Annotated in this window: 227 protein-coding genes and 1 tRNA gene (2 of these 228 running past the window's edge); 102 read left to right on the top strand and 126 right to left on the bottom strand. The window is 70.8% G+C overall.

The window, feature by feature from the left end:
- Positions 1 to 414, bottom strand: the 5' portion of a protein-coding gene (locus AC21LY_RS07660; RefSeq protein ID WP_489045805.1) for a hypothetical protein. It extends 72 nt beyond the left edge of the window; only the first 414 of its 486 coding nucleotides appear in the window; the start codon lies at positions 412 to 414; its stop codon lies beyond the left edge, outside the window.
- A 26-nt stretch (positions 415 to 440) separates the two neighbouring features.
- Here AC21LY_RS07660 and AC21LY_RS07655 point away from each other — a divergent pair, with 26 nt between their 5' ends.
- Positions 441 to 908 carry a Rieske (2Fe-2S) protein gene (locus AC21LY_RS07655; protein ID WP_489045804.1) on the top strand — a complete coding sequence of 156 codons (468 nt, stop codon included), beginning with the start codon at positions 441 to 443 and terminating at the stop codon, positions 906 to 908.
- A 110-nt stretch (positions 909 to 1018) separates the two neighbouring features.
- A complete protein-coding gene (locus AC21LY_RS07650; RefSeq protein ID WP_489045803.1) occupies positions 1019 to 2503 on the top strand; it encodes a flavin-containing monooxygenase in 1485 nt (494 codons plus the stop codon).
- A 67-nt stretch (positions 2504 to 2570) separates the two neighbouring features.
- On the opposite strand, the gene AC21LY_RS07645 is transcribed toward AC21LY_RS07650, so the two are convergent.
- Genes AC21LY_RS07645 through AC21LY_RS07630 form a run of 4 tightly spaced genes read right to left on the bottom strand, consistent with a single transcriptional unit; the run spans position 2571 to position 5064 of the window.
- The gene (locus tag AC21LY_RS07645; RefSeq protein WP_489045802.1) at positions 2571 to 3230 is read right to left on the bottom strand and encodes a L,D-transpeptidase; all 660 of its coding nucleotides are present in this window, start codon (positions 3228 to 3230) and stop codon (positions 2571 to 2573) included.
- A gap of 37 nt (positions 3231 to 3267) precedes the next feature.
- Positions 3268 to 3879 carry a CPBP family intramembrane glutamic endopeptidase gene (locus tag AC21LY_RS07640; RefSeq protein ID WP_489045801.1) on the bottom strand — a complete coding sequence of 204 codons (612 nt, stop codon included), beginning with the start codon at positions 3877 to 3879 and terminating at the stop codon, positions 3268 to 3270.
- Positions 3876 to 4688 (bottom strand): hypothetical protein, encoded by an 813-nt coding sequence (locus AC21LY_RS07635; RefSeq protein WP_489045800.1) that lies wholly within the window; start codon positions 4686 to 4688, stop codon positions 3876 to 3878. The genes AC21LY_RS07640 and AC21LY_RS07635 overlap by 4 nt, the downstream gene beginning before the upstream one ends.
- Before the next feature lie 40 nt (positions 4689 to 4728).
- Positions 4729 to 5064, bottom strand: a complete 336-nt coding sequence (locus tag AC21LY_RS07630; RefSeq protein WP_489045799.1) for a hypothetical protein — start codon at positions 5062 to 5064, stop codon at positions 4729 to 4731.
- Positions 5065 to 5129: 65 nt separating this feature from the next.
- Between AC21LY_RS07630 and AC21LY_RS07625 the strand changes: the two genes are divergently transcribed.
- Positions 5130 to 5465: an RNA polymerase-binding protein RbpA gene (locus tag AC21LY_RS07625; RefSeq protein WP_489045798.1), complete on the top strand. Its 336-nt coding sequence runs from the start codon at positions 5130 to 5132 to the stop codon at positions 5463 to 5465.
- A 66-nt stretch (positions 5466 to 5531) separates the two neighbouring features.
- Here the strand turns inward: AC21LY_RS07625 and AC21LY_RS07620 are convergent, their stop codons facing one another.
- The 6 genes from AC21LY_RS07620 to cobN all read right to left on the bottom strand — a co-directional run bounded on the left by AC21LY_RS07620 (position 5532) and on the right by cobN (position 14584).
- The gene (locus tag AC21LY_RS07620; protein ID WP_489045797.1) at positions 5532 to 6290 is read right to left on the bottom strand and encodes a polyprenol monophosphomannose synthase; all 759 of its coding nucleotides are present in this window, start codon (positions 6288 to 6290) and stop codon (positions 5532 to 5534) included.
- On the bottom strand, positions 6287 to 7822 hold the full coding sequence (gene lnt, locus AC21LY_RS07615) for an apolipoprotein N-acyltransferase (protein WP_489045796.1): 1536 nt from the start codon (positions 7820 to 7822) through the stop codon (positions 6287 to 6289). Before lnt ends, AC21LY_RS07620 begins: the two co-directional genes overlap by 4 nt.
- Positions 7819 to 9381: an amidohydrolase gene (locus AC21LY_RS07610; protein WP_489045795.1), complete on the bottom strand. Its 1563-nt coding sequence runs from the start codon at positions 9379 to 9381 to the stop codon at positions 7819 to 7821. The genes lnt and AC21LY_RS07610 overlap by 4 nt, the downstream gene beginning before the upstream one ends.
- 14 nt (positions 9382 to 9395) lie before the next feature.
- The gene (locus tag AC21LY_RS07605; RefSeq protein ID WP_489045794.1) at positions 9396 to 9953 is read right to left on the bottom strand and encodes an FxsA family protein; all 558 of its coding nucleotides are present in this window, start codon (positions 9951 to 9953) and stop codon (positions 9396 to 9398) included.
- 43 nt (positions 9954 to 9996) lie between these two features.
- The gene (locus AC21LY_RS07600) at positions 9997 to 10926 is read right to left on the bottom strand and encodes a virulence RhuM family protein/type II toxin-antitoxin system death-on-curing family toxin (protein WP_489045793.1); all 930 of its coding nucleotides are present in this window, start codon (positions 10924 to 10926) and stop codon (positions 9997 to 9999) included.
- An 82-nt stretch (positions 10927 to 11008) separates the two neighbouring features.
- The gene (cobN, locus tag AC21LY_RS07595) at positions 11009 to 14584 is read right to left on the bottom strand and encodes a cobaltochelatase subunit CobN (protein ID WP_489045792.1); all 3576 of its coding nucleotides are present in this window, start codon (positions 14582 to 14584) and stop codon (positions 11009 to 11011) included.
- Between the two features lie 93 nt (positions 14585 to 14677).
- Between cobN and AC21LY_RS07590 the strand changes: the two genes are divergently transcribed.
- On the top strand, positions 14678 to 14989 hold the full coding sequence (locus AC21LY_RS07590) for an ArsR/SmtB family transcription factor (RefSeq protein ID WP_489045791.1): 312 nt from the start codon (positions 14678 to 14680) through the stop codon (positions 14987 to 14989).
- Between the two features lie 9 nt (positions 14990 to 14998).
- The gene (locus AC21LY_RS07585) at positions 14999 to 15595 is read left to right on the top strand and encodes an SRPBCC domain-containing protein (protein WP_489045790.1); all 597 of its coding nucleotides are present in this window, start codon (positions 14999 to 15001) and stop codon (positions 15593 to 15595) included.
- Here AC21LY_RS07585 and AC21LY_RS07580 read toward each other — a convergent pair.
- Positions 15573 to 16055: an FAS1-like dehydratase domain-containing protein gene (locus tag AC21LY_RS07580; RefSeq protein ID WP_489045789.1), complete on the bottom strand. Its 483-nt coding sequence runs from the start codon at positions 16053 to 16055 to the stop codon at positions 15573 to 15575. The genes AC21LY_RS07585 and AC21LY_RS07580 overlap by 23 nt on opposite strands.
- Positions 16052 to 16669, bottom strand: coding sequence for a TetR/AcrR family transcriptional regulator (locus tag AC21LY_RS07575; protein ID WP_489045788.1), 618 nt, complete (start codon positions 16667 to 16669; stop codon positions 16052 to 16054). Before AC21LY_RS07575 ends, AC21LY_RS07580 begins: the two co-directional genes overlap by 4 nt.
- A 169-nt stretch (positions 16670 to 16838) precedes the next feature.
- On the opposite strand from AC21LY_RS07575, the gene AC21LY_RS07570 reads away from it, so the two are divergent.
- The 10 genes from AC21LY_RS07570 to AC21LY_RS07525 all read left to right on the top strand — a co-directional run bounded on the left by AC21LY_RS07570 (position 16839) and on the right by AC21LY_RS07525 (position 26766).
- On the top strand, positions 16839 to 17909 hold the full coding sequence (locus tag AC21LY_RS07570; protein ID WP_489045787.1) for a beta-ketoacyl-ACP synthase 3: 1071 nt from the start codon (positions 16839 to 16841) through the stop codon (positions 17907 to 17909).
- Entirely contained in the window at positions 17906 to 18982 is a 1077-nt protein-coding gene (locus tag AC21LY_RS07565) for a precorrin-3B synthase (RefSeq protein WP_489045984.1), read from the top strand. The genes AC21LY_RS07570 and AC21LY_RS07565 overlap by 4 nt, the downstream gene beginning before the upstream one ends.
- A gap of 9 nt (positions 18983 to 18991) precedes the next feature.
- Positions 18992 to 19624, top strand: a complete 633-nt coding sequence (locus AC21LY_RS07560) for a precorrin-8X methylmutase (protein ID WP_489045786.1) — start codon at positions 18992 to 18994, stop codon at positions 19622 to 19624.
- Positions 19621 to 21117: a precorrin-2 C(20)-methyltransferase gene (locus AC21LY_RS07555; RefSeq protein WP_489045785.1), complete on the top strand. Its 1497-nt coding sequence runs from the start codon at positions 19621 to 19623 to the stop codon at positions 21115 to 21117. Before AC21LY_RS07560 ends, AC21LY_RS07555 begins: the two co-directional genes overlap by 4 nt.
- Entirely contained in the window at positions 21117 to 21407 is a 291-nt protein-coding gene (locus AC21LY_RS07550; RefSeq protein WP_489045784.1) for a DUF1330 domain-containing protein, read from the top strand. The genes AC21LY_RS07555 and AC21LY_RS07550 overlap by 1 nt, the downstream gene beginning before the upstream one ends.
- Before the next feature lie 79 nt (positions 21408 to 21486).
- On the top strand, positions 21487 to 22332 hold the full coding sequence (locus AC21LY_RS07545) for a helix-turn-helix domain-containing protein (RefSeq protein WP_489045783.1): 846 nt from the start codon (positions 21487 to 21489) through the stop codon (positions 22330 to 22332).
- A gap of 94 nt (positions 22333 to 22426) precedes the next feature.
- Positions 22427 to 23335 (top strand): alpha/beta hydrolase, encoded by a 909-nt coding sequence (locus AC21LY_RS07540; protein WP_489045782.1) that lies wholly within the window; start codon positions 22427 to 22429, stop codon positions 23333 to 23335.
- Positions 23332 to 24540, top strand: coding sequence for an MFS transporter (locus tag AC21LY_RS07535; RefSeq protein ID WP_489045781.1), 1209 nt, complete (start codon positions 23332 to 23334; stop codon positions 24538 to 24540). The genes AC21LY_RS07540 and AC21LY_RS07535 overlap by 4 nt, the downstream gene beginning before the upstream one ends.
- 56 nt (positions 24541 to 24596) lie before the next feature.
- Positions 24597 to 25028 carry a PPOX class F420-dependent oxidoreductase gene (locus AC21LY_RS07530; RefSeq protein WP_489045780.1) on the top strand — a complete coding sequence of 144 codons (432 nt, stop codon included), beginning with the start codon at positions 24597 to 24599 and terminating at the stop codon, positions 25026 to 25028.
- Between the two features lie 124 nt (positions 25029 to 25152).
- Positions 25153 to 26766, top strand: coding sequence for an HNH endonuclease signature motif containing protein (locus tag AC21LY_RS07525; RefSeq protein ID WP_489045779.1), 1614 nt, complete (start codon positions 25153 to 25155; stop codon positions 26764 to 26766).
- A gap of 12 nt (positions 26767 to 26778) precedes the next feature.
- Here the strand turns inward: AC21LY_RS07525 and AC21LY_RS07520 are convergent, their stop codons facing one another.
- Genes AC21LY_RS07520 through AC21LY_RS07500 form a run of 5 tightly spaced genes read right to left on the bottom strand, consistent with a single transcriptional unit; the run spans position 26779 to position 30851 of the window.
- Positions 26779 to 27366, bottom strand: a complete 588-nt coding sequence (locus tag AC21LY_RS07520) for a cysteine hydrolase family protein (protein WP_489045778.1) — start codon at positions 27364 to 27366, stop codon at positions 26779 to 26781.
- A gap of 50 nt (positions 27367 to 27416) precedes the next feature.
- Positions 27417 to 28166: a cobalt-precorrin-6A reductase gene (locus AC21LY_RS07515; protein WP_489045777.1), complete on the bottom strand. Its 750-nt coding sequence runs from the start codon at positions 28164 to 28166 to the stop codon at positions 27417 to 27419.
- A complete protein-coding gene (gene cobM, locus AC21LY_RS07510) occupies positions 28163 to 28933 on the bottom strand; it encodes a precorrin-4 C(11)-methyltransferase (RefSeq protein WP_489045776.1) in 771 nt (256 codons plus the stop codon). Before cobM ends, AC21LY_RS07515 begins: the two co-directional genes overlap by 4 nt.
- Positions 28930 to 30072, bottom strand: a complete 1143-nt coding sequence (gene cbiE, locus AC21LY_RS07505) for a precorrin-6y C5,15-methyltransferase (decarboxylating) subunit CbiE (protein WP_489045775.1) — start codon at positions 30070 to 30072, stop codon at positions 28930 to 28932. The genes cobM and cbiE overlap by 4 nt, the downstream gene beginning before the upstream one ends.
- On the bottom strand, positions 30069 to 30851 hold the full coding sequence (locus AC21LY_RS07500; protein WP_489045774.1) for an SDR family NAD(P)-dependent oxidoreductase: 783 nt from the start codon (positions 30849 to 30851) through the stop codon (positions 30069 to 30071). Before AC21LY_RS07500 ends, cbiE begins: the two co-directional genes overlap by 4 nt.
- A 22-nt stretch (positions 30852 to 30873) precedes the next feature.
- Between AC21LY_RS07500 and AC21LY_RS07495 the strand changes: the two genes are divergently transcribed.
- Entirely contained in the window at positions 30874 to 31263 is a 390-nt protein-coding gene (locus AC21LY_RS07495) for a pyridoxamine 5'-phosphate oxidase family protein (RefSeq protein WP_489045773.1), read from the top strand.
- 28 nt (positions 31264 to 31291) lie between these two features.
- Here the strand turns inward: AC21LY_RS07495 and AC21LY_RS07490 are convergent, their stop codons facing one another.
- Both AC21LY_RS07490 and AC21LY_RS07485 read right to left on the bottom strand, forming a co-directional pair.
- A complete protein-coding gene (locus AC21LY_RS07490; protein ID WP_489045772.1) occupies positions 31292 to 32761 on the bottom strand; it encodes a sugar porter family MFS transporter in 1470 nt (489 codons plus the stop codon).
- Between the two features lie 21 nt (positions 32762 to 32782).
- On the bottom strand, positions 32783 to 33910 hold the full coding sequence (locus AC21LY_RS07485) for a M24 family metallopeptidase (protein WP_489045771.1): 1128 nt from the start codon (positions 33908 to 33910) through the stop codon (positions 32783 to 32785).
- Between the two features lie 17 nt (positions 33911 to 33927).
- On the opposite strand from AC21LY_RS07485, the gene AC21LY_RS07480 reads away from it, so the two are divergent.
- Positions 33928 to 34890: a 5'-3' exonuclease gene (locus AC21LY_RS07480; RefSeq protein WP_489045770.1), complete on the top strand. Its 963-nt coding sequence runs from the start codon at positions 33928 to 33930 to the stop codon at positions 34888 to 34890.
- Between the two features lie 21 nt (positions 34891 to 34911).
- Here AC21LY_RS07480 and AC21LY_RS07475 read toward each other — a convergent pair whose 3' ends face one another.
- From AC21LY_RS07475 to AC21LY_RS07430, 10 genes are all read right to left on the bottom strand, one after another.
- Positions 34912 to 35553 (bottom strand): DUF4333 domain-containing protein, encoded by a 642-nt coding sequence (locus AC21LY_RS07475; protein WP_489045769.1) that lies wholly within the window; start codon positions 35551 to 35553, stop codon positions 34912 to 34914.
- A 69-nt stretch (positions 35554 to 35622) separates the two neighbouring features.
- On the bottom strand, positions 35623 to 38385 hold the full coding sequence (locus tag AC21LY_RS07470) for a DEAD/DEAH box helicase (protein ID WP_489045768.1): 2763 nt from the start codon (positions 38383 to 38385) through the stop codon (positions 35623 to 35625).
- Entirely contained in the window at positions 38372 to 39379 is a 1008-nt protein-coding gene (tatC, locus tag AC21LY_RS07465) for a twin-arginine translocase subunit TatC (protein ID WP_489045767.1), read from the bottom strand. Before tatC ends, AC21LY_RS07470 begins: the two co-directional genes overlap by 14 nt.
- A 15-nt stretch (positions 39380 to 39394) precedes the next feature.
- Positions 39395 to 39646, bottom strand: a complete 252-nt coding sequence (tatA, locus tag AC21LY_RS07460) for a Sec-independent protein translocase subunit TatA (protein ID WP_489045766.1) — start codon at positions 39644 to 39646, stop codon at positions 39395 to 39397.
- 96 nt (positions 39647 to 39742) lie between these two features.
- A complete protein-coding gene (locus AC21LY_RS07455) occupies positions 39743 to 40717 on the bottom strand; it encodes a helix-turn-helix transcriptional regulator (RefSeq protein ID WP_489045765.1) in 975 nt (324 codons plus the stop codon).
- Positions 40714 to 41688, bottom strand: a complete 975-nt coding sequence (locus AC21LY_RS07450; RefSeq protein ID WP_489045764.1) for a helix-turn-helix transcriptional regulator — start codon at positions 41686 to 41688, stop codon at positions 40714 to 40716. Before AC21LY_RS07450 ends, AC21LY_RS07455 begins: the two co-directional genes overlap by 4 nt.
- Positions 41689 to 41740: 52 nt before the next feature.
- Positions 41741 to 43099, bottom strand: a complete 1359-nt coding sequence (gene pafA, locus AC21LY_RS07445) for a Pup--protein ligase (RefSeq protein ID WP_489045763.1) — start codon at positions 43097 to 43099, stop codon at positions 41741 to 41743.
- 63 nt (positions 43100 to 43162) lie between these two features.
- Positions 43163 to 43882, bottom strand: coding sequence for a proteasome subunit alpha (prcA, locus tag AC21LY_RS07440; protein WP_489045762.1), 720 nt, complete (start codon positions 43880 to 43882; stop codon positions 43163 to 43165).
- Positions 43879 to 44655 carry a proteasome subunit beta gene (gene prcB / locus AC21LY_RS07435; protein WP_489045761.1) on the bottom strand — a complete coding sequence of 259 codons (777 nt, stop codon included), beginning with the start codon at positions 44653 to 44655 and terminating at the stop codon, positions 43879 to 43881. The genes prcA and prcB overlap by 4 nt, the downstream gene beginning before the upstream one ends.
- Positions 44652 to 44846, bottom strand: a complete 195-nt coding sequence (locus AC21LY_RS07430) for a ubiquitin-like protein Pup (RefSeq protein WP_489045760.1) — start codon at positions 44844 to 44846, stop codon at positions 44652 to 44654. The genes prcB and AC21LY_RS07430 overlap by 4 nt, the downstream gene beginning before the upstream one ends.
- Before the next feature lie 72 nt (positions 44847 to 44918).
- On the opposite strand from AC21LY_RS07430, the gene AC21LY_RS07425 reads away from it, so the two are divergent.
- Positions 44919 to 45305 carry a hypothetical protein gene (locus AC21LY_RS07425; RefSeq protein ID WP_489045759.1) on the top strand — a complete coding sequence of 129 codons (387 nt, stop codon included), beginning with the start codon at positions 44919 to 44921 and terminating at the stop codon, positions 45303 to 45305.
- 76 nt (positions 45306 to 45381) lie between these two features.
- Here AC21LY_RS07425 and AC21LY_RS07420 read toward each other — a convergent pair whose 3' ends face one another.
- From AC21LY_RS07420 to AC21LY_RS07390, 7 genes are all read right to left on the bottom strand, one after another.
- On the bottom strand, positions 45382 to 46071 hold the full coding sequence (locus AC21LY_RS07420; RefSeq protein WP_489045758.1) for a hypothetical protein: 690 nt from the start codon (positions 46069 to 46071) through the stop codon (positions 45382 to 45384).
- 45 nt (positions 46072 to 46116) lie between these two features.
- Complete coding sequence (locus AC21LY_RS07415) at positions 46117 to 46563, bottom strand: nitroreductase family deazaflavin-dependent oxidoreductase (RefSeq protein WP_489045757.1); 447 nt, start codon at positions 46561 to 46563, stop codon at positions 46117 to 46119.
- On the bottom strand, positions 46563 to 46706 hold the full coding sequence (locus AC21LY_RS07410) for a hypothetical protein (protein ID WP_489045756.1): 144 nt from the start codon (positions 46704 to 46706) through the stop codon (positions 46563 to 46565). The genes AC21LY_RS07415 and AC21LY_RS07410 overlap by 1 nt, the downstream gene beginning before the upstream one ends.
- A 55-nt stretch (positions 46707 to 46761) precedes the next feature.
- Positions 46762 to 48252 (bottom strand): depupylase/deamidase Dop, encoded by a 1491-nt coding sequence (gene dop / locus AC21LY_RS07405; RefSeq protein ID WP_489045755.1) that lies wholly within the window; start codon positions 48250 to 48252, stop codon positions 46762 to 46764.
- A gap of 59 nt (positions 48253 to 48311) precedes the next feature.
- Positions 48312 to 50912, bottom strand: a complete 2601-nt coding sequence (locus tag AC21LY_RS07400) for an ATP-binding cassette domain-containing protein (protein WP_489045754.1) — start codon at positions 50910 to 50912, stop codon at positions 48312 to 48314.
- A gap of 65 nt (positions 50913 to 50977) precedes the next feature.
- On the bottom strand, positions 50978 to 52699 hold the full coding sequence (arc, locus tag AC21LY_RS07395) for a proteasome ATPase (protein WP_489045753.1): 1722 nt from the start codon (positions 52697 to 52699) through the stop codon (positions 50978 to 50980).
- Positions 52700 to 52729: 30 nt separating this feature from the next.
- Positions 52730 to 53557 carry a tRNA (adenine-N1)-methyltransferase gene (locus tag AC21LY_RS07390; RefSeq protein WP_489045752.1) on the bottom strand — a complete coding sequence of 276 codons (828 nt, stop codon included), beginning with the start codon at positions 53555 to 53557 and terminating at the stop codon, positions 52730 to 52732.
- A gap of 120 nt (positions 53558 to 53677) precedes the next feature.
- On the opposite strand from AC21LY_RS07390, the gene AC21LY_RS07385 reads away from it, so the two are divergent.
- A complete protein-coding gene (locus AC21LY_RS07385; RefSeq protein WP_489045751.1) occupies positions 53678 to 54511 on the top strand; it encodes a thioesterase family protein in 834 nt (277 codons plus the stop codon).
- 21 nt (positions 54512 to 54532) lie between these two features.
- On the opposite strand, the gene hisG is transcribed toward AC21LY_RS07385, so the two are convergent.
- On the bottom strand, positions 54533 to 55378 hold the full coding sequence (gene hisG, locus AC21LY_RS07380) for an ATP phosphoribosyltransferase (RefSeq protein WP_489045750.1): 846 nt from the start codon (positions 55376 to 55378) through the stop codon (positions 54533 to 54535).
- Positions 55379 to 55403: 25 nt separating this feature from the next.
- Positions 55404 to 55667 carry a phosphoribosyl-ATP diphosphatase gene (locus AC21LY_RS07375; protein ID WP_068525912.1) on the bottom strand — a complete coding sequence of 88 codons (264 nt, stop codon included), beginning with the start codon at positions 55665 to 55667 and terminating at the stop codon, positions 55404 to 55406.
- 36 nt (positions 55668 to 55703) lie between these two features.
- On the opposite strand from AC21LY_RS07375, the gene AC21LY_RS07370 reads away from it, so the two are divergent.
- Together AC21LY_RS07370 and AC21LY_RS07365 are read left to right on the top strand one after the other, a co-directional pair.
- Positions 55704 to 57623 (top strand): alpha/beta hydrolase, encoded by a 1920-nt coding sequence (locus AC21LY_RS07370; RefSeq protein ID WP_489045749.1) that lies wholly within the window; start codon positions 55704 to 55706, stop codon positions 57621 to 57623.
- A 70-nt stretch (positions 57624 to 57693) separates the two neighbouring features.
- The gene (locus AC21LY_RS07365) at positions 57694 to 58125 is read left to right on the top strand and encodes a hypothetical protein (RefSeq protein ID WP_489045748.1); all 432 of its coding nucleotides are present in this window, start codon (positions 57694 to 57696) and stop codon (positions 58123 to 58125) included.
- Here the strand turns inward: AC21LY_RS07365 and AC21LY_RS07360 are convergent.
- Together AC21LY_RS07360 and AC21LY_RS07355 are read right to left on the bottom strand one after the other, a co-directional pair.
- Positions 58112 to 58756 carry an HAD family hydrolase gene (locus AC21LY_RS07360; RefSeq protein WP_489045747.1) on the bottom strand — a complete coding sequence of 215 codons (645 nt, stop codon included), beginning with the start codon at positions 58754 to 58756 and terminating at the stop codon, positions 58112 to 58114. The genes AC21LY_RS07365 and AC21LY_RS07360 overlap by 14 nt on opposite strands.
- Positions 58757 to 58771: 15 nt before the next feature.
- Positions 58772 to 59998: an HNH endonuclease gene (locus tag AC21LY_RS07355; RefSeq protein WP_489045746.1), complete on the bottom strand. Its 1227-nt coding sequence runs from the start codon at positions 59996 to 59998 to the stop codon at positions 58772 to 58774.
- Positions 59999 to 60112: 114 nt separating this feature from the next.
- On the opposite strand from AC21LY_RS07355, the gene AC21LY_RS07350 reads away from it, so the two are divergent.
- Positions 60113 to 61825: a bifunctional metallophosphatase/5'-nucleotidase gene (locus tag AC21LY_RS07350; RefSeq protein ID WP_489045745.1), complete on the top strand. Its 1713-nt coding sequence runs from the start codon at positions 60113 to 60115 to the stop codon at positions 61823 to 61825.
- On the opposite strand, the gene AC21LY_RS07345 is transcribed toward AC21LY_RS07350, so the two are convergent.
- Positions 61812 to 62687: a DUF2268 domain-containing putative Zn-dependent protease gene (locus tag AC21LY_RS07345; protein WP_489045744.1), complete on the bottom strand. Its 876-nt coding sequence runs from the start codon at positions 62685 to 62687 to the stop codon at positions 61812 to 61814. The genes AC21LY_RS07350 and AC21LY_RS07345 overlap by 14 nt on opposite strands.
- Positions 62688 to 62765: 78 nt before the next feature.
- On the opposite strand from AC21LY_RS07345, the gene AC21LY_RS07340 reads away from it, so the two are divergent.
- Entirely contained in the window at positions 62766 to 63305 is a 540-nt protein-coding gene (locus AC21LY_RS07340; protein ID WP_489045743.1) for a Uma2 family endonuclease, read from the top strand.
- Here the strand turns inward: AC21LY_RS07340 and AC21LY_RS07335 are convergent.
- Both AC21LY_RS07335 and metH read right to left on the bottom strand, forming a co-directional pair.
- On the bottom strand, positions 63299 to 63478 hold the full coding sequence (locus AC21LY_RS07335; protein ID WP_489045742.1) for a hypothetical protein: 180 nt from the start codon (positions 63476 to 63478) through the stop codon (positions 63299 to 63301). The genes AC21LY_RS07340 and AC21LY_RS07335 overlap by 7 nt on opposite strands.
- Before the next feature lie 10 nt (positions 63479 to 63488).
- The gene (gene metH, locus AC21LY_RS07330; RefSeq protein WP_489045741.1) at positions 63489 to 67094 is read right to left on the bottom strand and encodes a methionine synthase; all 3606 of its coding nucleotides are present in this window, start codon (positions 67092 to 67094) and stop codon (positions 63489 to 63491) included.
- A 53-nt stretch (positions 67095 to 67147) separates the two neighbouring features.
- Between metH and AC21LY_RS07325 the strand changes: the two genes are divergently transcribed.
- Positions 67148 to 68011: a PAC2 family protein gene (locus AC21LY_RS07325; protein WP_489045983.1), complete on the top strand. Its 864-nt coding sequence runs from the start codon at positions 67148 to 67150 to the stop codon at positions 68009 to 68011.
- A gap of 6 nt (positions 68012 to 68017) precedes the next feature.
- Here AC21LY_RS07325 and AC21LY_RS07320 read toward each other — a convergent pair whose 3' ends face one another.
- Together AC21LY_RS07320 and mshC are read right to left on the bottom strand one after the other, a co-directional pair.
- A complete protein-coding gene (locus AC21LY_RS07320; protein ID WP_489045740.1) occupies positions 68018 to 68329 on the bottom strand; it encodes a hypothetical protein in 312 nt (103 codons plus the stop codon).
- Between the two features lie 25 nt (positions 68330 to 68354).
- The gene (mshC, locus tag AC21LY_RS07315) at positions 68355 to 69599 is read right to left on the bottom strand and encodes a cysteine--1-D-myo-inosityl 2-amino-2-deoxy-alpha-D-glucopyranoside ligase (protein ID WP_489045739.1); all 1245 of its coding nucleotides are present in this window, start codon (positions 69597 to 69599) and stop codon (positions 68355 to 68357) included.
- A gap of 247 nt (positions 69600 to 69846) precedes the next feature.
- On the opposite strand from mshC, the gene AC21LY_RS07310 reads away from it, so the two are divergent.
- The 5 genes from AC21LY_RS07310 to AC21LY_RS07290 all read left to right on the top strand — a co-directional run bounded on the left by AC21LY_RS07310 (position 69847) and on the right by AC21LY_RS07290 (position 73892).
- On the top strand, positions 69847 to 70713 hold the full coding sequence (locus tag AC21LY_RS07310; protein ID WP_489045738.1) for a TIGR04222 domain-containing membrane protein: 867 nt from the start codon (positions 69847 to 69849) through the stop codon (positions 70711 to 70713).
- A gap of 410 nt (positions 70714 to 71123) precedes the next feature.
- Complete coding sequence (locus tag AC21LY_RS07305; RefSeq protein WP_489045737.1) at positions 71124 to 72038, top strand: TIGR04222 domain-containing membrane protein; 915 nt, start codon at positions 71124 to 71126, stop codon at positions 72036 to 72038.
- A complete protein-coding gene (locus AC21LY_RS07300) occupies positions 72035 to 72847 on the top strand; it encodes a TIGR04222 domain-containing membrane protein (protein WP_489045736.1) in 813 nt (270 codons plus the stop codon). Before AC21LY_RS07305 ends, AC21LY_RS07300 begins: the two co-directional genes overlap by 4 nt.
- A gap of 5 nt (positions 72848 to 72852) precedes the next feature.
- Positions 72853 to 73710 (top strand): MbnB/TglH/ChrH family RiPP precursor modification enzyme, encoded by an 858-nt coding sequence (locus tag AC21LY_RS07295; protein ID WP_489045735.1) that lies wholly within the window; start codon positions 72853 to 72855, stop codon positions 73708 to 73710.
- Entirely contained in the window at positions 73707 to 73892 is a 186-nt protein-coding gene (locus AC21LY_RS07290; RefSeq protein WP_489045734.1) for an SCO6045 C-terminal-like domain-containing protein, read from the top strand. The genes AC21LY_RS07295 and AC21LY_RS07290 overlap by 4 nt, the downstream gene beginning before the upstream one ends.
- Before the next feature lie 4 nt (positions 73893 to 73896).
- On the opposite strand, the gene AC21LY_RS07285 is transcribed toward AC21LY_RS07290, so the two are convergent.
- Genes AC21LY_RS07285 through AC21LY_RS07275 form a run of 3 tightly spaced genes read right to left on the bottom strand, consistent with a single transcriptional unit; the run spans position 73897 to position 75920 of the window.
- Positions 73897 to 74682, bottom strand: coding sequence for an SCO1664 family protein (locus AC21LY_RS07285; protein ID WP_489045733.1), 786 nt, complete (start codon positions 74680 to 74682; stop codon positions 73897 to 73899).
- The gene (locus AC21LY_RS07280; protein WP_489045732.1) at positions 74683 to 75264 is read right to left on the bottom strand and encodes a DUF3090 domain-containing protein; all 582 of its coding nucleotides are present in this window, start codon (positions 75262 to 75264) and stop codon (positions 74683 to 74685) included. It lies immediately after the preceding gene.
- Positions 75261 to 75920, bottom strand: a complete 660-nt coding sequence (locus AC21LY_RS07275; RefSeq protein WP_489045731.1) for a histidine phosphatase family protein — start codon at positions 75918 to 75920, stop codon at positions 75261 to 75263. The genes AC21LY_RS07280 and AC21LY_RS07275 overlap by 4 nt, the downstream gene beginning before the upstream one ends.
- Before the next feature lie 255 nt (positions 75921 to 76175).
- On the opposite strand from AC21LY_RS07275, the gene AC21LY_RS07270 reads away from it, so the two are divergent.
- Entirely contained in the window at positions 76176 to 77621 is a 1446-nt protein-coding gene (locus AC21LY_RS07270) for a DUF4153 domain-containing protein (RefSeq protein ID WP_489045730.1), read from the top strand.
- 16 nt (positions 77622 to 77637) lie between these two features.
- Here AC21LY_RS07270 and dapA read toward each other — a convergent pair whose 3' ends face one another.
- Positions 77638 to 78534, bottom strand: a complete 897-nt coding sequence (gene dapA / locus AC21LY_RS07265; RefSeq protein ID WP_489045729.1) for a 4-hydroxy-tetrahydrodipicolinate synthase — start codon at positions 78532 to 78534, stop codon at positions 77638 to 77640.
- A gap of 70 nt (positions 78535 to 78604) precedes the next feature.
- Between dapA and AC21LY_RS07260 the strand changes: the two genes are divergently transcribed.
- Entirely contained in the window at positions 78605 to 79468 is an 864-nt protein-coding gene (locus tag AC21LY_RS07260; protein WP_489045728.1) for a LysR family transcriptional regulator, read from the top strand.
- On the opposite strand, the gene AC21LY_RS07255 is transcribed toward AC21LY_RS07260, so the two are convergent.
- Complete coding sequence (locus tag AC21LY_RS07255; RefSeq protein ID WP_489045982.1) at positions 79455 to 80300, bottom strand: undecaprenyl-diphosphate phosphatase; 846 nt, start codon at positions 80298 to 80300, stop codon at positions 79455 to 79457. The two genes, AC21LY_RS07260 and AC21LY_RS07255, sit on opposite strands and share 14 nt — an antisense overlap.
- A gap of 64 nt (positions 80301 to 80364) precedes the next feature.
- Here AC21LY_RS07255 and AC21LY_RS07250 point away from each other — a divergent pair, with 64 nt between their 5' ends.
- The 3 genes from AC21LY_RS07250 to AC21LY_RS07240 are packed head-to-tail and all read left to right on the top strand — an operon-like array spanning position 80365 to position 82738.
- Positions 80365 to 81375, top strand: coding sequence for a YncE family protein (locus AC21LY_RS07250; RefSeq protein ID WP_489045727.1), 1011 nt, complete (start codon positions 80365 to 80367; stop codon positions 81373 to 81375).
- Between the two features lie 11 nt (positions 81376 to 81386).
- The gene (locus AC21LY_RS07245; RefSeq protein WP_489045726.1) at positions 81387 to 81638 is read left to right on the top strand and encodes a DUF5703 family protein; all 252 of its coding nucleotides are present in this window, start codon (positions 81387 to 81389) and stop codon (positions 81636 to 81638) included.
- Positions 81639 to 81664: 26 nt separating this feature from the next.
- A complete protein-coding gene (locus AC21LY_RS07240; RefSeq protein ID WP_489045981.1) occupies positions 81665 to 82738 on the top strand; it encodes a quinone-dependent dihydroorotate dehydrogenase in 1074 nt (357 codons plus the stop codon).
- Here AC21LY_RS07240 and AC21LY_RS07235 read toward each other — a convergent pair.
- Positions 82735 to 83271 (bottom strand): YbhB/YbcL family Raf kinase inhibitor-like protein, encoded by a 537-nt coding sequence (locus AC21LY_RS07235; RefSeq protein WP_489045725.1) that lies wholly within the window; start codon positions 83269 to 83271, stop codon positions 82735 to 82737. The two genes, AC21LY_RS07240 and AC21LY_RS07235, sit on opposite strands and share 4 nt — an antisense overlap.
- 34 nt (positions 83272 to 83305) lie before the next feature.
- A complete protein-coding gene (locus tag AC21LY_RS07230; RefSeq protein ID WP_489045724.1) occupies positions 83306 to 84628 on the bottom strand; it encodes a M20/M25/M40 family metallo-hydrolase in 1323 nt (440 codons plus the stop codon).
- A gap of 120 nt (positions 84629 to 84748) precedes the next feature.
- On the opposite strand from AC21LY_RS07230, the gene AC21LY_RS07225 reads away from it, so the two are divergent.
- Positions 84749 to 84834 (top strand) — tRNA-Leu (locus AC21LY_RS07225).
- A 61-nt stretch (positions 84835 to 84895) separates the two neighbouring features.
- Here the strand turns inward: AC21LY_RS07225 and AC21LY_RS07220 are convergent.
- The gene (locus tag AC21LY_RS07220) at positions 84896 to 85141 is read right to left on the bottom strand and encodes a hypothetical protein (protein ID WP_489045723.1); all 246 of its coding nucleotides are present in this window, start codon (positions 85139 to 85141) and stop codon (positions 84896 to 84898) included.
- Between the two features lie 111 nt (positions 85142 to 85252).
- Between AC21LY_RS07220 and AC21LY_RS07215 the strand changes: the two genes are divergently transcribed.
- Positions 85253 to 86233 (top strand): DUF4185 domain-containing protein, encoded by a 981-nt coding sequence (locus AC21LY_RS07215; protein WP_489045722.1) that lies wholly within the window; start codon positions 85253 to 85255, stop codon positions 86231 to 86233.
- Positions 86234 to 86291: 58 nt separating this feature from the next.
- Here AC21LY_RS07215 and AC21LY_RS07210 read toward each other — a convergent pair whose 3' ends face one another.
- Positions 86292 to 86816 carry a gluconokinase gene (locus AC21LY_RS07210; RefSeq protein ID WP_489045721.1) on the bottom strand — a complete coding sequence of 175 codons (525 nt, stop codon included), beginning with the start codon at positions 86814 to 86816 and terminating at the stop codon, positions 86292 to 86294.
- Between the two features lie 68 nt (positions 86817 to 86884).
- Between AC21LY_RS07210 and AC21LY_RS07205 the strand changes: the two genes are divergently transcribed.
- From AC21LY_RS07205 to AC21LY_RS07175, 7 genes are read left to right on the top strand one after another with little or no spacing between them, the layout of a single operon-like run.
- Positions 86885 to 87613 carry a hypothetical protein gene (locus AC21LY_RS07205; RefSeq protein WP_489045720.1) on the top strand — a complete coding sequence of 243 codons (729 nt, stop codon included), beginning with the start codon at positions 86885 to 86887 and terminating at the stop codon, positions 87611 to 87613.
- A 15-nt stretch (positions 87614 to 87628) separates the two neighbouring features.
- A complete protein-coding gene (locus tag AC21LY_RS07200; protein WP_489045719.1) occupies positions 87629 to 89095 on the top strand; it encodes an SDR family NAD(P)-dependent oxidoreductase in 1467 nt (488 codons plus the stop codon).
- A gap of 21 nt (positions 89096 to 89116) precedes the next feature.
- Complete coding sequence (locus tag AC21LY_RS07195; protein WP_489045718.1) at positions 89117 to 90154, top strand: nucleoside hydrolase; 1038 nt, start codon at positions 89117 to 89119, stop codon at positions 90152 to 90154.
- Positions 90141 to 90608, top strand: coding sequence for a mycothiol transferase (locus AC21LY_RS07190; RefSeq protein ID WP_489045717.1), 468 nt, complete (start codon positions 90141 to 90143; stop codon positions 90606 to 90608). The genes AC21LY_RS07195 and AC21LY_RS07190 overlap by 14 nt, the downstream gene beginning before the upstream one ends.
- 4 nt (positions 90609 to 90612) lie before the next feature.
- The gene (locus tag AC21LY_RS07185; RefSeq protein ID WP_489045716.1) at positions 90613 to 91230 is read left to right on the top strand and encodes an ASCH domain-containing protein; all 618 of its coding nucleotides are present in this window, start codon (positions 90613 to 90615) and stop codon (positions 91228 to 91230) included.
- Between the two features lie 57 nt (positions 91231 to 91287).
- Complete coding sequence (locus tag AC21LY_RS07180; protein ID WP_489045715.1) at positions 91288 to 91548, top strand: type II toxin-antitoxin system Phd/YefM family antitoxin; 261 nt, start codon at positions 91288 to 91290, stop codon at positions 91546 to 91548.
- Positions 91545 to 91964 (top strand): type II toxin-antitoxin system VapC family toxin, encoded by a 420-nt coding sequence (locus AC21LY_RS07175; protein WP_489045714.1) that lies wholly within the window; start codon positions 91545 to 91547, stop codon positions 91962 to 91964. The genes AC21LY_RS07180 and AC21LY_RS07175 overlap by 4 nt, the downstream gene beginning before the upstream one ends.
- Here AC21LY_RS07175 and AC21LY_RS07170 read toward each other — a convergent pair.
- Positions 91961 to 93601 (bottom strand): AMP-binding protein, encoded by a 1641-nt coding sequence (locus tag AC21LY_RS07170; protein WP_489045713.1) that lies wholly within the window; start codon positions 93599 to 93601, stop codon positions 91961 to 91963. The two genes, AC21LY_RS07175 and AC21LY_RS07170, sit on opposite strands and share 4 nt — an antisense overlap.
- 181 nt (positions 93602 to 93782) lie before the next feature.
- Between AC21LY_RS07170 and AC21LY_RS07165 the strand changes: the two genes are divergently transcribed.
- The 4 genes from AC21LY_RS07165 (at position 93783) to AC21LY_RS07150 (ending at position 99051) form a co-directional block, all read left to right on the top strand.
- On the top strand, positions 93783 to 95006 hold the full coding sequence (locus tag AC21LY_RS07165) for an acyl-CoA dehydrogenase family protein (RefSeq protein WP_489045712.1): 1224 nt from the start codon (positions 93783 to 93785) through the stop codon (positions 95004 to 95006).
- A 22-nt stretch (positions 95007 to 95028) separates the two neighbouring features.
- Positions 95029 to 96333 carry a styrene monooxygenase/indole monooxygenase family protein gene (locus AC21LY_RS07160; RefSeq protein WP_489045711.1) on the top strand — a complete coding sequence of 435 codons (1305 nt, stop codon included), beginning with the start codon at positions 95029 to 95031 and terminating at the stop codon, positions 96331 to 96333.
- A gap of 64 nt (positions 96334 to 96397) precedes the next feature.
- Positions 96398 to 97861, top strand: coding sequence for an amino acid permease (locus AC21LY_RS07155; RefSeq protein WP_489045710.1), 1464 nt, complete (start codon positions 96398 to 96400; stop codon positions 97859 to 97861).
- The gene (locus tag AC21LY_RS07150; protein WP_489045709.1) at positions 97858 to 99051 is read left to right on the top strand and encodes a Gfo/Idh/MocA family protein; all 1194 of its coding nucleotides are present in this window, start codon (positions 97858 to 97860) and stop codon (positions 99049 to 99051) included. Before AC21LY_RS07155 ends, AC21LY_RS07150 begins: the two co-directional genes overlap by 4 nt.
- A 15-nt stretch (positions 99052 to 99066) precedes the next feature.
- Here AC21LY_RS07150 and AC21LY_RS07145 read toward each other — a convergent pair whose 3' ends face one another.
- Positions 99067 to 100365 carry a TrpB-like pyridoxal phosphate-dependent enzyme gene (locus tag AC21LY_RS07145; RefSeq protein WP_489045708.1) on the bottom strand — a complete coding sequence of 433 codons (1299 nt, stop codon included), beginning with the start codon at positions 100363 to 100365 and terminating at the stop codon, positions 99067 to 99069.
- A 100-nt stretch (positions 100366 to 100465) separates the two neighbouring features.
- On the opposite strand from AC21LY_RS07145, the gene AC21LY_RS07140 reads away from it, so the two are divergent.
- Entirely contained in the window at positions 100466 to 101710 is a 1245-nt protein-coding gene (locus AC21LY_RS07140) for an alpha/beta hydrolase (protein WP_489045707.1), read from the top strand.
- Positions 101711 to 101803: 93 nt separating this feature from the next.
- Complete coding sequence (locus AC21LY_RS07135) at positions 101804 to 102259, top strand: DUF488 domain-containing protein (protein ID WP_489045980.1); 456 nt, start codon at positions 101804 to 101806, stop codon at positions 102257 to 102259.
- On the opposite strand, the gene AC21LY_RS07130 is transcribed toward AC21LY_RS07135, so the two are convergent.
- From AC21LY_RS07130 to AC21LY_RS07065, 14 genes are all read right to left on the bottom strand, one after another.
- Positions 102256 to 103122 (bottom strand): DUF8758 domain-containing protein, encoded by an 867-nt coding sequence (locus AC21LY_RS07130; RefSeq protein ID WP_489045706.1) that lies wholly within the window; start codon positions 103120 to 103122, stop codon positions 102256 to 102258. The two genes, AC21LY_RS07135 and AC21LY_RS07130, sit on opposite strands and share 4 nt — an antisense overlap.
- 106 nt (positions 103123 to 103228) lie before the next feature.
- On the bottom strand, positions 103229 to 103522 hold the full coding sequence (locus AC21LY_RS07125) for a hypothetical protein (RefSeq protein WP_489045705.1): 294 nt from the start codon (positions 103520 to 103522) through the stop codon (positions 103229 to 103231).
- An 11-nt stretch (positions 103523 to 103533) separates the two neighbouring features.
- Positions 103534 to 103785, bottom strand: coding sequence for a hypothetical protein (locus tag AC21LY_RS07120; RefSeq protein WP_489045704.1), 252 nt, complete (start codon positions 103783 to 103785; stop codon positions 103534 to 103536).
- A 25-nt stretch (positions 103786 to 103810) separates the two neighbouring features.
- Complete coding sequence (locus AC21LY_RS07115) at positions 103811 to 104836, bottom strand: 3-oxoacyl-ACP synthase III family protein (RefSeq protein WP_489045703.1); 1026 nt, start codon at positions 104834 to 104836, stop codon at positions 103811 to 103813.
- Positions 104833 to 105465 (bottom strand): SRPBCC family protein, encoded by a 633-nt coding sequence (locus AC21LY_RS07110; protein ID WP_489045702.1) that lies wholly within the window; start codon positions 105463 to 105465, stop codon positions 104833 to 104835. Before AC21LY_RS07110 ends, AC21LY_RS07115 begins: the two co-directional genes overlap by 4 nt.
- Positions 105462 to 107108, bottom strand: a complete 1647-nt coding sequence (locus AC21LY_RS07105) for a thiamine pyrophosphate-binding protein (protein WP_489045701.1) — start codon at positions 107106 to 107108, stop codon at positions 105462 to 105464. The genes AC21LY_RS07110 and AC21LY_RS07105 overlap by 4 nt, the downstream gene beginning before the upstream one ends.
- A gap of 59 nt (positions 107109 to 107167) precedes the next feature.
- On the bottom strand, positions 107168 to 107635 hold the full coding sequence (locus AC21LY_RS07100) for a flavodoxin domain-containing protein (protein WP_489045700.1): 468 nt from the start codon (positions 107633 to 107635) through the stop codon (positions 107168 to 107170).
- Between the two features lie 27 nt (positions 107636 to 107662).
- Positions 107663 to 108121, bottom strand: a complete 459-nt coding sequence (locus tag AC21LY_RS07095) for a VOC family protein (protein ID WP_489045699.1) — start codon at positions 108119 to 108121, stop codon at positions 107663 to 107665.
- A 49-nt stretch (positions 108122 to 108170) separates the two neighbouring features.
- Positions 108171 to 108566 (bottom strand): helix-turn-helix domain-containing protein, encoded by a 396-nt coding sequence (locus AC21LY_RS07090; protein WP_489045698.1) that lies wholly within the window; start codon positions 108564 to 108566, stop codon positions 108171 to 108173.
- Entirely contained in the window at positions 108557 to 109414 is an 858-nt protein-coding gene (locus tag AC21LY_RS07085) for a zeta toxin family protein (protein ID WP_489045697.1), read from the bottom strand. Before AC21LY_RS07085 ends, AC21LY_RS07090 begins: the two co-directional genes overlap by 10 nt.
- Positions 109407 to 110036, bottom strand: coding sequence for a hypothetical protein (locus AC21LY_RS07080; protein ID WP_489045696.1), 630 nt, complete (start codon positions 110034 to 110036; stop codon positions 109407 to 109409). Before AC21LY_RS07080 ends, AC21LY_RS07085 begins: the two co-directional genes overlap by 8 nt.
- Before the next feature lie 66 nt (positions 110037 to 110102).
- Positions 110103 to 111083, bottom strand: a complete 981-nt coding sequence (gene meaB, locus AC21LY_RS07075; RefSeq protein ID WP_489045695.1) for a methylmalonyl Co-A mutase-associated GTPase MeaB — start codon at positions 111081 to 111083, stop codon at positions 110103 to 110105.
- Positions 111083 to 113323 (bottom strand): methylmalonyl-CoA mutase, encoded by a 2241-nt coding sequence (gene scpA / locus AC21LY_RS07070; protein ID WP_489045694.1) that lies wholly within the window; start codon positions 113321 to 113323, stop codon positions 111083 to 111085. The genes meaB and scpA overlap by 1 nt, the downstream gene beginning before the upstream one ends.
- Position 113324: 1 nt before the next feature.
- The gene (locus tag AC21LY_RS07065) at positions 113325 to 115118 is read right to left on the bottom strand and encodes a methylmalonyl-CoA mutase family protein (protein WP_489045693.1); all 1794 of its coding nucleotides are present in this window, start codon (positions 115116 to 115118) and stop codon (positions 113325 to 113327) included.
- A 124-nt stretch (positions 115119 to 115242) separates the two neighbouring features.
- On the opposite strand from AC21LY_RS07065, the gene AC21LY_RS07060 reads away from it, so the two are divergent.
- Positions 115243 to 115929: a TVP38/TMEM64 family protein gene (locus tag AC21LY_RS07060; RefSeq protein WP_489045692.1), complete on the top strand. Its 687-nt coding sequence runs from the start codon at positions 115243 to 115245 to the stop codon at positions 115927 to 115929.
- Between the two features lie 19 nt (positions 115930 to 115948).
- Here the strand turns inward: AC21LY_RS07060 and AC21LY_RS07055 are convergent, their stop codons facing one another.
- Both AC21LY_RS07055 and AC21LY_RS07050 read right to left on the bottom strand, forming a co-directional pair.
- Positions 115949 to 116650, bottom strand: coding sequence for a phosphonatase-like hydrolase (locus tag AC21LY_RS07055; protein WP_489045690.1), 702 nt, complete (start codon positions 116648 to 116650; stop codon positions 115949 to 115951).
- Positions 116647 to 117411 (bottom strand): GntR family transcriptional regulator, encoded by a 765-nt coding sequence (locus AC21LY_RS07050; RefSeq protein WP_489045688.1) that lies wholly within the window; start codon positions 117409 to 117411, stop codon positions 116647 to 116649. Before AC21LY_RS07050 ends, AC21LY_RS07055 begins: the two co-directional genes overlap by 4 nt.
- Positions 117412 to 117566: 155 nt before the next feature.
- On the opposite strand from AC21LY_RS07050, the gene AC21LY_RS07045 reads away from it, so the two are divergent.
- From AC21LY_RS07045 to AC21LY_RS07025, 5 genes are read left to right on the top strand one after another with little or no spacing between them, the layout of a single operon-like run.
- Positions 117567 to 118673, top strand: a complete 1107-nt coding sequence (locus AC21LY_RS07045; protein WP_489045686.1) for a TIGR03364 family FAD-dependent oxidoreductase — start codon at positions 117567 to 117569, stop codon at positions 118671 to 118673.
- Between the two features lie 58 nt (positions 118674 to 118731).
- Entirely contained in the window at positions 118732 to 119763 is a 1032-nt protein-coding gene (locus AC21LY_RS07040; RefSeq protein WP_489045684.1) for a 2-aminoethylphosphonate ABC transporter substrate-binding protein, read from the top strand.
- The gene (locus AC21LY_RS07035) at positions 119760 to 120854 is read left to right on the top strand and encodes an ABC transporter ATP-binding protein (RefSeq protein WP_489045682.1); all 1095 of its coding nucleotides are present in this window, start codon (positions 119760 to 119762) and stop codon (positions 120852 to 120854) included. The genes AC21LY_RS07040 and AC21LY_RS07035 overlap by 4 nt, the downstream gene beginning before the upstream one ends.
- On the top strand, positions 120851 to 121711 hold the full coding sequence (locus AC21LY_RS07030; protein ID WP_489045680.1) for a 2-aminoethylphosphonate ABC transporter permease subunit: 861 nt from the start codon (positions 120851 to 120853) through the stop codon (positions 121709 to 121711). The genes AC21LY_RS07035 and AC21LY_RS07030 overlap by 4 nt, the downstream gene beginning before the upstream one ends.
- Positions 121711 to 122499, top strand: a complete 789-nt coding sequence (locus tag AC21LY_RS07025; protein ID WP_489045678.1) for an ABC transporter permease — start codon at positions 121711 to 121713, stop codon at positions 122497 to 122499. Before AC21LY_RS07030 ends, AC21LY_RS07025 begins: the two co-directional genes overlap by 1 nt.
- Before the next feature lie 62 nt (positions 122500 to 122561).
- Here the strand turns inward: AC21LY_RS07025 and AC21LY_RS07020 are convergent, their stop codons facing one another.
- Positions 122562 to 123470: a LysR family transcriptional regulator gene (locus AC21LY_RS07020; RefSeq protein WP_489045676.1), complete on the bottom strand. Its 909-nt coding sequence runs from the start codon at positions 123468 to 123470 to the stop codon at positions 122562 to 122564.
- Between the two features lie 70 nt (positions 123471 to 123540).
- Between AC21LY_RS07020 and AC21LY_RS07015 the strand changes: the two genes are divergently transcribed.
- The 3 genes from AC21LY_RS07015 to AC21LY_RS07005 are packed head-to-tail and all read left to right on the top strand — an operon-like array spanning position 123541 to position 125982.
- A complete protein-coding gene (locus AC21LY_RS07015) occupies positions 123541 to 124698 on the top strand; it encodes a TDT family transporter (RefSeq protein WP_489045674.1) in 1158 nt (385 codons plus the stop codon).
- Between the two features lie 55 nt (positions 124699 to 124753).
- The gene (locus AC21LY_RS07010) at positions 124754 to 125356 is read left to right on the top strand and encodes a hypothetical protein (protein WP_489045672.1); all 603 of its coding nucleotides are present in this window, start codon (positions 124754 to 124756) and stop codon (positions 125354 to 125356) included.
- A 44-nt stretch (positions 125357 to 125400) separates the two neighbouring features.
- Entirely contained in the window at positions 125401 to 125982 is a 582-nt protein-coding gene (locus AC21LY_RS07005; protein ID WP_489045670.1) for a hypothetical protein, read from the top strand.
- A 28-nt stretch (positions 125983 to 126010) separates the two neighbouring features.
- Here AC21LY_RS07005 and AC21LY_RS07000 read toward each other — a convergent pair whose 3' ends face one another.
- Both AC21LY_RS07000 and AC21LY_RS06995 read right to left on the bottom strand, forming a co-directional pair.
- Positions 126011 to 127294, bottom strand: a complete 1284-nt coding sequence (locus AC21LY_RS07000) for an SPFH domain-containing protein (RefSeq protein ID WP_489045668.1) — start codon at positions 127292 to 127294, stop codon at positions 126011 to 126013.
- Between the two features lie 13 nt (positions 127295 to 127307).
- On the bottom strand, positions 127308 to 127739 hold the full coding sequence (locus tag AC21LY_RS06995) for an NfeD family protein (protein ID WP_489045666.1): 432 nt from the start codon (positions 127737 to 127739) through the stop codon (positions 127308 to 127310).
- An 80-nt stretch (positions 127740 to 127819) separates the two neighbouring features.
- Here AC21LY_RS06995 and AC21LY_RS06990 point away from each other — a divergent pair, with 80 nt between their 5' ends.
- Positions 127820 to 128695, top strand: coding sequence for an alpha/beta fold hydrolase (locus AC21LY_RS06990; protein ID WP_489045664.1), 876 nt, complete (start codon positions 127820 to 127822; stop codon positions 128693 to 128695).
- Position 128696: 1 nt separating this feature from the next.
- Here AC21LY_RS06990 and AC21LY_RS06985 read toward each other — a convergent pair whose 3' ends face one another.
- The 7 genes from AC21LY_RS06985 to AC21LY_RS06955 all read right to left on the bottom strand — a co-directional run bounded on the left by AC21LY_RS06985 (position 128697) and on the right by AC21LY_RS06955 (position 135355).
- A complete protein-coding gene (locus AC21LY_RS06985; protein WP_489045979.1) occupies positions 128697 to 129458 on the bottom strand; it encodes a DUF4873 domain-containing protein in 762 nt (253 codons plus the stop codon).
- Complete coding sequence (locus tag AC21LY_RS06980) at positions 129458 to 130363, bottom strand: AurF N-oxygenase family protein (protein WP_489045662.1); 906 nt, start codon at positions 130361 to 130363, stop codon at positions 129458 to 129460. Before AC21LY_RS06980 ends, AC21LY_RS06985 begins: the two co-directional genes overlap by 1 nt.
- A gap of 69 nt (positions 130364 to 130432) precedes the next feature.
- On the bottom strand, positions 130433 to 131056 hold the full coding sequence (locus AC21LY_RS06975) for a TetR/AcrR family transcriptional regulator (protein ID WP_489045660.1): 624 nt from the start codon (positions 131054 to 131056) through the stop codon (positions 130433 to 130435).
- Positions 131057 to 131065: 9 nt separating this feature from the next.
- On the bottom strand, positions 131066 to 132202 hold the full coding sequence (locus AC21LY_RS06970; RefSeq protein WP_489045658.1) for a serine hydrolase domain-containing protein: 1137 nt from the start codon (positions 132200 to 132202) through the stop codon (positions 131066 to 131068).
- An 89-nt stretch (positions 132203 to 132291) separates the two neighbouring features.
- Positions 132292 to 133110: a DUF3097 domain-containing protein gene (locus AC21LY_RS06965; RefSeq protein WP_489045656.1), complete on the bottom strand. Its 819-nt coding sequence runs from the start codon at positions 133108 to 133110 to the stop codon at positions 132292 to 132294.
- An 11-nt stretch (positions 133111 to 133121) separates the two neighbouring features.
- Positions 133122 to 134240: an Rv3169 family protein gene (locus AC21LY_RS06960; protein WP_489045654.1), complete on the bottom strand. Its 1119-nt coding sequence runs from the start codon at positions 134238 to 134240 to the stop codon at positions 133122 to 133124.
- Complete coding sequence (locus AC21LY_RS06955; RefSeq protein WP_489045652.1) at positions 134237 to 135355, bottom strand: phosphotransferase family protein; 1119 nt, start codon at positions 135353 to 135355, stop codon at positions 134237 to 134239. The genes AC21LY_RS06960 and AC21LY_RS06955 overlap by 4 nt, the downstream gene beginning before the upstream one ends.
- A 106-nt stretch (positions 135356 to 135461) precedes the next feature.
- Between AC21LY_RS06955 and AC21LY_RS06950 the strand changes: the two genes are divergently transcribed.
- A complete protein-coding gene (locus tag AC21LY_RS06950) occupies positions 135462 to 136238 on the top strand; it encodes a hypothetical protein (RefSeq protein ID WP_489045650.1) in 777 nt (258 codons plus the stop codon).
- Positions 136239 to 136327: 89 nt separating this feature from the next.
- On the opposite strand, the gene AC21LY_RS06945 is transcribed toward AC21LY_RS06950, so the two are convergent.
- The 8 genes from AC21LY_RS06945 to AC21LY_RS06910 all read right to left on the bottom strand — a co-directional run bounded on the left by AC21LY_RS06945 (position 136328) and on the right by AC21LY_RS06910 (position 144549).
- Positions 136328 to 137341 (bottom strand): ferrochelatase, encoded by a 1014-nt coding sequence (locus AC21LY_RS06945; RefSeq protein ID WP_489045648.1) that lies wholly within the window; start codon positions 137339 to 137341, stop codon positions 136328 to 136330.
- The gene (gene inhA / locus AC21LY_RS06940; RefSeq protein WP_489045646.1) at positions 137338 to 138180 is read right to left on the bottom strand and encodes an NADH-dependent enoyl-ACP reductase InhA; all 843 of its coding nucleotides are present in this window, start codon (positions 138178 to 138180) and stop codon (positions 137338 to 137340) included. The genes AC21LY_RS06945 and inhA overlap by 4 nt, the downstream gene beginning before the upstream one ends.
- Positions 138181 to 138256: 76 nt before the next feature.
- The gene (gene fabG1, locus AC21LY_RS06935; protein ID WP_068743346.1) at positions 138257 to 138982 is read right to left on the bottom strand and encodes a 3-oxoacyl-ACP reductase FabG1; all 726 of its coding nucleotides are present in this window, start codon (positions 138980 to 138982) and stop codon (positions 138257 to 138259) included.
- Between the two features lie 87 nt (positions 138983 to 139069).
- A complete protein-coding gene (locus AC21LY_RS06930) occupies positions 139070 to 140053 on the bottom strand; it encodes a VWA domain-containing protein (RefSeq protein ID WP_489045978.1) in 984 nt (327 codons plus the stop codon).
- A 1-nt stretch (position 140054) separates the two neighbouring features.
- Positions 140055 to 141026, bottom strand: coding sequence for a DUF58 domain-containing protein (locus AC21LY_RS06925; RefSeq protein WP_489045643.1), 972 nt, complete (start codon positions 141024 to 141026; stop codon positions 140055 to 140057).
- A 2-nt stretch (positions 141027 to 141028) separates the two neighbouring features.
- A complete protein-coding gene (locus tag AC21LY_RS06920; protein WP_489045641.1) occupies positions 141029 to 142093 on the bottom strand; it encodes an AAA family ATPase in 1065 nt (354 codons plus the stop codon).
- Positions 142094 to 142191: 98 nt separating this feature from the next.
- Positions 142192 to 143661, bottom strand: coding sequence for an NlpC/P60 family protein (locus AC21LY_RS06915; protein WP_489045639.1), 1470 nt, complete (start codon positions 143659 to 143661; stop codon positions 142192 to 142194).
- A gap of 237 nt (positions 143662 to 143898) precedes the next feature.
- Positions 143899 to 144549, bottom strand: a complete 651-nt coding sequence (locus AC21LY_RS06910) for an Rv1476 family membrane protein (protein ID WP_489045637.1) — start codon at positions 144547 to 144549, stop codon at positions 143899 to 143901.
- Between the two features lie 169 nt (positions 144550 to 144718).
- On the opposite strand from AC21LY_RS06910, the gene acnA reads away from it, so the two are divergent.
- Both acnA and AC21LY_RS06900 read left to right on the top strand, forming a co-directional pair.
- Complete coding sequence (gene acnA, locus AC21LY_RS06905; protein ID WP_489045635.1) at positions 144719 to 147535, top strand: aconitate hydratase AcnA; 2817 nt, start codon at positions 144719 to 144721, stop codon at positions 147533 to 147535.
- A gap of 81 nt (positions 147536 to 147616) precedes the next feature.
- Complete coding sequence (locus AC21LY_RS06900; RefSeq protein ID WP_489045633.1) at positions 147617 to 148180, top strand: TetR/AcrR family transcriptional regulator; 564 nt, start codon at positions 147617 to 147619, stop codon at positions 148178 to 148180.
- Positions 148181 to 148193: 13 nt separating this feature from the next.
- Here AC21LY_RS06900 and AC21LY_RS06895 read toward each other — a convergent pair whose 3' ends face one another.
- The 5 genes from AC21LY_RS06895 to AC21LY_RS06875 all read right to left on the bottom strand — a co-directional run bounded on the left by AC21LY_RS06895 (position 148194) and on the right by AC21LY_RS06875 (position 152399).
- Positions 148194 to 148946 carry a hypothetical protein gene (locus AC21LY_RS06895; RefSeq protein WP_489045631.1) on the bottom strand — a complete coding sequence of 251 codons (753 nt, stop codon included), beginning with the start codon at positions 148944 to 148946 and terminating at the stop codon, positions 148194 to 148196.
- A gap of 62 nt (positions 148947 to 149008) precedes the next feature.
- On the bottom strand, positions 149009 to 149833 hold the full coding sequence (locus tag AC21LY_RS06890; protein ID WP_489045629.1) for a VOC family protein: 825 nt from the start codon (positions 149831 to 149833) through the stop codon (positions 149009 to 149011).
- A 58-nt stretch (positions 149834 to 149891) separates the two neighbouring features.
- Positions 149892 to 150647, bottom strand: coding sequence for a YdcF family protein (locus tag AC21LY_RS06885; RefSeq protein WP_489045627.1), 756 nt, complete (start codon positions 150645 to 150647; stop codon positions 149892 to 149894).
- Between the two features lie 118 nt (positions 150648 to 150765).
- The gene (locus AC21LY_RS06880; protein ID WP_489045625.1) at positions 150766 to 151272 is read right to left on the bottom strand and encodes a DUF4333 domain-containing protein; all 507 of its coding nucleotides are present in this window, start codon (positions 151270 to 151272) and stop codon (positions 150766 to 150768) included.
- 95 nt (positions 151273 to 151367) lie between these two features.
- On the bottom strand, positions 151368 to 152399 hold the full coding sequence (locus AC21LY_RS06875; RefSeq protein WP_489045623.1) for a PDDEXK nuclease domain-containing protein: 1032 nt from the start codon (positions 152397 to 152399) through the stop codon (positions 151368 to 151370).
- Positions 152400 to 152485: 86 nt separating this feature from the next.
- Between AC21LY_RS06875 and AC21LY_RS06870 the strand changes: the two genes are divergently transcribed.
- The 7 genes from AC21LY_RS06870 (at position 152486) to AC21LY_RS06840 (ending at position 161250) form a co-directional block, all read left to right on the top strand.
- Positions 152486 to 152617 carry a hypothetical protein gene (locus tag AC21LY_RS06870; protein ID WP_489045621.1) on the top strand — a complete coding sequence of 44 codons (132 nt, stop codon included), beginning with the start codon at positions 152486 to 152488 and terminating at the stop codon, positions 152615 to 152617.
- Between the two features lie 116 nt (positions 152618 to 152733).
- A complete protein-coding gene (locus AC21LY_RS06865) occupies positions 152734 to 154236 on the top strand; it encodes a DUF3375 domain-containing protein (protein ID WP_489045619.1) in 1503 nt (500 codons plus the stop codon).
- 1 nt (position 154237) lies between these two features.
- On the top strand, positions 154238 to 154999 hold the full coding sequence (locus AC21LY_RS06860) for a DUF4194 domain-containing protein (RefSeq protein WP_489045617.1): 762 nt from the start codon (positions 154238 to 154240) through the stop codon (positions 154997 to 154999).
- 8 nt (positions 155000 to 155007) lie between these two features.
- Complete coding sequence (locus AC21LY_RS06855) at positions 155008 to 158391, top strand: ATP-binding protein (RefSeq protein ID WP_489045615.1); 3384 nt, start codon at positions 155008 to 155010, stop codon at positions 158389 to 158391.
- Positions 158392 to 158403: 12 nt separating this feature from the next.
- Positions 158404 to 159180, top strand: coding sequence for a PIG-L deacetylase family protein (locus AC21LY_RS06850; RefSeq protein ID WP_489045613.1), 777 nt, complete (start codon positions 158404 to 158406; stop codon positions 159178 to 159180).
- Between the two features lie 271 nt (positions 159181 to 159451).
- The gene (locus AC21LY_RS06845) at positions 159452 to 160657 is read left to right on the top strand and encodes a prealbumin-like fold domain-containing protein (protein WP_489045611.1); all 1206 of its coding nucleotides are present in this window, start codon (positions 159452 to 159454) and stop codon (positions 160655 to 160657) included.
- Complete coding sequence (locus AC21LY_RS06840; RefSeq protein ID WP_489045609.1) at positions 160657 to 161250, top strand: class F sortase; 594 nt, start codon at positions 160657 to 160659, stop codon at positions 161248 to 161250. The genes AC21LY_RS06845 and AC21LY_RS06840 overlap by 1 nt, the downstream gene beginning before the upstream one ends.
- A 25-nt stretch (positions 161251 to 161275) precedes the next feature.
- On the opposite strand, the gene AC21LY_RS06835 is transcribed toward AC21LY_RS06840, so the two are convergent.
- Positions 161276 to 161464: a hypothetical protein gene (locus tag AC21LY_RS06835; RefSeq protein WP_489045607.1), complete on the bottom strand. Its 189-nt coding sequence runs from the start codon at positions 161462 to 161464 to the stop codon at positions 161276 to 161278.
- Between the two features lie 357 nt (positions 161465 to 161821).
- Here AC21LY_RS06835 and AC21LY_RS06830 point away from each other — a divergent pair, with 357 nt between their 5' ends.
- Positions 161822 to 162640, top strand: a complete 819-nt coding sequence (locus AC21LY_RS06830) for a hypothetical protein (protein WP_489045605.1) — start codon at positions 161822 to 161824, stop codon at positions 162638 to 162640.
- A gap of 14 nt (positions 162641 to 162654) precedes the next feature.
- Positions 162655 to 165033 (top strand): CHAT domain-containing protein, encoded by a 2379-nt coding sequence (locus tag AC21LY_RS06825; protein WP_489045603.1) that lies wholly within the window; start codon positions 162655 to 162657, stop codon positions 165031 to 165033.
- 29 nt (positions 165034 to 165062) lie between these two features.
- On the opposite strand, the gene AC21LY_RS06820 is transcribed toward AC21LY_RS06825, so the two are convergent.
- The 5 genes from AC21LY_RS06820 to trpB all read right to left on the bottom strand — a co-directional run bounded on the left by AC21LY_RS06820 (position 165063) and on the right by trpB (position 172750).
- Complete coding sequence (locus AC21LY_RS06820; RefSeq protein ID WP_489045601.1) at positions 165063 to 167495, bottom strand: CHAT domain-containing protein; 2433 nt, start codon at positions 167493 to 167495, stop codon at positions 165063 to 165065.
- A 223-nt stretch (positions 167496 to 167718) separates the two neighbouring features.
- On the bottom strand, positions 167719 to 169347 hold the full coding sequence (locus AC21LY_RS06815) for an ABC-F family ATP-binding cassette domain-containing protein (RefSeq protein ID WP_489045599.1): 1629 nt from the start codon (positions 169345 to 169347) through the stop codon (positions 167719 to 167721).
- 54 nt (positions 169348 to 169401) lie between these two features.
- Complete coding sequence (locus AC21LY_RS06810; RefSeq protein WP_489045597.1) at positions 169402 to 170595, bottom strand: GGDEF domain-containing protein; 1194 nt, start codon at positions 170593 to 170595, stop codon at positions 169402 to 169404.
- Between the two features lie 26 nt (positions 170596 to 170621).
- Entirely contained in the window at positions 170622 to 171404 is a 783-nt protein-coding gene (gene trpA, locus AC21LY_RS06805) for a tryptophan synthase subunit alpha (protein ID WP_489045595.1), read from the bottom strand.
- Positions 171401 to 172750: a tryptophan synthase subunit beta gene (gene trpB / locus AC21LY_RS06800; protein ID WP_489045593.1), complete on the bottom strand. Its 1350-nt coding sequence runs from the start codon at positions 172748 to 172750 to the stop codon at positions 171401 to 171403. The genes trpA and trpB overlap by 4 nt, the downstream gene beginning before the upstream one ends.
- An 87-nt stretch (positions 172751 to 172837) precedes the next feature.
- Here trpB and AC21LY_RS06795 point away from each other — a divergent pair, with 87 nt between their 5' ends.
- From AC21LY_RS06795 to AC21LY_RS06780, 4 genes are read left to right on the top strand one after another with little or no spacing between them, the layout of a single operon-like run.
- Positions 172838 to 173551: a GNAT family N-acetyltransferase gene (locus AC21LY_RS06795; protein ID WP_489045591.1), complete on the top strand. Its 714-nt coding sequence runs from the start codon at positions 172838 to 172840 to the stop codon at positions 173549 to 173551.
- Positions 173548 to 174459, top strand: a complete 912-nt coding sequence (locus AC21LY_RS06790; RefSeq protein ID WP_489045590.1) for an amino acid ABC transporter permease — start codon at positions 173548 to 173550, stop codon at positions 174457 to 174459. The genes AC21LY_RS06795 and AC21LY_RS06790 overlap by 4 nt, the downstream gene beginning before the upstream one ends.
- Positions 174456 to 175247: an amino acid ABC transporter ATP-binding protein gene (locus tag AC21LY_RS06785; RefSeq protein ID WP_489045588.1), complete on the top strand. Its 792-nt coding sequence runs from the start codon at positions 174456 to 174458 to the stop codon at positions 175245 to 175247. Before AC21LY_RS06790 ends, AC21LY_RS06785 begins: the two co-directional genes overlap by 4 nt.
- Positions 175244 to 176251: an ABC transporter substrate-binding protein gene (locus AC21LY_RS06780; protein ID WP_489045587.1), complete on the top strand. Its 1008-nt coding sequence runs from the start codon at positions 175244 to 175246 to the stop codon at positions 176249 to 176251. The genes AC21LY_RS06785 and AC21LY_RS06780 overlap by 4 nt, the downstream gene beginning before the upstream one ends.
- A gap of 42 nt (positions 176252 to 176293) precedes the next feature.
- Here AC21LY_RS06780 and AC21LY_RS06775 read toward each other — a convergent pair whose 3' ends face one another.
- Entirely contained in the window at positions 176294 to 177022 is a 729-nt protein-coding gene (locus AC21LY_RS06775) for a GntR family transcriptional regulator (RefSeq protein ID WP_489045586.1), read from the bottom strand.
- 99 nt (positions 177023 to 177121) lie between these two features.
- Between AC21LY_RS06775 and AC21LY_RS06770 the strand changes: the two genes are divergently transcribed.
- Both AC21LY_RS06770 and AC21LY_RS06765 read left to right on the top strand, forming a co-directional pair.
- A complete protein-coding gene (locus AC21LY_RS06770) occupies positions 177122 to 178549 on the top strand; it encodes a sugar porter family MFS transporter (protein WP_489045585.1) in 1428 nt (475 codons plus the stop codon).
- Positions 178546 to 179445: an N-acetylglucosamine kinase gene (locus AC21LY_RS06765; RefSeq protein WP_489045584.1), complete on the top strand. Its 900-nt coding sequence runs from the start codon at positions 178546 to 178548 to the stop codon at positions 179443 to 179445. The genes AC21LY_RS06770 and AC21LY_RS06765 overlap by 4 nt, the downstream gene beginning before the upstream one ends.
- Here AC21LY_RS06765 and trpC read toward each other — a convergent pair.
- The 3 genes from trpC to AC21LY_RS06750 are packed head-to-tail and all read right to left on the bottom strand — an operon-like array spanning position 179442 to position 182555.
- Entirely contained in the window at positions 179442 to 180260 is an 819-nt protein-coding gene (gene trpC, locus AC21LY_RS06760) for an indole-3-glycerol phosphate synthase TrpC (RefSeq protein WP_489045583.1), read from the bottom strand. The two genes, AC21LY_RS06765 and trpC, sit on opposite strands and share 4 nt — an antisense overlap.
- Positions 180261 to 180300: 40 nt before the next feature.
- Positions 180301 to 181002 (bottom strand): TIGR02234 family membrane protein, encoded by a 702-nt coding sequence (locus tag AC21LY_RS06755; RefSeq protein WP_489045582.1) that lies wholly within the window; start codon positions 181000 to 181002, stop codon positions 180301 to 180303.
- Positions 180999 to 182555 (bottom strand): anthranilate synthase component I, encoded by a 1557-nt coding sequence (locus tag AC21LY_RS06750; RefSeq protein WP_489045581.1) that lies wholly within the window; start codon positions 182553 to 182555, stop codon positions 180999 to 181001. Before AC21LY_RS06750 ends, AC21LY_RS06755 begins: the two co-directional genes overlap by 4 nt.
- Positions 182556 to 182592: 37 nt before the next feature.
- On the opposite strand from AC21LY_RS06750, the gene AC21LY_RS06745 reads away from it, so the two are divergent.
- Positions 182593 to 183051: a peroxiredoxin gene (locus AC21LY_RS06745; protein WP_489045580.1), complete on the top strand. Its 459-nt coding sequence runs from the start codon at positions 182593 to 182595 to the stop codon at positions 183049 to 183051.
- Positions 183052 to 183076: 25 nt separating this feature from the next.
- On the opposite strand, the gene hisI is transcribed toward AC21LY_RS06745, so the two are convergent.
- The 7 genes from hisI to AC21LY_RS06710 form a co-directional block, all read right to left on the bottom strand.
- Complete coding sequence (gene hisI, locus AC21LY_RS06740) at positions 183077 to 183451, bottom strand: phosphoribosyl-AMP cyclohydrolase (RefSeq protein ID WP_489045579.1); 375 nt, start codon at positions 183449 to 183451, stop codon at positions 183077 to 183079.
- On the bottom strand, positions 183448 to 184224 hold the full coding sequence (gene hisF, locus AC21LY_RS06735) for an imidazole glycerol phosphate synthase subunit HisF (protein WP_489045578.1): 777 nt from the start codon (positions 184222 to 184224) through the stop codon (positions 183448 to 183450). The genes hisI and hisF overlap by 4 nt, the downstream gene beginning before the upstream one ends.
- A gap of 24 nt (positions 184225 to 184248) precedes the next feature.
- Positions 184249 to 185112, bottom strand: coding sequence for an inositol monophosphatase family protein (locus AC21LY_RS06730; RefSeq protein WP_489045577.1), 864 nt, complete (start codon positions 185110 to 185112; stop codon positions 184249 to 184251).
- Entirely contained in the window at positions 185112 to 185846 is a 735-nt protein-coding gene (gene priA, locus AC21LY_RS06725) for a bifunctional 1-(5-phosphoribosyl)-5-((5-phosphoribosylamino)methylideneamino)imidazole-4-carboxamide isomerase/phosphoribosylanthranilate isomerase PriA (RefSeq protein ID WP_489045576.1), read from the bottom strand. The genes AC21LY_RS06730 and priA overlap by 1 nt, the downstream gene beginning before the upstream one ends.
- A 65-nt stretch (positions 185847 to 185911) precedes the next feature.
- The gene (locus tag AC21LY_RS06720) at positions 185912 to 186184 is read right to left on the bottom strand and encodes a hypothetical protein (RefSeq protein ID WP_489045575.1); all 273 of its coding nucleotides are present in this window, start codon (positions 186182 to 186184) and stop codon (positions 185912 to 185914) included.
- Positions 186181 to 186810: an imidazole glycerol phosphate synthase subunit HisH gene (gene hisH, locus AC21LY_RS06715; RefSeq protein WP_489045574.1), complete on the bottom strand. Its 630-nt coding sequence runs from the start codon at positions 186808 to 186810 to the stop codon at positions 186181 to 186183. The genes AC21LY_RS06720 and hisH overlap by 4 nt, the downstream gene beginning before the upstream one ends.
- 161 nt (positions 186811 to 186971) lie before the next feature.
- Complete coding sequence (locus AC21LY_RS06710) at positions 186972 to 187736, bottom strand: IclR family transcriptional regulator (protein WP_489045977.1); 765 nt, start codon at positions 187734 to 187736, stop codon at positions 186972 to 186974.
- A gap of 499 nt (positions 187737 to 188235) precedes the next feature.
- Between AC21LY_RS06710 and AC21LY_RS06705 the strand changes: the two genes are divergently transcribed.
- The 7 genes from AC21LY_RS06705 (at position 188236) to AC21LY_RS06675 (ending at position 198169) form a co-directional block, all read left to right on the top strand.
- Positions 188236 to 189711, top strand: coding sequence for an NCS2 family permease (locus AC21LY_RS06705; protein ID WP_489045573.1), 1476 nt, complete (start codon positions 188236 to 188238; stop codon positions 189709 to 189711).
- A 243-nt stretch (positions 189712 to 189954) separates the two neighbouring features.
- Positions 189955 to 191406, top strand: coding sequence for a xanthine dehydrogenase small subunit (locus AC21LY_RS06700; protein ID WP_489045572.1), 1452 nt, complete (start codon positions 189955 to 189957; stop codon positions 191404 to 191406).
- On the top strand, positions 191403 to 193811 hold the full coding sequence (gene xdhB, locus AC21LY_RS06695) for a xanthine dehydrogenase molybdopterin binding subunit (protein ID WP_489045571.1): 2409 nt from the start codon (positions 191403 to 191405) through the stop codon (positions 193809 to 193811). The genes AC21LY_RS06700 and xdhB overlap by 4 nt, the downstream gene beginning before the upstream one ends.
- A gap of 7 nt (positions 193812 to 193818) precedes the next feature.
- Positions 193819 to 194628 (top strand): xanthine dehydrogenase accessory protein XdhC, encoded by an 810-nt coding sequence (gene xdhC, locus AC21LY_RS06690; RefSeq protein ID WP_489045570.1) that lies wholly within the window; start codon positions 193819 to 193821, stop codon positions 194626 to 194628.
- On the top strand, positions 194625 to 195917 hold the full coding sequence (gene guaD / locus AC21LY_RS06685; RefSeq protein ID WP_489045569.1) for a guanine deaminase: 1293 nt from the start codon (positions 194625 to 194627) through the stop codon (positions 195915 to 195917). The genes xdhC and guaD overlap by 4 nt, the downstream gene beginning before the upstream one ends.
- A gap of 144 nt (positions 195918 to 196061) precedes the next feature.
- Positions 196062 to 197336, top strand: a complete 1275-nt coding sequence (locus AC21LY_RS06680; protein ID WP_489045568.1) for a DUF6986 family protein — start codon at positions 196062 to 196064, stop codon at positions 197334 to 197336.
- A complete protein-coding gene (locus AC21LY_RS06675; RefSeq protein ID WP_489045567.1) occupies positions 197333 to 198169 on the top strand; it encodes a bifunctional allantoicase/(S)-ureidoglycine aminohydrolase in 837 nt (278 codons plus the stop codon). Before AC21LY_RS06680 ends, AC21LY_RS06675 begins: the two co-directional genes overlap by 4 nt.
- 59 nt (positions 198170 to 198228) lie before the next feature.
- Here the strand turns inward: AC21LY_RS06675 and AC21LY_RS06670 are convergent, their stop codons facing one another.
- The 3 genes from AC21LY_RS06670 to AC21LY_RS06660 are packed head-to-tail and all read right to left on the bottom strand — an operon-like array spanning position 198229 to position 201289.
- The gene (locus AC21LY_RS06670; protein ID WP_489045565.1) at positions 198229 to 199002 is read right to left on the bottom strand and encodes an aspartate/glutamate racemase family protein; all 774 of its coding nucleotides are present in this window, start codon (positions 199000 to 199002) and stop codon (positions 198229 to 198231) included.
- Complete coding sequence (locus AC21LY_RS06665; RefSeq protein ID WP_489045564.1) at positions 198999 to 199736, bottom strand: aspartate/glutamate racemase family protein; 738 nt, start codon at positions 199734 to 199736, stop codon at positions 198999 to 199001. The genes AC21LY_RS06670 and AC21LY_RS06665 overlap by 4 nt, the downstream gene beginning before the upstream one ends.
- A gap of 11 nt (positions 199737 to 199747) precedes the next feature.
- A complete protein-coding gene (locus AC21LY_RS06660; protein WP_489045563.1) occupies positions 199748 to 201289 on the bottom strand; it encodes an NCS1 family nucleobase:cation symporter-1 in 1542 nt (513 codons plus the stop codon).
- A 242-nt stretch (positions 201290 to 201531) separates the two neighbouring features.
- On the opposite strand from AC21LY_RS06660, the gene allB reads away from it, so the two are divergent.
- Complete coding sequence (allB, locus tag AC21LY_RS06655) at positions 201532 to 202881, top strand: allantoinase AllB (RefSeq protein WP_489045562.1); 1350 nt, start codon at positions 201532 to 201534, stop codon at positions 202879 to 202881.
- 87 nt (positions 202882 to 202968) lie between these two features.
- Positions 202969 to 203619 (top strand): MBL fold metallo-hydrolase, encoded by a 651-nt coding sequence (locus tag AC21LY_RS06650; protein WP_489045561.1) that lies wholly within the window; start codon positions 202969 to 202971, stop codon positions 203617 to 203619.
- A 10-nt stretch (positions 203620 to 203629) separates the two neighbouring features.
- Here the strand turns inward: AC21LY_RS06650 and hisB are convergent, their stop codons facing one another.
- The 3 genes from hisB to hisD are packed head-to-tail and all read right to left on the bottom strand — an operon-like array spanning position 203630 to position 206711.
- Positions 203630 to 204244: an imidazoleglycerol-phosphate dehydratase HisB gene (hisB, locus tag AC21LY_RS06645; protein WP_489045560.1), complete on the bottom strand. Its 615-nt coding sequence runs from the start codon at positions 204242 to 204244 to the stop codon at positions 203630 to 203632.
- Positions 204241 to 205368, bottom strand: coding sequence for a histidinol-phosphate transaminase (locus AC21LY_RS06640; protein WP_489045559.1), 1128 nt, complete (start codon positions 205366 to 205368; stop codon positions 204241 to 204243). Before AC21LY_RS06640 ends, hisB begins: the two co-directional genes overlap by 4 nt.
- Positions 205365 to 206711: a histidinol dehydrogenase gene (hisD, locus tag AC21LY_RS06635; RefSeq protein ID WP_489045558.1), complete on the bottom strand. Its 1347-nt coding sequence runs from the start codon at positions 206709 to 206711 to the stop codon at positions 205365 to 205367. The genes AC21LY_RS06640 and hisD overlap by 4 nt, the downstream gene beginning before the upstream one ends.
- Before the next feature lie 98 nt (positions 206712 to 206809).
- Here hisD and AC21LY_RS06630 point away from each other — a divergent pair, with 98 nt between their 5' ends.
- The 12 genes from AC21LY_RS06630 (at position 206810) to AC21LY_RS06575 (ending at position 215493) form a co-directional block, all read left to right on the top strand.
- Positions 206810 to 207523, top strand: a complete 714-nt coding sequence (locus tag AC21LY_RS06630) for a lysophospholipid acyltransferase family protein (protein ID WP_489045557.1) — start codon at positions 206810 to 206812, stop codon at positions 207521 to 207523.
- Positions 207489 to 208013, top strand: coding sequence for a helix-turn-helix transcriptional regulator (locus AC21LY_RS06625; protein ID WP_489045556.1), 525 nt, complete (start codon positions 207489 to 207491; stop codon positions 208011 to 208013). The genes AC21LY_RS06630 and AC21LY_RS06625 overlap by 35 nt, the downstream gene beginning before the upstream one ends.
- Positions 208014 to 208023: 10 nt before the next feature.
- Positions 208024 to 208431 carry a VOC family protein gene (locus tag AC21LY_RS06620; protein ID WP_489045555.1) on the top strand — a complete coding sequence of 136 codons (408 nt, stop codon included), beginning with the start codon at positions 208024 to 208026 and terminating at the stop codon, positions 208429 to 208431.
- 118 nt (positions 208432 to 208549) lie between these two features.
- Positions 208550 to 209788: a PucR family transcriptional regulator gene (locus AC21LY_RS06615; protein WP_489045554.1), complete on the top strand. Its 1239-nt coding sequence runs from the start codon at positions 208550 to 208552 to the stop codon at positions 209786 to 209788.
- Between the two features lie 194 nt (positions 209789 to 209982).
- Positions 209983 to 211863, top strand: coding sequence for a molecular chaperone DnaK (gene dnaK, locus AC21LY_RS06610; protein WP_489045553.1), 1881 nt, complete (start codon positions 209983 to 209985; stop codon positions 211861 to 211863).
- Positions 211860 to 212390: a nucleotide exchange factor GrpE gene (locus AC21LY_RS06605; protein WP_489045552.1), complete on the top strand. Its 531-nt coding sequence runs from the start codon at positions 211860 to 211862 to the stop codon at positions 212388 to 212390. Before dnaK ends, AC21LY_RS06605 begins: the two co-directional genes overlap by 4 nt.
- Positions 212390 to 213307: a DnaJ C-terminal domain-containing protein gene (locus AC21LY_RS06600; protein ID WP_489045551.1), complete on the top strand. Its 918-nt coding sequence runs from the start codon at positions 212390 to 212392 to the stop codon at positions 213305 to 213307. The genes AC21LY_RS06605 and AC21LY_RS06600 overlap by 1 nt, the downstream gene beginning before the upstream one ends.
- Positions 213304 to 213621, top strand: coding sequence for a chaperone modulator CbpM (locus AC21LY_RS06595; RefSeq protein WP_489045550.1), 318 nt, complete (start codon positions 213304 to 213306; stop codon positions 213619 to 213621). Before AC21LY_RS06600 ends, AC21LY_RS06595 begins: the two co-directional genes overlap by 4 nt.
- A gap of 11 nt (positions 213622 to 213632) precedes the next feature.
- Positions 213633 to 214184, top strand: coding sequence for a YceI family protein (locus AC21LY_RS06590; protein WP_489045549.1), 552 nt, complete (start codon positions 213633 to 213635; stop codon positions 214182 to 214184).
- Between the two features lie 51 nt (positions 214185 to 214235).
- Entirely contained in the window at positions 214236 to 214457 is a 222-nt protein-coding gene (locus tag AC21LY_RS06585; RefSeq protein ID WP_489045548.1) for a hypothetical protein, read from the top strand.
- Entirely contained in the window at positions 214454 to 215137 is a 684-nt protein-coding gene (locus AC21LY_RS06580) for a hypothetical protein (protein WP_489045547.1), read from the top strand. The genes AC21LY_RS06585 and AC21LY_RS06580 overlap by 4 nt, the downstream gene beginning before the upstream one ends.
- Before the next feature lie 8 nt (positions 215138 to 215145).
- A complete protein-coding gene (locus tag AC21LY_RS06575) occupies positions 215146 to 215493 on the top strand; it encodes a hypothetical protein (RefSeq protein WP_489045546.1) in 348 nt (115 codons plus the stop codon).
- 3 nt (positions 215494 to 215496) lie between these two features.
- Here AC21LY_RS06575 and AC21LY_RS06570 read toward each other — a convergent pair whose 3' ends face one another.
- From AC21LY_RS06570 to AC21LY_RS06560, 3 genes are read right to left on the bottom strand one after another with little or no spacing between them, the layout of a single operon-like run.
- Positions 215497 to 216543 carry an NAD(P)-dependent alcohol dehydrogenase gene (locus AC21LY_RS06570; RefSeq protein ID WP_489045545.1) on the bottom strand — a complete coding sequence of 349 codons (1047 nt, stop codon included), beginning with the start codon at positions 216541 to 216543 and terminating at the stop codon, positions 215497 to 215499.
- A 29-nt stretch (positions 216544 to 216572) separates the two neighbouring features.
- Complete coding sequence (locus AC21LY_RS06565; protein WP_489045544.1) at positions 216573 to 217709, bottom strand: sensor histidine kinase; 1137 nt, start codon at positions 217707 to 217709, stop codon at positions 216573 to 216575.
- Positions 217709 to 218395, bottom strand: coding sequence for a response regulator transcription factor (locus tag AC21LY_RS06560; protein WP_489045543.1), 687 nt, complete (start codon positions 218393 to 218395; stop codon positions 217709 to 217711). Before AC21LY_RS06560 ends, AC21LY_RS06565 begins: the two co-directional genes overlap by 1 nt.
- 165 nt (positions 218396 to 218560) lie before the next feature.
- Here AC21LY_RS06560 and AC21LY_RS06555 point away from each other — a divergent pair, with 165 nt between their 5' ends.
- Both AC21LY_RS06555 and AC21LY_RS06550 read left to right on the top strand, forming a co-directional pair.
- The gene (locus tag AC21LY_RS06555; protein WP_489045542.1) at positions 218561 to 219019 is read left to right on the top strand and encodes a DM13 domain-containing protein; all 459 of its coding nucleotides are present in this window, start codon (positions 218561 to 218563) and stop codon (positions 219017 to 219019) included.
- Positions 219016 to 219507 (top strand): hypothetical protein, encoded by a 492-nt coding sequence (locus tag AC21LY_RS06550; protein ID WP_489045541.1) that lies wholly within the window; start codon positions 219016 to 219018, stop codon positions 219505 to 219507. The genes AC21LY_RS06555 and AC21LY_RS06550 overlap by 4 nt, the downstream gene beginning before the upstream one ends.
- Here AC21LY_RS06550 and nadC read toward each other — a convergent pair.
- The 3 genes from nadC to nadA are packed head-to-tail and all read right to left on the bottom strand — an operon-like array spanning position 219464 to position 222851.
- On the bottom strand, positions 219464 to 220327 hold the full coding sequence (gene nadC / locus AC21LY_RS06545) for a carboxylating nicotinate-nucleotide diphosphorylase (RefSeq protein ID WP_489045540.1): 864 nt from the start codon (positions 220325 to 220327) through the stop codon (positions 219464 to 219466). The genes AC21LY_RS06550 and nadC overlap by 44 nt on opposite strands.
- Positions 220324 to 221802: an L-aspartate oxidase gene (gene nadB / locus AC21LY_RS06540; protein WP_489045539.1), complete on the bottom strand. Its 1479-nt coding sequence runs from the start codon at positions 221800 to 221802 to the stop codon at positions 220324 to 220326. The genes nadC and nadB overlap by 4 nt, the downstream gene beginning before the upstream one ends.
- Entirely contained in the window at positions 221799 to 222851 is a 1053-nt protein-coding gene (gene nadA / locus AC21LY_RS06535; protein WP_489045538.1) for a quinolinate synthase NadA, read from the bottom strand. Before nadA ends, nadB begins: the two co-directional genes overlap by 4 nt.
- Positions 222852 to 222901: 50 nt before the next feature.
- Here nadA and AC21LY_RS06530 point away from each other — a divergent pair, with 50 nt between their 5' ends.
- Positions 222902 to 223627, top strand: a complete 726-nt coding sequence (locus tag AC21LY_RS06530; RefSeq protein WP_489045537.1) for an NUDIX hydrolase — start codon at positions 222902 to 222904, stop codon at positions 223625 to 223627.
- Positions 223628 to 223657: 30 nt separating this feature from the next.
- Here the strand turns inward: AC21LY_RS06530 and AC21LY_RS06525 are convergent, their stop codons facing one another.
- Positions 223658 to 224474, bottom strand: partial view of an acyl-ACP desaturase gene (locus AC21LY_RS06525; protein WP_489045976.1) — the 3' portion only. The gene runs 137 nt beyond the window's last position; only the last 817 of its 954 coding nucleotides appear in the window; its start codon lies off the right edge, out of view — the gene reads right to left on this strand; the stop codon is at positions 223658 to 223660.

The raw sequence follows: 224474 nt of genomic DNA, 5'->3' as shown, positions 1-224474 counted from the left end.
GACGAGGGTCGCGACGATCCCGAGGATGACGGAGCCGACGCCGCCGGACAGCACCGTCGCACCGGAGAACCGGCCCGTGACGACGGGACTCGAACCGGCCCAGACCAGCACGGCGACGAGGAGCAGGCCGAGCGACCACAAGAAGGTCGCGGTGCCCTGCGTTGCGTGCGCCTCGATGTGCTCGTGCATGCCCTCCATCGAGGGGCGCTTCTCGAACTGCTCCCCCGACTCCTTCGCCAGGTAGCAGGAACCGGCCGCGACCAGGGCGAGCGCCGGCAGTCCGGCGCCGAACCGGGCCCGGGCGGCCGGCCACCACGCGGCCAGCACCAGCGCCAGCGCGGCGAGCGGCAGGAAGACCACGGCGGCGTGGACCAACAACGGATGACTCGGAATTCCCGCGATCTCGGTGAGCACGGGTCAATGCTGGCAGAGTGGACCCTGTGACGCAGACAACTCAGCCAAGCTTCTGCCCCACGAGGCGTGCAGTCCTCGCGGCGATCCCCGGAATCGCGATCCTTCCCGTCGCGGTGGCCTGTGGGACGTCGTCGAAGTCCGCCGACGCACCGTCGGGGTCCACCGCAGCGACGACCTCCTCCGGTGGCGCGGCCGCCGCGGGCGGGGGTGCCCGGATCCCCGTCTCCCAGGTCCCGGTCGGGAGCGCCGTGGTGATCGCGGGCGCGAAGCCCTACGTGGTCGCCCAGCCGACCGACGGGAAGTTCGTCGCCTTCGACGCCTCGTGCACCCATCAGGGCGCGACCGTCGCGGCGCAGGACGGACTCACCCTCCAGTGCCCGGCCCACGGGAGCAAGTTCGACGGTGCCACCGGCGCGGTCGAGAAGGGGCCCGCGAAAACGGCGCTGGCCTCGGTGTCCGTGCGCCGGGACGGGGAGAACCTCATCGTCGGGTGATAGATATGGACCGGAAAGCTACCGGGGTTGTACCATGGTCGATACGTTATTGAATCGGTCTCAGTAGGCAGCCCCTGCCGGACCGTCACCACTTCGACGAGGAGGCTCCCGTGGCCAACCCCCAGGCGATCTATAAGGACGTGCTCATCGTGGGCGCCGGACTGGCCGGTATCGACACCGCGTACCGCGTGTCGAACGAGGTACCGCAGTTCAGCTACGCGATCCTCGAGCAGCGCGCCGAGATGGGGGGCACCTGGGACCTGTTCAAGTACCCCGGTATCCGCTCCGACTCCGACATCTTCAGCCTCAGCTACCCCTTCCTCCCGTGGAAGGGCACCAACCGGCTCGCGAGCGGCCCCGAGATCAAGGCCTACATCGAAGAGGCCGCCGCGAAGTTCGGCATCGACAAGCACATCAGCTTCAACACCAAGGTCGGCACCGTCGACTTCGATTCGCGCACCGACCTGTGGACCGTCACAGCGGAGCGCGACGGCGAGCAGGTGATCTACCAGTCGCGGTTCCTCGTGGCCTGCACCGGCTACTACAACTACGACGCCGGCTACGAGCCGCCCTTCCCCGGCCTCGACCAGTACCAGGGCCAGGTCGTGCACCCACAGCACTGGCCCGAGGATCTGGACTACAAGGACAAGAAGGTCGTGGTCATCGGCTCCGGCGCCACCGCCATCACGCTGATCCCGTCGATGGCCGACGATGTCGAGCACATCACCATGCTGCAGCGCTCCCCCACCTACGTCCTTCCCGTGCCCAACGCTGATCCGCTGACGATGTTCGGCGCCAAGGTGCTCCCCGCGACGGTCTCGCACAACATCACGCGCAACGTGAACGCCGTGATCAACGTCGGCCAGTTCGTGCTGGCGCGGACCTTCCCGAAGGCCTCGCGCAAGTTCCTGCGCAAGCTCAACCAGAGCATGCTGCCCGAGGGCTACGACGTGGACGTCCACTTCAAGCCCAAGTACGACCCCTGGGACCAGCGCCTGTGCGTCGTGCCCAACGGCGACCTGTTCAAGACGATCCGCGAGGGCAAGGCCGAGGTCGTCACCGACACCATCGACACCTTCACCGCGACGGGCATCCGGCTCGCCTCGGGTCGCGAGCTCGAGGCCGACATCGTGATCACCGCGACGGGGCTGCAGTTGCTCGCCTTCGGCGGCGTCGAGGTCAACGTCGACGGCGCCCCGATCAAGCCGCACGACAGTTTCGCCTTCAACGGCTACATGCTCGAGGGCGTGCCGAACTTCGGCTTCATCATCGGCTACACGAACAACTCGTGGACGCTGCGCGCCGACATCTCGGCCCGCGCCATCGCGCGCCTGCTCAACCACATGGTGGTGAAGGGCTACACGCACGTCGAGCCGCAGGTCGGCGATCACGTCCTCACCGAGGCGTCGGCGTTCGACCTCAGCTCCGGCTACGTACAGCGCTCGCCCGACGCGATGCCGAAGGCCGCCACCGAGCAGCCGTGGATGATCCGGCACAACTTCGTGCTGGACTCGCTGGACTTCCGGCGCTCCCGGGTCGACGCGCCGGAGCTGAAGTTCGGCACCGTCGCCGCGCCCGCGAAGGCCGGCGTCTGATCCCCTGATCGACGAAAGAACCCGCCCTCTCCATCCGGAGAGGGCGGGTTCTTCGCGTATCAGGCGCTCAGGAGCCCGGCGTGTAGGTGCCGCCGACGGTGTTGCGCACCACGATCGGCGAGCCGATCGGGAAGTTGTCGTAGAAGTACTTGCCGTTGGCGGTGCTCACGTTCAGGCAGCCGTGGCTCACGTTCGACACGCCCTGCTGGTTCACGGACCACGGCGCCGCGTGCACGAAGATGCCGCTCCACGACATGCGGCTGGCGTACTCGACGTACGTGCGGTACCCCTCCGGGGAATCGACGGGCACACCGTACGTGGACGAGTCCATGTACATGTCGCGCTTCTTCTCCAGGATGTAGTACGTGCCGTTCGGCGTGGGGTGCTTGTTCGAGCCCATCGACGTGGGCATCGTCTTGACGATCTCGCCGTTGTGCCAGACGGTGATCTGCTTCGTGTTGTCGTCCGCGAGGGCGACCCACCCGGTCTTGGTGGCCACGGGCGGCTCCATCGGGGCCGCCGGCGCCTCGGTCGCGGTCTCGGTGTCGCCACCCGGCGTCGCAGGCCGGGTGGGACGGGCCGGCGTCGGGCGCGACGGGGTGGTGGGCGCTGCGCCCGCGACGGCCGCGGAGGCCGTGGCAGCGACGATCGCTGCTGCGGCACCGGCGCCGAGGCGCGCGAAGCCGCGGCGGCTGACGCCGGTGGGACCGAGAGTCCGGTCAGTCATCGTTGTTCCTCCTGCGGTATGAAGCGTCGGTACGATTCTACGGGCCGATGGGGCCCGGTGAAGAAATCGCTGAACCCGAGCTGAGAATCACGCCGGCTCCGTTCAGCATCCAATGGGCCACGAAAGACGGCCACCACCTGCCGGTTCGTCGCACGAGTGCGTCCATCGCCGCCCCGAATCCCGCAGTGACGCAGATTGTCGGAAACACGGGGTCCTGAGCGCTGTGCGCTGCACCGACGTGCCACAGGCCGAAGGCCAGCGGCCCCGCCATCGCACCGACTCGTCGGCCGTAGGCGGCCTCCAGCGCCGGCGTCAGCGCCCCGCGGAAGAGCATCTCCTCGGGCAGTGCGGTGCCGAGCGGGATGTCCACGAGCGCCCACTTCGCCCGGTTCGACGGTGACTCTCGCCACACCGTCCGGACCAGGGTCAGGCCCGCGACCGCGAGCGCTCCCCCGCCGAGCAGGCCCGGCACCGTCGGCACCCGGGACCGTGCCAGCGCGGCGTCGGCGGCGCAGAAGGCGAGGGTCGCCGCCGAGCGTGCGTCCCGGCGCCAGCCGAACCGGTTCGCGAGCCTGGGTAGGACGGCGTTCGACCAGGCGATCGCCGCACCCGCCGCGAGCGCGGGGGCACCCTTGCCCGACGCGATCACTGCATCGTCGCCCAGGAGCCGAGCGAGCGGTACAGCACGGCGGAGAAGGGCAGGTCACCGCCGTACCGGGCGGGATCGCGCGAGTCGTCCTCCTGGAGCGAGTGGCTCACCCCGCGCAGCCGCACGTAGTTCACGTGCGTACCGGTCATCACGTCGGCGAGGTCCTGGGTCCTCGAGCAGTCGACCGCGACATCGGCGTCGGAGCAGGTCACGATGTTGTGCTTCTGCGGCGGCAGACTCATCGCCGTGCGCAGCACGTCGGGAGTGCCCGGCACGAGATCCGTCAGGACGGGCTCGATGAGCCCGATCGGCACCGCCGACCGCCCGGTGGCCCCCGTCCCGAGCGCGAGCGCCAAGGGCGCCGCCGTGCCGTGACCGACCGCCAGGAGCCGGTCGTCGCTCAGGCCGGCCCGCTCGGCGAGCGCGGTGAGTCCCTTGCCGGCCCGGGCCAACTGTGCCGGATAGTCCTGCGTGCCGGACGGGGCACCGTCGAAGCGGAGCGAGGCCACCCCCTGCTGCGCGAGCATCACCGACAGCTCCCGCGCGGCGACGGTGCCGGCCTTGTCCGGCCCGGCGAGGATCAGGGCGGCACGCAGGCGCTGCGGGTTCCGGGGCGCGACGTACGTGGCTGCGCCGGCCTCGGCCGGGACCTGCACCGTCGACTCGCCCCAGTCCGCGGGCAGCGCGGCGGGCGCGGGCGGAGCGGGCTCCTGCGTGATCACCGGGGTCGGCTTGGTCGAGGCGCACGACGCGACGGCGAGCACCGTCGCGAGGATCACCGCGGCGAACCGTCTCCTGGCGTGAGTCATGGACGTGCCTCCCGTGGGTCGATGCTCCTGGTGCGTGCGGTCAGCGCAGGCGTTCCGCGGCGCGCGCGGTCTCGACGAGCCGGTCCGCGAGTTCCGCGAGCTCATCCGGTCCGGCGCCCTCGGCGATGGCGGTCCGCACGTCCTCCGCGGCGCATCGCACCTCGAACATACGCTCCCCGATCGATTCGGCCTCGTCCGCGGTGAGCACCACCGAATCCGAGGGCAGGGAGGTCTCGGAGAGCGCCGTGCGGGCCTCGTAGGCGCGCTGGCGGCACGAGCGGCGACAGTACTTCCGCGTGCGCCCCGGCCCCTCGGAGACGACCTCGCGGCCGCACCACGCGCACGCGGCGGACCTGCGACGGCGAGCGGTGGTCATGGGGCCGAGTCTAGTGAACCGGGTAGACTGGGAATGTTCGGCGTAGGCGAGAGGTTGGGAGAAGCATGGCAGATCGAGTTCTACGGGGCAGCCGCCTGGGTGCGGTGAGCTATGAGACGGATCGGGACCACGACCTCGCTCCGCGCCGAGTGGCGCGGTACCGCACCGACAACGGCGAGGAGTTCGACGTTCCGTTCGCGGACGATGCCGAACTCCCCGGCACCTGGCTGTGCAAGAACGGGCTCGAGGGCACCCTGATCGACGGGGTCGCCCCCGAGGAGAAGAAGGCGAAGCCGCCGCGCACGCACTGGGACATGCTGCTCGAGCGGCGGTCCGAGGCGGAGCTCGAGGAGCTCCTCAAGGAGCGGCTGGATCTCCTCAAGGCACGGCGCGGCAAGTAAGCGCGAGGTTCGTCCGACGAACACGAAGGGCCCCGGATCACTCCGGGGCCCTTCGCCGTTCGTGGCCTACTTGCCGAGCAGGCGCTGCAGCTTGCGCTTGCGCGCCTGGTAACCCCACTTGGGCACCAGGGTCGCGGCCTCCTTGACGATCGAGCCGCTCATCTTCGACTCGCCGATCACCCGCTCGGTGAACGTGATGGGTACCTCGACCACCGTGAAGCCGGCCTGGACCGCGCGCCAGGTGAGGTCGATCTGGAAGCTGTAGCCCAGCGACTGGATCTCGTCGAGGCCCAGCCCCTCCAGGGTCTCGCGGCGGAAGGCCTTGTAGCCGCCGGTGATGTCACGGATGCGGGTGCCCAGGATCACCTGGCTGTAGACGTTGCCGCCGCGGGAGATGAGCTGCCGCGAGAGCGGCCAGTTCACCGTCTTGCCGCCGAAGACGTAGCGGGAGCCGATCGCGAGGTCCGCGCCGGCGTCGATCGCCGCGAGGTGCCGTTCGAGCTGCTCCGGGGCGTGCGAGCCGTCGGCGTCCATCTCGACGATGACCCGGTAGTCGCGCTCGAGGGCCCACCGGAAGCCGGCGATGTAGGCGCCGCCCAGGCCGTTCTTCTCGGCGCGGTGCAGCACGTGGATGCGCGGGTCCTCGGCGGCCATGGTGTCGGCGAGGTCACCGGTGCCGTCGGGGCTGTTGTCGTCGACCACGAGCACGTCGACGCCGGGCTGCGCGCGGTGCAGCCGGCCCACGATGAGCGGCAGGTTCTCCAGCTCGTTGTACGTGGGGATGATCACCAGCGTCTTCGACGACGGCGCTGACGTCTCGCTCATGCAGGTTCCTCGGTCCGGTTTCGGGGTGTTGATCGGAGTCCATCGTGCCTTATCGCGATCGCGATTCCGCACAGGGTGGTCAGGAGCAGTGCGACCTCGACCCAGTCACCCAGCCGGGCCGCGGGGGTGAGGCCGTCGCGCAGGTGGATCGTCTCGACGAGATGGTCGCTCGTCCAGATGCGCGTCTGCCCGGCCACCTCGCCGTCGGGCCGGACCAGAGCGCTGACTCCGGTGGTGGCGGCGACCACCACGTCGCGATCGAGTTCGACGGCGCGCACCCGGGACATGCCGAGCTGCTGATAGGTCATCCCGGTGCGGCCGAAGGTCGCGTTGTTGGTGGGCACGGTCAGCACCTGCGCACCGTTCGCGACCGAGCCGCGCAGCGCGCGGTCGAAGGCCACTTCGTAGCAGGTCGCGACGCCGAGCGGGATGCCGTTCGGATGAACGACACCGGTCCCGGTACCAGGGGTGAAATCGTTCGCCAGGTCCACGTAGTCGCTGAACAGGCGGAAGAAGTCCCGCATCGGCATCGTCTCGCCGAAGGGTTGCAGGATCGCCTTGTCGTGTCGCTCGATCGCGCCGTTCGCGTCGATGAGGATCATGCTGTTGTAGTACTTGCCCGTGCCGTCGTAGTGCACCGTGCCGACGAGGATCGGCGCGCGCACATCGGCGGCCGCGGCGGCCAGCCGGGCCGCGACCTCCGGGTCGCGCTCGGGCGAGACGTCCGAGCTGTTCTCGGGCCAGATCACCGCGTCCGGCTGCCGCTGCCGACCCTCGCGCACCTCGGTCGCCAGCCGGTGGGTCTCGTTCAGGTGGTTCGTCAGCACGGCCTCGCGCTGGGTGGCGACGTCCCACCGCTGCTCCGGCACGTTCCCCTGGATGGCGGCGACGGTCACCGTCCGGCCGCCCGACGGTGCGCCGACGAAGGGCCAGGCAGCCGCTGCGCCGAGGGCCATGAGCGCCGCCGCGGCGACGGGCAGGACGTACGCCCGACGGTCCGCGCGGCGCAGGGCGGCCACGGCTCCTGCGGCCAGGCACGAGCCCAGCAGGGCGACGGCGAAGGAGAGCCCGGGCGCGCCGGCGTACCGGGCCAGGGCCAGCAGCGGACCGTCGGCCTGGCTGAAGGCGAGGCGCCCCCACGGGAAGCCCCCGAACGGGAAGGAGGCGCGCGCCCACTCCGTGACGGCGAACGCCGCGGCCACCCAGACCGGACCGCCCGGAACGCGCGCGAGCCGGGTCGCCAGGAGGCCGAAGGCGCCGTAGTACAGCGCGCAGGTGATGCCGAGGCCGATCCACGGGAGCGCGCCGACCATCGAGTCGATCCATTTGAGCAGCGGAACGAACAGGCCCAGCCCGGCGAGGAAGCCGTAGCCGAAGCCGCCGCGCAGCGTCGGGCGCTGCCTGGTGCTCAGGACGGCGACCAGGGCCGCGACGCCGAGCGGTGCCAGCCACCACAGTCCGGCGGGCGGGAAGGCGACGTACAGGGCGACACCCGCGAGCAGGCTCGCGCCCCCGCGGAGCAGGACGTTCACGCCGCGAACACCGTCCGGCCGTCGACGACGGTGCGCAGGCACCGCGGCAGCCGCGCGCCGGGCGCGAGGTCCGGCAGCGGCGCGACGCCCGCGCGGGGATCCGTCGACCAGCGTTGCACGGCGTCCGACGGTGCCCGGACCACCAGTTCGTCGGCGTCCCAGACGGCGAACGTCGCGGGCGCACCGGGGACGAGCGTCCCGGCGACGCCGTCGCGCACTCCCCCTGCCCGCCAGGCGCCGCGCGTCGCCGCGGCGAAGGCGGCCCGCGGGCTGACCGCGCTGCCGGGGGTGTGGTGCTGCGTCGCGGCGCGCACGGCGGCCCACGGGTCCAGCGGCGTGACGGGCGAGTCGGAGGAGAACGCCAGCGGCACGGCGTTCTTCGCGAGTAGCGCGAAGTCGTTGAGGGTCGCTGCGCGCTCGGCGCCGAGTCGGCGGGCGTACATCCCGTCCGGCCCGCCCCAGAGGGCGTCGAACTGCGGCTGCATCGAGGCGACCACACCCCAGTCGCCGAGTTGCGCCGCCTCCTCCGGGGTGACCATCTCGGCGTGCTCGATCCGGTGTACGCAGGACGCCACGCGCGGCCCGCCGAACGCCTCGACGGCCGCCGCGAACGCGGTGACGACCCGGGCGACCGCGGCGTCGCCGATCGCGTGGAAGCCGCCCTGGATCCGGGCCCGGGTACAGGCCAGGACGTGCGCCGTGACTTTCTCCTGGTCGAGGTACGCAACGCCCGTCGACGGTGCGTCCGCGTACGGCGCGTGCAGCAGCGCGGTGCGGCTACCCAGTGAGCCGTCGACGAAGAGGTCGCCGGCCAGGCCGTCGGCACCGGTGCGGTACATGATCGCGCGGGCGTGGTCGGCGTCGCTCGCCGCCTCGCCCCAGTAGCGGCGCACGCGGACCCCGTGGGTGAGCGCGCCGAGGAGGGAGAAGTCCCGTTCCCCCGCGATGTCGGGCCCACCGCACTCGTGGACGGCGGCGATGCCGGCGGCGGCCGCCGCGTCCAGGGCCGCTGTCTGTGCGGCGATGATCTGTGCATCGGCCAGCGCCGTGGTGGCGGCGGCCCGGACGGCATGATGCGCGGCGGCGGTGAGCGGACCGTCGAGCGAGAACCCGGTGAGGCTCTCCAGTCCCGGTACGAGGGCGCGCAGCGCGGTGCTCGCCTGCGCGGAGTGCTCGTCGATCCGGGCGGCGTAGACCACGCGGTTCTCATCCAGATCGGTGCGCTGGAGGGGGTGTTCCCAGGCGGTGTCGTCCCAGCCACGGGCGATCACGGTCTCGCCGGGCGCCGCCGCGAGAGCGGCTACGGCCTGATCGCGGGTACCGCCGAGGTCGGGCCCGGTGAGCGCGAGGCCGGTCGCGGTGAGGTGCACGTGGGTGTCGACGAAGGCGGGTGCCACGAACGCCCCGTCGAGGTCGGTGATCTGCGCGTCCGGGTGCAGGGCGCGGGCCGCGTGGTCCTCCCCGATCCAGCTGATCACGCCGTTCTCCACCGCGATCGCGGTGGCGGTGGTGGACGTGGGCGTGTAGATCCGCCCGCCGACGAGCAGTTCGGTGGTCACGGAAGACCAGTCTGCTACGCGGGCGGCAGCTCGCGGAATCCGGGCCGGGGACCGTACTGCTCCCCCTGGCCGGGGCCGGTCACATCGATGATCGGGCCGTTCTCGGCGGGCCCGTCGGCACGGTCGCGGCCCGAGACCACGTCCCCGTCGATGACGGTGCCGAACCCGCGCGGCTGTCCCGCGAGCACCGTCACGAGCCCGGACTCCTCGACGAAGGACGCGACGCGCTTCGCGCCGACGTAGGCGACCGCCGGCCGGACCACGGCGCGCACGGGTTTGACCAGGAGGAGCAGGCCGACGACGGTACTCACGACGCCGGGTACCGCCAGCAGGAAGACGGCCGCAGCGAGGATCGCCGTGTCCATCAAGGCGGGCCCCGCGGACCGCCGCCCGTCGAGGGCCTGCCCGAGATCGCGGAGCACCCCCGCCGCCGTGCGCCGCAACATGATCATCCCGAGCGCGGTGGCGCCGATCATGGCGAGCACCGCCCACCAGAAACCGAGCCAGGACACCAGCCCGGCGAACGCCGCGATCTCCACCACGATGTACGCCAGGAACGCGAAGAGCTTCATGTCGAGTTCAACGGGCGAACCGGGCAAAGAGTTCCACGGAGCATCAGCTATCCGTGAGCATCCTGACGAGTAGCGCGATCATCAGATCCTTCTCCCGCGGTTCACTCATCGCAACCATGAGCGTCAGTGCCGCCAGTGCGTTCGCGCTGATCCGTGGGGTGTCGTTGGCGCCGAAGAGTGCACCGTTACGGGCCAGGAAAGTGACGAAGAGAGCAGCCGCACAGCGCTTGTTGCCGTCTGATAAGGGATGATCCTTGACCACGAAGTACAGGAGATTCGCAGCCTTCTCCTCGACGGTCGGATAGACGTCCTGATCGCCGAAGCCCTGGTATACGGCACCGAGCACGCCGTCCAACGCATCCCCACGTTCCTTGCCCAGCAGGGTGTCCGCGGGGAACTCTGCCGCGACTCGCGCGATCACCTCACGCGCCTCGTCGTGAGTCAGCGTCCAATCGGGTACACCGGCCGGTGAAGAGTCGACCCGTCCCTCGTCGTAGTCGCGGAGCAGGACGAGGCTCGGCAGGTACACGGACAGGACGTCCGCCACACCGGAAACGAGCTCGTCAGTCGAGCGACCGAGGATCCGAACGACCGAGCCCAATTGCTCCAGGCGATGAGCGTTCAGCGCCGCGCCGTCGACGATGTACCGCTTCAGGACGTCGTTGGCCCACCGACGGAAGTGCACCCCCTCAGAGGATTTCACCCGGTAGCCCACGGAGATGATCATGTCGAGGTTGTGATGCTCTACCTGGTACGTCTTGCCGTCCGTGGCAGTTGTCGCAAATTTTGCGACAACTGCCACGCCGGCCAGCTCCTCCCGCTGTGCGGAGGCGATGTGCTTGCCGATGGTCTTCACGTCGCGGCCGAACAATTGCGCCAGCTGTTGCCGTGTGAGCCACACAGTGTCCGCGTCAGCGCGCACGCTGAGCTGCAGCGCCCCGTCCTGCGATACGTACAGCGCCATCTCGTCCATCCCGAACCTCCCGACACCTCTGATCGCGAGGCTAGACCTGGTCACTGACAGGTCGCGATCTCATTTCCAGTCCGGCTCGCGGTCAGCGGTCCTCGAGGTCGCCTTCGGTCTCGAGGTAGGCCTGCTGCAGGGCGGCGAGGGTATCGGGGTCCGGGGACTTCCACAGCTCGCGCTGCGAGGCCTCCAGCAGCCGCTCGGCGATGCCGTGCAGCGCCCACGGGTTGGACTCCTCCATGAACTTCCGGTTCTCGGGATCGAGGACGTAGTTCTCGGTGAGCTTCTCGTACATCCAGTCGGCCATCACGCCGGCGGTGGCATCGAAGCCGAAGAGGTAGTCCACCGTCGCAGCCATCTCGAAGGCGCCCTTGTACCCGTGCCGGCGCATCGCCGCCATCCAGCGCGGATTCACGACGCGGGCGCGGAAGACCCGGTTGGTCTCCTCGCTCAGCGTGCGGGTGCGCACGGCATCGGGGCGGGTCGAGTCGCCGACGTAGGCCTCGGGATCGGAGCCCGTGAGGTGGCGCACCGTCGCGACCATGCCGCCGTGGTACTGGAAGTAGTCGTCGGAGTCGGCGATGTCGTGCTCGCGGGTGTCGATGTTCTTCGCCGCCACGTTGATCCGACGGTACGCCGCGCGCATGTCGTCCGCGGCCGGCGCACCGTCAAGGCCTCGGCCGTACGCGTAGCCGCCCCAGGCCGTGTAGACCTCGGCGAGGTCGGCGTCGCTGCGCCAGTTCTTCGAGTCGATGAGCTGCAGCAGGCCGGCGCCGTAGGTGCCGGGCTTGGACCCGAAGACGCGCGTCGTCGCCCGACGGGGATCCCCGTGCTCGGCCAGCGCGGCGCGGGTGTGCGCCGCGACGTAGTTGGATTCGTCCGGCTCGTCGAGGGAAGCGACCAGCTGGACGGCGTCGTCGAGCATCGCCACGACGTGCGGGAAGGCGTCGCGGAAGAACCCGGAGATACGCACCGTCACGTCGATCCGGGGCCGGCCCAGCTCCTCCAGCCCGATCACCTCGAGCCCGGAGACACGGCGGGACTGCTCGTCCCACACGGGCGTGACACCGAGCAGCGCCAGGACCTCGGCGATGTCGTCGCCCGCGGTCCGCATCGCGGACGTGCCCCAGACCGACAGGCCCACCGATCGCGGGTATTCGCCGTGCTCGTCCCGATAGCGCGCGACCAGCGAGGCGGCGAGCTCCTGCCCCGTCGACCACGCGAGCCGCGAGGGCACCGCCTTCGGGTCCACCGAGTAGAAGTTGCGGCCGGTCGGCAGCACGTTGACCAGGCCGCGCAGCGGCGAGCCCGACGGCCCCGCGGGCACGAAGCCGCCGGCCAGCGCCCGCAGCACGTGGTCGATCTCGTCGCCCGTGCGGCGCAGCCGCGGCACGATCTCCGTCGCCGCGAAGTCGAGGATCCTCGCCACCGCCGGATCGTCGGTCAGGCCCGCCATCGCCGACGGTGCCCAGTCGGCGGCCGCCGCGGCGACGACGAGCTCGCGGGCGCGCGCCTCGAACTCGTCGGTCTTCGCCTTCGAGGCGGTGCCGTCCTCCTCCAGGCCCAGGGCCTCGCGCAGGCCCGGGGTGTGCACCGAGCCCGCCCACATCTGCTTGGCCCGCAGCATCGCCAGCACGAGGTCGGTCTCCGCCTCGCCTGACGGCGCCGCGCCCAGGATGTGCAGGCCGTCGCGGATCTGCACGTCCTTGATCTCGCAGAGCCAGCCGTCGACGTGCAGCAGCATGTCGTCGAAGGCGTCCTCATCGGGCTGGTTCTCCAGGCCGAGGTCGTGGTCGAGCTTCGCGGCCTGCAGCAGCGTCCAGATCTGCTGCCGGATCATCGGCAGCTTCGCCGGGTCCAGGCTCTGCACGTTCGCGTACTCGTCGAGGTGCTGCTCGAGGCGGGCGATGTCGCCGTAGCTCTCGGCGCGCGCCATCGGCGGGATGAGGTGGTCGACCAGTACGGCATGCGCGCGACGCTTGGCCTGCGTGCCCTCGCCCGGGTCGTTGACCAGGAACGGATAGATCAGCGGCAGGTCACCCAGCGCCGCGTCGGTGCCGCAGGACGCGGACATGCCGAGCGTCTTGCCGGGCAGCCACTCCAGGTTGCCGTGCTTGCCGAGGTGGATCACCGCGTCGGCGCCGAAGCCGTGGTCGCGGTCGCGGTCGGCGAGCCACCGATAGCTGGCCAGGTAGTGGTGGCTCGGCGGCAGGTCCGGGTCGTGGTAGATCGCGACGGGGTTCTCGCCGAAGCCGCGGGGCGGCTGCACCATCACCGTGAGGTTCCCGAACCGCAGCGCAGCGATCGCGATATCGCCGGAGGCGGTGGTGAACAGCGAGCCGGGCGCCTCGCCCCAGTGCTCGGTCACGGCGTCGCGCAGGTCCTGTGGAAGCGTCGCGAACCAGGCGCGGTAGGTCGCGGGGTCGACGGTGACCTCGCTCCCGTCAAGGCGCTCGTCCGAGAGCCAGTCCGGATCCTGGCCGCCCCTGGCGATGACGGCGTGGATGAAGGCGTCGGAGTCGTCTGCCTCGAGCCCGGGGATGTCCGACGGTGCGCCGACATCGTAGCCCGCGTCGGCGAGCCGGCGGATCAGCTCCAGCGCCGACTGCGGCGTGTCCAGGCCGACGGCGTTGCCGATGCGGGCGTGCTTGGTGGGGTATGCCGAGAGCATGAGCGCGATCCGCTTCTGATTGTTCGGGATCGATCGCAGGCGGGCGTGTCGGAGCGCCAGGCCGGCGACCCTGGCGGCGCGCTCGGCGTCGGGGACGTACGCGGGCAGCCCGTCGTCGCCGATCTCCTTGAAGGAGAAGGGCACGGTGATGATGCGGCCGTCGAACTCCGGGATCGCGACCTGGGTCGCGACATCGAGCGGGCTCAGGCCGTCGTCGCTCGATTCCCACTGCTCGCGGGAGGTGGTCAGGGCCAGGGCCTGCAGGATCGGGATGTCGAGCGCCGCGAGGCGGCCCACGTCCCAGGACTCGTCGTCGCCGCCCGCCGCGGCCCCCGCGGCGCTGACGCCGCCGGCGGCGAGCACCGTCACCACCAGGGCGTCGAGGGTGCCGAGTTCGGCGTACAGCGCGTCCTCGGCCGTGCGCAGCGAGGCGCAGAAGGTCGGGACGGCCGTACCGCCCCCGGCCTCGATCGCCGTGGCGAGGGCGTCGATGTAGGCGGTATTGCCGGCGAGGTGCTGAGCGCGGTAGTAGAGCACACCGATCCGGGGTCCGTCGCCGGCGCCATCACGGGGAACGACGCCCCACTGCGGTGCGGCGACGGGCGGCGCGAAACCGTGGCCGGTGAGCAGCACGGTGTCCGAGAGGAAGTTGTACAGCTGTGCGAGATTCTCGGGCCCGCCCTCGGCGAGGTAGGCGTGCGCCTGCGTCGCGACGCCGGCGGTCACCGTCGACGCCTCCATCAGATCCGCGTCGGGCGCCTGCTCCCCCGAGACGACGACCACCGGCTTGCCGCTCGCGGCGAGCGCATCGAGACCGCTCTCCCAGTAACGGCGCCCGCCGAGGATGCGCACCACCACGATGTCGGCACCGTCGAGCAGGCCGGGCAGATCGAGGTCCACGCTGAGGCGAGCAGGGTTCGCCCAGCGGTAGTCGGCGCCACTGGCCTTCGCGCTCAACAGATCGGTGTCGGACGTGGAGAGCAGCAGGATCATGGACGCGACCCTATGTCACCGGCCGCGCGGCGGCGGGATGAGGTTCTTGAATATTCCTTGACAAGAATATTCTGGTAGTGGAATATTTGATCCGTGACCGAGCGAGACGTGTTCACCGTGATCGGCGACCCCACCCGACGGCGCATTCTCGGGCTCCTGCGCCGTCGAGAGTGGTTGGTCGGTGAGTTGGTCGATGCGTTGGGTATCGCGCAGCCGAGGGTCTCGAAACACCTGCGAGCCCTGGGTGAGGCCGACCTCGTCACGGTCCGCGTCGACGGTCCGCGCCGGCACTACGCGCTCGATCCGGATGGATTACGGGATCTCGACGCGTGGCTGACTCCGTTCCGCGAGATCTGGGCGGACCGACTCGACGCACTGGAAAGCCGTTTGGACGAGATGGATTAGGAGCGAGACATGACGAACCCCGGCGAGGATCGGATGGGCGAAGTGCTGCGCGACGGCGATCGGCTGGCGCTGCGATACCGGAGGCGACTGGCGCACGCTCCCGAGAAGGTGTGGCGGGCGTTGACCGAATCGGACGATCTGCGGCATTGGTTCCCGGCGGACATCGTCGGCGAGCGTCGCGCAGGTGCGCGGGTGCTCCTGCCGTTCTGGCCGGACGGCGCCGAGGAGAGCCTTGCGACGTTGGTAGAAGCAGGTGTCGACATCACCCACATGGACATGGACGAGGTGCTGCCGGGCGAGATTCGCGCCTGGGAGCCGCCCTCTCTGTTCGAGTTCGTCTGGGGTAATCCGGACGGCCCGGCCGACATCCTCCGGTTCGAGCTCGTGCCGGACGCCGCCGGTACGTTACTGGTGTTCACGACGTGGCCCGGTGAGCCCGGACCGTTGGGGAACGCGGGGACCGCGGCGGGCTGGCACGCCTGCCTCGACGCGTTGCAGGCCCTGATCGACGGCGGCACGGTCGATGAACAGGGAACGCGAGAGATGTCGCACATGCGGGAGCGCTACGGCGCTCTGCTGGCCGCTACAGCACCGCCCCGTGCATGACGACGCCCCGCGAGGCCTCGTTCACGACGACGGTGCCCGCCTCGTCGTCTCCCGCGTAGGCGACGACGCTCGAGGTCTCGATCCGCACCTCGTCACCGACTCGCACGACACAGTCGACCGTGAACAGGTCGATCCCGGCCCGCGTGACGCGGTCGGCGATGCGAGCGCCCAGCGAGGCCACCTCACCCACCCGCATCGGCGTGACCTGCCGGACGGTCTGCGAGACGTGCAGGAGCCGGCTCACGGTGAAATCATCGATCTGCTCGGCGAGCAATCGCGCCGCGACCTTGAAGACCGGATCGGCGACGATCAGCGGTGGCACGGGAGTCCCGTGCGGAAGCGCCCGGCTGTCCCCGTAGGGCACGTGCGGGGAGCGCGTCGCCCGGCCGTACGCCCGGAGGCTCTCGGAGTCGACGACGTAGCAGTCGGCGACCCAGTGCGTGTACTCGACATCCGTCATTCGGCGACCGTAGCCCCGCACACCACGTCGGGTGCCGCCATCGTCAGCTCCAGCAGGGCCATCATCGAGTGGTAGACGTCGGTCAGCGGATAGATGTCCCGCGCCGCCCGGGCCCGCGCCACGGCGCCCTCGATCGAGCTCATGAAGACCGAGGCGAAGACGAGCGCGCCCCGCTCCTCCACTCCGTAGTCGACCAGGGCGGTCGCGAACCGGCGCTCGCACTCCGTGTACGCCGCCGTCGCGGCGTCCTGGACGCGCGGGGCACCGTCGGCCAGCGCGGCGGCGAGCAGCGGGCACCCGACCTGGAACTCGGAGCGGACCAGCACGCGCTTCCACAGCTCGATGAACCGGCCGATCCACTCCCGCGGCTCGCCCTTGCTCGTGGCGGCGTCGATGTAGCGGAGCAGGCGCCGGCCGGCGAGCGACGTGGAGGCCTCCACGAGCTCGGCCTTGCCGCCCGGGAAGTACTGGTAGAGCGAATTCTTCGAGGCCTGCGACTGCGCGGTGAGCTCGGCGAGACCGGCGTCCGCGAAGCCGTGGCGGCCCACCAGGTTCAGTGCGGTGTTGACCAATCGGACCCTTGGGCGCGGGCGCGGCTTGGGGGCGTCGGACATCGGGGCCGGACCCTCCTCGACTGAAGTGAAAGCGAACGGTCGCCGTGCGGTGGAGTACACCACACGGCGCTGCGGTGCTTGTTTGAACCGCTCGGTTCATGTTACCAATGACGAGTCGATGAACCGAATGGTTCATCGCAGTCTTCCCCTCGAACGGAGTACCTCACGCATGACCGCCCCCGCCCGGATCGCCGCGCCCGCCCCCGCTGAGCAGTCCAATGTCAGCTACCTCGGGATCGGCGCCTACCGTCCGCGGCGCGTCGTGCCCAATGCGGAGATCGTCGACGCGATCGAGTCGAGCGACGAGTGGATCAAGACCCGCTCCGGCATCGAGTCGCGGCACTTCGCCGAGGACGACGAGACCATCCTCCTGATGTCGGTCAAGGCCGCCGAGCGCGCCATCAAGGCCGCGGGCATCGACCCGCAGCTGGTCGACTGCGTCATCTCCGCGACCAACACCCGCCTCGAGCTGGGTCCGTCGCTCGCGCCGCAGATCGCCAAGGAGCTGGGCCGCGTCGGCATCCCCGCCTTCGACATCACCGCCGGCTGCTCCGGCTTCACCACGGCGGCGGCCGTCGGCACCGACCTCATCCGCGCCGGTACGGCCAAGTACGTGGTGGTCGTCGGCGTCGAGCGGCTGTCGGACCTGATCTCGCCCGAGGACCGCACCTGCGCGTTCATCTTCGCCGACGGTGCCGGCGCCGCCGTGCTCGGACCGTCGGAGGAGGTCGGCATCTCGCAGGTCTCGTGGGGCGCCGACGGCGACTTCACCACCGCGATCTACCAGGACAAGGACTTCGGCACCTACTTCGACGAGGTGCACGCCTACCGGGACGACACCGCCGGCACCGTCGAGGCGCCCGTGCGCCCGTTCCTCCGGATGGAGGGCCGCAAGGTCTTCCGCTGGGCCGCAACGGCGCTGCTCCCCGCGTGCCAGGAGGCGCTCAAGCTCGCCGGCCTGACCTCGACGGACATCGACGTCTTCGTCCCCCACCAGGCCAACCTCCGCATCACCCAGGTGCTGATCAAGGCGCTCGAGCTCCGCGACGACTGCGTCATCGCCGAGGACATCGTCACCACCGGCAACACCTCGGCCGCGTCGATCCCGCTCGCCGTGGAGGAGCTGCTGCGCACCGGGAAGGCCAAGCCCGGCCAGACCGCGCTGGTGATGGCCTTCGGCTCCGGCCTCGCCTATGCGGGCCACGTGATCACCCTCCCGCCGGTCCACTTCGAGGACTGATCCTCCTGCCGCCGAAGCAGCCCGACGCCTGCCCGGGTGTCCTCCGTCCGCACGCCGCGGCCGACGGTGCCCTGGTCCGCGTCCGGCTGCCCGGCGGCGCCGCCCTGCCCGAGCAGCTGGACCTCCTCGCCGACCTCGCCGCCGACGAGCCCCTCGAGTTGACCTCGCGCGGCAACGTCCAGATCCGGGGTGTCGCCGACCTCGGCGACGCCCGCGGGCGGCTGGGCGAAGCCGGGCTCCTGCCGTCGGAGACGCATGAGCGGGTCCGCAACATCGTCGCCTCGCCCCAGTCCGCCGAGCTTCGCGCGGCCGCCGCCGAGCTCGACCGGGCGCTCGTGGCGCGCCCCGGTCTCGCCGCGCTCCCCGGGCGGTTCCTGTTCGCGCTCGACGACGGCTCGCACGATGTCGCCGCGCTCGCCGCCGACGTCGAATCCCGCTGCGGCGTCCTCCATCTCGACGGCCGTCCGACGGACCTGCCCGGCACCGTCGACGTCCTGCTGGACGCGGCCGGCGCCTTCCTCGACCTGCGTGCCGACGAGTGGCGCCTGCGGGAGCTGCCCGACGGTGCCGCGCGCGTCGCCGCCGCGCTGGGCGGAACCCTGGCCGGCGCGCGCACGGTCCCCGCGCCCCCGTCGCCTCCGCCGGTCGGTTGGTTCGATCGGCCCGACGGCACGGTCACCCTCGGCATGGGCGTCCCACTCGGCCGGCTCGACCCGAGGACCGCGCGGTTCGTCGCCGCCGTGGACCATCCGATCACCATCACGCCGTGGCGGACGCTGCACCTGCACGGCCTCGACGAGGGGCGCGCGGAGACGGTGGTGCGCGTCCTCGCGCCGATGGGCCTGATCTTCGACGCCGCGTCCCCGCTGCTGCGGATCAGCGCATGCGTCGGGGATCACGGTTGCGCTCGCGCGCAGGGCGACTCGCTCGGCCGTGCCGCGGAGCTGGCCGCGGAGATCGGCGCGGACGAGCGCGTGCACGTGGTGGCGTGCGAGCGCGGCTGCGGTGCGCCGTCGGGCGAACACCGGCGGGTGGTCGTCACCCCGGACCGCCCCGGCGAGCGCGACGAATAGACTTCCCGGGTGCACGACTACCTCACCGACGGCGCCGAGATCTACCGGCGCTCGTTCGCCACGATCCGCGCGGAGGCCGACCTGACGTCGCTCGCCGCCGACGCGGAGACCGTGGCGGTCCGGATGATCCACGCCGCCGGGCAGACCGACCTCGACCGCGACATCCGCCTCTCCCCCGGTGCCGTCGCCGCCGGACGGGCCGCGCTCCGCGCCGGCGCACCGATCCTCGCCGACGCGAACATGGTGGTGCACGGCGTGACCCGTGCCCGGTTGCCCGTCGACAACGAGGTGCTCTGCCTGCTGCGCGACCCGCGGGTGCCGGCGCTCGCGGCGGAGATCGGGAACACCCGCAGCGCCGCGGCCCTGCAGCTGTGGGGCGAGCGGATGGCCGGCGCCGTCGTCGCGATCGGCAACGCGCCCACGGCGTTGTTCCACCTCCTCGATCTGCTCGCCGATGGTGCGCCGAAACCCGCTGTGATCGTGGGGATCCCGGTCGGTTTCATCGGTGCCGCCGAATCCAAGGAGGCGCTGGTGGCGGAGGCCGCCGATCTCGGCGTCGAGTACATCACCGTGCTGGGCCGCCGCGGCGGCAGCGCGATCACGGCGGCGGCGCTCAACGCGCTGGCGCGGGAGGAGCTGTGACGGGGATCCTGTACGGCGTGGGCGTGGGGCCCGGTGACCCCGAACTGGTGACGGTGAAGGCGGCGCGACTCATCGCCGAGGCGGATGTGGTGGCGTATCACAGTGCGCGGCACGGTCGCTCGAATGCGCGGGCGTGCGCGGCCCCCTACCTGCGCGAGGGGCAGACCGAGATACGGCTGATGTACCCGGTGACCACCGAGACGACCGACCATCCCGGCGGCTATCGCGGCGCGCTCGACGACTTCTACGCCGCCGCCGCGGAGGAGCTCGCCGCGCACCTCGCCGCCGGCCGCACCGTGGTGCTGCTCGCCGAGGGCGATCCGATGTTCTACAGCTCCTACATGCACATGCACAAGCGGCTGCGCGATCGCTTCGAGTGCGTCGTCGTCCCCGGCGTCACCTCCGTCAGCGCCGCGGCGGCCGCCACCGGCGTCCCGCTCGTCGAGGCCGACGAGGTGCTCACCATCCTGCCCGGCACACTGCCCGAGCCCGAGCTGCGCCGCCGCCTCGCCGACACCGACGCCGCCGCGATCATGAAGCTGGGCAGGACCTTTCCGACGGTGCGCGGGGCACTGCGGAACGCGGACCGCGACGGTGCGGCCTGGTACGTCGAGCGCGCCAGCCGCGCCGACGAGCGGGTGCTGGCGGTGGACGACGTGAGTGCCGAGGACGTCCCGTACTTCGCCACCGTCCTCGTGCCCGGCCGGATCAACGCGCCCACGGCACCGTCGAACCCCGGCGGCGAGGTCGTCGTGGTCGGCCTGGGCCCCGGTGACGAGGCCTGGACCACGCCCGAGGTGCGGCACGAGCTCGCGGAGGCGACCGACATCGTCGGCTATCAGACCTATACCGACCGCGTGTGTCCGCGACCCGGGCAGCGCGTGCACGCCTCCGACAACCGGGTCGAGGCCGAACGCGCGCGGCACGCGCTCTCGCTGGCGGCCGACGGATCTCGCGTCGCGGTGGTCAGCTCCGGCGATCCGGGGGTGTTCGCGATGGCCTCCGCCGTGGCGGAGGTCGCGGCGGAACCAGCCTTCCACGCCGTGCGGGTGCGCGTACTGCCCGGCATGACGGCGGCGAACGCGGTGGCCAGCCGGGTGGGCGCCCCACTGGGCCACGACTACGCGGTGCTCTCGCTCTCGGACTACCTCAAGCCCTGGGAGGTCATCGAGGAGCGCCTGCGCGCCGTCGCCGCCGCGGACCTCGCGCTCGCCGTGTACAACCCGGCGTCGAAGACGCGCCGCGAGCAGCTCCATCGGATGCGCGAGGTGTTGCTCGAGGTCCGCGCACCCGAGACGGTCGTCATCGTCGGACGGGCCGTCGGCTCGCCCGAGGAGTCGGTGACGGTGACCACCCTCGGCGACCTGGATTCGGAGCAGGTGGACATGCGCTGCCTGCTCATCATCGGGTCCTCGCGCACCGAGGTCACCGAACGCTCCGGCGGCCGGATCGTGCACACTCCCCGTAGGTACCTCACAGAAGGAGACAGATGATGGCCAAGGCGTACTGGATCGCGTTCTACCAGGAGATCAAGGACCCCGAGAAGATGGCCGAGTACGCCCGGATCGGCGGGCCGGCGATCACCGAGGCCGGCGGGCGGTTCATCGTCCGCGGCCAGGCCGCCGTCGCCTACGAGGCGGGAAAGATCGAGCGCACCACCGTGATCGAGTTCGACAGCCTTGAGCAGGCCGTGGCCGCGCACGACTCGCCCGCCTACCAGGAGGCGCTCGCCGCCCTCGGCGACGGAGCCGTCCGCGAGATCCGCATCTGCGAGGGTTCCTGAGCTGCGCTGATCGGTGTCTTCGGAGCCTGCCCCTCGCAGGGGCAGGCAACCGCGCCGGAAGTCGGCCAGACTCGGATACATGATCGATGAGACCGCCCCGACACTCGGCTCCTTCCTCCGGTCCCGCCGCGCGGCGGTGGACGCCGACGACCTCGGCCTGGCCACCTACGGCCGCCGCCGCGTCCCCGGGCTGCGCCGCGAGGAGTTGGCCGACCTCGCCGGGGTGTCGGTCAACTACCTGACCCGCCTCGAACAGGGCGCCGCCGGTAACCCCTCCGACGAGGTCCTCAGCGCGCTCGCCCGGGCCCTGCGGCTCAGTGAGGTCGAGCGCCTGCACCTGCTCGAACTGGCGCATCCCTCCGGTGAGGGCGCCGCGCCGATCGACCGCCACGGTGCCGGATTCACGGGCGTCCGGCAACTCGTGGATGCGATGGATACGCCCGCAGTGGTGCTCTCCCGCAACCAGGACGTCCTGGCGTGGAACCGCCTCGGCAACGCCGTTCTCGCCCCGCACGTCCCGTTCGAGGACCTGCACGCCGACCCGCCGCCGAACAAGGTGCGGCAGACCTTCCTCGACCCCGAGGTGCGCTCGCTCTACGTCGATTGGGAGCACGAGGCCGAGCTCGCCGTCGCCTCGCTCCGCTGGGTCGCAGCCCAGTTCCCCGGCGATCCGGCGCTGCGCCGCCTGCTCGGAGAACTCGTGCTCGACCGCGACTTCGCCCGCCTCTGGGCACTGCAGGCCGTCGAACTGTGCACCAGCGGGCTCAAGCAGTTCCGCCATCCCTGGGTGGGCCGGCTCGACCTCTGTTACCAGATGCTGCACCTCCCCGAGTCCGACGGTGCCCGCATGATCGCCTTCAGCGCCGCCCCCGGCAGCCCGCACGACGACGCGCTCACCCTGCTCCGGCACCGCGTCGCCGGCTGAAACGCCCCCTCTCCCTTCACCACACACACCTAGCCAGCAGCGTCACCGGGACGCGACTCCCGGCGATTCGTGCTGCCCGAAAGACGAGGACTCCATGCCCCTGCACGCCCAGGCCGCCGCGCATCTCGCCGCGACGGCGGATGCCGCTCCCCTGCACACCCTCTCCGTTCCCGATGCGCGGCGCGCCCTGCGCGGTTACCTCGACCTGCAGCGACCCGCGGTCGCCATCGAGGACGTGCGGCACACGTACATCGTCGGGCAGGGATCATCACTGCCCGTGCGCATCTACCGCGATGGTCCGCCGGGCGGGCCGGTGATCCTCATGCTGCACGGCAGCGGATTCGTCGCCGCCGACATCGAGCTCAGCGACGAGCCCGCTCGCCTCCTCGCCCGGGAGACGGGCGCGACCGTCGTCACCGTCGACTACCGAAAGTCGCCCGAGCATCCCTACCCCGCCGCCCTGGAGGACGCGGCGGCCGCACTGGACTGGATCGCCTCCGGCGCGCTCGACGTGGACGTCGAACGAATCGCCGTCGTGGGCGACAGTGCCGGCGGAACTCTCACCGCCGCACTGGTGCAGCGGGTCCGGGACCGGGGCGGTCCGCGGGTGGCTGCGCACGCCGTCCTCTACCCGCCGCTGCGGCCCGGCGACTACGACCCGATGCTGCCCGGCGAGGTGGGACTCTCCCCCGAGGACATGGACTGGTTCTGGCGCCAGTACCTGCCCGACGGTGCCGCCCCACCCGGCGCCGCCCCGCTCGACGCCGACGATTTCAGCGGCCTGCCTCCGGCATTCGTCGCGACCGCCGAGTACGACGTGCTCCGCGGCCACGGCATCCGCTACGCCGGCGCCCTGCGGGACGCCGGGGTCGCCGTGACCGCCGTCGACTACCCCGGCACGCTGCACGGCTTCTACTGGATGGACGCCGTTCTCGACGCCGCCACCGACCTCCAGCGCGACCTGGCCGCCTGGCTCCGCACGACCCTGAACGGAACACGATGACCACCACCACGCACCGTCGCCTGCACCCCGGACTGCTCGCCCTCGCCATGGGCGGCTTCGGGATCGGGCTCACGGAGTTCTCCATCACCGGGCTGCTCACCGACGTCGCGGCCGATCTCGGAGTGAGCATCCCCGTCGCCGGCGGCCTGGTCACCGGGTACGCGCTCGGCGTCGTGGTCGGCGCCTTCACGGTGACCCTCGCGCTGGTGTCCCGGCCGCCCAAGACCGCGCTGCTGATCCTGTTGGCGCTCTTCGTCGCCGGAAACGCACTCTCGGCCGCGGGCCCGACGTACGAGCTGGTCATGGCGGGCCGGATCCTCGCGGCCCTGTGCCACGGCGGCTTCTTCGGAATCGGAGCGGTCCTGGCGGCCAGGCTCGTCACGCCCGACCGGCAGGCCTCCGCGATCGCGCTCATGTTCGCCGGGCTCACCGTCGCGAACGTGCTCGGCGTCCCCGCCGGCACGGCGCTCGGGCACCGCTTCGGCTGGCGCGCAACGTTCGTCGCGGTCGCACTGATCGGGCTGGTGGCGATGGCGGCGATCGCCGCGCTGGTGCCGACTGTCCCCGCCGAGACGACCTCGGTCCGCACCCAGCTCCGGGTCCTGCTCCGTCCTTCGATCTGGATCGCCTGCGGTGTCACGGCTTTCGTCTTCGGCGGGCTGTTCGGTGCCTTCACCTACGTCGAGCCGCTGCTGCGCGGGGTGTCCGGGTTCGGCACCGCGGCGATCCCGTGGCTCCTGGTGCTCTTCGGCCTCGGCCTATTCGCCGGCAACCTCGTGGGCGGCCGCGCCGCCGACCGGAACGCCGACCGGGCGCTGCTCACGTTCTCGGCGATCCTGCCGATCGGGATCGCGGCGGTGGCGGTATTCTCCGGGTCCAAGCCGCTCGTCGCCGTGTCGCTCGCCGTGATGGGGCTCGTCGGCTTCGCGACGGTTCCTGCCCTGCAGCTGCGGGTGCTGCGCAATGCCGGCACCGCGACGCTCATCGCGTCGTCGGCCAACATCGCCGCCTTCAATCTCGGCAACGCCGTGGGCGCGCAGCTGGGCGGCATGGGGATCAGCGCCGGCGGCGGTCCGACCTCCCCGGTGTGGATCGGCGTCGCCCTCAGTGGTGCCGGTGCCCTGCTCGCCGCCGCGAGCATCGCGTGGGAGCGCCGGCACCGGGAGTCGCTGCCCGACGCCGCGCTCGAGCGTGTGACGGCCTGACCGCGACGCCCCGTCGGGCCCGGAACACCCGGGCCCGACGGGGCGTTGGACGGGGCATGACACCCGCACCGTTCGATCCCCGCACGCTCATCGCCGACAGTCGCATCGGCGTCCTCGCGACGCTCCGGGCGAGCGGCATGCCACAGCTCTCCCCCGTCACGACGGTGTACGACGCGGACGGTGACCGGATCCTGGTGTCGATGACGGCCGGCCGGGCCAAGGAGGCCAATCTGCGCCGCGATCCCCGCGCGGCGATCGAGTTCACCAGCGCCGACGGCTACACCTGGGCGACCGCCGAGGGCACCGCCATTCTGATCGGCCCGTCCACCGATCCCGACGGACCCGAGGTGGACGCGCTGGTCGACTATTACCGCCAGGGTGCCGGCGAGCACCCGGACTGGCGCGAGTACCGCGAGGTCATGGTCGCGGACCGGCGAGTGCTGCTCGTCCTCCAGATCACCCACACCTACGGCGCCAAGCTGCGCTGACCGGGCCAGACCGGCGAACGTGCTCAAGGGGCCACTGTATCGAACTAGTTATCGATTTAGATGCTTCGACAGTTGGCGCTATCTCGAACATCGGCGTAGGATGGAGGGAACGGAGGGAGGGGCGATGAGCAGTACTACCTGCACCGCAGCCGAGTACATGGCCGCCGTGGAATCCTTCGAACACGCCGCCGAGACCCTCGCCGCCGCGGATCCCGTCCTACTCGACTCCCAAACAGTCCTCAACGCGCTGGGCCGGTTGGAGACCGCCGCCCGGAAGGTCCCCTACACCCAGCACGCACTGACCCAGGTCGCCGTCGAACAGGGCCTGCCCGCCCAACTCGGCTACACCGGCATCCGGGAACTGCTCACCCAACGACTGCGGCTCGCCGGCTCCGAAGCCCGCGACCGCATCCACGGCGCCCGGGACCGCGCACCCCGACACATCCACGGCGAACCACCCGAGCCACGGTTCCCGCTCGTGGCCGACGCCCAGCGGGACGGAACCATCTCCGACCGGCACGCAGGCGTGATCGAGCGGATCTTCCTCAGTTGCCGCAGGACCATCAGGCCGGATCAGGCGGCGATCCTCGAAGACGTCCTTGTCACCGCGGCCGCGGACGTGCCACCCGAAGATCTCCATGTGATCGGTAAGCGGGCGCTGGCCTACCTCGATCCCGACGGCACCGAACCCAACAGCGAGACCATCGACCGGGCCCGCGGCCTGCACCTGGGCAAGCAGGACGACGACCTGATGTCCGGCCTCGAGGGCGATCTCTCCCCCGAAGGGCGTGCGTTGCTGGAGACCATCCTGGACAAACTCGCCCGCCCCGGGGTGAACAACCCCGACGACGCCGACAACCCGGTCGATCCCGCAGATCAGGACGCCGTCCGCGCGGCGGCCAAGCGGGACAAGCGGACCACCGCGCAGCGCAACCACGACGCCCTCATCACCGCCCTTCGAGCGGCGATCACCTCCGGCGCTCTGGGACAGCACCGCGGCACCGCGTGCGTGCCGATCATCACCCTCACCATCGACCAGGTCGAAACCGAAACCGGGATCGCGACCACCGCCACCGGCGGCCGCATGCCCGTCGACGACGCCCTGCGGATGATGGGCGCCAACCCCCGGTACGTGCTGGTCCTGGATCTGCAGTCGCGGCCGCTGTTCCTCGGACGGGAGAAGCGACTCGCCACCCCGGATCAGCGGATCGCGCTCTACGGCTCCGAGAAGGGCTGCACCGCACCCGGCTGCGACGCCCCCGCCACCCGCTGCCAGGTCCACCACATCACACCCTGGGTCGACGGCGGCGCCACCGACATCACCTGCCTGACTCTCGCCTGCGACAAACACCACGGAAAAATCACCCCCGACACCAAAGATTTCCCCCGAGGGTGGGACACCATCACCCTCCGCGACGGGCCCTACAGCGGTCGCACCGGCTGGCGACGCACCGCCGACCCCACCGGCCAGTATCAGGTGAACCACAAACACCACGCGGATGAGCTGTACCGCCACGCCCTCCAACGCTGGCTACAACGCCGCGCCGACCTCATCAACCTCTGGCACACCGAAGAACTCCGCGTGCAGTACCAGAACGTCGTCGGCAGCATCTACGACGACATCACCGCCATCCTCGACAGCCCCCACGGCCCACCCCTCCTGGAAGCCCTCCTCGCCGAACACGACGCAGAAACCGACTGGGAAGCACGCCACATCCCACTCGACGACGCGGCATGACACCGCGAGCGGTCAGCCGGCGCGGAAGCGGGTGAGGGCCTCGACGGCGGTGACGCGGCCGGCGGTCGCGAGGTCCAGGTTCGCCAGCGATGCTGCGTGCACGGACGGATCGGCGGCCGCTACGCAGTCCTCGACCACGTGCATGACGAGCCCGAGATCGGTGCCGTGCCGGGCGGTCTGCTCGACGGTGAGGTTGGTAGCGACTCCGGTGAGGTAGAGCGTGTCGATCCCGTGCTCGGCGAGCCATTCCGTGGCGGGGCCGGCGAGCCCCGAAAGGCGCTGGTTGTCGTAGACCGCGGTCGGCTGATCCGCCATCGCGTCGATGATCCGCGCACCCGGGGCATCCGGGCGGAAGGACTCCTGCGCATCGCCGACCGCCTGCATGAACGCGGTGTTCCGCACCAGATCGCCCTCTCCCTCCGGCACGGTGAACCGGGTGAAGATCACCGGCACGCCCGCCGCGAGCGCAGCGTCGTGAAAGGCCGCGGCCCGGTCCACGACGCCGGACTCCGCGACGGGCGCGGCCAGCATGGGGCCGAAGAATCCCTCCGGCTCGATCACGTTCACCTGCCAGTGCAGGGCGAGAACAGCAGTGGTCATCGCCCGATCATGCCAAGGTCGCGTAGCCGGCCGCAGGAACTCGGCGGCTCTCAGTGCGCTGCTCGGGTGATCAGGTGCGCGTAGGCAGCGGCGGCGGTGGGCACCGTCGGGACGCCGGCCGGACGGGACGGGCGGTCGACGACCACCACCTCGATCCCGCGCTCGCGGGCGGCGGCGAGCTTCGCGGAGACCAGGTCTCCGCCGCTGTTCTTGGTCACCAGTACGTCGATCGCGTGCTCGCGCAGCAGTTCCCGCTCAGACTCGACGGTGTACGGGCCACGGTCCCGGAGCAACTCGTGCCGCTGCGGGAGCGGGCCCGACGGTGCGTCGACGACCCTGATCAGGAACCACCAGTCGTCGAGCCCGGTGAACTCGTGCGCGTCCTGCCGCCCGGTGGTCAGCATCGCCCGTCCGCCGTCCCGCCCCGCCAGAACCCGGGCCGCGGCGGCCACCGTCGGGACCCGGGTCCACGCGTCGCCCTCGCCCGGAAGCCACTCCGGACGGACCAGCGCGAGAAGCGGCACCCCCGCGGTCTCCGCGGCGGCAGCGGCGTTGCGGGAGATGGTGGCGGCAAACGGATGGGTGGCGTCGACGAGCACGTCGATGCCGGCGGCCACCAGGAAGGAGCGCAGGCCCGACGGTCCGCCGAACCCCCCGATCCGTGTCTCCCCCACCGGCAGGCGCGGATTCGCGACCCGTCCGGCCAGCGAGCTGAGCACGGAGAACCGCGGGTCCTTGTGCAGCAGCTGCGCCAGCTCCCGGGCCTCGGCGGTGCCGCCCAGCACCAGCACCCGGGTCAATGGCTCGCCCCCGGCGCGCGCAGCCGGCGCGCCGAGTACAGGTAGCTCTCCTCGACGGCGGCCGAGTCCGAGCCGGGATCGAGTACCTTCCCGACGAAGATCACCGCGGTCTTCGTGATGCCCTCGTCCGCGAGCCGCCGCGGTAGGTCCGCGAGCCGGCACCGCACGATCCGCTCGTCATCCCGGCTGGCGAAGGCCACCACCGCCACCGGGCAGTCGGCTCCGTAGTGCGGCAGGAGATCCGCGGTCAATGCCTCGGCCCGGTGCGCGGCCAGGTGCAGCGCGAGCGTCACCCCGGTCCGGGCCAGCGACGCGAGATCCTCGCCCGCGGGCATGTCCGTCGACAGCGTCGAGACACGGGTGATGAGCAGCGACTGGCCCACGCCGGGCACCGTCAGCTCCCGGCCCAGCGACGCGGCTGCGGCCGCGAACGCCGGTACGCCGGGAACGATCTCGTACGGGACGCCCGCCGCGTCGAGCCTGCGCGCCTGCTCCGTGAACGCGGAGTAGAGCGAGATGTCGCCCGAGTGCAGGCGCGCGACGTCGAGCCCGGCGACGTGCGCGGAGACCATCTCGTCGACGATGTCCGGCAACGGCATCCGCGCAGTGTCGATCAGCTTCACCCCGGGCGGGCAGCGGTCGAGCATCGATTGCGGCACCAGCGAGCCCGCGTACAGGCAGACGGTGCACCGTGCCAGGAGGTCCGCGCCGCGCAGGGTGAGCAGATCGGGGGCACCCGGTCCGGCACCGATGAAATAGACGGTCACGCTGCGCCTTTCACGAACACCCACTGCACGATCGGTCTGCGCGGCCGCCAGGCGGTGCCGCCGCCCAGGGGCTCCAGGTCCGAGACGGTCACGCTGCGCAGCTCCCCGCCGTACCGGGCCCGCAACGCCGCCGCCAGGGACTGCCCCTCGACGGTGACCGTGTTGGCCACCAGCCGACCGCCGGCGGGCAGCACGCCCACGCACGCCGCTGCCAGCGACTCCGAGAGCCCGCCGCCGATGAAGATCGCGTCGGGCACGGGCATCTCCGCGGTCAGCTCCGCCGTGTCGCCGACCACCAGCTCGAGCGGAACCCCCGCACGAGCCGCGTTGCGCGCCACCCGCTCGGCCCGGTCGGCGCGGCGTTCCACGGCGGCCACGGAGCCGCCGCCCTGCAGCGCCCACGTGATCCCCACCGAACCGGAGCCCGCGCCGAAGTCCCAGATCCACCCCGGCGTCGGACGCAGGGCGGCCACCGTCATCGCCCGGACATCCGCCTTCGTGATCTGGCCGTCGTGCTCGAACTCGAAGAGCTCGGCCGGCCCCGGCGGGTCGATCGCGATCACGTTGAGATCGTCGTACGTCGGGCCCGGCTGCCACGGCCGCACCTTCTCGCGGAAGCCGCCGAGCTGCTCGAGCACGGTCAGCTCCGCCGCCAGGCCCGCGTCGCGCAGCAGTTCCGCGACCGCCGCCGGGGTCGCCCCGGACTCGCTGAGCACGATGACCCGGCGCCCCGCACGCACCGCCTGGACCAGCGGCGACGGGTCGCGGGCCACGGCCGAGACCACCGTGACCTCCTCCGCCGGCCAGCGGAGCCTGGCGCACGCCAACGCGAACGAGGAGAAGTGCGGGATCACCGTCAGGTGCAGGTCGGGTCGCCGCCGGGCGATCGTCGCGCCGATGCCGTAGAACATCGGGTCGCCGCTGGCGAGCACGTGCACCCCGTCGGCGAGCTCGTCGATCGCGGGCAGGAGCGGCGACGGCCACGGCCGGGCCAGCTCGTCGCCGATCCCCTTCGGCAGGTACTCGAGCTGGCGCGGCGCACCGTAGATCACCGTCGCGTCGTCCATGAGCGTCCGGCGGGCGCGATCGGTGAGGCCGGGCCAGCCGTCGGCACCGATGCCGACCACCGTCACCGTCATCGCGGCATCCGGCGCCAGAGCGCCTGCGGGACGAACCGCAGCCCCGCGTAGAGGGGGCGCAGGACCGGCGGGATCCAGACGGTGCGCCGGCCGCGGCGCAGCGCGTGGACGGTCGCGTCCGCGACCTCCGGGGCGGTGCGGCTGAACGGCGCCGGGGTGACCCCGGAGGCCATCAGCTCCCGGGTCATCGCCCCGACGATGAAGCCGGGCCGGGCGAGCAGGACCTGAATGCCGGTGCCGTGCAGGGAATCCGTGAAGCCCTGGACGAAGCCGTCGAGGCCGGCCTTGGTGCTGCCGTAGACGAAGTTCGCCTTGCGCACCCGGACGCCCGCGACCGACGAGAAGGCGACGATCGCACCGCGGTCCGGCCGCGGCTCCTGGGCGCGTAGGAGCTTCGCCAGACCCAGCAGGATCGACACCTGCGCCACGTAGTCCGTCTGCGCGATCTGGACCGCGTGCGCGGGGTCCGCCTCGGCCCTGGCCTGGTCGCCGAGGATGCCGAAGGCGACGACGGCCACGCCGATGCGACCGAACCGGTCGGCGACCTCGTCGAGGAAGGCGGCGTGCCGCTCGGTGCGGTCGGCGTCGAACTCGATCGGGAAGACACCGGTGGCGCCGACCTCCCGGAGCGCGGCGATCTGCTCGTCGAGGTGCTCGGACCGCCGTGCCGCGAGGATCACGTCCCGGCCCGGGGCGATCCGGCGCGTGACCTCGAGGCCGACCTCGCTCCGCCCGCCCAGGAGGAGCACCGCACCGTCGGGAAGCCTGTCCGCACTCACCGCACCAGACTACGGTGGGGCGGTGCCCGAACTGAACGCCGACGCCCTCGCCTTCGTCACCGAGCGGCACCTCGCCACGCTCGCCACCCTGCGCGCCGACGGGACGCCGCACACCGTCGCGATCGCCTTCACCTACGACCCCGCGACGGGACGCGCGCGGGTCATCACCTCCGGCGACAGCCAGAAGGCCCGCAACGCCGCGCGGGGCGGGTACGCCGCCCTGACCCAGGTCGACGGTGCCCGCTGGCTCACCCTGGAGGGTCCGGCGCGGGTGCTGACCGACGCCGAGTCCGTCCGCGACGCGGAGGCGCGCTACGCGGTGCGGTACAGGCCGCCGCGGGAGAACCCGAAGCGCGTCGTGATCGAGATCGACGTCGCCCGGGTCCTGGGGTCCAGTGGGCTGCGGGCCTGAGCGGCCCGGGCACTGACGGGCGCGGCCGTCAGTGTCCGGGGTGGGTGATGCCCACCGCGGCGTCCATGTCCTCCAGCGTCTTGCCCTTGGTCTCGTTGACGAACCGCGCCACGAACAGGAACGACAGCACCGCGAAGGTGGCGTACATCGCGTACGCGAACACCAGGGAGAAGTCGGCCAGACCGGGGAAGGTCACCGTGATCAGCCAGTTGGCGGCCCACTGACCCGCTGCGGCGAGCGACAGCGCGGCCGCGCGGATCCGGTTCGGGAACATCTCGCCCAGCAGGACCCACACGACCGGACCCCAGCTCATGCCGAAGAAGACCACGAACAGGTTCGCGGCGACCAGGGCGATCGGTCCCCACGCGCCGTCGAGGTGCGGGGTGCCGTCGGCGCCCTCGGTGGCGGTGGAGAAGCACAGCGCCATGGTGGCGAGCGTGACGGCCATGCCGGCCGAGCCCACGAGGAGCAGGGGCTTGCGGCCGACCCGGTCCACGAGCAGGATCGCGACGATCGTGGTCGCGATGTTGACGACCGAGGTGAAGACGCTGATCTCGAACGAGGCGCTCTTGTCGAAGCCGACGGCCTGCCACAGCATCGTCGAGTAGTAGAAGATGACGTTGATGCCCACGAACTGCTGGAACACCGACAGCAGGAGGCCGACCCAGACGATCGGGTAGACCCGGCCCGCCGGGTTCTTCAGGTCCCGCCACGAGGGCTTCGTATCGCGCTCGAGGCTCTCCTGGATCCGGACGATGGTCAGGTCCAGGTTCTTCTCCCCGAACAGTAGCGTGAGCACCCGGCGGGCCTCGGGGATCCGGTGCGTGGCAACGAGGTAGCGCGGCGACTCGGGGATCGTGGTCGCGAGGATGCCGTAGACGACGGCGGGCACGGCCATGGACAGGAACATCCAGCGCCAGGCGTCGAGGCCGAGCCAGAGCGGGCTGGTGGCGTCGCCCGCGAGCTCCGCCAGGACGTAGTCCACCAGGAGGGCCAGGAAGATGCCCGAGACGATCGCGAGCTGCTGCAGCGAGCCGAGGCGGCCGCGGATCCGGGCGGGCGACGTCTCCGCGATGTACGCGGGGGCGATCACAGAGGCGATGCCGACGCCGACGCCGCCGATGACGCGGCCGATGACCAGCGTCACGACCTCGGGCGCCAGACCGGTGACGAAGGCGCTGACGAGGAACAGGACGGCCGCGATCTGCATGACCCGCAGCCGGCCGATCCGGTCGGCGATCCGGCCGGCGGTCATGGCGCCGGCGGCCGCGCCGAGGAGGGCCGAGGCGACGGCGAATCCGAGCACGGCGCCCTTGATCTCGAAGTCGCCCTCGATCGCACCGACGGCGCCGTTGATCACCGCGCTGTCGAAGCCGAAGAGGAGGCCGCCGAGGGCTGCGACGCATGCGATCTGAACGACGCGGCGACTCGAGTAGTCCTCGTCGTCACCGCCGTACTGGGGAACCTCGTCGGGCAGTGCGCCGCCGCCATGGGCCATGGTCTCTCCTCGGGGTCGTCTCTAGAGGATCATCAAGCTGTGCGGCCTGGTGTTGACTGGCTCACAGCCGTCCTCGGTGACGATGACGATATCCTCGATCCGCGCGCCCCATCGGTCACTGAAGTAGATTCCCGGCTCGATCGAGAAGGCCATGCCCGGTTCGACGGGAATGTCGTTTCCGGCGACGATGTAGGGCTCCTCGTGCACGGACAGTCCGATCCCGTGCCCGGTGCGGTGCAGGAAGAACTCCCCCAGACCGGCGCGGGCCAGGAGATCCCGTCCGGCGGCGTCGATCTCGTGCGCCGTCGCGCCCGGGCGCACCGCCTCGACCGAGGCCCGCTGCGCGCGCTCGAGCAGCGCGTACTGCTCGGCGGTCTCCGCGGACGGCTCCCCCATCGCGTAGGTGCGGGTGCAGTCGGAGTTGTAGCCGGAGGGCAGCGGCCCGCCGATGTCGACCACCACGATGTCGCCCGCCTCGATCACCCGGTCCGAGACCTCGTGATGCGGGTCCGCGCCGTGCGGGCCCGAGCCGACGATGACGAACGCCGCCTCGCTGTGGCCCTCCTCGACGATGGCGGCGGCGATGTCGTCGGCGACCTCCCGCTCGGTGCGCCCGACCGCGAGGATCTCCGGCACCCGGGCGTGCACCCGGTCGATGGCCGCTCCCGCCGCACGCAACTCCGCGATCTCCGCGGCGTCCTTGATCATCCGCAGCCGGCGCAGAACACCGGTCGCGAGCCGCACGCTCAGGCCCCGGTCCAGCAGGGGCACCAGGTGCAGCGCGGGCACCGCGTCGGCGACGGCCACCGTCGACGCCCCGGCGAGCGCGCCGAGGACGAGCTCGTAGGGGTCGTCACCGTCGACCCACGGCGAGACGGTGAGCTCGACGCCGGCGTCGCTGAGGCCCGGGACCGCGGAATCCTTGAGGATGGCCAGCTCGAGCCGCGGGACCACCAGCGTGAACCCGCTGTCGGTGATGACGAGGGCCGTCAGCCGCTCGAAGGACTCGCTGACGATGCCGGTCAGGTACGCGAGATCAGGGCCCGGAGTGATGACGAGCGGGGTGCCCGCCGCCGTCGCGAGCCCTTGGGCCTTGGTGAGTCGGGTCGCGTACACCGACACCGGAAACGCAGCGGGAAGGTCGTTCATACCTCGATTGTGACACCATGCTTCCCGTGACGAACGACGCGCGCCCGCTGATGCTGCTCGACTCCGCCGGGCTCTGGTTCCGGGCCTTCTACGCCATCCCGGACAAGGTGAAGTCCGCCGACGGGCGGTCGGTCAACGCGCTGCGCGGCTTCCTCGACATGACCTCGCAGCTGATCGCGACGCACCGGCCGGGCCGCCTCGTGGCGTGCCTGGACCTGGACTGGCGGCCCGCCTTCCGCGTCGAGCTGCTGCCCACGTACAAGACCCATCGCGTGGCCGTCGATGCTGACGGCGCGGAGAGCGGAGCCGAGGAGGTGCCGGACACCCTCACCCCGCAGGTCGACATGATCCTCGAGGTGCTCGACGCCGTCGGCATCGCGACGGGCGGCGCCGTCGGCCTGGAGGCGGACGACGTTCTCGGCACCCTCGCCGCCCGAGAGCGGACGGATCCGGTGATCGTGGTTTCCGGCGACCGGGACCTGCTGCAGGTCGCCGACGATGCCGCGCCCGGCGTCCGGTGCCTCTACATCGGCCGCGGCATCGCCAAGGCGGAGATGTTCGGTCCGGCCGAGGTCGCGGAGCGGTACGGGCTGCCGGTGGAGCGGGCGGGCGAGGCGTACGCGGAACTCGCACTGCTGCGCGGCGACCCGTCCGACGGGCTGCCCGGCGTACCGGGGATCGGCGAGAAGACCGCATCGAAACTGCTGCTGCAGTACGGCTCCCTCGCCGCGATCCGGGAGGCCGCCGCGGCGACGCCGTCGCCCCTGCCGGCGCGCGCCGCGACGTCGATCGCCGGCTCCGCGGGTTACCTCGACGCGGCGTGGGACGTGGTGTGGGTGCGCCGGGACGCGGACGTCGCGCTCTCGGGCTCCGATGCACTGCCCCGCGAAGCACGCGATCCGCAGCGCCTGGCCGAGTTGGCCGAGGAGCTGCGGATCGGAGCGCAGGTGGAGCGACTGCTCGCCGCCCTCGCGGGCTGAGCGGTCACCGGGCGGGGCGGCTCAGGAGGGGGCGCCCACCTGGTACTTGCCGCTGTCGTCGAGGACCTTGACGGTGACCGTCTTCTGCTTGCCGCCGACGGAGGCGGTGCAGGTGAAGGTCTCGCCCTCCTTGACCTTCACGCCGTCGGTCTTGCACGAGACGTCCTTGGTGTCGGTCTCGTTGTAGCTCTCCTTGAGGACCTTCGTCACGCCCTCGTTGACCTTGGCGTTGTCGAACTTCTTGCCGAAGAAGGCGCCGGTGGCCCAGCCGATGCCGACCACGATCACCACGATCGCGATGATCGCCGCCGCGGCGATCCCGACGATGAGCCCGGTCTTGGACTTCTTCGGCCCCTCCGGCTGGGGCTGGCCGAACTGCTGCCCGAACTGCTGGCCCGCGTACTGCGTGGGCTGACCGAACTGATCCTGCCCGAACTGGGGCGGCTGCGGCGGCTGGTACCCGCCGAACTGCTGGCCCTGCGGCTGCGGCTGCCCCCACTGGCCCTGGTACTGCGGCGAGATCTGGGTCTGATCACCCGACGGGGCGCCGTAGCCCTGCTGGCCGTACTGGGGCGCGATCTGGGTCTGATCCTGCGGCGGCTGCTGGCCGGGCTGCTGCCAGCCCTGCTGCGCCCACTGGTTCGGATCCTGCGGGTTGCTCATCTGTCCATCCTCCCCTGTCGCAGGCCGACGGCCGACGACGTTCGCATCTTCGGTCAAGATACCCGATGATCACCCGGATTCCGCGACCACGCCGCGCCGGACCGCCGCGATCGCCGCGGTCGCGACGCCGGCGAGGCCGGGACGGGTGTCGTACGAGGTCTGCTTGATCTGATCGAGCAGGTCGATCACCTGTCGGCACCACCGGACGAAGTCGCCCGCGGGCAGCGGCCGCCCGCGTTCGCCGGCGGCCAGGAGCACCGCGGCCAGCGTGCCGCCGCTCGCCCACTGGTGCAGGGGGGCGGCGAAGCCGATGTCCGGCTCCCGGCTCGGCTCGAGCCGGTGCGCCGCCTCGGCGGCGACGATGTCGGCCCACCGGTCGGCGATGTCACGGATCGCCGAACGCACGGCCCCGGGGACCTTCTCCCCCGTGAGCAGCATGCCGCCGCGCTCCCCGCGGGACTCGAAGACCAGGGTGCTGACCACGGCGGCGAGCCCGGCCGCGTCGAGGCCGTCGAAGACGCCGTCCTCGATGCACTCGCACACCAGCAGGTCGGACTCGCTGTAGACCCGGGCCAGACGGTGCCCGGACTCCGTCAGCTCGGGCTCACCGTCGACGTTCGCGATGTACCCGCGGTCGGAGAGGAGCGCCACGATGCGTTCGAAGGTGACGGCGAGCGACGAGGTGGTGGCGCGCACCGTCGCCGCGGAGGAGGTGACCTCGCGTTCCAGGCGTGCGTACCGCTCGGCGAGGCGGTCGAGCTCCGGGGCCCGCGTCCCCGTATGGGCCGGATGGGCTCGCATGCGGGCGCGCAGGTCCGCGAGCTGGGAGTCGGACGCAGCCGGACGGTGCGCCTTCGCCTGCTGTCGGGGGGCCGAGATCGCGCTGTTGCGCAGCGTCGAGGCCAGGTCCCGCTTGCCCCGGCCGGAACGGTAATCGGCGTTGCGGGGCACCCGGAGCGTGCCGAGGACCTGGATCTCGCCGACGAAGTCGCCGGTGCCGACGCGCCCCGACCAGCTGCTCTCGGAGACGACGACCGGCTTGGGGTCGCGCCGGTCGCCGGAGGGCTCGACGACGAGGGCCAGGCCCCGTCGGCGACCGCCGGTCACCGCGATGACATCGCCCCGGCGCAGCTCGGCGAGCGCGGTAGCGGCGCCGTCGCGGCGGTCCGCCAGGTGCTCGCGGCGCAGCGACCGCTCGCGCGCCCGCACGGCCTCCCGGAGCCGGACGTACTCGAGGTAGTCGGCGCCGCCCGCGGCCTCGGTGATCTGCGCCTGCAGGGTCGCGAGCTCCTTCTCCCCGCGCTCGACGCGCTTGGCCAGGCCGACCACGGACCGGTCGGCCTGGAACTGCGCGAAGCTCGCCTCCAGGAGCCGCTCGGCCCCCTCCCGCCCGAGGCGATCGAGCAGGTTGATCGACATGTTGTAGCCGGGCGAGAACGAGCTGACCAGCGGGAACGTGCGGGCCCCGGCGAGGCCGGCCACCTCCTGCGGGCGCACGCCGGTCTGCCAGAGCACGACGGCGTGGCCCTCGATGTCGATGCCGCGGCGTCCGGCCCGGCCGGTGAGCTGCGTGTACTCGCCCGGCGTGAGCTCGACGTGGGACTCGCCGTTGTACTTGACCAGGCGCTCGAGGACGACGGTGCGTGCCGGCATGTTGATGCCGAGCGCGAGGGTCTCGGTGGCGAAGACGGCCCGGACCAGGCCTTTGACGAAGAGTTCCTCGACCGCGTGCCGGAAGGCCGGGAGCATCCCGGCGTGGTGCGCCGCGAAACCGCGGAGCAGGGCCGCGCGCCATTCCTCGTAGCCGAGGAGGTCCAGGTCGGCGGGCGAGAACTCGGCGACGTGCTTGTCGATGATCCGGCCGATCTCCTCGGCCTGCGCCTGGTCGGTGAGGACGACCGGCGAGCGCAGGCACTGGGTCAGCGCCTGCTCGCAGCCCGAGCGGGAGAAGACGAAGGTGATCGCCGGCAGCAGCCCCTCGGCGTCGAGGAGCGCGATGACATCCGGGCGCGGGATGGGGCGGCGCACCGCCTGCGGGCGACCCCGCCCGCCGGCGCGGCGTCCCGTGCGGCTGTTGATGCCGGGATCGAAGCTGCGGTCGAGCGATTCGCGCTGCTTGACGTAGCGCACCAGGTCGGCGTCGAGGACGAGGTTGCGCGCGGTGGAGTCGTGCCCCGTTCCATTGCCGGTGCGCAGCGCTTTCGTGTCGAAGAGGTCGAAGAGCTTGCGGCCGACGAGCATGTGCTGCCACAGCGGCACCGGCCGGTGCTCGTCGACGATCACCTCGGTGCTGCCGCGGACCTCGGTGATCCACGCACCGAACTCCTCGGCGTTGGAGACCGTGGCAGACAGGCTGACCAGGCGCACGTCCTGCGGGAGGTGCAGGATCACCTCCTCCCACACCGCGCCGCGGAACCGGTCCGCGAGATAGTGCACCTCGTCCATCACCACGTGGCTCAGGCCGTCGAGGGTGGTCGAGTTCGCGTAGAGCATGTTCCGGAGCACCTCGGTGGTCATCACGACCACGGGCGCCGACGAGTTGATCGCCGTGTCGCCGGTGAGGAGGCCGACGTTCTGCGCGCCGTACCGCGCCGTCAGTTCGGCGTGCTTCTGGTTGGAGAGCGCCTTGATCGGCGTGGTGTAGAAGCACTTGGTGCCGGCCGCGAGCGCCAGATGCACCGCGAACTCTCCGACGACGGTCTTGCCCGCGCCCGTCGGGGCGCAGACGAGGACGCCGCGCCCCCGCTCCAGCGCCTCGCAGCCCTGGACCTGGAACGGGTCGAGGGTGAAGTCGAGGGCGGCGGCGAAGGTCTCCAGCTCAGAGGATGTCATCGAACCCCGAACGCGGGATCGAGGTGCGGGTCGTCCGCTGCGCGGGGCCGACCGGATCCGGGGCCGCCACCGCGCTGCTCGTCGCGCCCGGGGACGCGGCGATCGGCTGCGGGGCCGACGGTGCCGGCGACGCCGTCTCGTCATCGAGCTCGCCCGTCCAGGCGTCCCCGCCGACGGTGCGCTTGGCCTTGAGCCGGTCGTGGAACCGCGCGAACTGGATCGACAGTTCGAGCAGGACGGCGAGCGCTGCGCCCAGCGCGAGCATCGTGAACGGATCGCCGGACGGGGTGATCACGGCCGAGAAGATGAACATCGACAGCAGCAGGCCGCGGCGCCATTTCACCAGCTTGGTGTACGGCAGCACACCGACGAGGTTCAGCGCCACGATGAAGAGCGGCAGCTCGAAGCTGACGCCGAAGATGGCCATCACGGTGAGCACGAAGCTGAAGTACTCCGGCCCCTGGAGCGCCGTCACCTGGGTCTCGTTGCCGACGGTGAGGAAGAAGTTGAAGGCGCTGGTGATCATGAAGTAGCCGAGCACCGCGCCGCTGATGAACAGGGTGCCGCCGAGGCTCACGAAGATCGCGGTGTACCGCTTCTCCTTGCGGTGCAGGGCGGGCACGATGAACGCCCAGATCTGGTAGAGCCACACCGGGCAGGCCAGCAGCACGCCCGTGGCCACGGCCACCTTGAGGCGCAGGTTGAACTGGTCGAAGACGCCGGTCGCCAACAGCCGGCACTCACCGTCGCGCGTGATCTCCGCGCGCGAGGTGGCGGGGAGGTCGCAGTAGGGCCCGGTGAGCAGGTGGCCGGTCGAGGGCAGCCCGAACGGGCCGTGGCTGTACCACCAGAAGCCGACGACCGACGTGACGACGATCGCCGCGAGCGACCACAGCAGCCGGGTTCGCAGCTCGTAGAGGTGCTCCACGATCGACATCGTGCCGTCGGGATTGACGACGGCACGACGACGACGCGGATCGAACGGGATCTTCAAAGGGGCAGGCGGCGGCTACGCCGACTTGTGATCGGCCTCGGACGGCTGCACCGTCTGGACGTCGATCGGCTGCTCGGTGACCTGCGCCTGCGGCTTCGGGGCGGGTGCCTTCTCGCCCTCGGTCTTCATCTCGTCCATCTCGCTCTTGAAGATGCGCATCGACCGGCCGAGCCCGCGGGCCGCATCCGGCAGCTTCTTACCACCGAACAGGATCAGCAGAACGACGGCGATGACGATCCATGCCCAAGGAGAATGGGTGAGCCCCATGATGCTGCCTCACTAACTTCGCGAATAACTCTCATCGAGACTACCGGACGCGTGGAGCGTCGATCGCTGTGAATCCGCTGGGCGGACATGTCCAGTTCATGAATAGTTGGCGAGCCCCGCGGCGGCGCGCTCGGCGACGGCGTCGGCGAGCGACTGCGGGCCGAGCACCGTCACCTCACCGCCGAAGCTGAGGACGAAGCGGACCATCCAGGCCTGCGTCGCGTACTGCATCGTCGCGGTGACCGGGCCGCCCGGATCGTCCGAGAGCACCGTGAACGGGTGGTACTCGAGCGCCCAGGCCGCGCCGGGCCCGACCTCGAGGGTCGCGGTGGTCAGCTCGCCGGGGGCGGCACCGTCGAACAGGCCGGACGCGGGTTCGACGTGCTGTGGCACCGAGGCGGGTTCGTCGAGGACGGTGACCTCGTCGATCCGGTCGAGCCGGAACATCCGCAGGCCCTCGCTGGCGCGGCACCAGGCCTGCAGATAGGTGTGCCCGTCGAAGGTGTCGAGCGCGATCGGGTCGACGTCGCGCTCGGTGGCGGCGTCCCGGGTGGCCGAGTAGTAGCGCAGGTGCAGGGCGCGCCGGTCGCGCAGTGCACCGCGGACGGTGCCCGCGATCGCGGTGACCGGTCCGTCCTCGTGCGCGCCGTCGATGGACGCGACGGTGCCCCGCCCCGCCCCGGCGACCGCGGCCTCCAGCTTGGCGATGGCCCGGAGCACGGCGGCGGGATCGGCGACGCCCGGGGCGTCCGCGAGCGCCCGGAGCGCGAGCAGCAGCGACGCCGCTTCCGGCCCGGTCAGCTTGAGCGGCCGGTCCAGTTTGGCGCTGAACTCGATGTCGACGCCCGCCTCGTCGTAGTTGATCTCGATGAGGTCGCCGGGGAACATGCCCGGCAGGCCGCACATGGTGAGCCCCGAGATGTCCTTGAGCAGCTGCGGCACGGTGACACCCAGGTCCGCGGCGGCGCGTTCCAGATCCGCGTCCGGGTGGCTGTTGAAGTACGGGATCACGTTCAGCCAGCGGGCCAGGCGCTGCATCTGCTTGGTGGGCTGCCTCGACGGTGTGCTCATCGCGCCCCCGCCAGTGCCGTGAGCCGGTCGATCACCGCGGCGCGCAACTGCGGCGGATCGAGGACCACCGCATCGGGACCGAGGCCGCAGACCTCCCGGGCCACCGCGTCCACCGAACGCATCTCCACCGACAGTTCCGTGCCGGGCCGGCCCCGGAAGGCACCGTCGGACTGCGAGGAGGCGAGGCGGCGCAGCCCGTCCCCCCGGCCCTGCGCGACCCACAGCCGGGCGGTGCCGACCGGATCGCGTTCCACGACGGTGGCCACGACGTGCGCGTGCAGGTCGAAGCCCTCGGGCGGTCGAATGGTGGCGGGGCTGTTGGTGACCGCTCCCCCGCGGACGCGGCTGAGCTTGAAGGTGCGGACGGCGTCGCGGGCCACGTCGTGCCCGACGGCGTAGGCGCTGCCGCGGAAGGTGACCACGCCCCACGGGTGGAGCGTGCGGTCGACGTAGGGCTGCGCGGGGTTCGCCCGATGCTCGAAGGTGACCTGCCGGCCCCGCTCGACGCCCTCGAGCACGGCCAGCAGGGCGGCTTCCGCGCCCCGGTCGGGCGCGATGCCGGGGGCGGCGCCGGGTCCGGGACCGTCGACGTCCATCCCGCCGGCGCGCAGCTTCTGCACGGCCGACTGCGCCGCCGCGGAGAGCTCCGGCGACTGCCACAGCGCGGCCGCGACGGCGACCGCGGTGGCCTCGTCGGGGTCGAGATCGATGTCGCCCAGGGCGTACTCGTCGAAGGCGATGCGGTAGCCGACGGCCGAATTGATCCGGGAGACGGGTACGACCGCGATCGGCACGCCGAGTTCCCGCAGGTCCGCCTTGTCCCTCTCGAACATGCGCTCGAAGGCCTCGTCGTCGGCCTCCGGGTCGTACCCGAAGACGTTCGCCCGAATGTAGTCCCGCTCCAGCGGACGTTGCGTGGAGAGGAGGCAGATCACCAGGTTGGTGAGACGCTCGATCCGCGAAGTTGCCACGTGTCGATCTTACGTTCTACTCGGACAGTTCGGGCGTACCGGCGCGGGCGCGTCACATCGACGCGATCAACCGCTCGACGCGCTCGTCGACGTTGCGGAACGGGTCCTTGCACAGCACCGTGCGCTGCGCCTGGTCGTTGAGCTTGAGGTGCACCCAGTCCACCGTGAAATCGCGGCCCGCCGCCTGGGCGGCCGTGATGAACTCCCCGCGCAACTTCGCCCGGGTGGTCTGCGGCGGAGTGGTCATCGCGGCCTCGACCGCCTCGTCGGTGGTGACGCGCGCGGCCAGGCCGCGGCGCTGCAGCACGTCGAAGACGCCCCTGCCGCGCTTGATGTCGTGGTAGGCGAGGTCGAGCTGGGCGATCTTGGGATCCGCCAGGTCCATCGAGTACTTGTCCAGGTAGCGCTGGAAGAGCTTGCGCTTGATCACCCAGTCGATCTCGGTGTCGACGCCCGAGAAGTCCTGCGATTCGACCGCGTCGAGCGTGCGGCCCCACAGGTCGACGACCTTGGCGAGCTGCTCGTCGGGCTCGCGGGCCGCGAGGTACTCGACGGCGCGTGCGTAGTACTCCCGCTGGATGTCGAGCGCCCCGGCCTGCCGGCCGGCGGCCAGCCGCACCTCGTGCCGTCCGGTGGTGTCGTGACTGACCTCGCGGATCGCCCGGATCGGGTTGTCCAGCGAGAAGTCGCGGAACTGCACGCCCGCCTCGATCATCTCCAGCACGAGATGCGCCGTGCCCACCTTGAGCATCGTGGTGGTCTCGGACATGTTCGAGTCGCCGACGATGACGTGCAGGCGGCGGTACTTCTCCGCGTCGGCGTGCGGCTCGTCGCGGGTGTTGATGATCGGGCGGCTGCGCGTGGTGGCGCTGGAGACGCCCTCCCAGATGTGCTCGGCGCGCTGGCTCAGGCAGTAGGTGGCGTTCTTCGGCGTGAGCAGGACCTTGCCTGCGCCGCAGATCAGCTGGCGGGTCACCAGGAAGGGCAGCAGCACGTCCGCGATCCGGGAGAACTCTCCCACCCGGCTCACGAGGTAGTTCTCGTGGCAGCCGTAGGAGTTGCCCGCCGAATCGGTGTTGTTCTTGAACAGGTAGATGTCGCCGCCGATGCCCTCGTCCTGCAGGCGCTGCTCGGCGTCGAGCAGCAGGTCCTCCAGGACGCGCTCACCGGCCTTGTCGTGGGTGACGAGCTGGAGCACCGAATCGCACTCCGCGGTGGCGTACTCGGGGTGGCTGCCCACGTCGAGGTACAGGCGCGAGCCGTTCTGCAGGAAGACGTTCGAGCTGCGGCCCCAGGAGACCACGCGCCGGAACAGGTATCGGGCGATCTCGTCGGGACTCAGTCGACGGTGCCCGTGGAACGTACACGTGACTCCGAACTCGGTTTCGATTCCCATGATTCGCCGCTGCACGTCACGAACATACCCCGCGGTCCGGACCGAGCGTCGCAGCACGGCCCGGACCGTCGACGGTGCCTACCCCAGCAGCTCCGCGACCCGCTCGTCCGACAGGCGCTTGAAGGCGCGACGGGGCCGGTCGTGGTCGAGGACCGCGACTTCGAGCTCGCCGGCCGCGAAGGTCTTGGGTTCCGCCGCCTGCGACGAGGACGAGCCACCGTTCGACGGTGCCGGGGCGCCGAGCGCCTTGACCGCGAGCGCGAACGCCGCGGCGAGATCCAGGCCGTCCTCGTACCCCTCGCTGAGCACGGGGGTGATCGTCTCGGTCTGCCCGCCCATGACCACGAACTGCTTCTCGTCGCCGACGGAACCGTCGTAGCCGACGCGGTAGAGCCGCGAGGCCGGGTTCCCGGGCCTGCCGACCTCGGCGACGCACAGCTCCACCTCGTAGGGCTTGGCCTGTTCGGTGAAGACGGTGCCCAGGGTCGAGGCGTAGGCGTTGGTCAGCGACCAGCCGGTCACGTCCCGCCGGGAGTACTGGTAGCCGCGCGTGTCGGCGAACTGGATGCCCGCGCGGCGCAGCGACTCGAACTCGTTGTACTTGCCGACCGCGGCGAAGCCGATCCGGTCGTAGATCTCGCTGATCTTGTTGAGCGAGCTGGGATTGTCGGCGACGAAGAGCACCCCGTCGGCGTACTTGAGCACCACGACGCTGCGGCCGCGCGCGATGCCCTTGCGGGCGAGCTCCGAGCGATCACGCATGATCTGCTCGGCGGAGGCGTAGTACGGGAAGGTCACTGCGCACCTCCCCGCGCCGCGATCACGCGGTCCGTCGCCGTGGCGACGTCCGCCTCGGCGATCTCGACGGCACCGTCGGCGGTGACGACGACGGCCGTCGGATACAGCTTGCGCAGCACGTCGGGACCGCCGGTCGCGGTGTCGTCGTCCGCGGCGTCGAACAGGGCCTCCGCGGCCACGTCCAGCGCGCCCTCGGCGTCCAGGTCGGGACGGAAGCGCTTCTTCATCGACGACTTCGCCCATGCGGAACCCGAGCCGATCGAGTGGTACCCGACCTCGTCGTGCCAATCGCCGGTGACGTCGTAGGAGACGATCCGGCCGCGGGCCTCCGCCTCGTCGAAACCGACGAGCAGCGGGACCGCGGCGAGCCCCTGCAGCGCGGCACCGAAATTGCTGCGGACCATGCCGGCGAGGCGGTTCGCCTTGCCCTCGAAGGTGAGCGGTGCGCCCTCGATCTTCTCGTAGTGCTCGAGCTCGACGGTGAAGAGCTTCACGATCTGCTTGGCGATACCCGCGGTACCGGCGATGCCGACCGCGGTCAGCTCGTCCGTCACGAAGGTCTTGACGATGTCGCGCTGCGCGATGAGGTTGCCCATCGTGGCGCGGCGGTCACCCGCCAGCAGCACGCCACCGTCGAAGGCGACGGCCACGATCGTGGTGCCGTGCGGGACGTCCGGCGCACCGTCGGACCCGGAACCCCGGCCGGGCAGCGCCTCCGGCGCCACCGCGGCGAGGTGCTCGATGAACGACGATCCGCCCTGCAGGGGCGTCACTCGCCACCCTTCTGCACGTAGGCGCGGACGAAGTCCTCGGCGTTCTCCTCGAGCACGTCGTCGATCTCGTCCAGCAGATCGTCGGTCTCGTCGGTCAGCTTCTCGATACGCTCCTGGCCGGCACCCGACGGGGCACCCGCGAGATCCTCGTCGTCCCCGCCGCCGCCACGCTTGACCTGCTCCTGCGCCATCTCGCTGCCTCCTTCGGGACCATCCGGGCCGCCCGGCCCGATGTTTCAACCCTACCGGCCTAGACTGCTCCCGTGGATCCGTACACGCCGCCCGGCATGCCCGAACCGGTGCTCGTCAGTATCGGCGACATTCATTGCACCCGCACGGATGTGATCACGCCCGCGGGTACCTTCCCCCTCGCCGGTGCGCAGTGGAGCGTGACCGATCACAGCGTGACCACGCGCGCCATCCCGACCTGGGCCGTCGTCATGGCCGTGGTCGGCGCAGTCGTGGTCTGCCTGTTCTCGCTGTTGTTCCTGCTGGTGAAGGAGGACCGGACGCAGGGTTTCGTGCAGGTCAGCGTGTTCGGCCCCGACGGCCGCTCGTACACCACCAGTGTCCCGGTCTACTCGCCGTTCGCCGTGCAGGACGTCTTCAACCGCGTCGCCTTCGCCCGGAACCTCGCCCTCGGCATGTAGGTCGACGGTGCGCCGCTCCTCGGTCTCGTGGCGGTGGTGGCGGCGGGAGCTGGACCGGCGTGGCCACGAGGTGTGGTCACCGAATCCGAAGGTGCGGCGCGACGCGCTGTATCTCACGATCAATCTCGTCGACTCCCGGCCGGAGGTCGACGGGGGTGCGGACGGAGATATCGCCGAATCGCCACACCAAGTGATGCACGAAGTAACGCCCGAGAGCTGGAACGAACGCCGCCTCCGGCGTTGTCGAGCGATGGGATACCTCGGACCAGCGCACGTACGCCGGCGAGCCGGTCGTGGTCGCGGTGCTCACGCCCTCCTCGCTGATCGAGACGAGCACCATTCGGCTCGCCCGCCACATTCCGGCGGTGTAACCGACGAGGTGGGCGTCGATCATCAGCGCGAACCCGGTGACGCTGAGACAGGTCGAAATCGAGCTCCAATCAGCGGGCGGACCGAGGTATCCGAGGGTCTGCCCGACAGCGGCCACCACCAGGATGCTCTGCATGACCGCGACGACCGCGACCAGGAAGAATCGGGGGCCGAGCCGACCTCTGACCTCCATGCCACCGACCAGTCGGAGAGCGCCGTGCCTGGGAACCGGGAGCGCTGCGGCCTGCATCGCCACGACGAGACCGCCCACGCCGAAGACCAGGCCGCTGGCGACATTGAACGGCACGTCCGAGGGCGCACCATGGACAGCCAAGGCGACACTGATGATCAACGCTGCTAGGAGGAGCGCGGAACTGCAGAACAGCGCGATGACCATCGGGCCGTACCTGCGAGGCGCCGCGAAAGAGTGTCGCCGCGCCATTCAGACCGGACGAAGCCGGACGACGGGGATCGGGCGGCGGGTCTTGCGCTGGTAGGCGGTGTAGCGGCCGCCGTTGTTCCGGTCCGCGAGATCCCAGAGGCGCTGGTAGTCGGCGTCGCCGGGGCGCAGGGCCTCGACGGTGGCGGGGAAGCGCTTCGTCCCCACCTGCACGTCAACGGTGCCGGCGGCGACCATGTTGTGGAACCACGCCGGGTTTCTCGGCGCCCCGCCCTTGGACGCCACGACGACGTAGTCGGCACCGTCGCGAGCGTACGTCAGCACGGTAGTCCGCGGCTCACCCGACTTCGCGCCGACGGTGCGCACGATCAGGCTGGGCACGCCGAAGAGGAGCTTGTGCCCGATGCGCCCGCCGGACCGCACGTACAGCTCGCCGTGCGCCTTGAGTACCTCGGGAAAGGCCTTCTCGTACAGCTTGCGCAGCAGCATCACTCGGCGTCCGTCCCGTGGAACATGCGTTGGATGTCGTCGTCCACCTCGAACGCGGCATCGTCGTACTCGAGACCTCCCGCGAGCCCACCGAACCGGACCGCCGTGGGGCCGTCGGCATCGCGAGTGTCCGCCGAAGTCATGCCCTGACGATACGGGCTCGGTGCAGCCCGGTCGAGGGCGACGATCCGAGCGGGTTCAGCCGCGCAGGGAGTCGACGAGCTCGCGGGCGGTGGCGGCATCGTCGAGCAGGGCACCGACGTGCTCCTTCGTGCCGCGCAACGGCTCGAGGGTGGGGATCCGCACCAGCGATTCGGCGCCGATGTCGAAGATCACCGAATCCCAGCTGGCCGCGGCGATCTCGCTGCCGAACCGGCGCATGCACTCGCCGCGGAAGTAGGCGCGGGTCGACTCGGGGGGCGTGGTGACGGCGTCCATCACCTGCTGCTCGGTGACCAGGCGCTTCATCGAGCCGCGGGCGACGAGCCGGTTGTAGAGCCCCTTGTCGAGCCGGACGTCCGAGTACTGCAGGTCCACGAGCTGCAGCTTCGAGGCCGCCCACCCCAGCCCCTCGCGCTGCCGGATGCCCTCGAGCAGGCGCAGCTTGGCCGGCCAGTCGAGTTCGTCGGCGAGGCGCAGCGGATCGTCGGCGAGCGTGTCGAGGACGCGGACCCAGGTGGCGTGCACGTCGAGAGCGCGGGCGTCGTCGGAGCCCTCGAGGAAGGTCCCGACCCGGTCCGCGTAGGCGCGCTGGACGTCCAGCGCCGTCATGGTCCGCCCGTCGGCGAGTTCGAGAGGCGCGCGCAGCGACAGGTCCCGCGAGACCTGGTGCACCGCCGTCACCGGGGCCGCGAGCTGCAGGTCCGACAGGTCGACGCCCGCCTCGATCAGGTCCAGGACCAGCGACGACGTGCCCACCTTGAGGTACGTCGAGGTCTCGGCGAGGTTGGCGTCGCCGATGATGACGTGCAGCCGGCGGTACTTGTCCGGATCGGCGTGCGGCTCGTCGCGGGTGTTGATGATGCCGCGCTTGAGCGTGGTCTCGAGGCCGACCTCGACCTCGATGTAGTCGGCGCGCTGCGAGAGCTGGAAGCCCGGCTCGTCACCGTTCGCCCCGATACCCACGCGGCCGCTGCCGCAGAACACCTGGCGGGTGACGAAGAAGGGCGTCAGGCCGGCGACGATCGCGGCGAACGGCGTGTCCCGCCGGCACAGGTAGTTCTCGTGCGTTCCGTAGGACGCGCCCTTGCCGTCGATGTTGTTCTTGTACAGCTGCAGCGTCGGGGCGCCGGGCACCGTCGACGTGTAGCGCGCCGCGGCGTCCATGACCCGCTCCCCCGCCTTGTCCCAGATCACCGCGTCGAGCGGGTCCGTCACCTCGGGGGCCGAGTACTCGGGATGCGCATGGTCGACGTACAACCGCGCCCCGTTGGTCAGGATCATGTTCGCGGCACCGATCTCGTCGGCGTCGATGATCGGCGCCGGCCCGCCGCGCCCGAGGTCGAAGCCGCGGGCGTCGCGCAGCGGGGACTCCAGGTCGTAGTCCCACCGCGTCCGCTTGGTCCGCGGCACCGCCGCGGCGGCCGCGTACGCGAGCACCGCCTGCGTCGAGGTCAGGATCGGGTTGGCCGACGGGTCCTTCGGCGCGGAGATCCCGTATTCCACCTCGGTACCGATGATGCGCTGCATGCGGCTCAGCCTATCGGTGCCCGTGCGTGCCGCTCCCGTCCGGGATCACCGGCGCGCGCTCAGGCGGACTGCCGCCCGATCCGCACCCGGGTCGCGACCCACAGCGCGACGGCCATGACCGCGAGCACGCCGATCGCGATGCCCCACTGGGTGGGCGTGGAATCCCACAGCGGGTCGGCGCTCGACGGCACCGGCCGCCCGGACACCGGATCGGTCACCGAGGTCACCTTCTGCAGGTCGATCGTCGACGCGGCGGCGGCGAAGCCCCAGCGCGACGGGAACAGCCAGGACAACTGCTCGAGTCCCGGACGGCCGTCCAGCCCGAACAGGCCACCGCTCATCACCAGCTGCGAGATCACCACAACCACGAGCAGCGGCATCACCTGCTCGGCCGACCGTGCGATCGCCGAGATCAGCAGGCCGACCAGGGTGGACACACAGGCCAGGACGGCGATGTCGATGATGAGCTCCACCGGGACGCTGGCGAGGATCGCGCCCTGATCGGGCACGGCGGTGCCGGCCAGCATGATGCCCACCATGATCGCCGCCTGGAGCGTGGCCGCCGCGAAGAAGACGACGGTCTTGGCCGACAGGTAGGCGCCCGGTCGCAGTCCGACGGCCCGTTCGCGCTGGAAGATCGCGCGTTCGCCCACCAGATCGCGGGCCGTGAGCGCGGCGCCCATGAAGCAGGCGCCGATCACCAGCAGCACCAGGATCATGTTCGGCGCGGAGAGCTCCGAGTCCGCGGTACCCGCCAGGCCCTTCTCGGCCGGCACCAGCAGTGTGACCGCGCCGAGCACGATCGGCATGAGGACCAGGAAGACGAGGTAGCCCCGATCGGCCAGGATGAGCCGCAGCTGGCGCCGCGCGACCACCGAGAGCTGTTTGCGCATCGAGGTCTTGGGCGCCTTCGTCGGCGTCGGCGGGGCGCCCGTCGGAGCGGGCGGGGGCGGGGCGGGGTGCGCCGAGCGGTAACGCTGCCACGCCACGTCCGGCTGCTTGGCCGCGAAGTCGAAGATCTCGGCCCAGTCGCTCGTGCCCATCGCGGCCTTGACGCCCTTCGGCGAGCCGCAGTAGGCGGTCTTGCCGCCCGGTGCGAGCAGGAGCACCTGGTCGCACATGTCGATGTGCGTGAGCGAGTGGGTCACGACGATCACCACGCGGCCGGCGTCGGCGAGGCGGCGCAGGGTCTGCATCACCTGGCGGTCGAGCGCGGGATCCAGGCCCGAGGTGGGCTCGTCGAGGATCAGCAGCGACGGGCCGGTGAGCAGTTCCATCGCGACCGAGGCGCGCTTGCGCTGGCCGCCGGAGAGCTTGTCCACGCGGGTCTGCTTGTGCTCGGTGAGCTGGAGCTCCGCGAGCACACCGTCGATCACCTGGTCCCGGTCGGCCTTGCTCATGTCGGGCGGCAGCCGCAGCTCGGCCGCGAACCGCAGCGCCTGCTGCAGGGTGAGCTGCCGGTGCAGTACGTCGTCCTGCGGGACCATGCCGATGCGGGAACGGAGCGCGTCGAAGTCGCGGTGCACGTCGCGGCCCTCGAACTCGACGCGGCCCGCGGTCGGGGTGACGGCGCCCGAGACGACCCGGGACACCGTCGACTTGCCGGCGCCCGACGGGCCGATCACGGCCGTCAGCGTGCCGGGTGCGGCGCGGAAGTCGACGCCGTGCAGCAGCGTCTTGTTCCCGTCGACGGTGAGGGTGATGCCCTGCACCGCGAGGCCGGCTCCGGCGAACTCCTGGGCCTTGGGCCGCTCGAGGCGGCCGTTCTCGACGATGAGGTCCGAGTTGCCGATGGTGACCAGGTCACCGTCGCGCAGCGGGGTCGGGCCGGCGATGCGCCGGCCGTTGACCTGCGTGCCGTTCGCCGAGTGCAGGTCCTCGATGACGAGGCCGCGGGGGCCGGTGAGCAGGCGCGCGTGGCGGCGGGAGACCAGCATGTCGCCGAGCGCGATGTCGTTGTCCGGCGTGCGGCCGATGGTCAGCTGGCCGGAGCCGCCGGGCGGCGCCGGCATCTTCGTCACCTGGTAGAGACCGGTGTTACCCGCCATCGCGCGCAGGTGCGGCGCGACCTCCCCCGAGAGCTGCGGCGGGACGGCGGCCCGCTGCGCGGGGATCTGGGCCGACGCCGACGCCGACGGCGGGGCCTGGCGCGGCGGGAGCGGCATCGGCCGCGACGGCGGGGCCGAGTTCCGGGCCCCCGGCCCGGATGGCCCCGAACCGCTCGGGCCGCTCGGCGGTGACGTCCGGGCCGTCGGGTTCGACGGTGCCCGGCTCGCCGCCGGGAGGTGCTGGACCGGCTGCTGCGACGCCGCCGGAGGCGGGGTCCGCGCGGGCGGGGGCGGCGGCGTGGTCGACCGCGGCGCGGCGGAGAGGACCACCGGTGCGCCGGTCCGCGGGTCACCGAACATCAGCTGCTGGGTGCCGTTGATCGCCGTCGTCGGCCGCCGGGCACCGCCGACGAAGACCCCGTTGGTGCTCCGGTCCGTGAGGACCCATCCGGTGGGCGTCGCCGACGCCACCGCATGCGTCCGCGAGACCAGCGGGTGGTTGATCGTCACGTCCGATTCGAGCGTGCGCCCGAAGGTCACCGTCTTACCCGGGGCGAAAGTCAGCGTCCGACCGTCCACAGTGACGGTGAGAACCGCGGTATCCGTAGTCATCACGGAGCATTGTATTCAGACGCCGCTTGCCCTGGGCTTATGCCGCACTAGTAGCGCGGAATGCGCTACAGGTACTGACCCGTGTTGTTCTCCGTGTCGATCGCCCGGGACGCGCTCGAGTTCTTGCCGGTGACGAGCGTGCGGATGTAGACGATCCGCTCACCCTTCTTGCCCGAGATGCGCGCCCAGTCGTCCGGGTTGGTGGTGTTCGGCAGGTCCTCGTTCTCGGCGAACTCGTCGACGATGGATTCGAGCAGGTGAGAGATCCGCAGGCCCGGCTGGCCGGTCTCGAGGAAGCCCTTGATGGCGTGCTTCTTCGCCCGGTCCACCACGTTCTGGATCATCGCGCCGGAGTTGAAGTCCTTGAAGTACATGACCTCCTTGTCGCCGTTGGCGTAGGTCACCTCCAGGAACCGGTTGTCGTCGGTCTCGGCGTACATCCGCTCGACCACGCGCTCGATCATCGTCTGCACGCACGCCTCGCGGTCGCCGCCGAACTCGGCCAGATCCTCCTCGTGGATCGGCAGCTCGGGCGTGAGGTACTTGGAGAAGATGTCGATCGCACCCTCGGCGTCGGGCCGCTCGATCTTGATCTTCACGTCCAGGCGGCCCGGCCGCAGGATCGCGGGATCGATCATGTCCTCACGGTTGGAGGCGCCGATCACGATGACGTTCTCCAGCCCCTCGACACCGTCGATCTCGGAGAGCAGCTGCGGCACGACCGTGGTCTCCACGTCTGAACTCACGCCGGACCCGCGGGTGCGGAAGATCGAGTCCATCTCGTCGAAGAAGACGATGACGGGCGTGCCCTCGGAGGCCTTCTCGCGGGCGCGCTGGAAGATCAGGCGGATGTGCCGCTCCGTCTCGCCGACGAACTTGTTGAGCAGCTCGGGGCCCTTGATGTTGAGGAAGTAGGACTTGACCTCGCGCGAGTCGTCGCCGCGGACCTCCGCGATCTTCTTGGCCAGCGAGTTCGCGACGGCCTTGGCGATCAGCGTCTTGCCGTTGCCGGGCGGGCCGTAGAGCAGCACGCCCTTCGGCGGCCGCAGCGAGTAGTCCTTGAACAGGTCCTTGTGCAGGAAGGGCAGCTCCACGGCGTCGCGGATCAGTTCGATCTGCCGGCCCAGGCCGCCGATGTCCGAGTAGTCGACGTCCGGCACCTCCTCCAGGACCAGGTCCTCGACCTCGGCCTTGGGGATCCGCTCGAAGGCGTAGCCGGCCTTCGTATCCACCAGCAGCGAATCGCCCACGCGCAGCTTGCGCCGCGGCAGCCCGAACTCGTCGAGGCCGGGATCCTCCGAGGCCTGCAGCGCCAGCGGCGCGGCGAGGCGCACGACGCGTTCCTCGTCGGCATGGCCCACGACCAGGGCACGGGCACCGTCGTCGAGGATCTCGCGCAGCGTGGAGATCTCGCCCACCGTCTCGTACTGGCCCGCCTCGACCACTGTGAGCGCCTCGTTGAGGCGCACCGTCTGGCCGGTGCGGAAGGACGCGACGTCCAGGTTCGGAGAGCACGTGAGCCGCATCTTGCGTCCGGAGGTGAAGACGTCGACCGTGTCGTCCTCGTAGGTGCCGAGCAGCACGCCGTAGCCCGACGGTGGCTGCCCCAGCCGTTCGACCTCCTCGCGGAGGGTGAGCAGCTGGTTGCGAGCATCGCGCAGGGTCTCGAGCAGCTTCGCGTTGCGGGTGGTGAGCGCATCGACGCGCTCGCGCAGGGCGGCCGCAGAGGTGGCCTGCGAGGTTCCCGGTGTCGTGCTCGACGGGCGGGTCGGATCCGGCTGGGTCACTTCAGCTCCCTTCCAGTGGGGACTTCCACGCTACCCCTTGTTCGAACGACGCTGGGGACGCGGCGCGACGGTGCCGTCGGCCAGCCGCCGGCAGGTGATGAGGAAGGCGGTGTGCCCCTGCATCCGGTGCGAGGGCCGGACGGCGAGGCCGACGACGTGCCATTCGCGCACGAGCGCCTCCCAGGACCGCGGTTCGGTCCAGATCGCCTGCTCCCGCATCGCCTCGACCACCTTCGACAGCTGCGTGGTGGTGGCGACGTAGACGGTGAGCACACCGCCGGGCACGAGCGCCTTGCCGACCGCATCGAGGACGTCCCACGGCGCGAGCATGTCGAGGACGACGCGATCGACCTGCGGCCCGTCGTAATCCGCCAGGTCACCGAGCTGCAGGTGCCAGTTGTCCGGGCGGCCGCCGAAGAACTCCTCCACGTTCTTCGCCGCGTACTCGGCGTGGTCCTCGCGGACCTCCCAGCTCGTGACGGACCCCTCGGGGCCCACGGCGCGCAGCAGCGAGCAGGTCAGCGCGCCCGAGCCGGCGCCGGCCTCGAGGACCCGCGCACCGGGGAAGATGTCGCCCTCGGCGACGATCTGGGCGGCGTCCTTGGGGTAGATGACCTGCGCGCCGCGCGGCATGGACAGCACGTAATCGGTGAGCAGCGGCCGCAGCGCGAGGTAGGGCGTGCCGTTGACGGCCTTGACCACGCTGCCCTCCGGAGCGCCGATCAGCTCGTCGTGTCGGATCCCGCCCTTGTGGGTGTGGAACTCCTTACCCGCCTCCAGGTGCACGGTGAACTTCCGGCCCTTCGCGTCCGTCAGCTGCACTCGGTCGCCCACCACGAAGGGCCCACTGTTCGCCATAGCTGTACATCCTCCCAGGAGCTCAGCTGATCCGGCCGACCCGGTCGCGTCCCGGGAGCGCCCAGCATCCTCCAGCACCCCGGTCGCACGACGAATCCAGGCTCTGGGTAGGACTGGTACATGCCCGATGCCGCATTCTTCCTCCCCGCCGGAACCGTCGATGTCGACGGCGTCGAGTGGGAGGTCTTCGATCCCACCCCGTCGACCGCGAGCGTGTGGGCGGACACGATGCAGCACGGCGCGCCGCCCGCGGCGATCATGGTGCGCGCCATCGAGAAGCTGGTCGGTGACGGTGCCGGGGTGTCGCGCGTGACGATCGACCTGCTCGGTGTCGTGCCGATCACCCGGACCCGCGTCCGGGCGTGGGTGGCCCGGCCCGGCCGGACGATCTCGTTGATCGCCGCCGAGATGGACTGCGTGGACGCCTCCGGCGCGTACCGCACCGTCGCCCGCGCTCAGGCCTGGGCGCTCGCCTCGTCGGACACCACGGCGATCGCGCGCGACCTCTCCCCCGCGCTGCCGCCCGCCGGCGGCGGCCAGGGCGCCATGCCGGACTTCTTCGCGCACCTGAAGGACCAGGGTTTCCTCGCGGCCTGCGAGTGGGTCTTCGTCGACCGCCCGGATGCCGATCAGGACGGTCCGCGCTGGTGCTGGATGCGCTCGAAGATCCCGCTGGTGGCGGGCGAGGAGCCGTCGCCGCTGGTCCAGCTGTTCTCGGTGATCGACGCGGCGAACGGGATCTCCGCCTACCTCGACCCCACGGCAGTGACCTGGATGAACATGGACATGACGGTGCATCTGCACCGGTCGCCGCAGCTCGTCGACGGCTGGGTCGGCGTCGTCGGCGACCAGTTGGTCGGCGACGAGGGCATCGGCACCACCGTCTCGCGCCTCTACGACGGTGCCGGGGCCTTCGCCGTGGGTGCGCAGACGCTCCTCATCGCCGCGCGCTGAGCGCGCGGCGGGCGGCGGCACTCAGAAGCGGCAGCTGCGGATGTCCGTCATGAGGATCGCCTTGGCGCCGAGGTCGGCGAGGTCGTCCATCACGCCGTTGGCGTCCTTGCGGAGCACCATGGCGCGCACGGCGACCCACTTGTCGTCGGCCATCGGCGCCACCGTCGGCGACTCCAGGCCCGGGGTGACGGCGATGGCACCGTCGAGCAGCGTGCGCGGGCAGTCGTAGTCGAGCATCACGTACTGCCGGCCGAAGACGACGCCCTTGAGGCGCGCCGTGAGCTGGTCACGCGCCCGGTCGTCCTCGGCGCCGACGCGTTCGATGAGCACGCCCTCGGACTCGCAGAGCGGATCGCCGAAGGCGACGAGGTTGTTCTGGCGCAGGGAGCGGCCCGACTCGACGACGTCGGCGATGAGGTCCGCGACGCCCAGCTGGATCGAGATCTCGACGGCGCCGTCGAGGCGGATCACCTCGGCGTCGAGCCCGCGCGCGGCGAGGTCGCGGCGTACCAGCTTCGGGTACGAGGTGGCGACCCGCTTGCCGTCGAGGTCGGCGACCGTCCAGTCGGTCCCGGCCGGCCCGGCGTAGCGGAAAGTGGAGCGGCCGAAGCCGAGGGCCAGGCGCTCGGTGAACTCGGCACCCGAGTCGAGCGCGAGGTCGCGGCCCGTGATGCCCATGTCCAACTCGCCGGAGCCCACGTAGAGCGCGATGTCCTTGGGGCGGAGGAAGAAGAACTCCACCTCGTTGGCGTTGTCGAGGACCGTGAGGTCCTTGGCGTCGGAGCGGCGGCGGTAACCCGCCTCGCTGAGGATGGCGGCGGCGGCCTCGGAGAGCGCGCCCTTGTTCGGTACGGCGACCCGCAACATGTTTTCGAGTTCCTTCGGAAAAGTTCTAGAGGTAGGAGTAGACGTCGTCGAGGGTCAGGCCGCGCTTGACCAGCAGCACCTGCAGCCAGTAGAGCAGCTGCGAGGCCTCCTCGGCGAGGTCCTCGTCGCTCTGATGCTCGGCGGCGATCCACACCTCGCCGGCCTCCTCGAGCACCTTCTTGCCCAGGAAATGGATACCGCGGTCCAGCGCCTCGACGGTCCCGCTCCCGGCGGGCCGCTCCTCGGCCTTGGTGGCCAACTCCGCGAACAGCGTCTCCATGGTCTTCACGGCGATCATTGTCCCACGCGAACTAGAGTGGTCCGTGTGGAGGGCAGCGCGACCGAGGAGGCGGCACCGTCGGCCCCGCGTACCGATGGTCCCGACGCCCCCGCCAAGGGCTCCGCGCAGTACCGGTACGTCCGCGCCCTGCTGCGTGCGCGGATGCGCGTGGTGCGCGCGGCGCGCGACCCGGACCGGTTCCTGCGGGAGAACTACGACGACTTCGCGCGGCGGCATCCGCTGCTGGCCTGGGCGTGGAGCCTGCTGCACCTGGACTTCGCGGGCCTGTTCGTCGGCGGCCTGTTCCTGATGAGCAGCCTGACGGTGTCGCTGCTCCCCCGCTCGTGGTTCTTCCAGGGCATCGTCTCCGGGATCAACGCGGTGATCGGCTACGCGATCGGCGTCTTCCTCAAGTGGGTGATCGTCGACCTGCTGGTGCGCGCGCACCCGATCCGCGACGATCCGCGGCGGGCCCGGCTCGTGCCCTTCTGGCGGGCGCTGATCGTGGCGGGGGTCCTGCTCGGCGGGCTGTCGATGATGGTGGCCGCGAAGCGATGGCAGGACGAGGTGCGCGCGCTGATGGGCATGCCGCCCGGGTCGAACCTGTGGTACGTGCTGACGCCGGTCGTCGCCTTCCTCGTCGCGGCCGCCCTGATCTCGACCTTCCGCGTGCTGCGCGACCTCGGGCTGTTCCTCGCCCGGCGCGCGAACACCTACCTGCGGGTGCCGCAGCCGGCGGCCAAGGTGCTCGGCTTCGGTCTGGTGGTGCTGCTGGTGACGTTCACGGTCAACGACGTGGGCCTGCGCGCCTTCACCGCGACCGCCAACGCCATCGCCTCGTCGACCAACGACCAGGAACAACCGGGATATCCCCAGCCCGCGGAGGCGTGGCGCTCGGGCTCGGAGGGGTCGGCGGCGAAGTGGTCCGGGCTGGGCAACGAGGGCCGCAAGTTCGTCTCGAGCGGCCTGCGCGCCGCGCAGATCGCCCGGTTCACCACGCGCCCCGTGACGGAGCCCGTGCGCGTCTACGTCGGCCTGGAGAACGCGGACGGCCCGCGGGAGCGGGTCGCGCTGCTGCACCGGGAGCTCGCGCGGACCGGCGCGCTCGACCGCAAGTACGTCGTGGTCGTCCCGACCACCGGGTCGGGGTGGGTGAATCCGACCGCGGCCCGCGCCGTGGAGCTCATGTACGACGGCGACGTGGCCCTCGTCGCGATGCAGTACTCCTACCTGCCCAGCTGGATCTCCTTCCTCACCGAGGGCGAGGCCTCGCTCCAGTCGGGGAAGCGGCTGATCGACGCCGTGCTCGGCGACGTGCGCGCCCGGCCCGTCGCCGAGCGGCCGAAGCTGCTGGTGATGGGCGAGAGCCTCGGCACGCGCGCCGGGGAGGGCGCCTTCTCCGGGCTGGCCGACATCCGGGACAAGGTCGACGGTGTCGTCTGGCTCGGTCCGCCGCGGGCCAATCCCATCCACTCGGCGATCACCGACCGGCGCGACCTGGGCACTCCCGAGGTGCTGCCCACGTACACCGACGGCCTCATCGTCCGGTTCACCGACGGGCGACGGCCGCTGACGACGGTGGAGGGCAGTGGCGGCAGGGGCGGTACCGTGAGCGGGGGTGCGGAGTGGCTGGCGCCGCACATCGTCTACGTGCAGCACCCGTCCGATCCGGTGGTGTGGTGGTCGACGGATCTGATGCTCCGCCAACCCGACTGGCTCAAGGAGCCGCCGGGCCGCGATCGCAGCGCCGCGATGGCCTGGTATCCGTTCGTCACCTTCTGGCAGGTCTCCGCCGATCTGGCGAACGCCGCCGGCGTGCCCGACGGCCACGGCCACAACTACGGCACGGCCGTGGTCGACGCCTTCGCCGCGGTCCTGCCGCCCGCGGGGTGGACGCCCGCCGACACCGAGCGGGTGCGGATGGCGGTCATGGCCAGTGCCGCCGTCGACGGTGCCGAGAAGTAGTCCGTGACGCCCAGCACAATCGGCGTCTCCGGACGAGCGGGACCCGGCCGGCGCCGCTAGCGTCCCCTCCATGAACCCGCGTTGGTGTGCGCTTGCCGCTCTGGTGCTCGTCCCGGTCGCGGGATGCGCCTCGTCCAACGAGGGCGAGGCGTCGAGCCCGGTGAGTTTCGCGGCGGTGTCCAGCATGGTGCGCGCGTCTCCGGCACCGGATCCGGCACCGACGCCGCCCCCGGCCCCCGCTTCGTCCGAGCTGCCGCGCGCCGCGGCGGGCACGGACTGCGGCTCCGTCCCCCTGCCGAAGGGGGCGGCGGCGGTCGTGGTCCGCGAGGGCCGGGTGAACTGCGTCGATGCGCTGCGCGTCGGGCGCGTCTACGCCGCTGCCGCCGCGCAGGCGGAGGGGCGCGCCGTCACCGTCGAGACGTCGGGATGGCAGTGCACGGCCCGGGTCACCGACTCCGTCGGGACGTGCCGGGCCGGCGGCGACGCCTTCAGCGTCGGCTGAGGCCCACGAACCGGGATGCTTCGAGCGTCCCGATGTGGACGGCACCGTCGAGCACGGGCGTCGGGCCGACCGTGAGAACGGTGCACCCCGCCTCCAGGGCGGAGCGCGCGCCGGTCGGCGAGTCCTCGACCGCGACGCAGGTCGACGGTGCGACACCCGCCAGCTCCGCGCCGCGCAGGTACGGATCCGGGGCCGGCTTGGGGGTGGGCACCTCGTCGCCGCAGACGGTGGCCACGAACCGCTCCCGGCCCAGGGTGCCGAGGGCGTGCTCGGTGACCTCGCGGATCGTGTTCGTGACCAGCACGAGCGGTACGCCGGCGGAGCCGAGCGCATCGAGGGTCTCCTGCGCTCCCGGCTGCCACGGGATACCACCGTCGAACAGTTCGACGACCCGGTTCGACACCCAGCGTTCGGCGCCGACGTAGTCCCGCTCCGCTTCCGGGACGTCCGCGAAGTCGTACAGCTTCCGTAGCGCTTCGGCGGTCGCGTTACCCAGCGTCGACTCCCGCGCCTCAGGGGTGATCTCCATACCCAGATCGCGCGTGAACTCGGCGACGGCGATGTCCCAGAGCTTCTCGGAGTCGAGGAGGGTGCCGTCCATGTCGAAGAGGACCGCGGTGGGAAGACTCATGGAGTTCAGGTTATGTCAGGCGGCCTCCCCGGGCGCAGTCGACCGGTACGCGCGCCCGCCGGGCGTGCGGGTTTCGACGGTGTGCCGCCCACTGACGTCCGGCGCCACCTCGGCGTGCCAGCCCTGCGCCTCCTTCGCGTAGTTGCACGCGGCGCACAGGCCCTGGCCGTTGTCCAGGCTCGTCTCACCCCCGGCCGCGTGCGGACGGACGTGATCCGTGTGTGCGATCGGCGCATCGCAGTAGGGAGTGCGGCAGTACCGGTCCCGCGCCGCGATCAGGTCCGCCAGGCCCTCGGGGAATCGTCGAGACGTCGTGTCCATACTCACGACCGCGCCGGTCTCGGGTGCGACGTACAGGCGTTTCATCCATGCCGCACCCGCGCCGGTGGCCTTCGCCACGATCTTCCGCGCGATCTCCCCGGGGATAATGCCGCCACCGTCGACGAAGGCGGTGCCCGCCCGTGCGCCGAGCAGCACCGACGCCGGCACCGTCAGCCGCACCGCAACGGCCGGTCCCTGCGCCACCGTGCGGCCGGTCAGGCGTTCGAACGCCAGATCCGCCATGATCTGCGCATGGCTGCGCGCCTCCCCGGCGACCCCGACCAGTGCGTCCGCAGCCTTCTTCACCGCGGCGAAGACCCCGACGGCCTTGACCACCGGTAGCAGCAACGACAGCCGGGCCATGGCATCCGGAGCCGGACGGATGGTGACCCGTCTGTCCTTCTCCGCCATGGCGACCCGATCGACCGTCGCCTGCGCGTCGAGTGCGTACGCGACCTGCTTGGCCTTGTCGCGGACGCGGGTGAGGCCCATGCCCGCAAGCGTCGACGGATCGGCGCAGAGCTGCGCGTCCGCCTGCCTGCGCAGATGCTCCTCCAGGTGGGACAGCTCACAGACGAGGACCTCCACCGCCTCCGGTGAGATCTCCCCCGCCTTCAGCCGCGCCAGGGTGTGCGGCATGTTCGCGTGCAGCTCTCTGGCTCGCGCCAGCAGGCCCTTCGCCCGGTTCGGCGACATCCGCAGCGCCAGCGCCACCTCCCCCGCGATGCCCAGCTGCCACCGATCCTGCGCGATGCCCCTCGCGATCCGCTCACAGACCCGCAGCCGCAGCAGCTCCACCGTCAGCACGTACTGGTCGAAGACCGCACGGCACCGCTCCAGCTCCGCGGCGCGCAGCCGCTCGATCACATCACCCGGATCATCAGGGGGCTCCGGCTCGACCCCAACACTCGACTCGTTCATACATTCGAGAATAGATCGACCGACTGACAAGTTTTTCGATCTGCACAGCGGCGTGCCTGAACCTGTTAACTCGTTCGTTACCCATACGATCGCTTACTGTGCTTGGCTTCTCCCATGCGTAATCGCAGGCTTCTGGCGGCACTGGCCGTATCCGTGTCGGCCGCGCTCCTCGCGAGCTGCGGGACGAACGGCGACGTAGCGGCACCGTCGTCCTCCGGCGCGGGCTCGTCGGCCGCGAAGGCGACCGTGACGGTGCCCGGCGTCGGCGACCTGCCGGCCGCGAAGCCCGGGCAGGTGCACGTGCTGGCGTTCAACGACTTCCACGGCAACCTGCAGCCGCCGACGGGCTCGACCGGGAGGATCGCGGGCAAGGACGCGGGCGGCGCCGTGTACTTCGCCACCGCCCTGAAGACGCTGCAGAAGGCGTACCCGGACAGCCTGACCGTCGCCGCGGGGGACCTGGTCAGCGCCAGCCCGCTGGTCTCCGCCCTGTTCCGCGACGAGCCGACGGTGACCTTCCTCAACTCTGTGGGGCTGCAGGCGTCCGCGGTGGGCAACCACGAATTCGACCACGGCACCGTCGAACTCGAGCGCCTGCAGAAGGGCGGGTGCGCGCCCCAGGGCTGCGAGCCCGGCCCGCCCTTCACCGGCGCGGCGTACCAGTACCTGGCCGCGAACGTCACCGACACGCAGGGCCAACTGCCGCCCGGCACCGTGCCGTGGAAGATGTTCGAGGCGGGCGGGAAGAAGATCGCCGTCGTCGGCGTCGTCACGCCGGAGACCGCGACCATCGTGGCGCCGGAGGGCGTGCGCGGCTACACCTTCGGCGACGAGGCCGACGCCATCAACAAGTACGTGCCCGAGATCCGGGCCGCCGGCGCGCAGGCCATCGTCGCGTCCCTGCACGACGGTGGCGCGCAGTCCGGCTCCGGCGAGGCGGATCCGAACGGCTGCAAGGACGTCTCCGCGCCTGTGCCCGATCTGGCGCGGCGGATCGACCCCGCGGTCACCGCGATCCTCACGGCCCACACGCACCAGGCCTACAACTGCACGATCGACGGCCGTACCGTCACCCAGGCCGCGTCGTACGGCCGACTGATCACCGACATCACGCTCGACTTCAGCGGGCCGACGGCGAAGGCGACCGCGGTGAACCGCCTCGTGAGCCGGGACCTGCCCGCGGATCCCGCAACACAGCGCCTCGTCGACTTCTACGCCCAGGAGGCGAAGCCGCGCGCGGACCGGGTGATCGGGAGGATCCCGGCCGATCTCAAGCGCGAGCCGTTCCCCGGCGGCGACTCCCCGCTGGGCGATGTCATCGCCGACGCGATGCTCTTCACCACCCGGCCGCCGAACGAGGCCGCAGGGCAGATCGCGTTCATGAACCCGGGCGGCGTCCGCGCCGATCTCAAGGGCGGCGACGTGACCTACGGCGCCGCGTACACGGTGCAACCCTTCGGCAATCAGGTCGTGACCGTCTCGCTGACCGGCCAGCAGATCATCGACCTGCTCGAGCAGCAGTGGCAGAACCCCGCCAAGGCGACGGTGCTGGCACCGTCGGGCATCACGTACAGCTACGACCCGAACGGCGCGCCCAACCGGAAGGTGGTGCGCGACAGTGTGAAGGTGGGCGACCAGCCGATCAACACGGTCGCCAAGTACCGCGTGACCACGAACAACTTCCTCGCCGCGGGCGGCGACGGCTTCAGCGTCTTCAAGCTCTCGACCGACCTCACCGTCGGCGGGATCGACCTCGACGCACTGGAGAAGTACCTGCAGGCCACCCCGGAGCTGCAGGTGCCCGCCAGCCGAGTCACGAAGCAGTAGCGATGATCTCGCGCGCGTCGGCATGCACGGCCGTACTCGCGGTCAGGCCCGTCGTGGCCAGGTAGGCGTCGACGAGCCGGTTGCCGACCGCGTACCCCGCGCCCGTCGGCACCCCGATCGGCGGCGCGCCGAACCGTCCTGCGATGGCGTCGCCGAGGACCCACGAGGCGAAGTTCTCCATGCCCGTGACGCCGAGGTTCGCGGTGACTCGGGCGTACAGCGCGTCGTCGTGGCGGTGTGGCACGCCGATCCGCGCGGGGCCGAGCTCCTCGCCGTACAGCTCCCGGGCCAGGGCGTCCGCCAGTCCCTCGGCGACGATCTGCTCACCGACGGTGACGGTCGCCGGGTCCCAGACGACGCCGCCGGGCGCGTACCGCACGTTGTGGTCGAACTCGTGCACGGCCGTCGCCTCCAGCCGGTCCAGGTTCTCCGGCGACGGCCAGATGTTGAGGTAGAGGTAGCCGGGGACGCTGCCGTTCGCGGTCAGGCCCAGCGATTCGTCCAGATAGATCCGATCCGCCAGGTCGCCGACGACGAGCAGGACGGTCACCTCCGGCAGGTCGACGCGGCTCAGCGCGTCCGCGAGCCGGTCGGCGGCGTGGTGGAGTGCGCGTTCGATCCGCCCCCACGCGTCCGCGGCGCGCAGCCGCTCGACCGCGTCGAGGCAGGTGTCGATGTCCCGGTCCAGCGGGAAGCCCGACGATGCCGCATGGATCGCAGCAAGGTCGACGGGGCCGGGGATGTACCGGTACATCCCCGCCGCCGGCCGCCACATCTCCTCCAGCAGCGCCGCACGCTCGGCTTCGGGTGCCTGCAGGATCGTCGTCATGGCGGTGTCCGTGTCAAGAACCCTGATCTTCATGTCCGCGACCGTAGGACCTCCCGTAACGGGAGGGTCAAGCCCTGTTTCATGTCGGCGCTTCGCAGTAGCATCGGCAACATGACCGCCGCACACGATCCCGCGTTGCTCACGCTGGAGGACTGGTTCGCCTTGGGGGAGGACGAATCGCTGCGGCGCGTCGAATTGTGCCGGGGGGAAATCAGGATGTCACCGCGACCGAGGCGGGAGCATGCAGGGGCGATCGTCGGACTGACGACGCAGGTGGTATCGCAGCTTCCACGCGGACTCAAGGCATATCCGGAGCTCGATCTGGTGCTCGTGGCGGGAGGCCCCGCAACAGTGCGGTCGCCGGATTTCGTGATCATCGACGCCAATGCGCCCGCACCGCTGACTCCCGCACACGTCGCCGTCGTGATCGAGATCCTGTCTCCGGGCAACCGCAGTGCTGATCTGGTGGTCAAGCGGCACGAGTATGCGGCCGCCGGTATCCCGCAGTACTGGATCATCGACATCGACGATCAGTCCGCCGAGGTGCTCACCCTCGTCGACGGCCGGTACGAGGGCGCCACGGTGGTCGGCCGCATCCGCACGTCCACGCCCGCCGAGCTGGACATCGACCTCACCGCTCTCGACTACTGACCCTCGTCGAGACCGAGATCGCGCACGACCTGACGGACGGCGGCGAGGGCTCCGTCGAGCGATGGCGCCCAGGCGGCTGCGATCTGCAGGCCGGCGGCATCGTCGAGACGCCAGAACCAGGCGCCCTCCTCGCCGGGCTCCCCCGCCTGCAGATGCAACCGGTAATCATCCATCCGGAACTACCTACGTGTTGAAGTACTTCGCCTCGGGGTGGGTGAGCACGAAGGCGTCGGTGGACTGCTCGGGATGCAGCTGCAGCTCCTCCGAGAGCACCACGCCGATCCGCTCGGGCTGCAGCAGGTCGACCATCTTCGCGCGGTCCTCGAGATCCGGGCAGGCGCCGTAGCCGAAGCTGTAGCGCGCACCAAGGTACTTGAGGTCGAAGAAGTCGGTGACCGCGTGGGGATCGGCATCAGCCACCCGCCGCCCGCCGGGCAGGATCAGCTCCTCGCGCACCCGCTGGTGCCAGCGCTCCGCGAGCGCCTCCGTCAGCTGCACACCGATGCCGTGCAGTTCGAGGTAGTCCCGGTAGGCGTTCGCGGCGAACAGCTCGTTGGCCGCATCCGCGATCGGCTGCCCCATGGTGACCAGCTGGAACGGCAGGACGTCGACCTCGCCGCGCGCGATCGCCGTCTCACGGTCGCGGATGAAGTCCGAGATGGCGAGGAACCGGCCGCGCTGCTGGCGCGGAAACTCGAAGGAGTACCGCACGGGCGCATCGGGTTCCGGGGACTCCAGCACGTCGATCACGTTGCCGTGGCTCACCGCCGGGAAGTACCCGTAGACGACCGCGGCGTGGTCGAGGATCTTCTCCGCCTTGAGCTTGTCGAGCCAGTACCGCAGCCGGGGCCGGCCCTCGGTCTCCACCAGCTCCTCGTACGACGGCCCCTCACCCTTGCGCGCGCCGCGCAGGCCCCACTGGCCGAAGAACAGCGCCCGTTCGTCGAGCAGGGACGCGTACTCGCTGATCGCGATGCCCTTGACCACGCGGGTGCCCCAGAACGGCGGGGTCGCGACCTCGAAGTCGAGCGCGACGTCGGAGCGCTCGGGCACGACGACCGGCGCAGCCTCGGCCTTGCGCTTCTCCGCGATCCGCCGGCTGCGGGCGTGCCGCTCCTTGCGCTCGCGGGCCTTCTCCGCCGCCGCCAGCGCCTCGGGACTCGAGGGATCCGGACCCTCACCGCGCTTGAGCGCCATGATGTCGTCCATCAGCCGCAGGCCCTCGAAGGCGTCGCGCGCGTAACTGACCTCGCCGTCGTAGATCTCCGCGAGGTCGTTCTCGACGTAGGCGCGGGTCAGGGCCGCGCCGCCGAGCAGTACCGGGTACTTCTCCCCCAGCCCGCGGGTGTTGAGCTCCTGCAGGTTCTCCTTCATCACCACGGTCGACTTCACCAGCAGGCCGGACATGCCGATCACGTCGGCGTGCTTGTCCTCCGCGGCCTCGACGATCGCCGCGATCGGCTGCTTGATGCCGATGTTGACGACCTCGTAGCCGTTGTTGCTCAAGATGATGTCGACGAGGTTCTTGCCGATGTCGTGCACGTCGCCCTTGACGGTGGCCAGCACGATCCGGCCCTTCCCGGCATCGTCGTCCGCCTTCTCCATGTGCGGCTCGAGGTAGGCGACGGCCGCCTTCATCACCTCGGCGGACTGCAGCACGAAGGGCAGCTGCATCTGTCCGGAGCCGAACAGCTCGCCGACCGTCTTCATCCCGGACAGCAGCGTGTCGTTGATGATCTCCAGGGCCGGTTTCGCGTCCAGGGCCTGATCCAAGTCCGAGTCCAGGCCCTCGCGCTCACCGTCGACGATGCGCCGCTCCAGCCGCTCGAACAGCGGCAGCTTCGCGAGCTCCTGGGCGCGGGACTCGCGCGCCCCGGCGGCGGAGACGCCCTCGAACAGCTCCATCAGCTTCGACAGGGGGTTGTAGTCCGGGTCGCCCTGCGACTGCAGGCCGTCGAGGCCACGACGGTCGTAGACCAGGTCCAGCGCGGTCTCCCGCTGCACGTCCTCGATCTTGCTCATCGGCAGGATCTTCGAGGCGTGCAGGATCGCCGAGTCGAGGCCCGCCTCGGTCAGCTCGTGCAGGAACACCGAGTTCAGCACCTGCCGGGCCGCCGGGTTCAGGCCGAACGAGACGTTCGACAGGCCGACGGTGAAGTGCAGGCTCGGGTACTTGGCGTGCAGGATCTTCACGGCCTCGATGGTCTCGAGGGCGTCCCGCCGGACCTCCTCCTGCCCCGTCGAGATCGGGAAGACGAGCGGGTCGATGATGATGTCGTCGAGCGCCAGGCCCCAGTTCTGCGTCAGGTCGGCGATGAGCCGCTCGGCGATCCGCACCTTCCACTCCGCGGTGCGGGCCTGGCCCTCCTCGTCGATCGTCAGCGCGACGACGGCCGCGCCGTGGGCCTTGACCTGCTCCATGATCTTCGTGAACCGGGACTCCGGCCCATCGCCGTCCTCGTAGTTGACCGAGTTCACCGCGCACCGACCGCCCAGGTGCTCGAGCCCCGCCTTGATCACCTCGGGCTCTGTGGAGTCGATCATGATCGGCAGCGTCGAGGCCGTCGCCAGCCGCGCGGCCAGCGCCGCCATGTCGACGGCGCCGTCGCGGCCCACGTAATCCACGTTCAGGTCCAGCATGTGCGAGCCGTCGCGGATCTGGTCCTTGGCGATGTCGACGCACTTGTCGTGGTCCCCGGCGAGCATCGCCTCGCGGAAGGCCTTGGAGCCGTTGGAGTTGGTGCGCTCGGCGATCATCAGGATCGACGAATCCTGCGCGAACGGCACCGACGTGTACAGCGAGCTGATGGAGCTCTCGGCTTCCGGGGCGCGCTGCGCCTGCTCGGTCGCGCGGACCGCCTCCGCGACCCGGCGGATGTGCTCGGGTGTGGTGCCACAGCACCCGCCCACGAAGCTCAGCCCGTACTCGGAGACGAACCCCGCCAGCGCCTCCGCCAGCTCCGGAGCCGTCAGCGGGTACTCCGCCCCGTTCTTGCCCAGCACCGGAAGGCCCGCGTTCGGCATCACCGACACCGGGATCGACGAGTGCTGCGACAGATAGCGCAGATGCTCGCTCATCTCGGCAGGACCAGTGGCGCAGTTCAGGCCGATCATGTCGATGCCCAGCGGCTCGAGCGCCGTGAGCGCGGCACCGATCTCCGAGCCGAGGAGCATCGTTCCCGTGGTCTCGACCGTCACGTGCACGATGACCGGGATCCGCCGCTCGAGCTCGTCCATCGCGATCCGGCAGCCGAGCACCGCGGCCTTGGCCTGCAGGACGTCCTGGCAGGTCTCGATGAGGAAGGCGTCCGCGCCACCGTCGAGCATGCCCCGCGCGGCCTCGGCGTACGCGTCCCGGATCACCGCGAAGGACGTGTGCCCGAGCGTCGGTAGCTTCGTGCCCGGCCCGATGGAACCCAGCACGAACCGCGGGGTCCCGTCCACGGCGAACTCGTCCGCGACCTTGCGGGCGATCGCCACGCCCTTGAACGACAGCTCCCGGATCCGGTCCGCGATGTCGTAGTCACCCAGATTCGACAGATTGCACCCGAAGGTGTTGGTCTCCACCGCGTCGGCGCCCGCGGCGAAGTACGCGCGGTGGATCTCCTCCAGCACGTCCGGCCGGGTGTGGTTGAGAATCTCGTTGCAGCCCTCCAGGCCCAGGAAATCGTCCAGGGTCAGGTCCGCTGCCTGCAGCATCGTACCCATCGCACCGTCGCCTATGAGAACACGGCGTGACGCCGCCTCCAGGAAACTCGACTGCAGCGGCTGCTGATGCGTACGGGTCATGGGTCAAGGGTAGTCGGTGACGGCAAATCAGCTCTTCACGACCGGCGCGTACTCTGATCGAAGTGACGTCCTTCCCGAAGCTCGACCGCCCGGTCCTCATCGCGGCGTTCGAGGGCTGGAACGATGCGGGTGATGCAGCGTCCGGCGCCGTCGAACATCTCGAACTGACCTGGGACGCGCAGCTCATCACCGAGGTCGATTCGGACGACTTCTACGACTTCCAGGTCAACCGGCCCATCATCAAGCAGGTCGACGGGGTGACCAGGGCCGTCGAGTGGCCGTCGACCACCCTCTCGGTGTGCCGGCCGCCGAAGGCCGACCGGGACGTGGTGCTGCTCCGCGGCACCGAGCCGAACTTCCGGTGGCGCGCCTTCTGCGACCAGCTGCTCGCGATCTTCACGGAGCTGCACATCGACAGCGTGGTGACGCTCGGGGCGCTCCTCGCGGACACGCCGCACACCCGTCCGGTGCCGGTCACCGGGGCGGGCTACGACGCCGAGTCCGCGAAGCGTTTCGGGCTCGAGCAGAACCGCTACGAGGGGCCGACGGGGATCACGGGCGTTCTCCAGGACGCCTGCGTCCGAGCGGGGTTCCCCGCCGTCTCGTTCTGGGCGGCCGTGCCGCACTACGTTTCGCAGCCCCCGAACCCGAAGGCCACCGTCGCCCTGCTCCAGCGGGTGGAGCAGGTCCTCGACATCGCGGTGCCGCTCGGGGACCTGCCGACGCGTGCCGAGGCCTGGCAGTCGTCGGTCAGCGAGATGACGGACGACGACGAGGACGTCGCCGACTACGTCCGCGGGTTGGAGGAGCGCGGCGACGCGGAGGCGCAGGACGTCGAGCAGCACATCGACGCCGACGCGATCGCGGAGGAGTTCGAGAAGTACCTGCGGCGCCGGGACCCGGGCACGGGCCCGTAGCGGCTTCTAGCCGATCCGCTCGATCGCGACGACGGGCGTGGTGATGCGCCAGGTGCGCACGTCCGGATCGTCCGCGGCGCGGACCCAGAACTGCGCCGATTCACCGACCCGGCAGCTCTTGATCCCCAGCAGCGGGATGTCCTCCGAGTCGCGGCGCAGCGAGCTGATGGTCCACTGCTCGTCCTCGGTGTCACCGCCGATCCCGGGAGCGCGCATCAGGGTCATCTCCCCCAGATCCACCACGTACGTGGACGTGCGGGTCTGCACGGTCCATACGCCCTCGGTCAGATCCGGGGCCAGCTCGCTGACGGTCCTCACAGGCGCAATATAGCGTGTCGCGCGGTCAGGCTGCGGCAGGTACGCCGAGCAGCGCGTCGATCGCGGCGGCCACGGCGGCCGGAGCCTGCGTGTCGGGACCGCCGACGGTGACCGCCTTCTCGGCCCAGGCGTCGATCGCCGCGAGAGCGTGCGGGGTGTCCAGATCGTCGGCCAGGTAGCGGCGGACCCGCGCGATGAGCTCGTCCCCGTCGGGCGCCGACGCTGCCGCGAAGGCGCGGCGCCACAGGTCCAGGCGCGCCTGCGCACGCTGCAGGACGGCGTCCGACCAGGGACGATCCTGCCGGTAGTGCCCCTCGAACAGGCCGAGGCGGATGGCTGCGGGATCGACCCCGGAGCGGCGCAGCGTCGAGACGAAGACGAGGTTGCCCCGGCTCTTGGACATCTTCTCGCCGTCGAGGGCGATCATCGCGGCGTGCACGTAGTGGCGGGCGAAGCGCCGTTCGCCCGTGGCCGCCTCGGCGTGCGCCGCGGAGTACTCGTGGTGCGGGAAGATCAGGTCGCTGCCGCCGCCCTGGATGTCGAAGGTCGCACCCAGACGGTTCGCCGCGATCGCGGCGCACTCGATGTGCCAGCCCGGCCGGCCGGGCCCCTGCGGCGAGGGCCACGACGGTTCGCCGGGTCGCGCGGCCCGCCAGATGAGGGGATCGATCGGGTCCCGCTTCCCGGGCCGGTCGGGGTCGCCGCCGCGCTCGGCGAAGAACTTCTCCATGGTGGCGCGGTCGTAACCGGACTCGTAGCCGAACTGCGCCGTGGCGTCCGAGCGGTAGTACACGTCCGGGTACTCGGCGTCGTCGACCACGTACGCCGCCCCGTTGGCGAGCAGCTTCCCGACGTACTCGACGACCTCGTCGACCGACTCGACGGCACCGATGTAGTCGCGCGGCGGGATCACCCGCAGCGCCTCCATGTCCTCGCGGAAGAGGTCGATCTCGCGGGCACCCAGATCGCGCCAGTCGATGCCGTCGCGCTCGGCCCGCTCGAACAGGGGATCGTCGACGTCGGTGATGTTCTGCACGTAATGCACGTCGTGCCCGTTGTCCCGCAGCACGCGGCCCACCAGATCGAAGGCCAGGTAGGTGGCGGCGTGGCCGAGGTGGGTGGCGTCGTAGGGCGTGATGCCGCAGACGTACATCCCGGCCACCGCGCCGGGGTTGACCGGGCGCACCGCCGCGTCGGAGGTGTCGTAGAGGCGCAGCGGGACCGACGGTCCGGGCACGCTGGGGACGGTGGGGGTCGGCCAGGAACGCATGCCCCCACCCTATGCGCCGGTGCGCGGGCGCGGATTCCGGGCCGGGCCCGCGGTCGAAAGTCGTGATCGGTAGCGGCGGGCCGCCGCCAGAATCGGCACATGGCCCGAGAAAACTCGTACGGCAGGTGCGGTTACTCTGCCAGACGAAATCTCAGGAGATATTTCCCCGCGGTCCCTAGCCGGGTGCCCGATCTGCCGTCATGCTTTACCCAGCGTTCGAAGAGCGTTTGCCCAGGAGGTGAATGTCGTGCACCCGAGTGAATTCGAGCGGTTCGTCGGCTTCCTCCTCGCGAGCGAAACGCGCTGGTACCTGTATCTGCTGCTCGGCGGCCTCGCCGTCGCCCTGGTCTGGCGGGTCGCGGCGGCGCCGCGGCGGCGCACCGTCGTCGATCCCCCGCTGACGGCGCCCGAGCTGGGCTGCCTGCGGTACCGGCGGGCGCCGGTCGTCGTCGCGCTCGCCGAGCTCCGCGCCGGCGACCACGTCGACTCCTCGGGGCGGATCACCGGGCGTCCGTTGCCGCCCGACGCCGATCCCTTCGTCCGCGCCGTCCACGCCCGCTGTGCCGGGCTCTCGTCGTACACGGTGCGCGACCTCGACACGGCGCTGTCCGGCGAGCTCGACGCGCTCGAGAACCGCGTCGCCGCCCGCGGCTACCTGCGCTCGCACGCCGACCGGCGGCGGATGCGGCTCGGTGCTGCCCCGCTGACGGTGGCCGCGCTGGGCGGGACGGTCGCCGCCTTCGTGCGCCTCGCGGTGCTCCGTGGTCCCGAGTACGCCTGGCTGGGCGGCACGGCACTGCTGGGGTCGTTCACCACCGTGGTCGCGACGCCCTTCCTGTGGACCGTCGGCCGCACGACCCCCGCGGGCAGGCAGCTCCTGCGCGCCGAGCGGGAGCGCCTGGGGCACCTGGCACCGTCGCACGAGCCCGCGTGGGCGGCGTACGGCGCCGCCGCGGTCGGGTTCTCGGTGGCCGCGTTCGGCACGACCGCCCTGTGGCGGTTCGATGGTGCCTTCGCCGAGAGCATCGAGGCGGCAGGCGGCGCCGAGGCCTCCGGCGGGGACGTCTCCTGCGGCGCGGGCTCCGGCGGCGGCCCCGCGGACAGCGGGAGGTGAGTTCTCGTGGCCGACGATAGACGCATTCCTCGGCATGTTGGCGCTGGGCCGTGACGCCATGATCTTCGTGGTGCCCTGCGTGATGATCGTCCGCCGCAAGACGGCGGAGGGCTGCGACGGAGCCTGCGGGGGCGGTTGTGGCGGGTGTGGGGGTGCGGCGGATGAGCCCTCACTCGATACGCCCGCATCCGGGGTTTCGGGCCGGAGCCGAGGCGGAACGTGTGATCGGTAGGACGCACGGCCCGCCAGAATCGTCTCCATGCACCGCATGGAGCAGCCTCCGACGAGGGACGATCCTGTGCCGCAAGAACTCTCAGGAAACTCTTGCCCGTCACTACTAGCGGGTGGCCCGATCTGTCGCCATGCTTTACCCAACGTTGAACCGATCGTCACCCCAGGAGGTGAATGCCTTGTCCCGCAATGAATTCGAGAGGATTCTCGAAACCCTCTTCCCCACCGAGTCCCGGTGGCTCCTCTACTGTCTGCTGGGCGGCGTCGCCTTCGCGCTGGCCTGGCGGCTGGTGACCGCGGTCCGCCGGCCGGTGGTCGAACACCCGCCGCTGACCGTGCCGGAGATCGCGTGCCTGCGCTCGCGGCAGGCCCCGGTCGTCGCGGCGATCACCCTGCTCAGGGCGGGCGCGCACATCGACGGCGAGGGCCGCGCCGACCCCGCGTACCCGTTGCCGCCCACCGCCGACGACTTCACCCGGCGCATCCTGCACCGGATCGACGGATCCCGGGTCACGGTGAACGCCCTGGTCCGTGACCAGAAGGAGGCCGTGCTCGCGTTGGAGAACGCCCTCGCGCAGCGGGGCTACCTGCGCACCAGCGCCGAGCGCTGGCGGAGCCGGTGCGGCGTGGCCCCGCTGGCGGCGGTCGCGATCGCGGGGCTCGTCTGCACGCCGCTGCTGCTCGTCGCACGGCACGTGCCGGCGGACGTCGTCCTCCCCGCCGTCTTCGTCCCATCCTTGCTCACCGTCGTCTTCGTCCTCCCGCCCCTGCTCAGGGTGTCCCGCACGACCGTGGCCGGCCGCCGCCTGCTGGCGGCCGAACGGGCTCGCGCGAGCTTCCTCAAGCCCTCGCTGCGGCCCGCCTTCATCACCTACGGCGCCGGCGCAGTGGGGCTGTCCGTGGCCCTCTTCGGGACGGGCGCGCTCTGGCAGCTCGATCCGCAGTACGCCGCGCTGATGGCCGTCGCCGGAGCCTCCGGGTCGGACGGCGGCTCGGGCGGGAGCTGCGGTAGCGGTTCCTCCTGCGGGGGTTCGTCCTGCAGCGGCGGGTCGTGCGGAGGCGGGTGCGGGGGATGCGGCGGGTGCGGCGGATGAGCACCGAGTGGGTCGCGCCGGCGGTGGCGGCTGCCGTCGCGACCGTCCTGCCCCGGCTGTCCGAGTACGTGCGGTGGCCCCGCGGGGGACCAGGGCTGCGGCCCAGCGAGTTGGCGCGCCTGCGCTCGCGCGACGCGGCGGTGATCACCGCGCTCGCCGAGCTGCGCGCGCGGGGAGAGCCCGCGGCCGACACGGACGAGTTCACCCGGGCGGTCCACGCGATCTGCATCGAACAGCACACCTCCGATATGCGGCGGATCCGGCCCGAAGCGGCCGCCGCACTGCATTCCCTTGAGGCGCGGCTCGCGGCCCGCGGGTACCTCACTGCCCCACAGACCCGGCACCGGGTGCTGCGGACGGGACCGCACGTCGTGATCGCCGGGGCGGGCGCGATCGGCGGTCTCATGCTGTTCGTGGGCGCCCGGAGCGGCTGGTTCATTCTCGGCGGTGTGGCCCTCGCGCTGTACTCGCTGTTCACGCTGATCACCGGCACGAAACGGCTGTGGTCGGCCTCGCCGGCGGCGGCCGCCCGCCGGCTGCTCGCCTCCGAGCGCGCCCGCTTCCAGTACCTCGATCCGGTACGCCGGCCGGCGTGGGCCACCTACGGCGTCGACGCGGTCGCCCTGTCCGCCGCGCTGTTCGGGGTCGGCGCGCTGTGGCAGTTCGACAATGCCTACACGATCGGCCTGCACCTGCCGGTGTCCGCGGAGATCGCCGGCACGAGTGCCGGCGGATCATCCGGTTCCGGCTGCGGCGGAGGTGGAGGCGGGGGCGGGTGCGGCAGCGGATGCGGCGGGTGTGGAGGATGAGCACCGTGACCCACAACGTTCCCAGACTGGGCCCGCTCGGGCTGGGCTGGCGGCGGGAGATCGCGGGCGTCATCGCCGACCTGCGCCCCGGATTCTGCGAGGTGATCGCCGAGTCCGTGCGAATCCGGCGCGGGCGGGCCGAGCCGGACCCGCTCCTCGTCGACCTGCGGGATCGCGGCGTACCACTGGTGCCGCACGGCGTCGCGCTCTCGCTCGGCGGGGTCGACGAGCTCGAGCCCGACCGGGTGCACCGCCTCGTCGCGTGCGCCGAGGCCTGCCGCGCGCCGCTGGTCAGTGAGCACATCGCCTTCGTCCGCGCCGGCGGCATCGAGGCCGGGCACCTCCTGCCCGTTCCCCGTACCCGCGAGGCGCTCGACGTTCTGGTGCGCAACATCACCCGCCTGCAGGACGCCCTCCCAGTGCCGGTCGCGGTCGAGAACATCGCGGCCTTCCTGCGCTGGCCCGAGGAGGAGTACTCGGAGGCGGAGTTCCTCGCCGAGCTGCTGGACCGCACCGGGGCGCTGCTCGTGCTGGACGTGGCGAACGTCTACGCGAACGCCCGTAACCGCGGGCTCGATCCGCAGCGCGAACTCGCGCGGCTGCCCGTCGACCGGATCGCCTACAGCCACGTGGCGGGCGGTTCCGAGGGCGGCGGCCGCTACCACGACACGCACACCGACCCGGTGAACGATGGGGTCCTCGCGCTGGTCACGGCCCTGCGGGCGCGGGCCGACGTGCCCTTCATGCTCGAACGGGACGGCCGGTATCCGCCCGCCGCGGAGCTCTTCGACGAGCTCGACGCCATCGCCGCCGCCGCGGGCTGCGCGCCGATCACCGGGGACGCGAGGAGGGTATGGGCATGAGCCTGCGGGAACGTCAGGAGGCGCTGGTACGGGCCCTGGTCGACGGCGGGCCCGTCCCCGACGGATTCGACCCCGACGAGGTGGCCGCGGCGGGCGCCGTCTGCCGGCACAAACGCGACGCCCACGCCGGACACGCGGAAGCGGGGCACCGTCGGCGCCGGTGGCCGCGCCGGCGCGCCTGACGGGTCAGAACGGGGGCCAGGGAATGGGTCGGTCCGGGGTGGGCAGCGGCATCGTCCCCAGCTCGACGAGTTCGGCGGCCCGGGCGACGAGCGCCTTCTGCTCCCGCTCGGTGATCAGGCCGGAGAGGTCGGGCGGGGCGGCGCGCAGGTCCTCGACGTCGGCCAGCACGTCGTCGACGGGGCGTCCGGCCCAGCCCCAGAGCACCGTCCGGAGCTTCGGGGCCGAGTGCAGGCAGATGCCGTGGTCGACGCCCTGTACCCGCCCGTCAGGAGCGGCGAGGATGTGGCCGCCCTTGCGGTCCGCGTTGTTGATGAGCACGTCGAGCACGGCGAGGCGGCGCAACCGCGGATCGTCGGCGTGCGCGAGCGCGACCTCCGCGATCCCGTCGGGTGCATCGGCGTCCTCGACGTAGCCCGTCAGGACCTTCAGGTAACCCTCGGGCACCGCGCCGACGGGGAACAGGTCGACGAGGTCGGGCTCCGCCTCCGCGGCGGGCTCGGGTTCGTCGATCCAGCGCTGCACCATGCCCGCTCCGAGCGGGCCGTCGCGCAGCACGGTCTCGGGGATCAGGCCCCAGCCCAGCGCCTCGGAGACGCGGTAGGACGCCACCTCGCGGCCGGCGAGGGTCCCGTCGGGGAAGTCCCAGAGCGGCACCTCGCCGCGGACCGGCTTGTACACGGCGCGCTCCCCCGTCTCGCCGAGGTCGCAGAGCAGCGTGGCGTTCGAGGCGCTGGTGATCCGCCCGAGGATGGTCAGGTCGGCGGTCTCGAGGTCCACCGCGACGGCCACCTACTCGCCCTCGGCGCCGAAGGCGGCGCCGCGCCGGTAGCCGTTGAGCCGAATGCACATATGGCCGTCGGCGTCGAGCGGCTGGCCGCACAGCGGACACGCGGGCCGGCCCGCGCCGAGCACCCGCTCGGAGCGGTTCGCGAACTCGCGCGCCGCCTTCGGGGTCAGGAAGACCCGGACCGCGTCGGGTCCCTCCTCGGCGTCGTCGGCCAGGACCACCGATTCGTCGAGCTCCTGCTCGGTGATGGCCAGCAGCTCGATCACCACGGCCCGGGCCTCGGAGTCCCAACCGAGGCCCATCGTGCCGACGCGGAACTCGGCGTCCACCGGCATCACGAGCGGCTGCAGATCGGTGACGGGCGTGCCCGCGGGCGGCATCTCCATGCCGAAGCGGCGCGCGACCTCGTCGAGCAGGGCGGAGATGCGCTCCGCCAGGACCTCGACCTGCTGCTTCTCCAACAGGACCGAGACGATGCGGGACTGGTGCACGGCCTGCAGGTAGAACGCGCGGTCGCCGGGCTGCCCGACGGTGCCCACGACGAACCGGTCGGGCGTGCGGAAAACGTGGACGGAGCGACTCATGCCTCGCCTCCCACCGTTGCCTCCTTGGCTGGACGTTGCGGCAGCGTGACGCTACCGGACGAGTTGACGCACTGCACGAGCGGGCGGGACGGGCGGTAGGTCACCACCGATACCGAGGCCGGCGCGACGAACAGTCGCTGGAACTGGTCGAGGTGGGTGCCGAGCGCGTCCGCGACGACCGCTTTGATCACGTCGCCGTGGCTGCAGGCCACCCAGACCGCGCCCGGGCCGTACTGCTCGGTGAACCGACGGTCCGCCTCCCGCACCGCGGTGACGGCGCGCGCCTGGACGTCCGCGAGCCCCTCCCCGCCGGGGAAGACGGCCGCCGAGGGCTGCTGCTGCACCGTCGTCCACAGCGGCTCCTGCAGCAGGTCCGCGATCGCGCGGCCGGTCCACGCGCCGTAGTCCACCTCGACGAGCCGGTCGTCGACCTCGGGGACGAGCCCGTGCGCCGCGGCGAGCGGCGCGAGCGTCTGCTCGCAGCGCAGGAGCGGGGAGCGGACGGCGGCCACCAGCTCGACATCGGCGAGCCGGCCCACCAGGTCGGCGGCCTGGGCCCGGCCGGAGTCGTCGAGCGCGACGCCCTCGCTGCGACCCGCGAGCACCCCGGAGGTGTTCGCGGTCGAGCGGCCATGGCGCAGCAGGATCACGGTCATGGCACCGAGTCTATGCGCGGCAGCCACGTACACTTTCGAGAAGTGTTGGCACATCGTCGTGGATGACACGGGGGTGTGTTTCGTCAAGGAGGAGCGATGACACGTCCGCCACTGCCGTCCGCCGCCCCCGGAGGCTGGTCCCCCGGGCCGGACCAGGCCGATCGGCCGTTGCAGGCTCCGATTCCGCCGCTGCGACCGGGCGAGCCGGCACGACTCTACGGGCCGCCGTTACCGCCTCGGTCCGACATTGATCTGTTGTTCAGCGCGTACTGGCCCGACGGCGTCCCGGCCCGGCCGCTGCTGATCGCGATGGCGGTGATCGTGGGCGCGGTCTCGGCGGCGCTGCTGCCCGACCACGCGTTCGCCTCCATCGCCGGGCTGATCGTCGTGAGCGCGGTCGTGCTGGCGCCGCTCGGCTTCGCGAAACGCCGGGGATCGCCGTTCACGTGGCTGGCCGGGGCGCTCGCCGCCGGACTCGCCTCACTCCTCGTCCTGCGGGCGGTCGGCTGGCTCAGTGCCCTGGTGGTATTCGCGGTGATCCCGCTGGTCTTCTCGGCGCTGGTGGGCGCGCGGACGGTGCGCGACATCGCCATGAGCGCGGCACTGTGGCCGCTGTCGCTGTTCCGCTCCGCGCCGTGGGTGTGGCGCACCGTCGGGACCCTGCGCCGGCTGCCGATCGGCTGGCCCGTCCTGCGCACCGTCGTGCTGTGCCTCGCCGCGCTCGTCGTCTTCGGCGCGCTGTTCGCCACGGGCGACGCCGTCTTCGGCTCCTGGGTGCAGGCGCTGCTCCCCCGGTTCGACGGTGCCCGGGTGTTCTGGCGGGTCCTCCTCGCGGCGTTCGTCGCCCTGCTGACCCTGGGCATCGGGTACACGGCGATCAATCCGCCCGGGCCGGTCGCGGGATCCGCGCCCTTCGCGCACCGGCGCGCGCTGCGCCGCTACGAGTGGCTCGCGCCGCTCGGCGTGGTGATCGCGATGTTCGCGGGCTTCGTCGCGGCCCAGGCCACCACGCTGTGGGCGGGGCACGAGTACGTGCAGCGCACCGCGGGCGTGACCTACGCCGAGTCGGTGCACACGGGCTTCGGGCAGTTGACGGTGGCGACGCTGCTCGCGCTGGTCGTCGTGGGCCTGACCTGGTGGGTGGCGCCGCGGGAGACCCGCTCCGACCGGCTCGCCCTGACGGTGTCCCTCGGTGCGCTGTGCGCGCTCGCCCTCGTGGTCGTCGCGTCGGCGCTGTACCGGATGCACGTGTACCAGCAGGCCTACGGCTTCACCGTGCTCCGGCTCGTCGTGGACGCCTTCGAGCTGTGGATGGGGCTCCTGCTCATCCTCACCGCCCTGGCCGTCGCGTTCCGCGCGGTCGCCCTACTGCCCCGGGCCGCGCTGTGCTCGGCGGCGCTCGTGCTGCTCGGTCTCGGCATGATGAACCCCGAGGCCTGGGTGGCCGAGCACAACGTCGCGCGGTTCCGCGACTCCGGCAAGGTGGACGTCGACTACCTGGCCACGCTCGGCCCGGACGCCCGGCCCGCGATCGCGCAGCTGCCGCCGGACCTCGCGCGCTGCGCCGCGGCGCCGGCGCCGCCGGCACCCGCGTCCTGGCTCGACTGGAACCTCGGGCGGCAGCGGGCCGCCGACGTGCACCTGCAGGCCGAGTGGTCGGCGGAGGTGTGCCGCCCCGACCGCGCCGACCCACCCCGCTGATACCCGCGCCGGCCGGCTACGCGGCGACGACCGCGCGCATCAGGTGGGCGGCCGCCGCGACCGCGCTCGGTGACGCAGGGAGCAGGGGCAGGCGCACCGCGGGCGTGGCGATCCGGCCCTGCGCGGCGAGAACGCCCTTGATCACCGTCGGGTTGGGCTCGGTGAACAGGGCAGCGGCGAGGCCGGCGAGCGCGCCGCCGATCACGCGGGCCTCCTCGAGGCGGTGCTCGCGCCACGCGGCCAGGAGCGCCGCGAACTCCCCCGCCGCCACGTTCGCGCTCGCGGAGATCGCGCCGTGCCCGCCGAGCGCGAGCACGGCGCCGACGAACGGATCGTCGCCCGCGAGCACGGAGACGGCGCCGGGCGTCGCGGTGTTGACCGCCGCGAGTAGGCGCACCGTCGTCTCCGTGACACCGCCGGCCGCGTGCTTGAAGCCAGCCACACCGTCGAGCGCCGCGAGGTCGAGCAGGGTGTCGATCGACAACGTCCGGCCCGTGCGCTGCGGGACGTCGTAGACGATGACCGGGACGGGGCTCGCCGCGGCCGCGCGGCGGTAGTGCTCCACGACGCCGGCCTCGGAGGGCCTGGTGTAGTACGGGACCACGACGAGCGCGAAGTCGGCGCGCCGGTCGATGCCGCGCAGCGCCTCGGCCGTGCCGTCGGTCGCGTTCGTCCCGACGCCGACGGTGAGGACGGCGCGGTGCTCGGCGCAGACCCCGCCGATCCGATCGATCACCGCTGCACGCTCGTCGGCGGTGAGCGTCGCGGGCTCGCCGGTGGTGCCGAGCGCGACGAGGCCGTCGGCACCGTCGGCCAGGGTGTCGTGCGCGAGCCGCTCGAGCGAGACGAGGTCGACGGTGCCGTCCGCGGCGAAGGGCGTGACGAGCGGGACGTGGAGGCCGGTGGGCTGCATGGTCTCAGGTTCCGGCACGATGAGCGGAAGGTCCAGCGTGAAAATGCGATGTCGAGCGTAAGCTGAGCTGATGCTCGATGTGCATCGGCTCCGGCTCCTCCGGGAGCTGTCGCTGCGCGGCACCATCGCGGCCGTCGCGCAGGCGCTCGACTACACCCCCTCCGCCGTCTCGCAGCAGCTCACGACCCTCGAGCGCGAGGCCGGGCGGCCGCTCCTCGAACGCACCGGCCGCAGCGTCCGGCTGACCGAGGCGGGGCGGATCCTCGTCGGCCACGCCGACGCCGTCCTCGCCCGCCTGGAACAGGCCCGCGCCGACCTGGACGCCCTCGGCACGGAGGTCACCGGCGAGCTGCGGATCGGCGCCTTCAGCTCCGCCATGCGCACCGTCGTCACCCCGGCGCTGCTGCGGCTCTCGCGCGACCACCCGCTCCTGCGCGTGCGGGTCACCGAGATCGACCCGGCGACGGCGCCGGAGCAACTGCGCTTGCGGCGGCTCGACGTGGCGCTGATCCAGCGCTACGACTGCCTGCCGGCACGGGACGAACCCGGACTCGACACCGAGCCCCTGTTCGACGAGGCCGTGCACCTCGCGACCCGCCGGGACCGGCCGCGCGCGCTCGCCGACTGCGCGGACGAACGATGGATCTCCGGCACCGTCGGCACGATGTGCGACGACGCCACGGTCCGGACCTGTGAGAACACCGGCTTCACGCCCCGCGTGCGGCACCGCACCGACGACTTCGCCGCGGTCCTGGCGCTGGTCGAGGCCGGGCAGGGTGTGGCCGTGATCCCCGACCTCGCCGCGGTCGACGTGCCCGACGCGGTACTCCTCAGGCCGCTGGACGTGGTGCGCCACACCTCGCTGGCCTACCGGCGTGGCGCCGCGCGCGATCCGCTCATCGGGGCCGCGCGGGCGGCACTCAGGTCGAGCTGATCACGCCGCCCCACAGCAGGCCGAGCACCAGGAAGCCGACGACGATGCGGTAGCCGACGAACCAGTTCAGCGAGTGCTTGGCCACGAAGTTCAGCAACCAGGCGATGGCCGCGTAGCCGACGACGAAGGCGATCACCGTCGCGACCAGCAGCTGCGGGCCGGAGGCGTGCAGGCCCGCGCCGGCGGGCGCGAAGGCGTCCGGGAGGCTGAACAGGCCCGACGCGGTGACCGCGGGGATCGCCAGGAGGAAGGACAGGCGTACCGCGGCCTCACGCTTGAGCCCGAGGAACAGGCCCGCGCTGGAGGTGGCGCCCGAGCGGGAGACCCCGGGGATCAGGGCGAGGCACTGCGCCAGGCCCATGAGGATGCCGTCGCGAGCCGTGACCTGCTCGAGCGGCCGCTGCCGGTTCGCGAAGTACTTCGAGCTGACCCACTCCGCCGCGAAGATCACGATCGAGAAGACGATGAGCATCGTGGCCACCAGGTACAGGTTCCGCGCCGCCGTGCGGATCTCGTCCTTGAGGAGGTATCCGAGCACGCCGATCGGAATCGTGCCGATGATCACATACCAGCCGATCCGGTAGTCGACGCCCCGCTCGGCCTTGTCGAACAGGCCCCGGAACCAGGCGATGACGATCCGGTAGATGTCCCGCGCGAAGTAGATCAGCACCGCGAGCTCGGTGCCCAGCTGCGTGACCGCGGTGAACGAGGCCCCCGCGTCGTCGCCGAACCAGAGCTCCGAGACGATCCGCAGATGTCCCGAGGAGGAGACGGGGAGGAACTCCGTCAGCCCTTGCACCAAGCCGAGCACGATCGCCTGCAACCACGTCATGTCCACCCGGGCAGGCTACCGGCCGCGTCGCCGGTCGGCTCGGCGCGGTAGTTTCTTAAAGATCATGACCCGCACCCTGACCTCTCGGATCGCAGCGCTCACCGTCGTCGCCGCCGTCGCCCTCGCCGGCTGTTCGACCACGCCGGCCCGGGAGAACCGCCCGACGATCGTCCCGGCGCAGCCCGCCGTCGCTCCGGAATCCACGGCGCCACCCGTCGGCGCCATCACCCCCGCCGGTGCGGGCGAGGGGCTCGCCTTCGACCCGGAGGGCCGGCGACTGGCCGCGATCACCGACGGTGCCGTGGTGCTGTACGCGGTCGACGGTGGCCTCAGGGAAGTCGGGAAGGTCGCCACGGAGGGCCGCGCCAACCAGGTCGTCGCCAACGCCGGCGGGGGTTTCCTCGTAGCGGTGAAGAACCGGGTTCTCACGGTGGCGAAGGACGGCGCCGAACCGGCGGGAGCGCCGATCGGCATCGACAGCGGCGAGATCCTGTCCGTGGCGCCGTACTCGGGCGGACACGGCGAATACGCGCTGGTCGGCACCTCGGACGGACGGATCGTGAGCTTCGCCGCATCGTCGAAGCCGAAGACGATCACCGGACCCGTCGAGGCGAGCAGGATCCTCGTCCACGGCGCCGACGTGGTGGTCGTCGACCGCCTTCAGGCCTCCGTCGCGGAGGTCGACGTGGCGGCTGGCAAGCTCGGCAAGGGCCTGCGCGTGGGGCGTGGGATCACCAACGCAGCCGTCGACCCGTACGGCCGGCTGTTCGCCGTCGACACCGGGAAGAACCAGGTCATCGGCTACACGATGGCGCCGCTGATGGAGAAGTTCCTGTACCCGGAGCCGGGCTCGCCGTGGGCGGTGAGCTACGACGAGACGGACAAGCTGATGTGGGTCACGCGGACCGCCACGAACGAGGTGGTGGGCTACTCCCTGAACACCGGCATCCCCGAGCAGCGCAAGCTCTTCCCCACCGTCCGCCAGCCGAACGCGATCGCGGTGGATGCGAAGGCCGGGACCGTGTACGTGCAGTCCGCGACGGGCGCCGGTATCCAGGCGATCCCCACCCGGTAGGGCAGGTACGCATGACGACGGACGCAGGGGCACGGGAGGGCGGCGCATTCAGCGACGAGGAGTACGATTTCCTGCCGCTGCGGTTACCGCGGGAGGTCTCCCGGGTGACGGCGGCGATGCGGCTCGCCATCGAGGCCGAGTTCGGCGGGTGGGAGCTGTCCCGCGTGCGGCTGTACACCGACGGTTCGCGGCGGGTCCTGCTGCGCCGCAAACGCACGAGAACGTCCGGCATGCTGCCGCCGGACGCCACGAAGGGGTTGTGAGCACCATGTCGGCGATGTCCCAGGCGATCTACCGGTCGCTTCTGAAGGTCATGTTCCTCGTCTCGCCCGAGCGCATCCACCACCTGGTCTTCGGCCTGATCCGGGGTACGACCGCGGTCCCGCCCGTCCGGGTCGCCATCCGACGGGGCCTCGCGCACCGCGATCCGATCCTGGAGCAGACGGTCTTCGGCGTCCGGTTCCCGGCGCCGGTGGGCCTGGCGGCGGGCTTCGACAAGAACGCTCGCGCCGTCAACGGCTGGGGCGCGTTGGGCTTCGGCTTCGCCGAGATCGGCACCGTGACCGCGCACCCGCAGCCCGGCAATCCGTCGCCGCGCCTGTTCCGGCTGCCCGCCGATCACGCGCTGATCAACCGCATGGGCTTCAACAACCACGGCTCCGGCGCCGCCGCGAACGAGCTCCGTAAACGCGACGCGGGGCCCTCGGCGGTGCCCATCGGCGCGAACATCGGCAAGACCAAGCTCACCCCGCTCGACGGTGCCGCCGAGGACTACCGGACCAGCGCCATGCTGCTCGGCCCGCTCGCCGACTTCATCGTGGTCAACGTCTCCTCCCCGAACACCCCGGGCCTGCGCGATCTGCAGGCCACCGAGTCACTGCGGCCGGTGCTGCAGGCGGTGCTCGACACCGTCACCGTGCCCGTGCTGGTGAAGATCGCGCCGGACCTCGCCGACGAGGACGTCGACGCCGTCGCGGATCTCGCTCTCGAGCTCGGCCTCGCGGGCATCGTCGCGACCAACACCACCATCAGCCGCGCAGGCCTGGCCACGCCGGCCTCCGAGGTCGAGGCGATCGGCGCCGGCGGACTGTCCGGCCGCCCCGTGAAGGCGCGGTCGCTGGAGGTGCTGCGGCGCCTGTCCGCCCGCGTGGGCGACCGGCTGGTGCTCGTCTCGGTCGGCGGCATCGAGGACGTGGACGACGTCTACGCGCGTATCCGCGCCGGCGCCTCGCTGGTGCAGGTCTACACCCAGTTCATCTACGGCGGCCCCGCCTGGACCCGCTCGGTGCACAAGCAGCTGGCGGCGCGGCTGCGGGCCGACGGCTTCACCTCGATCGCGGAAGCCGTCGGCGTGGACCGCTAGTTCTGCGCGTAGGTCGCTGTGATGGAACCGCGGGCGATGGCGGCGCCGAACAGGTTGAAGCCGAGGTACGCGGGCGTCGCGGTGGCCGGCAGGTCGAGCTTCTCGACATTGAGCGCGTGCACCACGAAGATGTACCGGTGCGGGCCGTGCCCCGCGGGCGGTGCGGCGCCCACGTACTGGGGCAGGCTCGCGTCGTTGTTGAGGGTGATCGCGCCCTCCGGGAGCGAGCCGGGGGCACCGTCGCCCGCGCCGGCGGCGAGCGAGGTGACGGACGCGGGGATGTTCGCCACGGCCCAGTGCCAGAAGCCGGACGCGGTGGGCGCGTCGGGGTCGTAGCAGGTGACGGCGTAGGACTTGGTGCCCGCGGGCGCGCCGTTCCAGGACAGCTGCGGCGAGACGTCCTCGCCGCCCGCGCCCATGATGCCGCTGCGATGCGCGACGGGGAGTTCGGCACCGTCGGCGAAGCTCTCGGAGGTGACGGTGAGCGGCGGGAGCGCCGGCAGCCCGGCGTACGGATCGAACGGTGCGGTCATGGGTGAATCCTCTCAGTCGTGTCGGTTTCGCGCTCTACGAGTTCATCAGGAAGTGCTCGAAGACCTTCGTGCCGAACAGCAGCGCCTCCACGGGCACCCGCTCGTCGACGCCGTGGAACAGGGCCGCGAAGTCCAGGTCCTCGGGCAGCTGGAGCGGCGCGAAGCCGAAGCAGCGGATGCCGAGCTTCGCGAAGGCCTTCGCGTCGGTGCCGCCCGAGAGCATGTAGGGGACGGTGCGGCCGTCGGGGTCGAAGGCGAGGATCGCCGCGTTCATGGCGTCCACGAGAGCACCGTCGAACTCGGTCTCATAGGAGTCGAGCTTGGTGATCCACTCCCGCTCGATATCGGGTCCGAGGATCTCGTCGAGCTCGCGCTCGAACGCCGCCTGGCGTCCCGGCAGCACGCGGCAGTCGATGACGGCCTCCGCCGTCTGCGGGATGACGTTGGCCTTGTAGCCGGCCCGCAGCATCGTCGGATTGGCGGTGTCCCGCAGCGTCGCGCCGACGATCCGGGCGAGGCCGCCGATCTTCCCGAGCTGCCCCTCGAGGTCCGGCCCGTCCAGGTCGATGTCGATGGTCGACTCCCGGTCGAGGGCCTGCAGGAAGGCGACCACGCTGTCGGTGAGGACGAGCGGGAACTTGTGCCGGCCGAGCCGGGCGACCGCCTCCGAGAGGAGGGTGACCGCGTTGTCCTCGTGCACGAACGAGCCGTGCCCGGCCCGCGCCTTGGCGGTCAGGCGCATCCAGCACATGCTCTTCTCGGCGGTCTCGACGAGGTAGAGCCGCTTCTTCTCGCCCGCCGGGGTGTCGACCGTCAGGGAGAAGCCACCCACCTCGCCGACCGCCTCGGTGACGCCCTCGAACAGGTCCGGACGGTGCTGGACCAGCCAGTGCGAGCCCCACGTGCCGCCGGCCTCCTCGTCCGCGAGGAAGGCGAAGCGGATGTTCCGGGGCGGGACGGTGCCCGTCGACTTCAGCTGCCGCGCCAGCGCGAGCATGATGCCGCACATGTCCTTCATGTCGACCGCGCCGCGGCCCCAGACGTAACCCTCCTCGACCGCTCCCGAGAAGGGGTGCACGCTCCAATCGGCTGGCTCGGCGGGCACCACGTCGAGGTGCCCGTGCACCAGCAGCGTGCCGCGCTCCGGATCCGCACCCCTGAGCGTGGCGAAGACGTTGCCCCGGCCAGGCTGCCCGGACTCCACGTACTCCGTCTCGTAGCCCACCTCCTCCAGCCGGGACTGCACCCAGCGGGCGCAGTCGGCCTCGCCCCTGGTGGTGTCGAGCTCACCGGTGTTGGAGGTGTCGAAGCGGATGAGGGAGCTCACGGTCTCGACGACCTCATCGAGTGCGTTCACGGGAGTAGCCACACCCTATCAGTACCACGAAGCGCCGACGGCGCAGTGGCGTCCGCGGGTGGTCCGACGTGGCGATTTGGAATCCCGGGGTGCGGTGGATTACGGTAAACGAGCTTCCCAGCGCGGGTGGCGGAATGGCAGACGCGCTAGCTTGAGGTGCTAGTGTCCTACTAATGGACGTGGGGGTTCAAGTCCCCCTCCGCGCACAGAACGAAAACCCCGGCTCCGGCCGGGGTTTTCGTCGTTTCCGGCCAGATGCCATCGGGCTCAGTGCACGGGTTGGGGCGCCAGCTCGATCCGGTGTGAGGCGTCCCACGGCACGTCGTCGTGCAGCGAGGAGAAGCTGTACTCGATCACCTCCTCGCCGCTCGACTCGTCCAGCCGCAGCGCCGACAGTCGTCCCGCCGCCAGCAGCCGGCCCTCCGCGTCGTAGATCCGCGCGTCCCGGTCCGTCACGGCGTCGTAGTCCGCGTGGAAGGCCTCGTACAGTTCGTGTCCGGTGAACGTCTCCATGTCTCCATCCTGCGCCCGCACGGGCCCGCGCACAGCGGATCCGGGCGATCGCGTCCGAGCATCGTCGAAAGTGCGGAGCGCGACGGGGCCCCGTCTGGCACGCTGGCGGACATGCCCCAGTCCGTCCTCCTCAGCAAGCTCCGCGACATCACGCCGGTGACCCGCTTCGGAGTCGGCGGCACCGATCTCGGCATCCCCTGCCGGGTCGGTGACGAGGTGCTCTACCTCTTCGGCGACACCTTCGAGGGCCTCACCATCGGTGCGGGCGAGTGGCGCTCCCCCGTCGGCCTGTTCGGCGATCGCGCGGGCGTGATGACGCGCCCCGCGGGGACCGATCCCACCCGGGCCCGGCAACTGCTCGACTACTCGCACGACACGGGCATGTTCACCACGATCCTGCCCACCACCTGCATCGAGGTCGACGGCTCGCTGTACCTGCACACCATGACGATGCAGAGCCTCGACACCGTGGTGCAGACGGGCCTGTGGCGCAGCGACGACGGTGCCGCCACCTGGCGGGAGGTGGCGCAGTACAACGCCGGCCACGCCGACGGTGCCTGGTGCATGTGGGCGCTGTGCCCGGCGCCGGACGGCTACACGTACAACGTCTCGACCGGTGGGCTCACCCGCGACAAGGGCCTGCGCCTGCACCGGATGCGGACCGAGACCCTGCCGACGCTGCGCAAGGGCGTCAACGTCGAATGGGAGTCGTGGGGCTGGCGGCCGGGTACCGGCTGGGCGTGGGGCAATCCGCCCACCGACCTGGCGCTGGGCCGGGGCTACGGCGAGCTGAGCCTCTCGCTCGTGGCCGGCACCTGGGTGCTCACCTACTTCGATGCCGCGGGGTATCGGATCGCGGCGCGCTTCGCGGACCGGATCGACGGGCTGTGGTCCGACCCGGTGACCCTGTTGCAGGGCTCCTCGTGGCAGGACGAGGATCACGCCGCGGGCCGCGTGGCCCAGCTCTACGGCGGCTACCTCGTCCCCGGGTCGACGCTGGAGTCCGCGCGGCTCGTGGTCTCGCAGTGGAACACCGCGGTCGGGCACCCCTACAAGTCGATGATGTTCAGCGGCGCCCTGCGTCGGCCCTGACGCTCGGGCCGCCCGGCTGCTCGGAACCGACCGGAGTGTTGGAACCGACCCGAGCGCGTCAGGCGATGCCCGGCACCTCCGTGGCCGCGAAATCGGCGAGGGCCTCCGTGATGATCTGCGGGATGTCCCCGGAGACGTTGACGGTGACCCCGAACTCGTCCGGCTCCAGCGGCTCGAGGATCTCCAGTTGCGAGGCGAGCATCCCGGCCTTCATGAAATGCCCGGCGCGGCTCTCCATCCGCTGCTGCAGCAGTTCCTCGTTGCCGGTGAGGAAGACGAAGTAGACGCTGGCGCCCGCGGCGCGGATCCGGTCCCGGTAGACGCGCTTGAGCGCGGAGCACGCGACCACGGTGGGCCGGCCGGCGATCATCTCGTCCCGGAGGTAGGCGCCGATGGTCCCGAGCCAGGGCCACCGGTCCTCGTCCGTCAGCGGCTGGCCGGCGCCCATCTTGGCGCGGTTGGCCTCGCTGTGGAAATCGTCACCGTCGGCGAAGCTCCGGCCCAGGCGGGCGGCCAGTTCGGCCCCCACGGTCGACTTCCCGGAGCCGGACACACCCATCACGCAGATTTGGATAGTGGACACTCGTCGAGTAGATCACGAGGGCGGGGACGCCCGTGTGAGAAGCGGGCAGTCGAAGAGGGGGAAGTCGGATGTGGGTGGCCGCGGTCGTGCTCGCCGTCCTGACGCTCCTCGTCCTCGCCCTGGTCACCGCGGAGCTGCTCGCGCGCCGGGCGCTGCGCGCGAAGCTGGTCGGCCTGTGCACCGGCGTCCTCGGCGCCGTGCCGGCGATCGGGATCGACCACCACCGTCCGGTGCTGCTGCAACTCGCGCAGCACCGCCTCGCGGGCGTGACGCTCGACACCCGCACCGTCGGCGCCGGACCTCACGCCGTCCTGCTCGACGGTCGCGCACAGGGCGTCGAGCAGGTACCCGGCGGGCTGCGGCTGGGCGCCCTCGCCGCGACCGCGACGCTGCGGCTGTCATGGATCCGGCACGTCGTCGACGCGGCGCAGGCCGACGGTGGTCCCGGTGGCGTCACCGTCCACTCGATCACCCTCAAGCCGAAGCGGAAATCCCTGGTCATGACCGTCGGGCTGCCCGTCGCCTTCGGGCTCGGCGTCGACCTGCGCGTGGTCGTCGCGGTCGGCGTGCAGGCAGGCCGCCTGACCTTCCGCGCGACCGACCTGTCGATGCCGGTGAGCATCATCCCGGTACCGATCCCCGTCGCGTGGGCGATCGACTCGTGGGTCAAGGACCTGCGCCCCCGGGTCATCCCGCCCGCCCTCGACGCGCTCACCATCACGGACGTGCGGTGGGAGAAGGAGGCGGTCACGCTGTCCCTCACCGCGGACGAGGCGACGGTGCCGCTCGGCCGATGAGGGACAATCGTCGTCATGCCCCACTCCCCCGCCCCGATCTCCGCGGACGACCTCGCCGCGTTCCACCGCGTGCTCGAGGCCGCCGCGCTCCTCGACGACGGTGATCCACAGTCGGTCGAGGTGCAGCGCGCCGTCGGGCACATGTTCAAGCTGCTCAAGCGCGAGCGCCGCAAGAGCGCCCGCGCGAAGGTCAAGGCCGCCGACCGGGACGTCCTCGAGCGCACCGCGACCGGCAACGCGGAGCGGATCGACGACGAGACCGCGGGGATCCTGCTGACCACGCCCACCGCCGGGGACACCGCGGGCGAGCTGCTGCGCCCCCAGAGCTGCTACATCTGCAAGCAGCCGTACACCCGGATCGACGCCTTCTACCACCAGCTCTGCCCCGAATGCGCCGCCTTCAGCCACGCCAAGCGGGACGCGACGACCGACCTCACCGGCCGGCGCGCGCTGCTCACCGGCGGCCGCGCCAAGATCGGCATGTACATCGCCCTTCGCCTGCTGCGCGACGGTGCCGACCTCACCATCACCACCCGCTTCCCCACGGACGCCGCCCGCCGCTTCGCCGAGCTCGCCGACAGCGCGGAGTGGCTCGACCGGCTGCACATCGTGGGCATCGACCTGCGCGATCCGTCGCAGGTCAGCGCGCTGGCGGATGCCGTCGCCGCTCGCGGGCCGCTGGACATCATCATCAACAACGCGGCGCAGACGGTGCGCCGCTCCCCCGGCGCGTACTCGGCGCTCGTCGACGCCGAAGCCGGCGACGTCCCTCCCGAGCTCGCGGGCCGCATCATCCGGTTCGGGCGGGCCAGCTCCGCGCATCCGGCGGCGCTCACCGAGGCACTCGACGGGCACACCGGCGGCGTCTCGGGCGATCTCGCGGCCCTCGACCCGGCCTCGCTCACGGCGCTCGCGCTGCGCGGCGGCTCGTCGTCGGCCGCGCGGATCGAGGACGGCACCGCCATCGACGCCGGCGGCCTGCTCCCCGATCTCGTGCACACCAATTCCTGGGTGCAGACCGTCGAGGAGGTCGAGCCACTGGAACTGCTCGAGGTCCAGCTGTGCAACTCGGTGGCGCCGTTCATCCTCATCTCCAAGCTGCGGCCGGCGCTGGCCGCCTCGCCCGCACGCCGCAAGTACGTGGTCAACGTCTCCGCCATGGAGGGCCAGTTCGGCCGCGGCTACAAGGGCCCCGGGCATCCGCACACCAACATGGCCAAGGCCGCGCTGAACATGCTCACCCGCACCTCCAGCGCGGAGATGCTCGAGCAGGACGGCATCCTCATGACCGCCGTCGACACCGGCTGGATCACCGACGAGCGGCCGCACCACACCAAGATGCGTCTGGCCGAGGAGGGCTTCCGGGCTCCGCTCGACCTCGTCGACGGTGCCGCCCGCGTCTACGATCCGATCGTGCAGGGCGAGAACGGCGTCGACCTGTACGGCTGCTTCCTCAAGGACTACAAACCGTCGCCGTGGTGACGGGCGGATAGGGTACTCGTCGTGGCGGAAACGAAGGTCCTGTTCGACTGCGACACCGGCGTCGACGACTCCCTGGCCCTGCTGTACCTGCTCAGCAAGCCGGAGGTGAACCTCCTCGGCATCGTCTCGACCGCCGGGAACGTGCCCGCGGCGCAGGTCGTCGAGAACAATCTCGGCTGGCTGGAGCTGCTGGGCCGCGCCGACATCGAGGTCTTCCCCGGCTCCGATGCGCCGCTGTCGACCCCGCTGATGACGACCGAGGAGACGCACGGGCCGTTCGGCGTCGGCTACGCCGAGCTGCCGGCGCCGACCCGCGGACCGTCGGAGATCTCGGGGCCGCAGGCCTGGTCCGATCTGACCCGGGCGCATCCCGGCGAGGTGGTCGCGCTGGTGACGGGGCCGTGCACCAACCTCGCGCTGGCGCTGCGCGACGATCCCGGCATCCTCACCCGGCTGCGCCGCCTCGTGATCATGGGCGGCGTCTTCTGGCATCCCGGCAACACCACGCCGACCACCGAGTGGAACGTCGCCGTCGACCCGGAATCGCTGTGGGAGGTGCTGCGGGCGTACGGCGAGCTCGACGGCACCGGCACCCCGTTGCCGATCCTCTGCCCGCTCGACCTCACCGAGACGATCGAGCTGACCCCGGACCATCTCCTGCGGCTCGCCGACGCCGCCGGCAGCAGCCCGGCGGAGTGCCTCGCCCCGGAGGACGCCGACGGTACGCGGTCGGGCGCGAGCGATCCGGTGGTCCGCGCCGTCTCGGACGCCGTGCGCTTCTACTTCGAGTTCCATCGCGATCACGACCTCGGGTACATCGCGCACATGCACGATCCGTTCGCCGCGGCCGTCGCGCTCGATCCCGGGATCGCGGAGACCCGCGCCTACCCGGTGGATGTCGAGCTGACCGGGTCCCTCACGCGCGGAACCACGATCGCCGACGTGCACGGAGCGTGGAACCGGCCCGACACGGCGCAGATCGCGGTGGCCGCCGATCCGGCGGCGTTCCTCGACGACCTCCTCGACTCGATCGCCGGGCTGGCCCGTGGCCGCGACTGAGCAGCAGATCGCGGCGTTCCTCGACGTCGCCACGGAGACCCTCGACACGATCGACGCCGTCCTCGACGACCTGGACGACGAGACGGTCAATCATGCGACGCCCGGTGGCAACTCGGTGTTCGCGCTCGTCACGCACGTCGGCGGCGCGCTCGGGTACTGGGGCGGTTCGCTCCTGGCCGGCGAGGACATCCCCCGCGACCGTTCCGCCGAGTTCGTCGCGACCGGCACCGTCGACGATGCCCGGGCGATCACCCTGCGCCTGCGCACCGACCTGCCGCGCTGGGCCGCGGTGGCAGCGATCGGGATCCGCAACCCCGCAGCCACCGGGACCACGCGGCGCGATGCCGCCGAGGCCACCCCCGAATGGGTGCTCACCCACATGCTGCGCGAGTTGACCCAGCACACCGGGCACATGGAGATCTGCCGCGACGTGGTGGTCGGTCCGGCACACTGAGACCGTGCTGATACCGAAGGCGATCGCCGAGGGCGTCCGCGACGGCCGGGTGACCACGCAGTACCGACGCTGGGACGCCCCGCGGGTCAAGGTCGGCGGCACCCAGCTCACACCCGCCGGGCTGCTCCGGTTCACCCGCGTGACCCGCGTACCCGACGTGGAGAAGATCACGGACCGCGCCGCCCGGGCCGCGGGGGTCAAGGACGCGGCCGCGCTGCGCAAGCTGCTCGCGCCGCGGGACCCGGACGCGCCGCGCCGCGAGCGCTCCGCCCGCGGCGGCGAGCACGTCTACCGGATCCATCTCGAATGGGCGGGCGAGGACCCGCGCCTCGCGCTCCGCGAGCACCTGCCCGACGAGGCCGAGCTCGAGGCCATCGCGAAGCGTCTCGCCCGTCTCGACGCCCGCCCGACGGGGCCGTGGACCCGCGACATCCTCACCTGGATCCGCGATCACCCCCGGATCGTCTCCAAGGAGCTCGCCGCCGAACGCGGCGTCGAGCTGCTGCCGATGAAGGCCGACATCCGCAAGCTCAAGGGCATGGGCCTGACCATCAGTCACGAGGTCGGCTACGAGCTCTCGCCCCGCGGCGCCGCGTACCTGGAGTGGCTCGATTCGCGGTAGCGATGCCGACTTCTCCGGCGTACGATAGTAGGAACGTACCTACCACGGAGGTGATTCGTGACGATCGAGGCGAATGCAACAATTTCCGCTCGCGAGTTCAATCGTGATGTCAGTGCCGCGAAGCGAGCCGCCGACGAAGCGCCCGTCGTCATCACTGATCGTGGCGAGCCGGCCTACGTGCTCATGTCGGTCCGCGACTACCGGCAGATGCGTGGGCCGCGGCGCAGTATCGCGGACGCGATTGGGATGATCGGAGACGTCGACATCGCTTTCGAGCCCGAGATAGTTCATTCGTTCCCCCGGGCGGCTGATCTGTGAGCTACCTCCTCGATACCAACGTTGTCAGCGAGATCCGCAAGCGCCGGGGCGTTGCCGACGAGCGCGTGCGACGGTGGGCCGAGACCCACACCGACGATGCCAGCTTCCTGAGCGTGGTCACCGTCATGGAGATCGAACTGGGCATTGCGCTGCGAGCCCGTCGGGACCCCGATGCGGCGGCCGCCTTACGCGCGTGGCTCGAGGACGACCTGCTCAGTGCGTATCGGGAGCGCCTCCTCAGCGTCAACCTCGTCATAGCCAGGCGGGCCGCACATCTTCACGTTCCGGACCCCATGGAGGAGCGGGATGCGCTCATCGCCGCAACTGCGTTGATTCATGGACTCACGCTCGTCACTCGTAACACCAAGCACTTCGAGCGGACGGGTGTTCCGCTGATCAACCCCTGGGAGTCCTAAGCCGGCTGCTCCTCCGAGGCGCTCTGCGCCGCGACCTCGGCAGTGGACTTGGCCCACCGGTAGTCGGCCTTGCCCGCCGGGGTGCGCTTGACCTCGTCGACGAAGACGACGGTGCGCGGGACCTTGTAGCCGGCGAGTTCCGTACGGGCGAAGGTCTGCACCTCCTCGATCGACGGCCGCTCCTGCCCGGGCGCCACGGAGATCACCGCCGCGACGCGCTGGCCGTACCGGGCGTCCGGCACCGGCACGACGAGCGCATCGGTGATCGCGGGATGCCCGTGCAGCGTGGCCTCGACCTCCTCGGCGTAGACCTTCTCGCCCCCGGTGTTGATGCACTGGCTGCCCCGGCCGAGGAAGACGATGCCGCCGTCCTCCGCGGGATAGCCCATGTCACCGAGGACCGAGATGCGCCGTCCGTCCGGGAGCGTCGGGAAGGTGCGTGCCGACTTCTCCGGGTCGTTGTAGTAGCCGAGGGGGACGTTGCCGACGCGGGCGATGTAGCCCACCTCGCCGGGCGTGGTGATCTCGGCGAAGGACTCGTCCACGACCATCATCTTGTCCGTGGGCGGGGCGTGCAGGTTGCCGTTCTCGTCGAGCTGCATCACGCCGTCGTTGCCGGACTCGGAGGCGCCGAAGTTGTCGCGCAGGATCAGCTCGGGCTTGATCGCGGCCATCCGGTCGCGGACGTGCTTGGACCAGATCGCACCGCCGGAGGTGATCGAGAACAGCGAGGAGAAGTCGGCGGTGTCCTTCTGCTTCTCCATCTCCTCCACGAGCGGGATGCCCATGGCGTCGCCCACGATGAGGATGGTCTGCGTCTGGTCGCGCCGCAGGTTCCGCACGATCTCGGCCGCCTTGAAGTCGCGCTCGAGGATGACCCGGGAGCCGAGTACGAAGAAGGTGAACAGGGAGTAGGCCGCCGCGCCGTGCATCAGCGGCGCCGCGATGAGGAAGGCCAGCGGCGGGAAGTCCTTCGCGCCCTGCCCGACCTCGGCGAGGTTCTGCCGCGGCTCCCCGCCGTACGGCACCCCCGCGGAGAGCGGCTTGCGGAAGAAGTCGTCGTGCTGCCAGACGACGCCCTTCGGATAGCCGGTCGTACCGCCGGTGTAGATGATGTAGTGCTCCTCGCCGGTGCGCTCCTCGAAGGCGCGGGCGGTCGGCAGCGAGGCGGCGTCGGCGAAGGGCACGAGCGTGACGTCCGGGGCGCCGTTCGCCGCCGCCCGCAGTTCGGGATCGATCTCCCCGACGACGAAGACGGTGCGCAGGTCCGGCAGCTTCCCGAGCAGCCCGGCCAGGGTGCGCTGATGCTCGGCCATCTCGACGACGATGCCCTTCGCGTCCGAGTTGGTGAAGATGTACTCCAGCTCGGGACCGGTGTACCGGTAGTTCACATTCACCGGTACGGCGCGGATCTTGATGAGCGCGAGCAGCGATTGCACGTGCTCGACGCTGTTCTTGAGGAACAGCGCGACGTGATCGAACGCGCCGATCCCGTTCGCCGCGAACAGATGCGCCACCTGGTTCGCCTGGGCGTCCATCTCGGCGTAGGAGGTCTGCGCGCCCTCGTAGCTCAAGACGATCCGCTCGGGTACCGCGTCGACGACCGCCTCGAAGATGTCGGCGAGGTTGAACTTCATGCGCACTCCTGTTCCTGAGCTGCGGCTCCGTCCCTGTAGCCAGAACCTGTTCTAGTTGTAACAGGTTCTACCTCGCGGCGGGGCGAAATCGGGCACAGCCGCGCCCTCCGGTCCGAAGAATAATCCTCACGGCGCGGGGAATCCTCGCCAGAAAGTCGTTCGCAGACCACAGTTGTCGGCCATGACCACCTCGCTCACCACAGCCCTCTCCGACGCCGAACTCGACGCCCGCCTCGGCCCCGTCTACGCCCGGATCGCCGAGGGCGCCGTGGCTCGGGAACGCGACCGCGAACTCGTCCACGAGCCGATCGCTCAGCTCAAGGCCGCGGGCTTCACCGCTCTGCGGGTCCCGCGCGAGCTCGGCGGTGCCGGGGTCACGCTCCGCCAGTTCTTCCGGCAGCTGATCAACCTGGCCGCCGCCGACTCGAACATCCCGCAGGCGCTGCGCGTGCACGTCAACTTCGTCGAGGACCAGCGGCTCGAGAACACCCCCACCGGCGACGACCGGCTCCGGGCGGTCGTCGAGGGCACCGTCGTCGGCAATGCGATCACCGAGCCGGGCGTCGGTTCGGTGCGCGGCTACACCACCACCCTCACGCCCGCCCCCGACGGCGACTACTGCCTGAACGGCACCAAGTTCTACTCCACCGGCACGCTCTACGCCGACCAGATCCTCGTCGCCGCCGATCTCGACGGCGAGCGCGTCGGCATCCTCGTCGACGCGAACGCCGAGGGCGTCGAGCGCGTCGACGACTGGAACGGCTTCGGCCAGCGCCTGACCGCGAGCGGCACGACCGTCTTCACCGATGTCGTGATCCCCGCCGACCGCCTGCTCGGCCCGGGGTACGGCAACCCGGGCGCGACCTACGCCACCTCGTACCTGCAGCTGGTCCAGCTCGCGGGGCTGGCGGGCATCGCGCAGCGCGCGACCGACGACACCGTCGCCTGGGTACGGGCCCGGACCCGGACCTTCTCCCACGCCGCCGCCGACCTGCAACGGCACGATCCGCTGGTGCAGCAGGTGATCGGCCGGCTCTCCAGCGCAGCGTGGTCGGCGAAGCAGTCCGTGCTGGCCGTCGCCGACGTGCTCGACGCGGCACTCGCGGACCGCCGGCTCCACGAGGACCTGTTGCCCGAGGCCGAACTCGCCGCCGCGCACGCCCAGCTCGCCGTGATCGACACGGTGCTGAAGGCCACCACCGACCTGTTCGAGGTCGGCGGTGCGTCCATCGTGGACGCCGACCTGCGGCTGGACCGGCACTGGCGCAACGCCCGCACCCTCGCGGTGCACAACCCGGCGATCCAGAAGGCCCGCGCCATCGGCGACCTGCTGCTCAACGGCGCCGACCTGCCCTACGCGTGGAACGCCGGTTCCCGTACCGAGACCACCCCGACCACCATCTAGCCACCACATCGAGGAGAAGACCATGACCCAGGCACGCATCGCCATCATCGGCGCCGGAGTGGTGGGAGCCACCGCCGCGCTCGTCCTCGCCCGCGCCGGGCACCCGGTCGATCTGTACAGCGACCGCTCCGCCGAACAACTCCGCGACGATGTGCCCGCGACCGGCACCGCCGTCCTGTTCGGGCACTCGCGCGACGTCGACCACACGCTCGTCGAGGAGCTCTACCCCGACGCGCCCCTGTCCACCGGCATGAACACCCGCCTGAACACCGGCGAGCCCGGCGCTCTCGAGCAGGTCCTCGCCTTCGACCCCGACTTCACCTACACCGCCGCCGGCATCGACGTGCGGCTGCGCGCGTACGACCGGATCCGTCTCTTCGAGCAGGCCGGCGGAGCCTTCCACGTCCAGACGGTGACGCCCGAGAACCTCGACGCCATCGCCGCCGCGCACGACCTCACGCTCGTCTCCACCGGCAAGGGCGGACTGTCGGGCCTGTTCCCCGTCGACGAGTCGCGCACCGTCTACCGCTCCCCGCAGCGGCACCTCCTCGCCGCCGCCTTCACCGGGCTCGGGCACGGCACGGACGTCTTCACCGCCCGCGGTCACGGCGCGGGCAAGCACAACGTCTTCAACCTGCACACCGACCACGGCGAGATCTGGATCGGCCCGTACTGGCACAAGGACGCGGGCGCGTCGTGGAGCGTGCTCGGGTTCGCCAAGCCCGACGGTGACTGGGTCCAGCGCTGGGGCGAGGTGACGGACGCGCAGAGCGCGCTCGAGGTGGTCGTGAGCATCTACCGCGACTACTTCCCGGACGACCTGCCCGATATCGAGAAGCTCCGCGTGATCGACGAGGACGCCCACTCCTGGCTGCGGGGCGCGGTCACGCCGACCGTCCGGCAGGGAGTCGGGTACACCCGCGGCGGACGCCCGGTGCTGGCGCTCGGCGACTCGGCGATCGCCTTCGACCCGATCGCCGGGCAGGGCGCCCAGACGGGCCTGATCCAGGTCGCGGCGCTGGTCAAGGCGATCGAACACCGGGACGCGAACGGCGGGGCCTTCACCGCCGAGTGGATCACCGACCAGTTCGACCGGCACTGGGAGGAGCGCGGCCATGCCGCGGCGGAGGTGACCCGGCTGTTCCTCGGCGACCCCGACTACGCCTTCGCCGCCGGCCTGCTGTTCGCGGGCGCCGTCGCCGACGACGCCGTCGGCGCCGCGCTGTTCGGCCTGCTCTCCGAGCCGGCCCCGATCCTCGACTTCCGGACCGAGGAGGACGTCGAACGGTTCATCGCCGAGGCGAAGGCCTCGCTCGCACGAGCCTGATCCGCGAGCGCGGCCGAACCGGTAGCTCTGCGAACCTCCCGGCGAGCGGGTAGCGTCCCGCGGAATGGACATCCTCCGGACGAAACCCCTCGCCAGGATCAAGGCCGACGGTGCCGCCGAAGGCGGCCTGCGGCGCGACCTACGGCTGTTCGACCTCATCGGTTTCGGTGTCGGCATCGTGATCGGGACCGGCATCTTCACGCTCACCGGCGTCCAGGCCAAGGTGAACGCCGGTCCCGGCATCGCGATCTCCTTCGTGGTCGCCGGCGTGGTGAGCCTCTTCGCCGCCCTCTGCTACGCCGAGCTGGCGGCGGCGGTCCCCACCGCCGGCAGTGCCTACACCTACGCCTACGCCACGATCGGCGAGGTCTTCGCGTGGATCATCGGATGGGACCTCCTGCTGGAGTTCGGGCTGGGTGCGGCGGTGGTCTCGCGCAGCTGGTCGGGCTACCTGGCGGACCTGCTCCACCTGCCGCCGCACCTGTTCACCGAGGAGGCGCCGGTCAATATCGGCGCGATCCTGATCATCGCGGTGCTCGGCGTGGTGGCCACCGTCGGGATCCGCGAGTCTGCGCGCGTGACCAACGTGCTCGTGCTGGTGAAGGTCGCGATCTCCGTCTTCGTCGTCATCGTCGGCGCCTTCTACATCACCCGCTCGCACCTGGTGCCCTTCATCCCCGAGTCCGTTCCCGCCGAATCCGGCGGGGACGCACTGGACCGCCCGCTCATCGAGACCTTCCTGGGCGGCGCACCGTCGCATTTCGGCGTGGCCGGCATCCTCACGGCCGCGGCGGTGGTCTTCTTCGCGTACACCGGCTTCGAGGCGGTGGCCAACCTCGGCGAGGAGGCCCGCCGGCCCGAACGGGACATGCCGCGCGCCCTGATCGGGACGCTCCTGGCCTGCACGCTGTTGTACGTCCTGGTCTCGCTGGTGCTCACCGGCATGGTGAAGTACACCGACATCGACTCCAGCGCGCCCTTGTCGAAGGCCTTCGACGCGGTCGGCGTCCCGTGGGCGGGCGATCTCGTGGCGATCGCCGCGGTCGCGGGCCTGACCTCGGTGATCCTCGTCGAGCTGGTGACCATGGGCCGGATCGGCTTCGCGATGGGTCGCGACGGCCTGATCCCGCCGTCCGTCGCGAAGGTCTCGCCGAAGTTCGGGACGCCCGTGCGGCTGACGGTGATCATCGTGGTCGGATGCGCGCTCATGGGCGGCTTCATCCCGATCGAGGCGCTGTCGGAGATGGTCAGCATCGGCGCGCTCTTCGCCTTCCTGCTGGTCTCGCTGGCGGTGCCGATCCTGCGCCGCACCAAGCCGGACCTGCGTCGGCCCTTCCGGGTGCCCTTCTCCCCCGTGATCCCGGTCGTCTCCGGCCTGGCCTGCGTCTACCTCATGCTGAACCTGGCGATCGCCACGTGGCTGCGGTTCCTGGTGTGGTTCGCGATCGGGGTGGCCGTCTACCTCTTCTACGGTCGGCGGCACTCCGTCCTCGCCCGGGACGGCGCCGTGGCAGACTCGGTCGGGTGAGCGTGCGCATCGGTCTGGTCGGAGCGGGTCCCTGGGCGAGGCAGACGCACGCCCCGGCGCTGGCGGCGCACCCCGGCGTCGACTTCGTCGGCGGCTGGGCCCGCGATCCGGAGGCGGCCGCCGAGGTCTTCCCGCGTGCCTTCGAGTCGCCGGCCGCGCTGTTCGCCGCGGTCGACGCCGTGGCCTTCGCGGTGCCGCCGAACGTGCAGGCGCCGCTCGCCGCCGAGGCGGCCCGGGCGGGCAAGCACCTGATCCTCGACAAGCCGATCGCCCTCGACGTGGACGCCGCCACCGCGGTCGCGGACGCCGTCGCACAGACGGGCGTCCGGTCGATCGTCGCCTTCACCCGGCGATTCGCGCCCGAGACCAGGGACTTCCTCGCCCGCGCGGCCGAGCTCGGCCCCATCGCCGCCGAGGCGCAGTGGCTCTCCGGCGCGGCCCTCTCCGGCCGGTTCGCCGCGTCCGCCTGGCGCCAGGAGGAGGGAGCGCTCCTCGACGTCGGGCCGCACGTCCTCGACCTCCTCGATGCGGTGGCCGGTCCCGTCGAGGGCGTCGACGCCGCTCGCTACGACGCCGCGAGCGACACCTGGACCATCCAGCTCGCCCACGCCGACGGCGCCGCCTCCTCCGCCTCGCTCTCCCTGCGCACGCCGATCATGCCGACGATCGTGCGGGTGGCCGCGCACTCCGGGAAGGGCGTCGCCGTGCTCGAGAACCGGGACACCCCGGCGACCGAGTGCTTCCGCGTGCTGCTCGACGAGTTCCTCGCCGTGATCGCCTCGGGCGCCGATCACCCGCTCGACGTGCGCCACGGCCTGCACATCCAGCGACTCATCGCCCGGGTCCGGGAGGCGGCGACCGTGCCGGGTACGAGTACGGCGGAGCCGGTCGACGCCGAGATCGTCGACGCCGAGCCGGACGCGCCCGCGGCACCGTCGTACCAGCCCCCGGCACCGTCGTACCCACCCGCGGCACCGTCGTACGAGGACGTCACGGGGTACACGGCGGCCGGCGTGCCGACCTTCGACCACGTCCGGCAGACGATCGAGCGCCGCACGACCACCGCCCTGGGTGCCGAGGAACTGGCGCACGGCACCACGGCCGGCCAGGACGCCGAGCGCGCCTTCGCCGAGCGGGAGAAGGCGGCGAAGGCGAGGCTCGAGGAGATCCGGCGCTCGATGCGGCCCTGAGCGCCGGATCGCCGCTCAGGCCAGGCCGCCCGCGAGGTACTCGGCGTAGGCGGGCAGGTCGAGTTGGCCGTGTCCGGACAGGCCGATGACCAGCACCTCGTCGGCGTGCTCGCGGGCGTAGTCGGCGGCCGCGGCGATGGCGTGGGTCGACTCGGGAGCGGGGACGATGCCCTGCGCCCGCGCGAACAGCACGCCCGCGGCGAAGGCGTCGTTCTGCTCGATCGCGACGCCCTCGACCAGGCCCAGCTCGACGGTGTGACTCAGCGCCGGCGACATGCCGTGGTAGCGCAGGCCGCCCGCGTGGATCGGATCGGGGACGAAGTCCATGCCGAGGGTGTGCATCTTGAGCAGCGGGGTGAGGCCCGCGACGTCGCCGTGGTCGTAGCGGTACTCGCCCTGCGTGATCGACGGGCAGGCGGCGGGCTCGGCGGCCACGATCCGGGGATCCTGGCGGCCGTGGATCTTCTCCCGCAGGAACGGGAAGGCGAGACCGGCGAGGTTGGACCCGCCACCGGCGCAGCCGAAGACCACGTCGGCGCCGTTCTCGTGCTGTGCGAGCTGGTCGACCGCCTCGAGGCCGATGACCGACTGGTGCAGCACGACGTGGTTGAGCACGCTGCCGAGGGCGTAGCGGGCCTCGGGGTCCTGCGCCGCGACCTCGACGGCCTCGGAGACGGCCATGCCGAGGCTGCCGGTGGTGTGCGGGTCCTTCGCGAGCATCGCGCGGCCCGCCTCGGTGAGGTCCGACGGGCTCGGGTGCACGGTGCCGCCGTAGGTCCGCATGAGGTGGCCGCGATAGGGCTTCGAATCGAACGAGGCCCGCACCTGCCAGATCTCGACGTCGATGCCGAACTGGGCACCCGCGAAGGACAGGGCGCTGCCCCACTGGCCGGCGCCGGTCTCCGTGGTCAGCTTCTTCACGCCGTCGACCGCGTTGTAGTAGGCCTGCGCGACGGCGGAGTTGGTCTTGTGCGAGCCGACGGGGCTCACGCCCTCGTACTTGACGTAGATCCGGCACGTGGTGCCCAGCGCCTCTTCGAACTTCCGCGCGCGGATGAGCGGCGACGGCCGCCACATGGCGAGGATCTCGCGGACCGGCTCGGGGATCTCGTGGTAGGCCTCGGTGGACGCCTCCTGCGCGATCAGGCCCGACGCGAACAGCGGCGCCAGATCCTCGGGCGCGACCGGCTCCTTCGTCCCCGGGTGCAGGTGCGGCGGGATGGGCGTGTCCAGCTCCGCGGCCAGGTTGTACCAGTGGGTGGGAACGTCGACCGTGGTGATGTCCTGGTGCGCCGCTGCGTCCGAGAGTGTCATGGCTCACAGCGTAGTTCGCTCGTCTTCCGTGCCGACCCCACAGGTCCGTCTTACCGGCGACACATATCCTGGGCAGCGTGCGACCACGGAGATCGGGACGGTGAACCCGCTGCGGAGCCTGCAGCTCACAGCCGGTCCGGTGCCGTTCGTGCTGCTCCTCGCAGGTGCCGCGGCGCTCGCCGGGCTGATCGGCGTGTGCCGCCGCGCGGGCTCCGCGCGCGCCGTCCTCGGCTGCATCGGCGCCGCGCTCGCGGCCACCGCGGTGATCGATCTGCTGATCGCGTACGTGTGGCGGCCCTTCCCGGATCGCCTCGACCCGCTGGTGCTCCTGTGGCTCGCCCTCGCGGTGCTGGCGGTGCTGCTCGCCGGGGTGTGGATCGTGCGGACCCGCTCCTGGCGGTCCGCGGGGATGAGTGTCGCCGCCGTGGCCGCCGTGGCGGTGATGGGCGTGGCCCAGGTCAACTCGCTGTACGCGGCGTACCCCTCGGTCGACGATCTGCTGCCCGTGGACTACCCGACGACGCTGCCCCGCCCCCACCCGGGCGCGGAGGCCGCGCGCGGGGTCGTCGTGCGGGCGACGGTGCCGCCCCTCCGTTCCCGTTTCGTGGCCCGCCGGACCCTGGTGTACCTGCCCCCGGCCTACCTGTCCGGTGCCCCGGAGCGGCTGCCGGTGTTCGTCCTCCTGCACGGCCAGCCGGGGGCTCCGCGGGACTGGTTCGCCGGCGGCAGGCTCGCGCAGACCATGGACGCCTACGCGGCACGACGGGGCGGCCTCGCGCCGGTCGTGGTGGTGCCGGACGCCACGGGCGGCCAGTTCGAGAATCCGCTGTGCGCCGATTCGCGCAAGACGCGCGCCGCCACCTACCTCGCCGAGGACGTGCCGGCGTGGGTGCGGCACCACCTCGCCGTGGATCCCTCTCCGCAGGCCTGGGCCGTGGGCGGCTACTCCTACGGCGGCACCTGCGCGGTGCAGCTCGCGACGCGGTTCCCCGACGTCTTCCGGACCTTCCTCGCCCTCTCACCGGACGCCGAACCCGACCTCGGGGGCGGCCGCGAGGCCACCGTCCGCGATGGCTTCTCCGGCGATCGCGACGCCTACGCCCGGGCGAACCCGCTGATCCAGTTGTCGCAGCGCCGGTTCCCGGACAGTGCCGGCGTGCTCGTCGCAGGTAGCGACGACGCCCTGTCCACCGCCGCTGCGAAGCGGATCACCGCCGCGGCCGCGGGATCGGGGATGACGGTGCGCACCCGCACGATCCGCGGCGGCCACGATTTCGCGGTCTGGTCCGGCGGCCTCACCGCGGAGCTCGATTGGCTCGCCGGCCGGCTGGGCCTGCAAGGATGAATCCGACCAGCACAAGACTGTGATCCTCACCCGGCCCCATCTGTCGCGTATGACCCGGTCGCCGGCGTAGTGCACGATGGACAGGTGGCACGTATGAACTCCGGGAACGACACCGACGGGACTCTGGTCAGCATCGGTTACGAGGGCAGGACCGTCGACGACCTCGTGGCACACCTTCTGAACCAAGACGTGCGGGTCCTCGTGGACGTGCGCCTGACTCCCCTCAGCCGCAAGCCCGGTCTGTCGAAGACGAAGCTCGCGGCAGCACTCCGGGCTGCCGGAATCGAATACGTCCATCACCGCGCATTGGGAAACCCGAAGGACAACCGCGCAGGGTTTCGTGCCGGCGAGCCCGAAAGCCTCGCGCGGTACTGCGAGGTGCTCGACACCGCCGACGCGAGTGATGCTCTTGCGCACGTGTGCGAGCTACTGGACGGCGGAGCGGTGGCGCTGCTCTGCTTCGAGCACGACCACGCCGAATGCCACCGGAACATCGTCGCCGACCGCGTGCTGCAGACGCGCCCGAACGCCGCGGTGGTGCACGTTTAGAACAACGTGTTCTCGACCTTCGGATACCAGGTGCCCAGCACAGAGAAGGTGCGCCGGTATCGATTCTGGTTGCCGACGTAGAAGTGGATGTCCTTTTCCGAGGACACCATGTCGTCGTGCCACCGCTTCAGCATCGCTGCGCGAGCCTCGACGTCTCCGCGCTCGGCTCTCCAGCGGCGGCCGGTCTGCCCCACCTCCCAATCCAGGTTCTTCTGATCGTGCCCGGAGCACGTGGGCGCGGCGCATCGATACCTGTACCGGACCGCGTACGGCGCCGGCTCCAAAGGTGCCAACGACGTCCCGAACAGGTCCGGCTCAGAAGCCAGATCCACCTTTGCCTGTTCGGTCTGCGACCAAGGATCACCGTCGACCACCGACGTCTCGATATCGGTCGGTTTGATCAGTCCGAGCGATGGAGACGGCGTCGCCATCCCGCCTACCGGGTTCTGGGCGAGAAGGTCGCACATCGTCGTCTCACCGAGTAGTGAGCCGATCTTGGTCCGCCGCCGCAACCAGTTCTGCTTGCTGTCGAGCCACTCGACGTGCGCCATCTCGTCCTGGCGGGGTCGAAAGGACTCGGGCCGGTTGTCGTTGGCCTGGTGGTAGGTGCCATTGATCCGAATGATCTCGTACTTCTTGAACCGGCTGTCGAAGTCCGCGTTGCGGAACTTGACCGGATAGAGCCGGATCCACCTCGGAGCACCACCGTCAAGACGGACACCTGCGACGCAGACGGTCTCGCCATAGGTCTCACTCGGGTTGGGATAGGTCTTCACGGTGACCATGACCAGGGCGGTCTCCTCACCGATGCGGGGCGGTTTCAGGTCCCCGACGGTGTCCTGGCGCGGCTCGTTATGTCCCATTTGTGGAGACTACCGAGCGGCGGCCTCTCCGTGCAGGACGATGACTATGAGTGCTCGGCGCAACTCCGAGGCTGCGGATATCGCGAACCCGAGCAGAGTATCGACGTCAGTCGGACTCCCGCGCGGCCAGCTCCGCGACTCTGGCATCGCAAACCCTCAGTTCGGCGGCGATCTTGTCGCGCTCCTGCTGCGGCAGGCGGCGCTGCTGCATGTCCATCACAGCGTTCGCGTCGATCTCCCGCCAGCCGTATCTCGCCACGAGCGCTGCCCTCGCGGCGTCGATGTCGTCGGCCTCGAACAGGATGCTGTGGACTTCGTCGTGATTGTCGAGGGCCGCGGCGATCGCGACCAGGATGTCCCGACGTTCACGCTCCCGGGCGAGCAGTTCGGCGTCGGTCATATCCTTCCGGCTCAACGGTCCTCCTCCGACCCATCCAGGTGCTCGTGGGCGACATCGCCGGGCTGCGGCACCTCGTCGTCGGGGAGCGGCCGGGCGACGACGTTCGTCGTGACGAACCAGTCACCCCAGCCCGGGCCGGGAATCCTCATCCGGCGGGTCGGCCCGTCGGGATCGCGCAGATCGATCAGGTGCCTCGTCCCGTTCTCCGTGACGAGCTCCCACACCCTTCCCCGCGTGAGCGGCACGCGCAGCTTCTCGGTCATGCCGCCATTGTCCTCCCGGCTGCGCCTACGTCCGGATCAGCGCGCCAGCCGCGAAGTCTCCGGCGTGGGCGAAGGCGGCGAGGACGACATCCTCGCCCGCGCCGATCCGGCCGTCGGCCCGGGCGGTGGCGAGGGTGTGCGGGATGCCGACCGCGAAGAGGTTGCCGCACTCGTCGAAGGTGTCCGGGTGCTGCTCGGGCGGCAACTCGAGCGCCTCGCGCCAGTTCCGGAGAAAGGTGCGGTTGGGCTGATTGGTGACGAGGTGGCCGACGTCGGGACCGCGCAGTCCGCCGGCCGCGGCGGCCGTGAGTGCGACCTCCGGGACGAGCCGGTTGCCCCGCGCGAGGACCTTGGCGATCTTGGCCTCGGTGAAGCCGACGTGCAGCTGGCCCTCGCCGGCCTCCCAGTACCTGCGCGGCGGATCGACGGCGGCGGTCATATCGCCCGCATACTCGCTGTGCTGCGCGCACACCACCTCCCGCACCTCGAGCCCGGCAACGTCCGGTCCTCCCGACGCGGGATCGGCGACGACGAGGGCCGCGGCGGCACCGTCGCCGGGGATCGCGGCCTGGGGCAGGTTCCGCACCCGGTCCTGGGTGAAGATGTTCCCGGCGGCGTTGGTGGAGGTGAGCAGCAGGGCGGATCGCGCGGTGCCCGCGGTGAACATCGTGCGCGCCAGCTGCAGCATGAGCAGGAAGGCGGCGCAGCCGCCGTTGTGGATGTCCAGCACGAGCGCGGGCCGGGCGTCGAGCCGCCGGGCGACATCGCCGCCGCAGCCGACCACGGGCAGGTCCGGGAGCTGGGAATGGGTGAAGATCACGTCGGCCCGCAGGGCCGCGTCCCCGACCTGCTCGCGGAGCCGGTCGATCGCGGCGCACATCATGTCGACGTTCGACTCCCCCGCCGCGGCGTGGTGCCGGTAGGCGGGCGGGGCGAACATCGGGTTCGAGGTGAGCGTCCGGCTGTCGGCGTCGGCGAACTCGCGGAAGTAGTCTGCCGGGACCCGGTTCGCGGGCAGGTACGACGCCAGGCCGACGATGCGGGGGTTCACGCGTCCATCCATTCGGGCCGGACGGGCCGCCCGTGCGCGTGCCGGTGTTCGGCGATGGCCTTGAGGTTCTCGAGCTCCATCTGGTGTCCGCCGGAGAACGTGTCCCACAGGTCGCCCACCCAGACGGGCCGGTCCGGCGGCGCGGTCTCCGGGTACGGGTTCTCGTCGTAGAACGGGTGGTGGCAGTTGGTCCAGAGCACCACCGATCCGGGCCGGTTCAGCACCGTCTGCGCGTCGACGACCCGCATCAGGTAGATCATCCAGAGGTGCTTCCCCTGATCCCAGGCGCAGTGGTAGTCGACCGTCCGGGCGTCGGGATGCGCGACGGTGCGGGTGTAGATCTCGGTATCGGCGCCGAGCATGTCGCGTGCGACCCAGAGGCCCGGTTCGTCGGTCTCCCGGAAGCCGCGCAGGCTGTAGGTCCACTCCTCGAGCGAACGGGTGTCGGAGAGCCAGTCGTAGAGCTCGTCCGGCGGCGCGTTCACGTAGGACTGCACCGGGCAGAAGTCGCCGTAGATCTGGTGGTGCGGGTACACCGAGCGCAGCCGGTCCATCAGGAGCGGTTGCGCCACCGGGCGGGGATGGCTCTCGATCCGGATCGTCCCCTCGATGTCGATCGTCGGAATCATCCGTGCTCCTTCGCGGTATCGGGCAGCAGCGCTGCGAACGGCGGGATCTCGGCCGGGTCGACTCCGATCTCCAGGCACGACGGTCCGCCGCCCAGACCGGCGAGCAGGTCCGCGAAGGCGGACCGGGCACCGTCGGGCGTGGTGGCCGAGCGGGCGGGCATTGTCGGGAACATGGCGGCGAGGCCGTCCCCGATGCGGCTGGGCCGGAACCGATTGATACTGGGCACGTCCGGGAAGAACCGGGCCTCCCGGACCACGCACATGCCGTGCGCGTCGTTGTTGAGCACCACCAGCAGGACCGGCGCCCGGGCCTCGATCGCGGTGTGGATCTCCATGCCGTGCATGAAGAACGCCCCGTCGCCGGCCAGGATCACCGTCGGCCGCCGGGTCGCGATGGCGGCGCCGATCCCGGCCGCGATGCCATGGCCCATGCCGCCCATGCCGAGAGCGACCAGGAAGCGCTCCCCCGTGCCGAGCGGGAGCCGGTGCACCGCCGCCGCTCCGGCGTTGCCCGCATCGGCGAAGACCAGGGCCTCGGGCGGGATCACCGCGGCCAGCGCGTCGACCGCGTCTGCACAGGTCATCATGTCGGAACCGGCACGCGGCACCGCGATCGGCTCGGGGACGATCCCCGTCCACGGCGCCCGGCGGCACGGACCCATTCCGGCCGTGAGCGCTCGGACGTAGGAGGGAAGATCCGGCGCGTTCTCGTGGATCGTCACCTCGCGCAATGGAGGCTCGGCGCCGACGTGCACGGTGTGCGTGGCGTCGATCGCCGGATCCAGCCCTGTGCGATCCATGAGGTCCAGCGAGGTGCCCAGAGCCAGAACGAGATCGGCCTCCGCGGCGGCGCGCAGCACCGAAGGGTGCCCCATCACCCCGGCCACTCCCACGACGCCACGGCTCGGCGCGGCGTCCCGCCCGTTGGGACACACCGCCGTCACTGCTCCGGTCGCGGCGGCGAGATCCTCGACGGGCCCTGCGAGGCGGGCCCGGGAGGCCGCCTCGCCGAGGAGGATCAGGGGTCGCCGCGAAGCGCGGAGCAGCCGGATCACCTCGTCCGACGGTGCCCGCGTCGCCGGAGGGACGGGCGTGCGCGAGGGCAGCGCTGGACCCGGCGCGATCTGGACGTCCTTGGGCACCAGCAGCGCGGCGGGCAGGCCCCGCTCGAGGGCGTCGAAGGCACCGTCGAGAGCTGGGCGCAGGTCGTCGGGACGCGAGACCTTGGCGGCGAAGCCGCTGACGCCGCGGAGGACGGCGAGGGCATCGACGGTGCGCGGTGCGGCACACATGTCCTGGAAGGCGCCACGGCCCTCGCCCGCGATCGGTGCACTGCCGATGAGGGCGAGGACGGGGACGCGGGATTGGTACGCCTCCGCGAGGGCCGGCACGCAGTTCATCGCCGCGCCTCCCGAGGTGGCGATCAAGCACGCGGGACGGCCCGTCATCCGAGTGGACCCGTCTGCCATGGCGCCCGCGCCGAACTCGTGTTTGGCGATCGTCACGGTGAGCCGCCGGTGCGCGGGCTGCCGGAGCAGCGCCGCGAAGAGATCCTCGGAATTGGCACCGTGGATTCCGTACGCGTGGCGAAAACCAAACGCGTACAAAGCATCCGCAATACGGTCCGCGACCTTCGGGGGCACGGATCTCACAGTAGGCCTGTGTGAGCAACCTCACAACAGTGCAGGCGAACGCCGTCCGCTTAGGGGCGCGACGCGAGAATGCGGCGGGCGAAGTCCTCGGCGTCCACGAGATCCGCGGCGTTCGGGCGTCCCTTGTTGAGGCCGCCGAGGAGGCCGATCGGGCCCATCGTGTCGAGTCCGCGGCAGTGGAAGACCTCGGGCGCGACGTGGAAGCCCGCGCCGGCGAGCAGGTCGGCGAGGCCTCGGGTGTACCGCCTCAGCGGCGTCTCCGGCAGCCCGCTGGTCGCGTAGACGAAGGCGGTGCCGCGCTGCCTTCGGTCGAGGCTGCGCACGAGCCGGACCAGGTCGGCGTCGAAGGACATCCAGTACACGCCAGAGCCGAACCCGACGAGGTCGGCCGCGTCGATCTGCTCCGCCGTGGCCTCGCCGGGGGCGAGCACCGGAGCGCCCAGGACCCCGCCGATCCGATCGGCCACCCTCCGGGTGTTGCCGTGGTGTGAGGACGCGCAGATCACCAGTGCCGACATGACCCCATCGTCACACGGATCGCCGGTTCATGCGCCGGACCAGCGGTCCACATCGGCCTGGGTGACCTCGACGGGGCCCTGCTTCGGCTGGGTGATCCGGATGTGGTTGCCGAACGGGTCCCGCAGTGCGCAGTCGATGCCGTAGGGCTGTTCCTGCGGCTCCTCGGTGAATTCGACGCCGAGCGCGCTCAGCTTCTCGTAGGTGCCGCGGCAGTCGTCGGTGTTGAGGATGCAGGCCACGCCGAGCGCGCCCTTGGTGAGCAGGTCCCGCTGCGCGGCCGTGGTCTCCGGGCTCCCGCCGCCGACGCCGGGCACCTCGAGGAGGATCTGATGCTCCGGATCGGACGGGAGGGAGATGGTGAGCCAGCGCATGAAACCCATGTCGACGTCGTCCCGGACCTCGAAGCCGAGCTTGCCGACGTAGAAGTCGAGGGCCTCGTTCTGGTCGAGGACGAACACGGACGTGATGGCGATGGTGGTGAACATGCCACTGAGCTTACGAATCGGCTACCGGCCACCGCTTATCCGAAACTGCTCAGTGCGCGGGCCTGGTCCACGCCCGCACGACGCAGCCCGGTGCGGGTAGCGGTGCCACGTCGCGGCGGTACTCCGACGGTGACCGGCCGACGATGGCGCGGAAGGTGCGGCTGAACGTGCCCGACGATCCGAACCCGACCTCGAAGGCGATGTCGGTGATCGCGCGGTCGGTGTCGCGGAGCCTCGCCATCGCCCGTTCGATCCGGCGGCGCTGCAGGTACCGGTGCGGCGTCTCGCCGAAGGCGGCCGCGAACTCGCGGGTGAAGTGCGCGGGCGACATGTGGGCGATCCGCGCCACCGCCGCCACGTCGAGCGGCTCGGCGTAGCGCCGGTCCATCGCGTCCCTCGCCCGCAGCAGACGACGGTTCGCGTCCTCGCGGGGTGTCAGCTGCATCGCGCTCGCATCGCCTCCAGGTGTTCGCGGTCGATCCCGAGCTGCATGCGCAGCTCCTGGACATCCGCATCGTCCCGGTGCGCTGAGCGCAGGTAGCGCGACGTGGCGGAGTAGCGGGCGATCCAGTCGGCGAACTCGGCGTCCGACAGTGGTCGCACCCACTCCGCCTCGGCCGCCTCGAGAACGTCGCGAAGGGTGCTGCCGGCGCGCCGAGCCTCGTGCAGCACAGCGTTTCGTGACCGAACCACGACCCGCTGCACGGGTGAATCCTCGCCGAGGAGAGCAGCGAGCGTCTCCGGGATCGCAGTGAAGGCGCGGTCGTGGTCGCCGACCGCGGTGAACCGCGCAGCGCCGCGCTCCTGCTCGTCCCGGGCGAAGCGGCCGGCGATGGACAGGCGGCTCTCCTCCGGAGCGACCGCGACGAGATGCACCTCGACAGCGAAGCCGGCGGCTGCAAACCGTCGGGCCGTACCCAGCGGAGTCGCCGGGTTGCGGAACGTGCCCTCGACGAGAGCGCTGATCCGGTGCGTCGCGGCGTACTCGATCGCCATCTCCACCCATCGGCCGGCCGCCTGCGCCGTCGCCTGTGGCATCGCGGCGGGGGCACGCTTCAACAGATCGCGATAGTCGGGGTGGTATGCGCGCAGGTCGTCGCCGATGATCGGAACAACGGTCGACCGGCCCGACTCACCGGCCGCGGCCTCGCCGGCGCGAGTCTTGCCCGCACCTGGCTGGGCGCCGACCAGAATCAGCAGTGGGTGAGGATCCGACTCTGCCGGACCGAAGACGTCCGGCACGATGCGATCAACGAAGATCCGTCCCAGAGCGTCGTCATCGAGATCACTCACCCGACAGCAGTTCCCGCTCGCGATGCAGCTCCGCTGTGAGTGACTTCTGTGCTGCGAGGTCCTCGACGCTCACAGCACGGATTCGCCTACGCACGGCGCGCGCACGATCGATCCACCGCTCCGAGTCGTCGGCACCACGAGCGGCGAACTCGGCGATGAGTCTGTTCGCGGCCTCGCGCATCACGTCGTAGACGACCACCGGGTCGTCGGGTGGGGGCGGTGAGACACGCTCCGCGTACTCGGCGAGGACCCGGTAATCCGCGTCGGAGATCAGCCCGGCGAGGTCGGCGGCCTCGATCTCGTGCCACTGCGTTGCGGCACGGCGGCGGAGTGCCGGCATCAGCTTCTCGTGCGGCAGTTGGCCGAGAACATGCCGGGCGATCAGCTCCAGCGCGGTGGGTTCGGCAGCCGCGATCTCCGCCGCATTGCGGAGCACGCGGCTGACCGTCGACTGCGAGGTGCCGATCCGCACACCGATCTCCGTCTGACCGACCCCCTGCTCGTGCAGTCGGACGATGAGCCGGTCCCGGTCGATCGGCGCGACGATCGCGCGGGCGCGGTGCACCTCCGGCGTGTCGACGGTGAGCTGGGCGCCGGTCAGCCGTTCGGTGGTCACGGTCATGATGACACCCCCTCGTCGGCGATATTCACCGTGAATACTACCGCGATGCCGCGGATAGGCGGGCAGTCAGCGGCCGTCGAAGGCGTCGAGGATGCGCTGCGCGGCGAGGGCGGGGGTGAGGGAGCCGTCCTGCACCGCGGTCTCGACCTCGGACCGGACAGACCGGACACCGTCGGACTGCTCGACCCGGCCGAGGACGGTGTCCCGCACCATGGTCCAGGTCCAGTCGACCTGCTGCTGCCGGCGGCGGCGGTCGAACTCCCCCGCCTCCTGCAGGGTCTTGCGGTGCCGCAGGATCGCATCCCAGAACTCGGGGATGCCGGTGCCCTCGATCGCGCTCTGCGTGAGCACGGGCGGGCGCCACAGGGAGCCGCGCGGGTGGATCAGGCGCAGCGCGCTCGACAGCTCGCGCGCGGCGACACGGGCCTCGACGATGTGGTCACCGTCGGCCTTGTTGACCGCCACCACGTCGGCGAGCTCCAGCACGCCCTTCTTGATGCCCTGCAGCTGATCGCCCGTCCGGGCCAGGGTCAGGAAGGCGAACGTGTCCACCATGTTGGCGACGGTGACCTCGGACTGGCCGACGCCGACGGTCTCGACCAGGACCACGTCGAAGCCCGCGGCCTCCATCAGGACCATCGTCTCGCGGGTCGCCTTCGCGACGCCGCCGAGCGTGCCGGAGGTCGGCGACGGCCGGATGTACGCACGCGGGTTCACGGCGAGCGTGCCCATCCGGGTCTTGTCGCCCAGGATGGAGCCGCCGCTGCGGGTGGACGACGGGTCGACGGCGAGCACGGCGACCTTGTGTCCCAGTGAGATCAGGTGGTTGCCCAGCGCCTCGATGGTCGTTGACTTGCCCACCCCGGGCACGCCGGTGATGCCCACCCGGGTGGCGATCGGCGCGTCCGGCCCGGGGGTGACCTCGAGCAGCAACTCCTGCGCGAGGGCCTGGTGATCGGGGCGCCGGGACTCGACCAGCGTGATCGCGCGCGCCAGCAGGGCGCGCTTGTCGGCCCGGACCCCGTCCGCGAGCTCGGCGACGGTCATCACGCCAGCGAGTACCCCAGCTTGTTCCCCAGCTCGTGCAGCAGGCTCACCGCGGCGTCGGCGATGACGGTGCCGGGCGGGTAGATCGCCGACGCGCCGGCCGCGTACAGCTCGTCGAAGTCGCCCGGCGGGATCACGCCGCCCACCACGATCGTGATGTCGGGCCGCCCGACCTCGGCGAGCGCGTCACGCAGCGCGGGCACCAGCGTGAGGTGGCCGGCGGCGAGCGAGGAGACGCCGACGACGTGCACGTCGTTGTCGGCGGCCTGCTGCGCGACCTCCTCCGGCGTCGAGAACAGCGGGCCCACGTCGACGTCGAAGCCGAGGTCGGCGAAGGCCGTGGCGATCACCTTCTGGCCGCGGTCGTGGCCGTCCTGGCCCATCTTGGCGATGAGCACGCGGGGGCGGCGGCCGTCGGCCTCCTCGAACTTCTCGACCAGCTCGGTGGCCGTCTGGATGTTGCCGGACGCGCCGGCCTCGTCGCGGTACACGCCACTGAGCGTACGGATCTCGGCCTGGTGCCGGCCGTAGACCTGCTCGAGCGCGTCGGAGATCTCGCCGACGGTGGCCTTGGCCCGCGCCGCGTCGATCGCGAGGGCGAGGAGGTTGTTCTCCAGGCCGCCCTCGGTGGCCGCCGCGGCCCGGGTGAGGTTCGCGAGCGCCGCCTGCACGGCCTCGGGATCGCGCTCCGCGCGCAGTTGCTCCAGCTTGGCCAGCTGTTCCGCGCGGACCTTGGAGTTGTCGACCTTGAGCAGCTCGATCGCCGCGTCCTCGGCGACCTGGTACTTGTTGACGCCGATCACCGGCTGCCGGCCCGAGTCGATGCGGGCCTGGGTGCGGGCGGCGGCCTCCTCGATGCGCAGCTTAGGGATGCCCTCGCTGATCGCCTTCGCCATGCCGCCGTGCTCGGCGACCTCGCGCAGGTGGGCGCGGGCGCGCTCGGCCAGCTCGTGCGTCAGCGTCTCGACGTAGTACGAGCCGCCCCACGGGTCGATCGGCCGGGTGGTGCCGGACTCCTGCTGCAGCACGAGCTGCGTGTTGCGGGCGATGCGGGCGGAGAAGTCCGTGGGCAGCGCGATGGCCTCGTCGAGGGCGTTCGTGTGCAGCGACTGGGTGTGTCCCTGGGTCGCGGCCATCGCCTCGACGCAGGTGCGCGCGACGTTGTTGAAGACGTCCTGCGCGGTGAGCGACCAGCCCGAGGTCTGCGAGTGCGTGCGCAGCGACAGGGACTTGCTGTTCTTGGCGTCGAAGCCCGCGACCAGCTCGCTCCACAGCAGGCGCGCGGCGCGGAGCTTGGCGACCTCCATGAAGAAGTTCATGCCGATGCCCCAGAAGAACGAGAGGCGGGGCGCGAACTTGTCCACGTCGAGGCCGGCGTCGATACCGGCCTTGATGTACTCGACACCGTCGGCCAGCGTGTACGCGAGCTCCAGGTCGGCCGTGGCCCCGGCCTCCTGGATGTGGTACCCGGAGATCGAGATGGAGTTGAACTTGGGCATCTTCTGCGAGGTGTAGGCGAAGATGTCCGAGATGATCCGCATGGACGGCGCCGGCGGATAGATGTAGGTGTTGCGCACCATGAACTCTTTGAGGATGTCGTTCTGGATGGTGCCCGCGAGCTTCTCCGGTCCGACGCCCTGCTCCTCCGCGGCCACCACGTAGAGCGCGAGGATCGGCAGCACCGCGCCGTTCATCGTCATCGAGACCGAGACGCCGCCCAGGTCGATGCCGTCGAAGAGCTGCCGCATGTCCAGGATCGAGTCGATCGCCACGCCCGCCATGCCCACATCGCCGGTGACGCGCGGGTGATCCGAGTCGTAGCCGCGGTGGGTCGCGAGGTCGAAGGCGACCGAGAGGCCCTTCTGTCCGGCCGCGAGGTTGCGCCGGTAGAAGGCGTTCGACTCGGCGGCGGTGGAGAAGCCGGCGTACTGCCGGATCGTCCACGGCTGGTTGACGTACATCGTCGGGTACGGGCCGCGGATGAAGGGCACCGCGCCGGGGTACGAGTCGACGGGGTACCCGGCCGCGGCGACGGCGTCGCGGTCGGCCCGGGTGTAGACCGGCTTGACGTCGATGCCCTCGGGGGTGGTCCAGGTCAGCTGGTCCGGGGTGTACGCGTAGGCCGCGGCCGAGGCGTCGATGAAGGCGTCCACGTCCGCGCTCCCCGGGGCTGGAGCCGCGGCGACCGCCTCGTACTCGAACGGGACGTCGGCGAAACTGCCGATGGTGGTATCAGTCATCTCATGCCCCCAGCCGGGTCAGCAGATCGTCGAGCGCGGAGGCCGTGTCGATCTTGGCGTGCAGGTAGATGTCGACCAGCCCGTCATCGACGGTGCCGGGCGCGCCCGCGAGCAGCACGAGGTTCCCCTCGTCGCGCAGAGTGCGGGCGAGAGCCTCGCCCTCCGCGGCGTAGCCCGCGTCGGATCCGGCCAGCGCCGTGATCCGCGCGCCGGGCGAGCCGTCGAGCGTCGCCGCACCCGCGGCCTGCTCGGCCGCGTCCAGGACGGTCTCGATGCCGCCCGAGGCGAGCAGGTTGGTCAGGAAGGTGGACCGGCCGTTGTGCTGGGCGACGGTGCCGATGGTCACCATCCGGACCCGCGGCCGCACGCCGTGCTCGCGCAGGAAGGCGTCGGACCGCGCGCGCAGGGCCTCGAAGGGCGCGGCGTACGCGCGCACGACGGGGCCGTTCGTCGCGGCCGACGGCGCCACCGCCGGCTCGGCCAGGTTGGGGAACTCGTTCACGCCGGTCAGCTTCTTCACGCGGCGGGCGACGGCCGCGTCCCGGCGGTCCGCGGACTCGCCGAGCTGCGCGGCGATCGTCTCCTCGGCGGCGCCGCGGGCGAAACCGCCATCGCGCTCGACGGCCTGGAACTCGCTCCATGCCGCACGGGCCAGATCGTCGGTGAGCGATTCGACGTGCCACGAGCCGGCGCCGGGGTCGACGACCCGCCCGAGGTTCGACTCCTCGAGCAGGAGCAGCTGCGTGTTGCGGGCGATGCGCCGGGTGAAGCCCCGCGAGTAGCCCTCGACCCCGGCGGGCAGGGCCTCGTCGTAGTCGAGCGTCGTGACGTAGTCCGCGCCGCCGAGGCCCGCGCCGAACGCGGCGACGGTGGTGCGGAGCATGTTCACCCAGGGATCGCGCTGCGTGGTCGCGGCGAGCGACGTGACGGCGTGCACGGGGGCGTTGCCCGCCTCGGGGGCCCCGAGGTGCTGCGCGACGCGGGCCCAGACGGTGCGCCACGCACGGATCTTCGCGAGGGTCAGGAACTGATCATCGGTGGCCGCCAGCCGGACCGTGAGCTGGTTCAGCGCCGCCGCGGTCGACAGGCCGGCGGCCGTGAGCGCACGGACGTGATCGAGCGCCGCCGCAGCCGTCAGGCCCAGCTCCTGCGCGGCGGTGGCGCCGGCATTGTGCAGGTCGGCACCGTCGACGACGATCGCGCGGACGTCCTCGGTACGGGCGTCGGCGGCGCGCGCCAGGTCGACGGCCTCGTCGAGCGAGACGTCGGCGCGGCCGACCACCTGCGAGGTGAGCGGCGCGGCGCCCAGGCTGACGCGGACCAGGTCGGGCCGGTAGGCGTCGGACTCGGCGGCTCGATCGAGCGCGGCGTAGACCTGCGCGGCGGCCTCGGCCGCGCGGCCGCCCGCGGTGAGCAGGATCGGCGCCATGTCCGGGTACACGCCCTCGAGCAGCGGCGCCGGATCGGGGCGGGTCAACCACAGCGCACTCGCGCCGGACTCCAGCGCGCCGAGCACGTCGGCCGAGTCCGTGGTGGCGTCGAACCGCTCGGCGACCTTCCAGCCCAGCCGGACGTCGGGGGTCGGGTTGCCGCCGCGGACGAAGGGGAAGACACCGGGCAGCGGCGCCTCGGGCAGCTCGTCGCGCTGCGAGTAGAGCGGCGCGATCTGCACCCCGTCGTCCTCGGTGGGGGTGGTCAGCGCGGCGATCGGGTCCTCCGGCGGCGTTCCACCGCGCGACTTCGCGAGCACGGCGCCGACGGACTCGCGCCACGCTTCGTAGGGGTTGTCCGCCACGAGACCTCCTCACCTGTGGCCCAGCACACGCCGGGTCGATGAGAACCCACGTTAACCGATTGGGTGCGCGGCGCCCCAGCAGGGGCACGGCACTCCCGCCGGGGGCCGCGTATGTTGGCTCGACGTGAGCGACAACGATTCCCGGCTGCGTCCCGGCGACCGCGCCCTCGTCGTCCGGGCCGCGATCGGTTGCGTGCTCGTGCTCGCTCTGGTGGTCGCCGGGATGGCGCTTCCGCACCCCGGTATCTCGACGGTGCGCGGCTGGGCCGAGTCCACCGGCACCTGGTTCGTCGTGCTCTTCCTCGTCGCCCACACCGTGGTCACGGTGTTCCCCGTCCCCCGCACGATGTTCACGGTGTCCGCCGGCGTGCTCTTCGGCCCCGTCGGGATCCTGCTGTGCATGCTCGCGTCGACGGCGGCGGCGGTCATCGCCTTCCTCGGCGTGCGCGCGATCGACGTACGGCACCCGTCCGTGGTGCTGGCCCGGGTCCGCGAGCACCACGCCTACCTCCCGATCGCGGCGCGCCTGCGGGCGCGGGGCTGGCTCGCCGTCGGCTCCCTGCGCCTCATCGCGGTGGCCCCGTTCTCCCTGGTCAACTACGCGTCGGCGCTCTCCCCGGTGCGCTTCTGGCCGTACCTGGCGGCGACGGTGGCGGGCCTCGCGCCCGGCACGATCGCCGTCGTGCTCCTCGGCGACGCGCTGACCGGCGAGTCGTCGCCCTGGCTCGTAGTGGTCAGCGGCGTGCTCATGGCGATCGGCATCGGCGGGCTGTTCATCGACGCCCGCATGCCCGCAAGGCCTGAAGCTTGACAGAAGCTACCGCAAGCCTTCAGTCCTGCGCTGAGGTGTCGAGCAGGGCGGGAATGTCGACGACGCCGCCGAGCACGTGGTCCGCGCCGGCATCGGCGAGCACCCGCCGGTCGGCCTTGCCGGTGAGGACACCTGCGGACACGGCGCCGGCGTTGTTCGCCGCCTGCACGTCGACGGCGGTGTCCCCGGCCGCGAGCACGCGGCGAACGTCGCGGACGCCGGTGCACTCCATCGCGCGCTGGATCATGTACGGCGCCGGGCGACCCGCGGGCACGTCGGAGGTGGTGACCACCGCGTCGACGGCCGCGTCGGCACCGTCGCCGATCTTCCAGCCGAGCGCGGCGAGCAGCGGCAGGGCCACGGCATCGTCGAACCCGGTGGTCAGGGCAACCTTGATCCCCCGGTGCCGCAGCTCGGCGAGCGCGGCGGGCACCCCGTCGATCGCGGTGGGCGGAGTCTCGGCGTACGCCTGCTGCAGGCGCTCCCGGAAGCGCGCGAAACCGGCGTCGACGCGCTCGGGGGTGGGCTCGATGCCACCGAGGCGGAGCAGGTTGGTGATGGCCTCCACCTTGTCGGTGCCCATCCAGACCTGCAGGTCGGCCTGGTCGACGGTGGCCCCGCCGTCCTCGACGGCGCCGCGCAGCGCCTCGTAGACGGCGCCGCCGTCGTCGATCGTGGTGCCGGCCATGTCCAGCGCGACGAGTTCGATGGTGCGGTTCATGCATCTCTCCTGACGGGGACGGAGCGCAACGCCGGGCTCGGCGCCGCGAAGAGGCGGTTCTCGACGATCACGGTGGTCATGCCGGGGACGTAGCGGTCCTCGCCGTATTCGACGACGTCGCCGGCGGCGTCGGTGGTGGTGCGGCGCACCCGCAGCAGGGGTGCGCCCTCCGGGAGGCCGAGCTGGGTCGCGTCCTCGACGGTCGCGGCGACGGCGTCGATCTGGTGGGTGGAGGCGTAGAGGTCGGCGCCGGCGTCCAGGAGGAAGCGGTTCACCGAGCCGGTGTCGGGGTCGAACTCCATGAGCCGCTTGCCGAGCGACCAGACGAAGTACATGGTCTCGCAGAGGGCGGGGGCACCGTCGAGCGTGCGGACCCGCCGGAGCTCGAGCACGGGCTCACCCGGCTTCACCTGCAGGCGCTCGGCGATGTCCGGCGACGCGGGCACCCGCGCCTGGAGGGTGGTGCGCTGCCCGGGTTCGCGGCCCTGTTCGCGGGCCCACGCGGTGAACGAGCCGAGGGCGCTGGCGCTGTGGCTGGGGACGTTGCGGCGGACGATGGGCGAACGGCCCTGGCCGCCGACGATCAGGCCCTCCGCCCGGAGCGTCGCCAGCGCCTGCCGGACCGGCCCGCGGGAGGTGCCGAACTCCTCGCACAACGACGCCTCACTGGGGGCCTGCTCACCCTCCGGCCAGCGACCGGAGGCGATGCGCGCGCGGAACTCGGCGGCGAGGCGTTGATGGAGGGGGTGAGCGGCGACCACGCCATTGAGTATACAAGTCGACACCGATCGAGCCTGGACGCGCGATGAACGTTCGGTGAACGGGCGCCGCACCAGGATGTACAGTGCGCCAACTTGTATAGACATCGATGTATCCGCCTTGCCAAGCACCGCCCCGACCCGCCAGTCTGAGCGTCATGAAGACCGCAACGGACGTTCTCGTCGTCGGGGCCGGCATCGTCGGCCTCGCGCACGCCGTCGAGGCGCTCGACCGGGGCCTGACGGTCACCGTCGTCGAGCGGGACGGCCGCGCCGTCGGCGCATCCGTCCGCAACTTCGGGCACGCGTGCGTGACCGGACAGTCGGGCGACCTCGCCGAGCTCGCACACCTCGCCCGCGAGCGCTGGCTGGACCTGGACGGCCGCGCCGGACTCGGGGTCCGCGCCACCGGCGGCCTCGCGGTCGCCCGGCACGTCACCGAACTCGCCGTCCTCGAGGAACTGGCCGCGGCACGGCCCGACGAGGTCCGCCTCCGCAGCGCCGCCGAGGTCCGGGCGGAGCTCCCCGGTGGCGGCGCCGACGACGTGGTGGGCGGGGCCGCGCTGCTCGCGGACCTGCGGGTGGACCCGCGCGTCACCGTCGCGCGACTGGCCGCCTGGGTCGACGCGCAGCCCGGCGCCGAGGTCCGGTTCGGCACCGCCTACCTCGGCTTCGACGGCGCGCGAGTTCACACCAGCCGCGGCCCGATCGAGGCGCAGCGGGTGATCGTCTGCGTCGGGCACGACCTCGACCATCTGTACCCCGCCTTCGCCGAGGAACACCGGGTGCAGCGCTGCGCCCTGCAGATGGCCCGGACCGCGGATCCCGGCGCCGTCGTGACGCCCGCCGTCCTCACCGCGACCTCGCTGCTGCGCTACCCCGCCTTCGCCGAGACCGCCGCCGCCACGGAACTCCGCACCCGGATGGAGGCCGACCGCCCCGACCTACTGGGCATCGACGCGAACGTCATGTTCACCCAGCGCCCCGACGGCACCCTGCTCATCGGCGACTCGCACCACACCGATGCCGCGGTCGAGCCGTTCCTCGATGAGACGGTCACCGAGACGCTCCGTATCGAGGCGGCCCGCGTCATGGGGCTCGACGGTCTGCGGATCATCGAACGCTGGCAGGGCGTCTACGCCTCCAGCCCCCTGCGCCCCTACCTCGTCGCCGAACCGGAGGAGCGCCTCAGCGTGCGCATCGTGACCTCCGGCGTCGGCATGACCATCGCCCACGGCCTCGCCCGCCGCCACTTCCCGTCCTGACCGACCGAACACCCCGTCACCCCCACCTCCGCTCCACACGAACGAAGGGCACTCCCCCATGCGCATCACCCGTTCCCTCTCCGCGATCACGGCCGTGGCAGCGGTCTTCGCCGTCGCCGCGTGCGGCGGCACCGGCGGCGGCGCCGGCTCCTCGGACACCGTCACCGTCTACAGCGCCGACGGCCTCGGCGACTGGTACAAGGCAGAGTTCGCGGACTTCACCAAGCACACCGGCGTCAAGGTCTCCCTCGTGGAGGCCGGCTCGGGCGAGGTCGTCTCGCGGGCCCAGAAGGAGAAGGCGAATCCCCAGGTCGACGTGCTCGTCACCCTGCCGCCCTTCATCCAGCAGGCGCAGCAGCAGGGCTCGCTGGTGAAGTCCGGCGTCGATACCTCCGCGGTCCCCACGCAGCTCAAGGCGGCCGACGGGACCTACGTGGCGGTCGTCAACAACTACTTCGCGATGATCCGCAACACCGCCGCGCAGCCGAAGCCCGCCGACTGGGCCGAGTTCACCGGCCCCGCCTTCAAGCAGAAGATCCAGTACTCGACCCCCGGCAAGGCCGGCGACGGCACCGCGCTGCTGCTCCTCCTGCAGCACGTCATGGGCAAGGAAGCGGCACTGAAGTACCTCGCCGACCTCCAGCCCAACAACGTCGGCCCGTCGACGTCCACCGGCAAGCTCGGCCCCAAGACCAGCAAGGGCGAGCTGACCGTCGCGAACTCGGACGTCCAGATGGCCCTCGCGGCGATCGCCGCCGACAAGGTCGCCTACGAGGTCTTCTACCCCACGTGGCAGGGCAAGCGGACCACGCTGCCGCTGCCGTACTACATGGGCCTCGCCGACAAGGCGCCGCACGCGGCGAACGGCAAGAAGCTCATGGAGCACCTGCTCTCCAAGGACGTCCAGCAGAACGTTCCCGCCCGCGCCTGGGGCGCGCCCGTCCGCAGCGACGTCACGCCGTCGGGCCAGCAGCGGGACGCCTTCCAGAAGGCGATCGACGGCGTCGAGATCTGGTACCCGAACTGGGACGAGGTCCTCGGCGGGCTGGACGCCGACGTGAAGAGCTATGAGAAGGCGACCGGCCAGTGAGCGCGCCGGATCAGCGCGCCGGGCGCACCGTCGGGGTGCCCAAGGGCCTCGACGACGACGCCGTGGACCGGACGGTCCGCCGGGCGGTCGCCGTCGGGCTGCAGAATGTGAGCGTCGCGTACGGCGACACGGTCGCCCTGCAGGACTGCAGCTTCGAGGTCGCGCGCGGCGAGACCGTCGCCCTGCTCGGGCCGTCCGGTTCCGGCAAGTCGACCGCTCTCAAGGCGATCGCCGGCTTCGAGCGGGTCTCGGCCGGCACCGTCACCATCGACGGCCGCGACGTCACGCACCTCTCGCCCGCGGGGCGCGGCATCGGCATAGTCGTGCAGAGCTACGCCCTGTTCCCGCACATGACGGTGGCGAAGAACGTCGCCTTCGGCCTGCGCTCGCGCGGCGCCGATCGCGCGGAGATCGCGCCCCGCGTGGCGGAGGTGCTCGGCATGGTCGGGATGACGGAGTACGCGGATCGCCTGCCGCGGCAGCTGTCCGGCGGCCAGCAGCAGCGCGTGGCGATCGCCCGCGCGCTCGCCACCCGGCCGAACGTCGTGCTGCTCGACGAGCCGCTCTCGGCGCTCGACGCGGGAATGCGCAAGGACATGCTCGGCGAGCTGCAGCGCCTGCGCGCCGAACTGCCCGACGTCGCGATGGTCTACGTGACGCACGACCAGAGCGAGGCCCTCGCGCTGGCCGACCGCGTCGCGATCATGCGTGACGCCCGGCTCGAGGCGATCGGCACCACCGGCGAGCTCTTCCACCGCCCGCCGACGCGGTTCACCGCGACCTTCCTCGGCGGCGCGGACGTCCTGCCGGGCGGGGCGCTGCACACCTCGCGGCCGCTGCCCGACGGTGACCACCTCCTCGCGGTCCGGCCGTGGGCCTGGCGGTTCACGCGGACGGCACCGTCGAACGGGCTGCGGGTGACCGTCGAGCAGGAGCAGTGGCGCGGCGCCGTCCGGCACGTGACGGCGCGGGTCGCCGACACGGGCGAGAGGATCGGCGTCGACGTGCCGGTGCTCACCGAGGCGCCGCTGCGGGCCGAGACGCTGTGGGTCGAGGTCGATCCCGCCGACGTGATGGTGGTGCCGCAGTGACCGCGGTGCTCGACGCGCCGCCCGGGGCACCGGCGGCGCCCGGCGGCCGATCGTTCGCCGTGCCGCGCTGGGTGTGGGTGCTACCGCCCGTCGCGTTCATCCTCGTCGCCGTCGTGTACCCGCTCGTCGGGATCGTCGCGCGCACGTTCACCGACAAGGCGGAACGCCCAGCAGGGCTCGCCACCTGGCGCGAGACCCTCACCGACGGTGCGGTGCTCAGCGCCCTCGGCACGACGGTGCAGGTCGCGGCGCTGTCGACGGCGGGCTGCCTCGTCGCGGGCACGTTCCTCGCGCTGGTGCTGGCCTTCGTGCCCTTCCCGGGCGCCGCGGCGGTCTCGCGGCTGATCGAGGTCGTGGTCTCCTTCCCGAGCTTCCTCATCCCGCTCGCGCTCGGCGTGCTGCTCGGTCCGGTCGGCGTGGCGCAGTCGCTGGGCGTCCCGACGGGCTCGTTCACCACGTCGCTGTGGGGGGTGGTGCTGGCGGAGATCGCCTTCTACACGCCCTTCGTCGTGCGGCCGATGCTCGCAGCCTTCGGCCAGTTCCCGACGGTGCAGATCGACGTCGCGTCGTCGCTGGGCGCGGGGCCGCTGCGGATCATCGCCCGCGTCATCCTGCCCGCCGTGCTCCCGGCGCTGGCTGCCGCGGGCTCGCTGACCTTCCTGCTCACGCTCAACGAGTTCGGGATCGTGCTGTTCACCGGTGCCAAGGACGTCATCACGGTGCCGATGCTCATCTACACCCGCTCGATCGTCGGCCAGGACTTCGCCTCGGCGGCCGTGCTCGCCACGGTGCAGTTGATCATCTCCATCGGCGCGTACGTCGCGTACCGCCTGCTCATGACGAAGGGAACGCGCTGATGCTGGTGCGCAATCCGGCCGCCCGGGCCGCCGTGTGGGCGGTCTTCGCCGTCGTACTGCTGGGCCTCGTGATCACGCCGATCGCGGTCACGATGATCACGGCGTTCAGCGCGAGCTGGACCTCGGTCCTTCCCTCCGCGCTGACGACGGACCACGTGGCGGGCGTCTTCACCCCCGAGAACGCCGCGAGCATCGCGGTCTCGATCCAGACGGCGCTGCTCGCCTCCGCGCTCGCGGTCGCGGCCGGGACGTGGGCGGCGCTCGCCGTGCCGAGCCTGCCGGGCCGGCTCCGCGGCGCGGTCGACGCGTTCTTCCACCTGCCCGTCGCCGTGCCCTCGGTGGTGGTCGGCCTCGGTGTGCTCGTGGCCTTCTCGGCGCCGCCGCTGGTGCTGGGCGGCACCCCGTCGATCGTGATCCTGGTGCAGGCGATCCTGGTCTTCGCGTTCGCCTACTCGATGGTCTCGGCGGCGGTCTCGCAGCTGGATCCGATGCTGGACAGGGTCGGCGGGTCGCTCGGGGCGTCGCCGGCACGACTGCTGCTGATGGTGCGCCTGCCGCTGCTGCTGCCGTCGATCGCCGCGGCGGCCGGACTGTCGATCGCGTTGTGCATGGGCGAGCTCGGCGCGACGATCATGGTCTACCCCGCGTCGTGGCGGACGTTGCCCGTCACGGTGTTCACCCAGTCCGACCGCGGCGACCTGTTCGGCGCGGCGGCGAACACGATGTTCCTCGTGCTGGTCACGGTGGTGATCCTCGGCGCGCTCTCGGCCTTCCGGCGGCGCAGCTGACCGTCAGCGCGGTGGTCCCGCGGCACGCCTGATACTCCGCGCCTGGTCGGTGGTTCCGCCCGTCAGCGCGGTGGCCCCGCGGCACGCCCGCTCGCCACGGCCGTCAGAGTGTCGACCACCTCGCGCGGTGCGGCGTCCTTACGCCGCACCGCACGCAGGTGGCGGCGCAGGTCGATGCCCTCGGTCGCGACTTCGACGAGCCTGCCGTCGCGCAGCTCGGCCGCGACCGCGAGCTCGCTCAGCACCGCGACCCGCCCGCCCGCGGCGACCATGATCTTCACGGCCGCGTTCGTGCCCAGGGCGATGGACCGCGGGTTCGGCTCGAGTCCCAGCCGCCGCAGCGCCGCCTCGAGGGCGTCCCGGGTGCCCGCCCCCGGTTCGCGGGTCACCAGCGGGAGTTCCGCGAGTTCGGCGGCGGTCACCGGCCGGTCACCGCGCCGGCGCGCCAGGCGATCGCCGGACGCCGCCACCAGCACCATCCGGTCGGTCCGGACGGTCCGCGCGGCGAGGTCGCCGGGCACCGTCGGGCCTTCGACGAATCCCAGGTCGGCGACGTGGCTGCGCACCTCCGCGATCACCGCGGCCGAGTTGCCGACCGTCAGGTGCACCGGCTCGTCGGTGTACTCGCGCAGGCGGGCGAGCCACGCCGGCATGAGGTACTCGGCGATCGTCTGGCTGCACGCGATGCGCACGGTGTGGTCGAACCGGAGTGCATCCGCGCCGGTCTGCAGCGCCGCCATCGCACTGACGACGGTGCGCGCCCACTCGGTGACGGCGGCCCCCTCGGGGGTCAGCTCCGCGCCCCGCGTCCGGCGATCCAACAGGTCCAGGCGCAGTTGTCGTTCCAGGTGGCGCAGCCGCGAACTCGCGCTGGGCTGTGAGATCTCGCACGCGCGGGCGGCGGCGGAGATCGAGCCGAGGTCGGCGACGGCCACGAGGAGGCGGAGCGAGTCGACCGACGGGGTTTCCATAGCCCGAGTCTATGGGTAGATAGCCCGGCTGTGGGTTCCGATCGGCGCGCGCCGCCGACAGAGTGGTCCTATGCACGCGACGATCACCCGCTCCCGCACCGCCGGCACCGTCCGGTCCGGGTTCCTGCGCGACCTGCGCGGCCCCCGGGAGGCCTTCTCCAATCTCACGCCCAACTGGTTCGCGTCCGTGATGGGCACCGGCATCATCGCCAATGCGGCCGTGAGCCTTCCGGTGCACGTCCCCGGCCTCCGGATCGCCGCCGCCGGGATGTGGGTACTCGCGGCGACCCTGCTCGCCGTCCTCACCGCCGGCACCGTCGCGCACTGGATCCGATACCCCGCGTTCGCCCGCCGCCACCACCGCGACCCGGTGATCGGCAACTTCTACGGCGCGATGGCGATGGCCTTCCTCACGGTCGGGATCGGCGCCGTACTGGTCGGGCGGGACTGGATCGGGCTCACCGCCGCGCTGGCGCTGGGCACCGCGCTGTGGGTGATCGGCACGGCACTGGGCCTGTTCTTCGCGGTGGCGATCCCCGTGCTGATGATCCGCGGCGGCAACTACCGCGCGGACACCGCCTTCGCCGGCTGGCTGATGCCGGTCGTCTCCCCCATGGTCACGGCGGCCGGCGGCGCCGTGCTGCTGCCGTATGCGGCCGCGGGCGCCGTGCGCACATCGCTGCTCTGGTTCAGCTACGGCTGCTTCGCCTTCACCCTGGCCGCCTCGCTGGTCGTGCTGCCCGCGGTGATCCTGCGCCTCCTGCGCGGCCCCCTGTGGGCGCCCGCGATGATCCCCACGACGTGGATCGTCCTCGGCCCGCTGGGACAGTCCATCACCGCGGCGAACAGCCTCGGCGCCACCGCCCACCTCACGGTCGGCGACGACCTCGCCGCCGCCCTCCAGCGCTTCGGCACCGACTACGGCTGGACCGTCACCGTGGCGGTCCTGATGTGGACCGCGGTCGCCCTCGTACTCACCGCCCGCACGGCGCTGGGAACAGTGGACGGCCTGCCGTACGCGCTGACCTGGTGGTCCTTCACCTTCCCCGTCGGGACCTGCGCCACGGGTTTCAGCGCCATGGCGGCGGCGACCGGGGCACCCGGATACACCGCGCTCGCGGTCGCGTACTTCCTGGGCCTGGTATGCGGCTGGACGGCCGCGGCCCGGGGCACGGTGCACGCACTCCGCAGTGGCGCGCTCCTGCGCCACCCCGAGCTCACGCACTGACACCAGCAAGCTTGAAGCCTTGCGATATGATATCGCAAGGCTTTAAACTTGCGCAATGATCGTTCTCACCGCGGACCAGCGCGACAGCCGCTCCGACACGGATCGAGTGGAGGCGGCGCGCACCCTCCTCGCGCCGCTCGCTTGGCTCCGCCCGCCCGATCGCACCGCGGGCGACGAGCTGCAGGCCGTCACAGACGATGCCGGGGTCGCAGTGGACGCGGCACTGGCACTGCTCGCCGACGGGCACTGGAGCGTGGGCATCGGGGTCGGGCCCGTCGAGTCGCCGCTCCCCGCCCAGACCCGGGCGGGCCGCGGCCGCGCCTTCGAGGCGGCGCGCGAGGCCGTCGAGGCGGCGAAGGGCGCGGCCGTCCCCCTGCAGGTCCGGTCCGCCGACGCCGCCGGCGCGGCCCGCGCCGAGGCGATCCTGTCAGTGCTCGGCCTTATCGTGGGCCGCAGATCACGGGAGGGACAGGAGGTGACCGCATTGCTGAACACCGGCATGTCGATCACGGCGGCCGCCGCGGAACTCGGCATCTCGAGGCAGGCGGCCTCGCAGCGTGCGGCGGCGGCGGGCTGGTCGGTGGAGCCGGCCGGCCGCGCGCTGGCCGTGGAGCTGCTGGCCGAGACGGCCGGTGCGAGCGCGGAGGCCGGCCGGTAATCGCGGTCGTCGTCGCGCTCCTGCTGGCCGCCGCGGTGGGCGGCGTGCTCGCGGCGCGTCGCGGAGCACACGGCGCCGCCGGCCTCGCCTGGACCGCGGTGCCGGCCGTGCTCCTCGCGGCCGCCGCCGTGGTCGCGCTCGCGACCCCCGCGGCCACCGGCTTCGGCCTCGCCGCGGTGCGCGTCGCGGCCGTCCTCGCGGCGATGGCCGGCGGCAGCGTGCTCGTCACCACCGCGTTCGCGCTGGCCGGAGCCACGGGCGAGGACGAACCCGGCGGGGCCCCGGCGGACGGCACGGAACCCGGCTCCGACGCGACCGCGATGCCGGATCCGCATCCGGACGAAGACGAGCACGCGCTGCCGGACCCCGAGCCCACCGACGAGCCGGTGGCAGACTCGCCGCTGCGGGGTGGCCTGGCGATCGGCGTCCTCGAGCGCGCGGCGATCGCCGTCTGCGTGCTCGCCTCGTTCGGCGCGGGTCTCGCGGTCATCGTCGCCGCCAAGGGGCTCGCGCGCTACCCCGAACTGCGCCACCCGGGCGCGGCGGAGCAGTTCATCATCGGGACCTTCGTCTCTGTGCTCTGGGCCGTCGGCTGCGCCGGCGTGGCCGTCGCCGTGGTGCGCTGACGACGACTCCGCCCGGCGGGCCGCGCCGTCAGCGTTCGTGCGGCGGCGGCGGCGCGGCGTAGCCCGGCTGCTGCACCTGGTACGGCGAGGGCTGCTGCCAGTGCGCCGCACCGTGGCCCAGCGGAAGCTGCGCGGTCGAGTCCGCCGGAACATCCGCGTCCTCCGGCGCGGCCGGGGACGGCGTACCGGTGGGCGCGGTTCCGGCGGGCGCGGTCCCGGTGGGCGCGACCGGTGCGTCGGGCACCTCGTCCTTGGTCACCACCACCGGCGCCACGGGCTCCGGCGTGCTGAACCAGCCCTCGGTGTCGATGTCCGGCGCGGTCTCGGGGCCGCCCTCGGACGGCTCGAACCGGAAGACCCCGTCGGAACCGGGGGTACCGAGGTTGCGCATGAAGCCCTGGAGTGCGGCATTGAAGTCGCTCGGCACCACCCAGACCTTGTTCGCGTCCCCCTGCGCCATCTCGGGCAACGTCTGCAGGTACTGGTAGGCGAGCAGTTCCGGCGTGGGCCGGCCCGCCTTGATGGCCGAGAAAGTGGTCTCGATGGCCTTCGCCTCGCCCTGGGCTTCGAGGTAGGCCGCGGCCCGCCGGCCCTCGGCGCGCAGGATCTCGGCCTGGCGATCGGCCTCCGCGGAGAGGATGGCCGCCTGGCGCTCGCCCTCCGCCAGCAGGATCCGGCTGGCCTTGTCACCCTCGGCCGACTTGATCGCCGCCTCCCGGTGCCCTTCGGCGGAAAGGATGGTCGCGCGCTTCTCGCGGTCGGCCTTCATCTGCTTCTCCATCGACTCCTGGATCGACGGGGGCGGGAAGATCGACTTGAGTTCCACGCGCGCCACCCGCAGGCCCCACCGCGAGGTGGCCTCGTCAAGCACGCCGCGGAGCTGGCCGTTGATCTTCTCGCGCGAGGTCAGCGTCTCCTCCAGCGTCATGCCGCCGACCACGTTGCGCAGCGTGGTGGTGGTGATCTGCTCGACGCCGACCACGTAGTTGCTGATCTCGTAGACCGCGGCCTCGGGCCGGGTCACCTGGAAGTAGACGACGGTGTCGATGTTCACCGTCAGGTTGTCCTGCGTGATCACCGGCTGGGGCGGGAAGGAGACGACCTGCTCCCGCAGATCCACCCGGGCGCGGACCTTGTCGATGAACGGGATCAGCAGCGCCAGCTGACCCGAGACCGTGCGGGTGTAGCGGCCCAGCCGCTCGATCACGGCGGCCTGGGCCTGCGGCACGAGCACCAGCGCCTTCACCAGCACGACCACCGCCGCGAGGATCAGCAGCAGGAGTACGACCAGTCCGATTCCTATGCCCTCCATGGAAATTCCTCTCTCAGCTGTCGACCACGACGGCGACCGCGCCGTCGATCTCGACGATGGTCACCTCCACACCCACGGGGATCGCCGCACCGTCGTACGGCGTCCGCGCGGACCACTGCTCCCCGCCGATCAGCACGCGGCCGCCCTCGCCCGAGACGGACTCCAGGACCGTGGCCCGCGAGCCGGGCAGGGATTCCAGGTACGACGGTGCCTCGCCCCGCTTGCTCTCGACGTACCGCCGCAGCGGCGGCCGCACGAGCAGCAGCAGGAGCACGGACGAGACCGCGAAGACGACGCCCTGCCCCCACAGGGGAAGGTCGAACAGCCCCGTGGCGCCGGCCGTCACCAGCGCTCCGCCACCCAACATGAGCAGCGTGAACTCACCGGCCGCGACCTCGGCGACGGCCAGCACGATCGCCCCGATGAGCCACAGCGCCGCTGTCATACCTCGATCCTGCCAGAATCGGACACCTGCTGCGAGGACTCGCCGTGTTAGGTTCACCTAACACCTGACGAGGAGGTCACATGCACACACAGGGCGAGAGCAGGTTCATCGCGCTGCGGGACGGCAGGCGCCTGCACGCCGCGGTCCTCGAGGGGCCGCCCGGCGCGCCCGTCGTGGTCTTCGAAGCCGGTGCGGCCGCCAGCAGATCGTCATGGGCGGCGGTGCAGCCTCCGGTCTCCGAGTTCGCTACCGCGGTGGCCTACGACCGGTCCGGACTCGGGCGCAGCGCGCCGGCCCCGGTGGGTCGCACGCTCGACCGGATGGCCGACGACCTGAACGAGCTGCTCGACGGACTCGGCTCCAACCGGCGTTTCGTCCTCGTCGGACACAGCGCGGGCGGGCCCATCGTCCGGCTCGCGGCGTCCCGTCGACCCGAGCGCATCGACGGCCTGGTGCTGGTCGACCCCACCGACGAGGCCGCCGACATGCTCTTCGGCCGCACGTTCCGGATGCTCGAGCGGGTGATGATCGGGGCGGGCGGCGTACTGGCGCGACTCGGCCTCTTCGAGCGGATGTACGCCCACCAGTTCAAGGACGCCCCCGCCGACGTCATGGCCGACGCCGCGGCCGAGGCCTTCACCCCCGCCGTGCTGACGACGTACGGCCGGCAGGCGAAGACCTTCCTCAGCGAGTTGGAGACGTGGCGGGCCACTCCGCCTGAGCTCGGCGGCGTGCCGGTCACCGTCATCTCCGGCGCGAACACCGGCAACGGCATGACCTCCGCGCGCCGCACCGCGGCCAACGCCTCGCACGCGACGCGGGCCGCAGCGTACCCGAACGGCCGGCACGTGATCGCCGAGAACTCGGCACACCTCGTTCCCCTGACCGATCCGGAGCTGATCGTCGACGAGATCCGCCGACTCGTCTCCGCGCCCGGGCCGGCCGGCCGGAGCTGAATCAGAGCGGATACGGCGGTGCGCCGACGCCCACGAGGCGGTAGGTGCCCCAGACGGTCCGGTCGGTCACCATGGCGGGCGAGCCCTCGCCCGCGCCGATGGACACCGTCACGCTACCGCGGGGCATCTTCTTCAGCGCCGCACCGATATCCAGGTCGTCGACGGTGCCGTACCAGTGGTAGTTGCCGTCGAGCGGCTCGAGGTGCCCGGCGAGCCGCACGGGCGAGACCGCCTCGTAGTCGCCGGAGCGCAGGACCGCGGGGCCGGCGTAGACGCCCTCGTCGCGGACGTGGTCGTTCGACAGGTCGATCGCATCCCGGTCCGGCCGCGACGGGATCCGCCGGCCGCGCTGGATCCAGCGCGCGGTGACCGGCGGGCGGGAGAGGATCCGGGTGGCCGCCTCGGCGTACATCCAGCGCAGCCACGTCCGCAGGGTGTCGAGCCGCGTGGCCGAGCCGTCGAGGAGCACGAGGTTCGGGACACCGTCGACCAGCATGCCCAGGTACGCCCGCTCGGCATCCGCGGGCCCGACGGTGCGCGGCGCCGGCACGCGAGGGTCGAGCGCGGGAACGGCGATCTCGGTACTCGCGCCGGACAGGACCACGAGGTCGTAGTCCGTCTCACCGGCGGGCGTACCGAGCGACCAGGCGTCGCGGTCGGGCGCGAACCGCAGACTCACCACATCCGACGGTGCCACGACGGCACCGTCGAGCCCGGGGACGCGCGATCCGATGACGACGATCCGGGGGCCGTCCTGCGGCATCACGCGAGAAACCCCGCCTTCTTCCACGACCACCGCGCGAGCGGGCCCATCAGGCCGACGGAGTCGAGGAAGCGCCCGAGGTCGCGGAAGCCGTCCTGCTTGGCCTTGATGTGATGCGGGTTGGTGATCGCGGCGCGGTAGGCGGCCTTCGGATCGAGGCCGGCGCGGGCGTACATGCGCGGGTTCGCGAACAGCATCCGGAAGCCGAAGGCCGCACCGGCGTGCAGGTTCCCGACGATCAGGGTCTGGAGGCGGCTGCGGTCGGCGACGCCGCGCCGGGCTCCGTCGCGGGCGTAGCCGATGTGCCGCGCCTCCTCGGTGACGTGGATCTGCATGAGCCGCGCCACGATGGGCTGCAGCTCCGGATCGTCCTTGATCTGACGCTGCTGCGCGTCGAAGATCTCCTCGCCGACCAGGGCGGCGATCCACACCGCCTGCCCGCGGATCACGGGTGCGAGCACGTACTTCACGACGGCGAGCTGCCATCCGCGCAGGCGGTAGGGGCGCTCCCCGACCCGGTCGATGACCTTGCCGAACATCACCATGTGCCGGCACTCGTCGCCCATCTCGGTGAGCGAGTAGAAGGCATCCCGCGAGGTGGGGTCCTTCGACAGCAGGTCACGGAGCAGCAGGCGGTTGAGGAGGTTCTCGAACCAGATGCCCATCGAGAGCAGGTTCACCATCTCCTGCCTGGAGAGCGCGATCTGCTCCGTACGGGACATGCCGTTCCAGATGTCGGTGCCGTAGAGCGTGCACATGTGCGGCGGCAGGAAGAACTTGTCGGGGTCGATCGGGGCGTCCCAGTCGATGTCGACGACGGGAGCGTACGAGCGCTTGACGGAGCCGCCGAGGAGCCGGTCGGCAACCGCGTCCCGGGTGCGTTCGGGCGAAGTCGTATCGGTCATGTGGGTAACGTAACACCACCGATGGACAGAGTCCATCATTTTGTCTATCTGCGCAGCGTGCGAGGCTGTCTATCGCACGAACTGGGCCCGCGCGGGGATCACGAAAGTCTCGGCGTACCGCCTGCCGGCCTCGATGTTGGCGCTGCTCGGACCGCGATGATCCGGACCGTCGACCGCACCCTCCACCGGCGGCAGCGGCGTCAGGAGCAGCGAGTGCAGCTGCCGCACGAAGAAGTCCGCCAGCGCGCCCACGTCGGCGTCGTCGCGGTACTCGCCGCGACGGATCTCCTGGAGGAAGAAGCGCCGGCCCCGCTGGATCTGCGGCGAGTCGCCGTGGATGTACGGCAGGATCAGCGCCGGATTCATCGCCAGCACACGCTGCAGGGCGCGGTGCTCGCGCAGGTACGCGTAGGCGAAGGCGAAGCCCGCCGCGAGCCGCTCGTCGTTGTCCTCGATCGGATCGGCGTAGTCGTGGATCCGATCGAAGAACTTGTCCAGCTCACTGGTGACGACGGCCTCCACCAGCGCGTCCTTACCGGTGAAGTGCTGGTAGAGCGTCGCGCGCGCGAGCCGGGCCCGCTTGGCGAGCGCGCCCATCGAGATCCGGGTCAGACCCGCCTCGTCGACCCAGTCGAGCGCGGCCCGCAGGATCTGCTGCCGGGTGTCGGGTTTCGTCGTCGGGGTCGATGCCACCAGCTGATCCTACGAGGCGAGCGCACCGAGGATCGCGGATACGTACCGCTCGGACCGATCCGAGCCGATGATCCCCGGCCCCATCCTGTTCATGACGTACGAGATCGTCAGCCCGCGATCGCGGAACATCGCCGTCATCGAGCCGCCCCAGCCGCCCCAGAAGCACACCCGCTCATCGGTCGGCAGGTACGGAACGGTCTGCGGCTCCGGCAGCCCCAGCCCGATCCCCCACCGCAGTGGCACGCCGAGAACCAGATCCACGCCGTTCGCCTGCTCCTCGAAGATGCGATCGACGGTCGCGGGCGCGAGCCGCACCCCGTCGACCTCGCCCCGGGAGATCACCGACAGCGCCCGGGCCAGGGCGCGGGCGTTGGTATGGCCGTTCAGCGCGCCCATGTCTGCCCGGCGCCAGGCCGTCGTGTTCGCCGCAGCGGCGCTGGCCACCGGGCCGGTGAAGGTCTTGACGACCACCGACTCCGGATCGAGCGCCGCGAGGTCGAACGGGAGCGGGGGCGGCGGAACGACCTCGGCGATCCGCGCGTCGTCGGCCGCGGTCGCGCCGATCTGCAGGTCCACGCCCAGCGGTCCGGCGATCTCCTGCCTGACGAAGTCCGCAAGGGAGAGTCCCGTCACCCGGCGCACCACCTCACCGAGCAGGTGCCCCTGGTTGTTGGCGTGGTAGCCCGACGCGGACCCCGGCTCGAACCACGGCGCCTGCCGCGCGAGCTGCGCGGTCGCCTTCTCCCAGTCGTACATGTCCTCGACCGTCCAGGGCTTCTCCCACCCGCTGACGCCCGAGGTGTGCGCCATCAGGTGCCGGACCAGCACGGACTCCTTGCCGTTCTGGGCGAACTCCGGCCAGTACCGTGCGACCGGCGCGTCCAGGTCGACCAGCCCGCGGTCGGCGAGGAGGAGCACCGCGAGCGCCGTGACCTCCTTCGTCGTGGACCAGACGTTGACGATGGTGTCGCGCTCCCACGGCAGGGTGCGGGCCGCATCCCGGTATCCGCCCCACAGGTCGACGGCGAGGTCGCCGTCGACGTCCACGGCGATCGCCGCGCCCAGCTCGTTGCCGCTCTCGAGCTCCTCGACCAGAGCGTCGCGCACACCCTCGAACCGTGTCTCGCAGGACCCGTTGACCACCATCTCAGCCTCCTGACTGAACGCTTGCTTACCAAGGGGAGGCTAGCGGGCAGCGACTCTCCGAGGGATGGGTTTGCCCGTATTCCGCGTGGTCAGTCGGGTTCGGTGACGAAGTCGACCAGTCGTTCGACGGCGCCGATCAGCGTGGCGTCCAGATCCCGGAACGAGGTGACCGCGCCCTGCACCCGGCGCCAGCCGTCCTGCGGGGTGCCCCAGCCGAGCCGCCGGCAGGTTCCGGTCTTCCAGTCCTCGCCGCGCGGCACGTCCGGCCAGGCGTCGATGCCCACGGAGGCGGGTTTCACGGCGGCCCAGATGTCGATGAACGGATGGCCGGTGACCATGACGTACTTCCCCAGCGACTGGGTCATCCGGGACTCCTTCGAGCCCTCCACCAGGTGGTCGGCGAGCACGCCGACCTTGCGCCCGGGACCGGGCCGGAACTCGGCGAGCCGGGCGCCGAGGTGGTCAAGCCCCTCGAGCTGCTCGACGACGACGCCTTCGACCCGCAGGTCGTGCCCCCACACCCGCTCGACGAGCGCGGCGTCGTGGATGCCCTCCACCCAGATCCGGCTCGGCAGCGCGACCCGCGCCTTCACGCCCTCGACGCGGGTCGAGCCCGACGCGCTGCGCACGGGTCCCGACGGTGCCTTCGCGCGCGGTTTCACCAGCGTGACGGGCTTCCCGTCGATGAGGAACGCCGCCTTGCGCATCGCGAAGACGCGGACCGCCCCGCGGCCGTCCTCGAGCTTGACGAAGTCACCGTCGTAGCTCTTGTCGAAGCCGACGACGGCTCCGCAGAAGCCCGTCGCCGCGTCCTCGACCACGAGATCGCGGTCCGCCGCAACCTCGGGAACGACGCGCGCCTTCTTGCTCGCGTGCCCGGCGTAGATGTCTCCATAGCTGTTCGCCACGGCGACGAAGTCTACGGTGCCGGGTCGACGTACTGCGTGAAGCCGTAGCGCGTGTGCGGGCCGATCGCCCCGAACTCGAAGAGGCCCTCACCCTCCTCGACGCGACCGTCCGGGTGCCGGGCGGTGCAGGTCGCGAGGTACTCGACGGGGACCAGCATGGTCAGACTCGCATCCAGCTCGGAGACGCGGAAGCGCCGGCCCTCGACCTTCTCCTCGCCCTGCCACATGCCGTGCCGCCAGTCCTGGTCGAGCCCGTAGCCGGTGCCGAAGCCGAAGTGGTTGGCGGTGACGATCGCGATGTCGACCTCCGTCCGCGCACCGTCGGACCCCGTGAACGTGAGCCGGGCCGCCCGGGCCTGCCTGGTCCCGGAGACGAAGTCGACGTCGTGCGCGACGTGCCCGAGCCAGCGGGGCTCGGCACCGTCGTGCGGGATCCAGGTGGCGTCCTCGACGACCGGCCGGCCCCCGATGTCCTCCTGCAGGACGACGCAGATCGTGGCCTCGGGCAGGCGCAGCACGGAGTAGATCCAGAAGAAATTCCCGGCCTCGGTGACGCGGCGGCCGGGCGGCTCGGCCTCGCCGACGGGCCGCACGCCCCACGAGCGGTCGCGGTTGCCGCGCCAGGTGCTCGCGTCGAACCGCTCGCCGTCGACGGTCAGCTCGCCCGCCCACCTCCCGACCTGCACGAACCGCTGCGTGTCGAAGGTGACGCGCTCGAGCTGGCGGTGGAAGTGGCGCGGTTCGAGGTGGGCCGGGCCGGTGGCGGTGAAGGTGAGATCGAAGGCGAGGTCGTAGTCCTCCCCCGGATCGAGGGCCACGCGCAGGCGTCGCAGGCCGTCGAGCACCTCCAGGCGCAGCGGCCCGACGACGGTGTCCGCGCGGTCGGCACCGAGGGCCTTCGACGCGCGGAAGACGATCTGGTCGTCGCCGTGCCGCGCGACCGCGAAGCAGTCCATGACGCCGAGGTTCGGGTACACGCCGAGGCCGAGCACGAGGAAGGGGTCCGCGGCCGTGCCGTTGTGCGCGTTGAAGTAGTAGCGGTCGTAGAAGTTGCGGTCCGAGGTCGCGGGGTGCCGGATCACCTCCGCGACCTGGTGGACCGGATAGTCGTCCGCCGGCGACAGCGTCACGGCACCACCTCCCAGTAGGTTCCGTCGAGCATCTTCTCGATGCTCGCGCGGTGCAGGATCATGTCGTCGGGATTCTCGGGCGCGGCGGACGCTCCGAAGTCGATGGCGCGGGTCTGGATCCGGTACATGATCACGCCGTGCACGATCGCCGCGTACGCGGTGTAGAAGTCCATCTCCCGCGGCACGTGTCCGGTGCGGTCGGCGTACCGTCGCTCCACGTCCCCGCGGCGCAGGAAGCCCGGCAGGCCGGGCAGGCCCGCGAGCTCGGCGAGGTCCTGGAAGAACCGGTGCAGGTAGACGAACCAGCCCAGGTCCAGCTCGCAGGGGCCGACGGTGGCCATCTCCCAGTCCAGCACCGCGACGGGAGCATTGCCGGCCGGGCCTGCGTACATCAGGTTGCCGATCCGGGCGTCGCCCCACAGGAGCACCGCGTCGGCGTGGCCGGGCAGATGCTCCTGCGCCCACGCCAGCGCCCGGTCCAGGATCGGGGCCCGGCGGTGGCCGTCGGCGGCCCAGTCGTAGAACGCGCGCAGCCGCCGCAGGTGCGCGGCCAGCGCCGTCTCGCCCGGGCCGGGCGCCGGGATCAGGCCGTCGGCCGGCGCCGGGACGGCGTGGATCGCGGCGATCACATCGACGCTCGCGCCCGCGAGTTCCCGCAGGTCTGCCTCGGTCGCATCGGGCCGCCACCCACCGAAGGTGTACGGCATGACATCGGGCGGGACGTCGCCGTCGATCCGCTCCATCACGAGGAAGGGCGCGCCGATGACCGCGGGGTCCTCCTCGACCCACAGGCAGGGCGGTGCCGGGACCCCGTACGACCGCACGTGCCGCATCACGGCGAACTGCGCCGGCAGGTCGTAGGCCGGGAAGACGGGGTCGGATTCGGGTCGCGGCGCGACGCGGATGACGAGGCGCCGCTCGCCGTCACCGAAGCGGACCGTCGCGAGCAGCGTCTCGCTGGACATGCCGTTGCCCTCCGGCAGCTGGAGCCCGATCACCTCCGCGCCGGGCTCGCGCGCGGCGAACCACTCCTGCAGCTGGGCGCGCACCTCGTCGGGTGTGCGCTGCGACGATGCCGGGCGGGCCTGCTCGGCGAAGGTGTCCGATTCGGTCATGCAGGTCAGGGTAGATCCGTAGCGGCATCGATAGAACACGTTTCAGAAATCCCGCCGTCGTCGCGGGTCGGCCGCCCGGCGGCGGCCCGGACTAGACTGGGCGGCCATGAGCTCCCCCGTCGCCACCCTCGCCCGCCGCGCCACCGCGGGGCCCGCCCAGGGCTTCGCAGTGTGGTCGGCGGCGTGGCTGGCGGGGTCAGCCGGCACGGACGAGCTGCTCACGGCGCTCGCCGAGTGGGCGCCGGTGCAGTCCGTCGTCGACGGTGACCTTCCCGATCTGCTCGCGGAGATCCGTGCGCTGGAACCGCACACCGTCCGGCTGCTCCTGCCCGCCCCGGGCGACGCGCGGGGCCTCCCCGCGGGCACGGACCTGGAACAGGCCGCGATGGCGCGCGGCGAGGCGGTGCTGTTCGACGGTGCGGCGGCGACGATCGCGCTGGTGCCGACGCCGGAGGCGGGCGACGTGATGCGCTGGCAGGCCTTCCTGCACGAGCCGGCGCTGGTGGACCCGGACCCGGTCTCCCTCGGCGCGGCGGAACACGCCCTGCGCGACGCGGTGCGCCAGGCACCGTCAGCGTTGGCGAGCCTGCCCCCTGCGCCCGACGCGGCGTCGGATCCGCGCGGCGTGGTCATGGAACTGACCCGCTACCTCGGCGCGCACCGCCTGCCCCGCGGCGCCTCCGAACGAGCGCATCGCGTCCTCGACAGCGCCGGGATGGTCGAGGCGATCCTGCTGGTCGCGGGCGCGGAGAACCCGTACGCCGGTCTCACGCTGGCATCCGCCCAGGGCGGCGACGCCGCCTACCGCGACCTGTGGCGCACCGTCCGCGCCGCCCGCGTGGCCGCGGTCAACGCGGTCTGCCGGGACGAACTCAGAGGCTGAGACGCTTCACGATCTCGGGTTCTGCCGCCATGGACGTGTCGTGGCGCACGCCTGATGCCCACGAACCCGACATCGTGAAGCAGTGCCGCCTATCCGCGGACGGGCCGGCGCACCGCGGGGCAGCAGCCCAGGACGCAGGCCGCGCCGTCGACGCTGACACCGAGACCGTCGGATCTCCCGGCGAAGGCGTCGTCGACCAGGTCCGCAACCATCGCCGCGAACCGCGGATCGCCGATCGGGGTGGCGGCGCGGGCGAAGGGCATACCCAGCTCGGCCGCGAGCTCGCGCGCCTCGGTGTCCAGGTCCCAGATCACCTCGAGGTGATCGGAGATGAAGCCGATCGGGACGACGGCCACGCCGGGCACGCGCTGCTCCCACAGCGCCTGCAGGTGGTCGCAGATGTCCGGCTCGAGCCAGGGCACCTGCGGCGGCCCGGAGCGGGACTGCCAGACCACGTCGTGCTCCACGCCCAGCCGGGCGGCGACGTTCGCCGCCGCATCGGCCACCTGCCGCGAGTACAGCCGTTCCACCCCCGGCGGACCGGCATTGACGTCGGCGGCGTCGGGGATCGAGTGCGCGGTGAAGACCAGTCGCGAGCCGGCGGGCACCTGGCCGAGCGCCACCGTGGCGGCGTCGGCGAAGCACGCCAGGAACAGTTCGTGGTCGCAGAAGTGCGGCAGCTTCGTCAGCCGGGGCGCACCGGCCCCGACGGCCGCGCGGGCGCGGGCGATGTCCTCGTCGTACTGGCGACAGCCGGAGAAGCCGCCCCACGCGGAGGTGGCGAAGACGAGGGCGTCGCGCACGCCGTCGACGGCCATCCGCGCGACGGTGTCCTCGACCATCGGGTGCCAGTTCCGGTTGCCGAAGTACACGGGCAGGTCCCGGCCGCGCCGGCCGAATTCCTCCGAGACCGCGGCGATCAGCTCCCGGTTCTGGGCGTTGATCGGCGAAACGCCGCCGAACCGCTGGTAGTGCTGTTCGACGGCGTCGAGCCGCTCGGCGGGTACGCCGCGACCACGCACGACGTTCTTGAGGAAGGGACGCACGTGGTCGGGGTGCTCGGGCCCCCCGAAGGAGAGCACGAGCAGCGCATCGTAGGTCACGACTGCGCGTTGATCATTTCCTCGGGGAACCAGGTGTTGTGGCTGGCGCCGCCGTCGACGTAGACGATGGAGCCGGTGGTGCCGGGCAGCCAGTCCGAGAGCAGTGCGCACACGCTCTTGCCCACGACCTCCGGATCGTCGACGTTCCAGCCGATGGGCGAGGCGCCGTCCCAGTAGGTGTTGAGCATGTTCAGCTTCTTGGCGTCGTCGGTCGCGGTGCCCGAGATGGCCTTGGCGGCCAGCGTCTTGATCGGGCCGGCGGCCACGAGGTTCGACCGGATCTTCTTGGCGTAGCCGACCTCGCGGGCGACGTAGCGGTTCACCGACTCCAGCGCCGCCTTCTGCACGCCCATCCAGTTGTAGTCCGGCAGCGCGGTGCGGGGATCGAAGTCCATGCCCACGATGGAGCCGCCCTCGTTCATGACGGGCAGCACGGCGCGCGCCAGCGAGGCGTAGCTCCACGCGGAGATCTCGAAGGACTTCGCCACATCGGGGCCGGGGCCCTCGAGGAAGGGCAGCGCGTCCGGGCCCATCAGGGTGCGCGGCGCGAAGGCGATCGAGTGCAGCACACCGTCGATGCCCTCGGGCGCGAGCTCGCGGATCCGGTCGGCCAGCGCGCCGAGGTACTCCTCGTCGGTGACGTCGAGCGGGATCGCCGGCGGCACCTCCTGCGGCAGGCGCTTGGCGATGCGGTCGATCAGGCGCAGCCGGTCCGGGATGCCGGTGATGATCACCTTGGCGCCCTGCTCCTGGGCCACCTTCGCGGCCGAGAAGGCGATGGAGGCATCGGTGATGATGCCGGTGATCAGGATGGTCTTGCCTTCGAGCAGTCCGGTCACGGACGTGCCTCCTTCAGATGTTCGGGTGGGGCTGGCTGGGTTCGACGGTGCGGGCCTCGCGGCCGGTTGGCCGGGCCTAGTGGCCCATGCCGAGGCCACCGTCGACGTTGATGACGTTGCCGGTGACGTACGCGGAGTCGTCCGAGGCGAGGAACGAGACCACCGCGGCGACCTCTTCGGGCTGGCCGATGCGCTTGGCCGGGATGCCCTGCTTGATCAGCGGCTCGGTCATGTCGGCGGGAAGCTCGCGGGTCATGTCGGTGTCGATGAGCCCCGGCGCGATCACGTTGGCCGTGATGTTGCGCGAGGCCATCTCGCGGGTGACGGAGCGCGCGAGGCCGACCACGCCGGCCTTCGACGAGGCGTAGTTGGCCTGACCGCCGGTGCCGGCGAGGCCGACGACCGAGCCCAGGTAGATGAACCGGCCCCAGCGCTTCTTGAGCATGTCGCGGGTCGCGGCCTTGGTCACGCGGAAGGCACCGGTCAGGTTGGCGTTGATGACCTTCTCGAAGCTCTCGACGCTCATCCGCATGACCAGCGTGTCCTCGGTGATGCCGGCGTTGGAGACGACGACCTCGACGGGACCCTGGTGCTCGGCGACGGCCTTGAACGCCGCCTCGACCGAGTCGTTGTCGGTGACGTCGCACTGTACGCCGAACAGCCCCTCGGGGGCGCCGGAACCGCGGTGGGTGACCGCGACCTTGTGACCGTCGGCGGCGAGGCGCTGCGCGATCGCGAGGCCGATGCCGCGGTTGCCGCCCGTGACGAGGACGGACCGGGGCGTGAATTCAGAAGTCGACATGGAAGCCAACTTAGCAATCGCCGTCCGGCGCCGGGAAATCTCCGGCCATGCGAGTCGCCCCGGGAGCGGCCCTGCGGGGTGCCCCGATCACGGCAGACGCCGGTTGAAGGCGACGGCACCGGCGGCGCCCAGCACCAGCAGCCCCGTGGCCCAGAGCACCCAGATCCGGGAGTTGTCCCCCTTCTGCATCTCCCAGCCGATCTCGTCGCGCAGGGTTCCGTAGGCCTCGTTGAGGTCGCTGAGCGACGACGCCGAGAAGAACTGCCCGCCGGAGAGTTCCGCGATCTTCTTCAGGGAGGCGTCGTCCACGGGGACCGGGATGTTCTGCCCCTCGATGTCGACGGTGCCGTTCGGCGTGCCGAAGGAGATGGTGGAGATGGGGATCCCGTCCTCCTTCGCCTTCCGGGCGGCGGTGAACCCGCCGCGGGGGTCGTCGAGGTCGGTGGGCACCGTCTGCTTGCCGTCGGACTCGAGGATGATCCGGGCGGGCGGGGCGTTGTCCTTGCCGCCAAGGACGTCCCGGATGTTCTTGATGGACTGGATGGCCGCGTAGATGCCCTCGCCGGTGGCCGTGCGCTGCGCGAGGTCCAGGTGGTCGATCGCGTTGGTCGCCAGCGAGCGGTCCGGCGTCGGCGAGACCAGCAGCTGGGCCGTACCCGCGAACGAGACGATGCCGAGGTTCATCCCCTGCGGCAGCTCGGTGACGAACTTCTTCGCCGCCTCCTTCGCCGCATCGAGGCGGTTGGGGCTGACGTCGGTGGCCTTCATCGACAGGGAGACGTCGATCACCAGGACCACCGTGGCCCGGCTCCGCGGGACCTTCCGCATCGCCTGCGGGCCGGACAGCGCGACCATCAGGAGGATCAGGCCGATGCTCAGCAGCGCCAGGGGGACGTGGCGCCATCGGTTCCGGCCGGGAGGGGCGACGGAGTCGAGCACCGTCATGTTCGCGAACTTCAACGCGCGCTTCTCGCGCCGCCGCTCGTTGTAGACGTAACCGGCGACGATCGCCAGCACGACGAGGATGCCGAGCAGCCAGATCGGGTCCGCGAGCGAGGTCAGTCCGCCCATGTCAGGATGCACCCGCCAATCCACGTCGGCGTGCGGCGACGAACCGCACGATGTCTGCGAGCCAGTCGCGGTCCGTGCGCAGCGACAGGATCGGCGCGCCCACGCCGCGCAGCGTGCGAGCGACCTGGGTGCGATGCTCCTGCGCCGCCACGGCGAATCGCCGCTGCAGCTCGGGGGTCACGGTCAGTTCGCGGACGGCACCGGACTCGGCGTCGCGCAGGGCGATCTCGCCGACGTCGGGCAGCTCGAGATCGCGGGGATCGAGCACCTCCACGGCGAGCACCTCGTGCCGCGCGGCGAGGCCGCGGAGCTCCCGGACGTAGTCGACGTCGCCGAGGAAGTCGCTGATCACCACCACCAGGCCGCGGGGCTGTTCCGGCCGCCGCAGCGCGTCGAGGGCGATCCGCAGGTCGCCCCGCGTCCCCTCGACGGCGCGGGGCGCGCCGGCGATCGCCCGGAGCACCTTCTGCCGTTGCGCGCGGCCGGATTTCGGCTGCACCCTGATCAGCTGTGCACCATTGCTGACGAGACAGCCGACCCGGTTGGCGGCGCCGCTCACCAGGTGGACGACGGCCGCGGACGCGGCGACGGCGAGATCGCGCTTGGTGCCACCGGTCGAGCCGAAGTCCATCGACGCCGAGAGATCGACGACGATCCAGGTCTGCAGCTCGCGGTCGGCGATCATCTGCCGCACGTGCGGGTGGGTCGTGCGCGCCGTCACGGACCAGTCCATGAGGCGCACGTCGTCGCCCGGCGTGTACGGCCGCGACTCCCCCGGTTCCGAGCCCGGGCCGGGCAGCAGACCCTGGTGGTCGCCCTTGAGGACACCGTCGAGCCGCCGGCGGACGAGCAGCTCCAGCATCTTCAGCGAGGCCTGCATCCGGGCCTCGTCGACCTCTCCGCCCGCGAAGCTCGGCAGCGGGGTGTGCGGCACGGCGGCACCCGGCGGCCGGACGGGGGGTGTTGCGGGCATCGTCAGCCCTGCGGCTGCTGCGCGGGCACGTACTGCTGCTGCGGGGCGTGCGGCGGCTGCTGCGGCACGGGCTGGCCGACGACCTGGGGCAGGGCGACCGTCTGGAGCACGCGGTTGATCGCCTGGTCGGCGGTGACCTCGTCGGCGAGGGCGTCGTAGCTCATGACGAGGCGGTGGCGCAGCACGTCGGGAATGATCTCGACGACGTCCTGCGGGACCACGTAGTCGCGGCCGCGGAGCAGCGCCAGGGCGCGGGCAGCCGCGACGATGCCGAGGGTGGCGCGGGGCGAGGCGCCGTAGGTGATCCACGAGGCCACGTCGTCGAGGCCGAACTCCCGCGGGGTACGGGTCGCGGCGATCACCCGGACGACGTAGTCGACGAGCGCGTGGTGCACGAAGACCTCGCTCGCGGCGCGCTGCAGCCGGCGCACGGCCGCCGGGTCGAGGACCTGCGAGGGGACGGGCGGCACCGTGCCCATCCGGTAGACGATCTCGCGCTCCTCCTCGATCGACGGGTAGCCCACGACCACCTTGAACAGGAAGCGGTCGCGCTGGGCCTCGGGCAGCGGGTAGACGCCCTCGTTCTCGATGGGGTTCTGCGTCGCCAGCACCAGGAACGGGTCCGGCATCGGGTAGGTCTGCCCGCCGATGGAGACCTTGCGCTCCGCCATGACCTCGAGCAGCGCGGACTGGACCTTCGCGGGGGCGCGGTTGATCTCGTCGGCGAGCAGGAAGTTGGCCGAGACGGGGCCGATCTCCGTGTCGAACTGCTCCTTGCCCTGGCGGTAGATGCGGGTACCGATGAGATCGGACGGCACCAGGTCGGGGGTGAACTGGATGCGGGAGAAGCTGCCGCCGACGACCGTCGCGAAGGTCTCGACCGCCAGGGTCTTGGCGACACCGGGCACGCCCTCGAGCAGGACGTGTCCCTTGGCGAGCATGCCCACCAGGATCCGCTCGACCAGCTGGTCCTGGCCCACGATCACGCGCTTGACCTCGTAGACCGCCCGCTCGAGCAGCTTCACCTCATCGCTCGTCGCGATCGCCGGCCCCTGTGAGTGCGTCACGCAAAGATCCCCTTCATCGTCGTTCCCCCGGCCCGCGCGGGCCTGTTCCATCCGGCCCGCGAGAGCCCGTGCCCACGAGAGTACTGAATCGGCGGCGGTCAGCTGTTGATCACGCGGACACCCTGCGACAGGAAGGTCGACGGGTCGAAGGGCTGGATGCGCACGGCGCCGCCGGACTCGGGCGCCTCGATGATCTGGTTGTTGCCGAGGTACATGGCGACGTGCTGGGTGCCGCCGGGGCCGCGGAAGACCATGTCGCCGCGCTTGAGCTGGCTGATCGGCACCTTGTTGCCGGTGGTGTACTGGTAGCCCGAGTACTTGGGCAGCGCGATGCCGACGGCGGCGTACATGTACGCCATCAGTCCGGAGCAGTCGAAGCCGATCCGGTTGAAGTCGCCGTAGCGGTCGGCGACCCCGCCGTCGCGGACGCCCTTGGTCGCGCCCCAGGCGTTGCCGCCGCCCCAGGCGTACTGCACGCCGATCACGGACATGCCGCGCTGGACGACGGTCTCGATCATCTGGGCGCCGCTCATGCCGGCGGCGCTCGAGACGGCCTGGGCGGCGGGCGCGGCCTGCGCCGCGGGGGCCGCCTGTCCGGTGACCGCACCGAACGGGTTGGTGAACAGCGACGACGCCTGCCCGACGATGCTCTGGGCGAAATTGCGCGCGGGGGCGAGCGGGTCGGCGGAGTCGGCGGTACCGGCCTGTGCGGCGGGCGCGGCCTGCGCCGCAGGGGCCGCGGGGGCGGCGGGAGCCGCCGGAGCGGTGATCTGCTGGGTCTGCTGTTCGTCGACCACGTACTGGGCGTAGATCTTCTGCTGCGCCGCGCGATCGTCGGCACGCTTGGCCTCGTCGAGCGCGCGCTGCGCCAGTTCGCGCTGCGCGCTGAGCTTCGCCTGCTCCTGCTCCTGAGTGGAGAGCGTCGCGACGGTGGCGGTGATGGAGTCCTCGGCGACCTTCTTCCGGTCGACCGCCGCGGCGGTCGCGGCATCGGCCTGGACCTTGGCGGCCTTCGCGGCGGCCCGGGAGGACTCGGCGCGCTTCTTCGCGGCCTGGAGGTCGCCCAGCGCGGCGCGCTGCTTGTCGGCGACGATGCGCAGGGTGGCCGCGCGGTCGACCGCGACGCCGGGATCGTTGCCGCCGAGGGTGTTCACCAGCGCACCGGCGCTGTTGCCCTGCGCGTAGGCGGCCCGCACGACCGTGTCGAAGGCGTCCTGGGCGGTCTTGATCCGGGCGTCGGAATCGGCGACGGCCGCCTCGGAGACCTTGATCGCGCCGTTGGCCGCGGTCGCCGCGTCCCGCGCGGACTGCAGGTCCACGACGGCGCGGTTGACGGACTGCCGCTTGGTCGCGACGTCGCCGCGGAGGTTGGCGATGCGTTGGTCGGCCTGCGCGATCCTGTCGACCAGCGCGGCGACGACGTTCGCGGGGTTGGCGTCGGGGCCGTTGGGCTCGGCGAAGGCCGAACCACCGGCAGCGACGGAACCTGCGACCAACGAGCCGGTGGCGACCGCCGCGAGCAGCGACCGCGCAGCGAACGTCGGGGCGGGGTGTGCCGTACGCCTCAAGGTGTCTCCCTCAACTCAAGACCGGTGTCCGATGAGTACGCGTGGGCCTCACGTACAACATTGGCTTCAGGGGTACCGTACGGCACTTTCACAACGAGAGAAAACAGCAATCACAAACTACATCGATGTGAGTCTTCAGAAGAGAGCGTTGACCTGCGCAGATGCGTTACCTGAGAATGGCGATAGAATCGGACAGCCGCGAAGAATCACACAGCTGGAATTTCGAATGAGTGTGCGTTATTCGTTCGTTCGAACGGCTGCGTCGCCATTCTCCGGGCCCGCCGCCTCGGCCGTCCCGGGGGCGCCCACCGCGACCGGAGCGGTGTCGCCGGCCGTACCCGCCGCCCTGCGCGCAGCGTCGATCTCGCGACTGCGCCGGCGCGTGCGCACGCGTGCGACGCCGGCCAGCGCGGCGACGAACAGGACCAGCGCCACGGTGAACCCGGCCCACGGGAAGGTCGCGTCGTGCGCGACGTCGGCGAAGTCCTCGGCGGCCTTCGGCGGATTGTTCAGGGCGAGCCGCCCCGTGTAGCCGTCCTGCCCCTTCTCGATCTGGTACCGGGACAGCTGCGTGGAGTACCCGGCGACCTGCGCCGGCGACATCACCAGGATCGTCATCGGCCCCTCGCCCTTGGCGATCTGCTGCTTACCGAGTTCGGTCCCGAGATCGCGGAGCGAGGTGTCGGGGTTGTAGTCGTGCGCGAGGACGACGACCTGGAAGTTCTCGATCCCCTTGGCCCGCGCCTCGCTCACGACCCGCACCAGCTCCGGCACGGAGTCCTGATGAGCCGGGCTGAGGACGGCGACACCGTCGGCGGCGAGGTCCGCCTGCAGTGCGGACAGGTCCACGTCGTTCGGGACTTCGGTGAGGATCGGCAGCGGGCCCATGGGCCTCACAGTACGACACGCCCACGCGCGTGCCCGGAACGAGGCACAATGAGCGGCGTCCGGTGAGTTTCAGCCCCCGGGACTCTCACAGGACAAGCGTACTGTATTATCGGATTCAGACACCGACACAGCCCGTCGGTGCACACCACAAACGTTGAGTGGAGCTGACGTGAGCAAGAGTATTGATTCCTTCTCGTCGCGCGGCACGCTCGAGGTGGGCGATCAGTCGTACGAGATCTTCCGCCTCAGCGCCGTGCCCGGCACCGAGAAGCTGCCTTACGCCTTGAAGGTCCTCGCAGAGAACCTGCTGCGGACCGAGGACGGCGCGAACATCACCGCCGATCACATCAACGCCCTGGCGAACTGGGACCCCTCGGCCGAGCCGAGCGTCGAGATCCAGTTCACGCCGGCGCGCGTGATCATGCAGGACTTCACCGGTGTGCCCTGCATCGTCGACCTCGCCACCATGCGCGAGGCCGTCACCGCGCTGGGCGGCGACCCCAACAAGGTCAACCCGCTCTCCCCCGCCGACATGGTCATCGACCACTCCGTGATCCTCGACGTCTTCGGCACCGCCGACGCCCTCGAGCGCAACGTCGACCTCGAGTACCAGCGCAACGGCGAGCGCTACCAGTTCCTCCGCTGGGGCCAGGGCGCGTTCGACGACTTCAAGGTCGTCCCCCCGGGCATGGGCATCGTCCACCAGGTCAACATCGAGTACCTCGCCCCGGTCGTCATGACCCGTAACGGCCAGGCCTACCCCGACACCTGCGTCGGCACCGACTCGCACACCACCATGGAGAACGGCCTGGGCGTCCTGGGCTGGGGCGTCGGCGGCATCGAGGCCGAGGCGGCCATGCTGGGCCAGCCGGTCTCCATGCTCATCCCCCGCGTCGTCGGCTTCAAGCTCACCGGTGAGATCCAGCCGGGCGTCACCGCGACCGACGTCGTGCTCACGGTCACCGACATGCTGCGTCAGCACGGCGTCGTCGGCAAGTTCGTCGAGTTCTACGGCAAGGGCGTCGCCGAGGTCCCGCTCGCCAACCGCGCCACCCTCGGCAACATGAGCCCCGAGTTCGGCTCCACCGCGGCGATCTTCCCGATCGACGGCGAGACCATCAACTACCTGCGCCTCACCGGCCGCACCGACCAGCAGCTCGCGCTGGTCGAGGCGTACGCCAAGGAGCAGGGCATGTGGCACGACCCCGAGCACGAGCCGGCCTACTCCGAGTACCTCGAGCTGGACCTGAGCACCGTCGTTCCGTCGATCGCCGGCCCGAAGCGCCCGCAGGACCGCATCCTGCTCTCGGAGGCGAAGACGGCCTTCCGCAAGGACATCCACAACTACGTCGAGCAGAACAACCCGGCGCCGCACACCCAGCTGGACGAGGCGATCGAGGAGTCCTTCCCCGCCTCGGATCCGGCCAAGCTCAGCTTCGCCGACGACGGTGCCGTCAACGTCCAGTCGGCCGCCAACGGCTCCGAGGGTCGTCCGTCGAAGCCCGTCACCGTGACCGGTGAGCGCGGCACCTTCGTGCTCGACCACGGCGCGGTCGCGGTCGCGGGCATCACCTCCTGCACCAACACCTCGAACCCGTCGGTCATGCTGGGCGCCGCCCTGCTCGCCCGCAACGCCGTCGAGAAGGGCCTGAGCACCAAGCCCTGGGTCAAGACGAACATGGCTCCCGGCTCGCAGGTCGTCAACGACTACTACGAGAAGGCCGGCCTCTGGCCGTACCTCGAGAAGCTCGGCTACTACCTGGGCGGCTACGGCTGCACCACGTGCATCGGCAACACCGGCCCGCTGCCCGACGAGATCAGCAAGGCCGTCAACGAGGAGGACCTGACCGTGGTCGCGGTGCTCTCGGGCAACCGCAACTTCGAGGGTCGTATCTCCCCCGATGTGAAGATGAACTACCTGGCCTCGCCGCCGCTGGTCATCGCCTACGGCCTCGCGGGCACGATGGACTTCGACTTCGAGACCGACTCGCTGGGCAAGGATCACGACGGCAACGACGTCTACCTCAAGGACATCTGGCCGTCGGCGCAGGAGATCGACGACACGATCAAGAGCGCGATCAACCAGGACATGTTCCGCAAGTCCTACTCGACCGTCTTCGAGGGCGACCACCGCTGGCAGAACCTCGACACCCCCCAGGGCGACACCTTCGCCTGGGACGAGGACTCCACCTACGTCCGCAAGGCGCCGTACTTCGACGGCATGACGATGGAGCCGGAGCCGGTCTCCGACATCTCGGGCGCCCGGGTCATGGCGCTGCTGGGCGACTCGGTCACCACCGACCACATCAGCCCCGCCGGCCCGATCAAGCCCGGCACCCCGGCGGCGCAGTACCTCGACGCGCACGGCGTTGCCCGCAAGGACTACAACTCGCTGGGTTCGCGGCGCGGTAACCACGAGGTGATGATCCGCGGCACGTTCGCGAACATCCGCCTGCAGAACCGCGTGCTCGACACGATCGGCCTCGAGGGCACGCAGGGCGGCTACACCCGCGACTTCACCCAGGAGGGCGGCCCGCAGTCGTTCATCTACGACGCCTGCATGAACTACCAGGCCGCCGGCACCCCGCTGGTGGTCCTGGGCGGCAAGGAGTACGGCTCCGGCAGCTCGCGCGACTGGGCGGCCAAGGGCACCAGCCTCCTCGGCGTCAAGGCGGTCATCGTCGAGTCCTTCGAGCGCATCCACCGCTCGAACCTGATCGGCATGGGCGTCGTCCCGCTGCAGTTCCCGAAGGGCGAGTCCTGGAAGACCCTCGGCCTGGACGGCACGGAGACCTTCGACATCGAGGGCATCACCGAGCTGAACAAGGGCGTCACCCCGAAGACGGTGCACGTCACCGCCACGAAGGAGGACGGCACGAAGATTGAGTTCGACGCGGACGTCCGCATCGACACGCCCGGTGAGGCCGACTACTACCGCAACGGCGGCATCCTGCAGTACGTGCTCCGGAACATGATCAGGAACTGATCTCTCGTCTTCGTGCACGCGTGACGGCGGGCCCGGCCCCTGTGGCCGGGCCCGCCGTTCCCGTTGGATCAGGAGCAATTCATGCCCAAGGTCAGCGACGATCATCTCGCCGCGCGGCGCCGTCAGATCCTCGACGGGGCGCGGACCTGCTTCGCCGAGTACGGCTACGACGGCGCCACCGTGCGTCGGCTCGAGGCCGCCACGGAACTGTCCCGTGGCGCGATCTTCCACCACTTCCGCGACAAGGACGCGCTGTTCCTGGCCCTTGCGCGGGAGGACGCCGAGCGCATGGCCGACATCGCCGCCGAGGAGGGGCTGGTGCAGGTCATGCGGGACATGCTCAGCCATCCCGAGCGCTTCGACTGGCTCGGTACGCGGCTCGAGATCGCCCGCCGCCTGAAGAACGACGCCGATTTCCGGGCCGAGTGGACCGAGCGCAGCGCCGAACTCACGGAGGCCACACTGCGCCGCCTCGAGCGGCAGAAGGAGCGCGGCCGGTTGCGCGACGACCTCCCCACCGACGTCATACTCGGCTATCTCGATCTCGTCCTCGACGGCCTGGTGACCCATCTGGCGTCCGGCCGCCCGACGGCGGGCCTGGAGGCCGTGCTCGACCTCGTGGAGGAGAGCGTGCGCCGGCGCTAGCGGCAGCGCACCGTCACCGCTTCTGCCGGGACACCACGATCGCCCCGATCCCCGCACCGAGCAGCACCACGCCCGCGACGACCGTGAGGTAGAGCCCCACCCCCGTGGAGGTGTGTACCAGCGATGAGGACTTCGACGCGAGAGACGCGGCGTTCGTGAGGTCGTAGCCGCCGAGGCCGGCCACGATCAGGCCCGCGACCACGGCGACGATGCCCGAGATCAGTCGCAGCGGCGCGCCCCGGACGGGCAGCACGGCCGCCGCTACCGCCGCCACCGCGGCGATCAGGCCGAGGACCAGCGAGATCCAGCCGTCGCTGCCGTCGATGCCCGAGACCGTCTCGGTGAAGCTGGCGCCGCCGAACGAGGCCGAGACGGAGACCCACGGCAGGAACGCGCCGACGACCGCGAGCAATCCCGCGCCTACGACCACGAACTGCAGGACCATCCCGACGCCGCCCCTGCCCGACGGTGCCGCCGGGCCGAGCGGGCCCGGCTGCCCGCTGCCGCCGGGGTACGGATAGCCGACCGGGAGCGGCTGCCCGCCGTAGGGTTGCGGCCCGCCGAAGGACTGCCCTCCGTACGCCGGCTGCCCGCCGTAGGGCTGGCCGTACGCCGGCTGCTGGCCGTACGGGGGCTGCGAACCGCCGTAGGGCTGCTGCTGTCCGTAAGGGGGCTGTCCGTACGGCTGGTGCGACGGGCCGTGGCCACCGGACACCGGTCCCGCGGGCTGGTGCTGCCCGGGGTATTCGCCCTGGTTGTAGGTCATGCGGGGAGCGTAGCCCCGTCGGCCTTACGAACCGGTTGCAATCGCCTGAAACCGCCCGGACGTCAGTATCCCTCGGGCGGGGTGGCGTACAGGAAGACCGCACCGCCGGGATCCTTCGCCGAGCCCATCGTGGCCCACGGGGTCTTCTCGGCCGGGCGGAGGATCTGCCCGCCCGCGGCGACGATCCGCTCCTCCGCGGCGGCCGTGTCCTCGACGGTCAAGTAGATCTGCCAGAACGACGACATGCCGTCGCCGAAGACCCCGGCGTCGAACAGTGGTGCGGCGTTCATGATCCCGGCGACGCCGTCCTGGGCACCGTCGGGCCCCACGAGCGCCTGGCTGTACCGGTCGGGCCCGACCGAGCCCTCGGCGCCTCCGCTGCCGATCTCCTGGAGCGTCCAGCCGAAGACGGTGCGGTAGAAGGCGAGCGAGTCCTCGTAGCTGTTGCTCATGCAGTCGAACCAGTACGGGGTGCCGGGCGCGCCGCGCTCCACGAACCCCGGGTGGGTGCCCGGCTGCCAGACGCCGATCGCCGCGCCGGCCGGGTCGACGACGAAGCCGAACCGCCCGAGATCACCGACGTCGGCGGTGGGCACGATCACGGTGGCGCCCGCCTCCGTGGCCGCGGCGAGCGAGGCGTCCGCGTCGTCCGTGCGCAGGTAGACGGACCACATGTCGCCGGGCCCCTCGCCCCCGTCCGTGGCCCCCATGAGCCCGGCCACGAGCTTGCCGCGTACCCGGAAGTTCCGGTAGCCGCCGAACTCCGCGGCGGGTGGATCGGCCTCCCAGCCGAAGACGGCGCGGTAGAACTCCGCCGCCGCATCGACGTCGTGGCTCATCAGGTCGATCCATACGGGTGCGCCCACCGGGGCGATGTAGTCGGTCATGGGACCAACGCTCGCACACCCCACCGACAACTTCCAGGCGTCCGCGCGGGGGCGCTGATCAGATTCCGGCGACGCCCCGTGCGTCCCGGTAGACGGCCGCGACGCCGCTGGCGGACATCGGCGCCGACTGGATCTTCGCGTCCGAGGCCACGACGGCCTGCAGCGTGATGCCGGCGACCAGGAAGTCGGCCACCGAGCGACGGGTGTGGTCGGCCGAGGTGACCAGCACCGCGCCGTTGCCGAAGCCGTTCTGCCGCATCAGCGCCGCCGAGTTGATGGCGTTGCCCTGGGTCGATCCGGCCCGGTCCTCCGTGTAGATCCGGGTGCCGGAGACGCCCTGGGCGAGCAGCCACTCCTTCATCGCCGCCGCCTCGGTCTTGCCCGCCTTCGGCGCGCCGCCGGTGACGACGATCGGGAACGCCGGGTACGCCTGCGCGACCGCGAGACCCTTGGTAAGGCGCTCGACGAGCACCGGCCGCAAGCCTCCGTTGTCCTCGAGGCCGTAGCCGAGGATCACGATCACCGTTCCGGGCGCGACGCCGCCGGGCACCTGGTCCGTGAGCGGGAAGGTGAGCGCCTTGTTGACGTTGGTCATCAGCGCGACGACCTTCTGCGCCTGGTCGAGCGGCATCTGGTTGACCGCCGCCTGGGCGCCGGCGGTATCGCCGGCCGCCTGGCGGTCGATCGCCTGGTTCGTCAGGGACGCCGTGGAGGTCGACGGTGCCGCCCCCGCCGTTCCGGAGGTCGCAGTCGCGATCGCGGCGACCGCCACCGTCGCCGACAGAACCGAGCGGATGAAACCAGAGACACGCATCTTGACCTCCGTGACAAATGTGACTGCTGGTGGAAAAATACCGCACCGAGGTCTGTGTTGCACACGTGAAGCATGATCTCTGTGACGAATGACGCCCTCTAGGCCGCTGCCGCGGCGGCTACGCGACCTCCCAGCTGTCCTCGTCGGCCACCTCGCCCACCGTGTAGGTGAGTGTGTCCGTGGTGCCGTCGGTGTTCGCGACCCGGCAGGTGAAGCTCTCCTTCGGCGCGACCGCCTTGAGCCCGGTCCCGCAGTCGACACTCGACGCCCCCGGAAGCTGAGCCTTGACGTGCGGCGTCAGCTGCGGGCCCAGCGCGGGCATGCTGTAGAGCTTCTTGGCCGTCACGAAGTCCACGTTCATCTGGTCGTCCTTGACCGTGACCGTCACGGGGACGACGGCGTCGGAGATCTTCGCCTCGCACGTGAAGGTCGACCCGACCGCGGGGCGCTTGTTCGATTGGTCGCAGCTGACCGAGTCGACCTTCTGGCCGAGCTTGCCGTACTCGGTGTTCAGCTTCGTCGTGATCGCGTTCTCGAGTTTGCCGTAGTCGACGCTCGCGCCGCCGGCGCTGAACGAACACCCCGCGACCAGCATGACGGCCGCCCCCATTCCCAGTTTCTTCATGCAGACGACGGTAGGCAGCAGCCGTTGCCACCGGTATCCCCAAGTACCGGGCACTTCCACCTCCCAGATTCCTGGGATGGCGTCGTGCGCCGCACCTACTCGTTCGCACTCCCCGGACCGGTTACCCTCCGCGCGGCCCGCTCCTGGGCATCGCGATAGATCTGCGCAATTCTCCGCTGCAGTTCCTCCTTCGGCGGGAGCGCGGTCCAATATTCGGCCACGACGATGCCGTCCTTGTGCATCTCGAGCAGCTCGATCTGCTCCCGGCTCGCCTCGGTACAGAGGATCAGGCCCAGTGGCGCTTCCTCGTCGTCCCGCCGCTCGTACCGGTTGAGCCACTTGAGGTAAAGGTCCATCTGGCCCTTGAACGACGGGCGGAACTTACCGACCTTGAGCTCCACTGCGATGAGTCGGCGGAGCGGCCGCGAGAAGAACAGCAGGTCCAGGCAGAAGTCGTCGTTCCCGACCGTCATCCGCTTCTGCCGGGCCACGAAGGCCCAGCCGTTGCCGACTTCGAGGAGGAAGGTCTCCATTTCGCGGATGAGCGCCTCCTCGACGTCCCGCTCGGCGTGGACGTCCTTGAGGCCGAGGAAGTCGAGCAAGTAGGGATCGCGGAAGCTGTCGAGCGGCACCGCCGACCCTCCGGGCGTCTGCGCGTTCGCGATCTCCCGTCGCTCGAATCCCTGCCGCCCGATCAGGTCGCGGAGCGCTCGGACACTGAGCCGTGCGTCGAGCGCCTGCTGGATGTAGAACGCCCGCGCCTCGTCCGAGTCCACCGGTAGGAGCGCCTTGAAGTGCGTCCAGCTCAATTGTCGCCCCAGCGAGGCGACAATCTCGCGATCCGGAAAGACCTGCGCGAACTGGATCATCCGGTACAGATTCGCCCGCTCGAAGCCCCGGCCGTAACGCTCCGTCAATTGTCGTGACAGCGCCACGACAATCTCCCGAGCGTAGTCGGCGCGCTCTTCCGCGAGGATCGCGATGTCGATCAGATGCCCGATCTGCCAATTCATCAGCGTCAACGCCACGTTCGCCTGCGACGCGATCACCGCACGCGTCTGCTCGATCAACGCGGAGACCTGCGTGACCAGGTCCCCGTGCTCCCCCGACGATTCCAGCTCAGTCATGAGTCCTCCCCTACTCGTCACTGTCACCGCGACGCTATCGGGGACGTCTGACACGTTCTGCTGGGCTGTCGAGACCACGACCGAGCATGATCCGCCAGCCCATGTCCGTCGTGATCCGGGCACTCACCCGCCGCGCCCGACGGTGCCCGCTCAGCTCCGGTCGTCTTCCGAGGCCGTCGCGCATCACGGTGGTGGTGCAGGCGCGGATGGTCGAGTAGTCCGGTTCGGCACCAGCGGTCACGATTTCATAGCCCCGCGACCGCCGCACGTCCCTCAGAACCACGGCCGACGCCCCGATACACTGGATCGTCGCGACGGAACAGGGAGGTGCACGATGGCGCAGACTGCTGCGCAGCTGTACGCCGCGTTCACCGACAACGCGGACAACGACGTGGCGCTCCGCCTCCTCCGCTCCCCCAACGCGGTCGCCTACCTGGCCCTCATGGCCGCACGGCTGGGCACGGGCCCCGTCGACGCGGAGGAGCTGGCGGACGCGCTGACCGTCGACCTGCAGTCGCTCGCCCACCACTTCACCGAGCGCGCCCGCCCGGTCCCCGCGGGCCCAGACGTCCTGGACCAATGGGTCAAGCACGGCTTCGTCTCCCGAACCCTGGACGAAACGGACCGCGAGATCATCCAGCTCACCCGCGGCGCGACGACGGCCCTCGGCCAGGTGCAGGCCGTCTCTCTGGACCGCAACGTCGCCACGGAGACCGCGCTGGAGCTCGTCACAGCGCGACTCTCCGCGGTGGCGGTCACCGTCAGCGCCGATCCGGACGACCACCTGCGCGCTCTGGACGAACAGATCGCCGAACTCACCCACCGCCGCGAGGCGCTCCGGGCCGGCCTGGTCCCGGAGTACGACCGCGACAAGGTGGTCGACGACCTCAAGATCGTCAGCTCCCTCGCCGAGCGCATGCCGGCGGACATCCTCGGCTACGGCGAGAAGCTGCGCGAGCACACCCGCAATCTGCTCACCCACGGACTCGAAGCGTCCGACGACGACAGCGCCACCGCCTACGCCAAGACTCTCCAGCGTCTCTTCGACGGCCACGACGAACTCGCGAACACCCCCGAGGGCAAGGCCTTCGACGCCTTCTACACCTTGCTCTCCGACCACCGCCTGCGCCGCCAGCTGGAGACGTCCGTCGCGTCCGTCGTCCACGAGGTGGCACTGCCGGACGACCTCAGAGACTCCCTCACCGGGTTCCTGGACCGCATGTGGATGCAGGTCCAGCGGGTCGACGAGATCCGCGGGCAGGTCTACCGCCGCATCAACATCTTCGTCAAGGACGGCGACTTCCTGCAGTACCAGTCGCTGCGGGCCCGCATCACCGAGGCGCAGCGCGCGGCCGTCGACGCCTTCGACGCCGTCTCCGCCGGCCGTGACACCGGGCTCGCGGTCCCCATGTCGGCCGTGGACACCAGCTCCGTCGGCGCCCTGCGCTTTCACGACGGCATCGTCACCCTGCCGCCCGAGGTGCGCGAGACCTCGGGCGAGTTCACCATCGACCCCGCCCGGCTCGTCGGCCGGGAGGCCATCGACTGGGACTCCCTCGCCGCCGCCATCAACGAGCGGGTGAGCAAGTCCGACGGTGCCGACATCGAGGAGATCCTCGCGACGATCGACGCTCCCCGCGCCGGCGACGTGGTCGGGGTCTGGTCGCTCGGCGCGCGGTACGGCACCGTCGACGCCGACCGGCCCGTCACCGTCCTCGCGCACACGGCCCGCGGCCCGCGCGAGCTGACGGTGCCGCACGTGGAGTTCGCCGCCGCGCTCCCGCCCCTGACGCCCGCCTCGGCCGCGCCCGAGCCGACCACGCTGTTCGAGGAGTGACGTGACCGACGAAACACTGGACATCGGGGACGACGCGCTCCCCGAGATCGACCTCGCGGACTTCCGCATCGCGGACGACGAGGCCGTGCGATCGCTCCGCGGTGCGGAGACCGCGCCGCGGTTCGACGGCGACACCTCGCAGCTGCCGAACTCGGTCTGCTACGCACTGCAGGAGTTGATCGCGGCCCCGCACGTCTCCGCGAAGTCGAAGAACTGGGCGGTGATCGAGGCGGAGGAGACGCTGCTGCGCAGTCGCCTGTCCGAGCTGAACCTGCTGCTGGAGATCAACCGCGAGACCAAGCACGCCTTCACCCGGCAGGTCAGCGAGAACGACCCCCGGCAGCGGAACCTGCTGCGCGCCCAGAGCCTCTCCCTCGCGGCCTCGGTGCTGGCGCTGTTCCTGCGCCTGAAGCACCTGTCCAGCCCCGACGAGGCCGCGGTCGTGGAGCGGCAGGAGATGATCGACCACCTGCTGACCTTCCGGCCCGCCCGCGACACCGACGAGGCCGGCTTCATCAAGAAGGCCGACGCCGCGATCAACCAGCTCGAGACCCGCCGCCTGATCCGGCGGGTGGGCACCAGCGACCGGTACGTCGTGCACTCGGTGATCGCCTCCCTGCTCACGCCCGAACAGGTGGACCTGTACACCGCCGCCTACCGCGATCTCGCCAGCACCGACCAGGACCTCGGCGAGGCCGCGGCCCCCGTCGACGACGGCGACGACGGCCAGGACGGCACCGTCGAACCCGAGAACGAGACGTAGGAGCCGCAGTGACAGTGCGCAGCACCCGAAATCACATGGGCCAGTACCGCCTCACCCGCCTGCAGGTCGTCAACTGGGGCACCTTCGACGGCTACAAGGACTTCCCCATCGATGAGCGGGGCGTGATCCTCACCGGCCCGTCCGGCTCGGGCAAGTCCTCGCTGATGGACGCGCACTCGGTCGTGCTGCTGCCCACCTACGACCAGTCCTTCAACGCCTCCGCGGACATGACGGCGAAGGGCGCCAAGCGCGCCGCCCGCTCGATGGCGGATTACGTGCGCGGCGCGTGGTCGGTCAACGACGACGAGCACCAGCAGTCCAAGGTCCAGTACCTGCGCGGCGACTCGGCCACCTGGTCCGCGGTCGCGGCCACCTACGACAACGGCGCCGGGAACGTCACGACCGCCGTCGCCGTGAAGTGGTTCCCCGGCAGCGGGACCGACGGTGCCTCGCTCAAGTCCTGGTACCAGCTGCACTCCGGCCCGTTCGACCTGCTGGACCTGCAGGACTGGGCCACCGCCGGCTTCGACACCCGCGGCTGGCGCGCCCGGCACAGCGGCGTCGAGTCCTTCGACACCCAGGCCGCCTACCAGGACGCGCTGCGCAGGCGCGTCGGCATCGGCACGTCCAGTGCCGCGCTGGCGCTGCTCGGCAAGGCCAAGGCGATGAAGAACGTCGGCGACCTCGACGCCTTCATCCGCACCTACATGCTGGACCGGCCGCAGACCTACGCCCGCGCGGAACGTCTGGTGGAGAACTTCACCCAGCTCGACGAGGCCTACCGGGCCGCGGCGCGCGCGGAGGCGCAGGAGAAGGTGCTGCGGCCGATGCCGGAGGCGTACGAACGCTACCGCTCGGCCACCGTCGGGACGACGCGCGCGGCGGACCTGCTCGGCGCGCCCGTGCGCTCCTACCTGCGCGGACACAGGCTGCGGCTGCTGCAGGAGCAGATGGACCGGATCGAGGGCGAGCGAGCGAGCATGGACGCGCAGATCGCCCGCTGGGAGGACCGGGCCGAGGAGCGCAAGATGCGCTACAACGACTTGCTGCACCGGCTCCGGCAGGAGCAGGGCGAGGTCGGCGTACTCGAGGCCGAGTTGCAGTCCCGCGAGCTGCAGACCCAGGCCCGGCAGCGCGCCTACGAGCGCTACGCCGCCGCCGTCGAGAAGCTCGGCGAGCGCGCGCCGGAGTCCGCGGAGGAGTTCGCCGCCCTGCGCGAGCAGGTCCCGGGCATCCGCGATCGGGCGACCGAGGCCGCCGAGGCGCTCGCCGCGCGGGTGCACACGGCCTACACCGACGAGTCGGATGCGCGCCGCGCCGTCGAGGCCGTCGACGACGAGCTGTCCGTCCTGGACCGACGGTCGTCCCTGCTGCCGCCCGCGCTGCTGGACCAGCGCGACGCGATCGCCCGCGCCACGGGCGTCCCCGCCGAGGACCTGCCCTACGCAGCCGAGCTGATCGACGTGCTGCCCGCCGAACAGGCCACGTGGGCCGGCGCCGCCGAACGCGTGCTGCGTCCACTCGCCACCACGCTCCTGGTGCCGGCGCGCCACCAGCGGGCAGTCGCCGACCACGTCAACGCCACCCGCGTCCAGGGCGTCCTCACCTACCAGGTGGTCGACGGTGCCGACACCACCCGTCCGGAGCCGGGGTCGCTCGCGACGAAGCTGACCGTGGACACCTCGTCGGAGGCGGGACGGTGGCTCGCCGGCGCGGTCGCCCGGGCCGCGCGGCACGCCTGCGTGGACTCCCCCGCCCAGCTGGAGCGGCATGAGCAGGCGGTCACCCCGGAGGGCCTGGTCAAGAGCGCGGGCGGACGGTTCCGCAAGGACGACCGGCGCGCCGTCGCCGACCGCTCGCAGTGGGTGCTGGGCACCAACACCGGCAGCAAGCGCGAGGCGCTGCAGCGGCGCCGCGACGAGCTGGCCGCGGTGCATGCGAAGGCCGCCGAGGCGTCCGCGACGCTGCGCGACGACCTCGCCGAGCACAAGGCCGTCGCCGACAGCGCCGCAGGGGTCCTCGGCTACACGTCGTGGGCGGAACTGGACCACTGGGCCGCGAAGGCCGAGGCGGAGGAGCTGGCCGACCGCATCTCCGACGCCCGGTCGGGCAACGCCGACCTCGGCGAGCTGGAGCTGCAGGCCGACAACGCCTACGGCGAGCTCGCCGAGGCGCAGACCCGCATCGGCGCGCTGACCGAGACCATGAACCGCGCCGGCACAGAGTTCGACGATCTCCTCGCCGAGTTCGAGAAGATCGACGCCGAGAGCGCCCCCAAGCTCAGAGAGGAGGACGAGGACTTCCTCGCCACGGCGCTGTGGCACCTGCTCACCGCCGACGAGGCCCGCCCCCGCCGGCTCACCCTGGAGACCTTCGGCGAGGTCCGCGCCGATCTCCGCGCCGAGCTGGAACGCCAGCAGGCCGCGGCCACCGCCGAACGTGATGCCGCGGAGGCGCGGATCGTGCGCACCGCGGAGCAGTTCCTCCGCGAGTGGCCGGACGCGTCGACGGAGCTGTCCGCCGAGGCCGCGTCAGCGCCGGACTTCGTCGCGGTGCACGAGAACCTCGTCGCACACGGGCTCGCGGCGGCCACCGAGAAGTTCCGCCGCCTCATCACCACCGACGTCAGTCATTCGGTGTCGAACCTGTTCAAGGAGGTCGACGACACCCACCGGGCCATCACCCGCGGCATCGCCGACGTCAACGCGGGCCTGCGCCGGGTCGAGTTCAACGAGGGCACCTACCTGCAGATCGCCTACGCCGCCCGCCCGACGCCGGAGGCGCAGGAGTTCGCCAAGCTGGTCGACGAGATGGTCCGCGACGCTCCCGCCGCCAAGCGGGCCGAACCCGCCGCCATGGCGGCGCAGTTCAAACGGATCCGCGGGCTCGTGCTGAGGCTCACCGGCGACGACCCCGAGTCCCGTCGGTGGACCGAGAATGTCCTCGACGTGCGCACGGGCTACTCCTTCTACGGCCGGGAGAACGCCGTCGGCGCGGAGCCGGACGCCCCCGCGGTGGTCACCTACCGCAACACCGCCACCAACTCCGGCGGCGAGCAGGAGAAGCTGGTCGCCTTCTGCCTCGCCGCGGCGCTGAGCTTCGCCCTCGGTTCGCACGGCAACTCCGATCCCACGGGATCGAACGAGCCGGCCTTCGCGCCGCTCATGCTCGACGAGGCCTTCAGCAAGTCCGACGAGCGCTTCTCCGCGCAGTCGCTGCGGGCCTTCGAACAGTTCGGCTTCCAGCTGATCATCGCCGCCCCGATCCGCATGGTCGGCATCGTCGAACCCTTCATCGGGCAGGTCATCCTGGTCGACAAACAGGTCACGCCCGACGGTGCCCGATCCGACGCCCGATATGCGACTTTCGGGGAGCTCACCACCGCCCGGTGATATACAGGGCACATGGCCACCGTCGTTGCGCTCAACGCGCACCCGGACGACGAGACGCTCGTCATGGGCGGCACCCTGGCCCTGCTCGCCGCGGCCGGAAACCGGATCGTGCTGGTGGTGGCCACCGACGGGATGATGAACGGCGACGACGAGCCGCACCCGGATCGCCGCCTGGCCGAGCTCAGGGCCGCCGGCGCGGCGCTCGGCGCGGCAGAGGTGCGCTGGCTCGGCTACGCCGACAGCGGCCACGGCGCGGACCTGTACCCGGACCCGCCGGGGCGCGTGCGCCTCGTCCGCGCCGGGATCGAGGGGCCCGCCGAACGGCTGGCGGCGATCCTCCGCGAGGAGGACGCCTCGCTGCTGGTCGGCTACGACGCGGCCGGCGGGTACCGTCATCGCGATCACCTCGCGGTGCACGCGATCGCCCGCCGCGCCGCGGAGCTGACCGGTGTCCGGCTCATTGAGGCCACACTCCCGCGCCACGTGCCGGTGCGCATCGTGACCGCTCTCGCGCGCGTGCGGCTGGTGCCGTCGCGGCTCATCGGCCTGGCACGCACCTGGTACACCCCGTCCGCGCAGATCACTCACCGGATCGACGTCCGCGATCACGTGGCGGCGAAGAAGAGCGCCCTCGCGGCGCATCGGTCCGAACTGGCGAAGTCCGGGCTGCTCATGCGCGCCCTGCGCGTCGCGATCCTGCTGCCCACGCCGGTCCTGGCCCGGCTCATCGGCACCGAGTACTTTCTCGAGCCGGCGGGCCCGACGTCTCCGCCGGATCGACTTGTCTGACCCACGTCCCGTTCCGGGAGTCCGAGCGACCGGACGCAGGTCACGGTTTCCGCGCTGACCGGGGCGATACTCACCGCGACGTCCGACCCGTCGTATCGCGACGCTTCCGATGCCCTGAGCAGGACGATAGCCACCGAGGACGGTGCCGGTGCCGTGGTCGACGCGGTGCACCGGGCAATAACGATCGAATAACACCGCTAACGAAGCGGGCGGCGCCTCCCGATCTCCCTCATATCCGAGCACCGTGGGGAAACGAGACGAGGAGGACGCGATGCGAACCGCGACCGGTACCAACAGAATCCGTCGAGCGCTGGTGATCCCGGCTGCGATCGTGCCGATGCTCGGGCTACTGCCCGGCATCGCCTCGGCGGAGCCGACGACGCCACCACCCGCGCCATCGGCCCCGGCGACGACGACCACGACGACACCCGCACCGTCGACCACCGTGCCCGCACCCGCCCTGGCCACGCCACCGCGAACGGCGGTACCCACGACGACGCCCGGGCCGTCGACCACCACGACGATGCCGCCCCAGGGCCCGCCCGGCCGGCTCACCGTGGGGGCGGTCCGGATCGTGGACACGAACGGCACGGGCGTCCCCGGCGCCACCGCCTACGTGCGGGGTTGCAGTGGCGGGCCCGGCGCGACCCTGTCCGACGGTGGTGCGACCACGGTGACCGGGCACTGCGTCCAGGCGAAGATCGACCGGGTACCGACCAACTGGCGCATCGTGGGTCCCTCGGCGATGACCCGCACCAGCGATACCGGCCGCGTCGAGTTCCGCTTCACCCTCGAGCGCGGCGGCATCGTCCCGCCCACGAGCACCACGCCGCCGCCGACCAAGAACGTCCGCTTCACGCTCTCCGCCCGGGACCAGGACGGCAAGGGCGTCCCGTCCGAGTACGCCGTCGCCGAGTGCGGCACCTGGCGACCGCTGGGCGGCGCCCGCACCGACAGTGCGGGCAACGGAGGCGGAACCTTCCCGCGGGACTGCGTCGCGGTGGTCCCGACCGCGTGGCCGTCGTCGTGCGTGCTGCTCGGCCCCCACGCCTACGCCCGCGTCGAGGGCAACGCCGTCAACCGGCTCGCCTTCCGGTTCCGCTGCGGCGTCACGATCCCGCCCGGCGAGGTCGACACCGAGGGCAGGCTGGTCAAGACGGATCGGATCACCGGTGCGCCGCTGGCCGGGGCGTCGTTCGTGATCGCGCGGTGCGGGTCCGACGAGGCGATCCGCGCCGTCACCACCGGCGCCGACGGCGTCGCGGCCCTCGCGCTCCCGTCCGGCTGCTACCGGGCCATCGAGACGGCCGCACCGGCCGGCTACGTCCGCGACAACGGCGCGGTCCCGTTCGAGGTGAAGCTCACGCCGCGGTTCGAGGTACGGGTGACGAATTCGACGATCGACGCGGCCCCGGTCGTGCGGAACCTCGAGACGCGGGTGCCGATCGCCTCGATCCCGTCGGGGAGGACGGCGTGATGCGCCGCCGGGCCGGGGTGGTCGTGACGGCCACAGCGCTGCTCGCCCTCGCGGGCTGCGGCGGCACCGTGGACGGGACGGCGGCGGCACCGTCGTCCAACCCGAGCGCGCAGAGCGACCTCCGGCCCCCGGTATCGGCCACGGCGTCCGAGCCGACCACGCCGGTGGCCGTCACCGTCGCCGATGCCCGGGCGGTGGTCGACGCGGTGGCGACCGACGCCCAAGGCGCGCTGTACCCGCCGACCGATGTCGCCCGGGTGGGCTGGTGGGTCGACTCAGCGCTTCCCGGCAGCGGTGCGGGTTCGGTCGTCATCACCGGCCACGTCGACGACGCCCGGCAGGGCACGGGATTCGCGAAGCGGTTCTCCGCGCTCGCGCCGGGCACCGAGGTCACGCTGACCGGGAAGGACGGTGCCGCGATCCGCTACCGGGTGATGCGGACGGTGTCGGTCGGCAAGGGCTCACTGCCCAGCGACGACCTGAACCGGCTCGACGGCCCGGAGACGCTGATCCTCGTGACCTGCGGCGGGAGGTTCGTCGGCCCGCCGATGGGCTACGAGAACAACGATCTGGTCTACGCGCAGCGCAGCTGAAGCACCGCACGGAGGGCGGCCGGCGTCACGAGGCGTCGGCCGCCCTCGGCAGCAGCCACCCCCGGTCCGGGGCGACGCTGACGTGCACGCACTGCATCGGCGCGAGGATCTCGTCGGCCGCCAGATCGGCGACCGACGCGAGGCGACGATCCATCACCTCGCGGCGCTGCTGCACGACGCGGCGAGCGGGCGAATGATGCTCGCGGCAACCCAATCTGTCACCTTGCTCAGAGAGTTCTTCATCGCCGAGGTCGCTGTCGTTGATCGGGTCCGCGGAGCGACTGAGGTCATGCGGCCCGATGAATCCGAACTCGAGCAGTGGCTCGACACCTACTCACTCCGGGACCTATGGGAGATGAACCTCCTTCGGAGGCCCCCCGCGCTGCGTCCGCGCCGCGGAGGCCCGTGTGACGGCAGCGTCCATTGCTGCCCAAGTCGAGGGCCAAACGGATACGCTCGGTGCGAGCTATTGCAACAAGGTTCGTCGAGACCGTAACCCAACGTTCGCGCACTAGCAGAAGCCCCACCACGCGGAGCAGACGATGATCCGCAGACGTCTAAGGAAAAACAAATGACCACATTCCCGACCAGCAGAGACATGGGAATTCCTCAGTCGTACGTTCCCCTTGAATTCCCAAGAACCGGAATAAAACCCTTGGACGTGTTCGCTCGTACTGCTAGAAAGACGTTCACGCCGCTCGGGCGAATCGACCAAGTTCTCTCCAATGTAGCAACTGCCGAGGCATCGATTACCATCAGAACGGAGTCGGTCGCAGACATCCTCGCTTCAACTCAGTCTAGGAGCGCGACCGGTGCCGGAATTTCTGTCGCGAACAGCATTGCGCAGCCATTCGGAGGTTCTCTCACAACCAGGGGTGCCCTCAGCCGGGCAGCGCGCGCATCTCTATCTTGGACGGGCGTAACGCTGCGTACGACCGACATATTTCAAATCGACAGTTGGATCAGGGAGTCGCGACGAAATAGGAACTATCCGCTAGCCGTAGAGTTAGCCCGGAATGGCAAGCTATTCATCGCCACCTCTGCATACTACGCAAAGGAGCTCACAATATCACTTGATGACGAAACAAATGCTTCGCTAGACATTTCGCACCAACCGCTTGGCGGCCTGAAAATCGAGCACGAAACGCAAGGATCCGAGAACTTTCGCGCCAAGCTCAGATTCCCTGAAGACACAGAATTCTGCATCGCAGTGCAACTACTCAGGATCTATCCCAACATGCAGCGATACTTCCTCCAAGGATCGCCGAGCACTGCCGCCAACGCCAAGGTCCGGTCTGGTACGCGGGACAACGGCGGGTATCGACCCACGGGCAATATCAATATCGTGAGCAATAGCGGAACGTCTTTGGTTCAATGCCGCGAACAATAGCAGAACTTAAGCGGATGATTCTTCAGTCATCGTCGACACAGCGCTCCGAGCTAGTACTGGAACTCGCTGTGGCGTACTTCAATGACGGCGACAAGATGACCTGCGCGAAATTACTAGAGGACCTGTACCGCTCGCTGGATATCAATGACCCAAAACGTACGATCGTGTCGTACGATATCGGTAACGCGCTGCAACACCGATTTCCCCAGGAAGCTATACACTGGTTTGAGAGATGCATAATACTGGCAGCCTACGCCACCGACGCAAAAAGCTACGATACCTACGCACGATCCGTACACGGCCTCGGACACGCCATCTCATCCGAATGGCTACCGGTGACGGTTTTTTCAACCACAGGCCCCACGGCGGCCCTGTTTCACGAAAATATCACGAAATCGCAACAAGAATCACTTCAGGCCGGCCGTTCGAGTATTGCAGAATATCACGAGCAGGACGTACTGCCGCTACTTCGAAGAGTCCGATCTTTTGGAGAGATGGGAACGACATCCCGCTATCAACTTTCTGCAAAATTCCACGCTCTAGCGATCAGGCTATTCGAAACCGCTCCCGCTGAGATCGAAAACGGCCTAAACAGATTGGGCGTATCTACTGGCGAGCAGCTCGCTCTAGCTCGAGCGTGCTCCGCCGCTGTTCTGTGCACCCTACGCCGTCACACCGACGCGCTTGACGAAATAGAACATGCAATTGGCTACTGGCGTACCATCGCCAGGTCGACGCCGACCGACGAGCTTAGGCACGCGAGCGCGCTCAGTACGCGCGCAATGATTCTCACAGCATTAAACAATCAAGCGGGCGCTGATTCGAATTTTTCAGCAGCAATTTCACTTCTTGCAAGACGTGAACATCTGCCACGCACGGCAAGGGAACTCGCGAATACACTCGAGAGTCAAGCATTGTGCAGACGTTCGCGCGGAGGCAAACGCGAATTGCTCCTCACATCCCGCAAGTACCGGCTTCGCCTTGGTGACTTCCATGAGCTGTCCCGTTGCGACGAAATGATTGCCGATACGTTTCACGGCGATAGCAGTGAGCTGGAATTCCAATGGCGAATCTCGGCCTGGATATCGACTGTCGCATGGAGTGTTCATGTAAATGACGTGGGGCCGTTCCCAACTACCGAAGAGGTTGCCCGGGCCTTAAAGCGGTTATACGACACCTACCTCAGGACTTCGCTCGCCCTACGCATGGTAAACTCCTTACTTGCCCTGGCTTCAGCAAGAAGCACGGCGCAAACAATGGCCAACTTGATTAAGACCACTGATCCGACGGCGCCGATCCATGAGCCACAGGCATGGTCCCACGAAGACATCGAAAGATACCGCAGTGCCAGTCAGTCTCTGTGGCTCACTGCCGGGATGGGCGGCATCTGGATATCGATGTATCGAGGAACAACTGGAAGTTGGGTTTCAAGTATCATCGACGTGGATCTGGATCAGGCGGAATCAAGTCTCAAGTCGATGGTAGCGTCACTTGCCTTGATGCTAGGTAGCGCTGCGCACTTCGACGTGAATGAACGGCTATTCTCGAATCCCAGAAACAACTCGTGGCATTTGAGAGATGTCGCACGACTGATCCCCCCACTGCTGAAATCTGATATGGAATCCGCATCACAGAAAGGCGAGCTACTCGATCTCCGCATCGTTCCTTGTAGTCAGGCAGCCCAGTTGGTACCTTGGCTGATCGTCCCCGTCCGAAGATCGATTGAACGGCCACGTCTGCTTATCGACAACTGCGTGATCGCGTTGGTATGCCCATCGCCAGGTGTCCTCAACAACCAGTACGTGGGAGAAGGAGACGCACCGTCGGAAATGCCAATTGGTGGCAAGATCGCGACCACCGCACCCGAACTTGCGCGAAGCAAGAATCGCCATCTCATAGCCACAAGGACTGACGCACTCCGCGCGATGACCAGTGGAGACTTTCGGATTATACATTTCGGTGGGCACACACTGATGAACGAGAGCGGAGACATGTTTGGAATCCAGTGGGCCCGACGCCAGCGAATATTTGAAAACGATATTGCCCGAATCAAATCGGAAATTACACGATGTGACCTCGTGGTGCTTGCTGGCTGCACCACCGCTTCTGCAATGCAGGATCGATATCATAATTGGGGCGGGCTGTGTCTGGCCTTCCTTTCAAAAGGCATCCCGACAACGATAGGAACAAACTGGGCAGTCCCCGAGACTAGAGAGACTCGAGAGTTCGAAAGGCGACTCCTTGAAGCGCTTGAAAGCGCCGAATCAAGAAAACCCGAACTAGTTCTACGAGATTTACAGATTGGATACCTCGAGGAATTCAGCAATTCGGTACGTAGGCCTCCGTCGCCGCCTGTGACACATTGGCTCCCGTACTACGTGATCGTTCGATGAAAGAACTGATGTCACGCAATCCCTTGTGCCTACGAGCAGTCCGTGCTCCTGCTCTGAATACCAAGTTCTGGATGACAAAATAGGGAATATGCCTTCCAGCTCGGATCTGTGGAGTACCCGCTGTCGCGGGCGTAGAGACGGGCCGCGTGGACCGCCTCTACGAGAGAGTCCCCATCCGCTAGTCTGCCAAAAAATTCTGTCGCGAATAGCTGAGCACAGTTGTCACTGACAGCCCACCGAGTTCCAAGGAACCCTGCGGCCCCATTCCTGAGAAGTACCTCGAACCAAGCAAACGGCGCAAGCGGACCATTTTCGGTTACCGCAGTATTGCACCCATTCGCGAAGACAAACGATCTCGCTGTCGAGATCGATCGTTCAAACCGAATAACGCGAGTTACGTCGATCCCGTGCCGTTCTCCAAACGACAACTGTCCAGTGTCGTCGTCTATATCGCCGTGAGCGCCAATATAGATGAATCCGTTGTCACTAAGGTTATCCAGGGCCGCAGCAAGACTATCCAAAGCAGACACGTTGCAAATCCGCCCGCGACTTTCAAGCGCCTGGCCTATTTTCTCAGCATCCCCATCGAATTCTGTCGCAGTTATGACTTGCACGTCATCGACATACACACTTTGACTCTTGCGTTGCTCAACCGACAAGATGGCTACCGAACACAGTTCACCTAGAGTCTTCGTGGTCCCGTGCCGCCTAAGCGGTAGAGCTTCCCACGGAATATCGTACTCGGCAGTCATGATGGTGATCCGGGGCGTGCGGTCGCCGAGGTCAGGCAGCGGCCATTCGTCGATCCTTAACTGATGACTATAGACCTCCAGTGTTCGATTGATCTCCAGGTCAAGGCGAGCGCGAGTCGCGTCATCTCCGAAATGGTCGAGATAGTCGCGATCTATCACTTCGCGCAATACACACATAGGTGAACGCAGGTCGGAGAGGGTCATCGGGGCTCTAACCAGTTCCGTTACCCGCTTAGACGTGGCGTCCCAACATCGTAGAACAAATTGCCCATCGTGGATCTCAGCGGAGATCACTACATCTGAATCGATTGAATCCACATTGCCTTGAAGAGTATGTCGATCAAATCTTGACGCATTGAGGCCGGTTCGGTCACTGATCGCCTCGAACGTTTGAGAAACAGTTCCGCATGGCTGTCCCGCTAACGCAATCGAGACATTGATCTTTCCGAGATAGGGCACGCGCGCAACGCTGAATGAGTACACGAACATCGCGCCATGAGAGTACACAGCGTCACGCTCGAGCTTTATTGTCGCAGAATCCCCGAAAACTGCAATATCTACCGGCCCAGCATCTATTGCGCTTCTTACTACCACAATAACGGTAAATTCGCTGCCGCAGGTAACGCGCTCCGGCACACTTACAGTAATGCAAGTACCGCTGAGATCAAACTCAGATACTCCCCGTATTCGCTGCCCTCCTAGGACGTCTATATTCTTCAGCGACATGGTCGATACCTGAGTCGCAGCCTCTACAATTATCTCCTCCGGAACAGATATTCGATAGTCGCGGGCCAATGCGAGTCCGCCCACAATAGCGTCATAGATCTCATCGCTCGATCGCAGGTTCGCCGTCCGGGTGGCAGTTCGGAGCAAGCTCTCTACAACTAACTCACGATGGCATTCCGCGAGGTCGTCAATGTGTTCAGCGGCTTTCTTGAACGAGCGGACGGCCTCGAGCCAACTAGATTCCGGCTCGTCTCGATTGCCTGAGTCAAGCAAACCTAACGTCTCATGGAAGTACCCTATCCACATCTCGTGATGGCCGACCCCCGGGAGCAGTTCACGGGCAACCGCCCGTCTGAAGAACAGTACCGAGATTGAATTATATTCTACAAGCGCAGCCGTAGGGAACCAGGCGATTAGATCAGGTACGCTCTCGCAGATGAAGTTGATAGACGTGTCCGTGAAACTCTTGACGCTTTTCTCTCTCGCCTCAGCGTCCTGCTCAAGAAGAGAATTGTACACAAGATATAGGTACAGCGCTTTATGCTCGGTACTTGGAAGCTCCGAACTGGCCAACTGGGCAACGAACGACTTACTCGCCGATACCGTATCGCAGCTAGAATTTATAGCAGAGATATATCCCAAGACAATCTCTTGCGCTTGAGCTGACGTTCCCAAACGTCTCGCAAGTTCAAGCATCGGCCGTGGATTGATGTACCGATTCGGATAAAGTTCGGTGAGTCGGACGATCAGCTCGCATAGACTAGTGGCGTCACGCTCGGATGCTGATGTTATCACGCCATATCGGTAGAGACAGTCAGCAATCTCCTGCACTGCGTCGGAGAGATCCTGGTTCGAATTCGTCGCGCATTCGGCCATGGAGACTGCGATCTGCAGGTCTTGTCGTAGATTCCGCACTACATCGGAGGTGGAGCGATCCTCCTCGAACGCCTCGAACTGTGAGCGAGACAGATCGTCTGCTGACACTGACCTTCCCTCCGTCGCCGGTAGGCATCCCGCGACACAGCCTTGGATGTTCGGGTCCGGGGAGTGAGGCGATGCGTGGAACGAAGCGTATCGCCTTCTATGTCGATCACGGGGGAACGCCGCTACGTTCGCTTCTGGCTATTCAAAGCCTATGCTCAACACACGCCTCGAACGCGACCCAGAGGTTTCGCGCGGTTCAGACTAGGCGGGGCCGCCTACCGGATTACGCGAGCTCGATGAGCTCCTGGTACTCGGCGTTCCAGTGGTCCTCGGTGCCGTCGGGCAGCAGGATCACGCGCTCGGGATTCAGCGCCTCGGCGGCACCCGGATCGTGCGTGACGAGGACGACCGCACCCTCGTAGGAGCGCAGCGCTTCGAGCACCTGCTCGCGGCTGACCGGGTCCAGGTTGTTGGTCGGCTCGTCGAGCAGCAGCACGTTCGCGGCGGAGGAGACGAGCCCGGCCAGCGCGAGGCGGGTCTTCTCGCCGCCGGACAGGGTGCCGGCGGGCTGCTCGAGCTGCGGGCCCGTGAACATGAACGCGCCCAGCAGCCCCCGGAGCTCCTGCTCCCCCGCATCGGGTGAGGCGTGGCGGATGTTGTCCCACACCGAGGCCTCGTCGTCGAGGGTGTCGTGCTCCTGCGCGAAGTAGCCGATCTTCAGGCCCCGCCCGGGCTCGAGACCGCCGGTATCGGGCTTCTCGACGCCGGCGAGCAGCTTGAGCAGCGTGGTCTTACCCGCACCGTTGAGGCCGAGCACCACGACGCGGGAACCCTTGTCGATGGCGAAGTCCACGCCGGTGAAGATCTCGAGGCTGCCGTAGGTCTTGGTCAGGTTCTTGACCATGAGCGGCGTCTTGCTGCACGGCGCGGGCGCGGGGAACTTGATCCGCGCCGTCTTGTCCTCGACGCGCACGTCGTCGAGCTCCGCCATCATCCGCTCGGCGCGGCGCAGCATGTTCTGCGCAGCCACGGCCTTGGTCGCCTTGGCGCCCATCTTCGCGGCCTGCACGCGCAGGGCGCCGGCCTTCTTCTCGGCGTTGGCACGCTCGCGGCGGCGGCGCTGCTCGTCGGTGGCGCGGGCGTCGATGTACTTCTTCCAGCCCATGTTGTAAACGTCGGCCTCCCCGCGCACGGCGTCGAGGAACCACACGCGGTTCACGACATCGTTGAGCAGGTCCACGTCGTGGCTGATCACGATGAGGCCGCCGTCGTGGTTCTGCAGGAAGGTGCGCAGCCAGCCGATCGAGTCGGCGTCGAGGTGGTTGGTGGGCTCGTCGAGCAGCAGCGTGGTATCCGATTTGCCGCCGGAGCCGTCGGAGGCGGCGAACAGGATCCGGGCGAGCTCCACGCGGCGGCGCTGGCCGCCCGAGAGCGTCCGCAGCGGCTGCTCCAGTACCCGCTCCGGCAGGGCCAGGCTGTTGCAGATCCGCGCCGCCTCCGACTCGGCCGCGTAGCCGCCGAGCGAGGCGAAGCGCTCCTCGAGGTTGCCGTACTTGCGCACCGCGGTGTCCAGCTCGGCACCGACGAGCTCGGCCATGCGGACCTGCTGCTTGGCCATCTGCGCCACGATCTGGTCGAGGCCGCGGGCCGAGAGCACCCGATCCTTGGCGAGCACGTCGAGATCGCCCTCGCGGGGATCCTGCGGCAGGTAACCCACGTCGCCGCTGGAGATGATCCGCCCCGCGTAGGGTTCGCCCTCGCCGGCGAGGATGCGCATCGTGGTGGTCTTGCCGGCGCCGTTGCGGCCGACGAGTCCGATCCGGTCGCCCGCCTGCACGCGCAACTGGTCGCCCGGAGCGGTCAGCAGGGTGCGGACGCCGGCGCGCACTTCAAGGTCGGTCGCGGTGATCACGAGGAGCCAGTCTACAGGCGCACGAGAGCATCCCATGCCCCGCGAACGCCCGGGTCAGGCCGGCACATCGGCGACGAGATATGCGTCACCACCGGCGCGCTTGGCCGCGTACATCGCCTCGTCGGCAGCCACCAACAGGTGCTTGATGCGCCGGTCGCCCGCCGCCGCGGGGCGCCAGGCGATCCCCACGCTCGCCGTCACGCCGCTCACCACGCCGTCGGCGGCGGATCCTGCGCAGCGCAGCGAGGCCACGCACTCGGCGGCCAGCCGTGTCGCGGCCCGCTCCGAGTCGAGCGCGGCGATCAGGATGAACTCGTCGCCGCCCTGGCGCGCCACCAGCTCGACGCCGGGCACCGCGGCCAGCCGTGCGGCGGCATCCCCGAGCACCCCGTCGCCGACGGAATGGCCGCGCCCGTCGTTGATGTCCTTGAACCGGTCCAGATCGACGACGGCGACCGCGACCACCCCACAGGTGCACAGGCCGGCGAATTCGGGCGCCTGCGCATCCCAGCCGCGCCGGTTGAGCATCCCGGTCAGGGCGTCCCGGACGGACTCGTCGGTGAGGACGACGGCTTCCGACCGCGACCACTCGATCACGAACTGGAGCGCGGCGGGGAACGCGAAGACCATCATGACGGCCATCGCGACGTACGGGGTCAGTTCCGCTGCGTCCCAGCCCTCGAACCACCACGCCCAGCCCGCGAGCCCAGCGATGACGGCCAGCCCGAAGCAGCCGTGCAGCAGCGCGATCCGCCACCCCATGATGAAGCCCACGGGGATGCCGACCACGGTCAGCAGGCACACGTACATGAATCTGCCCTCGATCGTCGCGAGGGTCCCGATGTCGAGGAGCAGGAGCAGGTCCAGCAGCGCTACGAGCCCCAGCGCCCGCTCCCGCGAAGGGAACGGCAGGAACCGCCAGATGAGGCCGCCGACCACCAACGCGGCCGAGACCGCCAGGTTCAGCCCGCGCGGCAGCACACCGTGCGGGCCGAGCGGCAGCGCCTGCGCGCACAGATTGATCACGCCGACGGTGAGCATGGTCGCGCCGATCAGCCGCATGCCCCACCGGGAGAACCGCGGTTCCCGCTGCGCCAACTCGGCGAACAGGGTGTACTGGGCCGTACCCGCCGTGCGCCACTCGTCACCGTCGGCGAGGGCGCGGAACGCACGCACGGCCAATCTCGGGAGCGCGTTGTATCCGTCCGAGTAGCTCCCCCATGCCCGCTGGAGCCAGTCTTCCGTCACAGCGCGCTCGTTCTCACCAGGGCTGCTCAGCGACCCGCGCGAACGCCCGACGCGAGGTCCGCCGTCAGGGATCGCACCGCGTCGAGGGACTCACCCGCGGCGCTGACCAGGGCGGACCCCACGATCACCGCGTCCGCGTACGCCGCGATCTCCGCGGCCTGAGCCCCGGTGCGCACACCGAGCCCCACGCCTACCGGGATGTCCGAGACCTCGCGGATGCGCGCGACCAGCTCGGGCGCGACGTTGTCGACCGCGTCCCGGGCGCCCGTGACGCCCATCGTCGACGCCGCGTAGAGGAACCCCGACGAGGCCTTCGCCGTCATCGCGAGCCGCTCCGGCGTCGAGGACGGCGCCGCGAGGAAGATCTTGTCCAGGCCATGCCGATCGGCGGCCTCGATCCACTCGTCCGCCTCCTCGGGAATGAGGTTCGGCGTGACCAGACCCTTGCCGCCCGCGGCGGCGAGGTCCCGGGCGAAGGCCTCGACGCCGTACTTCAACACGGGATTCCAGTACGCCATCACGACGGGCGCGCCGCCGGCGGCGGCCACCGCCTCGGCGTAGGAGAAGATGTCGCGTACGCGGATGCCGCCGCGCAGGGCGTCGTCGGCGGCGCGCTGGATGACGGGGCCGTCCATCACCGGATCGCTGTACGCGACCCCGAGCTCGACGATGTCGGCGCCGGACTCGACCATCGCGACGACGGTGTCGATGCCGCCCTGCTTGGACGGGTACCCGCAGGGCAGGTAGGTCACCAGCGCGGCGCGGTTCTCCGCCCGGCACTGCTCGAAGACCGGTGCCAGAGCGCTCACTTGTTCTCCCCCTCGACCTCTGCGCTGCGCGAAGCCTCGTCCCGCAGCTCGGTGTTCCGCCGTTCCGTGTTCAGCTCCGCGCCGATCACCTTCTGTCCCACGACATCTCCCTGCTCGTCGAGCAGCCCGAACCACTTGCCGGCGGTGTCCACGTCCTTGTCCCCCCGCCCGGACAGGTTCACCACGATCACGGCGCCGGGTCCCAGTTCGCGCCCCAGCTCGAGCGCCCCGGCCACGGCGTGGGCGGATTCGATCGCCGGGATGATGCCCTCGGCGCGGCACAGCAGCGCGAAGGCGTCCATCGCCTGCGCGTCGGTGACCGGGACGTACTCGGCGCGGCCCGCCTCCTTGAGCCGGGCGTGCTCCGGGCCGACGCCCGGATAGTCCAGTCCGGCGGAGATGGAGTGCGATTCGATGGTCTGGCCGTCCTCGTCCTGCAGGAGGTACGAGTACGCGCCCTGGAAGGCGCCCGGGGTCCCGCCGGTGAACGTCGCGGCGTGGCGACCGGTCTCGACGCCGTCGCCCGCGGCCTCGCAGCCGACCAGGCGCACCCCCTCGTCGCCGATGAACGGATGGAAGATGCCGATCGCGTTGGAGCCTCCGCCCACGCACGCGACCACGGCGTCGGGCAGGCGGCCCTCCGCCTCGAGGATCTGCGCGCGCGCCTCCATGCCGACGATGCGCTGCAGGTCGCGCACCATGAGGGGGAACGGGTGCGGGCCCGCGGCGGTGCCGAAGCAGTAGTACGTGGTGTCGGCGTTGCTGACCCAGTCGCGCAGCGCCTCGTTGATCGCGTCCTTGAGCGACGCCGAGCCCGAGGCGACGGCGATCACCTCGGCGCCGAGCAGGCGCATCCGCGCGACGTTGAGCGCCTGGCGGTCGGTGTCGACCTTGCCCATGTAGACCACGCACTCGATGCCGAGCAGCGCGCACGCGGTGGCGGTGGCCACGCCGTGCTGACCGGCGCCGGTCTCGGCGATGACCCGCGGCTTGCCCATCCGCTTGGCGAGCAGCACCTGGCCCAGGACGTTGTTGATCTTGTGGCTGCCGGTGTGGTTGAGGTCCTCGCGCTTGAGGTAGATCTTCGCCCCGCCGGCGTGCTCGTTCAGGCGCACGCACGGGTACAGCGGCGACGGGCGGCCGGTGTACTGCCGCTGCAGGCGGTCCAGCTCCTCCAGGAAGGTCCGGTCGGAGCGGACCTTCTCGAACTCGGCGGTGACCTCCTCGATCACGGCCATGAGGGCCTCGGGCACGTGACGCCCACCCCACGCGCCCCAATGGCCCGTCCCATCCGGCTCGTAGGCCGATCGTTCGGACAGTCCGCTGCTCGCTACTGGGAGGTTCACACGACGATTATCCCCACCCCGTCAAAGTGAAATCACGGCGACGCCAAAGGTTCCGCGAAACCCGCTCCGCGACGAGTCTTTCCGGACATGACCACCACTATCGGAGACGTCCTCGACGATCCCGTCCGGACGTCCCTGTACGGCGCGCACGCCCGGTTCCGGATCGGGGACGGCGCCGTCGTTCGCTACCGCCCGGACGTCGCGCGGTTCGTCGGACACCCGCAACAGCCGACGGCGCAGGACTTCGCCGCACTGGCCCGGCTCGCCGCCCCCGGAACGCCGCTCTCCCTCCGGGGCTACCGGGGCCCACTCCCCGCCGGGTGGCGGATCGTCGACGAGGTCCCGTTGGTCCAGTACGACGGTGCGGCGCTCGCCACCGCACCGGACGACGAGGCCGAGGTGCTCGGGCCGCGGAACGCGGACGAGATCCTGGACCTGGTCGCGCGCACCCGCCCGGGCCCGTTCGAACGGCGCACCGTCGAACTGGGGTTGTACCTGGGCCTGCGGGACCGCTCCGGGCGACTCATCGCGCTGGCCGGCGAGCGACTGCGCCCACCGGGCTGGACGGAGATCAGCGCGGTCTGCACCGATCCCGCGCACCGCGGCCGCGGCCTCGCGACCCGCCTGGTCCGCGCCGTCGGCCATCACATCCGCGCCCGCGGCGAGACCCCCTTCCTCCACACCTCCGCCGAGAACGCGCCGGCCCGCGCGGTGTACGAGGGGCTCGGCTTCGAACTGCGCGCCGCGATTCCCCTGCTCCTCGTCCTTCCGCCCACCACCGACCTCTCCGGAGCCTCATGACCCTCGCGCTCACCGGGCCGCAACCCGCGACCGCCGATCCCGAACTGGCGGAACTCGCCGACCTGCCCGTGCGCCACCGCGTCCAGTGGGCCCGCTGGCTCGCCGTGGCGGTCGCGGTCGTCCTCTTCGCCCAGCTGATCGTCTCGGCGGTGACCAATCCGCGCTTCGACTGGCCGACCTTCGGCGCCTACCTGTTCAGCCCCACGATCCTCGAGGCGCTGTGGTTCACGGTGCAGCTCACCGCGATCGGCGCGGTCGCCGGCTTCCTTCTCGGCGGGGTGCTCGCCCTGGCCCGCCTGTCCGGCAACCGCGTGCTGGCGGCGTTCGCCTTCGGCTTCGTCTGGCTCTTCCGGTCCGTCCCGCTCATCGTGCAGATCCTCTTCTGGGGCTACCTCGGCGCGCTCTACCCGACGATCGGCCTCGGCATCCCGTTCGGCCCCACGTTCGTCGACTCGCCCACCAAGGACCTGCTGTCCCCGTACACCGCCGCGGTGATCGGCATCGTGCTGCACCAGGCCGCGTACGGTTCCGAGATCGTCCGGGCCGGGATCCTCGGTGTCGCGCCGGGCCAGCACGACGCCGCCCGCGCCCTGGGCATCCCGCCGGCCGCGCACCTGCTGCGGATCACCCTGCCGCAGGCACTGCGCACCATCGTGCCGCCCGCGGCGAACGAGGTGATCGGCCTGCTCAAGGGCACGACCGCGGTCTTCATCCTGGCGCTCCCGGACCTGTTCTACCAGGTCCAGGTCATCTACGGCCGCAACGGCCGGATCATCCCGCTGCTGCTCGTGGCGGTCGCCTGGTACGCGCTGCTCACCACCGTCCTGTCCGTCGGCCAGCACTACCTCGAGAAGCGCCTGGCGCGCGGCTACGGCGCCACGTCCACGACGAAGGAGACGACAGCATGACCGTCACCGCACCGCGCCCGCGCCTCGAAGCCGTGGGCCTGACCAAGCGCTTCGGCCACGACGAGGTCCTGCGCGGCGTGGACCTCACCGTCGCCCCGGGCGAGGTGGTCTCGATCATCGGGCCGTCCGGGTCCGGGAAGTCCACGCTGCTGCGCCTGCTCAACCACCTCGAGGAGCCCAGCTCCGGGGTCGTCCGGGTCGACGGTGACCTCATCGGGGTCCGGCGCCGCGGCGACCACCTCGTCGCGCTGCGCGAACGCGAGCTACGACGGCAGCGCGCCCGGATCGGTTTCGTCTTCCAGCAGTTCAACCTCTTCCCGCACCTCACGGCCGCGGAGAACGTCGCCCGGCCCCAGCGCCTGACGCTCGGCCGCAACCGGTCCGAGGCCGACGAGCGGGCCCGCGCACTGCTGGACCGCGTCGGCCTCGGCGCGCACGCCGGTCATTACCCCGGTCGGCTCTCCGGCGGCCAGCAGCAGCGCGTCGCGATCGCGCGCACCCTCGCGCTCGACCCCGAGCTGATCCTGTTCGACGAGCCGACGTCCGCACTCGACCCCGAGCTGGTCGGGGAGGTGAACGCGGTGATCGCCGAGCTGGCCGCCGAGGGCCGGACCCTCGTGGTGGTGACCCACGAGCTGGCCTTCGCCCGTCGGATCTCCGACCGCATCGTCTTCCTCGACCGGGGCCGCATCGTCGCCGTCGGATCGCCGTCCGCCGTGCTCGACCGTCCCGCCACCGACCGCACCCGCACCTTCCTCGCCCATTGGACCGCCAAGGAGACCGCATGACCATCCGGACCACCGCCCGACATCGCCTGCCCGCCCTCGCCGCGGCGGTGGCCCTCGCGGGCGCCGTGCTGGCGGGTTGCGGCGGGCAGACCACCGAATCGACCACCGCGAGCGTCACCGGCGCGGCGGGTCAGCACCTCAACCTGACCAGCAAGCAGGACCGCATCGTTCCGGCGAAGAACGAGGCCGCGGCGGCCCTGCTCCCCGCGGCGGTCCGCGACCGCGGCACCCTGCGCGTCGCCCACGGCTCGGGGGCCGGCAACGCACCGTTCTACTTCCCCGCCACGGACGACGAGCGGGTGTTCATCGGCGACGAGTCGGACATCGCCCACCTCATCGCGGGCGCGCTCGGGCTGAAACTCGAGGAGTCCAACACGTCGTGGGAGGGGCTGTTCCTGGGGATCGACAGCGGCCAGTTCGATCTCGGCGTCTCCAACATCACGGTCACGGAGGCCCGCAAGCAGAAGTACGACTTCGCCACCTACCGCAAGGACGACCTGGCGGTGGAGGTCCAGGAATCGTCCCCCTTCACCTTCGCGGGCGGCGACTCGTTCTCGGGGAAGACGGTGGCCGTCGGCTCGGGCACCAATCAGGAGCGGATCCTGCAGCGCTACGACGCGGACCTGCGCGCCGCCGGGAAGCCGGGGATCACCATCAAGAACTATCAGGACAACACCGGGGTCTACGCCGCCCTGGCCTCCGGCCAGATCGACGCCTACTTCGGCCCGAACCCGATCTCCGCCTTCCACGTCGCGCAGACCAAGGGCACGCCGAACGCCACCAAGATCGTCGGCCGGGTGTCCGGTGCGGGCGCCACGCTGCAGGGCCTGATCGGCGCCACCACCCGGAAGGACAGCGGCATCATCCACGCCGTGCAGGCGGCGCTCGAGTCGACGATCCGCAGCGGCGACTACGCGAAGGTGCTGCAGCGCTGGGGACTCGAGGCGGAGGCCGTTCCCGCCTCGGAACTCAACCCGCCCGGGCTGCCGATCACCGGCAAGTGACCCGACGGTGCGGCGCCCCGGAATCGTGGCGCCGCACCGCGCTCAGTCGGACGTCGTCGCGCGGGCGACGAACTTGAACCGGTCGCCCCGGTAGACGCTGCGGGTCCACTCCAGGGCCACACCGTCGGCGTCGCGGCCGAGGCGGTGCACCATGAGCAGCGGATGCCCCGCCGTGACCCCGAGCAGCTCCGCCTCCGACGGCGCCGCGAGTGCCGTCTCGACGGTGTCCTCCACGGCGGTGATCGACCGTCCGTAGTGCTCGCGCAGCACCCGGTACAGGGACGCCTGCTCCTCCAGTCGCGGGCCGAGGCCACGCAGCGGCCCGCGCAGATGCGCCGTCTCGATCGCGAGGGGCTCCTCGTCGACGATGCGCAGCCGGCTCACGCGGTAGACCCGCGCCCCCCGCGTCAGCTCGAGCGCCGCCTGCGTCTCCGCGTCCGCGGTCACGTGATCGCACGACAGGAGGCGGGATCGCACCGACTTCCCGTCGACCCCGAAGTCCTCGCTCAGCGACGTCAGCTGCCGGACCCGCACCACCTTGGGCGGGGCGACGTAGGTTCCGCTGCCGTGTTCGCGCCGCAGCACGCCCTCCGCGGAGAGCTCCGCGAGCGCCTTCCGCAGCGTGGTGCGCGAGACGCCGAGCTGCTCGGCCAGCCGGCGTTCAGCGGGCAGCGTGTCCCCGTGCCCGAGGTCGCCGATCCGGCGCTGCAGTTCGAGCTTGGCGCGGAAGTAGCGCGGCGGCTCGCTGTGCGACGTGGGTGTGATCGTCATGTGTTCCACATTACCCCTTGACGCCGAAAGTGGTCTATGCCACTCTAGTCGTACTTCAAGTGGTCTACACCAATTGAAGCCGACCTCAAGGAGAAAGAAATGAGCGGTACGCAGGCTGCGAAATCCAGCGCGGTCCTCGTCGGCATCGCGGCGGCGAGCCTCGGCGTGATCTACGGATACGACACGTCGAACATCGCCGCGGCGAAGGACTTCATCCGGGCCGACTTCGGCCTCGGCGACGGGATGACCCAGGCGCTCGCCACGGTCGTCGTCGTGGGCGAGATCCTCGGCGCGATCGTCGGCGGCTGGTTCGCCAACAAGATCGGCCGCCGGAAGGCGATGATCTCGGTGGGTGCGGGGTACACCCTGTTCGCACTGTTCGGCGCGCTCGCGCCGGTGGTCCCGCTCCTGCTCGTGGCGCGGTTCCTGCTCGGCCTCACGGTGGGCGTCTCCGTGGTGGTGGTCCCCGTCTTCGTCGCCGAATCGGCGCCGGCCAAGCGGCGCGGCGCCATGCTCGTCGCCTACCAGTTCGCGACGATCGTCGGCATCATCCTCGGGTACATCCTGGGCTACCTGCTCGCCGGCCTCGGCACCACGTCGTGGAAGTGGATGCTCGGCGTCGCCGCCGTCCCCGCGATCATCGTCACCCTGCTCCTGGTCCGGCTGCCCGATACCGCCCGCTGGTACATGACCCGCGGCCGCGAGACCGAGGCCCGCTCGGCGCTGCGGTCCGTCGAACCGGATGCGACCCCGGCCGAGATCGAGGCCGAGCTCGACGAGATGCGTGCGCAGCTGTCCGACGAGTCGGGCGGCAAGCTCAGCCAGCTCTTCCGCAAGCCCTACCTGCGCGCCACCTTCTTCGTGGTCGTCCTCGGCTTCTTCATCCAGATCACCGGCATCAACGCGATCATCTACTACAGCCCGGACATCTTCGCCTCGATGGGCTACGACGGGAACTTCGGCAAGTACATGCTGCCCGCCTTCGTGCAGCTCTTCGGCCTGCTCGCCGTGGTCGTCTCGATCTTCACCGTCGACAAGTTCGGCCGCCGTCCCATCCTGCTCGGCGGCATCGGCACCATGGTCCTGGCCTTCGCCGTGATGATCCTCGCGTACCAGATGGCCGACGGTGACTTCAAGAGCCACGAGACGGCGGGCGTCGTCGGCTTCGCGGGTCTCGTCCTCGTGGTCATCGGCTTCTCCTTCGGCTTCGGCTCGCTCGTCTGGGTCTACGCCGGTGAAGCCTTCCCGGCCCGGCTCCGCGCCTACGGCTCCTCTGCCATGCTCACCTCGGACCTCGTCGCGAACGCCATCGTCGCACAGGTCACCCTCACGATGCTCAACAGCCGGCTCCTGGGCGGCACCGGCACCTTCGCGGTCTTCGGCGTCCTCTCCGTCGTCGCCTTCCTCTTCGTGCTCAAGTTCGCCCCGGAGACAAAGGGCCGCAAGCTCGAGGACATCCAGCACTACTGGCAGAACAACGGCAACTGGCCCGTCGAGGGCGAGAACACCGCGGCGGTCGCCCGATGAGCGGCGCGGTGATCGGCCTCGACATCGGAGGCTCGAAGACGCAGGCGATCCGCGCCGAGAACGGCGTCGTCGTCGCCGAGGCGCTCGCGGGCAGCGCCAACATCTCCTCCGTGGGCCGCGAGGAGGCCGGACGTCAGCTCGACATCGCCCTCGCCCGGCTCGGCGTCGACGGCGTGGGCGCGGTGTGCGCCGGCGCCGCTGGTGTCGAGACCCCGGCGGGCGCGGCCACACTGACCGCCCTGTTGGCCGAGCGGATCCCGGGTGCCCGGGTCCGCGTGGTGCACGACAGCCAGCTGATCCTCGCCGCCGCCGGCGTCCGGGACGGCGTGGCGGTCATCTCCGGCACCGGCGCCGTCGCCTGGGGCCGCTCCGGCGACAAGCACGCCCGCGCCGGCGGCTGGGGTTACCTGCTCGGGGACGAGGGCAGCGGCTACTGGGTCGCCAAGGAAGCGGTGCGCCGCACCCTCATCCGCCTCGATCGCGAGGAGCCGGCCGATCACCTGGGACAGCAGCTCGCCGCCGACTGCGGCCTGCAGGACACCGACGAGCTGCTGGACCACTTCTACGCGCAGCAGGAGCGGCGGTACTGGGCCGGCCGCGCCCGGGTGGTCTTCGAGCTCGCCCAGTCGGGCGATCCGGTGAGCACCGACATCGTCGACCAGGCGGCGATCGCCCTGACGGACATCGCGGTCTCGGTGGCGGAGCGGATCGGCTCCACGGGCCCGGTGGTGCTCGCGGGCGGCCTCGCAGTACATCAACCCGCCCTGCAGCGCCGGGTCCGGCATCACCTGGGTATGCGCGGGATCTCCGACCTGCGGGTCCTCACCGTGGACCCGGTCCGTGGTGCCATCCAGCTCGCGCAGCGCGAACTGGAGCGGCGCGGCCCGAAGGTCTAGCGCGCGGGGCGCGGGCAGCTGGGGTGCGAGCCGGCGGTCACGAGGTCGGCGACAGCCGTCCGCGGATCGCCGGCCGTGACCAGTCCCTCGCCCACGAGCACCCCGTCGGCACCCTGGCCGGCGTAGGTCAGCAGATCGTGGCTGTCCCGCACGCCCGACTCGGCGATCTTGATCACCGAGGAGGGCAACCCGGGGGCGATCCGGGCGAAGGAATCGCGATCCACCTCGAGGGTCTTGAGGTTGCGGGCGTTGACGCCGATGACGGTGGCACCCGCCTCCAGCGCGCGATCCGCCTCCTCCTCGGTGTGCACCTCCACGAGCGCGGTCATGCCCAGCGACTCGATGCGGTCCAGCAGCGAGACCAGGACCGGCTGCTCCAGCGCCGCGACGATGAGCAGGACGATGTCGGCACCGTGCGCGCGGGCCTCGTGCACCTGGTACGGCGAGACGACGAAGTCCTTGCGGAGCACGGGGATCCGCACCCGTTCGCGGACCGCGTCGAGATCCGCCAGCGAGCCCTTGAAGCGACGCTCCTCCGTGAGGACGCTGATCGCGCGGGCTCCCCCGGCCTCGTACTCGGCGGCGAGGTGCGCGGGGTCGGCGATACCGGCCAGGTCGCCCTTCGACGGGCTGGCGCGCTTGACCTCGGCGATGACGGCGATACCGGGCGCGCGGAGAGCGGCGGTGGCATCGATCGCGGGCGGCGCGCTCTTGGCGGCGGCCTTCACCGCGGCGAGGTCGAGGCGGGCCTCACGGGCTGCCAGGTCCGCGCGCACACCCTCGATGATCGAGTCGAGAGCAGTGGGAGAAGTCACGGCTGCGGGCCTTTCGTGGATCGTGCGGCGTGCTCCAACATTAGCCCTCGCGCCGGGGACGCTCGGGTCCGCCCCCCTCCTCGGCCGCGGAGCGGACACCGGCCGTTCGGGTCGGGTCGTCGCCGCCGTCCAGTGCGTCCCACAGGTCGCGCTCCGACGCGGGCTCCGCCCCGGCACCGTCGAAGACCTTCTGCTCGAGCTCGGCGCGCCGCGCGGCCGGCGAGACGTACTTCGAGCCCATACCGCCGCCGCGCAGACCGCGCATGAGCAGGGCCGCGGCCGCCGCGGCCAGCACGCCGCCCAGGATGGCCACGGACGGGCCCGCGGCGGTCGGATCGACCTGGGAGATGTAGTCCTTGTTGCCCATGACCACGGTTCCCGCGTCGCCGTTCGACGGGGCGTCGCGCAGGACCTTCTCGAGGTAGCCGACGTCCGGCTCCCGCGTGAGCACCGTCACGGCGGGGAAGGCCGCACCGATCGCCGCGACGGCGACGATCACCGCGACCAGACCCCGGGCCCAGTTCTTGAGCGCCAGCCCCGCGGCGATCGCCGCGAGGAAGACCAGCCACAGCGCCGTGAGCGCGGGCGCCCAGACGTGCCCGGCGACGTCCATCGAGCGCTCCGGCGAGAGCCCGTCGGCGATGGTCACGCCCATCCACGACATCCGGCTCGAACCCCAGACCGCGCCCGCCGCGCCCGCCAGCAGGATCGCGACCAGCCCGAGGTTCCGCTTGGCGTTCACGGTGTCCCCTCGCTCGCGGCCCGCATGGTGTTGGCGGCGGCCACCGCCTTGAGCGCGGCGAGCGCCTTGTTGCGGGACTCGTTGTACTCGTACTCGCCCACGGAGTCGGCCACGACGCCGCCGCCGGCCTGGACGTACGCGACGCCGTCCTTGAGCACGGCGGTACGGATCGCGATCGCGGTATCGGCGTCGCCGGAGAAGTCCAGGTACCCGACGATGCCGCCGTACAACCCGCGGCGCGTGAGTTCGGCCTCGTCGATCAGCTCCATCGCGCGCACCTTGGGCGCGCCTGTGAGCGTGCCCGCCGGGAAGCACGCCGCGACCGCGTCGAGCGCCTGCCGGCCCGGCGCCAGGTCACCCGACACCGTGGAGACCAGGTGCATGACGTGGCTGTACCGCTCGATCCGGCGGTAGTCGGTCACCCGGACGGTGCCGGGCGAGCAGACCCGTCCCAGATCGTTGCGGCCGAGGTCGACGAGCATGAGGTGCTCGCTGTTCTCCTTCTCGTCCGCGCGCAGGTCCTTCTCCAGCAGCAGGTCGTCCTCCGCGGTGGCGCCCCGCCAGCGGGTTCCCGCGATCGGGTGCGTCGTCGCGGTCCCGTCGGTGACGGTGACCAGGGCCTCCGGGCTCGAACCGACGATGGAGAAGGCGAGGGAGCCGTCCGGCGCGGGGACCTGCACGAGGTACATGTAGGGACTGGGGTTCGACGCGCGCAGGACGCGGTAGACGTCGATCGGGTCGGCGTCCGAGGGCACCGAGAAGCGCTGCGAGGGCACCACCTGGAAGGCCTCGCCCGCCTCGATGTCGCCCACCAGCTTCTCGACGATCGCGCTGTACTCCTCGACGGTCCGCTGCGCCGTGACGTCCGGCTCGGGCCGGGTGAAGGACGCGACCGACGACGCGAGCGGCGCCGCGAGGGCGGCCTCCATGGCGTCGAGCCGGCGGACGGCGTCGGCGTAGGCCTCGTCCACCCGGTCGGCGGAGCCGTCCCAGTTCACCGCGTTGGCGATGAGGGTGATCGTGCCCTCGTGATGGTCGATCGCGGCGAGGTCGGTCGCCAGCAGCCAGACCATCTCCGGCAGCTGCAGGTCGTCGACCGTGGTGTCGGGCAGCCGCTCCAAGCGGCGCACCGCGTCGTAGGCCAGGTAGCCGACCATGCCGCCGTTGAGCGGCGGCAGCCCGTCGATCGGCTCCGAGCTCAGCAGCCGCAGCACCTCGCCGAGGGCCTCCAGCGGGTCACCGCCCGACGGTGCGCCCGCGGGCGCCTTCCCGATCCAGGCGGCGACGCCGTCGACGACGGTGAGCGCGGACGGCGCGGGAGCACCGACGAAGGACCACCTGCTCCAGGACTGGCCCGCGGCCGCGGACTCCAACAGGAAGGTGCCCGGACGTCCGCCGGCGAGCTTGCGGTACGCAGAGAGCGGGGTCTCGGCGTCGGCGAGCACCGTTCGGATCACGGGGACCACACGGTGGAGTTCCGCGAGCGCGAGGAACTCGCCTCGGCTGGTGGTCGCACCGTCGGGCTGCAGGTTCGTGTGCTGTGCGGTAGTCATCGCCGTCCATTATCGCCCTGCCGGTAGGTTCACGGACATGCGCATCGGTCGGCAGGCCCCCGAGTTCGCCCTCCCCGACCGCACGGGCACCGTCCGCACTCTTTCCGAGCTCCGCGGCGACGGCCGGGCCGCGGTCTTCTTCTACCTCACGGCGGGACTGCCCGTGTGCGTCGCCGAGGTCGGCCGGTTCCGCGATGCGGGCGACGAGTTCGACCGGCTCGACACGGCCCGGATCGGGATCAGCATGGACCCGCTGGTGCGCACGCAGGCCTTCGCCGACGTCATGGAGCCGGGATTCCCCCTGCTCACCGACGCCGACGGTGCCGTCGCCGAGCAGTACGACGTCAAGCGAGGCAGATTCGCCGTGGCGCCGGTGCGGCGCCGGACCTTCCTCGTCGACACCGACGGGACCGTGCTGCACGTCGTGGTCGGCGAGCTGCGCGCCGTCGCGCACGTCGAGGAGACGCTCGCCTTCCTCCGCACGCTCAGCGGCTAGCCGTCAGTCCGGGGCGAGCAGCAGGTCACCGCTCGCGGGCGAGCAGCAGGTCACCGTCGAAGCAGGTGTGCGTGCCGGTGTGGCAGGCGGGACCGGTCTGGCGCACCGTCAGGAGCACGGTGTCCCCGTCGCAGTCGAGCCGCACGTCCCGCACCTCCTGCACGTGGCCGGACGTCTCGCCTTTCACCCACAGCTGCTGCCGCGACCGGGAGTAGTAGGTGCCCCGGCGGGTGGCCAGCGTCAGCGCGAGGGCCTCGTCGTTCATCCACGCCATCATCAGGACGTCGCCGGTGCCCTCCTCCTGGGCGATCGCGGCGACGAGGCCGTCGGCGTTGCGCTTGAGCCGGGCGGCGATTCCCGGATCGAGCCCCGACTCGAGGGGAGCCTCGGGCCCGCTCATCGCCGCACCACCAGCCCGTGCGTGGCCATCTCGTCCTTGACCTGGCCGATCGTCATGTCCCCGAAGTGGAAGACGCTGGCGGCGAGCACCGCATCGGCCCCCGCCTCGACGGCCGGCGCGAAGTGCTCGACCGCACCCGCCCCGCCCGAGGCGATGACCGGAATGTGGACCGCCGCGCGCGCGGCGGTGATCATGCGCAGGTCGAAGCCGGCCTTGGTGCCGTCGGCGTCCATGGAGTTGAGGAGGATCTCCCCCACACCCAGCTCCTCGCCGCGGCGTGCCCACTCGATCGCGTCGATGCCGGTGCCCTTGCGCCCGCCGTGTGTCGTGACCTCCCAGCCCGACGGTGTCGCCTCGTCCCCGTCCGGCACGGTGCGGGCGTCGACGGACAGGACGATGCACTGGCTGCCGAACCGGTTGGACAGCTCGCGCAGCAGCTCGGGGCGCACGATCGCGGCGGTGTTCACGGAGACCTTGTCGGCGCCGGCACGGAGCAGCGTGTCGACGTCCTCGACGGAGCGGACGCCGCCGCCGACGGTGAGCGGGATGAAGACCTGTTCGGCGGTGCGGCGGACCACCTCGAGCATGGTGCCGCGCCCGGAGCTCGACGCGGTGACGTCGAGGAAGGTCAGCTCGTCGGCACCCTGCGCGTCGTACGCGGCGGCCAGCTCGACGGGGTCGCCGGCATCGCGCAGGTTCTGGAAGTTGACGCCCTTGACGACGCGCCCGTCGTCGACGTCCAGGCACGGGATCACACGCACGGCCACCGTCATCGGTTCCGCCTCCTTCGAAAGTCTTTAGTAGCCCAGCGTTCCGGGGTGTCCCGGGTCGCCGCGGTAGTCCGACGGTGCGCCCACGGACCGCACGATCGCCAGCAGGTCGTCGTACACGCCGGGCGCCCCGGCGAGGACGGAATCGGAACCGACGTGCCAGTCCTGCCCCGCCAGGTCGGTGGCGCGGCCGCCGGCGGCGAGCACGAGGGCCACTCCGGCCGCGTTGTCCCACGGGTGGTGGCCGAAGACCACAGCGCCGCCGAGCGCCCCGGACGCGGTGTAGGCGAGGTCCACGCCGGTCGAGCCGAACTGCCGCACCCGCGCCACGCGCCGGGAGATCTCGCCGAGGATGGCGTAGCGGTAGTCCCCGGGGAAGTGCCCGTTGCTGCCGCGGCTGAAACTGCCGACGGCGATCATGGCGTCGTCGAGCCCGGCCTCGCCCAGCGCCGGCAGGACCTCGCCGCGATTGCGGACCGGGCCGCCGACGTGGCCGGCGAAGGCATCGCCGACGAGCGGGAACCAGGCGAGGCCCGCGACGGGCCGCCCGTCGTGCAGCAGGCCGAGGAGCGTGCCGGTCGCCGGGTAGCCGGCGGAGTAGTTGAAGGTGCCGTCGATCGGGTCGAGGACCCAGACGGTGCCGTCGTCGACGGCGGGTCCGCCGTACTCCTCGCCGTGCACCGGGACGCCCGTGGCGTCGGCGACCGCCGCGGCGATGCGCCGCTCCAGCTCCAGGTCGAGGTCGGTGGCGAAGTCCGCGGGTCCCTTCGCGACGGAGGCGGGCGCGCCCACGCCCTCGACGAACCGGGGTGCGGCGGCGTCGAGCGCCTCGCCGGCGAGAGCGAGGAGCCGGTCGGGGTCGGCGGTGAAGCCGTCGGGTAGCGCGGCCACTAGCGCGACACCGCGTCGAGCGCCTCGGGGAGGGTGAACCGCCCGGCGTAGAGCGCCTTGCCGATGATCGCCGAGTCGACGCCCTGGTCGACGAGGGTCGCGATCGCCGTGAGGTCCTCGAGCGCGGAGATGCCGCCGGAGGCGACGACGGGCGAATCGGTCGCGGCCGCGACGGCGGCGAGCAGGTCGAGGTTGGGGCCGGTCAGGGTGCCGTCCTTGGAGACGTCGGTGACCACGTACCGGCTGCAGCCGTCGTTGTTCAGCCGCTCCAGGACCTCCCACAGGTCACCGCCGTCGGTGACCCAGCCGCGGCCGCGCAGCCGCCACTGCCCGTCGAGCTGCTTGACGTCGAGACCGACGGCGATCTTGTCGCCGTACCGGGCGATGGCGCTCGCGCACCACTGCGGGTTCTCGATCGCGGCGGTACCGAGGTTGACGCGGGCGCAGCCGGTCGCGAGGGCCGCGGCGAGCGAGTCGTCGTCACGGATGCCGCCGGACAGCTCGGCCTTGATGTCCAGCTCGCCGATGACCTCCGCCAGGAGCTCGCGGTTGCTGCCCTTACCGAAGGCGGCGTCGAGATCGACGAGGTGCACCCACTCCGCCCCGTCGTTCTGCCAGGCGAGGGCGGCGTCGCGCGGCGACCCGTAGGCCGTCTCGCTGCCGGCCTCCCCCTGCACCAGGCGCACGGCCCGGCCCTCGGCGACATCGACTGCGGGAAGAAGTACCAGACTCACGCAACAAGCCTAGTTGATCGACTCGGGTGGTCTGTCGAGGCCGGAACCCGAACGCTCTGTGAGCTCTACGCCCCGGACTGCCGCCCCTCGGCATCGTCGGCCTTCGACCCGCTCGCGGCACTCTCGGAGTCGGCGACGGCGCGCCCGACCATGCGCCGGGAGACGAACCCCATCGCGGCGACCGCGCCGACGAGCCCGACCGCCACGATCAGCAGCCCGACAACAGGATTGGGACGCAGCACCGTCAGCAGCAGGACGGCCACACCCAGGACGGCGACCGCCGCGCCGAGGGAGAACAGGGCGAGCCGTCCGAGGGAGAGTCCGCCCTTGCCGGTCACAGCGTGTCCACCCAGTTCCTGAGCAGGACGGCTCCGGCGTCACCGCTCTTCTCGGGGTGGAACTGTGTGGCCCACAGCGGACCGTTCTCCACCGCGGCGACGAACCGGCCGCCGTGATCGGCCCAGGTCACCTTCGGAGCGCGGATGTGGTCGGCGATGTCCAGCTCCCAGCGCTGCGCGGCGTAGGAGTGCACGAAGTAGAAGCGGGTCTCGGCGTCGGTGCCCGCGAACAGCTTCGAGCCCTCGGCGGCTTCGACGGTGTTCCATCCCATGTGCGGAACGACCTCGGCCTGCAGCCGTTCGACGGTGCCGGGCCACTCGCCGCAGCCGTCGGTCTCCACCCCGAACTCGATGCCCCGGTCGAACAGGATCTGCATGCCCACGCAGATGCCCATCACGGGCCGCCCGCCCGCGAGCCGCTCGCCGATGATGCGGTCGCCCTGGACGGCCTTGAGGCCCGCCATGCACGCCTCGTAGGCGCCGACGCCGGGGACGAGGAGACCGTCGGCGGCGAGTGCGGTCCTCGCGTCCGACGTGACGGTGACATCCGCCCCGGCCCGTTCCATCGCGCGGTGCGCGGAGCGGATGTTGCCCGAGCCGTAGTCGAGGATCGCCACCTTCTTCATGCCGTCCAGCCTAATCGGCCCCGAGGAGCCGGTGTCTCGCAGCACTCGGCCACCGACGGCCTCCGGTACTTCGGCGCCCCCGATTCGGCTCCTCCCCACCGCAACGCCACCGCTCCCGGTGCGGGGCCACGTGTTCCTCCCGCGGACCGCGCCCCGAATCGTCAGATCTCGCGGGCACCGATGAGGGCGTCGGAGATGATGGCGGTCGCGCGCTTGAGGGCGGGGATCGCGCGGTCGACGAAATCCTCACCGAGCCGGGAGACGGGGCCGGAGATGCCGACGGCCATCGGGGTCGGCGCGCCGGGCACCGCCATGGCGTAGCAGCGCACGCCCACCTCCTGCTCCTCGTCATCGATGGAGTAACCGCGGGCGCGCACCTTCTCGACCTCGGCGAAGACACCGGAGAGGGTGCTCACGCTGTTGGGGGTCGGCGCGGGAATACCCGCCTGCCCGACGAGCTTGACGATGCGGGCGTCGTCGAGCTCGGCGAGGACCGCCTTGCCCACGCCGCTGTTGTGCAGGTTGACCCGGCGCCCGGCCTCGTTGTTGGTGCGCATGCTGTGCTGCGAGGGCACCTGCCCGGTGTAGATCACCATGTCGCCGTCGAGCACCGCGAGGCTCGCGGTCTCCTCGAGCTCGTCGACCAGTGACTGCAGGACGGGCACGGCGACGGCGCCGAGCTGACGGTTCGCGACCTCGCCGAGCCGGATCAGCCGCGGCCCGAGGGCGTACCGGCGGTTGGGCAGCTGCCGCACGTAACCGATGCCGACGAGAGTCCGCAGCAACCGATGGATCGTCGGCGGCGGGAGGGGTGTCCCGGCCGACAGTTCGCTGAGCGAACACTCGCCGCCCGCGCGCCCCATGAGTTCGAGCAGTTCGAAGGCGCGCTCCACCGACTGCACTCCCGACGTGGACTTGCCCGCCATATTCGCCTCTCCCGAGATCGGCTCTTCGCTCTTCCACTGTGACGGTACGCGCATGATTCCATTGCTCGTTCCGTATTACGGTACTTATTTCGCCGCACGGCGGCTCGATCATCCGCGCCGTCACAGCATGCTGGAAGTCCGCCGCCACGATACGGAACCACACCGGGCCGTCCGAAGCAGCGCCAAGGGGCACCGCGGGGCGCTGCGCGGCGCTGCGAGGCACCGACGAAACGTCCGCTCGGCCTACCGGCACCCTTGGGGCACCGTCGAAGTCACCCGAGGCGCGTCGACGAATCGCTTGACAGCCCCGAAGGCGCATGCTTCACTCGACGTGACCGGAATCACATTTCCGGAGGGCGGAACGCATTCTGCGTAGCCCCACGCACGATCGCCACCTCGCGTCGTCATCGATCACACCCCATCACCACCGCCGCTCCCTCCGCGGAGCATCTGGACCGCGTCGGGCCCGAGCCCGGCGTTTCGGACCGAGAGGACCACCATGACCAGCCAGCATGAGCAGACAGAGGTCGGTGACGCCGTCGCCGGCCCGACCGGTACACCGTTCCTGGACCGCTTCTTCGAGATCACCCGCCGTGGCTCGACGATCCCGCGCGAGATCCGGGGCGGCATCGTCACCTTCGTGGCGATGGCCTACATCGTCGTGCTCAACCCCCTCATCCTGAGCAGTTCGTCGGACGCCGCCCAGGGCACGCTCGGATTCGTCCAGGTCACGGCCGTCACCGGCCTGACCGCGGGCGTCATCACGATCCTCTTCGGCCTCATCGCGCGACTCCCCTTCGCGCTCGCGGCCGGGCTCGGCATGAACTCCTTCCTCGCCGTGGCGGTGGTCAAGGAGGTCACCTGGCCGGAGGCGATGGGCCTGGTGATCATCAACGGCCTGATCATCGTGGCGTTGGGCGCCACGGGAATCCGCACAGCGATCTTCCGCGCGGTACCCGCCGAGCTGAAGACCGCGATCACCGTCGGCATCGGCCTGTTCATCGCCTTCATCGGCTTCGTGAACTCGGGTTTCGTCACGCGCACCCCGGCCGGCCCGCCCGTCCAGCTCGGCCACGACGGCTCGATCGACGCTCTGCCCACCGCCGTCTTCATCTTCGCCCTGCTGCTCATCGCAGTCCTGGTCGCGCGCCGCATCCCCGGTGCGATCCTGATCGGCATGATCGTGGCGACGATTGCGGCGATCGCCGTCCAGCACTTCGCCAAGCTGGGCACCGTCGGCGATCCGAACCATCCCGACCCGAAGGGCTGGAACCTCAGTTCGCCCGAGCTGCCGAGTCACATCGTCGCCCTCCCGGACTTCGGCCTGATCGGGCAGTTCGACCTGTTCGGCGCCTTCGAGCGGGTCGGTGCGCTGGCCGCAACGATGCTGGTGTTCACGCTGGTCTTCACCAATTTCTTCGACGCCATGGGCTCCATGACCGGGCTCGCCCGCCAGGCCGGGCTCGGCCAGGCCGACGGCACCTTCCCCCGTATCCGCTCCGCCTTCGTGATCGAGGGCATGGGCGCCGTCGCCGGCGGCGCGACCTCCGGCTCGTCGAACACCGTCTTCGTCGACTCCGCATCAGGGATCGCCGAAGGCGCGCGGACCGGCCTCGCCGCCTGCGTGACCGGCGTGTTGTTCCTCGGCTCGATGTTCTTCGCGCCGCTGATCGGCGTGATCCCGATGGAGGTCGGCGCGGCAGCCCTGGTGGTCGTCGGATCGATGATGGTGGCGCAGATCCGGGAGATCGACTTCACCCACTTCTCGGTTGCCCTGCCCGCCTTCCTCACGATCGTGACGATGCCGCTGACCTACTCGATCGCCAACGGCATCGGCGTGGGCTTCATCACCTGGGCCCTGCTGAGCGTCCTCAGCGGTCGCGGACAGAAGGCGCACTGGCTACTGTGGGCAGTCTCGATCGGGTTCATCCTCTACTTCATCCGAGGCCCGATCACCGCCTTCATCGGCGGCTGACCTGCAACGACGCAGTAGTCAGCCGGAACCACCCGTCCGTCTCACTCCGTGATGTGGAAGCAGAATTCCGAAAACCTCTTCCCGATGTGACCCCCGTCACGTACAATGAAATGCACTGGATCGTGTTCGCATGGAAAACCAGCGGTCCAGCTCAGCCTCGCAAACCATGCCTGTCAGAACCGCGTGCCGCGGTTCAGTAGGGATGCAGCGGTGACCGAAACGCTGACCGGATGTCATGTGACCGTGAACGGTCGATCCCGGCCCTTCACCGGCCCTCCACACACGAGCGCCCTCGACTGGCTGCGCGATCAGGGCCTCACCGGAGCCAAGGAGGGCTGCGCCGAGGGCGAGTGCGGTGCCTGTTCGATCCTCGTCGCCCGGCCCGGCGATCCCGGCACCTCGGACGACGGCACCCGGTGGACCGCGATCAACGCGTGCCTGACGCCGGCGGCGGCGCTCGCCGGCCAGGACGTCGTCACGTCCGAGGGGCTCGGCGGACCCGACGATCTGCACCCCGTTCAGGCCGCGATGGCGCTTCGCGGCGGATCCCAGTGCGGCTACTGCACACCGGGATTCATCTGCAGCATGGCCGCGGAGTTCTACCGCCCGGATCGCACCCCGGCAGATGCCTCCTCCGGACCGGCGTGCGCCGGCCACGACGAGGAGCACGGCCCCAACGGCTTCGACCTGCACGCACTGTCGGGAAATCTCTGCCGCTGCACCGGCTATCGCCCGATCCGGGACGCCGCCTACGGTCTCCCACCGGCGCCGGTGCCCGACGATCCGCTCGCCGCTCGACGCGCGACGCCCTGTCCCCCAGCGCCTCCCACCGTGGTCACCGGCCCGAACGGGCGTTTCGTCCGGCCGTCCGGCCTCGCCGAGGTCCTCGACCTGCTCGCCGGTGACGATGCCCCCGTTCTCGTGGCCGGCTCCACGGATTTCGGTGTCGACGTGAACCTCAAGGGGCGCCGCGAGCCGCTCGTCGTCGCCGTCGACCGGCTGCCCGAACTCCGCGAACTCCGCTGGGAGCAGGACGAACTCGAGATCGGTGCGGCCCTCACGCTGTCCGAGATCGAGCGGCGCCTCGACGGGCGCGTCCCCCTGCTGGCCCAGGTCTTCCCGCAGTTCGCCTCCCGCTTGATCCGCAACGCCGCGACGCTCGGCGGTAACCTCGGGACCGGCTCGCCCATCGGCGACACGCCACCCGCTCTTCTCGCCCTCGAGGCGCGTCTCGTGCTCGCCTCGCGCGCCGGTGAGCGCACGGTCCCGCTCGCGGACTACTTCACCGGCTACCGCGCGACGGTCCGCCGCACCGACGAGCTGATCAAGGCGGTCCGGATCCCGCTGCCCCTGAGTCCGCTCACCGCGTTCCACAAGATCGCCAAGCGCCGATTCGACGACATCTCCAGCGTCGCAGTGGCGTTCGCCCTGACCGTCGACGCCGGCACGATCACCCGCGCCGCGATCGGCCTGGGCGGCGTGGCCGCGACCCCGCTGCGCGCCACCACGACCGAGCAGGCCCTCGTCGGCCGCCCCTGGTCCGAGGCCACCGTGCGCGACGCCGCCGAGGCGCTGCGCGCCGAGGGCACCCCGATGGACGATCATCGCGCGTCCGGCCGCTACCGCACGGCCATGCTGGGCCGCTCGCTCGAGAAGCTCTACGCCGAGACCACGGCCCGAGAGGAGCTGTCATGAGCCACCTGTCCGAGCGCCCCGCGAATCCGGTCGTCGGGCAGGATGTTCCGCACGAGAGCGCGACGCTGCACGTCACCGGCGCGGCCCTCTACACCGACGATCTCGTGGGCCGCACGCCCGGCGCGCTCCACGCCCACCCCGTCCAGTCCACGTGCGCCCATGCGCGGATCCTCGCGATCGATACCGAGGCGGCGCTGCGGATCCCCGGCGTCGTCCGGGTTCTCACCGCGGCCGACGTCCCCGGGGTGAACGACGCCGGCGTCAAGCACGATGAGCCCCTCTTCCCCGAGGACGAGGTGATGTTCTACGGACACGCGATCTGCTGGGTCCTCGGAGAGACGCTCGAGGCCGCGCGGCTCGGCGCGGCGGCGGTGCGGGTGGATCTCGAACCGCTGCCCTCGCTCATCTCGCTGAGGGACGCCATCGACGCCGAGAGCTTCCACGGTGCCCGCCCGACGGTGCGCCGCGGCGACCTCGACGCCGGCTTCGCCGCCGCCGCGCACGTCTACGCGGGCGAATTCGAGTTCGCCGGCCAGGAGCACTTCTACTTGGAGACCCACGCCTCACTCGCCCAGGTCGACGAGGCCGGTCAGATCTTCGTGCAGTCCAGCACCCAGCACCCGTCGGAGACGCAGGACATCGTCGCCCACGTGCTGGGCCTGCCCAGCAACGCCGTCACCGTCCAGTGCCTGCGGATGGGCGGGGCCTTCGGCGGCAAGGAGATGCAGCCGCACGGATTCGCGGCGATCGCGGCACTCGGGGCCACCCTCACGGGCCGACCGGTGCGGCTCCGCCTCGACCGCACGCAGGACATGACGATGTCGGGCAAGCGGCACGGCTTCCACGCCTCGTGGCGCGTCGGCTTCGACGAGGACGGGCTCCTCACCGCCCTCGAGGCCACGCTCACGGCGGACGGCGGCTGGAGTCTCGACCTGTCCGAACCCGTCCTCGCCCGGGCACTGTGCCACATCGACAACGCCTACTGGATCCCCAACATCGCCGTGCACGGCCGGATCGCGAAGTGCCACAAGACCTCGCAGACCGCTTTCCGCGGCTTCGGCGGTCCGCAGGGCATGCTCGTGATCGAGGACATCCTCGGCACGTGCGCGCCTCGGCTCGGCCTGTCGGCACGGGAACTACGGCGCCGCAACTTCTACGGCGACGGCCAGAGCACGCCCTACGGGCAGCCGGTGCGGCACGCCGACCGGGTCCGGACCGCCTGGGAGCAGGTCATCGAGTCGGGTGAGATCGACGCCCGGGAAGCGGAGATCGCCGCGTTCAACGCCGCGCACCCGCACGTCAAACGCGGCCTCGCCCTGACCCCGGTGAAGTTCGGTATCTCCTTCAACCTCACCGCCTTCAACCAGGCGGGCGCCCTCGTGCTGGTCTACAAGGACGGCTCGGTCCTGATCAACCACGGCGGCACCGAGATGGGCCAGGGCCTGCACACCAAGATGCTGCAGGTCGCCGCAACCACCCTGGGTGTCCCGCTCTCGCGGGTGCGGCTCGCGCCGACGCGGACCGACAAGGTGCCCAACACCTCCGCCACCGCCGCGAGTTCGGGCGCCGACCTCAACGGCGGCGCCGTCAAGAACGCCTGCGAGCAGATCCGCGACCGCCTCGCCGCCGTCGCCGCATCGCTCATCGGTACCAACGCCGCCGATGTGCGCTTCTCCGACGGCGCGATCAGCGGGCTCGGTGCGTCCGCGCCGAAGCTCACCTGGGAGGAGGTCGTGCACGCCGCGTACTTCCAGCGGGTGCAGCTCTCCGCGTCCGGCTACTACCGGACCGAGGGCCTGCACTGGGACGCCAAGGCGATGCAGGGCGAACCCTTCAAGTACTTCGCGTACGGCGTGGCCGCCAGTGAGGTCGAGGTCGACGGTTTCACCGGCGCCTACCGCCTGCGGCGCGTGGACATCGTGCACGACGTGGGCGACTCGCTCTCCCCGATGATCGATATCGGCCAGATCGAGGGCGGCTTCGTCCAGGGCGCCGGCTGGCTCACGCTGGAGGACCTCCGCTGGGACGAGAGCGACCGCCCGAGCCGCGGACGGCTCCTCACGCAGTCGGCCAGTACCTACAAGTTGCCGAGCTTCTCCGAGATGCCGCCCGATTTCCGGGTCTCCCTGTTGGACAAGGCGCACGAGGACGGCGCGGTCTACGGTTCGAAGGCCGTCGGCGAGCCTCCGCTCATGTTGGCCTTCTCGGTCCGGGAGGCGCTGCGCCAGGCGGCCGCCGCCTTCGGGCCGCCCGGAACCTCCGTGGAGCTCGCCTCCCCGGCGACCCCGGAAGCCGTGTACTGGGCGGTCGAATCCGCGCGCTCGGCGGGACCGGCACGCAACGGGCACCGTCGGACAGCCGTCCCGGCGGCCGAGGCGGCACCGGCCCCCGCGTCCCTCGGCTGAGCCCGCCATGACCTGGCTGGGCGACGCCGCCCGCCTCCGCCGGCAGCGCGTCCCCGCGGTCCTGATCACGCAGATCGGGGTACGCGGGCACGCGCCGCGCGAGGCGGGCGCCAAGATGATCGCCACCGCCGACGGGGCCTTCGGCACGATCGGCGGCGGCAACCTGGAACTGACGGCGATCGACCGGGCTCGCGAGTTGCTCCGTGACGGGATCGCGCTGCCGGAGACCGTCACTCTGCGACTGAACGACAAGGCCCGCAATCGGCACGGGCGGCAATGCTGTGGAGGCGAGGTGGTCGTCCTGTTCGAACCGCTCCCGGTGGTACCGGCGGTCGCGATCTTCGGGGTCGGCCACGTCGGCCTCGAGCTCACCCGCATCCTGTCCCGCCACGACGTCGAGCTCCACCTCACCGACTCGCGTCCCGAGCAGATCGAGGCCGCACGCGCCCTGGAGCCCGGCGAGGCGACCGTGCACCTGCGGCACTCGATGCTGCCCGAGGAGGTCCTGGAGGATCTCCCGCAGGGCTGTCACGTGCTGATCATGACCCACGATCACGCCGAGGACTTCAGCCTGTGCGATCAGGCCCTGCGGACGCCCGGGCTCGGCTCCGTCGGCCTCATCGGCTCGTCCGCCAAGTGGACCCGCTTCCGCGCCATGCTCGCCGACGCCGGACACGACGCGGCGGCCATCGACACCATCCAATCCCCCATCGGCCTGAGCACCCTGGGCGGCAAGCATCCGGCGACCATCGCCGTGAGCGTGGCCGCCGACCTGCTCACCCGGTTCCCGACCTCCGGACAAGGAGATCCCTCATGACCGTCACGACCGTCTACCGCGCGCGCGTACTCGACACCCCGGACGATCCCTTCACCGGCGGCGCCCTGCGTTCCGACGACGACGCGGGCATCGCGGTGGAGGCGGGAGTCGTCGTCGACCGCGGCGACTTCCGCGCCGTCGCCGACCGCCGTCCCGGTGCCGAGGTCGTGGATCTGCGCGCCGGGGTGCTGCTCCCCGGTCTGGTCGACACGCACGTGCACTATCCGCAGATCCGCGCGATCGGCGGCCTCGGCATGCCGCTGCTGGACTGGCTCGACCAGTGCGCCCTCCCCGAGGAGTGCCGGCTCGCCGACCCGGAGTACGCGCGCACCGTCGCGCGGGAGTTCCTCATCGGTCTCACCGCGGCGGGCACCACCACCGCCCTGGTCTTCGGCTCGCACTTCGCGGACGCCGTCGACACGCTCTTCGGCGAGGCGAACCGCGTGGGGGTCAGGGTGACGGCGGGCCTGGTCACGAGCGACCGCAATCTGCCCGCACCGCTGCTGAGCACGCCCGCGCGGTCCTACGACGAGGGCCGTAAGCTCGCCGAACGCTGGCACGGCCACCGGCGGCTCCGGTACGCGGTGACCCCGCGGTTCTCCTATTCGACCTCGCCGGAGATGCTGGAGAGCGGTGCGGCGCTGGCCGCGGACGTCCCCGGCCTGTGGTTCACCTCCCACATCAACGAGAACCCCGCCGAGATCGCGGCCGTCATCGACCAGTTCCCCGGCTCGCCGAACTACCTCGACACCTACCACCGGCACGGGCTCGTCCACGAGCGGTCGGTGTTCGCGCACAACGCGCACCCGGCGGACGCCGAGCTGTCCCTCCTGGCGGCGGCCGGGGCGTCGGTCGCCCACTGCCCGACCTCGAACTCGGCACTCGCCAGCGGCTCGTTCCCGCTGCGCCGCCACCTCGACCACGGGGTCACGGTGGCGCTCGGCACCGATGTCGGTGCAGGCAGCGGCTTCTCGCTGTTCAAGGAGGGGCTGCAGGCCTACTTCATGCAGCAGCTCCTGCAGCGCGAGGGCGTCCCGCTCACCGCGACCCACCTGCTGTACCTCGCCACCCGCGCCGGCGCGGGCGCCCTCGGCCTCGACGACGTGGGAGACCTGTCCGTCGGACGGCAGTTCGACGCGATCCTGCTGCGGCCGACCGCGGGCCACCCCCTCGATGTGGGCCTGCGGCACGCCGACTCCGCCGAGAACGCCCTCGCGAAGATCTTCTCCCTCGCGACCCCGGCGGACGTCTCCCGCGTCTGGATCGGCGGCGACGCGGTCGTCGCCTGACGTCGCCCGGCCGGGCGGCGCCGAGCCCGACGGTGCTCGCCCACCTCGCCGCCCCAGATCGCGAAATCCTTGTGCGGACCAGCGGCTCAGGCGTAGACTCCACCATACGGAATTATTCTTCCATTCGCCCTGACGGAGGTCCCCTTGTCCAGTCGCTCGCTCACCGACGATGCTCTGGCCGCGATCGAGCGTCGGCTCACCGCCACCGATGACCTCCTCACCCGGGAGTACCCGGGGGACGACGGCCGCCGGCAGCCGGTGCACACCGTCTACCTCCCGGCGGACCGGTTCACCCCGGACACGCCGCGCGAGTGGGGCGCCCACGCGCTCGCGGCGGCCGAGGCCGCCGGCGGCCTGGCGGAGGTGGCACGCACCGTCGGGCTGACCGACCCGGACCTGCCGGACCTGGTGCAGCGCAAGCTCACCGATGAACCGATCGAGGACCTGCGCCTGGACTTCGAGGACGGCTACGGCGACCGTGGGGACGAGACCGAGGACGCCGACGTCGCCCAGGCGGTCGCGGCCGTTGCCGCCGCGGTCCGCGAGGGATCGGCGCCGCCCTTCGTGGGCATCCGGTTCAAGTGCATGGAGGCCCCGGTCCGCGCTCGCGGGCTGCGCACCCTCGATCTGTTCGTGAGCGGGCTCGCGGCGGCGGGTCCGCTGCCCGAGGGCCTCACCATCACCCTGCCCAAGGTCACCACCGTGGGCCAGGTCGAGGCGATGGTCGACGCGAGCCGGGCGCTGGAGAGCGCTCTGGGCCTGGACGAGCGCCGGCTCCGCTTCGAGGTGCAGGTCGAGACCCCGCAGGTCATCCTCGGGGCGGACGGCACCGCCCCCGTCGCCTCGCTGCTGCACGCCGCCGACCGGCGCGTGACCTCGTTGCACTACGGCACCTACGACTACTCGGCCTCCCTCGGCATCGCCGCGCAGTACCAGTCGATGGAGCACCCGGCCGCGGACCACGCCAAGAACGTCATGCAGCTCGCGATCGCGGGGACCGGTGTGCACATGTCGGACGGCTCGACGAACATCCTGCCGATCGGCGACGAAGACCACGTCGCCGAGGCCTGGCGGCTGCACGCGCGGCTCGTGCGCCGGCAGCTCGAGCGCGGGATCTACCAGGGTTGGGACCTGCACCCGGCCCAGCTGGTCACGCGCTTCCTCGCCACCTACGCCTTCTACCGCGACGGCTTCCCCGCCGCGGCCACCCGACTGCGGAACTACGTGCACCGCATCGACTCCGCGATCCTCGACGAGCCGGCCACGGCTCGCGCGCTCGCGTCCTTCATCCACCGCGGCGTGACCTGCGGGGCGGTCACCGCCGCCGAGGTCGCCGACGCCGCCCAGGTCACCGTCGAGACCGTCCGTGACCTGGCCCTGAACCGCCCCACCACCACCCAGCCCGAGGAGACCCGATGAGCACAGCAGCGACGAGAACGGCGCGCCCCTTCTACTATTCGCCGCAGGGCGGCCATCCGCCGCAGACGGACCTGCTCACCGACCGCGCCATCGTGACCGAGGCGTACACGGTGATCCCGCGCGGCGTCATGCGCGACATCGTGACCTCGGTCTTCCCGGGGTGGACGAACACCCGGGCATGGGTGCTCAACCGACCCGTCGCGGGCGGCTCGACCACGTTCTCCCAGTCGATCGTCGAGGTCTCCCCCGGCGGCGGGTCCGACGCACCGGAGCCGCAGCCCGAGGTGCAGAGCTTCCTGCTGCTGACCCAGGGCACGCTGCAGGTCACCATCGACGGTGAGGCGCACACCCTCACCGAGGGCGGTTACGCCTACATCCCCGCGGGCACCCCGTGGTCGGTCGCCAACACTGCTGACGGTGCCGCCGTCTTCCAGTGGATCCGCAAGCGCTACGAGCCGCTCGCCGGGCACACCCCGCGGGTCGCGGTCGGCAACGAGCGCGATATCGAGCCCTCGCCGATGCCGGGCACCGACAACAAGTGGCGCACCACCCGGATCCTGGATCCGCAGGACCTCGCGTACGACATGCACTGCAACATCGTCACCTTCGAGCCCGGCGCGTCGATCCCGTTCGCGGAGACCCACGTCATGGAGCACGGCCTGTACGTGCTCGAGGGCAAGGCCGTGTACCGCCTCAACGGCGACTGGGTGGAGGTGCAGGAGGGCGACTACATGTCGCTGCGCGCCTTCTGCCCGCAGGCCTGCTACGCCGGCGGGCCGTCGAACTTCCGCTACCTGCTGTACAAGGACGTCAACCGCCAGATCGTCCTGTAGCGCACGCCAGTACGACGGTGCCCCTCCCGGAAAGTCCGGGAGGGGCACCGTCGTACCGACTACTTGGAGGCTTCGAGGGCCGCCGCGACCGCGGCGTTGACCGCCACGATCAAGGGCACGTCGAAGGACTTCTGCAGGCGCAGGCCCGAGGCGGACAGCGGGCCGCCACCCATGATGACCGCCCGGGCCCCGTCGATCGAGATCGACTGCTGGACGGCCTCCTTCAGGGCGGCGTCGAGCGCGTCGGGCGACTTCACGAGGGCGGTGGCGTCCCCCGGGGTGACCCGCACGCCGCGATACTGCTGCAGGAGACCGAGCGACACCGCCTTCTCGCGGAAGGACTCGACGAGCGCGGGATCCGATGTGACGGTGGCGATGCCGAATGCACGACCGCCCCGGCCGGCCTCCTTGAAGGCCTGCTCGCCGATCCCGAAGACGGGGACGGATACGGCGCCCCGGAGTTCGGCCAACCCCGGGTCGCTGAAGGCGGACACGATGATCGCGGCGACGCCGCCGCGACGGGCCGCCTCCGTGCCGCGGCGGACGACACCAGCGGTCGCGGTCGCCATGTCCTGCGGGGTCGTGAGCAACGCCGGCGCGCCCTCGTTGGTGACGCCGACGATCTTCGCCCTACCCGCAGCCTGCGCGGTGGCGAGCTCCACCATCGACGCGGTCGCACTCTCACTCGAGTTCGGGTTGATCAGCACGATCGTCTTCGACGGTGCCGCCGCGCTCGAACCGGCGTTCCCGTCGGTGGCGGCGGATCCGCACCCGGCCGCGACGGTGGCGACGGCCGCGATGCCGACCGCCACCAGCCGCCGTCCGGCCCTCACCGGACCCCGTCGGTTCCGGCGATCGGCCAGCCGGTGACGACCTTGGGCCGCGGCGGCGCGTAGGTCCGCACCTTGGAGGTCTTCAGGCCCATGCGCACCAGCCCCTCGGCGATCGTCACGGCGGAGCGGACACCGTCGACGATGGGGACGCCGGTGGCGGCGGAGACCTTCTCCTCGAGCTCGGCCATGCCGCCGCAGCCCAGGCAGATCACCTCGGCGTGGTCGCGCTCCACGGCCTCTCGGGCCTGCGCGACGATCGCCTCGACCGCCCGCTCGGGCTCGGATTCGAGTTCGAGGACGCCGAGACCCGACGCCCGGACGGAGGCGCAGCGCGCGTCGAGGCCGGCCAGCTTGAGCCGGTCCTCGATGAGGGGCACGGTGCGGTCGAGCGTGGTGACCACCGAGTACTTGTGGCCCAGGTACATCGCGGTCGACGCGGCCGCCTCGGTGATGTCCACGACGGGCACCTCCAGCAGCTCCTGCAACCCCTCGCGGCCGTGCTCGCCGTAGCCGGCCTGGATGACGGCGTCGTAGGGCCCCTCGTAGCGGGTGATCGCGTCCATGACCGCGATCGCCGCCAGATAGGACTCGAAGTTGCCCTCGCACGAGTCCGCGCCGAAGCGCGGTGTGATCCCGACGATCTCGGTGCCCGGCGAGGCCGCGGACCGCGCGGACGCCGCGATCGCGGCGGTCATGGATTCCGTGGTGTTGACGTTGGCGACGAGAATGCGCATCGCGATCACCCCTAGTGCTTGCTGGGGACGGCGATCTGCTCGCCGGAGACGTCGACGAAGGGGCCCTTGCGGTCCGCCACCAGGAGGTAGACGATGGCGCCGAGGCCGGCACCGATGAACCACGAGTAGTTCGAGACCACGTGGAAGGCGGGCACGAACGCCATGAGCAGTGCCGCGCCGGCGGTCGGCACCAGGGCGATCACGGCGCGCGGATTGACGCCGCGGGAGTAGTAGTAGGGGGCGTCGGGCAGGTCGCAGTACAGGTCCGGAACGTTGACCTTCGTCTTGCGGATCAGCCAGTAGTCGGCCATGACGATGCCGAACAGCGGGCCGAGGAGCGCGCCGAGGCCACCGAGGAAGTAGGTGATGACGACGGGCGAGTCGTAGAGATTCCAGGGCAGGATGACCAGGCCGATGACACCGGAGATGAGCCCGGCGCGGCGGAAGTTCAGGTGCTTCGGGAACAGGTTGTTGAGTGCGTAGATCGGTGCGACGAAGTTCGCCATGAGGTTCACGGCCACGGTCAGCACCAGCAGCGCGAGGCAGGCGAGGACCAGCAACAGGGTGTTCGGCACCGTCTTGACGATGTCGGCGGGCGATTCGATCACGCGGCCGTCGATCTTGAACTGCGCGCCGGCGAGGGTGATCACGATCGCGCCGAAGAGCAGCATGTTGAGCGGGATGCCGAAGAAGTTGCCGCGCACGATGGCGCCCTTGGACCTGGCGCCGCGGGTGAAGTCGCAGAAGTTGAGCACGAAGGTGCCGTAGATCGCGACCCAGAGGCTCGCGCCACCGACGATCTGCAGCCACATGTCGAGGCCCGTCGTGGACGTGGGCGTGGTCCAGGCGATGGAGAAGCCGGCCTTGCCGAACATCCAGAGCGCGAGCGCCGCCATGGTCACGAGGATGACGGGGCCGGCGAAGGCCTCGTACTTGCGGATCATCTCCATCCCGTAGCTGACGATGACCAACTGGATGGCCCACAGCACGAGGAACGAGATCCAGCCGAGCGTCGAGAGCCCGAGGAAGCGGTTCTCGTCGAGTGTCGCCGCGTCGGGGAGCACGGCGACGATCATGATCCGCAGTACGACGGACGCCAGGTAGGTCTGGATCCCGAACCACGCGATCGCGACGATGCCGCGGATGAGGGCGGGGATCTGCGCGCCGCGGATGCCGAAGGAGATCCGGCTCATCACGGGGAAGGGCACGCCCGTCTTCTCCCCCATGAAGCCGGAGAGGTTGAGCAGGAGGAACAGGAAGGTCGCGCCGAGCCCCAGCGCGACCAGGATCTGCCACCCGCCGAGGCCGAGGGCGAACAGGCCGATCGCGAAGGCGTAGTTGCCGAGGCTGTGCACATCGTTCGCCCACAGGGTGAAGATGTTGTAGCCGCCCCACGTGCGCCCGGCGCGCTTCGTCGGCGCGAGATCGCGGTTGTAGAGCCCCGCGCTGAGCCGGTTCAGGGCGTCCACGTCGGGGACGTCCGCCACGTCGGCGTCCCCGAGTCGGATCGGGGTCGCCTCCGCCGCGGAGCGGGGGGTGAGTTCGTCTGTCATGCTGGGCCTTCGTTCCTGCGGGCTGAGTGCTCGGATCGTTCCGTTGTGCGGAATCAGGTTTCCACTTGTAGCGATAAGTAAGACCTATCCCCGCGCCCATGTCAAGGGTGATGTCGCCTGACGGAATAGGATCCTCGCAAGCCGGAACGCAGATCTTGACTAGTGGCGCAGGTCACACCTAGTGTGGGCCTGAATCGAGAAGGAAATTCCGCGACTCGGAATTCCCAGCGAAGGAGAACCGCATGAGCACCGACACCGCCGAGTACGACCTGGTGGTCCGCGGACGCCGCATCGTCACCACCGCCGGAACGGTGGCCCGCGAGATCGGTATCCGCGACGGCCGAGTGGTCGCCATCGAGCCGCTCGGCAACGACCTCGCCGGCCGCGAGGTCATCGAGCTCACCGACGACCAGGTGATGATCCCGGGGCTCGTCGACACCCACGTGCACGTCAATGAGCCCGGTCGCACCGAGTGGGAGGGCTTCGAGTCCGCGACCAGGGCGGCCGCGGCCGGCGCGGTGACCACGCTCGTGGACATGCCGCTCAACTCGATCCCGCCCACCGTCGATCGGGAGGCCCTGCGCCTCAAGCGCGAGGTGGCCGGTCCCAAGGCGTACATCGACGTCGGCTTCTGGGGCGGCGCCGTGCCCGGCAACAAGGACCAGTTGCGGGGCCTGCACGACGACGGCGTCTTCGGCTTCAAGTGCTTCCTCCTGCACTCGGGGGTGGACGAGTTCCCCGCGCTCACCGTCGACGAGATGCAGGAGGACATGGCGGAACTCGCCACCTTCGATTCGCTGATGATCGTGCACGCGGAGGACGCCTGTTCGATCGACCACGCCCCGGAGCCCACCGGCGCCGACTACGCCGGCTTCCTCGCCTCCCGCCCCCGCGGCGCGGAGAACAAGGCGATCGCCGACGTCATCGAGCGCGCGCGGTGGACCGGTGCCCGCGCCCACGTGCTGCACCTCTCCTCGTCCGACGCGCTGCCGATGATCGCGTCCGCGCGCCGCGACGGGGTCAAGCTCACCGTCGAGACCTGTCCGCACTACCTCACCCTGCTGGCCGAGGAGATCCCCGCCGGCGGCACCGCCTTCAAGTGCTGCCCGCCGATCCGTGAGGCGTCGAACCGCGAGCTGCTGTGGCAGGGGCTGCTGGACGGCACGATCGACTGCATCGTCTCCGACCACTCCCCGTCGACCATCGACCTCAAGGACGTGGAGAACGGCGACTTCGGCGTCGCCTGGGGCGGCGTCGCCTCCCTGCAGCTGGGGCTGCAGCTGATCTGGACCGAGGCCAAGAAGCGAGGCATCTCCCTGGAGCAGGTGCTCGAGTGGATGTCGGCGAATCCCGCCAAGCTGGCGGGCATGACCCGCAAGGGGCGGATCGCGCTCGGCTTCGACGCCGATTTCGCGATCTTCGAACCGGAGTCCGCACAGGTCGTCGACGTGCACCGCCTGCACCACAAGAATCCGATCTCCCCCTACGACGGCCGCGCTCTGGCCGGCGTCGTCCGCGGCACCTGGCTGCGCGGCGAGAAGATCGACTTCGAGACCCCGCACGGCCGTCTGCTCCGCCGCGGGGAGGCCTGAGCCGCCGGGCCGGCGCTTGACATGAACAATTCTTGAGGTTCTACGGTCGGCTACACGATGTCCGACCCGAACCGAAGGAATGATCCGATGCTCACCCAGCTCCGGCCCGACCTCTGGGAGACGGCTCCGTTCTCCCCGTTCCCCGGCCTCACGACCCACGCGTTCCTCTGGCGGAGCCCCGCCGGCGAGAACGTCCTCTTCTATTCACCGGGCGACGAGTCCGCGTTCGCGGACCTCGTCGCGCTCGGCGGCGTCGGACGCCAGTACCTGAGCCATCAGGACGAGGCGGGGCCCGTGCTCGGCCGGATCGCGGAGCGGTTCGGCTCGGCACTGCACGGACCGTCGGGCGATCTCGCCGCGATCGGGAAGCATCGCACGCCCGACGTCGTCCTGGCGACCCGCACCGTCGACGATCTGGGCATCGAGGTGATCCCCACGCCCGGTCACACGCCGGGAAGCACGTCCTTCCTCGTCCCGGGGGCCGACGGTGCGCGGTACCTGTTCACGGGCGACACCCTCTACCAGGGAGCCGACGGCCACTGGACCGCCGGCTACATCGCCGGGATGAGCGACGCCCGGCCCCTCCACGAGAGCCTCGCCCTCCTCGCCGAACTCCGCCCGGACGTCGTCGTCAGCAGCGCCTTCGCCGGCGGCGGAGGTATCGAGGCGGTCGATCCGTCGGCATGGCGAGGCATCGTCGAGCACGCGCAGGCGCGCCTGACCGCCTCGGTCGGCTGAGCGGCCCGGCCTACAGCGTTCCCTTGGTCGACGGGACGCCGGTGACCCGCGGGTCGGGTTCGACGGCGGCGCGCAGGGCGCGGGCGACGGCCTTGAACTCCGCCTCCGTGATGTGGTGCGGATCGCGGCCGTAGAGCACCCGCACGTGCAGCGCGATCCGAGCGTTCATGGCGAGCGACTCGAAGACGTGCCGGTTGATCACCGTCGAGTAGGGAACCCCCGGGTATCCGCCGATCACGGAGCTGACCAGGTACTCCGGCTCTCCGGTGTGCACGGCGTAGGGCCGGCCCGAGACGTCCACCGAGGCGTGCGCCAGGGTCTCGTCCATCGGGATGAAGCAGTCGCCGAAGCGGCGGATGCCCTTCTTGTCGCCCAGCGCCTCGGCGAAGGCCTGGCCCAGCACGATCGCGGTGTCCTCGACGGTGTGGTGCGCGTCGATCTCGATGTCCCCCTTGGCCTGCACGGTCAGGTCGAAGCTGCCGTGCTGGCCGAAGGCGGTCAGCATGTGATCGAAGAAGGGCACACCCGTGGCGATCTCGGTGGTGCCCGTGCCGTCGAGGTTCAGATCGACGACGATGGACGATTCGCGCGTCGTGCGCTCGATGCGGGCGATGCGGGCGGTCATGAGCGGTCTCCGTCGTTCTTCGGTGCCAGCTTCTCGCTGATCGCGAGGAAGGCGTCGTTCTCGTGGTCCAGTCCCACCGACACGCGCAGGTGTCCCGGGATGTTCATGTCGCGCACCAGGACTCCGCCGTCGAGATAGGTGCGCCAGGCGGCGGCCTCGTCGGCGAAGCCGCCGTAGAGGATGAAGTTGGCGTGCGATTCGATCACGCCGAAGCCGAGTTCCCGCAGGCGCGCCGAGATCCGGTCGCGCTCGGCCGACAAGTGCGCCACCGTGGCCAGGGTCTCCGCGCGGTGATCGATCGCGGCGATCGCCGCGGCCTGGGTGAACACCGACAGGTGATAGGGCAGGCGGACCAGTTGGATCGCGTCCACGATCGCCGGCGCGGCCACGAGGTACCCCACGCGCCCGCCGGCGAAGGCGAAGGCCTTGCTCATGGTGCGGCTCACGATGAGCTTCTCGCCGAAGCGATCCAGCAGCCGGACCGCGGACGGGCCGGCGCTGAACTCGGCGTAGGCCTCGTCGACGATGACGATGCCCGGCGCCGCCTCGATCAGCCGGATCAGGCCATCCTCCGCGATGAGGTGCCCCGTCGGGTTGTTCGGGTTCGTCACGAAGAGCACGTCGGGCCGGAGTTCGTCGATCGCGCCGACCGCGTAGTCGATGTCGAGCGCGAAGTCCGCCGTGCGCTTGCCGGGGATCCAGTGCGTGTCGGTGCCGTCCGAGATGATCGGGTGCATCGAGTAGCTCGGCACGAAGCCCATCGCCGTGCGGCCGGGCCCGCCGAAGACCTGCAGCACCTGCTGCAGGATCTCGTTGGAGCCGTTGGCCGCCCACACGTTCTGCGGACCCACGACGGTGCCGGTCCGTTCCGTCACGTACTCCGCCAGCCGGTTCCGCAGCGCGGCCAGGTCCCGGTCCGGGTACCGGTTCATCGCCGCCGCGGCCTCACCGACGGCCTTGGCGATATCGGCGACCAGCGCAGGACTCGGCGGGTGCGGATTCTCGTTGGTGTTCATCGCGGCCGCCACCGGCAGCTGCGGGGCGCCGTAGGGCGCCTTGCCGCGCAGGGTCTCCCGGATCGGGAGCTGGTCCAGCGTCACGGCCTCGCCGGGCAGGGGGTTCATGCACGACCGCCCTTCAGCGATTCGAAACGCAGCCGCACGGCCTCGCCGTGCGCGGGGAGATCCTCGGCATTGGCCAGGGTGATGACGGTGCCCGCGATGTCCTTGAGCGCGGCCTCGTCGTACTCCACGACGTGCACGCCGCGCAGGAAGGTCTGCACCGACAGCCCGGAGCTGTGCCGTGCGCACCCGGCGGTGGGCAGCACGTGGTTGCTGCCCGCGGCGTAGTCGCCGAGGCTGACCGGCGAGTGCGGGCCGACGAAGATCGCACCCGCGGCGCGCACCCGGCCCGCGACCTCCCGGGCGTCCGCGGTCTGGATCTCCAGGTGCTCCGCGGCGTACGCGTTGACCACGGCGAGCCCGGCGTCGATGTCATCGACCAGGACGGTGCCGGACTGCGGACCCCGCAGGGCGGTGTCGACGCGCTCGCGGTGCCGGGTGAGCTCGAGCTGGGCCGTCAGCGCCTCGTCGACGCGGTCCGCGAGCTCGACCGAAGTGGTGACCAGCACGGACGCCGCCATCACGTCGTGCTCGGCCTGACTGATCAGGTCGGCGGCGACGTGCACCGGATCCGCGGTATGATCGGCGAGGATCGCGATCTCCGTCGGGCCGGCCTCGGCGTCGATACCGACGAGGCCGCGGCACAGCCGCTTCGCCGCGGTGACGTAGATGTTGCCCGGCCCGGTGATGAGGTCGACGGGGGCCAACTCGGCACCGCCCTGATCGGTTCCGCCGTGCGCGGCGAGCGCGATGCCCTGCGCGCCGCCGGTGGCCCACACCTCGTCGACGCCGAGCAACGTGCAGGCGGCGAGGATGGTGGGGTGGGGCAGGCCGCCGAAATCCTTCTGGGCGGGCGAGAGGACGACGAGCGAGCCGACGCCGGCGATCTGTGCGGGTACCACGTTCATCACGACGGAGGACGGGTAGACGGCGTTGCCGCCGGGCACGTACAGGCCGACGCGGTCGACCGGGATCCAGCGCTCGGTGACGGTGCCGCCGGGCACCACCTCGGTGACGGTGTCCGTGCGCCTCTGATCGGCGTGGACGGTGCGCACGCGACCGATCGCGGTCTCCAGGGCCTCCCGGATCGCCGGATCCAGTTCGGCGAGCGCACGCTCCAACGCCGCGGCCGGGACCCGGACGGTGGGCGGGCGGACACCGTCGAACCGCTCGCCGAACTCGAGCGCCGCCTCGGCCCCCCGCTCCGCCACCGCGTCCACGATCGGGCGGACCTGCGGCACCACCGCATCGACATCGACACCGCCGCGCGGGAGCGCCGCGCGCAACTCGGTGAGCGACGGGCGGCGGCCCCGCAGGTCGAGGCGGCTCAGCTGCAGATCAGACATGCCTCCATTCTATGGGTGCGGCGCCACCGGGTTTCCGGCCAGGGCACCGTGCGCGCCGGTTCCTCTGCACGTCCTGACGGTCCGGTAAGTTATCCGCCATGGGCGAGAGCAACCACGGTGACCAGGGCCTTCTGTACTGGCTGGTCAAGCACGTATCAGTGGGACCGACGATCCGGCTCGTGAACCGGCCCACCGTCGAGGGACTGGAGAACATCCCGGTCGACGGTCCGGCTCTGCTGGCCGGCAATCACCTGTCGATCGCCGACTGGCTGTTCGTCCCGCTGGTCGTACCGCGCCGGATCTCCTACCTCGCCAAGAGCGACTACTTCACCGCACCGGGGATCTCCGGCAAGCTGCAGAAGTTCTTCTACACCCAGACCGGTCAGGTGCCGATCGACCGCGCGGGCGGCGACGCCGCGACGGCGGCACTGACCACCGCCAAGAAGCTGCTCGCCGAAGGCCGCCTCGTCGGGATGTATCCCGAGGGCACCCGCTCCCCCGACGGCCGGCTCTACCGCGGCCGCACGGGCCTCGTCCGGATCGCCTTCGAGGCGAACGTGCCGATCGTCCCCGTCGGCGTGATCGGCACCGACAAGGTCTCACCTCCCGGGCCCTTCAGCTGGCACGCCGAGCGGGTGCAGGTGAAGTTCGCCAAGCCGATCGAGCCGATCGAGTACGACATCCCGTCGGATCCCGACGAGCGGCACAAGCTCGAACGCTCCGTGACGGACCGGCTGATGCAGGAGATCCAGGCGCTGACGGGTCAGGAGTACGTAGATGAGTACGCCAAGAAGTGGCGCCCGGAATCCTGACGCACCCCTGTCCACGAGCGGGACAGCGGAGCGTACGCCACGAAGCGGCGCCCGGAATCCTGACGCCGCGCAGCGCGCCCGCGACCTCGCGGTGCTGCGGCGCGTGCGGGACCGGATCGACCGCGAGTTCGCGCAGCCGCTGAACGTCGAGGAACTCGCGCGCGGCGCGCACATGTCCGCCGGGCACCTGAGCCGCGAGTTCAAGCGCGTCTACGGGGAGTCGCCGTACTCGTACCTGATGACGCGCCGGATCGAGCGGGCGATGATGCTGCTGCGCCGCGGCGACATGTCGGTCACCGACGCGTGTTTCGAGGTCGGCAGCTCCTCGCTGGGGACCTTCAGCACGCGATTCACCGAACTGGTGGGGGTGCCGCCGAGCGTCTACAAGCGCGATCACAGCGCCGCCGCGGAGGGCATTCCCGCGTGCCTCGCGCGCCAGGTCATGAGACCGATCAGGAATCGAGAAGCGCCGCCGGTGACGCCGCAATAGCGTGGTCGGCATGACCATCACCATCTCGCTCGCGTATCTGCCCCACACCGACGCGGAGGCCGCCCTCGGCTTCTACCGCGACACCCTCGGCTTCGAGGTCCGCAAGGACGTCGGCTACCAGGACATGCGCTGGATCACCGTCGGACCGGTCGGCCAGCCGCAGACCTCGATCCTCCTGCACCCGCCGGCCATGGATCCCGGCCTGACGGAGGACGAGAAGTCGACGGTGCTCGACATCATCGCGAAGGGCGCCTACACGGCGATCACCCTCTCCACCGACGATCTGGACGGCCTCTTCGAGCGCGTCGCCGGCTCGGGCGCCGATGTGGTGCAGGAGCCGATGGACCAGGACTACGGTGTCCGCGATTGCGCGTTCCGCGATCCCTCCGGCAATCTGATCCGGATCAATCAATCCTGATCCGCGCCTCGGTGTGATCGCCGCACTTGTCGGAGTGCGGTCGCGATCGATACCTTGGGCATCTTCGTTGCCCGCTGCCGCGGACCCGTCGCGGTGAACAGATCGGCAGACTCAGACGATGACCTTGAGCCAAGACTCCCGGCACGATTCGGGCGGCGGCGTCGATCCCGAGAGCGGTGTCGAGTGGGCCGCCGCGCACATCGCCGAGATGGCCGCGGCGGCGACCGATGAGGTCCTCGCCCGCGTGCCGTTCTACGGCAGTGAGCATCCGGCGGTGACGCGCGAGGAACTGCGTGGTGCGATCGAGGTCGCGTTCCGGCTCGCGACCGAGGCGGTCGGGGGCCGCGACCTGTCCGACGGCATGGCCGAGGTCCGCCGGATCGCGGAGCGGCGCGCCCGGCAGGGCGTGCCCCTCCCCGAGTTGCTCCAGGTCACCCGGATCGCGTTCACCGTCTACTGGAAGGCCGTCCTCGGTCACGATGCGGCCGCCGGGGTTCCCGTGTCGGACGCGCAGCTGACGACGGCGACGCGGCTGATGGAGGCGCTGGACGTGCACGCCGTCGCCGTGACCGAGGCGTACCGCGCGGCCAGCGCCTCGATCCTGGCGTTCCAGTCCCGTCGCCGGTCGGCGCTGGTCGAGGCGCTCCTGACGGGACACCCGGCGCCGGACGCGGGCCCGTGGGAGGCCGCGGCGCTCCTCGGGTTCCCCCGGGGCGGGCGGCACGTCGTGGTCGTCGCCGACGTGCCGAGCGTCGGCGAGGAGGGGCTGCCCGACGTGGAGGAACGCCTGGGCGCACGGGGGCTCACGTCCGCGTGGCGGCTCACCCCCGCCCAGCAGTTCGGCGTGGTCGCACTGCGGGACGAGCCCGTCGAGGTCGTGGCCGAGGTGCTGGAATCCGTTCGCACGGCCCGGGCGGGAGTGAGCCCGGCTTTCGACGATCTGACCGGCGCGCCCCGGGCGGCCCAGCTGGCCCAAGCGGCGTTGCAGACGGCTCCCGAGGTGGGCCGCCGGGTCCGGGTGTTCAGTTCCAGTCCCCTGGCCGCGCTGGTGGTGTTCTCGCCGTCGGAGGGCCAGCGGCTCGCGACCGAGGTGCTCGGCCGGGTCCTCGCCCTGCCGGAGGACGATCGCGTGCTCCTCATCGACACGCTGTGGGTGTACCTCGAGCAGTCGGGATCGGCGGAGAGCGCGGCACCCTTGCTCTACTGCCACCCCAACACGGTGCGGTATCGCCTGCGCCGTCTGCAGGAGATGACGGGCCGGAAGCTGTCGAACCCCGTCGACGTGACCGAACTGACGGCGGCCGTCTACGCCCTGCGCCTGAACCCCGACCAGTTCCGGGACACCGGTCGCGGGTAGCGCTGCCCCGGCCTCGGGCATCCTGCACGGCTGTGGGCCTCGACAACAGGTTCTGACGCCGCCCACAGAGATGCCTCGGCGCCCTGCGCCACAGTGATTCGCACAGCTAACGTCAAGTCGGGCGACGTGGGAAACCCCGCGCCCAGCAGAGCGTTTCAGCGATTCACATCCGGTCCGAGGAGAGCAGGCAGCGCATGGCGAAGGCAGTCGGTATCGATCTGGGAACCACCAACTCCGCAGTGGCGGCCACCCTGGAGGGCGGGCGCGCGGAGATCATCGCGAACGCCGAGGGCGGACGCACCACACCATCGGTGGTGGCGTTCACGGACGACGGCCGGCGGCTGGTCGGCCAGGTCGCCCGGCGGCAGGCGATCATGAACCCCGACGCGACCGTCTATTCGGCGAAGCGGTTCATCGGGCGCACCTGGGACGAGGTCGACGACGAGTCGAAGATCGTGTCCTACAAGGTGGACAAGGGCCCCAACGACGCCGTTCGGTTCGGCGTCCGCGGGCACGAGTACGCGCCGGAGGAGATCTCGGCGCAGGTGCTCCGCAAGCTCGCCGACGATGCGAGCAAGTTCCTCGGCGAGAAGGTCACCGAGGCCGTCATCACCGTGCCCGCCTACTTCAACGACACCCAGCGCCAGGCGACCAAGGACGCCGGCAGGATCGCGGGCCTCGAGGTGCTCCGCGTGATCAACGAGCCGACCGCCGCCGCCCTCGCGTACGGGCTGGAGAAGGAGGGCGCCGAGACCGTCCTGGTCTACGACCTGGGCGGCGGCACCTTCGACGTCTCCATCCTCGACGTCGGCGACGGCGTCGTGGAGGTCCGCTCGACGAGCGGCGACGGGCACCTCGGCGGCGACGATTTCGACAAGCGCATCGTCGACTGGATCGCCGAGGAGTTCCAGCGGGAGAACGGCATCGACCTGCGCAACGACTCCCAGGCACTGCAGCGCCTGTACGAGGCCGCCGAGAAGGCCAAGGTCGAGCTGTCGACGACGACCACCAGCACGATCAACCTGCCCTTCGTCACGGCGGACGCCTCCGGCCCCAAGCACCTGAACCTCTCGCTCTCCCGGGTGAAGTTCGACCAGCTGACGAGCGACCTGGTCGAGCGCACCCGCAAGCCGGTCGAACAGGCCCTCGCCGACGCGAACCTCACCGCCACCGACATCGACGAGGTCATCCTGGTGGGCGGCTCCACCCGCATCCCCGCTGTGCAGGACCTGGTCCGGCGCCTCACCGGCGGCAAGGAACCGAACATGTCGGTCAACCCCGACGAGGTCGTAGCGATCGGTGCGGCGCTGCAGGCGGGTGTGCTCAAGGGCGACGTCGAGAACGTCGTGCTGCTGGACGTGACGCCGCTCTCGCTCGGGCTCGAGACCATGGGCGGCGTGATGACCAAGGTCATCGAGCGCAACACGACCATCCCGGCGCGGCGCAGCGAGGTGTTCTCGACGGCGGAGGACAACCAGTCCGCCGTCGACGTCGTGGTCCTCCAGGGTGAGCGGGAACTGGCCGCCGACAACCGCCAGCTCGCCCGGTTCCGGCTGGAGGGCATCCGCCCGGCACCGCGCGGAGTGCCGCAGATCGAGGTCACCTTCGACACCGATGCGAACGGCATCCTCAACGTCTCGGCGAAGGACAAGGAGACCGGCGCGGAGCAGAAGGTGGAGATCACCGAGTCGGCCAACCTGGTGTCCGAGGAGATCGACCGGATGGTGGCCGACGCCAAAGCACATGCCGCCGAGGACAAGACGCGACGCGAGGAGGTGGACGCACGCAACCAGCTCGACGGCCTGGTGTACCAGGTGCAACAGTTGCTCGCACAGCTCAAGGACGCCGTTCCGGTCAACGAGTCGGCGCGCGCCGAGCAGATCGTGGCGGACGCCCGTACCGCGATCGACGAGAAGGCCGGCCTGGACCGCGTGCGTCCGCTCACAGCCGACCTGCAGCAGATCGTGCACACCCTGCCCGCCACCGCCGCCCAGCAGCAGGCGACCGAGAACGGCGGGGCTCCCTCCGCGGCCGGTGACGACGACATCGTCGACGCGGACTTCACGCGCGAATGACCGGCGAGAACCCCACGGCGGACGACGCCGCGCCGCAGACGACCGACTCCCCCACGGACGTACCGGAGGCGGGCCACGAGTCCGTCGTCGCCGGCCTCCGGGAGGAGCTGGACAGAGCCCAGGATCGCCTCCGCCGGGCGCTGGCGGACCTCGACAACTACCGCAAGCGCACCGAACGCGACGCCGGTCGAGCCGCCACCGCGGCCGGGCACCGCATGCTCGTCGAGTGGCTCGACGCCGTCGACAGCGTGGAACGCGCACTGAAGATCACACCGGATGACCAGGGACTCGCCGCAGTGCTGGAGCAGATGAACGCGATCCTGCAGCGCAACCGGATTCAGCGGATCCCCGGTGCCGGAGAACGGTTCGATCCGACGGTCCACGAGGCCGTTGCGGTGGTCGATGCGCCCGCGGAGGACGACCAGACGGTGGTCGACGAGGCCCGCTCGGGCTACATCGACGGCGAGGGCGAGGTCATCCGCCCGGCCCAGGTGGTCGTCGGCCGAGGGAAGGCGGACGGAAGCTGATGCCCGTCGGGTACCAGGACTACTACGAGGCCCTCGGCGTCCCCCGCGACGCGACCGAGGACGACATCCGGCGCGCGTATCGCAAGCTCGCGCGCACGATGCACCCGGACATCAGCAAGGAGCCCGACGCCGAGGAGAAGTTCAAGGCTCTCTCCGAGGCGTACGAGGTCCTGCGCGACCCGGACAAGCGCGAGAAGTACGACAGGTACGGCGCGAACTGGCGCGCCGCACAGAACGGAGCAGGCGCCGGAACGGGCTTCGACGGGTTCGACGGCTTCCAGGGCGGCGGATTCCAGGGCGAGGCCGGCGACTTCAGCGACATCTTCGAGTCGATGTTCGGTGGCGGACGCGGGCGTCAGTACGGCGGTCAGGGGTACAGCTATCCCACCCGGGGCGCGGATCACGAGGCCGACCTCGACGTCACGCTCGAGGAGGCCGCCGCCGGCGGCAACCGGCACCTCAGCTTCGCCGACGGCCGCGACTACGACGTGACCGTCCCCAGGGGCGTCCGCGACGGTCAGCGGATCCGCCTGGCCGGTGAGGGCGGCCCCGGTCGCGACGGCGGGCCCGCGGGCGACCTGTTCCTCCGGGTGCACGTCACGCCCCACCCGCGGTTCCGGCGCGAGGACGACGACCTGCACGTGGACGTGCCGATCTCGCCGTCGGAGGCGGCGCTCGGCGCGGAGGTGCCCGTACCGACCCTCACGGGGACGGTGCGCGTTCGGGTTCCCGCCGGCTCGTCGAGCGGGAAGACGCTGCGCCTGCGCGGCCAGGGCATGCCGAGCACACGAGGGGCGGCCGGGAACCTGTTCGCCCACCTGCAGATCGCGGTACCCAAGACGCTCACCGACGAGCAGCGTGACCTGTACGAGAAGCTCGCGGCCACGGGCTTCGATCCCCGGGAGGTGGCGAAATGACGCGATCCCGTTCGCGCGCCCTGGTGGCGATCGAGCGCCTGGACGACGAGGGACGGCCGCTGGTCACCCTCGATGTCGTGGCCTACGAATCCGGCCTGCACCCCGAGCACGTCCGCCGGCTGATCTCCCTCGGGGCGGTGGAACCGTACGGACCGGCCGACCGGCCGCTCTTCCCACGCGATTCGGCGGCGCGGCTCGCCCGCATCCAGCGGCTCCGCCACGACCTCGGTGTCAACTACGCGGGAGCCCTCCTGGCGGCCGAGCTCCTCGCCCGGATCGACGAGTTGGAACGCCTACTCGGCCGACGAACCTGAAGGAGCCCACCGTGTCCGACTTCCCCCTCGAACCGTCGCACTGGACCATCGACCCCGACCACTCGGCGATCGAGTTCTCGGTGCGGCGTCTCCTCGTGAGCCGTGTGCACGGTGGCTTCGAATCCTTCTCCGGTGCGATCGACATCGGAGAAGGCGGGTCGGTCACGGTGACGGCCGAGATCGACACCCGCTCCCTGAGCACGCGCAACGCCCGCCGGGACGCGCACCTACGGAGCTCGGACTTCCTCGACGTCACCGAGTACCCGCGGGCCGCCTTCGCGTCCACGAGCGTCGTCCGCGATCCCGCGGACGCCCGCTCGGCGAGCCTCACCGGCGACTTGACGCTGCGCGGGATCACCAGGCCCGTCACGCTGGACGTCGACTGGATCGGTCGCAACGGCGGCATGGGCGCGGAGGAGGTGATCGGCTTCGAGGCCCGGACCGCGTTCCGCCGCCAGGACTTCGGGATCACCATCGACGTCCCGCTCGACTCCGGCGACAAGGTCGTCGGCGACGAGGTCTCGATCAGCCTGTCCATCGCGGCCGTCCGCGAACCCACGTGACCACGCACCCGACTCCCACCACGACCACGATCGGCGAACAGGAAGGACCCGATGGATCCGCTCAGCCCCTCGCGCGTGCTGGCGGAGGTCCGCGCCCAGCTCCAGGAGCTGGCGCGGTCCGTGTCCGCCGAGATGGACCGCATCACCGACGAGCGCGTCGGCGCCCTGCTCACCAGCACCACCAGGATCCTCATCGCGCTCGACGAGGCGTACGACACCGCGCAGACGCGGCTGGCCACGACCGACGACCAGAAGGAGAACCACCCCGAATGAACAACAAGTACCGGAAGATCTACGCGACCATCGTCGGATCGCCCGCTCCCCGGCAGCTCGAATGGATCAAGTTCGAGCGGTTCTGGGAGGGTGTGGCCGACCGCGTGGAGAACGAGTCCGGTGACCGGCTCGCCGTCGACTTCCACGGGCACCGTGAGGTCTTCCGGCGCCCGCAGAACGGGCAGGTCGGCATCGAGGACATCGAACGCGCCCGGCACCTGCTCAAGGCCTCCCCGGATCTCAAGGGGCACGGTGAGATCGCCGCGGTGGTGATCGACGCCGAACAGGCACGCATCCTGGTCTTCGACCTGGACTCGGCGAAGGTGGACGACACCGAGCACACCGTGCGCGACGACGATCCCCGCGCCCGGCGGCTGCGCACCGTCGAGAAGAAGACCGGACGCGACGACGAGCACGACCTCTCGCACTTCCTCGACGACGTCGCGACCGCGATCGCGGAGGACGCCCCCGGCCTGCCGTTCGTGATCTGCGGCCACGGCGCGGGGAAATCCGATGTCGCGGCGGCGTTCGCCGAGCGGATCACCGCCCATCACGCCGAGCTCGCGGAGCGCGTCGCGGGGACGGCCCGCATCGACATCAGCGCGGCGAACGACGCCGCCATCGAATCGGCGGCGGTCGCCGCGCTCCACGAGCACGTGGCCTCGCCGGAAAGCACCTAGGAGGAACCATGGGACAGCACGTCACCGAACTCGCGGGAGTCACGGCGATCCTCGACACGATTCCCACCCTGACGCGGGACCAACTCGCGACGGCCGGGAACACCGAGGTAGCGGACTCCGAATCCCGGCAGATGGCCGTCGAACTCGTCTCCGCGCTCTACAACGCGCGGGATGCGATCGACGTGAAGAAGGCCATCGAGGAGGCCGTCGCCCCGCTCGAGTTGGGCGGGCACGACGCGCAGCACCTCGAGGCCCTCGCCGGCGACGCCGCCTTCGCGGCCCTGCTGCTGGCGCAGGACGCGGGGCAGAGCATCGCCGGCGCGCTCACCGCACCGTGGAAGTCGGTCGTCTCCTAGGAGTCAGAGCGTGGCGGTGTCGATCACGAAGCGGTACCGCACGTCCGAGGCGATCACGCGCTCGTAGGCCTCGTTGATCTGGTCCGCGGAGATCAGCTCGATCTCCGCGCCGATGCCGTGCTCGGCGCAGAAGTCGAGCATCTCCTGGGTCTGCGCGATGCCGCCGATCATCGAGCCGGCGAAGCTGCGGCGGTTACGGGTCAGGTCGAAGACGTTGACGGGCACCGGGTGCTCCGGCAGGCCGACCTCGACCAACGTGCCGTCGACGGCGAGCATGCCGAAGTACGGGTGCATGTCCAGGTTCGCCGAGACGGTGTTGATGATGACGTCGAAGTGGTTGCGCAAGACCTTGAAGGTGTCCGGGTCGGACGTGGCGTAGTAGTGCGAGGCGCCGAGGCGCAGGCCGTCCTCCATCTTCTTGAGGGACTGGCTCAGGACGGTCACCTCGGCGCCCATCGCGGCGGCGAGCTTGACGCCCATGTGGCCGAGGCCGCCCAGGCCGATGATGGCGACCTTGCTCCCGGGGCCCACGTTCCAGTGCCGCAGCGGGCTGAACAGCGTGATACCCGCGCAGAGCAGCGGCGCGGCGGCCGCGTAGTCGATGCTCTCGGGCACGCGCAGCACGTAGTTCTCGTCGACGACGATCCCCGTCGAGTAGCCGCCCTGCGTGGGCTGCCCGTCGCGGCCCTTCGCGTTGTAGGTCCCGACCATGCCGCGCTCGCAGTACTGCTCCTCGCCGCGCAGGCAGGCGGCGCACTCGCGGCAGGAGTCGACGAAACAGCCGACGCCGACCCGGTCGCCGACCTTGAACTTCGTCACCTCGGAGCCGACGGCCGTCACCTCGCCCGCGATCTCGTGGCCCGGCACCACCGGGTAGCGGGCGGGCCCCCACTCGCTGCGCACGGTGTGGATGTCGCTGTGGCAGATACCCGCGTAGCGCACCGCGATCTGCACGTCGTGCGGCCCGGGGTCGCGGCGTTCGACGGTCATCGGCTGCAGCGGCTCGGTGGCGGAGGTGGCCCCATATGCGTTGACGATCATGTTTCCCATTGTGCGCCCTTCTAAGTAGCGGGGTGCAGTCAGCCCTCCGCTGCGGGCAGCGTCACGTCGAGCCGGAAGCCCTCCGCGGTGCGACGCGCGGCGACGGAGCCACCGTGCGCCTCGACGATGCCGCGGACGATCGCGAGCCCGAGTCCCGCTCCCGACGGGGCGCCGGCACCGTCGGACCTGGCGGCATCGGCCCGCCAGCCGACGTCGAACATCCTGCCGAGGTCCTCGACGGCGACGCCCGGTCCCTGGTCGAGGACGCTGAGCACCAGTCGGCCGTCGTCCAGCGAGTCCGCCCGGATCGGCACGACGCTGCCCTGCGGGGCGTGCCGCAGGCTGTTGGCCAGCAGATTTCCGACGACCCGGGTGAGCTCGCGCGGGTCGGCGAGGACGAGGTGGCCCTCGACGCCGTCCTGGGTGATCGTGATCCCCCGCCGCGCCGCCTCGGCGCGGCAGTCCGCGACGGCGTCGCTGACGAGGTCCAGCAGCACGACCGGCTCGGGATGCACCTGGAAGGTCCCGGTCTGGAGCTTCGACAGCTCGAACAGGTCCGAGACCATCGCGTTCAGCGTCTCGGCCTTACCGCGCAGCACACGCGCGTACTCCGCGGGGTCCGGTGCGGTCCCCTCGTCGAGGGCCTCGGCCATGGCCCGCACGCCGGCGAGCGGCGTCCGCAGGTCGTGCGAGATCCACGCGAAGAACTGCCGCCGCGCCGCATCCAGCTCGGCGACCCGCGCCCGGGCCTCCTCGAGGCGACGGGACGTCTCGGCGAGTTCCGCCGACACGGCGTCGAGCTCGACGACGCCGGTCCGGCGCGCTTGCACCACGGCTCCGTCGCCGACACTGCGGGTCGCCGAGCGCAGGTCCTTCAGCGACGATCCCACCGCCCGCGCCACGACGATCGGCGTGGCGACCACACTGCACACGGCGGAGGCGCCGATCACCCAGAGCAGCACCGTCAGGTCGTGCCCGGACAGGTACATCAGCAGGGCGATGGCCACCGTCGACGCCACCACCGACAGCAGCGCTCCCCCCAGGGCGACGGCGGCGCGCAGGGCGAGCGGCGCTCTCGGCGTCAGGCGCAGCACGACCACCACGCCCGCTGTCACGATCGCCGTCACGAGCAGGGCGGTGAGGACGATCTGGGCGAGCGCCGGAAGGGGCAGCATCAGGCACCGCCGTCGAACCGGTAGCCCGCGCCCCACTCCGTGCGCAGGTACGCCGGGCTCCGCGGATCGTCCTCGATCTTCTCGCGCAGCCGGCGCACGTGCACCGTGACGGTCGACGGGTCCCCGAAGCCCCAGCGCCAGACCTCGCGCAGGATCTCGTCGCGGCTGATCACCCGTCCGGGGTTGCGCACCAGGTAGACCAGCAGTTCGTACTCCCTGGTGGTCAAGGAGATCTCCCGGTCCCGGACCCAGGCCCGACGGTGCTCGGCGTCGATCCGGAACCGGCCGGCCTCGATGATCAGGTCGCGCACCGACGGTGCGCTGCGCCGCAGCTGCGCGTTGACCCGCAGCTGCAGCTCGCGCAGGGAGAAGGGTTTCGCGAGGTAGTCGTCGGCGCCGTTCTCGAGTCCGTCGATGCGGTTCTCGACGCCGTCGAGCGCGGTGAGCATGATGATCGGCACCTGGGACAGTTCCCGGACCCGCCGGCACACCTCGTCGCCGCCGAGCCCCGGGAGCATCCGGTCGAGGACGAGCAGGTCGGGGGGATCGGCCTGGAACGCCTCCCACGCCTGCATGCCGTCGCGGTGCGCGGCCACGCGGCACCCGGCGAGGCGCAGGTGGTCGACGACCACGGTGCGCACCGCGGGATCGTCCTCGACGACCATGACCCGGGCACCGTCCTTCATGCCGACGAGCGTAGGCGGCGGTCCGGCCGTGTGCCGAAACCCTTACGGAACTGCAATGTGCCTTACCGCGCTGACACTCTCCTATCGCCGTGCACCGGACCGCGGTTGACTCGGCCAGGAGCCGGCGCACAGGCCGCCGGCACTCTCGCAGAAGGAGATTCGATCATGCGCGTATCCCACCTCAGCACCGCCGCGGTCACCGTCGCCCTGGGCCTGGCCCTCACCGCCTGCGGAGGCCAGAAGGACATGTCCGCCGCGCCGGCCACACCGTCGGCCACCATGTCGATGTCGATGGCCATGCCCGCGACGTCCGCTCCGATGTCGACCGCCACCTTCGAGGGCAGGAACGGCAAGAAGGTGATGGGCACCGCGACGATCGACGGCGCCACGATCGAGCTCGCCGGGTACTCCTCCGACGAGGGCCCCGACCTGCACCTCTACCTGACGAACGGCACGTCCGAGGCCGATGTCAAGGGCGGCGTCCGGCTCGGCGCGATCGCCTACGACAAGGCCGTGCAGAGCTTCACCGTGCCGTCGGGGACGACGGCATCGTCGTACCGGTACCTGGTGGTGCACTGCGACAAGGCGCAGGCCGTCTTCGGCGCCGCCGTGCTGGCCCGATGATCTCGCAGGCGGTGCGCGGGAGGCTCACACCGGCGGCGACGGTCGTGGCCGTCGCCGCGCGGCTCGTGCTCGGCGCGCTGTGGTTGCACGAGGGGTACGTCAAGTACCACGCGGGATTCGGCCGGTCCGACATCCTGCTGGTGGTCGACAGTGCCGCCCAGAACCCACGCGTCCCGGCGGCCTTCGGGTGGTTCACGGCCCACGTGATGGGCGTGCTGCCCGGGCTGTTCGGGCTGATGGTCCCGCTGACCGAGACGGCCCTCGGAGTCGCGGCCCTGCTCGGTCTCCTCCCGCGGGTGACCGCCCTCATCGCGACGGCGCTGCTCTGCTCGTACTGGCTGTCGGATCAGCTCGTCGTGCAGTACCCCGTCATGGTGGCTCTGGCCGCGATCGTGCTCGCCGCCGGCGGGCTCGCGAGCCGCTGGTCGGTCCCGGAGTTCGTGGCTACATATCGAGTCCGAGATCGAGGGCCCGCACCGAGTGCGTGAGCGCACCCACCGCCAGGTAGTCGACGCCGGTCCGCGCGTAGTCCGCGGCGACGTCGAGGGTCAGGCCCCCGGACGACTCCAGTTTCGTGCGCGGAGCCAGCTTCTTCCGGCGCTGCACCGCGGACTGCGTCATCCACAGCGGCATGTTGTCCAGGAGCACCAGATCGACGCCGAGCGCGAAGGCCTCGTCGAGCTGTTCGAGCGAGTCCACCTCGACCTCGAGCGGCACGCCGGGCGACCTGCGGCGCACGGCCTCCACGGCCGCGGTCACCGAGCCCGCGGCGACCACGTGGTTGTCCTTGATCAGCGCGGCGTCACCGAGCCCCATCCGGTGGTTGACTCCCCCGCCGGCGCGGACGGCGTACTTCTGCAGGACCCGCAGGCCGGGCAGCGTCTTGCGACTGTCACGGATCTTGGTCTCGGTGCCCTCGACCTCGTCGACCCACGCCGCGGTGGCCGTCGCGATGCCGGACAGATGGGTCAGCACGTTGAGCATCGTGCGCTCCGCCGTGAGCAGCGCCCGGGTCGGCGCCTCGATCGCCATCACCACATCGCCCGGGGAGACGACGGTGCCGTCGGCGATCTTCGCCGGCACGCGGTAGTTGCCGGGGCCGACGACCTCGTCGAGCACCCATTCCGCGACCGGCACGCCCGCCAGCACCCCGTGCTCCCGGCTGACCACTCTGGCGAGGACGGCGGCACCGTCGGGCACGGTGGCCTCGCTGGTCACGTCCGGTCCGTACCGGAGGTCCTCGTCGAGCGCGGTGCGGATGAGGCGCACCACCTCGGCGCGGTCGGGCTCCAGCGTCAGCTCGGTCACGAACGTACCTCCACTACCTCACTCATGGACTCCTGCCGGGCCAGGGCCTGGCCCGCCATCCGTCGTGCCACCGCGGTGAGCACGGCGTCCTCCCGGTCCCGGGACGATACCGCGGGTGCGTCGACGACGAAGCCGGGATCCGCCAGGGACTCCATCAGGCCGGACAGTCCCTCGACGGTCCGCCGCACCCCGCACGAGCGGGTCATCGCGTCCTGGAGCGCCTCGCGCTCCGCACGGGCCGGCGGGGGCGCGATCTCGCGCACGGCGCCGCCCGGCAGCGCCGGCGCATCCTGTGCGGCCACCGCGACGCGCAGGCCCATCACCAGGGCCTCGAGCAGGCTGTTCGAGGCCAGCCGGTTCGCGCCGTGCAGGCCGGTGTGCGCGACCTCGCCGGCGGCGTACAGGCCCGGCACCGTCGTGGCGCCGAACAGGTCTGTGACCACGCCTCCGCACAGGTAGTGCGCGCCGGGCACCACGGGGATCAGGTCGGTCTGCGGGTCCAGGCCGGCGGCCCGGACGGCCGCGGTCACCGTCGGGAAGCGCCGCGCGACGTCGGGGATCATCGTGGCGTCGAGGTAGACGCACGGCGCGCCCGTGCGCTCCATCGCGTCGGTGACCGCGCGGGCCACCACGTCGCGGGGCGCGAGGTCGCCCATCGGGTGGGCGCCGTCCATGACGGCGTCGCCGTGCGCGTCGACGAGGTGCGCCCCCTCGCCGCGGACGGCTTCGGAGATCAGCGGGCGCCGGCCGCGCGCGCCCGGCGTGTAGAGCATGGTCGGGTGGAACTGGACGAACTCGAGTTCGCGCACGTCCGCGCCGGCGGCCGCGGCGAGGGCGATGCCGTCGCCGGTGGCGCCGAGCGGGTTGGTCGTGCTTGAGAACAGATGTCCGGCGCCGCCGGTGGCCAGCAGGACAGTGCGCCCGAAGGCGTCGCCCTCGGCCGTCCGGACGCCGACGATGCGGTCACCGTCGGCGAGCAGGGCGTACGCCTGCGCGGGGCGGGCGGTGATGCCGGGCCGCGACTTCGCCGCCTCGGTGAGCGCGCGCTGCACCTCGGCGCCGGTCGCGTCGCCGCCGGCGTGAATGATCCGCGAGACGGTGTGGCCGCCCTCGCGCGTGCGCTTCAGACGACCGTCCAGCCGGCGGTCGAACTGCGCGCCCCAGCCGATCAGCCGGTCGACGGCGGCGGGGCCGTCCGCCAGGATCGACCGGGCCGCGACGACGTCCACCAGCGGCCCGCCGGCCGCGACGGTGTCGGCGACGTGCCGCTCGACCGAATCGGGCTCATCGGACCGGTCCGCAGTGTCCACTACGGCGATGCCGCCCTGGGCGTACGCCGTCGAGGTCGACGGTGCGCCCCCGATCGACGGCTTGTACAGCACCGTCACCGTCAGTCCGGCGTCGGCCGCCGCGACCGCCGCGGTGAGGCCCGCGACCCCGGCGCCGACGACGAGCAGGTCGGCAGGACCGGTCATTCCCCGCCGCCGGGCTGCCCGATCCCGATCATCCGGGTGACGGCCTTGCGGCCCGCATCGGCCATCGCGGTGTCGACGAAGACCTCGTCCCTGCCCTCGACGAGGCACCGCAGCAGCGCGGCGGGGGTGATCATCTTCATGTACTTGCACAAGGCGCGGTCGTTGACGGCGCGGAAGTCGACGCCGGGCGCCGCCCTCCGGAGCTGGTGCAGCATGCCGACCTCGGTGGCCACCAGGACCTCGCGCGCACCGGTCTCGCGGGCGGCGTCGAGCATGCCGCCGGTCGAGAGGATCTTGACGCGATCGTCGGGGACGGCGCCCTCCCCGGCCAGGTACAGCGCAGAGGTCGCGCAACCGCACTCCGGGTGCACGTACAGGTCGGCGTCCGGGTGGGCCTTGGCCTGCGCGGCCAGCTCGTCGCCGTTGATGCCGGCGTGCACGTGGCACTCGCCCGCCCAGATGTGCATGTTCTGCCGCCCGGTCACCCGCTTGACGTGCGCGCCGAGGAACTGGTCCGGCAGGAACAGGATCTCGGTGTCCTCGGGGATCGACTGCACCACCTCGACCGCGTTCGACGACGTGCAGCAGATGTCGGTGAGCGCCTTCACCTCGGCGGTGGTGTTGACGTACGAGACGACGACGGCACCGGGGTGCTCGTCCTTCCACTCCTGCAGCTCGACGGCCTTGATCGAATCGGCCAGCGAGCAGCCGGCGCGCTGGTCGGGGATGAGCACCGTCTTCTCGGGGCTGAGGATCTTCGCGGTCTCCGCCATGAAGTGGACGCCGCAGAAGACGATCGTCGAAGTCGAGACCTCCGCGGCGATGCGGGAGAGGGCCAGCGAGTCGCCCACGAAGTCGGCGACGTCCTGGATGGCCGGCAGCTCGTAGTTGTGCGCGAGGATCGTGGCGTCGCGGAGCTTCGCGAGGCGCGTGACCTCGGCGGCCCATTCCCGGTCGCCGTCGACGCCGGTGTACATGCCACCGCCCTCGACGATCCGGTCGTAGAGGGGCGAGCTGAATCCGGTGGCGGCGGACGTGGCTGTGGTCATCGCGGCGCCTCCCTTTCTGGTCGGGACATTTATCGACCTATGATCGATATATGGCCGATGCTAGCACCGCTCCCCCACAGCGTGTCGCACACGAAGTCCTCTCCGTCGTGTTCCGGGTCACAGCGCCGGCCGGGCAGGCCGGCGCGGCGGGCACGCTCGAGGTACTGCTGTGGCAGCGCGCGATGGCCCCCGACCAGGGCGCATGGTCGCTACCGGGAGGCCTTCTCGACCCCCGCGAGGACCTCCCGACCAGCGCCCGCCGCCTGCTCGCGGAGAAGGTCGACCTCACGGAGGTCGCGCACCTCGAGCAGTTCGCCGAGTTCTCCGACCCGCACCGCGTGCCCGCGGGCGCCGGCGCGGACCGGACGCTCGCGTCGGTCTTCCTCGGCCTCGTTCGGTCCGGCACGGACCCGCGCCTGCCCGACGACACGACGTGGCACCCCGTCGAAGCGCTGCCGACGATGGCCTTCGACCACGCCGCGATGGTGCACCGGGCCCGCGCGCGCCTCGCGGCGCGGCTGTCCTACTCGAACATCGGCTTCGCGCTGGCTCCGCGCGCCTTTCCCGTCTCCCAGCTGCGCGACGTCTACGTCGCCGTCCTCGGCTATCCCGTGGACGCGACGAACCTGCTGCGCATCCTCTCTCGCCGCTCGGTGATCACCGCGACGGGCGAAACCGGCCAGGTCACCCGCGGCCGCCCGCCGGCCCTGTACCGGTTCACCGACTCCTACCTGCGGATCACCGACGAGTTCGCGACGCTCCGCCCGCCGGGCTGACGGGGCGCGGTACCGTCGGGCTCGCGGACGTCAGGCGGACTTGCGAGCCGCGCGCGCCTTCTCCCGCTCGACCGCGCGGGCCCGGGCCTCCTCGAACCGCACGACGTCCGCCTCCAGCTTCTCCATGTAGCGGCCGAGCTCGTCGCGGTACTCCTCGCCCGCCGCGGAGACGTCGGTGCGGTCGAAGAGCCCCCAGATCTTGAAGATGGGCTTGAGCACGTCATCGAGGTGCTGCCGGAGGTCGTAGATGCCGTGCTTGACCATGAGCACGCCGTTGCGCCGGAAGTCCGGCTTGCCCTCGCCCGGCATGGCGAAGTTGGTCGTGACCTTGGCGATCGACTTGAGCACCTCGTCGGGCTCGATGTCGAGAGCGGCCGCCGTGAGATTGCGGTAGAAGATCATGTGCAGGTTCTCGTCGGTCGCGATCCGCTTGAGCAGCGCGTCCGCGACGGGCTCGTCGCACACCCGCGCCGTCTGACGGTGACTCACGCGCGTCGCGAGCTCCTGGATCGTCACGTACACGACCTGGTCGAGAACGCCACCGAACTCCTCGGGGGCGTTCACGCCGAGCTCCAGGTGCGTCATCCGGTCGCGCTCGAGCTTGACCGGATCGACGGACCGCGTCACAAGTAGGTAGTCGCGCATCGCGATGGCGTGCCGGTTCTCCTCCGCCGTCCAGCGGCCGACCCAGGTGCCCCAGGCACCGTCGAGAGAGAAGTTGTCGGCGATCGTGCGGTGGTAGGACGGGAGATTGTCCTCGGTCAGCAGATTGGTGATCATCGCGACGCGGGCGACCTCGGACAGCGGCGACTGCCCGAGTTCCCAGTCCACGCCGCCGAGCGCGGCG

This window comes from Tsukamurella sp. II2bb, from assembly GCF_057815145.1.
The sequence above is the reverse complement of the archived record's forward strand: the minus strand, read 5'-3'. Positions and strand labels throughout refer to the sequence as shown.

Bases quoted from the DNA above. Each gene is read 5' to 3' on its own strand.
- AC21LY_RS07645 (WP_489045802.1), bottom strand. From the start codon at position 3,230: ATGACTGACCGGACTCTCGGTCCCACCGGCGTCAGCCGCCGCGGCTTC.
- AC21LY_RS07635 (WP_489045800.1), bottom strand. From the start codon at position 4,688: ATGACTCACGCCAGGAGACGGTTCGCCGCGGTGATCCTCGCGACGGTG.
- AC21LY_RS07630 (WP_489045799.1), bottom strand. From the start codon at position 5,064: ATGACCACCGCTCGCCGTCGCAGGTCCGCCGCGTGCGCGTGGTGCGGC.
- AC21LY_RS07625 (WP_489045798.1), top strand. From the start codon at position 5,130: ATGGCAGATCGAGTTCTACGGGGCAGCCGCCTGGGTGCGGTGAGCTAT.
- AC21LY_RS07620 (WP_489045797.1), bottom strand. From the start codon at position 6,290: ATGAGCGAGACGTCAGCGCCGTCGTCGAAGACGCTGGTGATCATCCCC.
- AC21LY_RS07605 (WP_489045794.1), bottom strand. From the start codon at position 9,953: ATGAAGCTCTTCGCGTTCCTGGCGTACATCGTGGTGGAGATCGCGGCG.
- AC21LY_RS07600 (WP_489045793.1), bottom strand. From the start codon at position 10,926: ATGGACGAGATGGCGCTGTACGTATCGCAGGACGGGGCGCTGCAGCTC.
- cobN (WP_489045792.1), bottom strand. From the start codon at position 14,584: ATGATCCTGCTGCTCTCCACGTCCGACACCGATCTGTTGAGCGCGAAG.
- AC21LY_RS07585 (WP_489045790.1), top strand. From the start codon at position 14,999: ATGACGAACCCCGGCGAGGATCGGATGGGCGAAGTGCTGCGCGACGGC.
- AC21LY_RS07580 (WP_489045789.1), bottom strand. From the start codon at position 16,055: ATGACGGATGTCGAGTACACGCACTGGGTCGCCGACTGCTACGTCGTC.
- AC21LY_RS07575 (WP_489045788.1), bottom strand. From the start codon at position 16,669: ATGTCCGACGCCCCCAAGCCGCGCCCGCGCCCAAGGGTCCGATTGGTC.
- AC21LY_RS07570 (WP_489045787.1), top strand. From the start codon at position 16,839: ATGACCGCCCCCGCCCGGATCGCCGCGCCCGCCCCCGCTGAGCAGTCC.
- AC21LY_RS07550 (WP_489045784.1), top strand. From the start codon at position 21,117: ATGGCCAAGGCGTACTGGATCGCGTTCTACCAGGAGATCAAGGACCCC.
- AC21LY_RS07545 (WP_489045783.1), top strand. From the start codon at position 21,487: ATGATCGATGAGACCGCCCCGACACTCGGCTCCTTCCTCCGGTCCCGC.
- AC21LY_RS07540 (WP_489045782.1), top strand. From the start codon at position 22,427: ATGCCCCTGCACGCCCAGGCCGCCGCGCATCTCGCCGCGACGGCGGAT.
- AC21LY_RS07535 (WP_489045781.1), top strand. From the start codon at position 23,332: ATGACCACCACCACGCACCGTCGCCTGCACCCCGGACTGCTCGCCCTC.
- AC21LY_RS07530 (WP_489045780.1), top strand. From the start codon at position 24,597: ATGACACCCGCACCGTTCGATCCCCGCACGCTCATCGCCGACAGTCGC.
- AC21LY_RS07525 (WP_489045779.1), top strand. From the start codon at position 25,153: ATGAGCAGTACTACCTGCACCGCAGCCGAGTACATGGCCGCCGTGGAA.
- AC21LY_RS07520 (WP_489045778.1), bottom strand. From the start codon at position 27,366: ATGACCACTGCTGTTCTCGCCCTGCACTGGCAGGTGAACGTGATCGAG.
- cbiE (WP_489045775.1), bottom strand. From the start codon at position 30,072: ATGACGGTGACGGTGGTCGGCATCGGTGCCGACGGCTGGCCCGGCCTC.
- AC21LY_RS07490 (WP_489045772.1), bottom strand. From the start codon at position 32,761: ATGGCCCATGGCGGCGGCGCACTGCCCGACGAGGTTCCCCAGTACGGC.
- AC21LY_RS07485 (WP_489045771.1), bottom strand. From the start codon at position 33,910: ATGAACGACCTTCCCGCTGCGTTTCCGGTGTCGGTGTACGCGACCCGA.
- AC21LY_RS07480 (WP_489045770.1), top strand. From the start codon at position 33,928: ATGCTTCCCGTGACGAACGACGCGCGCCCGCTGATGCTGCTCGACTCC.
- AC21LY_RS07475 (WP_489045769.1), bottom strand. From the start codon at position 35,553: ATGAGCAACCCGCAGGATCCGAACCAGTGGGCGCAGCAGGGCTGGCAG.
- AC21LY_RS07470 (WP_489045768.1), bottom strand. From the start codon at position 38,385: ATGACATCCTCTGAGCTGGAGACCTTCGCCGCCGCCCTCGACTTCACC.
- tatA (WP_489045766.1), bottom strand. From the start codon at position 39,646: ATGGGGCTCACCCATTCTCCTTGGGCATGGATCGTCATCGCCGTCGTT.
- AC21LY_RS07455 (WP_489045765.1), bottom strand. From the start codon at position 40,717: ATGAGCACACCGTCGAGGCAGCCCACCAAGCAGATGCAGCGCCTGGCC.
- AC21LY_RS07430 (WP_489045760.1), bottom strand. From the start codon at position 44,846: ATGGCGCAGGAGCAGGTCAAGCGTGGCGGCGGCGGGGACGACGAGGAT.
- AC21LY_RS07420 (WP_489045758.1), bottom strand. From the start codon at position 46,071: ATGGTCATCGCGCTGTTCTGCAGTTCCGCGCTCCTCCTAGCAGCGTTG.
- AC21LY_RS07415 (WP_489045757.1), bottom strand. From the start codon at position 46,563: ATGCTGCTGCGCAAGCTGTACGAGAAGGCCTTTCCCGAGGTACTCAAG.
- AC21LY_RS07410 (WP_489045756.1), bottom strand. From the start codon at position 46,706: ATGACTTCGGCGGACACTCGCGATGCCGACGGCCCCACGGCGGTCCGG.
- dop (WP_489045755.1), bottom strand. From the start codon at position 48,252: ATGCAGCGCATCATCGGTACCGAGGTGGAATACGGGATCTCCGCGCCG.
- AC21LY_RS07400 (WP_489045754.1), bottom strand. From the start codon at position 50,912: ATGACTACGGATACCGCGGTTCTCACCGTCACTGTGGACGGTCGGACG.
- AC21LY_RS07390 (WP_489045752.1), bottom strand. From the start codon at position 53,557: ATGGCGAACAGTGGGCCCTTCGTGGTGGGCGACCGAGTGCAGCTGACG.
- AC21LY_RS07385 (WP_489045751.1), top strand. From the start codon at position 53,678: ATGCCCGATGCCGCATTCTTCCTCCCCGCCGGAACCGTCGATGTCGAC.
- hisG (WP_489045750.1), bottom strand. From the start codon at position 55,378: ATGTTGCGGGTCGCCGTACCGAACAAGGGCGCGCTCTCCGAGGCCGCC.
- AC21LY_RS07365 (WP_489045748.1), top strand. From the start codon at position 57,694: ATGAACCCGCGTTGGTGTGCGCTTGCCGCTCTGGTGCTCGTCCCGGTC.
- AC21LY_RS07360 (WP_489045747.1), bottom strand. From the start codon at position 58,756: ATGAGTCTTCCCACCGCGGTCCTCTTCGACATGGACGGCACCCTCCTC.
- AC21LY_RS07355 (WP_489045746.1), bottom strand. From the start codon at position 59,998: ATGAACGAGTCGAGTGTTGGGGTCGAGCCGGAGCCCCCTGATGATCCG.
- AC21LY_RS07350 (WP_489045745.1), top strand. From the start codon at position 60,113: ATGCGTAATCGCAGGCTTCTGGCGGCACTGGCCGTATCCGTGTCGGCC.
- AC21LY_RS07345 (WP_489045744.1), bottom strand. From the start codon at position 62,687: ATGAAGATCAGGGTTCTTGACACGGACACCGCCATGACGACGATCCTG.
- AC21LY_RS07340 (WP_489045743.1), top strand. From the start codon at position 62,766: ATGACCGCCGCACACGATCCCGCGTTGCTCACGCTGGAGGACTGGTTC.
- AC21LY_RS07335 (WP_489045742.1), bottom strand. From the start codon at position 63,478: ATGGATGATTACCGGTTGCATCTGCAGGCGGGGGAGCCCGGCGAGGAG.
- metH (WP_489045741.1), bottom strand. From the start codon at position 67,094: ATGACCCGTACGCATCAGCAGCCGCTGCAGTCGAGTTTCCTGGAGGCG.
- mshC (WP_489045739.1), bottom strand. From the start codon at position 69,599: ATGCGTTCCTGGCCGACCCCCACCGTCCCCAGCGTGCCCGGACCGTCG.
- AC21LY_RS07300 (WP_489045736.1), top strand. From the start codon at position 72,035: ATGAGCACCGAGTGGGTCGCGCCGGCGGTGGCGGCTGCCGTCGCGACC.
- AC21LY_RS07290 (WP_489045734.1), top strand. From the start codon at position 73,707: ATGAGCCTGCGGGAACGTCAGGAGGCGCTGGTACGGGCCCTGGTCGAC.
- AC21LY_RS07280 (WP_489045732.1), bottom strand. From the start codon at position 75,264: ATGAGTCGCTCCGTCCACGTTTTCCGCACGCCCGACCGGTTCGTCGTG.
- AC21LY_RS07275 (WP_489045731.1), bottom strand. From the start codon at position 75,920: ATGACCGTGATCCTGCTGCGCCATGGCCGCTCGACCGCGAACACCTCC.
- dapA (WP_489045729.1), bottom strand. From the start codon at position 78,534: ATGCAGCCCACCGGCCTCCACGTCCCGCTCGTCACGCCCTTCGCCGCG.
- AC21LY_RS07260 (WP_489045728.1), top strand. From the start codon at position 78,605: ATGCTCGATGTGCATCGGCTCCGGCTCCTCCGGGAGCTGTCGCTGCGC.
- AC21LY_RS07255 (WP_489045982.1), bottom strand. From the start codon at position 80,300: ATGACGTGGTTGCAGGCGATCGTGCTCGGCTTGGTGCAAGGGCTGACG.
- AC21LY_RS07250 (WP_489045727.1), top strand. From the start codon at position 80,365: ATGACCCGCACCCTGACCTCTCGGATCGCAGCGCTCACCGTCGTCGCC.
- AC21LY_RS07245 (WP_489045726.1), top strand. From the start codon at position 81,387: ATGACGACGGACGCAGGGGCACGGGAGGGCGGCGCATTCAGCGACGAG.
- AC21LY_RS07235 (WP_489045725.1), bottom strand. From the start codon at position 83,271: ATGACCGCACCGTTCGATCCGTACGCCGGGCTGCCGGCGCTCCCGCCG.
- AC21LY_RS07220 (WP_489045723.1), bottom strand. From the start codon at position 85,141: ATGGAGACGTTCACCGGACACGAACTGTACGAGGCCTTCCACGCGGAC.
- AC21LY_RS07215 (WP_489045722.1), top strand. From the start codon at position 85,253: ATGCCCCAGTCCGTCCTCCTCAGCAAGCTCCGCGACATCACGCCGGTG.
- AC21LY_RS07205 (WP_489045720.1), top strand. From the start codon at position 86,885: ATGTGGGTGGCCGCGGTCGTGCTCGCCGTCCTGACGCTCCTCGTCCTC.
- AC21LY_RS07200 (WP_489045719.1), top strand. From the start codon at position 87,629: ATGCCCCACTCCCCCGCCCCGATCTCCGCGGACGACCTCGCCGCGTTC.
- AC21LY_RS07170 (WP_489045713.1), bottom strand. From the start codon at position 93,601: ATGAAGTTCAACCTCGCCGACATCTTCGAGGCGGTCGTCGACGCGGTA.
- AC21LY_RS07165 (WP_489045712.1), top strand. From the start codon at position 93,783: ATGACCACCTCGCTCACCACAGCCCTCTCCGACGCCGAACTCGACGCC.
- AC21LY_RS07160 (WP_489045711.1), top strand. From the start codon at position 95,029: ATGACCCAGGCACGCATCGCCATCATCGGCGCCGGAGTGGTGGGAGCC.
- AC21LY_RS07155 (WP_489045710.1), top strand. From the start codon at position 96,398: ATGGACATCCTCCGGACGAAACCCCTCGCCAGGATCAAGGCCGACGGT.
- AC21LY_RS07145 (WP_489045708.1), bottom strand. From the start codon at position 100,365: ATGACACTCTCGGACGCAGCGGCGCACCAGGACATCACCACGGTCGAC.
- AC21LY_RS07135 (WP_489045980.1), top strand. From the start codon at position 101,804: ATGAACTCCGGGAACGACACCGACGGGACTCTGGTCAGCATCGGTTAC.
- AC21LY_RS07130 (WP_489045706.1), bottom strand. From the start codon at position 103,122: ATGGGACATAACGAGCCGCGCCAGGACACCGTCGGGGACCTGAAACCG.
- AC21LY_RS07125 (WP_489045705.1), bottom strand. From the start codon at position 103,522: ATGACCGACGCCGAACTGCTCGCCCGGGAGCGTGAACGTCGGGACATC.
- AC21LY_RS07120 (WP_489045704.1), bottom strand. From the start codon at position 103,785: ATGACCGAGAAGCTGCGCGTGCCGCTCACGCGGGGAAGGGTGTGGGAG.
- AC21LY_RS07110 (WP_489045702.1), bottom strand. From the start codon at position 105,465: ATGATTCCGACGATCGACATCGAGGGGACGATCCGGATCGAGAGCCAT.
- AC21LY_RS07100 (WP_489045700.1), bottom strand. From the start codon at position 107,635: ATGTCGGCACTGGTGATCTGCGCGTCCTCACACCACGGCAACACCCGG.
- AC21LY_RS07095 (WP_489045699.1), bottom strand. From the start codon at position 108,121: ATGTTCACCACCATCGCCATCACGTCCGTGTTCGTCCTCGACCAGAAC.
- AC21LY_RS07090 (WP_489045698.1), bottom strand. From the start codon at position 108,566: ATGCAGCTGACACCCCGCGAGGACGCGAACCGTCGTCTGCTGCGGGCG.
- AC21LY_RS07080 (WP_489045696.1), bottom strand. From the start codon at position 110,036: ATGACCGTGACCACCGAACGGCTGACCGGCGCCCAGCTCACCGTCGAC.
- meaB (WP_489045695.1), bottom strand. From the start codon at position 111,083: ATGACCGTCGCCGAGCTCGCGGACGGGGTCCGGGCCGACAAGCGCGCC.
- scpA (WP_489045694.1), bottom strand. From the start codon at position 113,323: ATGACTGATACCACCATCGGCAGTTTCGCCGACGTCCCGTTCGAGTAC.
- AC21LY_RS07055 (WP_489045690.1), bottom strand. From the start codon at position 116,650: ATGAACCGCACCATCGAACTCGTCGCGCTGGACATGGCCGGCACCACG.
- AC21LY_RS07045 (WP_489045686.1), top strand. From the start codon at position 117,567: ATGAAGACCGCAACGGACGTTCTCGTCGTCGGGGCCGGCATCGTCGGC.
- AC21LY_RS07040 (WP_489045684.1), top strand. From the start codon at position 118,732: ATGCGCATCACCCGTTCCCTCTCCGCGATCACGGCCGTGGCAGCGGTC.
- AC21LY_RS07025 (WP_489045678.1), top strand. From the start codon at position 121,711: ATGCTGGTGCGCAATCCGGCCGCCCGGGCCGCCGTGTGGGCGGTCTTC.
- AC21LY_RS07020 (WP_489045676.1), bottom strand. From the start codon at position 123,470: ATGGAAACCCCGTCGGTCGACTCGCTCCGCCTCCTCGTGGCCGTCGCC.
- AC21LY_RS07015 (WP_489045674.1), top strand. From the start codon at position 123,541: ATGCACGCGACGATCACCCGCTCCCGCACCGCCGGCACCGTCCGGTCC.
- AC21LY_RS07010 (WP_489045672.1), top strand. From the start codon at position 124,754: ATGATCGTTCTCACCGCGGACCAGCGCGACAGCCGCTCCGACACGGAT.
- AC21LY_RS07000 (WP_489045668.1), bottom strand. From the start codon at position 127,294: ATGGAGGGCATAGGAATCGGACTGGTCGTACTCCTGCTGCTGATCCTC.
- AC21LY_RS06995 (WP_489045666.1), bottom strand. From the start codon at position 127,739: ATGACAGCGGCGCTGTGGCTCATCGGGGCGATCGTGCTGGCCGTCGCC.
- AC21LY_RS06990 (WP_489045664.1), top strand. From the start codon at position 127,820: ATGCACACACAGGGCGAGAGCAGGTTCATCGCGCTGCGGGACGGCAGG.
- AC21LY_RS06985 (WP_489045979.1), bottom strand. From the start codon at position 129,458: ATGCCGCAGGACGGCCCCCGGATCGTCGTCATCGGATCGCGCGTCCCC.
- AC21LY_RS06980 (WP_489045662.1), bottom strand. From the start codon at position 130,363: ATGACCGATACGACTTCGCCCGAACGCACCCGGGACGCGGTTGCCGAC.
- AC21LY_RS06970 (WP_489045658.1), bottom strand. From the start codon at position 132,202: ATGGTGGTCAACGGGTCCTGCGAGACACGGTTCGAGGGTGTGCGCGAC.
- AC21LY_RS06955 (WP_489045652.1), bottom strand. From the start codon at position 135,355: ATGACCGAATCGGACACCTTCGCCGAGCAGGCCCGCCCGGCATCGTCG.
- AC21LY_RS06950 (WP_489045650.1), top strand. From the start codon at position 135,462: ATGAGCTCCCCCGTCGCCACCCTCGCCCGCCGCGCCACCGCGGGGCCC.
- fabG1 (WP_068743346.1), bottom strand. From the start codon at position 138,982: ATGTCGACTTCTGAATTCACGCCCCGGTCCGTCCTCGTCACGGGCGGC.
- AC21LY_RS06930 (WP_489045978.1), bottom strand. From the start codon at position 140,053: ATGGGCGGACTGACCTCGCTCGCGGACCCGATCTGGCTGCTCGGCATC.
- AC21LY_RS06925 (WP_489045643.1), bottom strand. From the start codon at position 141,026: ATGCCCGCAACACCCCCCGTCCGGCCGCCGGGTGCCGCCGTGCCGCAC.
- AC21LY_RS06910 (WP_489045637.1), bottom strand. From the start codon at position 144,549: ATGGGCCCGCTGCCGATCCTCACCGAAGTCCCGAACGACGTGGACCTG.
- AC21LY_RS06900 (WP_489045633.1), top strand. From the start codon at position 147,617: ATGCCCAAGGTCAGCGACGATCATCTCGCCGCGCGGCGCCGTCAGATC.
- AC21LY_RS06895 (WP_489045631.1), bottom strand. From the start codon at position 148,946: ATGACCTACAACCAGGGCGAATACCCCGGGCAGCACCAGCCCGCGGGA.
- AC21LY_RS06890 (WP_489045629.1), bottom strand. From the start codon at position 149,833: ATGACCGACTACATCGCCCCGGTGGGCGCACCCGTATGGATCGACCTG.
- AC21LY_RS06885 (WP_489045627.1), bottom strand. From the start codon at position 150,647: ATGCGTGTCTCTGGTTTCATCCGCTCGGTTCTGTCGGCGACGGTGGCG.
- AC21LY_RS06880 (WP_489045625.1), bottom strand. From the start codon at position 151,272: ATGAAGAAACTGGGAATGGGGGCGGCCGTCATGCTGGTCGCGGGGTGT.
- AC21LY_RS06875 (WP_489045623.1), bottom strand. From the start codon at position 152,399: ATGACTGAGCTGGAATCGTCGGGGGAGCACGGGGACCTGGTCACGCAG.
- AC21LY_RS06870 (WP_489045621.1), top strand. From the start codon at position 152,486: ATGATCCGCCAGCCCATGTCCGTCGTGATCCGGGCACTCACCCGCCGC.
- AC21LY_RS06865 (WP_489045619.1), top strand. From the start codon at position 152,734: ATGGCGCAGACTGCTGCGCAGCTGTACGCCGCGTTCACCGACAACGCG.
- AC21LY_RS06850 (WP_489045613.1), top strand. From the start codon at position 158,404: ATGGCCACCGTCGTTGCGCTCAACGCGCACCCGGACGACGAGACGCTC.
- AC21LY_RS06845 (WP_489045611.1), top strand. From the start codon at position 159,452: ATGCGAACCGCGACCGGTACCAACAGAATCCGTCGAGCGCTGGTGATC.
- AC21LY_RS06840 (WP_489045609.1), top strand. From the start codon at position 160,657: ATGCGCCGCCGGGCCGGGGTGGTCGTGACGGCCACAGCGCTGCTCGCC.
- AC21LY_RS06830 (WP_489045605.1), top strand. From the start codon at position 161,822: ATGACCACATTCCCGACCAGCAGAGACATGGGAATTCCTCAGTCGTAC.
- AC21LY_RS06825 (WP_489045603.1), top strand. From the start codon at position 162,655: ATGATTCTTCAGTCATCGTCGACACAGCGCTCCGAGCTAGTACTGGAA.
- AC21LY_RS06795 (WP_489045591.1), top strand. From the start codon at position 172,838: ATGACCACCACTATCGGAGACGTCCTCGACGATCCCGTCCGGACGTCC.
- AC21LY_RS06790 (WP_489045590.1), top strand. From the start codon at position 173,548: ATGACCCTCGCGCTCACCGGGCCGCAACCCGCGACCGCCGATCCCGAA.
- AC21LY_RS06785 (WP_489045588.1), top strand. From the start codon at position 174,456: ATGACCGTCACCGCACCGCGCCCGCGCCTCGAAGCCGTGGGCCTGACC.
- AC21LY_RS06780 (WP_489045587.1), top strand. From the start codon at position 175,244: ATGACCATCCGGACCACCGCCCGACATCGCCTGCCCGCCCTCGCCGCG.
- AC21LY_RS06775 (WP_489045586.1), bottom strand. From the start codon at position 177,022: ATGACGATCACACCCACGTCGCACAGCGAGCCGCCGCGCTACTTCCGC.
- AC21LY_RS06770 (WP_489045585.1), top strand. From the start codon at position 177,122: ATGAGCGGTACGCAGGCTGCGAAATCCAGCGCGGTCCTCGTCGGCATC.
- AC21LY_RS06765 (WP_489045584.1), top strand. From the start codon at position 178,546: ATGAGCGGCGCGGTGATCGGCCTCGACATCGGAGGCTCGAAGACGCAG.
- AC21LY_RS06750 (WP_489045581.1), bottom strand. From the start codon at position 182,555: ATGACTACCGCACAGCACACGAACCTGCAGCCCGACGGTGCGACCACC.
- AC21LY_RS06745 (WP_489045580.1), top strand. From the start codon at position 182,593: ATGCGCATCGGTCGGCAGGCCCCCGAGTTCGCCCTCCCCGACCGCACG.
- hisI (WP_489045579.1), bottom strand. From the start codon at position 183,451: ATGAGCGGGCCCGAGGCTCCCCTCGAGTCGGGGCTCGATCCGGGAATC.
- hisF (WP_489045578.1), bottom strand. From the start codon at position 184,224: ATGACGGTGGCCGTGCGTGTGATCCCGTGCCTGGACGTCGACGACGGG.
- hisH (WP_489045574.1), bottom strand. From the start codon at position 186,810: ATGAAGAAGGTGGCGATCCTCGACTACGGCTCGGGCAACATCCGCTCC.
- AC21LY_RS06710 (WP_489045977.1), bottom strand. From the start codon at position 187,736: ATGGCGGGCAAGTCCACGTCGGGAGTGCAGTCGGTGGAGCGCGCCTTC.
- AC21LY_RS06705 (WP_489045573.1), top strand. From the start codon at position 188,236: ATGACCAGCCAGCATGAGCAGACAGAGGTCGGTGACGCCGTCGCCGGC.
- xdhB (WP_489045571.1), top strand. From the start codon at position 191,403: ATGAGCCACCTGTCCGAGCGCCCCGCGAATCCGGTCGTCGGGCAGGAT.
- xdhC (WP_489045570.1), top strand. From the start codon at position 193,819: ATGACCTGGCTGGGCGACGCCGCCCGCCTCCGCCGGCAGCGCGTCCCC.
- guaD (WP_489045569.1), top strand. From the start codon at position 194,625: ATGACCGTCACGACCGTCTACCGCGCGCGCGTACTCGACACCCCGGAC.
- AC21LY_RS06675 (WP_489045567.1), top strand. From the start codon at position 197,333: ATGAGCACAGCAGCGACGAGAACGGCGCGCCCCTTCTACTATTCGCCG.
- AC21LY_RS06665 (WP_489045564.1), bottom strand. From the start codon at position 199,736: ATGCGCATTCTCGTCGCCAACGTCAACACCACGGAATCCATGACCGCC.
- AC21LY_RS06660 (WP_489045563.1), bottom strand. From the start codon at position 201,289: ATGACAGACGAACTCACCCCCCGCTCCGCGGCGGAGGCGACCCCGATC.
- allB (WP_489045562.1), top strand. From the start codon at position 201,532: ATGAGCACCGACACCGCCGAGTACGACCTGGTGGTCCGCGGACGCCGC.
- AC21LY_RS06650 (WP_489045561.1), top strand. From the start codon at position 202,969: ATGCTCACCCAGCTCCGGCCCGACCTCTGGGAGACGGCTCCGTTCTCC.
- hisB (WP_489045560.1), bottom strand. From the start codon at position 204,244: ATGACCGCCCGCATCGCCCGCATCGAGCGCACGACGCGCGAATCGTCC.
- AC21LY_RS06640 (WP_489045559.1), bottom strand. From the start codon at position 205,368: ATGAACCCCCTGCCCGGCGAGGCCGTGACGCTGGACCAGCTCCCGATC.
- hisD (WP_489045558.1), bottom strand. From the start codon at position 206,711: ATGTCTGATCTGCAGCTGAGCCGCCTCGACCTGCGGGGCCGCCGCCCG.
- AC21LY_RS06630 (WP_489045557.1), top strand. From the start codon at position 206,810: ATGGGCGAGAGCAACCACGGTGACCAGGGCCTTCTGTACTGGCTGGTC.
- AC21LY_RS06625 (WP_489045556.1), top strand. From the start codon at position 207,489: ATGAGTACGCCAAGAAGTGGCGCCCGGAATCCTGACGCACCCCTGTCC.
- AC21LY_RS06620 (WP_489045555.1), top strand. From the start codon at position 208,024: ATGACCATCACCATCTCGCTCGCGTATCTGCCCCACACCGACGCGGAG.
- AC21LY_RS06615 (WP_489045554.1), top strand. From the start codon at position 208,550: ATGACCTTGAGCCAAGACTCCCGGCACGATTCGGGCGGCGGCGTCGAT.
- dnaK (WP_489045553.1), top strand. From the start codon at position 209,983: ATGGCGAAGGCAGTCGGTATCGATCTGGGAACCACCAACTCCGCAGTG.
- AC21LY_RS06605 (WP_489045552.1), top strand. From the start codon at position 211,860: ATGACCGGCGAGAACCCCACGGCGGACGACGCCGCGCCGCAGACGACC.
- AC21LY_RS06600 (WP_489045551.1), top strand. From the start codon at position 212,390: ATGCCCGTCGGGTACCAGGACTACTACGAGGCCCTCGGCGTCCCCCGC.
- AC21LY_RS06595 (WP_489045550.1), top strand. From the start codon at position 213,304: ATGACGCGATCCCGTTCGCGCGCCCTGGTGGCGATCGAGCGCCTGGAC.
- AC21LY_RS06585 (WP_489045548.1), top strand. From the start codon at position 214,236: ATGGATCCGCTCAGCCCCTCGCGCGTGCTGGCGGAGGTCCGCGCCCAG.
- AC21LY_RS06580 (WP_489045547.1), top strand. From the start codon at position 214,454: ATGAACAACAAGTACCGGAAGATCTACGCGACCATCGTCGGATCGCCC.
- AC21LY_RS06575 (WP_489045546.1), top strand. From the start codon at position 215,146: ATGGGACAGCACGTCACCGAACTCGCGGGAGTCACGGCGATCCTCGAC.
- AC21LY_RS06570 (WP_489045545.1), bottom strand. From the start codon at position 216,543: ATGGGAAACATGATCGTCAACGCATATGGGGCCACCTCCGCCACCGAG.
- AC21LY_RS06565 (WP_489045544.1), bottom strand. From the start codon at position 217,709: ATGCTGCCCCTTCCGGCGCTCGCCCAGATCGTCCTCACCGCCCTGCTC.
- AC21LY_RS06560 (WP_489045543.1), bottom strand. From the start codon at position 218,395: ATGAAGGACGGTGCCCGGGTCATGGTCGTCGAGGACGATCCCGCGGTG.
- AC21LY_RS06555 (WP_489045542.1), top strand. From the start codon at position 218,561: ATGCGCGTATCCCACCTCAGCACCGCCGCGGTCACCGTCGCCCTGGGC.
- AC21LY_RS06550 (WP_489045541.1), top strand. From the start codon at position 219,016: ATGATCTCGCAGGCGGTGCGCGGGAGGCTCACACCGGCGGCGACGGTC.
- nadB (WP_489045539.1), bottom strand. From the start codon at position 221,802: ATGACCGGTCCTGCCGACCTGCTCGTCGTCGGCGCCGGGGTCGCGGGC.
- nadA (WP_489045538.1), bottom strand. From the start codon at position 222,851: ATGACCACAGCCACGTCCGCCGCCACCGGATTCAGCTCGCCCCTCTAC.
- AC21LY_RS06530 (WP_489045537.1), top strand. From the start codon at position 222,902: ATGGCCGATGCTAGCACCGCTCCCCCACAGCGTGTCGCACACGAAGTC.